A 230,686-nucleotide genomic window follows, 5' to 3' on the forward strand; every position below is an offset into this window, starting at 1 on the left:
CGAGTTGACTCCCTTCATTCCCGGCTTCATTCCCGCGAAGGCGGGAATCCACACTGACTCACCACCAGAACCATACTGCCCGGTGCCCCCCTGGCCTTGTCATCCCCGAGAAGGCAGGGATCTACCGTTGGAGCTGGATTCCCGCCTACGCGGGAATGACGACCTCGGAGCTATACCTGATCCTGTCCAAGCTTGTCTGCAGCAAAAAAAGCAACTGCTTATAATATTACAAATCAAACGACTATGGGCCATTATGACAGGCCAAACCACGCTGGCCCGGATTTTGTCAGACCGGATCATGGTGATTGAAGCCGATCTTCTTGATCTGGAAAGGTCAGACCCAGGCACGATTCAACCGGTGCTGGTTCAAACATTGCTGGCAGAGAATGGTCAGGAACTCAGAGTTTACCGTGAGATGGTTTCTGGCAAATATTCTGGCCGACAGGCGGGTAACGGGAAAAAGAATACAACCTCCCGAAAGACCAAAGCATCAACGACCGCAACAACAGGTCAGACCGGCCAGACAAGCGGACCTTCTGCTTGTAACAGGGGAACCGGTTCGACAGGCGCCAATGGTCGTGGAGGCGATGACCCACTAAAACCCTCAGCTGAGCAGAATACCGGAAATTCAGTTGTTGTTTGTTCGAAGTGTGACAAAGCACTGAATCCACAGGAATTAGGACGTGTAGCAAATCAGACAGCAGCTTCAGCGTTGTTGTGCGACAAGTGCCTGTCGGGCATTCAAGGTAACAAAAGGGTAAGACGAATCCGGGAAGAAACAGAACCGGATTCATCAGAACCCGCTCCGAAAAAAAAGAAGGGGCCGGGTAGAAAGAGAAATAATTCAACCGCTGTTGCTGAACCAGCGGCCAAAAAAAAGAAACCGCCAGACACTCAAATTCCCGATGATCCGTTAGAAAATATAAAAGCAAATATCAAGTACGAATTAAGTCAGGAAGAGCTGGAAAAAGTGCAAACCCTGGTAGCGGTATTCAAGAAAAAAAACATCACGGTAAAAAATACTTTTTATAAGCTGTCTGGTCTTGTAGATAGAAAGTCTTTTAATGGTTTCTTCGATAATGCCATCGTTTTTTTTGGGTATCTTTCTGAAAACGTCAAAAATACAGGCATGCTGACCGGCATGCTGGGTAATAGCAAAAAACATATTCGTAGTTTTGCAGAGCGTAGCCAGGATGAACTCGAATATTTAGCGAGTTTAGATGTAGTGACTTCTTTCTCGTCCATGAATAATGGCAAAGGCGTGCCCACACATGAGCAAGTGAAAGCAATACTGGGCTGGTCTGAATGGAAAGACAAAGATGGCGAGTTCAATATCGAACTGTTCCGCTCTTTCTCGTCCATGAATAATGGCCACGGCGTACCCGAGCATGAGGCAGTGAGAGAGGTGCTGGGCTGGCCGGAATGGAAAGACAAGGATGGTGAGTTCAGTATGGAGCTGTTCCGCGCCTTCTCATCCATGAATAATAGCAAAGGCATGCTCAAACATGAGCCAGTGAAAGAGGTGCTGAGCTGGCCGGAATGGAAAGACAAGGATGGTGAGTTCAGTATGGAGCTGCTCCGCCCCTTCTCGTCTATGAATAATGGCAAAGGCATGCTCAAACATGAGCAAGTGAAAGAGGTGCTGGGCTGGCCGGAATGGAAAGACAAGGATGGCGAGTTCAGTATGGAGCTTTTCCGCTCCTTCTCATCCATGAACAATGGTAAAGGCGTGCTCAAAAAAAAGGAAGTGAAAGAGGTGCTGGGCTGGCCCGAATGGAAGGACAAGGATGGCGAGTTCAGTATGGAGTTGTTCCGCGCCTTCTCATCCATGAACAATGGTAAAGGCATGCTCAAACATGAGCAAGTGAAAGAGGTGCTGGGCTGGCCGGAATGGAAAGGCAAGGATGGCGAGTTCAGTATGGAGCTGTTCCGCACCTTCTCATCTATGAATCATGGCAAAGGCATGCTCAAACATGAGCAAGTGAAAGAGGTGCTGGGCTGGCCGGAATGGAAAGACAAGGATGGCGAGTTCAGTATGGAGCTGTTCCGCGCCTTCTCATCTATGAACAATTGCAAAGGCATGCTCAAACATGAGCAAGTGAAAGAGGTGCTGAGCTGGCCGGAATGGAAAGACAAGGATGGTGAGTTCAGTATGGAGCTGCTCCGCGCCTTCTCGTCTATGAATAACGGCAAAGGCATGCTCAAACAAAAGGAAGTGAAAGAGGTGCTGGGCTGGCCGGAATGGAAGGACAAGGATGGCGAATTCAATATGGAGCTGTTCCGCTCCTTCTCATCTATGAATCATGGCAAAGGCATGCTCAAACATGAGCAAGTGAAAGAGGTGCTGGGCTGGCCGGAATGGAAAGACAAGGATGGCGAGTTCAGTATGGAGCTGTTCCAGACCTTCCCGTCTATGAATCATGGCAAAGGCATGCTCAAACATGAGCAAGTGAAAGATGTGCTCGCTTGGCTGGAATGGAAAGACAAGGATGGCGAGTTCAGTATGGAGCTGTTCCGCGGCTTCTCGTTTATGAATAGAGGCAAAGGCATGCTCAAACAAAAGGAAGTGAAAGAGGTGTTGGGTTGGCTGGAATGGAAAGACAAGGATGGCGAGTTCAGTATGGAGCTGTTCCGCGCCTTCTCATCTATGAATTATGGCAAAGGTATGCTCAAACATGAACAAGTGAAAGAGGTGCTGGGCTGGCCAGAATGGAGAGACAAGGATGGCGAGCTCAATATGGCGCTGTTCCGCGCCTTCTCGTCTATGAATCATAGCAAAGGCATGCTCAAACATAAGCAAGTGAAAGAGGTGCTGGGCTGGCCGGAATGGAGAGACAAGGATGGCGAGCTCAATATGGCGCTGTTTCGCGCCTTCTCGTCTATGAATCATAGCAAAGGCATGCTCAAACATAAGCAAGTGAAAGAGGTGCTGGGCTGGCCGGAATGGAAAGACAGAGATGGTGTGTTCAATACGAAGTTATTACGCGCTTTCTCGTCGATGAGTCATGGTCAGGGTGTGCCCGGGCATCAGCAAGTGAAAGAGGTGCTGGGCTGGCCGGAATGGAAAGACAAGGGCGAGTTCAATATGGAGCTGTTCCGCGCCTTCTCGTCCATGAAAAATACCAAAGGCATGCTCAAACATGAAAAAGTGAAAGAGGTGCTGAGCTGGCCGGAATGGAAAGACAAGGGCGGGTTCAATATGAAGTTGTTCCGCGCTTTCTCGTCCATGAATAATGGCCGGAGCTTGCTCAAATATGAGCCTGTGAAAAAAGTGCTGGGCTGGATACGTTACCAGGGGGCACCCAGTCATCTGCTATTGCAAATTATGTCCAGACTCTGGAAATCAGAGGGGCTACCTGCTATTCAAGTGCTTCAACATCGGGAAACACAAATGAAACAGTGGCTGTCTACAGAATTTACTGAAGAACATAACAGCCCGGATAATGAGGAAAATGACGAATACAATAGCGATTCAGAGGATGAAGAAGATGACGAAAAATTCAATCGCCAGATAAAAACAGTCGCTCTTTATCTTTCCACCCCTAAGCCAGACTGGTCACTAACATGGACGGTTTTAAAAGAGTTCTGCCAATTTCATGAACAGACTAAAACGGTTCTGATGTTGGAACCATTGATAGGGCTTTTATCTTCTTCTGGAGGGAAAAGCATCAAACGCTACCTCCAGGCTAATCAACAGGATCGGCATTTTTTGTGGCGTCATTCAATGAAAACCGTGCCCTTGCGCGTATTAAATAGAGCAATGTTCCTTTGTTCTTCCGATGAAGACAGGGAGCGTTTTGTCTTTTTTGCCAAGCGGCTGAAGTCATTGCCGGATAAAAGACTATGGGAGCAGTACTCAGCCCGGTTGCAACCCTTGTCGGCGGTGCTGAAACTCGACTCTATGCAAAGGCTCTATCTGGAAATCCTGCAATCCTTAACAAAGGATCAACAGTTGCGTTTTCTGGATGCCAGCCATGCCCGGGTTGTGTTCGACCTGTTTCCATCGTTGAGCGCCCTGCAAAAACTCAGCAAAGAGCATTCTTCTCATTGGTTAAAGAAGCTGCTTGAAGCCTGCCTGCAACTAAAAAACCATGACATCACCAAAGAAGGCATCCAGATACTGTTCGAAGCACTGCTCAAAACCCATAGTCTTCTACCCTGGGATAACGATATTCCCGATCACTTTCTGTCCGGGATGCGAACAACCGACAATAACCATGTTGAGATACCTGTCTCCGGGCTTATCCAATCAGGAGAACAGTTGGCCCTGAGCTATATCGCTGTGTTGATGCAGAACCTTAATGAGATGTCTTTTACCGTCAAAGGTCAGTGGCTTGAGGTTGAAGTATCGGGTGATGATGTTCAGACCTATCGCTACCCAATGCCACAGCTGAAAATACAGAGTGAAAAAATGGCCATCAGCAACTGGTCAGAGGAACAATTCAGGACTTTTTTGAAAATCACCGGGATATCTGAACACTATTATTTGACTGCAGATCAATGGCAGAAACTGGATAACGTTCAATCCAGGCAAGCTGAAGCATGTCAGGCAGAGAATGAATTGGAACCACAAAAACAGGCGTTCGGCAGTTTATGGTTAAAGCTCAACCAGACAGAAATATTTGGCAGCGAAATACTGAATTTACTGGAGGAGTATGAGAGCGAAATGGAGCTTATGCATACAGTGACCCTCCTAAAAAAAGCCAAAATCGATACCGCTATCCACATACTGGAAGTATGGAGGCAACGGACGTGCAACAAAATAGAACAGTTAAAAAAGCAAGACCCTTTATTATCCGATGTTGATCCTGATGTTTATCAGAGTTGTCAGGAACTGGAGTTGCTTGATGAATGCGGGAGTTTTTTTTAAAAAGACTTTCGTCGTTTGATAAGGCTTCTAAAAACAAACTGTCTGCCAACTCCGTTCATGGCAAGCTTGCCAGTGCGGTGCTATAAAATCTAGCGCAAACGTGAATCATCAGGCCTAAGCCGGATGACGTACGAATTTTTTCCACTAGCGAATGGATTCACAGAAGCTGATTTTATTAGCCGGGATCTATGAGACGCTCACAACAAAAAAAAGCTGCCTGCTCGATGCTCCGATCACTGCTTGTGCTAGTGACGATGTTGTTTGGAAATTCGCTGCAGGCATTGGAATTAGTCGGCTCAAGCCCGCTACCAGCTCATTTCCTGTATTCCAATAAGTTGGCTGAACCTGAACAGCCCGATTTTCTTCGATGGCATCACAAAACTCTGGCTCCCATGTTTTTAGGCCCTGTAAGTCGCGGGCGTGGGTGCCCATATGTTATCTCAAGTGGTAGTATCTGGCTTTCAGGGGAGATATGCATTCCCACGCCGGAGCGTGGGAACGAGTTGACTTCCATCATTCCCGGCTTCATTCTCGTCATTCCCGGCTTCATTCTCGTCATTCCCGGCTTCATTCTCGTCATTCCCGGCTTCATTCTCGTCATTCCCGCGAAGGCGGGAATCCACACTGACTCACCACCAGAACCTTACTGCCCGGTGCCCCAATGGCCTTGTCATCCCCGAGAAGGCAGATATTCACCGTTGGCGCTGGATTCCCGCCTTCGCGGGAATGACGACCTCAGAGCATCCGAACGAGCTGTTGGAGTTTTGCGACACCCTCCGGAGCGTGGGAACGAGTTGTTGGAGTTTTACGTGCCCCCTGAAGTTCTGGAGAACACTTCCAGTGCGTTGATCGCCGGGGGCACCGCCGGAGGTGATGATGGCGATAAGCCACCTGACGGAAACAGCGGGAGTCCTGACCCAAAACCCCAACCTGTCCTTACCCTTATTCCAGATCCTGTCCAAACTTGTCTGCAGCAAAAAAAGCAACTGCTTATAATATTACAAATCAAACGACTATGGGCGATTATATCAGGCCAGACCACGCTGGCACGGATTTTGTCAGACCGGATCATGGTGATTGAAGCTGATCTTCTTGATCTGGAAAGGTCAGACCCTGGCACGATTCAACCGGGGCTGGTTCAGACATGGTTGGCAGAGAATGGTCAGGAACTCAGAGTTTACCGTGAGATGGTTTCTGGCAAATATTCTGGCCGACAGGCGGGTAACGGGAAAAGGAATACAACCTCCCGAAAGACCAAAGCATCAACGACCGCAACAACAGGTCAGACCGGCCAGACAAGCGGACCTTCTGCCTGTGACAGGGGAACCGGTTCGACAGGCGCCAATGGTCGTGGAGGCGATGACCCACTAAAACCCTCAGCTGAGCAGAATACCGGAAATTCAGTTGTCGTTTGTTCGAAGTGTGACAAAGCACTGAATCCACAGGAATTAGGACGTGTAGCAAATCAGACAGCAGCTTCAGCGTTGTTGTGCGACAAGTGCCTGTCGGGAATTCAAGGTAACAAAAGGGTAAGACGAATCCGGGAAGAAACAGAACCGTATTCATCAGAGCCCGCTCCGAAAAAAAAGAAGGGGCCGGGTAGAAAGAGAAATAATTCAACCGCTGTTGCTGAACCAGCGGCCAAAAAAAAGAAACCGGCTGACACTCAAATTCCAGATGATCCGTTAGAAAAAATAAAAGCAAATATCAAGTACGAATTAAGTCAGGAAGAGCTGGAAAAAGTGCAAACCCTGGTGGCGGTATTCAAGAAAAAAAACATCACTGTAAAAAACACTTTTTATAAGCTGTCTGGTTTCGTAGATAGAGATTCTTTTAATGGCTTCTTCGATAATGCCGCTGCTTTTTTTGGGCACCTTTCTGAAAACGTCAAAAATACAGGCATGCTGACCAGCATGCTGAATAATAGCAAAAAACATATCCGTAGTTTTGCAGAGCGTAATCAGGATGAACTCGAATATTTAGCGAGTTTAGAGGTAGTGACTTCTTTCTCGTCCATGAATAATAGCAAAGGCGTGCCCACACATGAACAAGTGAAAGCAATACTGGGCTGGTCTGAATGGAAAGACAAAGATGGCGAGTTCAATATCGAACTGTTCCGCTCTTTCTCGTCCATGAATAATGGCCAAGGCTTACCCAAACATGAGGAAGTGAAAGAGATGCTGGGCTGGCCGGAGTGGAAAGACAAGGATGGCGAGTTCAGTATGGAGCTGTTCCGCGTCTTCTCGTCTATGAATAGCAGCAAGGGCATGATTAAACATGAGGAAGTGAAAGAGGTACTGGGCTGGCTGGAATGGAAAGACAAGGATGGCAAGTTCAATATGGAGCTGTTCCGCTCCTTCTCATCCATGAATCATAACAAAGGCATCATCAAACATAAGCAAGTGAAAGAGGTGCTGGCCTGGTCGGAATGGAAAGGCAGGGATGGCGAGTTCAGTATTGAGCTATTCCGCTCCTTCTCATCTATGAATCATGGCAAAGGCATGATTAAACATGAGCAAGTTAAAGAGGTGCTGGGCTGGCTGGAATGGAAAGACAAGGATGGCAAGTTCAATATGGAGCTGTTCCGCTCCATCTCATCCATGAACAATAGTAAAGGCGTGCCCACACATGAGCATGTGAAAGAGGTGCTGGGCTGGCCGGAATGGAAAGACAAGGATGGCGAGTTCAATATGGAACTGTTCCGTTCCTTCTCGTCTATGAGCAATCGTAGAGGCATCCTCAAACATGAGCAATTGAAAGAGCTGCTGGGCTGGCCGGAATGGAAGGACAAGAATGGCGAGTTCAACATTGAGTATTTCCGCTCCTTCTCAACCATGAACAATGGTAAAGGCATGCTCAAACATGAGCAAGTGACAAAGATGCTGGGCTGGCCGGAATGGAAAGACAAGGATGGCGAGTTCAATATAGAGCTGTTCCGCTCCTTCTCATCCATGAGCAGTGGTAAAGGCGTGCCCACACATGAGCAAGTGAAAGAGGTGCTGGGCTGGCCGGAATGGAAAGACAAGGATGGCGAGTTCAATATCGAGCTGTTCCGCTCCTTCTCATCCATGTACAGAGGTAAAGGCATCCTCAAACATGAGCAAGTGAAAGAGGTGCTGGGCTGGCCGGAATGGAAAGACAAGGATGGCGAGTTCAATATGGAGCTGTTCCGCTCCTTCTCATCCATGAACAATGGTAAAGGCATGCTCAAACGAAAGGAAGTGAAAGAGGTGCTGAACTGGCCGGAATGGAAAAACAGGGATGGCGAGTTTAATACGAAGTTGCTCCGATCCTTTTCGTCAATGAATAGTGGCAAAGGTATGCTCAAACATGAGGAAGTGAAAGAGTTACTGGGCTGGCCGGAATGGAAGGACAAAGAAGGCGAGTTCAACATTGAGCTGTTTCGCTCCTTCTCATGCATTAACAATAGTAAAGGCGTGCCCAAAAAAAAGGAAGTGAAAGAGATTTTTGGTTGGCCTGAATGGAAGGACAAGTATGGCGAGTTCAGTATGGAGCTGTTCCGCTCCTTCTCATCCATGAATCATGGCAGAGGCATCCTCAAACATGAGCAAGTGAAAGAGGTGCTGGGCTGGCCGGAATGGAAAGACAAGAATGGCGAGTTCAGTATGGAGCTGTTGCGCTCCTTCTCATCCATGAACAACGGTAAAGGCATCCTCAAACATGAGGAAGTGAAAGAGGTGCTGGCCTGGTCGGAATGGAAAGACAGGGATGGCGAGTTCAGTATGGAGCTGTTCCGCTCCTTCTCATCCATGAACAATGGTAAAGGCATCCTCAAGCATGAGCAAGTGAAAGAGGTGCTGAGCTGGCCGGAATGGAGGGACAAGGATGGCGAGTTCAATATGGAGCTGTTCTGCGCCTTCTCGTCCATGAATAGTGGCAAAGACATGCTCAAACAAAAGGAAGTGAAAGAGATGTTGGGCTGGCCGGAATGGAAAGGCAAGAATGGCGAGTTCAATATGGAGTTGTTCCGCGCCTTTTCATCTATGAATAATAACAGAGGTATGCTCAAACATGAAAAAGTGAAAGAGGTGCTCGGCTGGCCTGAATGGAAACACAAGGGTGGCGAACTCAATATGAAGCTGTTCCGCGTTTTCTCGTCTATGAATCACGGCCAAGGCTTGCCCAAGCATGATCCTGTGAAAAAAGTGCTGGACTGGATAGGTTGCTGCGGAGCGCCCAATCACAGGCTACTGCAAATCATGTCCAGGCTCTGGGTATCAACAGGGCTACCTGCTATCAAGATGCTGCAACACTGGGAAACACAACTGAAACAGTTACTGCTTACAGAACTTACCCGAGAACACAGCAGCCCGGATAATGAAGGAGAGGATAAATACAATCGCCAGATAAAAACAGTTGCTCTTTATCTTTCCACCCCTAAGCCAGACTGGTCGCTAAAATGGAGGGTTTTAAAAGAGTTCTGCCAATTGCATAAAGAGACTAAAACGCTTCTGATGCTGGAATCATTGATAGGATTTTTATCTTCTTCTGGAGGGAAAAGCGTCAAACGCTACCTTCAGGCTAATCAACAGGATCAGCATTTTTTGTGGCGTCATTCAATAAAAGCCGTGCCTTTGCACATGTTAAATAGAGCAATGTTCCTGTGTTCTTCCGATGAAGGCAGGGAGCGTTTTGTCTATTTTGTCAAGCGGCTGAAGTCATTGCCGGATAAAAGACTATGGGAGCAGTACTCTGCCCTATTGCAACCCTTGTCGGCGGTGCTGAAACTCGACTCTATGCAAAGGTTCTATCTGGAAATCCTGCAGCCCTTAACAAAAGATGATCAGCTGCGTTTTCTGGATGCCAGCCATGCCCAGGCTGTATTTGATCTGTTTCCCTCGTTGAGTGCCCTGCAAAAACTCAGCAAAGAGCATTCTTCCCATTGGTTGAAGAAGCTGCTTGAAGCCTGCCTGCAACTAAAAACCCATGACATCACCAAAGGAGGCATCCAGATACTGTTCGAAGCACTGCTCAAAACCCATAGTCTTCTACCCTGGGATAACGATATTCCCGATCACTTTCTGTCCGGGATGCGAACAACCGACAATAACCATGTTGAGATACCTGTCTCCGGACTTATCCAATCAGGAGAACAGTTGGCCCTGAGCTATATCTCTGTGTTGATGCAGAACCTCAATAAGATGTCTTTTACCGTCAAAGGTCAGTGGCTTGAGGTTGAAGTATCGGGTGATGATGTTCAGACCTATCGCTACCCAATGCCACAGCTGAAAATACAGAGTGAAAAAATGGCCATCAGCAACTGGTCAGAGGAGCAGTTCAGGACTTTTTTGAAAATCACCGGGATATCTGAACACTATTATTTGACTGCAGATCAATGGCAGAAACTGGATAACGTTCAATCCAGGCAAGCTGAAGCATGTCAGCCAGAGAATGAATTGGAACCACAAAAACAGGCGTTTGGCAGTTTATGGTTAAAGCTCAACCAGACAGAAATTTTTGGCACCGAAATACTGAATTTACTGGAGGAGTATGAGAGCGAAATGGAGCTTATGCATACAGCGACCCTCCTTAAAAAAGCCAGAATCGATAGCGCTACCCACATACTGGAAGCATGGAGGCAACGGGCGTACAACAAAATAGAACAGTTAAAAAAGCAAGACCCTTTATTATCCGATGTTGATCCTGATGTTTATCAGAGTTGTCAGGAACTGGAGCTGCTTGATGAATGCGGGAGTATTTTTTAAAAAGACTTTCGTCGTTTGATAAGGCTTCTAAATACAAACTGTCTGCCAACTCTGTTCATAGCAAGCTTGCCAGTGCGGTGCTATAAAATCTAGCGCAAACGTGAATCATCAGGCCTAAGCCGGATGACGTACGAATTTTTTCTACTAGCAGGGATTCACAGAAGCTGATTTTATTAGCCGGGATCTATGAGACGCTCACAACAAAAAAAAGCTGCCTGCTCGATGGTTCGATCACTGCTTGTGCTAGTGACGATGTCGTTTGGGGATTCGCTGCATGCATTGGAATTAGTCGGCTCAAGCCCGCTACCAGCTCACTACCTGTATTCCAATAAGTTGACTGAACCTGGACAGCCCGATCCTCTTCGAGGGTGTCACGAGTTGACTCCCGTCATTCCCGTCATTCCCGTCATTCCCGTCATTCCCGTCATTCCCGTCATTCCCGTCATTCCCGTCATTCCCGTCATTCCCGTCATTCCCGTCATTCCCGGCTTCATTCTCGTCATTCCCGCGAAGGCGGGAATCCACACTGACTCACCACCAGAACCATACTGCCCGGTGCCCCCCTGGCCTTGTCATCCCCGAGAAGGCAGGGATCCACCGTTGGCGCTGGATTCCCGCCTTCGCTGGAATGACGACCTCAGAGCATGGGAACGAGCTGTTGGAGTTTTGCGACAGCCTCCGGAGCGTGGAAACGAGTTGTTGGAGTTTTACGCGCCCCCTAAAGTTCTGGAGAACACTTCTAATGGACTGATCGCCAGGGGCGCCGCCGGAGGAGATGATGGCGATAAGCCACCTGACGGAAACAGCGGGAGTCCTGACCCAGAACCCCAACCTGTCCTTACCCTTATTCCTGATCCTGTCCAAGCTTGTCTGCAGCAAAAAAAGCAACTGCTTATAATATTACAAATCAAACGACTATGGGCCATTATAACAGGCCAGACCACCCTGTCCCGAATTTTGTCAGACCGGATCATGGTGATTGAAGCCGATCTTCTTGATCTGGGAAGGTCAGACCCTGGCACGATTCAACCGGGGCTGGTTCAGACATGGCTGGCAGAGAATGATCAGGAACTCAGAGTTTACCGTGAGATGGTTTCTGGCAAATATTCTGGCCGACAGACGGGTAACGGGAAAAAGAATTCATCCTCCCGAACGACCAAAGCATCACCGACCGCGACAATAGTTCAGACCGGCCAGGCAAGCGGATCTGCCGCCCGTATCAGGGGAACCGGTTCGACAGGCGCCAATGGTCGTGGAGGCGATGACCCACTGAAACCCTCAGCTGGGCAGGATGCCGCACATTCGCATGTAGCTTGTTCGAAGTGTGACAAGGCATTGAATCCGCAGGAGTTAGGACGTGTAGCAAATCAGACAGCAGCTTCAGCGTTGTTGTGCGACAAGTGCCTGTCGGGCATTCAAGGTAACAAAAGGGTAAGACGAATCCGGGAAGAAGCAGAATCGAATTCACCAGAGCCCGCTCCGAAAAAAAAGAAAGGCCCGGGTAGAAAAAGAAATAATTCAACAGCTGTTGCTGAACCAGCGGCCAAAAAAAAGAAACTGCCAGACACTCAAATTCCCGATGATCCGTTAGAAAAAATAAAAGCAAATATCAAGTACGAATTAAGTCAGGAAGAGCTGAAAAAAGTGCAAACCCTGATGGTGATATTCAAGAAAAAAAACATCACTGTAAAAAAGACCTTTTATAAGCTGCTTGGTTTCGTAGATAGAGATTCTTTTAATGGTTTCTTCGATAATGCCGCCGCCTTTTTTGGGTACCTTTCTGAAAACTTCAAAAATACAGGCATGTTGACCGGCATGCTGGATAATAGCAAAAAACATATCCGTAGTTTTGCAGAGCGTAGCCAGGATGAACTCGAATATTTAGCGAGTTCAGATGTAGTGACTTCTTTCTCGTCCATGAATAATGGCAAAGGCGTGCCCACACATGAACAAGTGAAAGCAATACTGGGCTGGCCAGAATGGAAAGACAGGGATGGTGAGTTTAATACGAAGTTGTTCCGATCCTTCTCGTCTATGAATCATGCCAAAGGCATCCTCAAACATGAGCAAGTGAAAGAGGTGTTGGGCTGGCCGGAGTGGAAAGACAAGGATGGCGAGTTCAGTATGGAACTGTTCCGCGCCTTCTCATCCATGAACAGTGGTAAAGGCATGATTAAACATGAAGAAGTGAAAGAAGTGCTGGCCTGGTCGGAATGGAAAGACAAGGTTGGCGAGTTCAGTATTGAGCTATTCCGCTCCTTCTCATCCATGAACAGTGGTAAAGGCATGCTCAAACAAGAGGAAGTGAAAGCGATGTTGGGCTGGCCGGAATGGAAAGACAACGATGGCGAGTTCAGTATGGAGCTGTTCCGCGCCTTCTCATCCATGAACAATGGTAAAGGCGTGCTCAAAAAAAAGGAAGTGAAAAAGGTGCTGGGCTGGCCGGAATGGAAGGACAAGTTTGGCGAGTTCAGTATGGAGCTGTTCCGCGCCTTTTCATCCATGAATAGTGGCAAAGGCATGCTCAAACAAAAGGAAGTGAAAGCGGTGTTGGGCTGGTCGGCATGGAAGGACAAGGATGGCGAGTTCAGTATAGAGCTGTTCCGCTCCTTCTCATCTATGAATAGCAGCAAGGGCATGATTAAACATGAGGAAGTCAAGGAGGTGCTGGGCTGGCCAGAATGGAAGGACAAGGATGGCGAGTTCAGTATGGAGCTGTTCCGCTCCTTCTCGTCTATGAATAGCAGCAAGGGCATGATTAAACATGAGGAAGTCAAAGAGGTGCTGGGCTGGCCGGAATGGAAAGACAAGGATGGCGAGTTAAGCATTGAGCTGTTCCGCTCCTTCTCGTCTATGAATCATGGCAAAGGCATGCTCAAACATGAGCAAGTGAAAGAGGTGCTGGGTTGGCCGGAATGGAAAGATGAGGATGGCGAGTTCAGTATGGAGCTGTTCCGCTCCTTCTCATCCATGAACAGTGGCAAAGGCATGCTCAAACAAGAGGAAGTGAAAGAGGTGCTGAACTGGCCGGAATGGAAAGACAGGGATGGCGAGTTTAATACGAAGTTGTTCCGATCCTTCTCGTCAATGAACAATCGCAAAGGCATGCTCAAACATGAGCAAGTGAAAGAGGTGCTGGGCTGGCCGGAATGGAAGGACAAGGATGGCGAGTTCAGTATGGAGCTGTTCCGCGCCTTCTCATCCATGAACAATGGTAAAGGCGTGCTCAAAAAAAAAGAAGTGAAAGAGGTGATGGGCTGGCCGGAATGGAAGGACAAGGATGGCGAGTTCAGTATGGAGCTGTTCCGCGCCTTCTCATCTATGAATCATGGCAAAGGCATCCTAAAACAACAGGAAGTGAAAGAGGTGCTGGGCTGGCCGGAATGGAAAGACAAGTATGGCGAGTTCAACATTGAGCTGTTCCGCGCCCTCTCGTCCATGAATAGCAGCAAGGGATTGATTAAACACGAGGAAGTGAAAGAGGTGCTGGGCTGGCTGGAATGGAAAGACAAGTTTGGCGAGTTCAGTATGGAGCTGTTCCGCGCCTTCTCATCCATGAACAGTGGCAAAGGCATGCTCAAACAAAAGGAAGTGAAAGCGGTGTTGGCCTGGTCTGAATGGAAAGACAAGGGTGGCGAGTTCATTATGGATCTGTTCCGTTCCTTCTCATCCATGAACAGTGGTAAAGGCATGCTCAAACATGAGCAAGTGAAAGAGATGTTGGGTTGGCCTGAATGGAAACACAAGGATGGCGAGTTCAATATGGAACTGTTCCGCGCCTTTTCATCCATGAACAATAGAAGAGGTATGCTCAAACATGAGAGCGTGAAGGAGGTGCTCGGCTGGCCTGAATGGAAACACAAGGGTGGCGAACTCAATATGAAGCTGCTCCGCGTTTTCTCCTCTATGAATCACGGCCAAGGCTTGCCCAAACATGAGTCTGTGAAAAAAGTGCTGGACTGGATAGGTTGCCGAGGGGCGCTCAATCACAGGCTACTGCAAATAATGCTCAGGCTCCTAGTATCAGAAGGGCTGCCTGCTATCAAGATGCTGCAACACTGGGAAACACAACTGAAACAGTTACTGCTTACAGAACTTACCGGAGAACACAGCAACCCGGATAATGAAGGAGATGACGAATACAATAGCGACTCAGATGATGAAGAGGACAAATGCAGTCGCCAGATAAAAACAGTCGCTCTTTATCTTTCCACCCCTAAGCCAGACTGGTCGCTAACATGGACAGTTTTAAAACAGTTCTGCCAATACCATAAAGAGACAAAAACGGTTCTGATGCTGGAATCATTGATAGGGCTTTTATCTTCTTCTGGAGGGAAAAGCGTCAAACGTTACCTTCAGGCTAATCAACTGGATAAGCATTTTTTGTGGCGTCATTCAATGAAAGCCGTGCCTTTGCGCGTGTTAAATAGAGCAATGTTTCTGTTTTCTTCCGATGAAGACAGGGAGCGTTTTGTCTTTTTTGCCAAGCGGCTGAAGTCATTGCCGGATAAAGGACTATGGGAGCAGTACTCAGCCCGGTTGCAACCATTGTCGGCGGTGCTGAAGCTCGAATATATGCAAGGGCTCTATCTGGAAATTCTGCAACCCTTAACAAAAGATGATCAGCTGCGTTTTCTGGATACCAGCCATGCCCGGGCTGTATTCAATCTGTTTCCCTCGTTGAGCGCTTTGCAAAAACTCAGAAAAGAGCATTCTACCCATTGGTTAAGCAAGCTGCTTGAAGCCTGCCTGCAACTAACAACCCATGACATTACCAAAGAAGGCATCCAGATACTGTTCGAAGCGCTGCTCAAAACCCATAGTCTGCTACCCTGGGATAACGATATTCCCGATCACTTTCTGTCCGGGATGCGAACAACCGACAATAACCATGTTGAGATACCTGTCACTGGACTTATCCCATCAGGAGAACAGTTAGCCCTGAGCTATATTGCTGTGTTGATGCAGAACCTCAATGAGATGTCTTTCACCGTCAAAGGGCAATGGCTTGAGGTTGAACTGCCAGGAGACGGAGTTCAAAACTACCGCTTTCCAATGCCACAGCTGGAAATACAGGATGAAAAAATGGTAATCAGCAACTGGTCAGAGGAACAGTTCAGGACTGTTTTGAAAATCACCGGGATATCTGAACACTATTATTTGACTGCAGATCAATGGCAGAAACTGGATAACGTTCAATCCAGGCAAGCTGAAGCATGTCAGTCGGCGAATGAATTGGAACCACAAAAACAGGCGTTTGGCAGTTTATGGTTAAAACTGAACCAGACAGAAATTTTTGGCAGCGAAATACTGAATTTACTGGATGAGTATGAGAGCGAAATGGAGCTTATGCATACAGTGACCCTCCTTAAAAAAGCCAAAATCGATAGCGCTACCCACATACTGGAAGCATGGAGGCAACGGGCGTGCAACAAAATAGAACAGTTAAAAAAGCAAGACCCTTTATTATCCGATGTTGATCCTGATGTTTATCAGGGTTGTCAGGAACTGGAGCTGCTTGATGGGTGTGGGAGTATTTTCTAAAAAGACTTGTGTCGTCTGATAAGGCTTCTGAAAACAAACTGTCTGTCAACTCCGTTCATGGCAACCTTGCCAGTGCGGTGCTATAAAATCTAGCGCAAACGTGAATCATCAGGCCTAAGTCGGATGACGTACGAATTTTTTCCACTAGCGAATGGATTCACAGAAGCTGATTTTGTTAGCCGGGATCTATGAGACGCTCACAACAAAAAAAAACTGCCTGCTTGATGGTCCGATCACTGCTTCTGCCAGTGACGATGTTGTTTGGGAGTTCGATGCATGCATTGGAATTAGTCGGCTCAAGCCCGCTACCAGCTCATTTCCTGTATTCCAATAAGTTGGCTGAACCTGGACAGCCCGATCCTCTTCGAGGGTGTCACAAAACTATGGTTCCCCATTGGCCTTGTCATCCCCGAGAAGGCAGGGATCCACCGTTGGCGCTGGATTCCCGCTTTCGCGGAAATGACGACCTCGGAGCGTGGGAACGAGTTATTGGGCTTTTGCGACAGCCTCCGGAGCCTGGGAACGAGTTGTTAGAGTTTTACGTGCCCCCTGAAGTTCTGGAGAACACTTCTAATGGACTGATCGTCAGGGGCACCGCCGGAGGAGATGATGACGATAAGCCACCTGACAGAAACAGCGGGAGTCTTGACTCAGAGCCCCAACCTGACCTTACCCTTATTCCTGACCCTGTCCAAACTTGTCTGCAGCAAAAAAAGCAACTGCTTCCAATATTACGAATCAAACGACATTGGGCAATTATGACAGGCCAAACCACACTTGCCCGAATTTTGTCAGACCGGATCATGGTAATTGAAGCCGATCTTCTTGATCTGGAAAGCTCAGCCCCCGGCACGATGCAACCGGGGCTGGTTCAAACATGGCTGGCAGAGAATGGTCAGGAACTCAGAGTTTACCGTGAGATGGTTTCTGGCAAATATTCTGGCCGACAGACGGGCAACGGGAAAAAGAACAAATCCTCCCGAACGACCAAAGCATCAACGACCGCGACAACTGGTCAGACCGGCCAGACAAGCGGACCTTCTGCCCGTAACTTGGGAACCGGTTCGACAGGCGCCAATGGTCGTGGAGGCGATGACCCACTGAAACCCTCAGCTGAGCAGAATACCAGACATTCGCTTGTCGCTTGTTCGAGGTGTGACAAGGCATTGAATCCACAGGAATTAGGACGTGTAGCAAATCAGACGGCAGCTTCAGCGTTGTTGTGCAACAAGTGCCTGTCGGGCATTCAGGGTAACAAAAGGGTAGGGCGAATCCGGGAAGAAGCAGAACCGGATTCACCAGAGCCCGCTCCGAAAAAAAAGAAGGGCCCGGGTAGAAAGAGAAAAAATTCAACAGCTGTTGCTGAACCAGCGGCCAAAAAAAAGAAACCGCCAGACACTCAGATCCCCGATGACCCATTGGAAAAAATAAAAGCAAATATCAAGTACAAATTAAGTCAGGAAGAGCTGGAAAAAGCGCAAACCCTGATAGAGGTATTCAAGAAAAAAAACATCACTGTAAAGGACTCTTTTTATAAGCTGCTTGGTTTCGTAGAGAGAAATTCTTTTAATGGCCTCTTCGATAATGCCACCGCATTTTTTGGGCACCTTTCTGAAAACTTCAAAAATACAGGCATGCTGACCGGCATGCTACATAATAGTAAAAAACATATCCGTAGTTTTGCAGAAAGTAGCCAGAGTGAACTCGAATATTTAGCAAGTTTGGATGTTTTGACTTCCTTCTCGTCCATGAATAATACCAAAGGCGTGCCCACACATAAGGAAGTGAAAGCAATCCTGGGCTGGCCAGAATGGAAAAACAAGAATGGTGAGTTCAATATCGAACTGTTCCGCTCTTTCTCGTCCATGAATCATGGCAGAGGCTTGCCCAAACATGAGGAAGTCAAAGAGGTGCTGGGCTGGCCGGAATGGAAAGACAAAGCTGGCGAGTTCAATATGGAACTGTTCCGAGCCTTCTCGTCCATGGATAATAGCAAAGGTTTGCCCACACATAAGAAAGTGAAATTAATACTGGGCTGGCCTGAATGGAAAAACAAGAATGGCGAGTTCAATATCGAACTGTTCCGCTCTTTCTCGTCCATGAATAATGGCCATGGTGTGCCCAAACATGAGGAAGTGAAAGAGGTACTGGGCTGGCCGTTGTGGAAAGACAAGGATGGCGAGTTCAATACGTTGCTGTTCCGCGCCTTCTCGTCTATGAACCATGGCAGAGGCATGCTTGAACATGAGGAAGTGAAAGAGGTGCTGGGCTGGCCGGAGTGGAAAGACAAGGATGGCAAATTCAGTATGGAGCTGTTTCGCGCCTTCTCGTCCATGAACAGTAGCAAAGGCATGCTCAAATATAAGCAGGTGAAAGAGGTGCTGGGCTGGCCGGAATGGAAAAACAAGAATCGCGAGTTCAATACGGAGCTATTCCGCACTTTCTCATCCATGTACAACACTAGAGGCTTACCCAAACATGAGGAAGTGAAAAAGTTGCTGTCTTGGCCGGAATGGAAAGACAAGGATGGCGAGTTTAACATTGAGCTGTTCCGATCCTTCTCGTCCATGAATCATACCAGAGGCATGCTCAAACATAAGGAAGTGAAAGAGGTGCTGGGTTGGCCGGAGTGGAAAGGCAAGGATGGCGTGTTCAATATGGAGCTGTACCGCGCCTTCTCGTCCATGAACCATAGCAGAGGCATGCTCAACCATGAGGAAGTGAAAGAGGTGCTGGCCTGGCCTGAATGGAACGACAAGTATGGCTCATTCAGTATGGAGCGGCTCCGCGCCTTCTCATCCATGAACAGTAATAAAGGCATGCTCAAACATGAGGAAGTAAAAAAAGTGCTGGGTTGGCCGGAATGGAAAGACGGGGATGGAGAGTTCAATATGAAATTGTTCCGCAGCTTCTCATCCATGAATCACACCAGAGGCGTGCTCAAACATGAGGAAGTGAAAGAGGTGCTGGGCTGGCCGGAATGGAAAGACAAGGATGGCGAGTTGAATACGGAGCTGTTCTGTGCCTTCTCATCCATAAATCATGGCAGAGGCATGCTCAAACATGAGGAAGTGAAAGAGGTGCTGTCTTGGCCGGAATGGAAAGACAAGGATGACGAGTTCAGTATGGAACTGTTCCGCTCTTTCTCATCGATGTACGCCGCTGGAGGCATGCTCAAACATGATGAAGTGAGAGAGGTGCTGGGCTGGCCGGAATGGAAAGACAAGGATGGCGAGTTCAATATGAATCTATTCCGTGCCTTCTCGTCCATGAATCATAGCAGAGGCATCCTCAAACATGAGGAAGTGAAAGATGTACTGGGCTGGCCGGAATGGAAAGACAAAGATGGCGAGTTCAATATGGAACTGTTCCGCTCTTTTTCATCGATGTACACCTCTAGAGGCATGCTCAAACATAAGGAAGTGAAAGAGGTTCTGGGCTGGCCGCAATGGAAAGACAGGGATGGTGTGTTCAATATGAAGTTATTCCGCGCTTTCTCGTCCATGAATAATGGTCGGTGCGTGCCCGGGCATCAACAAGTGAAAGAGGTGCTGGGCTGGCCAGAATGGAAAGACATGGATGGTGAGTTCAGTATGGAGCTGTTTCGCGCCTTCTCATCAATGTTCAGCGCAAGAGGTTTGCCCAAACATGAGGAAGTGAAAGAGGTTCTGGGTTGGCCGGAATGGAAAGACAGAGATGGTGTGTTTGATATGAAGTTATTACGCGCTTTCTCGTCGATGAATAATGGTCGGGGTGTGCCCGGGCATCAGCAAGTGAAAGAGGTGCTGGGCTGGCCGGAATGGAAAGACAAGGCTGGCGAGTTCAATATGGAGCTGTTCCGCGCTTTCTCGTCCATGAAAAATACCAGAGGCATGCTCAAACATGAAAAAGTGAAAGAGGTGCTGAACTGGCCGGAATGGAAACACAAAGATGGCGTGTTCAATATGAAGTTGTTCCGCGCTTTCTCGTCCATGAATAATGGCCGAGGCTTGCCCAAATATGAGCCTGTGAAAAAAGTGCTGGGCTGGATACGTTACCAGGGGGCACCCAATTATCTGCTATTGCAAATTATGACCAGACTCTGGAAATCAGAGGGGCTACCTGCTACTGAAGTGCTTCAACATCAGGAAACACAAATGAAACAGTGGCTGTCTACAGAATTTACTGGAGAACATAACAGTCCGGATAATGAGGGAAATGACGAATACAATAGCGATTCAGAGGATGAAGAAGGTGACAAATACAATTGCCAGATAAAAACAGTCGCTCTTTATCTTTCCACCCCTAAGCCAGACTGGTCGCTAAAATGGACGGTTTTAAAACAGTTCTGCCAATTTCATGTACAGACTAAAACGGTTCTGATGCTGGAATCATTGATAGGGCTTTTATCTTCTTCTGGAGGGAAAAGCGTCAAACGTTACCTTCAGGCTAATCAACTGGATAAGCATTTTTTGTGGCGCCATTCAATGAAAGCCGTGCCTTTGCGCGTGTTAAATAGAGCAATGTTTCTGTTTTCTTCCGATGAAGACAGGGAGCGTTTTGTCTTTTTTGCCAAGCGGCTGAAGTCATTGCCGGATAAAGGACTATGGGAGCAGTACTCAGCCCGGTTGCAACCATTGTCGGCGGTGCTGAAGCTCGAATATATGCAAGGGCTCTATCTGGAAATTCTGCAACCCTTAACAAAAGATGATCAGCTGCGTTTTCTGGATACCAGCCATGCCCGGGCTGTATTCAATCTGTTTCCCTCGTTGAGCGCTTTGCAAAAACTCAGCAAAGAGCATTCTACCCATTGGTTAAGCAAGCTGCTTGAAGCCTGCCTGCAACTAACAACCCATGACATTACCAAAGAAGGCATCCAGATACTGTTCGAAGCGCTGCTCAAAACCCATAGTCTGCTACCCTGGGATAACGATATTCCCGATCACTTTCTGTCCGGGATGCGAACAACCGACAATAACCATGTTGAGATACCTGTCACTGGACTTATCCCATCAGGAGAACAGTTAGCCCTGAGCTATATTGCTGTGTTGATGCAGAACCTCAATGAGATGTCTTTCACCGTCAAAGGGCAATGGCTTGAGGTTGAACTGCCAGGAGACGGAGTTCAAAACTACCGCTTTCCAATGCCACAGCTGGAAATACAGGATGAAAAAATGGTAATCAGCAACTGGTCAGAGGAACAGTTCAGGACTGTTTTGAAAATCACCGAGACGTCTGAACACTATTATGTGACAGCAGACCAATGGCAAAGGCGTTTAAATTCCGATGACCCGGTATACATCCAAAGACGCAAAGCCAGACTGACCGCAAACGGAGAGCCGGGAGCAAACGGTGCTGTTGAAGCAGCCTCCTTTAATCCGCTACCTGTTCATATTCTGGCTATTCTGGACGACAAACGAGAAAAGCAGGCCTTTGCCAGTTTATGGTTAAAGCTGAACCAGACAGAAATTTTTGGCACCGAAATACTGAATTTACTGGAGGAGTACGAGAATGAAATAGAGCTTATGCATACAGTGACCCTCCTTAAAAAAGCCAAAATCGATAGCGCTACCCACATACTGGAAGTATGGAGGCAACGGGCATGCAGCAAAATAGAGCGTTTAAAAAAGCAAGACCCTTTATTATCCGATGTTGATCCTGATGTTTATCAGAGTTGTCAGGAACTGGAGTTGCTTGATGGGTGTGGGAGTATTTTCTAAAAAAGATTTGTGTCGTTCTGGCAAACTGGGCCAGAAAGCTTTCTTGGAAAGAGGTTGCCAGCACTTTCGACACAGAAATGCGCCACAGATTTTGCTGACGAGGCTGAAATTGAGGAGCTCAGGCGAATACTGAAAGGTTGAATCCGTAGGTCATGCAGTGGTTGGGCAGTCATTATCTGACCGGATTTCGGTATAACCAATGGTGTAAGTCAGGTATTTTCTTTAGAATGCAGAGCCCCAGTTCCAACAGCTTATTTGAAAAGCCGTTGATTCCATTTCGGTGATGAGGTGATTTCATGGATATCATGGATCAAATTAAAGAGCAGATTGAAACACATGACATTCTGCTCTATATGAAAGGTTCTCCCAAGCTGCCTCAGTGCGGATTTTCCTCCAAAGCTGTGCAGGTTCTGATGGCTTGTGGCGAGCAGTTCGCATTCGTAGACATTCTGGCTAACCCGGAAATTCGTGCCAACCTGCCAAAATACGCCAACTGGCCAACCTTCCCGCAGCTCTGGATTAAGGGGGAGCTGGTGGGTGGCAGCGACATTTTGATCGAGATGTACAACAGCGGCGACCTTCAGAAGATGATCAAGGCTGCTGTCGGCAAAGAGGAAGGTGCTGAATAATTTCAGCCTTCTTCAAGGTGGGGAGGACAGAATCCTCCCGCCTAGTCTTCCTCACTCTGAGAGAGCAGATAATTTTCCATTCCCATGGTTTTGATACGGTACAGATGGACTTCCAGACTATCCATATGCTCTTCTTCCGCAGCCAGAATTTTTTCCAGTAACTGGCGTGAGCCGTAATCACCCACCTTTTCACAGACATCGATGGCATCCTTCAGAGGTGGAATCGCTTTCAACTCCTGTTGCAGGTCAGCTTCCAGAATGCCTTTAACGTCTGCGGCAATGATCGGCTTTTGCATGTATTTGAAGTCAGGCATGCCTTCCAGAAAAAGAATTCGCTCAATCAACCAGTCGGCATGCCACATCTCGTCAATGGATTCCTTATATATATACTGGCCGAGTTTGTTGACTCCCCAGTTCTTTAGCATTCGTGCGTGTAGAAAGTACTGATTAATGGCAGTCAGTTCATTCATAAGTACTTGATTCAGATGATCCAGAACACCTTTTTCGCCTTGCATAACAGGGGCTCCATACAGTCATGAATTAAAGGGGGCTTTCATTCCATTAACTATTTCCAGGGACTTTTTCCAGGAACTATTTCCAGGAACTATTTCCAGGAGCTGTAGAATACTTCTCTCCAAAAAACTACAGGCACAGGAAGTATGGAGCCTCATCGGCTTCTGTCAAAGATAACTGTCTGAAAAACAATGAGAATATTTCTTATTAGCGTTATCGTTTGTGGTCGCTATCAAGTCTCAGAGGGGTATATTTTCCATCGCATGGGATGAGCGGATCACCGAAATAAATGGATTAGTCGACTTTGATAGATTTTATCTATCATTTGAAAGAGAAAATTTATAGATAATTGTGCAGGGGTTTATAGGCTAAGGCCGTTATCAGGTGTATCATGATGTCGCTTCAATGATTGCGATGACTGCAACGATTGCATGATCGCAGTGATACATACTTAACCTTGGAGATTAAATTCATGGGCGTACTGGTTGGCAAGAAAGCTCCTGACTTTACTGTTCCTGCCGTCCTGGGCAATGGCGAGATTGTTGAAGAGTTTACCCTGTCCGAGGCGATTCGTGGCAAGTTCGGTATTCTGTTCTTCTACCCACTGGACTTCACTTTCGTTTGTCCATCCGAGCTGATCGCTCTGGATCACCGCATCGATGCGTTCAAAGAGCGCAACGTTGAAGTTATCGGTGTTTCCATTGACTCTCACTTCACTCACAACGCGTGGCGTAATACGCCTGTCAGTGAAGGTGGCATCGGTCCTGTTAAGTACACTCTGGCCGCTGACATGGCTCACGACATTTGTAAAGCCTACGACGTTGAGTCTGAGGGCGGTGTCGCTTTCCGTGGTGCTTTCCTCATTGATAAGGACGGTGTTGTGCGCTCACAGATCGTTAACGATCTGCCTCTGGGTCGTAACATGGATGAGCTGGTCCGTCTGGTTGACGCTCTGCAATTCCACGAAGAGCACGGTGAAGTTTGCCCGGCTGGCTGGAGCAAAGGTGATAAGGGTATGGACGCGTCCCCTGCGGGTGTTGCCAAGTACCTGTCTGAGAGTGCTGAAGGCCTGTAATTACAGACTTCGTCATTTGATGATTGAAAAGAAAGTCGCCTGCGGGCGGCTTTTTTTTCTGTTGGTGCGTATTAGAGAACAGGCCCAGAACTTACGGGCGTTCGGCTCCTGTTTTATAGATCAGTAAGTTATTTCCAGTGCTTTTTTTCAGAAACTTTTTGAACAAAGCTGAGGAGAAGGACTTGACTCAGCCGGAAATCTCATTAATATTCGCTGCCGTTAGGTGATGACGCAAAGCATCGTCGACAACGATTCCCCGATAGCTCAGTTGGTAGAGCAAATGACTGTTAATCATTGGGTCGCTGGTTCGAGTCCAGCTCGGGGAGCCAGCTCTTTCTAATCACTTTTGATTGAAGAGTTGAATGTTTATTGAACTGCGTGTTTAATAGACGGCTTGGGTCGTTAGCTCAGTTGGTAGAGCAGTTGGCTTTTAACCAATTGGTCGTAGGTTCGAATCCTACACGACCCACCAATTTCTTCCCCGATAGCTCAGCTGGTAGAGCAAATGACTGTTAATCATTGGGTCGCTGGTTCGAGTCCAGCTCGGGGAGCCATTTTAAACTCCTTAGCAAGGGTTAGCTTTCTGGATTGCGTATTCAGAAAGTTCAGTGGGTCGTTAGCTCAGTTGGTAGAGCAGTTGGCTTTTAACCAATTGGTCGTAGGTTCGAATCCTACACGACCCACCACTTTTATTCCCCGATAGCTCAGTTGGTAGAGCAAATGACTGTTAATCATTGGGTCGCTGGTTCGAGTCCAGCTCGGGGAGCCATATTCTCACTCTCAAGCAAGAGTTTGTTTCCTGAACTGCGTGTTCATTAAGCATCAAGGGTCGTTAGCTCAGTTGGTAGAGCAGTTGGCTTTTAACCAATTGGTCGTAGGTTCGAATCCTACACGACCCACCAAATCAACAAAAAGCCGGTTCAAAGAACCGGCTTTTTGTTTTTTGCATGCTAAAAATAAATCAATGCAGCTTTAGATGGGGGCGTGTCGTTTTCCCGATAAAGTCTTTGATAATCAGGGCTCCAGTCCTCAATCGTCCAAACAGCGCTACCTGATGCATTCGGTAGAGGCTGATATAAAACATCTTGGCCATCCTGCCTTCCACCATCATATCGCCGCCTGTGATGGTTCCCATCAAATTACCTACGGCACTGAAACGACTCAGAGAGATCAGAGAACCGTAGTCTTTGTAGGTAAAGGTTAAAGGTGCCTCACCCTCCAGAACTTTTCCTGTCAGGCTCTTGGTCAGCAACTCAGCCTGCTGGTGAGCAGCCTGGGCTCTTGGAGGTATAGTGAACGGTTCGCCGTTACTGTTTGTCAGTGTGCAGCTGGCGCAGTCACCCAGTGCGTAAATGTGATCATCCAATGTAGATTGCAGGGTGGGTCTGACCACTAGCTGGTTAATTCGATTGGTTTCAAGGCCGGCGATGTCTTTCAGGAATGCTGGCGCTTTGATGCCTGCGGCCCAGATACTGAGATCGGAGTTGATAAAGTCACCGCTTTTTGTATTCAGGCCTTTGTCAGTAATTTCACTGACCAGCTGATGGGTTTGTATAACAATCCCCATTTTCTGCAGCTGTTTGTGAACACTGCTGCTGATACGAACGGGCAGGGCAGGCAGTATTCGTTCGCTGCCTTCTATGACAGTGATGTTTACTTTGTTTGGCTGAATCGCGTCCAGGCCATATCGGGCCAGTTCTATGGCTGCGTAGTGAAGTTCTGCTGCCAGTTCCACACCTGTCGCTCCGGCACCAATGATGGCGATGTTTAACTCAGGTGATTTCTCATGGGAAGCCTGGGCATGAAGGTAATGATTCAGAAGCGTTGTATGTACTCTTTCTGCTTGTTCCCGGTTGTCCAGAAACAGGCAGTGATCCACTGCACCTGGTGTATTAAAGTCGTTGGCGGTGCTGCCCAAACAGATGACCAGGTCATCGTACTCCAAGCTGCGCTCGGGAACGACCTCTTGTCCGGCTTCGTCGTTAATAGGAGCGAGGGTAATGGTTTTATTATCCCGGTCCAGACCGCACATTCTTCCGGGTAGAAAGTGGAAATGATTCCATTTGGCCTGAGCCAAATAGCTCAGCTCATCTTCAAAAGCATTCAGGGAGCCTGCGGCCACTTCATGCAAAAGGGGTTTCCAGAAATGCGTTTTTCGAACATCCACCAGGGTAATTCGGGCTTTCTTCTTCTTGCCCAGTTTTTTTCCCAGTTTGGTGGCTAATCCGAGCCCTCCGGCACCTCCTCCAACAATTACTATTTTATGCAGCTGGTCAGTCACTTCATTCTCTCTATTTTTATAAAGGAGTGTTTTGAATCAGTCTGAAATCCCCAGCTCTCTTCTTGGCTTTATGGTTAGAAAGAGCGGAAAACTGATTGAGAACACACCCTACAGCTATTCAGGCTGACTCAGCCCAGGATAAAAACGCCTATCAGACGGCTGAGAACACCAAGTATGACAATCAAAAAGCTCAGCCAGAACATCAGCTTTAAGGGTCTGAAGCGGCTGCGCTCTGTCGCATTGGTCCCAGTGCTGATAAAACGGTCAACTTTGGCCTGATCTTCAGGGTATAGACGGGTCTGGATTTTTTCCATTTGCCACTCCGTATCCTCGGTCAGCACATTAGAGTATGCTATTTAAGCAGTCAATCTGCCAATAGATAACCTGAATTTGACTGAGAAAAGCCTAAAATAATTTGAACTTGTGTACTAATTAACCAATCAATCACGGTTGACTGGGCTCAAGCTCTCGATCAATCTAGTTTAAACGGTATGAAAACTGGGCGCAGCGGGTGAAACTGTTTTTATTGGCGTTAAAAGTTCAATATTTCGAGTGGGTCGAACTATACAGGGTATTTCGTCGTTTCTCATCCCATCGCACATTCCTCAAAGCCTATCTTGGGTTGAAGCTTCGATACCTGCTGGACAGCCCTTTTCAGGTCAGTAAGCGTTTCCTGATTAAGAAAAAGTCAGATGATTTATATCTTTACGGTGAAACACCTTTAACAGTGCTTGATGATATCTGTGAAAAGTCTGGATTAACGTCCCGGGACCACGTTTTTGAATTGGGTGCAGGCAGCGGTTTTACCTCTCTCTGGATGGCTGCTTTTGCAGGTGTTCGAGTGACATCGATTGAGCAGATTCCCACGTTTTGTCTGAGACTCCGGCGTCTCAGTGGTAGAATGAAGCTGGATAAACTAACCGTTATTGAGGGGGATTATCTGGAGGCGGATCTTTCGGGGGCGACGGTCGTTTATCTTTATGCATCCAATCTGGATGATCTCACTATTCGATGCCTGACGCTGAGAATGCTGGCCCTTAAACCCGGGAGTAAAGTGATTTCTGTCAGCTATCCGCTCCAGGATTATTGCCCCATACCGGGTATTTTTGAACAGAGTGAACGCTTTTCTGCTCGCTTCCCGTGGGGGGAAGCGGATATATTTTTGCAGGTCAGAACATCTTGTGTGCAGAAGTCATGCGTTTGACGACGCTGCTGCCATAGCGAGCGATCATTTCAGGAATCGGTTTATCCGGAAATTGCTCTAATCCCACCTTGATGAAATTCCATGTCACCTGAGCTTGTTTGATCGGTTTGGCCGCATGGGCGTGGTCGCCGTATTCTTGACCCAGCCTGGACAACTTCTGTTCGAAATGTCGAGCCAGTGTTTGCAGCTGAAGCCGACCGGAAGCGCTCTTGTCTTCATTTAACTCGGAAAGAGTCAGGCTGAGATAGTGACGGGACAGGCGTTGCATGAGTAATGCCTGCTCAAGAAAATCGAGCTTTTCATTTTTGTGTGGTTTGCTGGTCAGGATTTCTTGTCTGAGAAGCAATAACTTTCTATCCAGTCTGGCCAAGGCCAGAAGCAGTGTAGTGGCCTCAGGGGGACGGGAGTGAGCGGGCAAATCAGCCATCCAGGCGGCGTGTCGGCTAATGATAGGCCATAGACTCAGGGTCGATGATAGCAACTTCGAAGTTTCCTGATCGTTGGACTTTTCCGGCAAGGCCGGGATGCTCTGGTTCAGCAGAGCCAGATTGTCCTGCATTTTCATTCTGGCGTCCTTGTTGAGAAAATCGATCTGGAGCAAGTGAATATTTTCGATCAGCTGATTCAGCAATAACTCCTGCTTCAAAAGGTGCTCTGGGGTCAGGTTGTTGTTTTTGGCAGCCGACTCTGAGGACATAGCCTGGTTCATAAAAGTCAGAAGGAAAAGCAGTGTGGTCAGTAATTGAGCTTTAGACATTGCGGGGTCCGGAAACAGTTAAATCATCCCTTATGTATCGGATATCCCGGCTGTCACTTAACCTGACAATCCAGAAGCAGCTTATCGACATTTGTAGCCCTCAAAGACAGTGAACAGCCATACTGGAAGACCTGTCAATGCTTATGAGAGCATGCAAATACGACTGTGATGTCAGTTATTGCCTTCCAGCTGTTCCTTGAGCTTGGCAGGAACTTCCTTGATCACGAGCTGATTCAGATCTTTGTTGTACACCACCTGGGTACCGAGCAGCTCGGCATCAAAGGCAATGTTAAGACCTTTGCTGCGACCGGTATACTTAACCAGTTTGGTTAGAGTGCGTTTTTCCGGAGCCATAGGTTGACTCATGTCGTAGTCGCGGGTGTTGACGAAGCGGGCAAAATCATCGGAGCCCGCTTCACTCAGATAGCCGGTAAGTTCATCCAGGGTCAGGGCATCGCCATCATCCATTTTGGTTTGGCAGAAGTCGTAGACCTGTCGGCTGACTTCCTTGTGATTTTCCAGAGAAGGCGCTTCCCTGGCGTACTCCTTTACAGCACTGACCAGTGTGTCAGCTTCTTCCTTGCTGTTACTGGTTTCATTGCAGCCCAGAGCTTCCTGAAATACATCGCTCAGACGGCGGCCACCGCGGGGACGCAGGAATGAGAGATAACGACCACTGTTCTCGTTACCCTGCCATTCGGTGATATTAATGCGGCAGGCCAGTGGCATTCTGGCTGTATCCAGATAGGCTACATCCTGAATAGCAAGATCATCTGTCACGGTTATGCTGACATTACTGGTTAGCATGCAGAGCATGAAGTATCGGGTCAGGCCCTGCTGATAATCAGCAAACAGCAGGTAGCCCCCACCCAGTGCTCCGGCCTGATCGAGCTTTTCCAGAAGCTGGTTCAGGGTATTGCGGGTCAGGGCTGTAAAGTCCATCTTTTCTGCCAGGTAATCACCCAGTTCAGTTGGGAAAGGGCTTTCGGCATCGGGGTTGAACTGGCCATACTGTTTGTCCTGTTTCTTGTTGTAAGTTTGCATCAGGTCGTCCAGCATGGCTTCCAGGGCCGGAGTGGGGGGCAGGCTGTGATTTGCCGGAACAGCAGTCAGGGAGTCACTGTCGGGGACCTGTTTCAGCTGGTGGACAATGATTTGTTGTATGGCCATAAGTTAATAGTCTTGAACGCAGTGAGGATCGTCTAACCCAAAAATTTCTTAGAGCAGGTTCGAACAAAAGTAAGCTTCGGAAGAAGCAAACCGGAGCCTGCTATGGCAAAACATACACAAGAAACCCTTCGTTTTCACCCTGTTAATGGTAAAACTGTCAGAGCTGATTTTAAGGAGATGAGTTGTCCCTCGATTTTGGCGTGCTGCAGTTTCGTAAAATAGCTATCCGAAGTGAGCTAATTCCTTGGCTCGTCGGGGTAATTCATAGCAAGCGACATCAGTCTTGTATTAACTATTTCAAACAAATATTGATTACCGCCATCTCTGTTCATGGCACGCCAGCCAGTGCGGTGCTATATATAGAGCCTTGTACAAACGGCAAAGGCCAGTCAGTGGGCCTGAGCCCTACACAGGATGATATAAGTAATAGGTTATGTTCTATTTTATTCTGTCCGTGTTCACTATCTCCCGGCGATCAGACAACCTTCATCTGAGCGGCATCGATATCAAATTGCCGCTAATATTTCTTGGCATTTCGTTTCTGGTGACACCTGTCAAAACCTTTTCCGGGCAGAGCGGGACACTCGTGTCGACGGGGTATGCCAGTACCGCTCCGGGCATTTATAATCCATCCGGTATTTCACTGCCTATCCTCTTACTCCCTCTTGCATACCATACCTACTTCAATCGTTTTTCTCATTCTGGCACCCATCAGAAAGCCGGGACTGAACCATCCTTTTGCATCGAGCCTGAAGACCCCCTCCTTGCTTACAAGTCGGGCTGCCTGCCGTTGCCAGGGGAGCTGGATATGACATTGGCCCCCGACCGGAGAGACCCGGATCAATGGACCTGGCTTTTACCCGGCAAAAGCAGGCCAGAACCCTACCCTGAACAGACACAGGTGAAGGTCGGTGATGAAGGTGTGCCAGTCCACATATCAGTCCCTGACACGAGTTTACAATGGAAGCCGGGACAACCTGTTCCCGGTCAAAATGGCGATTTCCTGCCCGGGCCTCCTGGCTCAATAGGTGGCATAACACGGGATACTAAAACGACAATCAATCTTATTCCCGGGAATTGCGATGATGAACCCTGTCTGAGCTGGGGCCTGGATGATGGAAGTGGATGGATTCTGGACCTGTCAGAAACTATTGCCCCATTATTCGAAGATACACCCCCCTGGAGTGACCAGAATCCAGCACTGATTCCGGCCAGTGGACAGGTAGCGGCCACCAGAGCGGTTGATCATAATGGTAACGTCTTTTACAGGCTGGATGAGAACAAACAGGTTCATTACATCAGTAAGGAAGAATACCAGCGGCTACTATCAATGCACTTCCAGAGCTGGCTTGAATACCTTTATCCAGAGTATTTTGGCCCCAGACTGGCTGCCGGAGGTGGCTGGCATCAGTGGCACTGGCGAATTCGTAAAGTGCCACGGGGTCCAGGAGCATCTCCTCCCTGCGAACCTCTCGAAAATTTACCTGAGGAGCCAGCAGAAAGATCTCCGGGGCCCGTCAGCCAGTCCCCTCATGGCGGCGGAGACCCTGGCGAGGGAAGCATGTCGGAACAGCAGTTTCCTGCCCCGCCCGCTCCTGCCTCGGCTCCAGCACGTAAGGCAATTTCCAGACGGCTTTTGGTTGATGAGAGTCCCAGTGATGAGTACTCCGTAGTTACAATGTCAGAAGATGAAATGGCTGGGTTACAAATTTATCGTGGAGACTCTGTCCTGCTAACCGGCAAAGTAAGAAAAACCACTATAGCTGTTGCTATATCGGATGCAAATCAGCCATCTGGCTGTATCAGGATGCACAGGGCAGTCCGTAACAACCTTAAGGTGAGGTTAGGCGATATCGTCAAAGTCTCCCACCTCCCTATGCTGCCCTATGGTAAACGAGTGGGTATATTGCCAATAAAAGATAGCCTTGAAGGTATAACCGGCAACTTGTTTGATGTGTTTTTGAAGCCATTTTTTCTAGAGGCGTACCGACCTGTCAGTAAAAACGACGTTATCCCTATAAGTGCTGGCTTGCGAACCGTTCATTTCCGGGTGATGGAGACAGACCCGGAAGGTGGGTGTATAGTTGCCCAGGACACAACTGTTCACTGTGAAGGCGAACCCGTCGAGCGGCAGGATCCGTCTTCAATTGCGGATGTTGGTTATGATGATATTGGTGGGCTCAGACCACAGATTCAAACGATACGGGAAATTATTGAGCTGCCAATGCGATACCCACAACTTTTCAATACCCTGAATGTCAGTCCTCCAAAAGGAATACTACTAAGTGGACCACCGGGGAATGGAAAAACACTGATTGCCCGGGCTGTTGCCAACGAGAGTGGCGCCTTCCTCTTTCTGATTAACGGCCCGGAGATAATGGGCAAAGTGGCAGGTGAGTCAGAATCCAATCTGAGAAGGGCTTTTGAAGAAGCTGAAAAAAACAGCCCTGCCATTATTTTTATCGATGAAATTGATTCGATAGCCCCAAAGCGTGACAAAACCCCGGGTGAAGTAGAGCGGCGCGTTGTCGGTCAGTTGCTTACCCTTATGGACGGTTTGCAGTCCAGGCGGCAGGTTATGATTCTGGCCGCCACTAACAGAGTCAATTCGATTGATCAGGCACTGCGTCGTTTTGGCCGCTTTGATAAAGAGATTCATATCGGCGTTCCTGACGAAACCGGTCGCCTGGAAATCCTTCAGGTTCATACCAGAGACAAAAAACTGTCCGACGACGTGGATTTGGAAAAGATTGCAAAAGTCTGCCATGGGTTCACCGGCGCTGACATCACGCAGCTTATCACCAATGCCGCAATGCTTTGTATAAGGGAAAAAATAGACATTAGCACCCTCGATGATGAACAGAACGTTGATGCCGAGTTGTTAGATAGTCTGGAAATCACCCAGGCTCATTTTGAAAAGGCTCTCAAATCCTCCAACCCGTCAGCTCTCAGAGAAACCTTTGTCGAGATACCCAATGTGACCTGGGAAGACATAGGCGGCATGAAGGATGTCAAAAATGAATTGCTGGAAATGGTACGCTACCCCCTTCAATGGCCCGAGCTGCTGAAGCATTTTGGTCAGAAACTGGCACGGGGTGTACTTCTCTATGGTCCCCCTGGTTGTGGCAAAACACAGTTAGCCAAAGCCTTGGCTAACGATTGCCAGGCTAACTTCATTGCCATAAGAGGGCCAGAGTTGTTGACTATGTGGTTTGGCGAATCAGAGCATAATGTACGTGACCTTTTTGACAAAGCCAGGCAGGCAGCACCCTGCATCCTGTTTTTTGATGAAATTGATTCTCTGGCGTCCTCCAGGGGATCTTCATTAGGTGACGCCAATGGCGCAAGCGATCGCGTCCTGAACCAACTGTTAATCGAGATTGATGGTATAGCTGAACGGAATAACATTTATATCATCGCCGCCACCAACAGACCCGATATTCTTGACAAAGCTCTTATGCGACCAGGCCGTTTCGACAAGCATATCTACATTCCACTGCCAGATCATGAAAGCCGATTGCATATTTTCGAAGCTGTCCTGCGTAACACCCCGATAGAGGGTGATGTTCAGTTAAAGCAGCTGGCTGACGTAACCAAGGGTTTCTCCGGAGCCGATATTAACGAAATCTGCCAGTCTGCAATACAACATGCTGTCAGGGAATACATTAGCAGTCGTAGCTCGCTGAGAGCTCAAAGTGATGCAATGGACGTTGACGAGTCCCTTGAGAGTTGCATGTTAACGCGCAGTCATTTTGAGAAAGCCATGCGCACAGCGAGGCGCAGTGTCGGGGATGGAGAAATTCGCCGTTATGAAGATTTTCACAAGCGGTCAAGTCAGGCCGGAACTGAATTCCGTTTTCGGGATACACCCCCCTCTGCATCAGTGTCATCTGGAGCAGCAGGAGTGCCACAAGGAGCAGCAAACTTATATGAAGACTATGATGACGATGACTTGTATAAATAAGCGTTCATAGTAAAAAAACCTGAAGCCGGGTGCTTCAGGTTTTTTCTGGTTGAACTTTTTGCTGTTCTCGTTGCGCCACTTTGGTTGTTCATTGCCATAATGGTACCTTCTTCCCAATCATGTTTTGGGATTCAGAATATGCTCAAGACTGTGCTTTACCAGCAAATCTAACTGATGCTGATTGGGGCTGATTCTGGCCATTAACTGAAGGCCCAGAAAGAAGCTGGTGAGCTCTCTGGCTGCTTCCGCGCTGCTCAGGCAGGGGGCAATCAGGTTTTTTTCAGTCCCCCTGAGTATCTGGGCCATTAATGCCTGTTGGATCGTGTTCACAGCCTGTCTGACCAGCTCAGCAGCCTGATCTGGCAATAGGTGCAGCTCTGTACTGGTACAGGCCAGAAAGCAGCAGTTCTGGTATTGCACGTTGCGGGGATGACGATAGCCTGCTGTCAAAAATCGGCGTAAACCTTCAAGGGGAGGCCCTGAACCGAGATACTTTTGGATTCTTAACTGCAGGTAGTGTTCAATGTAGTACTTTAAGACGTGCAGGTATAAGCCTTCTTTGTTTTTAAAATGATGATACAGGCTCCCAGGGTGCAGATCGGTAGCTTCTTCCAGCTGTCTGAGCGAAGAAGCCGAGAATCCCCGAGACCAGAAGAGAGCAAGTGCGTTATCCAGCGCCTTGTCTTTATTAAAAGAGGTATGCCTGCCCATAAGTGACATAATTTGATTTTCGAACTTCCAATGTAGCAGCAGTTTTCTGTTCCCGACAACTCCCACAATGGATTAGCACCTGTAGTGGGATATAAGCTGGAGAATACCGGAATGGCACTGACCCCGTCGAATATGGTTGAACTGGGCTCGTCTGCCCCTGATTTTAAATTGCCTGATCCTTCATCAGGACAGTCCGTCTCCCTGCAGGAAGTAAGAAAGGAGAAGGGCGTTCTGGTGATGTTTATCTGTAATCACTGCCCTTATGTGATTCACATTGAAGATGCGCTGGTAGAGTTGGGTAAGGATTATGCTGATCGAGATCTTGGCATAGTGGCTATCAGTGCTAATGATGCCAGGACCTATCCCGAGGATGCTCCTGACAAGATGGCATTAAAATCTTATCCGTTTCCCTATCTGTATGATGAAAGTCAGTCGGTGGCGAAAGCCTACGATGCGGCCTGTACACCTGATTTTTTTCTCTTTGATGCCGAACTGAGGTGTGTCTATCGTGGTCAGTTTGATCACTCTCGTCCTGGTAATGACAAGCCTGTGACCGGGGCTGATTTAAAGTCTGCCATGGACTCAGTGCTGGCGGGAGAGCGAGTAGCAGAGAATCAGAGTCCCAGTATCGGCTGTAATATTAAATGGAAGTAATACCAATCGTGCTTTCTAACTCCCCATGGGAGTTAGAAAGCACGATTGGTATAATTCAGCACTCTTCACAAGGTATTATTTTTTCTCAACCCAGAGGGTCCAGTTTCTGTATTTGGATACTTTTTCGAAGCGATCTTTCAGCGGGGCAGACAGCTTATTGATGTTGCCGTCGCGAGTGGCCAGAAAGTCCCTGCGATCCCTGTGTAATTGATCGAAGATCTCCTCTTCACTGGAGGCCAGCAGGGCCTGACCCTGGGAATAAAAGCGAGCCGAGAACGGACGCTTCATAAAGTAAATAAGGCGACCAGGCTGTTCATTAGGGTGTGTCATCATGTTGGCGATCAGGTACTTTTGTGATTTTTTACCACCGTCGTTCATCATGACCATGATAGTAGCAATCATCAACAGAGGTGTCAGGGTTGCCAGAGTGATAAGCTTACCAGAGTGGTTGGACCAGCTCTCCCCGAACAGTCGTGCAATAATCATTGCCAGGGCAGGCATCACAGGGAGCGTGTAAGTCCAGATCAGATTGGTAGTGAAAGTGAAAAACAGGGGCAGAAACAACAGCCAGCAGAGCAGGAAATAATCCCATTCAGTTAACTTGAGAGTGGGCTTCTTTTGCCAGAATTTCCAGAGTTGTCTGATGGCAACTCCGAGTAACACGAATGTCCAGGGAAAGCCTCCAGCCAGCAGGTAGCCCCAGATGGCTCCCAGAGCGTGGACATGGGCATTGCCGTATTCATCACCCTGCCAGCCGGAATCCAGATAGCGGGAAAAATGTTCGCCAATAAACATGTATTCCAGAAGACCGGGGTTGCGTATCTCGGCGCTGATATACCAGGGAAGGGCAATGGCCGCTGACAGAATAGTGCCTTTGATCCAGGGAAATTTATGCCACAGCGTTATCAATCTGCCTTTAGGAAGGCACCATAAGAAAATCGGACCACCCGCCAGAACCACTGCAGCGAGCCCTTTTGCCAGCAGTGCCAGGCCGCAACCGGCAAAAAACAAATATTGCCACCGAAGTGCTTCAGATTCGTTGTGACTCTGCCAGCCCATCCAGAAACTGCCGAGTATCAGAGTGGTCGTCAGGGTCATGACCGGGTCGGCCAGCAGGGCACCGGAAAGAACGAGAAACATGGCGGAGGTGACCAGGAACAGTACCGAAATTTTTGCCTTTTGTACCCCCATTTGAAAATGGGCCAGCTTCCAGACCAATGCCAGGGTGCCCAGACTACAAACCAGAGAAGGTAAGCGGGCGGCAAATTCATTGATTCCGAATAACTTGAAGCTTATGGCTGAAAGCCAGATAAACATGGGTGGTTTACCGAGGAACGGGACACCATAATCAAAATATGGAATGATCCAGTCATTGGTCTCGACCATCAGTCTGACGATCTCACCGTATCGGGCTTCTGAAGTATCCATCAGAGGATATAGGCCAAGGGAGAGGAGCCGGATCAGAATGGCGAACAGAATCAGAAGGTACACCCAGAGCCAGCGGGAAGAGGTTTTCAGGGAGGCGTCAGTCATTATTATTTTGCACTCTGTCTCTGGTTGCTGTGGAAATGCACAAGGTTACGAATGTTGCTATTCCATTACTTCGTATTGCTTCGGCCGATTCATTGATAGCAAACATAAAGCAAAAAAGCCTCGGACCCATGTTATTCGCATACTGAAAAAAAGCCCAGTCCCTAATTAATATCACTGGGACGCTAATCGGGACCCAAATCAGCGTAGCGCCTAATCAAAGTAGTTCATTTCGATCGGTTTCTATAATTTTTTTCGTAGACATCTCGCCCCATGGCCAGGATCTGTCGGTCGATCATGGTCTGGAAGCTGTCCAGGCAGTTTTGGTGAACCATTGGGTCTCCTGAAAACTCTCGCATAAGACATACCGTAGCCTCAATAGTAGAAAGGGCTGATTGATGAGGGGATTTGCGAATTCGGTAGCGGGACTCCAGATTTTCTGGCAGGGATATCCGTGGCAGAGACCGAAGTTGAGGGTTGAGATGAAGTATCTTTCTGGCTTTTCTCCAGGTACCGTCCAGCAGAATACAAACATCAGGCAGGCCATGGATTTTCTGATATTCAGAAGGTTGGAAAGCCTCTTCGCCCGGAAAAAGTAAGCAGCTTTTTTTGTTCTCCAGAAGGATCTTGAGGTGTGGGTTTTCGGAGAAGTCCTCTCCTGCGAGAACCTTGCAGTTCTCAATGCCCAGTCTGGCGATCCGGGCGGTATTCAGCGGATGTTTGACCTCATCGGGGTGCTGCAGGATCAGTAGTTCACAGCAGGCCTGCTCGGGTTGTAAATGCTGGCAAATGCAGAATCGAAGAGGACGCTCACAGCGCGGGCATTTGGCTCGGGCCATAAATGACATTCCTGAAAGTGAGATTGATACGGGGTAAAACGGTTCTGGATGTTTTGGGAAGACAATGCTGCCAGCAGCGCTGGGTTGAGCCTGACATCACCAGTAGTGAGCCAGAAGTTAAATCCAGTGACAAGGGTTGGATACCCCTTGAACTGGCCTCTTTGTGTTTCAGTCGAAAACGTCTTTCCTGGCCCAGACTCAGTGAGGCAATAACAGGCTGTTCTCCAAGTTCTGCCTCATCGTCAGAATGCCAGCCGTTACTGTCATTGCCATCACGATACAGGTTGAGCAGAACCGAGTTGAATGAAGAGTGACAGGTGTGTTCGACCACTTTTTTTATCGCCAGCAACACCGGTGTCCATGGCTCTGGAGTGAGTGTCAGGCCAGAGTAGCTGTAAGTCATTCCCTCATCAGCATACCAGGCTTGTAATCGAGGTAAATCCAATGTTTTTCCGAAAATTGTGATTGTATCCTGACGCCACCGGGTGCCAGACAGAAGTTGCTGGTAATAGGATTCACAATCTTGTTGTGTGATCAGATCTGGCCAGAAAGACAGCTCGGCGTCGGGAGCATGAATGTTGATTGAACGCAAATCCGTAAACTGGGAGCTGTTATCGCAGAGACATTTCAAAGATCAGCTTTTCTGCAGTACAGTCAAAGTCGAGCATCGCCTTGATCACCGTGATACCGTTTTCCTGAATGGTTTCTGACTGAATCTTGCAGTTGCCTGATCCGACTGAAAGAGCTCGCTGCTCTATCTTGTTGAACTTTTCCTGGGCAGAAACTGCCTTGTCACCACGAATTTCCACAGTAACCCAGGTATCATCGTCGCGGATCAGGGTACCGACCTCTACCGTATTGCAGGTGTTGCACTCAAAGGGGTCTTTTTCTTTCATGCTGATACCTCTTGAAAGCAAGTAAATCTACCTCATTCATCATGAGATAAACATATTACAAGATCTATGGGGATACGCCAGAAATAATAGCTGTTTCTGCGATAGCTTTTCCGTGGCCGGGCAGTTTTTTTTCTTCGAAATCCTTCTGAAATCGAGCATGTCCATGTTTTGTGTGTCCTGTACTTGTTTGTGCGTCTTGGTGCGTGTTTGTGAAGGCTTTTTTATTCGGATTTTATGGTATAGGCTCAGTAATTCTCGAAGTTGTACGTCATCAAAATGAGGGATGAAAACGGTACTTTGGTTCAAAAGTTTCCGGTATTCCTGCATCAGAACAAGGTGGTCGTGCTTTTAGCCATGAACAAAGTGCCAGAGTGAAAGCAATTTCACGGTAGAAACCCGGGAAGTTAAATCTATGACAGACAGTAAGGCGAATTTGCGTCGCAACGTGAACCTGCTGGGAACACTGTTGGGTCAGACTATAAAGGAACATCATGGCGAGGTTTTTTTCAATCGTATTGAAAGCATTCGTCAGCTTTCCAAGGCTGCAAGAGCAGGCAGTGAGGATGATCGGGAAGTTTTACTGGATCAACTGAAAAACCTTTCTGATGACGACCTGGTGCCCGTTACACGGGCGTTCAGTCATTTTCTTAATCTGGCTAACCTGGCCGAACAATATGACAGTATTGCTGTTAGCCATGGCGAAACGTTCTGTGTTCCGGATCACTTTGATGAGCTGATGGCGAGGCTCAGAAATCAGGGGTTCAGCCAGGAGCAAATCGCAGACAGTGTTGCCAGCCTTGATATGGAGCTGGTACTGACCGCTCACCCCACCGAAGTTTCCCGCAGAACCCTGATCCAGAAACATGAATCGATTTTTGAGTGTCTCAGCAAGCTGGAAAGCAGCCGTCTGAGCTTCAGGGAGCGAGCCCGTCTTGAAGACCGGCTTCGTCAATTGATAGCTCAGGCCTGGCACACTTATGAATTCAGGATGAAGCGACCATCACCTGTTGATGAAGCCAAGGGTGGATTTGCCACCATCGAGCACTCTCTATGGAATGCGGTGCCTGATTTTGTTCGTGCTATAGATGAGCGGCTCAGGGAACATACCGATATTGGTCTGCCACTGGATGCTGTACCGGTGCGCTTTTCTTCCTGGATGGGAGGAGACCGGGATGGAAATCCATTCGTCACCGCTGAGGTGACCCGGGAAGTGCTTTTATTGAGTCGCTGGATGGCTGCGGATTTGTACCTCAGGGATCTGAACCCCCTGATTGGAGAGCTCTCCATGACGGAATGCAGTGAAGAAATGAAGCAGAAACTGGGGGATTGTCGAGAGCCCTATCGGGTCGTTCTCAGACAGCTCAGAGAGCGTCTCAGAGAGGCCCGAACCTGGTGCGAATATGCACTGGTCGACAAATCCCGTTCTTCTGAAGTGCTTCTGGAGCATAAAGATCTTGTTGAGCCTCTGGAGCTTTGCTACCACTCCTTGCATGAAGTGGGTCTGGGCGTCATTGCCGATGGTCCGCTATTGGACATGATCCGTCGTGCTCACAGCTTTGGTCTCACCCTGATACGTTTGGATATTCGTCAGGAAGCGAGCCGACATACTCAGGCGATCAGTGAGTTAACCAGAGCTCTGGGGATTGGTGATTACCAGAGCTGGGATGAACAGGAAAAGCAGACCTTTTTACTGAAAGAGCTGCAGAATCCCAGGCCCATGATTCCGGTAGAATGGCAGCCTTCCGAAGATGTCGCTGAAGTCCTTGCCACCTGTCGTGCTATTGCCAGAGAAGGTCAGCAGGCATTAGGCGCATATGTCATTTCCATGGCCTACAAACCATCCGATGTCTTGTCTGTAGCGCTGTTGCTGAAAGAGTGTGGCGTTGGCTTTGCAATGCCTATTGCTCCTCTGTTTGAAACACTTGACGCGCTGGATGGTGCCAGTGAGTGTATCAGCTCTCTATTGTCATTGCCCTGGTATCGTGGTTATTGCCATGGCGGTCAGATGGTGATGATCGGTTATTCCGACTCTGCCAAGGATGCTGGCTGGATGGCAGCAGCCTGGGCTCAGTATCGGGCCATGGAAGAGGTGACGGAGGTCTGTCGTAAAAATAATGTCGGGCTGACACTGTTCCACGGTCGTGGTGGTACCATCGGTCGTGGTGGTGGCCCTGCCCATGCGGCGATTCTCTCCCAGCCACCGGGCTCGGTGAACAATAATCTGCGAGTCACTGAACAGGGAGAAATGATCCGTTTCAAGTTTGGTTTCCCTGATGTGGCCATTAACAGCCTGATGCTCTACGCAAGCGCCACGCTGGAAGCAACCCTGCTGCCCCCGCCTGTGCCAGAGCAAAGCTGGCGGGATATGATGGATCAGCTGGCCAGAGATTCCCTGCAAATATACCGGGGTATGGTCCGGGATGAGCCTGATTTTGTTCCCTATTTTCGTGCGGTGACGCCAGAACAGGAATTGGCCAAGTTACCCCTGGGTTCAAGACCTGCAAAGCGCAAGCCCAATGGTGGCGTGGAAAGTCTGCGGGCGATTCCATGGATATTCGCCTGGACCCAGATTCGTCTCATGCTGCCCACCTGGCTTGGGTGTGGTGCCGCCTTAAGAAATGCTTTGGAAAACGGCCAGAAAGAAACTCTGGAAGAGATGATCAGTCAATGGCCCTTCTTTAAGGCGCGGCTGGAAATGCTGGAGATGGTCTTTATGAAGACCGATTCGAATCTGGCTAAATACTATGAAGAGCGGTTGGTACCGACCGAGCTACAGCATCTGGGAGAAAGTCTGCGAGAGCAGCTGAAAACTGCAGTTCAGGCACTGCTGGAGCTTAAAAGCGGGGAAGAGTTGATGTCTAACCATCCTCAGAATAAGCAGGCTATCGCTTTGCGTAATCCATATACTGACCCTCTGAATGTGCTTCAGGCAGAGTTACTCTACCGCGTTCGACATTCAGAAGAAGGGAAGGTTTGTGAAAATCTGGAACAGGCCTTGATGATTACTGTTGTTGGTATTGCTGCAGGTATGCGTAATACCGGCTAACTGGCTTATTGTCAGAGTCAATGTGTTTGTCTCCTGTAACTCGTTCCAATGCTCCAGCAAAGGCAGGAGTCGCAGGAGAGTCTCCACCCGTTCAGTCTTCAATGTGGCTGACGTACAATGATATCCGGGGTGAAATTTTAAGGTTTTATTACCATGGTGCATGATATAGGATCACGGAGCACGTCAAGATAAGGTGATCGGAACAAGCATGGCTGTCGCTGCAATTATCACAGGAACGGGGCTATACACCCCGACCAGTTCTATCAGCAATGATGAGCTGGTCACGAGCTACAATACCTGGGCTCAGAAAGAGAATGACAAACACCAGCAGGCAATCGCTGCCGGTGAAAAAGACCCCCTGCCATTGAGTAACAGTGCCTTTATAGAAAAAGCTTCGGGCATTAAAAGTCGTTATGTCATGGATCGTGAAGGTGTTCTTGATCCTGGTCGTATGGTACCCCGACTTCCCGAGCGGGATAACGAAGAAATCTCCGTTCAGTGTGAAATGGCATTACATGCTGCCAGAGATGCGCTTTCCCAGGCACGAGTGAGGCCGGAAGAGGTCGACCTGGTCATTGTGGCTTGCTCCAACCTCCAAAGGGCTTATCCTGCCATTGCCGTTGAGGTGCAGTACTACTTGGGAGCATCTGGCTACGCCTACGATATGAATGTGGCCTGTTCTTCTGCGACTTTTGGTATCAAAGCGGCAACGGATGCCATTCTGTCCGGTAATGCGCAGAGGGTTCTGGTGATCAGTCCCGAGATCACTTCTGCTCATTTGAATTTCCGTGATCGGGACAGCCACTTTATTTTCGGAGATGCTTCGACAGCTGTTGTAGTTGAAGCGGAAAGTGTTGCCAGTAATGAGAAAGGCTTTGAAATTCTGGGTACCAGAGCCTGGACTCAGTTTTCCAATAATATCCGTAATAATTTTGGGTTCCTGAATCGTGCTGATGAGTCCGGTATTGGACAACCCGATAAGCTGTTTGTGCAAAACGGTCGCAAGGTTTTCAAGGAGGTCTGTCCTAAAGTGGCAGAGATCATTTCAAGTCACCTGGATGAGTTGAGACTGACGTCTGAGAAACTCTCTCGTCTTTGGCTACACCAGGCGAACCTGAGCATGAATCAGCTGATTTCACGCAGGGTATTAGGCCGTGAAGCGACTCCGGCAGAAGCGCCGGTTATTTTGGATGAGTACGCTAACACCAGTTCTGCAGGATCAATCATTGCTTTCCATAAGTATTCAGCAGATCTGGAAGCGGGTAGTTGTGGTGTTATCTGTTCTTTCGGAGCGGGTTACTCTATTGGCAGTATTGTCGTCAGAAAACGCTGAGAGCCTTTCGTTGAATAGGCGGCTGGTCGACTCCACTGCGAAATAGTGCGATGAGTGGGCAGATTTACCTATTTGTCATTACCCATTACAATAGCCTGCAATTTTTCCCGAATGCTTGCCAGTAACCGGAAATCGAAAGACGGGGTTCGGATTGTTTTCTGTTGCTGGGGCGGAGATCTGAATGACTGAGAAGGTAAGAGATCAGGACAAGACCCACTTTGGTTACAAAGATGTCAATCCTGATGATAAAGAGAAGCTGGTGGCGGGTGTTTTTCACTCAGTGGCTGATAGCTATGACGTGATGAACGACCTCATGTCGATGGGTGTACACCGGCTCTGGAAGCGTTTTACCGTAGAGCTTTCTGCGGTTCGCAAAGGTCATCAGGTTCTGGATATTGCCGGTGGTACCGGCGACCTCACAAAACAGTTTTCCCGTCTGGTGGGCGATACGGGTCGGGTCGTGCTGGCTGACATCAATGAGTCGATGCTCAGGGTTGGGCGTGATCGTTTGATTGATCAGGGCATTGTCGGGAATGTTGAGTATGTCCAGGCCAACGCCGAGTGCCTGCCATTCCCGGAAAATACGTTCGACTGCATAACTATTGCGTTTGGCCTGAGAAATGTGACCGATAAGGACGAAGCACTGCGCTCTATGTGCCGGGTCCTGAAGCCTGGTGGCCGTCTGCTGGTTCTGGAGTTCTCAAAGACTAACAATCCTTTGTTAACCAAAGTCTATGACGCTTATTCCTTCTCCCTGTTGCCGACGATGGGTAAGCTGGTGGCAGGTGACTCAGAGAGTTATCGCTACCTGGCCGAGAGTATTCGCAAGCACCCGGATCAGGAAACCCTGAAAGCCATGATGAAAGAAGCCGGTTTTGTGAATACCACCTACCACAACATGACCGGCGGCATTGTTGCCCTGCATAAAGGCATCAAACCCTGATTATCATGAAGACGGCATTTCTGGCGTTTGTGGAGAACCGGATCAATCAGCTGTTTAAGCTCGATCCCGTTACAGCCGGGGCTTTAAAGTCTCTGGACGGCAGCGTTGTTCATCTCATTGGTCTTCAGCCTGATTTTAACTGCTATGTTTTTCTGGACGCCTCAGGAGTCCGCTGTGCTGGCTGGCATGAGGGCTCTGTTGATGTCACTCTGCAGGGGCCATTAAGTAGTTTTATAACGCTTGCCGCTGATCGAGACGCTTCCTGGGATGCCATCAGAGGGCTAAATGTCTCGGGTGATCAGAAAGTTCTGGAAGCGCTGCAATCTACCCATCGAGGGATGCAGCTCGACTGGGAAACCCTGATCTGTGAGCAAGTGGGTCCAGTAGCAGGGCATTCACTGGCTGAAGGGCTGCGCTTCATAACCTCAACGCTGACAGGCTATGGAGAAACGCTTCCTGGCCAAGGGGCCGCTTATCTTCAGTACGAATTGGAGCTGGTGCCCTCAGAGTCTGAAATCGGTGCTTTCAGTCGTGAGGTTACCGCTCTGAGTGAAGCTGTGGAAAGCTTGAGCAGACGTTTGAACAAAACTTGATGGGAAAGCTGACAAGGCAGCCTCGAGCGCAGAACAGCCCCTTTGTGAGTTAAGCAAGCGAGTTGAGCAAACAAGAGTATCGCGGGAGAAAAGGGTGCTGCAGTTAACCCGTTTAATAAAAATTGTTGGGGCTATTGCCCGCTACAGGCTGGACGATCTGGTCGAGATCGACTGCCTGCCTTTTCCTGCCAGAGTTCTGATGCGACTCCTTCCCTGGCGATACTTTATCAAGAACAGCGACCCCAGAGCCGTCCGACTCAGAAAAGGGCTGGAATCCCTGGGACCTATCTTTATCAAGTTCGGCCAGATTCTGTCTACCCGTCGCGACCTGTTGCCTGAAGATATCAGTGATGAATTGGCCCGACTGCAAGATCAGGTGGCGCCTTTCCCTGCGACAGAGGCCGTAGCCATCATTGAGCGAAGCCTGCAAGCCCCGGTTTCAGAACGGTTTGACCGCTTTGATCACGAACCTATGGCTTCTGCGTCCATAGCCCAGGTGCACACTGCTCGACTGCATAGTGGAGAAGAAGTGGTGGTTAAGGTGATACGGCCTGGCATAGAGAAGGTGATCCGCAAGGATATTCGGCTGATGTACGGCTTCAGTCGTTTGCTGGTCGCGCTTGTAAGAGAAGCCAGAAGGCTCAGGCCAATAGAAGTGGTCAGGGATTACGAGAAAACGATTCTTGATGAGCTGGATCTGTTGCGGGAAGCTGCCAACGCCTCTATGTTACGCAGGAACTTTATCGACTCACAGTTACTGTTTGTTCCCCGAGTCTATTGGGATTACTGCAAACCTTCAGTGATGGTGATGGAGCGAATTTATGGTGTGCCTGTTGCTGATACAGATACCCTGAAGGCGAAGGGTACCGATATGAAAAAACTAGCGGAAAGAGGTGTTGAGATCTTTTTCACCCAGGTTTTCCGCGACCGGTTTTTCCATGCCGATATGCATCCGGGGAATATTTTTGTCGATATCTCTAACCCTTCTGAGCCAAAATATATAGGTATTGACTGTGGTATCGTCGGTACTCTGGAACCTGAAGATCAGTATTATCTGGCCTGTAATCTGCTGGCCTTTTTCAAACGGGATTATCGCAAGGTCGCCCAACTGCATGTGGATTCAGGCTGGGTTCCTTCCCATACCGTAGTAGGTGAGCTTGAAGCCGCTATTCGGACAGTCTGTGAGCCTATATTTGAACGGCCATTGAAAGATATATCGTTCGGGCATCTGTTGGTCAGATTGTTTCAGGTTGCACGAAGGTTTGAAATGGAAGTTCAGCCCCAGCTGGTTCTTTTGGAGAAAACGTTACTGAATGTCGAAGGTCTGGGCCGACAGCTTTACCCGGAACTGGATTTGTGGAATACAGCACAGCCTTATCTTGAGAAATGGATGAAGGATCAGGTCAGCCCCTGCGGAATCGGCCGCTCAGTACATGATAATATTCCCGACTGGCTGCTGAGTGCGCCTAATATGGCCAGAAATGCTCTGCACAGCGTTAAACAGTTTTCGGAGCATCAGCGAAAGCTGATGGCCATACATAATCGGGCAGACCGGCGAACCGACAAAAGCAAGTGGTTGGGTGGGGTATTGGTTGTACTGGCCGCTACTGTTCTGGTGTTCCCTGAATGGTCTGCACAGCTTCCCTGGCAGGGAGTGTTAACGGGAGGAGCCGGGGTCTGGCTCCTGATTCGATAGGATTGGAGATAAGTAGCATGAGTTGGTTGGATGACGTTCGCTGGAACAGTGATGGTTTGGTGGCCGCGACAGCCCAGGATCATCAAACCGGCAGGGTGCTGATGCAGGCCTGGATGAACCGGGAAGCCTTGGCCCTGACCGCTGAAGAACAGCAAGCAATATACTGGTCACGTTCCCGGGGCAAGCTCTGGCGTAAAGGTGAGTCATCCGGTCATGTGCAGAGACTGCATGAGCTGCGGCTGGACTGTGATGGCGATTCTGTTCTGCTGGTGGTAGAACAACTTGGTGGAATAGCCTGTCACACAGGGCGGGAATCCTGCTTCTATCGTAAGTTGACCGAGGATGGTCAATGGTTAACTACGGATGAAGTTCTGAAAAGTCCCGATGCCATCTACGGTGAAGACAAGAGCGGAAGCAGCGATAATGAATAACATCCTGGATAAGTTGGAAGCTGTGCTGGAAGAACGCCGTCAGGCCAGTCCGGGCAGCTCCTATGTTGCCAGTCTGCATGACGCAGGTATGGACAAGATCCTGAAAAAAGTCGGTGAAGAGTCGGCAGAAACGCTGATCGCAGCCAAAGCGGCAGAATTTGGCGGCAGTCTTGATGATGTGGTTTACGAAACGGCGGACCTCTGGTTTCACTCTCTGATCATGCTGTCCCACCTGGGGCTGAGCTACAGAGAAGTTCTTAAAGAGCTGGAGCGACGCTTTGGTCTGTCTGGCATAGAAGAAAAGGCCTCTAGGCAACCCTCCTGAGTGAGGAAAAACCGGATATCCGGTAGAATAGTATTGATCATACGGCTGCACTTGCAAGAGGGCAGTTGTTAATGTTTCCAGGGGATGTTGGCATAGTGGCTGGCATTTCCCGGCCAGTCTGAAAGGAGGGTGCATTATGGGGTTTGGTGGAATCAGTATCTGGCAGTTGCTCATTATCCTGCTGATTGTGGTGATGTTGTTTGGTACCAAGAAATTGAAAGGCCTGGGAAGTGACCTGGGGGGGGCCGTAAAGGGATTCAAAAAAGCGATCTCTTCTGACGAAGAACAGAAGCCCGGGCAGTCTGAGAACAGTCATCAGAAAAAAGAGACTGAAGATACTCAACGTAAATCCTGAGTCAGGTTGCAGGCCAGTTTGCCTCTTCCCTGTATCAGGACAGGATAAACTGCTTTTACGTTCAACACGTTTTTGAGATACCTTTGGAGATAAAGTGTTCGATATCGGTTTCACAGAGCTGCTTCTTATTGCTGTGATCGCTCTGGTCGTTCTGGGGCCTGAGAGGCTGCCGGGTGCGATTCGAACCACGGCCTACTGGATCGGCAAAATTAAACGCAGTTTTCAGTCTGCCAGGGAAGAGCTGGAAAAAGAACTGGATGTCGATGGCATCAAAAGACAGATTCATAACGAACAGGTTATGAAAGAGTTGGAAAAGACCCGCTCTCAGGTAGCTGAGTCGATCAAGGAGCCATTGGAGACATTAAACAAGTCCATTGAGCCTGGTACAGATCGCGATGAAAAGGACTCTGGTGGCATTAAAAACAGAGCTCAAAACGAAACTGAAGAGAAAAAAGACAAGAGCGCATGAGCGAAGATGGAGCCAACAAAGAACAGCCTCTGGTTCAGCATCTTGTTGAGCTAAGGAGTCGTTTGCTGCGCAGTTTTGCAGCTGTGCTGGTGGTATTTTTGGGGCTCTTCTATTTTTCCAACGATATTTATCGATTCGTTTCAGAGCCCCTGACGGTGCATTTACCCGAGGGTAGCACCATGATTGCCACCGAGGTAGCTTCGCCCTTTCTGGCCCCCTTCAAGCTAACCCTGTTTGTGGCTTTTTTTCTGGCGGTTCCGTATATTTTGCATCAGTTATGGGGGTTTATTGCGCCGGGTCTTTATAAGAATGAGAAACGGTTGGCTATTCCCGTACTGGTAGCCAGTGTTCTGCTTTTTTATCTGGGGATGGCCTTTGCCTATTATGTGGTCTTCCCGATTATCTTCTCTTTCTTTACTACCGTCGGACCCGAATCGGTAACGGTGATGACTGATATCAATCGATACCTCGAATTTATACTGAAATTGTTTTTTGCCTTCGGCATGGCTTTTGAAATTCCTGTAGCGACATTAATGCTCGTGTGGAGTGGTATTTCAACGGTAGAAAGCCTTTCGAAAAAACGCCCCTACGTCATCGTAGGCTGCTTTGTTATAGGTATGTTGCTGACTCCCCCTGATGTTGTTTCCCAATCCCTTCTGGCCATTCCGATGTGGTTGTTGTTTGAAACCGGTCTGTTTTTCTCCAGACTTCTCATCCGGAGAACGTCAGATTAAAGTTGGGATTTCTCTCGCTGTTGGGCTATTGTGTGATTCCTGCCACTGAAATGACTCGCCCTGCTTTGACTAAGTTGAATGGAGGGATGACATAACTTTCAGGACGCATATGGATAATCTTCAGAAGACACCGCAGGACGACAGTATTCTGCACCATCTCAGGATGGCTGCGATCAGTATTAGCAAAGCAACTTTTCTGGCACTTGGCAAAGCCCGGGCTTTCTGTCGGAGTGTCGTTGCAGTGCTGATTCCTTCCCGTCTGAAAAAAAACCTGGATCCTTTTAAACCATCTGCGTCACCTATGAAACAGCGCTCCATAACAGCTATGGAACCCCAGAGGCTGTCAGCATTACTAAAAAGCTATTCATTTCCGGAGGTGGATGCATTCAAGGACGATTTCAAACTCCGGGTTAGAGATGTTATGGATGATATCGTTGCTATTGAAGGCGATAAAGAACTGGAATTATACGAGGAAGTAAAGAGCAGCCTTCTTCAGAGAATTGATGATTGTAAATCTCTGGATGAGATGCTGGTGTTATTGAATGATGTAGTACCGAAGCCCTATCTGAAGAGGCTGTGTATGAGCTTCCTACAGATTGGGCGGGAAACCGGGGCCGATTTGGGACTGTCAGAACGGGGCCATTTATGGCTGGAATCCATGATTCAAAATGAATCGTTTGAAGGGTTAAAGGAAAATCTGTTTCAGCTATTGAAATCCGAGCTGGGTCAATCCACTGAATGGCTGGCGGAAGGTTTTAAACAATATACAGCGAAAGAGCGCAGTCTTTTGCATTCGATTCAGACGGTCGAAGATGTGCCAGAAATGGTTTCACGTCTCGATAACCACTTTGAGCATTGTGAACAATATGGTTACCTTCTGAAACTGAAAGCACTGGTGGAGCAGGCTGGATTTAAGCGGGGAGCGTTTAAGGTGCGGGCCCCGCTACTGGCTGCTGGTTATGAACTGGGTGTATTTAAAGAGACGTTTTTCCCTCATCTGGAATTGATTCATAAGAATGAAAGTGAACAAATAGACAGTCGATCCGGCCTGATAAAAAATCAAATCAGTGCCCTGGCCCTGAATGTCATGAAGGCCAGCAATATCAATGACGTATTTGAGTTGATCAAACAGGAGGCACCTTCAAAATACGCGAAAGACTTGCTGACTGCCTTCAAGGAAATCTGTGAGGAAACCGGCGATAACTTACAGCTGGATCCATCCACAAGACAGTTTCTGGAGGATCGTGAGAACTGCGCTGAAGACACCTCTTTAGATTTAAACTGGAGTCATGTGTCTCAAGACTTTGAGATGGTAGCCAAGCTGAAGGCAGGCCTGATCGGTGATATTGACACTATCATCAAGGGAATATCAGACGAATGTTATGCGAAGGCTGTTCAGGATAAGGTAGTTGAAGAGGGCGAGTCTGCCTCGTCAGAAAAAAAATACGTCTTCGTTTCATATGCCGAGGTTAACCCCGAGGATCTGCCCGATGTTAAAGCCCTGAGAGCACTCAAGGCAAAGGTAGAGCTCTGTGATTCTTATGAAGACATGATTAAAGAGTTGATCAACCACGCGCCTGAAAAATACACCAGACCTTTGTTGCATGCACTGAAAGAAATCTATGGAAAACTGAAAGAGTCTAATGAGGAACTCTCTGATTCAGAGGAAGTTTCACAAGCTCCCGATTTTGTGTCTGATAGCATACATGAAATATCTCCCCCGGTTGAGGTTGACGAATTAAAAGACTTTGAGGTGTCTTTAGATGATGCGCAAATACTCAATAAGGCTCGTGATTCCGAAAAAAAATATAATTTGAAAAACGTATCTATTGGGGATCAGTTAAAAATAACAATGTTAAAGGCGCCCAATAATTCTCAAGGGGAAGAGGTGTTAGATGATAAGCAAGATATTTTGTGTGATTTTTTATTTCAACGAGACATAAAAAAAGTTTTTAAAATAAAGATAAAAGGTAAAGAGTTTGCTATTTCCGTGCCGACGAAAAGTTATGAAGCGATGCATTGGCCTACTGTGTTAAAGGAAACACAGTTAACAGAACGACTCAGGCAGCTAGGTTTTAACACGCTCTCTTTTCATAAAACCGTTCTTGTCGAGATAGACGGTGTGACTGTTCCCGCCACAGTTATGCCTTTATTTGACGATCTTGATGGCCAGATTGCAGATCATAAAAACGCCTATGTTCTCGATTCGTTTATAGACGACATTGCTTTTATAGATCAAAGTACTGGAGAAAAGTTCAAGGCTGAAGAAATTCCTGACGAAGTGGCGTTTTGTGGTGTACTTCAACATGCTATTGAAGACGCAGGCATATTGGTGAAGAATAAAATATGTCTGGACTCTGGCTCAATTAACTATCAGATACTCGAGTCTGGTGATGTTAAGTTGTTTTTGTCCGATTTTCCAAGAGGTATAATCGAAACAAATTACACACATATGGATTTATGCAAAGCTTATGCTTCTCACTTGGTAGATGCTTTTGTTCGGTGTCTTAGAAAGCAGGATTGCATGAAATTTGAGACAGTCCATAAAAACCCAAGATTCAAGCAAAAATTAATTGAGTTGATCGATCTGGCTTCCAAGGGGGAGAGAACCCCTAGACCTCCCAGGGAGTCAAGTTGACTCCCTGCAACGGATCTTCGATAAAATTAGCCTTTCGTTAAGGGCGCTTTATCTGGAAAATGCAGGTTTCTTTTCTGACTATTGATGCTTCCCGATATGAACCTGCTGTTATTGACTCCCACCGATTTTATTTCTGAAAGCCGCGTCAGGCTGACGGGAAGATCTCTTCAGCATGTCCTGAACGTTCATCGCTCTCAAGCGGGTGACAGCATCAGAGTAGGGATGCTGGATGGAGAAATGGGTCAAGGCGTTATTGTTTCTCTGACGGATCAGGCAATGGAGTTGGATGTCTGTCTGGATCAAAAGCCTCCTGAACCTCTGCCTCTGACGATTCTGCTGGCTCTCCCGCGTCCGAAAATGCTGAAAAGAAGTCTGCAACACTTGTCGTCTCTTGGGGTTAAGAAAATCATTCTTATGAACAGTTACCGGGTCGAGAAAAGCTTTTGGCAGTCGCCCTGGCTGACAGGAGAAAAAGTCCGCGAACAGCTTATTCTGGGGCTGGAGCAGGCAAGGGACACGCAGCTCCCGGAAGTTATTCTTGAGAAGCGCTTTAAGCCTTTTGTTGAGGATCGATTGCCCGCCATTATGGACGGCAAGCGTTGTCTTGTCGCCCATCCTTCAGGCGGAGTCCCATGCCCTCATCAGGTCGATGATCAAGTGGTTCTGGCGATTGGGCCTGAAGGTGGATTTATTCCTTACGAAGTGGAAAAGCTGGAAGAGGCAGGGTTTGACCGGATTCATCTGGGCTCAAGAATTCTCCGGGTTGAAACCGCTGTCACAGCGATTACCAGTAAATTGTACGACTGAATGGTATTTTACACTGACCTGCGGTTTAGGTATGTTGTAAGAAAAGCCTTCCCGTTCGCAGAGTGAGTGTATGGATACACAAAGCGACTTTTCATTTCCAGTATTGAGCCATTGTTCAAAATCTCTGGCTTTCTTGCTTTTGTTTTTCCTCAGCGGAAAACTGACAGCCGCTGATAAAGGTGCTTTACTGGATGAGCTCTATGATGACGCTCAGCTGGAACAGCAGCTTGGTTGGGTGCTGTCCAGCATGACCATTAACCAGAAGGAATATTCACTGCCTCCGGAAGTGGTGAGTACGGTTAATCAGGTCGTCAAGGTCCGCTACAGTCCCGATCTTTTCAAATCTTCCATGGAAGCGACTCTCGATGAAGCGTTAAGTATCGGTGAATTACTGAAACTTTTGGACTGGTATAACTCGGCACTGGGTCAAAAAATTCTGCGCTTGGAAATGGAAGCCAATGATCCTCGCAATGCAGAGCGTATGCAGGCTTACATTCAAGAAAAATTATCCACTGAGTTACCTAGAACCAGTCGTGTTCGTCTGATTGAAGAATTGATGGAAACTCTGGATGCGGTTGAACTGGGTACTGAGCTGGCTGCCAGTGCGTCGGTGGGAGCCAAGCGCATACTCCATGAAGTCATGCCGATCAATGACGGACTTCCTTTAAGACCGCCTGAGGTGCTCAAGGCAAGGGAAAAGCCGATCATTCGCAAGGGGATGAACGATCATATGAGGTACGTCTATCTCTATACCTATCGAAGCTTGCCAGATAGTGAGATTCGCGACTATCTGAATTTTGCCCGAAGCTCTGCCATGCAGAATTTTCAGCGTGGTCAGATCCTGGCTATAGCCCGAATTCTTTAAGTCATCTCCTGAGGGTCCACGTCCAATGTCCAGCGAAGGTCTTTCGGTAATTTCATGGAATCCAGGTGTTTGACGGCAATATCCAATAAGCGATGCAGAGAAACACGCTGGTAACTCTGCAATAACAGCTGATAACGATAACGCCCCTGTCTTTTTTCCATAGGCGCCGGGATTGGGCCCAATACTCTGACAGAGCCTTGCTGGTGGTGGTTTAATAAAATATGCCTGAGACTTTTTAATAAATTTTCCCCCGCTGCCGCCATAGATGACTCTGTTCTGAACAGGGCCAGATAACCTTCAGGTGGCAGCTTGAGTTGTTTTCGTTCGATCATCAAGCTGTCTGCAAAGCGACTGTACGGCTGGCTGACCAGCATCTGCAAAGCGGGATGCTGAGGGTTATGAGTTTGGATAATGACATGCCCCGGTTTCTTTTCCCGGCCTGCTCTGCCAGCGACCTGAAGGATCAACTGTCCGGTTTTTTCCAGCCCTCGGAAATCGGAACTGAACAGCCCGGAATCGGCATTGATGATTGCGACCAGAGTAACATCGGGAAAATGATGGCCTTTGGCCAGCATTTGAGTTCCCAGAAGTATGCAGGGTTCGCCAGTTTGGACCCTATCCAGAATCTCTGAAAGCGCATTTTTTCGACGAGTCGAATCTCTGTCCACCCGAATCAAAGGAATAGTCGGGAATATTTGCTCCAGAATTTGTTCGCACCGTTCGGTACCCTGACCTGCAGGCTGAAGGTTTTTACTGTGGCATTTGGGGCATGACCAGGGAATAGCAGTTTGGTAATCACAGTGATGACAATGCATATGAGGTGGCGTGCGATGCAGTGTCAGATGGGCATCGCAGTGCGGGCAATCCATGACTTCACCACAATCATGGCAGATCAGGGAGGGGGCGTAGCCTCGGCGATTCAGAAAGACCATGACCTGTTCGCCCTTATCCAGAGTTGACTGCATCCTTGTTATCAGGCCCTGGGCAAAACCTTCATGGAGTATTTGCTGACGGATATCGAGTAGTTCCAGAGTCGGTGGGCGGGAATGTCCTGCCCGGCTGCTGATCTCAAGATGGCTGTAACGACCTTTCCTGGCGTTCACGAGGGTTTCCAGAGAAGGGGTGGCGGATCCCAGGACAACCGGGCAGTCTGCTATTTTTGCCCGGTATATGGCCAGATCCCGCGCGTTGTATCTGAGGGTGTCCTGCTGTTTGTATGAGTTGTCGTGCTCTTCATCAACAATAATTAATCCCAGTTTGGGTAGAGGCGTAAAAATTCCTGAGCGGGTAGCAATCAATACCCCGGCTATGGTTCGGCTGGCAGCTAGCCAGCCCTGCAAACGTTCGCCATCACTCAATCCGGAATGAAGGCAGGCCACGGGGACAGAGAACCGGCTGCGAAATCGTCTGACGGTTTGAGGCGTCAGACCGATTTCAGGAATCAGAACAAGCACCTGTTTACCGGCTTTAAGAGTAGCTTCTATGGCCTGGAGGTAGACTTCCGTTTTACCACTCCCGGTGACACCATCCAGTAAAACGGGGTGAAAAGTGAGGCATGCCAGAATGCCTTTCAAGGCGAAAGCCTGTTCAGTATTCAGGTTCAGCGGTTCCTGTCTTAGCGGGTTTGCATACTCAGTGAAATGTTGGTCAACCCGCTCAACTTCGTGTACGACAACTCGTTGTTTCTTTTGCAACTGGGTGAGAATGGTTTTACTGATACCGACTTCCCGAAGTTCTGGCTCTGACAGACCTTCAGGGTATTTTTCCAGCCATTGTAATGCCTTGAGTTGTTTGTGAGCTCTTTTCAGAGACTGGGTGATGGCTTTATCAAGCGGGGCGGTGGGGCGCCAGAGTGCTATTTTTTCCCGGGTTGCAGGTTTTCCCTGTCGGAGGGCTTTGGGCAATGCCTGAAGCAGGGTTTCTCCCAGGCTGTAGTGATAATAACTGGATGCCCATCGGCAAAGTTGCATGATGTCTCTGGGGATTAGAGGGCTCTGGTCTGGAACAGCAGAGACTTTTTTGAGCTTTTCTCTGGGATAATCGGATTCAGGTTTAATGGCTTCGATTATGCCAACCAGCTTTCTGGGTCCAAATGGAACCTGAACTCTCATACCCGGTTGCAGGTTTGCCTCACTATCCGGAGGAAGATAGTCGAACATCTGCCTCAATGGGGTGGGTATGGCGATGCTGAGATAATTATCGTCACATGAGGTCATGAGGCTACTTTTAATGGCTAATGGCGTCAGGAGCCTTCCGACAGGCTCCCGCTCAGTTTAACCTGAGTTGCGGTTCGGTTGAAATGAACGGTCAGTGAAATACCAGTATTTGCCTGACGGGGATACTTTGGTATGATTCTGCCACAATTTTCCAGGGTCACTGAATGGCAGTCTCTGGGCAGTGCATTCTATTGACTGCCCCGGTAATGACAGTTTGTGACCGTTTCGCGTGCGGTGCCCAGGCCGAGTTGCTATTAGCCAGAGACCGGGTGGCGGCACGCATTGTTTTGAGGTAGATCCCATGAAGCCGGAAATCCATCCGAATTACGAAGAAATCGAAGTTACCTGTTCCTGCGGTAACAAGATCAAGACTCGCTCTACTCTGTGCAAAGATCTGCACATTGAAGTTTGTTCAAAGTGCCACCCATTCTACACCGGCACTCAGAAAGTGATGGACACTGGCGGTCGTATCGAGCGCTTCACCAAGCGTTTTGGCAAGGTAGGTGCTCGCAAGTAAGCATTTACATGCTTGCTTTTAGCCGGACAGCCACGAATCAGAAACAGTCGTAAGCTATAGAACAGTCATGAACTTGGAATAGTGTGAGTTGAAAATACCGCTATGCTTGTTCGGAGAATGATTCTAAAGGTAGTATGATGAGCTTTTCTGACTTTGCTGGCTGTGCAAAAAAGGCGATTCGCATTTTTGCGGGCGCCTTTTTTTGTGTTTGGCAGTTTTGCCTGATCTCCCCCGCATTTGCCATTGAGACCTGCACTCAGAGTGGCCCTTCAGAAACTGTAAAGTGGGATTATATTGTTGACGGCGATTCATTGTGGTTGAAGGATGGTCGTAAAATTCGTTTCCCCTCCATCAATACACCTGAAATAGCCTATGAAAAAAAGCCGTCAGAACCCTTCGGAGATGAAGCCTCTCTGGCCCTCAAAAAGTTGCTGTCAGGAACGCAAAAAATCAGGATTCAGGTCGTTGGAAAAGACCATTATGGTCGAGTACTTGCCCATCCCTTTTTAATGGATGGTCGATCCATTGAGTCACTGCTCATTGAAAAAGGCCTGGGTTACCAACTCTTTTCTGAGGAGCTTGATACTTATCGGCAATGTCTGAAGCGGCAGGAAGCCGAAGCAAGAAAAGAGAAAGCAGGTGTTTGGTCAAAAAATCCTGTTCTGGATATCAAGGACAACGGGTTGAAACCGGGTTTCAGAGTACTCAGGGGCAAAGTCGTTGAGGTTGCGAGTTCCAAAAAGAGTGATTTCTTATGGGTGGAAATGGATGGCCCGGTGGTTATTCGTGTGCCCAAGTTTTCTGTAGATGCAGGGTGGCTAAAAGGTCTGGCAGGTCAGCGTATTGAATTCAGAGGCTGGCTGGTGGATCGCGAGGAAAAAAATAAAGGAGGACGTCGTTACAAGCGTTGGATGGTAGGTATTTACAGTCGAGATGGCGTCCAAAAACTGGAATAGTGTTCTGATGAGCATCACTTGATAGTCTGTGCTCTTTCTGTGAAAGGTATTCTGCTCATAGTTAAGGGTGGCACAAAATGTTTTGCCTGCGCTACAGACATTTCGTTACTGAGCATTAATTTGGGTATCCGGTCTGTAGATATACTTTTCTGGTCTACCGAATCCTTGTTCGACAAAGAGTGATCCTATATTCTCCACACTTAAGACCTCATATTTTCATTAGGATTAAAGTACAAGGATATGAAGCAAGCCGCCCTGGATTACCATGCTCAGCCTAAACCCGGAAAGATCTCGATTGAACTGACCAAGCCGGCGGAGACTGCCAAGGATCTGTCTCTGGCCTATAGCCCGGGCGTCGCAGAGCCAGTGCGTGAAATCGCTGCTGACTCTGAAAATGCCTACAAATACACCATGAAAGGTAATCTGGTCGCAGTGATCAGTAACGGTACTGCGATTCTTGGTCTGGGTAATCTTGGCGCGCTGGCCAGTAAGCCTGTGATGGAAGGCAAGGCTCTGCTGTTCAAACGTTTCGCCGGAATAGATTCCATTGATCTGGAAGTGGACTGCCAAAGTCCTCAGGATTTCATTGATACAGTCAGGCGGGTTGCCTGCAGTTTTGGTGGTATTAACCTTGAGGATATCAAGGCACCAGAGTGTTTTGAAATCGAGCGTCGTCTGATTGAAGAGTGCGATATTCCTATCTTCCATGATGATCAGCATGGTACTGCAATCGTTACTGCGGCAGGTATGTTGAATGCTCTTGAGATTGCCGGCAAGAAGATCGAAGAAGCCCGTCTGGTGTGTCTCGGAGCTGGTTCTGCAGCCATCTCTTGCGTCAAGTTGTTGATCAGCTGTGGCATGAATCCAGCCAATATTTTTATGCTGGACAGTAAAGGCGTTATCCACACAGGGCGTGATGACCTTAACCAGTATAAGGCTTTGTTCGCGGTTGAGACCGATTGCCGTAATCTGGACGATGCAATTAGTGGGGCTGATGCTTTTCTGGGTCTGTCTGGGCCAAACCTTTTGTCTAAGGAACAGCTGGCAAAAATGGCTGAGAATCCTATTGTGTTTGCCTGTGCCAATCCTGATCCTGAAATTCGTCCAGAGCTGGCCAAAGAAGTGCGCTCTGATGTCATTATGGCAACAGGCAGGTCTGACTATCCGAACCAGGTTAATAACGTTCTCGGCTTCCCATTCATCTTTCGTGGTGCTCTGGATGTTCGAGCCAGTCGCATCAATGAAGAGATGAAAGTAGCCGCTGTTCAGGCAATTCGTGAATTGGCCAAGGAGGCAGTTGTCCAGGAGGTTGTCGATGCCTACGAGGGGGCTGAGCTAATCTTTGGTCCGGAATATATTATTCCCAAACCGACTGATCCTCGTTTGCTGGGCTCTGTATCTGCCGCAGTGGCAAAAGCTGCTGTGGATTCTGGTGTAGCACGTCAGCCTTATCCTGCTCATTATCCTTTGAGGTCTCTGGAGGATATTTAGACCAGAGATTCAGTCGTCATAAAAAAAGCCCTCCCTGATTTCAGGCGAGGGCTTTTTTTGCTAAGTAAGCTTCTGCACCTGACTGAGTGCTAGAACAAATCCTCTGGTTTGAGTGAGCCGCTTTCTTCCAGTAAGGGAAGGCTTCCCTCGCTAAAACTCTTGGGAGTATTTTCTTTCCTGAACAGTTCGAAAATAGCTTCAGGATCGCCTTGTTTTGCCAGTTGCCCTGTTTTCGAATTAATTCGAACCGTTTCTATGCCTCCTGGCTGGGGCAGGCGTCTTACCGGTTGGTCTGCCAGAGCAGTTTTCATGTAACTGATCCAGATGGGTAGAGCGGCATTAGCTCCAAACTCCCACCGGCCCAGAGTGGAGAAGTTATCCTTGCCGACCCAGACACTGGTAAGCACATCGGGGTTAAATCCGACAAACCAGGCATCCTTGCTTTCATTTGTGGTGCCTGTTTTACCGCCAATATCGTGACGTTCAAGGACTCTTGCTCTTTTACCGGTGCCTTTCCAGATGACATCGCGCATGATGTCATTGAGGATATAGTTGACTCGGCTGTCCATAACAGACTCAGCTTCATTGACAATGTTCAGGGAGGCCGTAGGTTCGTCTCCCGTCAAGGGTGTTGAGGTTTCAGTTACTTGCTCTGAAACAAATCCCTCCTCAGGCGTCCCTACCTTACGACAGTCCCGACAGACAATAACCGGGTTGGCCTCGAATACTGTGTCATCCAGAACATCGACTTTCTGAATCAGGTAGGGCGTGACTTTGTAACCGCCATTGGCAATCGTAGCGTAGCCTGTGGTCAATTCCAGCGGTGTCATGGAAACGTTACCCAATGCCAGAGAGAGGTTTCGGGTCAGGGTCTCTTCAGGCAATCCCAGCTTCATCAGGAAGTTCACAGTTCGCTTAACACCAATTTGCCTGAGGATCCGAATCGAGACCAGGTTCCGTGAGCGATAGAGGCCTTCTCTGAGCCGCGTCGGGCCGTTGAACTTCATATTGTCATTATTCGGGCGCCAGACGCCTTCAAGTCCCTGATCAGCAAAAACAACGGGAGCATCATTGATGATGGTAGCGGCGGTCAGTCCCTTATTAAGAGCGGCCATGTAGATAAAAGGTTTGAAAGCCGACCCCGCTTGACGGATGGCTTGAGTGGCACGGTTATACATACTGTCGTAGAAATTGAAGCCGCCGACCAGAGCGAGAATAGCCCCATTTTCCGGATTCATGGAAATCAGAGAAGATTGAGCCTGGGGTTCCTGGCTCAGACGGAAGCGGCCGTCAGGCATCTTTCTTACCCAGATCAGATCACCTGCCTTCAGAATGTCAGACGCCTGTTTGGGATTATAGCCATAGGCATTAACATTGATATAAGGCTTTGCCCATTTCAGATTGTCCCAGTCAATCTGATTGGTCTTATCCTCTTTCATCAGGATTGTCACCGATTGATCTGCTACGGTGGTGACCACGGCTGGTATAAGGACACCGGTAGAATGGGTTTCTTTCAGGGTCTTTTTCCAGAAAGCCGTTGTATCTTTTTCCTGTTGAACAATAGGCTTACCATTGTCGACCTCATTCAGGTTGCTAACAGGTCCCCGGTATCCATGTCTCTCTGTATACGCAAAAAGACCATTGGCAACGGCTTCGTTAGCTGACCTTTGTAAGATACTGTCAACAGTGGTGTAAACCTTGAAACCTTCCGTGTAGGTTTCCGGGCCAAACTTCTCAATCATTTCCTGACGAACCATCTCGGCGATGTAGGGAGCTTGCAGTTCGATCTTGGGACCGTGGTAACTAGCCGTCACTGGAGCCTTAAAAGCCTCTTCATAATCAGCCTGGTTGATATAACCCAGATCATACATCCTGCCTAGAATCCAGTTTCTGCGAATCCGTGAACGTTCGGGATCATTGATCGGGTTATAACGGGAAGGAGCCTTGGGCAGGCCCGCGATCATGGCCCACTGAGCCAGATTGAGTTCATCGATCGATTTACCGTAATAAACCTGTGCCGCAGCCTCTACTCCGTAAGCGCGGTTACCCAGATAAATTTTATTAAGATAGAGTTCAAAAATTTCGTCTTTGGTCAGTTGCTGTTCAATCTGGATGGCCAGCAGAATCTCGTTGAACTTTCTGGAGAAGACCCGTTCGTGACTCAGGAAAAAGTTTTTGGCCACCTGCATGGTGATCGTGCTGCCTCCTGACTGGATTCGACCGGTTGAAGCCAGCTGCACAGCAGCTCGCATTAGACCCATGATATCGACGCCGGGGTGGTGGTAGAAACGGTCATCTTCAGCTGCCATGAAGGCTTTAATCAGGGGTTCAGGGGCGTCCGCGAAGTGTATAGGTGTGCGACGCATTTCGCCAAACTCTGCGATCAGTTTTTCGTCCTTTGAAAACACACGCAGAGGCGTCTGCAGGTGAGTATCACGCAGGGTGTCAACTGAGGGCAGCGAAGGGCTCAGATAGAGATAGGCGCTGGCTGCTATCAGGGTGATGCCGCTGACGGCTGCCAGGCCGCTCCAGAGCAGAAATTTTAAAATTTTTACCGATCGATTCATGCTTGGCTGATGTCCAGTTCTGGCTTGGGGAGGCTGACCGGGAATAGACAGTCTCCTGGCAGTTACAGGAGGGTCATTATAAAGGGAAATGTTCAATTTCCCTAGAATCCGGATCGTTAGTTAATGTAATGTTCGGTTTTATATTCGTTTATCGCGAGAATGATTCTCTATCCAGAGAGGGTTGAAGGGCGTTTTTAGCTCATGACTGTTTCAGCTCAGGGCTGTGCCGGTTGGACGATGTGTTCTGTCATCAATATCGGATAGTTATCGATACGGTTTGGGCAAAGTGGGTAAATCGACAGGCTTTGTCTTGGGTATATTGATTAAAAAGCAGCCACGGGAAGGTGCATAGCGTGATCTGTTTGAAATAAAGTGGATTCGAAAGGTTCCTTTCGTTGCGCATTTGAACGGACTGTTATTAAATAAAAATATAGGGAATTTTTATAACTAAAGCCGCCATGAGAGACAAACGTCAGGGTGTTGATGTCGATCAAACTGACGTTTCGTGGTGAAAAAAGCAGGAATCGTGTCTGTGTTTGGGCTGTTTAATAATAAAACAAGTGCTGTCCTTGGAGTGGATATCAGTTCGACCTCAGTGAAGGTGCTGGAACTGAGTCGTGGCAGTAAGGGCTACCGAATAGAAGCCTACGGTGAAGAACCTTTGCCACCCGGAGCTGTGGTTGAAAATGTCATTCAGGAGCCTGAGGCCGTCGGTGATGCTATCAGGAGAGCTGTTTCCCGCAGTCGCAGTAGTGTGAAAAATGCTGCAGTGGCTGTTTCCGGTTCAGCTGTTATCACCAAGACCATCGAAATGGATTCCTCTCTCAGTGATGAAGAGATGGAAACACAAATCACCGTAGAAGCCGATCAGTATATTCCGTACGCATTAGACGAAGTAGCTATTGATTTTGAAGTCCTTGGGTTGAAGGAAAATAACCCTGAGCGGGCTGAGGTGCTTCTCGCTGCCTGTCGTCGTGATAATGTTGAAATGCGTGAAGAGGCTCTTGGACTTGGTGGTCTCAAAGCCAAAGTGGTGGATGTCGAGGCATTTGCCATGGAAAGAGTCTACGAACTGGTCAGTGATATGCTGGAGCTTCCAGAGGAAGATCCGGTGGTTGCTATTGTTGACATTGGTGCCAGCAGTACTTCGATCAGTGTGTTGAGTAATGGTCAGACTATTTACACCCGCGAACAATTGTTTGGTGGTCGACAGCTTACTGATGAGATTCAGCGACGCTATGGCCTAAGCCCTGAAGAAGCAGAAAAGTCCAAACGTGAAGGGGGGCTTTCAGACGATTTTGAACCTGAAGTTCTGGAGCCTTTCAAAGAGGCGGTTGTGCAGCAGGTTTCACGATCCTTGCAGTTTTTCTATTCCTCCAGTCAATACAATGATGTGGATGCCATTCTTATGGCCGGAGGGACATCTTCTATTCCAGGACTGGCTGCTCTGGTTCAGGACAAACTTGGAACACAGGCATTGCTGGCCAATCCGTTTGCCAGAATGGCGCTCTCTCCAAAAGTGGATGCCAGTAAATTAACCGGCAGCGCTCCGGCTTTGATAATCGCCTGTGGATTAGCCATGAGGAGTTTTGACTAATGGCAAGGATTAACCTTCTCCCCTGGCGTGAACAACTTCGGGAAGAGCGCAAAAAACGCTTTATCGCCGCTTGGCTGATGACCATATTGGCCGGTGGCGCGATGATTTTCATGGCAGATATTTACACCGGAAATGCCATCAGTCACCAGCAAAACAGGAATCAGTACCTTCAGAATAAAATTGTTGAACTCGACAAGAGTATTGCTGAAATCAAAGGCCTCAGGGAGAAGCGAACCCAGCTTCTGGAGCGCATGGAGGTCATACAGAATTTACAGGGTAACCGCCCTATCATTGTTCGGGTGTTTGATCAGCTGGCTCGACTGATTCCTGACGGGGTGCACTTCAAGAGCCTCCAGTTTCAGGGAGACACTCTCAAGCTGGTGGGTGTCGCTGAGTCGAATAATCGTATTTCCAGCTTGATGCGTAATTTTGATTCCTCTGAGTGGTTTTCCGATCCCAATCTGACCGCTGTACGTAAGGTGACCCTTGGCGGAGAACGGATGAATGAATTTGATCTGACTGTGATTCGAACATCGCCTGAGAAAGAAGCCGGAGACGAATCATGAGTTTCGCAGATTCTTTAAAAAAACTGAATGAGCTGGATCTGGCAGAACTGGATCTGGAAAATGTCGGTGGCTGGCCATTGCCGGTCAGGGTTGTTGCCTGCGTACTGACCCTCGGGCTGGTGCTTTTTTTGGGTTATCAATTGCACTTAAGTAATCTTCAGAAAACTTACGACACTGTCATTTCAAAAGAGAAAGAGTTAAAAGATCAATTCAGAATCAAGGCTTTCCAGTCTGCGAATCTCGATGCTTACCGGCTTCAGATGGAACAGATGGAGGCTTCCTTTGGTGCTCTGGTTAAACAGTTACCGAGCGACACTGAAGTGCCCGGATTATTGGAAGATATTACTTTCACCGGTCGTGGTGCTGGTCTGACGTTTGAGACCATCAAGTTGCAGCCTGAAAAAGCCACAGAGTTTTATATTGAGCTTCCAATCAGTATCTCAGTCGGTGGTAACTACCATGATATTGGCAATTTTGTCAGTGGAGTGGCCAGTCTGTCACGAATTGTGACGCTTCATGACTTTTCTATCACGCCGGAAAAAAATGGGCAGATGCTGAAAATGGAGATTCTGGCCAGAACTTATCGCTACAACGACAGGGAGTCTCAGTAATGAAGTATTTACAAAGACTTCTGATTGTCTGTGCCGGAGGTGCGTTGTTGGGTTGTTCCGGAAACAGTGGTTTCAGTGATCTTGACCAGTATATGGCTGAGATGAAATCCAGGCCTTCCGGAAGAATTGAACCGCTGCCGACCTTTACTCCCTACGAGGCATTTACTTACAGTGCTTCTGGTTTAAGAAGTCCCTTTGAGCCGCCGGTCAAGTTGCAAGCCTCTGACCGGGCATTCAGCAGTAATGTCAAACCTGACAATGGTCGTGCCAGACAGTACCTGGAGCAGTTCGATATCGAGACCTTTGCTCTGGTGGGGTCTATCAGCAACGACGATGGGCTTTGGGGTTTGATCCGTGGTGACGACGGCATCCACCGTGTCAGGGTGGGTGATTATCTGGGTAAAAACCACGGTCGAATCACTTACATCGACGACAGTGAGCTGCGAATTATCGAAATAGTGCCTGCGGGCTCTGACGTCTGGATTGAAAGACCCAGAAGTATGAGGCTGGATCTTGGCCAACCCTGATCGTTAAACATATGTTTGCAAGGACAGTCCGATCAGTTTCGAAATGGATTTCCCGCTTTGCCGTGCATACCTCACAGATCACGTCTTTTTTTGACGTGGAGACACAAGGTGTGGCTCTCGTTACAGTGCCTGTTGAAATACTTGCTGTAATGAGAGTTCCCATGGCTGATATGACAAGGTAGGCGACATCGCTGCAGGAAACTGGATTTTTCTGATGTCATGCCGATTAGAACAACAATTCTAAAATGCTAAGTGGGTTCACTAGATGAATAATAAGCCCGTGTTGAAAGCCAGCGCAGTACGAATGCTGCTGTATATAGTGTTGGCGTGGTTGCCGCTTTCTGTCTGGGGTGTAACACTCAAGAAAATGGATGCTGGCACCTTGCCGGGTGATATCGTAGAGCTGCGGCTGATGTTCGACGGCCCTGCACCTGAGGCAAAGGGTTACACGATAGAGCAGCCTCCCAGGATTTCTTTGGATCTACCGTTCACCCGCAGTGATCTGCCCAAATATAATGAAGTTGGCTTTCAGAACACAGAGAGTGTGACCGTGCTTGAGGCTGGAGGCAGAACCCGGCTCGTTGTTAATTTGAAAACAGCTGCCGGTTTTACCACTAAAGCGGACGGTAATGTTCTCTACGTTTATGTGGGCGCAGAAGGTTCTGATACCCGTTCAGTTCTTCCAACAGTAGCCAGTTCTGGTGCGCCTCTGGCTGATCCTGCCAGCCAGGGTATTACCCATATTGATTTCCAGAGGGGGGAGGAAGGAGAGGGTAATGTTGTTATTTCGCTCGCAGATCCTAACATTCCAATGGATATGAATGAGTTGGGTGGTCGCATTCGTCTGGAGTTTCAGGGGAATGTTCTGCCAGGCAGGTTACGCAACCGTCTGGACGTCATTGATTTCGCTACTCCCGTAAAATTCATTGATGCCAAGGTCGAAGACGGGAATGCAGTGGTTGTTATCGAGCCCAAGGGTGATTATAGCTACCTTGCTTATCAGGCAGATAACACACTGACAGTCAGTGTTAAGCCGGTATCCGATAAAGATTATGGTCGTGACCGGAAAGGTCTGGCCTATAAGGGAGACAAACTGTCCCTCAATTTTCAGGATATCGAAGTGCGTGCTGTTCTTCAGTTGATTGCTGACTTTACTGATCTGAATCTGGTGGCCTCAGATACGGTCAGCGGTAATGTGACACTGCGTCTGCAGAATGTGCCCTGGGATCAGGCTCTGGATATCGTTCTCAAATCAAAAGGTCTGGACAAGCGACTTGAAGGTAATGTCCTGACTGTGGCTCCAGCCGAAGAGATTGCAGCCAGGGAACGTCAGCAACTGGAGAATGACAAGCAGATTCGTGAGTTGGCGCCTGTTTACACCGATCTGATTCAGATCAATTACGCTGATGCACAAGAGATTGCAACGGTTCTTGCCGGTGAAGGGGGAGAGACCACTCTGCTGACTGAGCGTGGTTCGGTTCAGGTTGTGGCTCGTACTAACAGTCTTCTGGTTAAGGATACTCAGGAGAAGCTGGATGAGCTGCGAGCTCTGATTCAACGTCTGGATATCCCTGTCAGACAGGTGATGATTGAGGCGAGGATTGTCAATATGGACTCCGACTATGTGCGTGATCTGGGGGTAAAGTGGGGAGGCGCGACAGACTTTGATCGTTCAGCCAATCGGGATGTAGCTATCGGTGGTCAGGGGACTCAGGCGACTATCGTCGATGGTGTGCCAACTGTCCAGTTGCCAGACAACGCTCCCTTTGTTGATTTTGGCGTGACTGGAGCAAACGCCGCAACGTTGGCGATTGGTTTTGCAACCAACAGTACTCTGCTGAACCTTGAGCTTTCAGCCATTCTGTCAGATGGTGGTGGTGAAACGGTTTCTCAGCCAAAAGTGATAACCGCTGACAAGACCAAAGCAGTGATCAAGTCAGGTAAGGAAATTCCTTACGAAGAGAAAACATCCAGTGGTGCGACCTCTGTAGCTTTCAAGGATGCCGTGCTGTCTCTCGAAGTGACTCCGCAGATCACGCCTGAGGGCAGTATTATTATGGATGTGACGGTTACCAATGACTCTCAGGGTGCTGATGCGCCTAATGGTGTTCCTACCATTAATAAGAATGAAGTGAATACTCAGGTGCTGGTCAGAGATGGTGAAACAATTGTTCTGGGTGGAGTATTTACCAGGGAGAAAAAGAAAGGGACAGTTAAGGTGCCAATGTTGGGCGATATTCCTTATGTTGGAAGATTGTTTAGAAAAGATACCTATTCAGATGACAAGGCCGAATTGATGATCTTCATTACACCTCGAGTGGTCAGCGATAATATTACCCTGCGTTAATTCCCGCATCCCGGTAGGTTCAGACCTTCCGGGATCTCTTCCAAAAAAATGCCCTATAATGGAATCCGCACTGATAGAGGAATCTTGTTATGGATGGCCGCTCCAATCACCTTTACGAATTTGACTATTACCAGTGGGTGCAGCAGCAGAAAAAACTGCTGGAAAACCGTCAGTTTGATCGGCTTGACCTGGATAATCTCATTGAGGAAGTTGAGGGTATGGGTAAGAGTGAGCCAAGGTCGCTGGAGTCTCATCTGGTGGTTTTGCTGCAGCACCTACTGAAGTACCAGTATCAGACTTATATCCTGAATCCTCAGATGCCCGAACCTAAAGTGTTTAGATCATGGTTTGGGAGTATCCGCAATGCCAGGGATGATGCTGGCAAAGTATTGCTTGCCAACCCGTCGCTGAGGCCAAGGTTGGATGGATTATTTGTCTCGGCATACAAAGAAGGCAAGAAGCGGGCAATACGAGAGATGAATGACTATCTTCCGAAACAAAAGTGGCTGACTGAGGATAGTTATCCGGAGTGTTGCCCCTGGTCGTTTGAAGAGATCATGACAGAAGATTGGCTGCCTTGAGTTGATCTCTGTATTTATCTAACAAAAAACGGGAGTGAAAGCTCCCGTTTTTTGTTGTCAGCATGACTCAGGATGCGCTAGGCTCAGCCTCACATGCAGGCAGGAAGTCAGGCTAACAAAGACAATGCCATTGAGAAATATTTATCTGGTAGGCCCTATGGGGGCCGGTAAAAGTACGATCGGGCGGATGTTGGCCAAAGAACTGGGGCTGCCATTTTTCGATTCAGATCATGAGGTTGAGGCACGCAGTGGTGCTGAGATTCCCTGGATTTTTGATGTTGAGGGCGAAGAGGGCTTTCGGCAGCGTGAAATACAGGTAATACGCGATCTCTGTTCCAGACAGGGTATTGTTCTTGCCACAGGTGGTGGGGCTGTGACCAGACTGGAAAATCGCCAGCAGCTGGGTACCAGCGGAGTGGTTGTCTTTCTCAAGGCATCAGTAGCAGCGCAATTGATCAGAACCGAGAAAGACAAGAAAAGGCCTCTGTTGCAAAGGCCTGATCGAGAGCAAGTGCTGACTCAACTGTTGAGTGACAGAGCGCCGCTCTATTCCAGTATTGCCGATATCGAGCTGGATACAGAGTTGCTATCACCCAAAGCACTGATCAGTGAAATCATCCGAACCGTTGGCAAGTTGCCATAAGCCAGGAAGAAGCCTTCGGATCATTTAATTGATGGAAGGTTTTTTAGAAAAAGAGAGAGACGTTTGATGGAAGAGTCGAACATCCTTGAACTGAATGTGGATCTGGGTGAGAGAAGTTATCCCATTTTTATCGGTTCAGGCCTTTATGCGGGTGCTGCCAGACCTCAGTTGCTCCAGCCCTATATCAAAGGACAGCAAGTAGCTGTTGTCACTAACGAAACCATTGCTCCCCTCTATCTGGATAGGGTGCGCAATCTGCTTGATGGCTTTGACCTGACAGAAGTCATTCTTCCTGATGGAGAAGCGTTCAAGAACCTTGCTACCCTTGAGAGAGTGTTTGATGGCTTGCTTGAAGCTCGTCATACCCGCAAAACCACATTGATCGCTCTGGGTGGTGGTGTGGTGGGTGATATCACAGGTTTTGCTGCCGCCGCCTACCAGCGCGGTGTTGATTTTATTCAGATTCCAACCACTCTGCTGTCCCAGGTAGATTCTTCTGTTGGCGGGAAAACCGGTGTCAATCATTCTTTGGGCAAAAATATGATTGGCGCTTTCCATCAACCCAATGTTGTCCTGATTGATACTGACTCTTTGAATACACTTCCAGAGCGTGAGTTTTCTGCTGGCGTTGCCGAAGTGATCAAGTACGGTCTGATCTGTGATGACTCCTTCTATCAGTGGCTGCAGGCAAATATTGAACGAATCATGGCAAGGGATCGGGAGGCGCTGACTTACGCGATCCACCGTTCGTGTTCTGACAAAGCACAGGTAGTGGCAAAGGATGAAAAAGAGTCCGGGCTCAGAGCTATTTTAAATCTGGGTCATACCTTTGGTCATGCCATTGAAACACATACTGGCTATGGCGAATGGTTGCATGGGGAGGCCGTTGCTGTCGGTATGGTGATGGCTGCTGAGCTCTCTTGCCGACTGGGTTGGATTGCCAGAGCAGAAGTACAGGAGGTTGTGGCTATTCTCAAGGCAGCAAATCTGCCTGTAGAGCCTCCTGAGGGTATGTCACCCGATCGCTTTGTTGAACTGATGTCCGTCGATAAGAAAGTGCTGAATGGAAAATTGAGGCTGGTGCTTTTAGAGCAGATTGGTAAAGCCATTGTGACAGAACAGTTTGACCGGGGTGTGCTTGATAAGATGCTGAGTGAGGTGTGCAGGATATAGAGCTTATTGCTTATTGTTCTTTTTATGTATTTGTGATTGAGGGGTTGGCTGTGTAAAATGGTTGGCCCCTTGTCTTTTGTGGCGAGGTTAAACGTCTGCAACTTCGACCTATTTTTCATGAAGTAGTAGTTAAGGGTATACTCTTTTTTTTGTACTCTTTTTTGAATTAAAATCCATAAAAATGAATTAATATTCTTTGGGTGTGGTTACCTCCCCGCAGCAAAGCCGTTCTGGCTCGAGCCAGGAATGCAGCCAGCATCACAGTATGAAGACCGCAGGGGGTGGGAGAGCTGCATTTTTATAGAATAAGCGCCTTGGCAAAACGAGAACAATGATCGTCTGGAAGCCTGGTCGGTAACAGAACATTCCGGCTTCCAGAGTGACAGAAGTTTCAAGGTATATAATAACTTACGATGAGAGAGTGCTTATGAAAGCAGGTCTGTATAATCCCGGGGAGTTCAGGGATAACTGTGGTTTCGGGCTTATAGCACACATGGAAGGAGAGAAAAGTCATAATCTCCTGACAACCGCGATAGAAGCGCTTACCTGCATGACGCACCGGGGTGGTATTGCCGCAGATGGAAAAACAGGCGATGGTTGTGGTTTATTAATTCAGACGCCTGACACCTTTTTCCGCACTGTTGTTAAAGAGCAACTGGGTAAAGATCTTCCAGCCAGCTACGCTGTGGGGATGCTATTCCTGAGCCAGGATGAAGCGGTAGCTGATCATGCCAGAAAAACACTTGAAGCCGAGCTGGAAAAGAAAAAACTGGTAGTGATTGGATGGCGAAAAGTACCCGTCAATAGTGACTGTCTCGGCCCTATTGCCTTAGATCAGCTACCCGTTATTGAACAGGTGTTTGTAGGGTATCAGGGTGAGTTGGAAGAAGAAGAGTTTTCAGCCCGCCTTTATATGGCACGGCGCTTCACCAACATGGCACTTGAGCAGGATCAAGACTTTTATATCTGCTCCCTGTCGACTCAGGTAGTGACCTACAAAGGTCTGATGATGCCCGTAGATCTGGCTAACTTTTATCAGGATCTGGGTGATACCAGGTTCGAAACTGCGATCTGCGTATTCCATCAGCGCTTCTCTACGAATACCATGCCTCGCTGGAAGCTGGCCCAGCCTTTCCGTCTACTGGCTCATAATGGTGAAATTAACACCATCACCGGTAACAGAAACTGGTCACAGGCTCGTCGAAACAAATTCAAATCAGAGTTGCTGCCTGATCTGGATCAGATCTATCCCCTGGTCAACCGAACCGGATCCGATTCGTCAAGCCTCGACAACATGCTTGAAATTCTGGTAACCGGCGGCGTTGACCTTTATCGGGCTATCCGAATGCTGGTTCCACCTGCCTGGCAGAATGTTGATACCATGGATCCTGGCCTCAGGGCTTTTTATGAATACAACTCCATGCACATGGAACCCTGGGATGGTCCTGCAGGTCTGGTTATTACCGACGGTCGTCGTGCGGTTTGTGCACTGGATCGTAATGGTTTGCGTCCTTCTCGCTGGGTCATTACGAAAAACGGGTTTCTGACCGTTGCTTCTGAAGTGGGGGTTTACGATTACCAGCCTGAAGATGTTGTGGCAAAAGGTCGTGTTGGTCCGGGTGAAGTTTTGGCCATTGATGTTGAGTCAGGTGAATTGCATCAGGCCCACGATATCGATGAGCAGCTGAAGACTCGACAGCCCTACAAAAAGTGGTTGAAGCAAAACTCTTATCGTATCCGTTCCCGTTTCAGGGATGAAGATCACAAGATCGAGCACCTGGATTCAGAGCTGCTGAAGGTTCATCAGAAGATGTTCTCGGTCAGCTTTGAAGAGCGTGATCAGGTGATTCGTCCCCTGGCTGAGAGTGGGCAGGAAGCTGTAGGCTCAATGGGTGACGATACACCAATGGCGGTTTTGTCAGGTCGTGTGCGTTCTGTGTATGACTTTTTCAGGCAGCAGTTTGCCCAGGTTACCAACCCACCTATCGATCCTTTGCGTGAAGCAATAGTGATGTCCCTGGAAACCTGCCTGGGACGTGAGAAAAATATATTCGAAGAGACGCCAGAGCATGCGAGCCGTGTGGTACTCAAATCGCCAGTGCTGTCGACAACCAAATTCCTGAATCTGATCAATGCTCATCATCAGCATGATGATCTTGATGTGCTTTACATCGACATCAATTACAAGCCTGAAGAAGGCTTAAGGTCCGCCATTGAGCGTATTTGTGATGAGGCAGAGCAGGCTGTGAGAGACGGCAAGGCTCTGATTCATCTGAGTGATCGTAATATCAGTGATAACAAGCTGCCGGTGCATGCAGCCATGGCTACCGGTGCTGTTCATCACAGACTGATTGATACGGGCCTGCGTTCCGATGCCAATATTCTGGTAGAAACGGCAACAGCCAGAGATTCTCATCAGTTTGCGGTACTGCTGGGCTTTGGTGCTACGGCGATTTATCCCTATTTGTCCTATGAAATTATTCATGACCAGATTCGCACCGGGGAGATTCTCGCAGACCCACTGGATGCCTACAAAGCTTACCGCAAGGGTATCGATAAAGGTCTTTTGAAGATTCTTTCCAAGATGGGAATCTCCACCATTGCTTCCTATCGTGCTGCGCAGCTGTTCGAAGCCATTGGTCTGTCTTCTGAAGTGGTTGACCTCTGTTTCAAAGGGGTTCAGAGCCGTATTGAAGGCGCCGGCTTTGAAGCTATTCAGCAAGATCAACAGTTGCTCTCAGGGACTGCCTGGAAGAAGAGAAAGCCCATTCAGCAAGGTGGTCTGCTTAAATACGTGCATGACAGTGAGTATCACGCATTCAATCCTGATGTCGTTCAGCAACTTCAAAAAGCCGTCTCTACGGGTGATTATGAAGAGTTTCGTCGTTACTCCAAACTGGTCAACGAAAGACCGGTTGCCACCCTGCGTGATCTGATGGGCCTCAAAACTGCCGATCAGGCTCTGGCTATCGATGAAGTTGAACCAGCTGCAGACATTCTCAAGCGATTCGACTCCGCTGCTATGAGTCTTGGTGCTCTGTCTCCGGAAGCCCATGAAGCCCTGGCTGAAGCGATGAACCGTCTGGGTGGTCGTTCTAACTCGGGAGAAGGGGGTGAGGATGAAGCGCGCTTTGGCACTAACCGGGTTTCCAAAATAAAGCAGATTGCTTCTGGTCGTTTTGGTGTAACGCCCCATTATCTAGTTAATGCGGATGTCTTGCAGATTAAAGTGGCGCAGGGAGCCAAGCCGGGTGAAGGGGGGCAGCTGCCGGGTGGCAAGGTGAACAAACTGATTGCCAGACTGCGTTATTCAGTACCCGGTGTGACACTGATTTCACCTCCACCGCACCATGATATTTATTCGATTGAAGATCTGGCTCAGCTGATCTTTGACTTGAAGCAGGTGAACCCGGATGCGCTGGTCTCCGTAAAACTTGTATCAGAGCCAGGTGTTGGTACCATCGCTGCCGGTGTTGCCAAGGCTTATGCTGACCTGATTACCATCTCGGGCTACGACGGTGGTACTGCTGCTAGTCCGCTGACGTCTATCAGGTATGCCGGTTCTCCCTGGGAACTGGGTCTGACAGAGGCTCATCAGGCACTTAGAGCAAACGATTTGCGTGGAAAGGTCCGTCTTCAGACAGATGGTGGTATCAAAACAGGTCTGGATGTGGTTAAAGCGGCCATTCTGGGTGCTGAAAGTTATGGTTTTGGTACAACGCCCATGGTTGCAATGGGTTGTAAGTACCTGAGAATCTGCCATCTGAATAACTGTGCAACCGGTGTTGCAACCCAGGACCAGCATCTCAGGGAAAATCACTTCATCGGTACAGTTGAGATGATCATGAACTTCTTCACTTTTGTGGCTGAAGAAGTGCGTGAATGGCTGTCAGTGCTGGGTGCTAAAAGCCTTGAAGATGTTATTGGTCGTACAGAGTTGCTGGAGCTGCTTCCCGGTGACACTGACAAGCAAAAAGGCCTCGATCTGACGCCGATTGTCCGCAACGATCTGATTCCTGAAGATAAGCCCCATACCTGTCAGGTTGAACGTAACCCTTCTTTCGACAAGGGTGAGCTGGCAGAGGTTATGGTTGAAGCCTGTCTGCCAGCCATCGAAAGTGGTGAAGGAGGTGAGTTTGAGTTCACGGTGAGCAACTGTGACCGCTCAATCGGTGCAAGATTGTCGGGTGAGATTGCCAAACGTCATGGTAATCAGGGTATGGCAGACAGTCCGGTCAAGCTGAATCTGAAAGGTACCGCTGGACAGAGCTTTGGAGTCTGGAATGCCGGTGGCCTGGATATGCGTCTGGAAGGAGATGCCAACGACTATGTGGGTAAAGGGATGACAGGCGGTAACCTGATTATCCGTCCGCCCCGGGGAAGTGCTTTCAATTCTAATGAAACCTCTATCATTGGTAACACTTCTCTTTATGGTGCCACCGGTGGTCGCCTGCTGGCCGCCGGCCGTGCCGGTGAACGTCTTGCTGTGCGGAACTCTGGTGCTACCGCTATTGTCGAAGGTGCCGGGGATCACTGTTGTGAGTACATGACAGGTGGTCTGGTCGTTGTATTGGGCGAAACAGGTCATAACTTTGGCGCCGGTATGACTGGTGGCTTTGCCTACGTATTGGATCTGAAGCGCAACTTTGTTGATCGCTACAATCACGAACTGGTGGATATTCACCGAATTGATACCGAATCCATGGAAGATTATCAGTCTCATCTGATGGGTCTTCTGGATGAATATGTAAAAGAGACAGGCAGTGAATGGGGGCGTGAACTTCAGGAGGAGTTTTACGACTATCGGGGTCGTTTCTGGCTGGTGAAGCCAAAGGCGGCCAGTTTGGACTCATTGCTGGCGAGTACACGCGGGCGTCCTGAGTAGGGCACCTGCAACCGCTTGCAAGGAAAGTCTTTAGAACAGCCGTGTGCGTTGCAGCCCTGAGCTAATAATAGGCTGCAGCAGTGGCAGCGCCACGAGCGTTATAAAAACAATCAGCGAATGAGGTCAAATCCATGTCACAATTTAACAATCGACTTAACAATCATTTTCAATTTGTCGAAGTAGGCAGAGAAGATCCGGAAAAAAAGGCTCTTCAGGTTCGCAAGAATGACTTTGTAGAGATCTATGAGTCCTACAGTGAAAAACAGGCCAAGCAGCAATCTCACCGCTGCCTTTCCTGCGGTAACCCTTATTGTGAATGGAAGTGCCCTGTTCACAACTATATTCCGGATTGGCTGAAGCTGGTTTCAGAAGGTAACTTGTTTGAAGCCGCTGAGCTTTCCCATCAGACCAACAGTTTGCCGGAAGTCTGTGGTCGTGTATGTCCCCAGGATCGACTCTGTGAGGGCGCCTGTACCCTGAATGACGGATTCGGTGCTGTAACTATTGGCGCAACTGAAAAATATATTACCGATACAGCGCTGGCTCTGGGCTGGCGCCCGGATATGTCCAAGGTGGTGTGGACCGATAAAAAAGTGGCCGTGATCGGTGCCGGTCCTGCGGGTCTGGGTTGTGCAGACGTGCTGGTCAGAAATGGTGTAAAACCTGTTGTATTTGATAAGAACCCGGAAATTGGCGGCTTGCTGACGTTTGGTATTCCTGAATTCAAGCTTGAGAAATCAGTGATGTCACGTCGTCGTGAAGTGTTTACCGAAATGGGCGTCGAATTCAGACTGAATACTGAAATCGGTAAAGATGTCCTGATGGACGATCTGATGGCAGAGTACGATGCCGTATTTATGGGTATGGGTACCTACACTTACATGAAGGGTGGGTTTCCGGGCGAAGATCTTCCCGGTGTTCATGATGCTCTGCCTTTCCTCATTTCCAGCGTGAATCGTAATCTGGGCTTTGAAAAGAAGGCATCTGATTTCATAGGCATGAAAGGAAAACGTGTTGTGGTTCTCGGTGGTGGTGACACTGCGATGGACTGTAACCGTAGTTCCATCCGTCAGGGCGCTGAGTCAGTCACATGTGCTTACCGTCGTGACGAGGAGAATATGCCCGGCTCCCGTCGTGAAGTGGCCAATGCCAGGCAGGAAGGTGTCAAGTTCCTGTTTAATCGTCAGCCTGTTGAAATTGTCGGCAATGGAAAGGTAGAAGGTGTCAAGGTCATCACCACCAAACTGGGTGAGCCTGACGAGCAGGGACGTCGTCGGCCTGAGCCGGTTCCGGGCAGTGAGGAAATACTGGCAGCCGATGCGGTACTGATTGCTTTTGGATTCCGTCCAAGTCCTGCTGACTGGTTTGAGTCCCACTCTATCAAGTTGAACGAGTGGGGAGGTGTTGTAGCGCCAGAGCAGTCCAGCTACAAGTTCCAGACTTCCAATCCTAAAATTTTTGCAGGTGGAGATATGGTCCGCGGCTCTGACCTGGTGGTTACCGCGATCTGGGAAGGCCGTCAGGCGGCTGAAGGGATCATGGACTATCTCGATGTCTGAGCTTGAAGAAAGCTTATCGGGATAGATGCTCCTGAGCGGCGGAAGATTGTCAATAAGGGGGGGAATGAGTATTCTCCCCCTTTTATTTTGTAACATCGCAGTTTCTTTTGGCCGGGCGAGGTTTTTAAATGTCTGTCCCGGCCTTCTTTAAAATTTACTGCACTGTCCCTGAATTCTGGAAACCCCATGACCGAGCTGAAAAATGACCGCTTTCTAAGGGCTCTGCTGAGAGAGCCTGTTGATGTCACCCCTGTATGGATGATGCGTCAGGCTGGACGTTATTTGCCCGAATACCGGGAGCTTAGAAGCAGGGCGGGTGATTTTATGTCGCTTTGTATGAATCCTGAAATGGCTTGCGAGGTGACCCTTCAGCCATTGGGGCGTTTTGACCTGGATGCAGCTATTCTGTTTTCGGATATCCTCACCATCCCGGATGCAATGGGTCTGGGATTGTATTTTGAGAAGGGCGAAGGCCCAAGATTTAAAAAAACCGTCCGTAAAGCGGCTGATGTTGAAGCTCTGTCTGTTACTGATCCTGAAAAGGATCTGGGTTATGTCATGGATGCAGTACGAACCATCCGCTCGGAGCTGAATGGACGTGTACCTCTGATTGGTTTTTCCGGCAGCCCATGGACACTGGCTACCTACATGGTTGAAGGGGGAACCAGTAAAGACTTTCGTCGTATCAAAGCGATGATGTTTGATCAGCCTCAGCTATTGTCTCAATTGTTAGGTGTCCTGGCTGATTCTGTGACAAGCTATCTGAACGCTCAGATTAAGGCGGGAGCTCAGGCTGTTCAAATCTTTGATACCTGGGGAGGAGCACTCTCACCAGAGTGCTACAAGGTATTTTCTCTAAAGTACATGGAAAAGATTGTTTCAGGTTTGATCAGAGAACATGAGGGTAGGAAGGTGCCCGTCATTCTGTTTACCAAAAATGGTGGTCAGTGGCTTGAATCTATGGCTGCAACGGGCACTGATGCTCTGGGTCTGGATTGGACGACAGATATTTCTGGTGCACGTCGTCGTGTAGGGGATAAAGTCGCGCTACAGGGCAATATGGATCCATCGGTTCTCTATGCATCACCAGAGCGTATAAGAGAAGAGGTGGCTAAAATTCTTGGAGATTTCGGTCCGGGTGAAGGTCATGTATTCAATCTGGGTCACGGCATTCATCAGTTTGTCGAGCCTGATAGAGCCAAAGTCTTTGTCGATGCGGTTCACGAATTATCAGCTCGATACCACCTACAATAACTGGTTGCATTCTAGCAGCCTGTCGGACTTAAGCGTCCGTAGCGAGGATTGCAAGAAATTGAGGATAAAAATCTCTGTTTCTGAGGAGAATAGCGAGCTATTTGACGAAGAAACAGAGATTTTTAGACCAATTTATTGCAACCGCAGTAGGACAGTCTTAAGTCCGACAGGCTGCTAGGTCTGATGTTATCTGACATCAGGCTGTTTTATTCTCATCTTGACGGAGTTCTTTCTCCCAATACTTGTGATAGTGTCTTCTGGAGTGTTTTGTATTCAGCCGGTTTGGTCAGGAATCTACTGATTCCCAGTCGCTCTGCACGCTGTTTTCCGGGTGGGTTTGTGGCGCCCGTGAGCATGATGATTCCCGGGATTTCTATCTGACTTTCTTCCTGAAGCCTCTCTAACATCTGGATGCCATTCATACCAGGCATATGGTGATCAAGGATGATCACGTCGAAGTCTCTTCCCAAATAGGCTTCGTTGCGTATCATTGCCAGTGCTTCCCGACCGTCTTCAGCATCCAGAGTATTGATACCCATCAGGGCACATTGTTGGGCCAGAACCTGTCTACAGGTTTTATTGTCATCAACAATGAGTGCTTTGACATTTTTGTCATAGAAAAGTGGTTGTTCATCCCGATGAATGACATCTGTTGTTTGTTCCTTATGTGGAATAGCAAACCAGATGTGCGTGCTGCCTTGGTTCATGATGCCGAAGTGTCCCGACAAGGCCTCAATTAATTGGATGGTAATGTAAAGTTGCATGCTAATGTCGGCCTGTCGTTTCGCTTCAGAGTAGCTCAGTTCATTGGTGTTCTCTGGCAGGTTCAGGACTTGTTGTCCCTGACTGTACCTGATCTGATAAAGAATGTAGCCGTCTTTACTCTGTTGTTGGCTTTTCGGCTCTGAGCCAGGTAGCTGAGAGGTCTGATTGACAGAAATCATGACTTCACTGTTTTTAATATGGCGGAAGATATGAATCAGGGTACTTTCCAAAATGAGTGATAACTGACGTGTATCTGTTTCACTGATATCCGGGACATCAGGGTGTACAAAGCTGATCAGCTCAGTATTTAGTTGTTCTGCCCGTAAACGGAATTTAAAGAGGCAGTCGTTCAGAAATTCATTGATATCGTAGGGTTTAATATCAGGGCTGGCTTCGTTTTGCTCAAGTTTCCATGCTTCAGAAAGCAGGTTAATCAGGTTGCTGAGCTCATTGCCTGCATATCTCAGGGTTTCAACATAGTTTTCCTGTTTGGGGGTCAGCTGTGTACTCTGGAGTAGTTCAGACATTCCCAGTACGCCATTCAGAGGTGTTCTCAGTTCATGACCCATTGCGTTGAAAAGATCATTATCTTTTGCCATCTGGGATTTGGGTGCCGGGCTGAGAGATGGATTCTTTGAAAGTCCTGATTCAGTTCGCAAATGCCTCTGGCTGGCAAAATAAAAGCTGAAGGCAAGAATGTTTATCGAGGTCGCTTGAAGCAGTATCCAGGTGGCAGCTATGGGGTTGTGATTGGTAACGCCCAGGATAGCCAGAGAGGTCACCAGGTGGATAATCGCATAAGGGGTGGAAAGCCAGGCAGGAATCTTCAGTGCACCGGGTACTCTGATGAACAGACTGCAATACCAGAAGACCTGAGTCGTCAGCAGGTTGATCATCAGGCTGTGTTCCAGAGATGCAAAGGTACCCGTTAAAGCAAGAATCAGTAATGATGCCGAGATGATAGAAAGTATGTTAAAGCAGTAGATAAGGTTGACATTGTTTCCCGTCAAGCTGATGCGAGCTATCTGACTGATCAGAATGGTTCCAACGATCAGTGAGGCGTTCATCATCAGGTTCTGCAGCCAACCTGCTCCGAGCTCGCTGATATTGAACAATCCCTGCCAGCTTATCAAAAACATTGAGCCCATTAAGCCGAAGCCAGCCAAGAAGATATAGGCTTTCTTGTGATAATTAAACCAGTTAATGGCATTCATAATCATTGTTGCGATAAATAGGGCTAGCAGCCAGCCAGTTTGCCAGTGTACAAATGCCTGATCACTGAGAAATGCTCTGGGAGACTTTAGATAGGCAAGTAAGCTGCCTGCGGCGGCTGCGGGTATCTCAATAAACACATCCAGTTTCTTATCTGCATAGGGCGTCAGATTATAGAGATAAATATTACTGTTTGGCTGTCGTTTATTTGGAAGTTGCTTGTAATACTTTGGGCCTGAAATATAGACATTAAGTGATACGCCGGGTGGTGGTTGAAGCCAGAGGATGGGCACAGGCTTAACGTTGACGTCCTCAGGCAGTGATATCTTGATCCAGGCCGTGCCTTTTTGGCTGGTGAAGTAGAGACTTTCTTTCTGCCAGGGAGCAAAACGAAACAGGTAATTCAGATCATTGATTTGATTCAGCTCAAGGGAGCTTTCCGGATCAATGAAAATGCTTGAGAATGGCTCGAGATTGATAGAAACCCTACCAGGCTGCTGATCAGTGACCTTTTCAGCACTGAATGCTTGTGCACCAAAGGCAGCCAGAAACAGCAGTAAGACTACATTAATCCAGAATCCAACCCTGATGGAGAGTCGTGACACTGACTCTTCACCTGAGGGTGGATGGGGGGCAATGGATAACAGGCGGTTGAATACAACTCTCATAATATTTATTGAAAATTCCATTTTTCCATTGTTGCTGAGTATACCCTAAGCTGCCCTGCGAAAAAGTGAAATTGTTGCAATTTTATATAACTTTACTTTGAAAGTTATTTTGCTTTCGGGATAACTGCTTTATGAATTTTTATTCTATTAGTCGGTGGACGTTTATTTGAGTGGGTTAAGCTGAGATCAGCTGAGGGAGCGGTCATCCTGTCCGCTCCATCTGAAAAGTATCAAGTGCTCAATGCTCTCTGGCTATGGCGCGATAGCCAATGTCAGTCCTGAAATAAGCATTATTCCACTGAATCTTTGAGCAAGCCTGGTAGGCTTTGTTCTGTGCCTCTTTAACGCTGCTGCCCAGGGCGGTGACACACAGTACGCGACCGCCATGGGTCACTATTTGTTCTCCACTGAGCTGTGTGCCGGCATGAAACACTTTGCAGTCTGTTGAGTTGGCTTCGTCAATGCCAGTGATGATGTCGCCTTTGTGGTATTTCTCAGGGTAGCCACCTGCGGCCATAACAACCCCCAGTGCTGTTCGTTCATCCCAGCGGGCTTCCACCTGATCCAGCTTAGCTGTTGCACCGGCGAGACAAAGTTCAGTGAGGCTGGATTGAAGGCGCATCATAATGGGTTGTGTTTCAGGGTCACCAAAACGACAGTTGAATTCCAGTACTTTGGGCGTGCCTTTGTCGTCAATCATCAGGCCTGCGTACAAAAAACCCTTGTAGGTGTTGCCTTCGGCGGCCATGCCTTCCACGGTGGGAATGATCACTTCCTGCATGGCGCGCTCGTGAATACGTTGAGTCACTACCGGTGCAGGAGAGTAAGCACCCATACCACCCGTGTTAGGGCCTTTGTCACCGTTATCTCTGGCCTTATGGTCCTGGCTGGTAACCAGTGGCAAAATGTTTTTACCATCAACCATAACAATAAAGCTGGCTTCTTCGCCTTGAAGGAATTCTTCAATAACCACCCGGTGCCCCGCTTCACCAAAGGCGTTGCCAGCCAGCATGTCATCAATGGCAGCAAATGCCTGCTCTTCTGTGTCAGCAAGAATGACGCCTTTGCCAGCGGCCAGTCCGTCCGCCTTTACGACAATGGGGGCACCTTTCTCGCGGACGTAGGCTTTGGCCTGATCAATGTCAGTGAAGTTTTGATAGTCAGCAGTAGGAATGTTGTGACGAGCCAGGAAGTCTTTGCTGAAAGCCTTTGAACCTTCGAGCTGAGCGGCGCCTTGTGAGGGGCCGAAGATGATGAGATTGGCTTCTTCAAAGCGGTCAACGACACCGGCCACTAAAGGGGCTTCGGGGCCAACAATGGTCAGGTCGATGTTTTCTTTAACGGTGAATTCAACCAGTTTATCGAGTTCAAGTACATCAATGCTGATGTTGGTGATTCCTGGCTCAAGAGCCGTCCCTGCGTTTCCAGGCGCTACAAAAACCTGCTCTACGTTGTTGTCCTGAGCTACTTTCCAGGCGAGCGCATGTTCGCGTCCGCCACTGCCGATGATGAGTACTTTCATAGGTTGCCTGTCCCCGGGAAGTCTGGTGGTGAATAACCAGTGTTTGTCATTGGTCGTAAAGCGAGTGAAAAAAGAGACACATTAAATGCCTCTTACCAGCGATCAGTGGCGGAAATGCCTGACGCCAGTGAATACCATGGCAATGCCAGCCTCGTTGGCAGCATCAATCACTTCCTGATCTCTCATGGAGCCGCCTGGCTGGATGACAGCGGTAACTCCGGCACTGGCGGCCGCATCAATGCCATCTCTGAATGGGAAGAAGGCGTCTGATGCCATCACAGACCCACGGACTTCCAGGTTTTCATCAGCGGCTTTGATGCCAGCAATGCGGGCACTGTATACCCGGCTCATCTGACCTGCACCAATACCAATGGTTTGATGATCTCTGGCGTAAACAATCGCGTTTGACTTAACAAATTTACCCACTTTCCAGGCGAACTGCAGGTCGCTCAGTTCTGCTTCAGTGGGAGCTCTCTCTGTCACTGATTTCAGTTCCTGAACGCTGGTTACCCTGATGTCACCGTCTTGAATCAGCAGTCCGCCATTGACTCGTTTGAAATCCAGAAAATGCCCGGCAGTTTCTGGCAGGGTGCCGCAGCACAGCAGGCGGATATTCTTTTTGTTCTGAAGAATGGTTTCTGCTTCGCCGTCGATTTCCGGCGCTATGATGACTTCTACAAACTGACGATCAATGATGGCTTTGGCAGTGACTGCATCGAGTTTTCTGTTAAAGGCTATGATGCCACCAAAGGCGGATGTAGGGTCGGTTGTGTAGGCTCTGTTATAGGCCTCCAGGATGTCGGTGCCGATGGCTACGCCACATGGATTGGCGTGTTTGACGATGACGCAGGCTGGAGCTTCAAAGGCCTTGACACACTCCAGAGCCGCATCGGTGTCAGCAATGTTATTGAAAGAGAGTGCCTTGCCCTGAATCTTTCGAGCACTGGAAACGGTACCTGCAGGAGCAGGTTCTTCTACATAGAAGGCGGCTTTCTGATGAGGGTTCTCGCCATAACGCATGTCCTGGACTTTCTTGTACTGACGGTTAAAGGTGCGAGGAAAGGCTTCTGGTTCGTCCTTGTTGCCTGTTAATGTTCCGAGGTAGTTGGCAATTGCGCCATCGTAATGAGCAGTATGTTCAAAGGCCTTTACAGCAAGGTCAAAGCGAGTCGCTGCAGAGACAGAACCATTGTTTTCATCCAGCTCAGAGAGTACCTGGGTGTAGTCTTCTGCGTTGACAACAATAGTGGTGTCCCTGTGGTTCTTGGCAGCAGCACGAACCATGGTAGGACCACCAATATCAATGTTCTCAATAGCCATCTCCAGGGTGCAATCTTCGCGGCTCACTGTCTGTTCGAAAGGGTAGAGGTTGACAACAACCAGATCGATTGGGTCGATACCGTGTTCGCTCATGACGGCTTCATCCTGACCGGAGCGACCGAGAATGCCTCCGTGAACTTTGGGGTGCAGGGTTTTGACTCTGCCGTCCATCATTTCCGGAAAGCCTGTGTAACTGGAGATTTCCACAGCGGGAATATCGTGCTCAACCAGCAGTTTGTAGGTGCCGCCCGTGGATAGGATTTCTACTGAGCGCTGGTGCAGTGCCCGGGCAAATTCAACTATGCCGGTTTTGTTTGAGACACTGATCAGGGCTCTTCGAAGAGGTGGCTGTTCGAAATCGTTTGCCATCGTTCCTTTACTCACTGAAAAATCGTTGCCTGAAAAGCTGACTGATTCTAGCTGGATTTGTCCTGCTTCGCAGCATCCGATTCTCGGGAATAGAGGGAAATACAGAAATAATGCTACCACCCCAGGCTGATATGAGGGTTATTACTGACCTGTTATTCTTCGAAAAGATACGGGATTTGTCTTTGCGCAGGTTGTAAAGGCAAGGGGGGCGCATAAAGTCGTATTCACGTCAGATGGCATAATACGACTTTAAGGCGGGGATTAGAGCAGGTCGTATTGCTTGAGTTTCTTTCTCAGTGTGCCACGGTTCAGCCCAAGCAGGACAGAGGCCCTGGTCTGGTTACCCTTGACGTAAGCCATAACCGTTTCCAGAAGGGGGGCTTCTACTTCAGAAAGGACCATCTGGTAAACATCAGTCACTTCCTGACCATCCAGATGGCTAAAGTAGTTGTTCATTGCTTTTTCAACGCTGTCGCGGAGTGTCTGTGTTTCACTCTCGATAGGGCTGGTCAATGCCTGTCCATTAACAGAGGGTTCGTCAGTAATAATATGGGATGCCGTCATGCTGCAATATCCTTGTGATGACTTAAGGTTTGAAAATACTCCAGTATGCAGTTTTCTTGTTCTTCTGCAGACTCCAGTCTGTTGAATCGTTTGCGAAGACTGGCGCCTGATGGACTGGCCTGCAAATACCAGCCAACGTGTTTTCTGGCGATGCGCACACCCTGGACTTCACCGTAAAACCCGTGAAGCGCAGCAAGGTGACCTGTTAAAATGGACTGAATCTCTTTGTTTTCGGGCGCTGGCAGGTGTTCACCCTGTTCAAGAAAGTGGTTAATCTCTCTGAATATCCAGGGTTTCCCCTGGGCTGCACGGCCCACCATAATCGCGTCTGCGCCTGTGACATCCAGTACCGTTTTTGCTTTCTCGGGAGAGGTAATATCGCCATTGGCAATCACTGGAATTTCCAGGGATTCACAAATCCGGGCAATGGTCTCGTATTCGGCCTCACCTTTGTACATACACTGACGGGTTCTGCCATGAATGGCCAGAGCGGTTATACCGCAGTCCTGTGCCATTAAGGCAATGTCGAGGCCGTTTCTGTTTTCGGGGCACCAGCCGGTACGTGTCTTGAGGGTGACCGGGATATCAACCGCCTGAACCACCGACTTCAGTATTTGCTCTACCAGTTCAGGTTCTCTCATCAGAGCAGAGCCAGCCGCTTTGTTACAGACTTTTTTGGCAGGGCAGCCCATGTTGATATCAATGATCTGGGCGCCTCGTTCCTGGTTCAGGCGAGCCGCGATGGCCATTTGCTCCGGGTCACTGCCTGCAATCTGAACAGAACGAGGTTCGAATTCTTCAGCGTGATGGTCCATTCTCAGTCGGGACTTCCGGGTGTTCCAGAGTTTTGGGTTGCTGGTCACCATTTCTGAGACGGCCATACCCGCCCCCATTCTCAAGCACAGCTGCCTGAATGGGCGGTCTGTTACTCCGGCCATAGGGGCCAGGATAACCGGGCTTTGAATAGCGTATGGACCAATCTTCAACAAGGTGATTTGCCTCAATCCAGCGTTAGTAGTGCCCAGAGTGCGATAAAACCGTCTCAAGTGATTTAAATCGCTGCTCGGAATTATGAAAAAAGCAAGAGGCTGATCTTGCGGAGTTTTCAACTATTTATTTGTACGACTTTCAGCGTCTCTGTTCAGGAGATCAGGTAGGCGTAGCCGGGTATAATACTCTGTACAATTTTTAGACGAAAGAGGGTTCTGTTGTTGGCTCTCACTGGAATAGCACTTATCTTCAGGAGCAGTTATTACCACGTAGCAGTGTCCTGTTGCGAAATATATCCTTGCCAAGGGCGTTGTATAGTGACTTTTTCGGGAAAAACCGCAAGTAATAACTTAAGTGATCTGATTGCTTTTTTGATCTGGGTCAAGCACTTATTGCAATTTCTTGAGTTGGTTTTCGAGATGCCTTCGTCGGTAAAACACCAGATAAGCAAGGTTTACAGGTTTTTTTAACTTTAATCAGCGCTGTTTGACAGGTAAAAAGCGCAATTGATAGTTGGTGGCTCCATTGCCGGGGTCAACGATTTCCATGCTGAGCCTTACGGGTTGTCCGCTGGGTATCTCTCTGGAACCGGCCAGGGCTCCGCCCAGATATTCTTTGGGGCGAAAACGTCTGCTGGCTACGGGCTGTCCGTTAATGTCACTAAATGTTAATTCAAGCCGAGGCCAGGGTTGTGGGAATGTGGCTTCATTGATAATCACTGAGTCTACAACCAGTCCTTCGCTTTGCAGAGGGTGGCTGCGGATATGCAGTTGCAGGCTCTTAATGGCGTTGATGTTTACCAATGCAGGAAGAGAGCACTTCAGGTATCGGCAACTAAAAGTATATGCTGGTCTCAATCGCGGGTCGAGTGAAAGCTGATCTCTGTTGAACCAGGCGTATTGCCCTGCAAGAGTGATAGAGAAAATCAGGATTAGAGTGAGCCAGCCAGCAATTTTCAGGGAACTTCGTCCCGGTTCTTCATCAACTTCAACGTGCTCATTGTCCAGAGTGTCAAGAAAAGAGTGGAAGGGGGCCTCTTCTTCAGAAGGTGGTTCGATAGCTTTTATTGAACTGGCTTCAGGCTTGCTGTTTTGGGCAGCATTTTGTTCTGCTGTTTTGTCGGGCTGGCTCGATTGTTTTTTATAAGGTTTGATCTGCGGCTTCATCTGGAGTGGCTTTTCTGGAGCAGCGTCTGCGGACATGTTTGATTGGGCATCAAACACCTCGAGACAGGAACCGCAACGAACGGAGCCACCGGCAGCTCGTAATTGTGCCTGGGTCACTTTAAAGGAGGTCTGGCATTTTGGGCAGCGGGTGATTCGAGAGCTGGTCATGAAGCCTGCATGGGATACTGTCTTGATTGAGTGGGGATTATTAGATCAAAGAGCTGCAAAGGATGTCTACTGTCCAAAAGATAAAATCTCCCGGACAGCAGCCTGAAATGAGCCTAGCAGCCTGTCGGACTTAAGCGTCCGTAGCGAGGATTGCAAGAAATTGAGGATAAAAATCTCTGTTTCTGAGGAGAATAGCGAGCTATTTGACGAAGAAACAGGGATTTTTAGACCAATTTATTGCAACCGCAGTAGGACAGTCTTAAGTCCGACAGGCTGCTAGGAGCCTGACCGAGAATAGGCTTATCTGTTATGATAAGCCTTAAACCAACTCTGATTATGCCAAATGTCACCACCACCAAAGTTTAAGGACAGTCCTGTTGAGTTTGATCAGCATCTGCTGTTCCCAACCAACGTTTTCGATTTGCTTCCCAAAGATCATGATTGTTTTATTTATGAAAGCATTTTTCAGAACATTAATACGTCTGAAGTCGAAAAAAAATATCACCACCTTGGTCAGCACGCATACCCTCCAAAGCTCATTGTCGCTATTCTGATCTACGCATACAGCCATGGTGTTTTCAGTTCCCGTGAGATTGAGCGACGGTGTCGACAAGACTTGGCGTTCATGTATATCTCACAAATGAACTGCCCGAATTTCAGGGTTCTTGGTGACTTTCGTAAGGATAATCTGTCGTTTTTCCATGACTGCTTCAAACAGTCAGTCAAACTGGCCATTGAACTCAAAATGGCATCACTGGGTCATATCAGCCTGGACGGCTCCAAGTTCAAAGCCAACAGCTCAAAACACAAGGCCATGAGCTACGGGAGGCTCAAAGCGAAAGAGGCAGAACTCAGTGCCGAAGTGGATGAGCTGATCAAAAAAGCCAGTCAGTGTGATCAGGAAGAAGATGACGCCTACAAAGCAACCAATGGTTACAGCATTCCTGAAGACCTCCAGTTTAAAGAAGAGCGCCTGAAAAAAATCAAAGAGGCCAAGAAAGCACTTGAAGAACGTGAAAAAGCTTTAAATCCAGACAAACCAATAGACGACAAAAAGCAGATCAGTTTTGCAGATCACGATGCCCGCGTGATGAGCAAGAAGGGGTATTGTGAGTACAGCTACAATGCTCAAATTACAGTTGATTCCGATAACCAGATCATTGTTGGCCAGCATGTCAGCCAACACGCCAACGATGTACAGGAAGTGGAGCCGGCGCTGAGGGCATTATCAGGAGCCACTGATGGCGCGGCTGTAGATAAGTGGAGTATGGATAATGGTTACTTCTCAGGGTCAAACTTACATACAGTCGAGCGACATGAGATTGATGCCTATATCGCAACCGACAAGGCGGAGAAGCCTGCCGCTGACGACCTTGAAAGCTCTGACAGGAAGTTTGTCAAAGCGGATTTTGCGTATGATTCCGAAGCTGATGTATTTATCTGTCCGGCAGGGGAAAAGCTGGTAACGAACCCGGCCAGCAAAAGCAAAAGAAAAAGCTACCGGGCAAACAAGACGGTATGCAGGGAATGCCCTTATCGTCGGAATTGCAGTGATTCAAAGAAAGAGGCTGGCAGGGTTATCCGTACCGATAAGTTTGAAAAAGCACGTCAGGCTATGAATAAGAAAATGGAGACAGCCGGTGCGAAAGCCATATATGAGCGTCGTAAAGTTATTGCGGAGCCACCATTTGGACAGATAAAAGAATCTGGTTTCCGAGGGTTCAGTCTCCGCGGCAAAGAAAAAGTTTCAGCGGAATTTTCACTGGTATGCACTGCGCATAATATCAAAAAATTTGTAAAAGCGGCTTCCACGAGGTCAATCCGTCTTGAAGATTTGAAAGAGGCTAAAAAGGCAGCATAGAGGCTGTGAGAAGGCATAAATATGCAAAAATGAGCAAAATCCCACTAATAATTGGATATTTTTTGCTCATTTTAAGATTTGGGAAAACTTCTGTTGGTCTGGTTGCGCTATTCTCGGTCAGGCTCCTAGGAGCCTGACCGAGAATAGACTGCCCTACTGCGGCGGCAGCAAATTGGTCTGAAAATCCGCTTTTGTTCGTCAAATAGCTCGCTATTCTCCTCACAAAACCGAATTTTCATCCTCAATTTTCTGCCGTCCTCGCTACGGGCGCTATTCTCGGTCAGGCTCCTAGTATCGAAAAATGCCGCGTTTTTTTAGTTGTCACTTTCGGGTTCCGGTCACCAGAATCCAGTCTTCATGGTGCATAGCAGGCTCCAGTTCGAACCATTGAGAGTAGGTGCTGACGATAATGTCTTGCTGTTCAGAAAGGATACCCGACAGAGCGATCTTCCCGCCGTTGTCGAGATAGCTCGCCAGTGTCGGTGCCAATTCTACCAGTGGGCCAGCGAGTATGTTGGCGATCACAACGTCTGCTGTATCCTTTGGAGCCTGATCCGGCAAATAAACTTTCAGTTTTTCCGGGGCGATCTTGTTCCTTTCGGCGTTATCTATAGTTGCTTCCAGTGCCTGAGGGTCAAGATCGACCCCGGTTACGGTTTTAGCACCCAGTAATAATGCTGCAATCGCCAGTATTCCAGATCCACACCCGTAATCGATAACCGACTGATTTTCTAAGCTTTCCTGTTTTTCCAGCCACTCCAGACACAGAGCTGTGGTTGGATGAGTGCCTGTTCCAAAAGCAAGACCCGGGTCAAGCATCAGGTTAATGGCATCAGGTTCCGGAATCTCTTTCCAGCTGGGGCAGACCCAGAGTTTTGTACCAAATTGCATGGGCACAAAGTGGGTCATCCATTCTCTTTCCCAATCCTTGTCTTCGACAATTTCAACCTTGTGGTCAGGAAATGGGCTTTGCTGGTATTGAGTCTGTATGTGCTCTACTACGGCGTCCATATCTTTATGGGCATCGAAGAGTCCAATGACCACGGTATGTTGCCACAGCGGGGTGCTGCCTGGCTCGGGCTCGAACAGGGGCTGATCTTTACCGTCCTGAAGGGTTACGGCACTGGCTCCGGCTTCCAGAAGCAGGTCTTCCAGTTCTTCAGCATGATCGGAAGAGGTGTCTAGTTTGATTTGTATCCAGGGCATGGGTATGGGCTTACAGATTGGGGTGAATGGCAGAATAAGTTTCCTGTCGGGTCCGTCTCATTCTAGCTGATTGAGGAAGTGGGACAAGAGTTAATAAAGTAGAAGAGGGAGGAGGCTCTCTGAAAGCAGTTTTCAGAGAGCTTTGGAAGCAGGATCAGGCATCTTCAAGCTTCTTCTCCAGATAATGGATGCTAACGCCTCCTTTCTGGAAGTTTTTGTCCTTCACCAGCTCCTGGTGCAGTGGGATATTTGTACGAATGCCATCTACAACCGCTTCATCCAATGCATTTCTCATTCTTAACAGAGCGGTTTCACGATCTGGACCATAGGTGATGATCTTGGCTATCAGTGAATCATAGTAGGGAGGAATGCTGTAGCCACTGTAAAGATGAGAATCTACCCGAACACCATTACCGCCAGGAGAGTGGAACTGGTTGACCAGACCCGGAGAAGGCATAAAGGTTTTTGGGTCTTCGGCATTGATACGACATTCAAAAGCATGGCCCTGAAGTTCAACTTCTTCCTGGGAGATGCTCAAAGGCAGACCACTGGCAATGCGAATCTGTTCTCTGACAATATCCACGCCGGAAATCATTTCTGTTACAGGGTGTTCAACCTGCACACGAGTGTTCATCTCAATGAAGTAGAACTTGCCATCTTCATACAGAAATTCGAAAGTACCTGCACCGGTATAACCAATTTCTATACAGGCCTTGGTACAGGCTGCTGCTACCGTGGCTCTGGCATCCTGATCAATGTCAGGTGCAGGCGCTTCTTCAATGACTTTCTGGTGGCGTCGCTGCAAAGAGCAGTCACGATCCCCCAGATGAATAGCATTGCCGTGGCTGTCTGACAGTACCTGGAATTCAACGTGACGAGGATTTCCCAGGAATTTCTCCAGATAGACCACGTCGTTATTGAAGGCTGCTTTGGCTTCAGACTGGGTTAAGTTGATGGCATTGAGAAGATCGGATTCGCTGTGAACGACTCGCATCCCTCGACCACCGCCACCACCTGATGCTTTGATAATGACCGGGTAACCAATGCGGCGGGCAATGTCCAGTGTGCGTTCATCATCTTCTGTGATGGGGCCGTCAGAGCCTGGAACGGTTGGAACACCGGCTTTTTTCATGGCGGCAATTGCAGATACCTTATCACCCATCAGGCGAATAACGTCTGGTTTGGGACCAATAAAGGTGAACCCGCTGCGTTCTACCTGTTCGGCAAAATCGGCATTTTCTGAGAGAAAGCCGTAGCCAGGGTGAATACCATTGGCATCAGTCACTTCTGCAGCGCTGATAATAGCCGGGATATTCAGGTAGCTTTCAGCAGGGCTGTTGGGACCAATGCAGACAGACTCGTCAGCCAGACGCACGTGCATCAGGCTTTCGTCAGCCTTGGAGTGCACGGCTACGGTCTTGATGCCGAGTTCTTTACAGGCCCGCAAGACCCGCAGGGCTATTTCGCCCCGGTTGGCGATTACGATTTTATCCAGCATGGGATCTGTCTCAGGCAATGGTGAACAAGGGCTGGTCGTATTCAACGGGCTGCCCGTTTTCAACCAGAATGGCTTCGATGGTGCCTGACTTGTCGGCCTTGATCTGGTTCATCATTTTCATGGCTTCGACAATGCAGAGAACATCACCTTCTTTAACTTGCTGCCCTAGCTCAACAAAAACCGGTGAGCTGGGTGAAGATGCTGTGTAGAAAGTACCGACCATTGGCGATTTTACATGGTGACCTGACAGCTGAGGTCTGGTTTCAGCCGCCGGGGCTGCTGCCGGAGCTTCAGGTACAGCTGCCACAGGCGCTGAAGCTGGAACTGCAGCAGGAATAACCTGAGGAGCAGCGAGTGAGGCTACCGGAGCATTCTGGGAATAACGGCTGATACGAACAGATTCTTCACCCTCGTGAATTTCCAACTCGTCAATTCCAGACTCTTCCAGCAGCTCAATGAGCTTTTTTACTTTTCGGATGTCCATCGTTAATCTCAAATGCTGTTGGACAGGGAGAAACTGCCCCGTGGTTAATAGGATGTTCATGGGTGCACTCAATCATGCAGCCCTGATTGTTTTAATGTGAAAATCATTTTATTCCCGAAAAGAGAAGAAGTGATTTTCTGCACTCGGCTTCTTAGCTTTATGAGAAGTTGGCTTTTCAGAAGAACATTCTGAATATGCAGTCAGTCACGAGTAGCCTCTATGACTTCTGACTGAGCAGGTCAATGGCATAGGCCAGACCAAACTCATAGCCTTTGGGTCCGAGTCCAGCGATTACGCCTTCTGCGACATCACTGAAATAGGAATGATGTCGGAAAGCCTCCCGTCGATGGATATTGGACAAGTGAACTTCAACAAAGGGAATGGCAACACCCAGCAGGGCATCTCTGATAGCAACACTGGTATGAGTGTAAGCCGCAGGATTAATAATGATGAAATTAACCCGTTCTTCAGAAGCTTTATGAATCCGTTCTATGAGTTCATGCTCAGCGTTGCTTTGGAAGCAACTGAGCTGGTGACCAGCCATTTGAGCCTGTTGGGTCAGAATATAATCGATTTGTTCCAGTGTGGTGGCACCATACACGCCGGGCTCTCTGGTTCCCAGCAAGTTCAGATTGGGGCCATTAAGAACAAGTATTGTTGCCATCTGTATCCTCTCATGTTGGCTTTTATTGTGCCGCAATGCATTCAAAGGGTCTAGTTCGTGCGTGTTACTGAACGTTAAAGACAGTTACCAAGCATTTCAAAGCCATATAAGCCCAGAACGATGATGTTAGATCCAGATTTATGGAGAAAGCGTCTGATTCAGTTTTTTCTGGAGTTCAGAGGAGGTAATCTCTCCCAGAGAGCGAAGTTCACTCCGCTCCTGACCATAGGTGTTGAAAAATAGCAGAGAAGGTGGGCCAAACAATTGATAATTGTTTAGCCAGATGAGTTGTTCGGGGGTGTTGGCGGTTATATCAAATTTGATGAAATGCCAGTTGCCTGGGCTGACTTTGGCAATAGCTTCAGGAAAAACGTTTCTTTCCATAACCTTGCAGGAAATGCACCAGTCTGCATAAACATCAATCATCGCGGCTTTGCCACTCTTCCTGGCCATTTCCAGCTGGGCCAAAAGCGCTTTAACCGTTGTCACTGTTTGAAAGGAATACCCTGCTGAAAGGTTTTCAGCGGGCTGGCTGTTTCTGCCAAGAGGTTGTAATGGGTCGTTCTGACCTTGAGCTGCTCCGATGATCAGCAGAGTGCCATAGATCAGGAGAACGAGGCCGAGCGCCTGAAAAAATAAAGCGGCTCCGGCTTTCTTGCTGAAGTCCATAGCGCCAAGACAGACAGCACCACCAAGTGCCAGTGTTCCCCAGAGAAAGAGCGTGAGTGGTGCTGGAATAACCCTCTCCAGCATCCAGATGGCAACGCCAAGCAGCAGGAAGCCAAAGCAGCGTTTGACATTTTCCATCCAACCGCCTGCTTTTGGTAGCAGGCTCTTGCCACCCAGACCAATCAATAGGAGTGGCAGCCCCATTCCCAGGCCAAGAGCCAGCAGGGAGAGTCCGCCAATGAGTGCGTCACCTGTTGAGCTGATGTAAATCAGTGCGCCTGCCAAGGGTGCTGAGACACACGGCGATACCACCAGGGCTGATAAAACCCCCATGACGGCTGCACCTGAAAGACTTCCTGACTTCTGAGGTTGTTTGTTCAGACGATCCCTGAGCTTTTCCGGAAGCTGGAGTTCATAAAAACCAAACATGCTCAGAGCCAGAATAACGAAGAGAATGGCAAAGGGGATCAATAGCCAGGGTGATTGAAGTTTTGCCTGCAGGTTCAGGCTCGCCCCGAAAAGCCCCATCAAAGTGCCAGCCAGAGCGAAGGTGATCGACATACTGAGCACATAAATGATGGAAAGAGTGAGCGTTCTTTTTCTACTGGCTCCCTTTGCTGCAGCGCCTACCAGCAGACTGGAGAGAATAGGAATCATCGGGAGTACACAGGGGGTGAAGGCCAGCCCCAGCCCCGCCAGTAAAAACAGCAGAAGTGTAACAGGAAGGTTCTTGTCGACAAAGGATTCCGGGATACTCTGATCCTTGCCGTCATCCGGCGCCTTTTCAGAAGACCTGACCCGATCAGTACTGGAGACATGGGGGTTTGGCAGAGTAATAGTAAGAGTCTGTGGCGGATAGCAAAGGCCCGCATCAGCACAGCCCTGAAACCTTATCTGGAATTGGGGCTCGGCTTCAGAACTCTTGACAGGAATTTTAACAGTGACATTTTTTGGAAAGACCTCCATGTCCTGTTCAAAGTTAATGTCGTACTTTTGTTTGCCTTTTGGAAATATTGGCTCACCAAGCAGGGTAGTGCTTTCATCACTGGAAAAGCTGAATCGATCCTTGTAAAGATAATGTTCTGGTGTTATCAGAAAGTGCAGGAGCAGTGTGTTGTTTTCGATCTCTGCTTCCAGCTGAAACGCCTCTTCAACTGGCAAAAATTGCTGCGTCCCGGAGCCCAGTAGTGCGCTTAAATCAGCAGAAGCACCACTGGAAAAAGCCCAGGTAAAAAGAATAATGAAAAAGGTGCTGAGGTAAGATTTTTGATTGCTTATGAATAGCTGAACCATGTAAAACCAACTGTTCCTGTTTCTGGTTCTTTAATTGTGAAGTGAAATGGCCGGGATGCAAGCTCCCGAGTCCGCTAATGGTGCTGGAGATAACATCTCCAGCACCATCAAAGGATTAATAAACCACTTATGAAAATAGTTTACTGCGTTAATTCCTTCAGCCTTTGTAGTTTGCTGCAGACTTTTTGATGACCTCAAAGGCAGCTTCTTTGCCTTCCCAGCCTTCGATCTTGACCCACTTTCCGGGTTCCAGATCTTTGTAGTTCTCGAAGAAATGCTCGATTTGCTTCAGCAGTAGTTCTGGCAGATCAGAGTATTCCTGTACATCGTTGTATAATGCAGACAGCTTCTCATGGGGGACTGCAATCAGTTTTTCGTCCTGACCACTTTCGTCTGACATGTTCAGCATGCCGACCGCACGGCAGCGGATGACTGAACCCGGAACAACAGGGTAAGGCGTCACTACCAGAACGTCCAGAGGATCACCATCGTCCGCCAGAGTCTGGGGAATGTAACCATAGTTGGCAGGGTAGAACATGGGGGTAGCCATGAAACGGTCTACCATCAGAGCATCGACATCCTTATCAATTTCATACTTGATGGGTGACGCATTGGCCGGAATTTCGATGGCAACATAGATATCTTCAGGCAGACTCTTACCTGCCGGGATATTTGCATAGCTCATGTGTATACCTTTGCCTTATTTCGATTACAGAGGTAAATGGATGGAAAGCTGGTCATTATAGAGTTCCCGAAGGGAGTTGTCTCCGTTCTGGACAAGACTTTATGAAGTATGTTCCTTTGGCAACTGGACATTGTTCGAAAAAGAGTAGAATACTGTAAGGGTCATATTGCTCCTGACTGCTCAGAATAACCGGAGAGGTTTTATGAGATCAATCAAAGTTAAAGACTGCATGACACCTCAGGTGATCACTATTCCACCAACTATGGAAGTGGTTGAGGCCATACGAATACTGCTCCACAACGATATTACGGCCGTACCGGTTGTCGATGAGAGTGGGGGCGTGGTCGGTATCCTCTCAGAAACCGACTGTCTCCAGGGAACATTGATGGGAGGGTATTTTTCCCAGGAAGGGAGTCTTGTGGGAGAAAGTATGACCCGGGAAGTCCTCACCGTATCACCCTTCGACAATATCATTACTGCGTACGAACACTTTATGAAAGCCCACGCTTTCAGGGTCCCCGTTGTTGACGACGGTGCTCTGGTCGGAATGCTCAGTCCTAAGGATGTCATGTCAGCGGTGTTGGAATTTTATGAAACACCAGCTAAACAAAAAGCTGTGTAAGTCGTCCTGCTCTCTCACCTGAAGCCTTATTTATTCTCTTTGAGTATTAAATTTTCCTGCCAAAGCGATAGTTCATCTAAGCTTTATTGAAGTACATGACGAACTTTTGGAAGAAGGTTTATGGAAGGGAGAACGACGGGAGTCGAAACTCAAACTACATCACCTGTTGATTTGGTGCCACCAGAGCATAAGACTGATGAATCGGGCCGGTTGGGTCCCAGAAATGTAACCGGAACGCCGGGAAGGAGTCTCATTGGGGGGCGTGGTTCTGAAGTTTCGAGCCCAGCGCCAGAGAGTATACACTCACGTACTGCCAGTGCCCGTAAAGATTTGCCAGCGCTGACGGATTCAACGCTGAAAGATTCCATGGAAGATGATGAAGCTTCTCAAATATTGAATTCGCTGCAAGCCTCCAGAAAGTCTTCCAGAACCAGCCCTCCCGAACTTTCCGGACTTTATGAATCATCTACAGCATCTGATCCGCACAGTGATGAAAGTGCTCAGCTTCACGAAGAACCCGGGCAAACATCTCCGGGTGAGCATGGGGACAGTCCAGCCCCTGACGCGAATGATGAATCCATTTCACCAACAGCGACTTCACCTTCTGCGCAACCCCACGTGTCTGTCAGCTCATCCGATGATCCTGATGTGCAAAGCAGAAAAGAAGCATTCAAGAATCAGCTTCAGCCCAAGCTTGGTTTTTTCGATAAACACAAAAAAGAGTCAACGGTCACTGCAGTGGGTGGTGTTCTGGTGGGCATAGGTGCACTCGCAAGCATTGCTTTTCCCCCAGCAGGACTTTGTATATACGCTTGTGGAATAATGATGTTGAGTATGGGCCTCACCGAGATCATGGCTGCTCCGGGTGATGTTCCGGTTAACCCGCCTGAACCGAAGCCTGATAAGCCTGAGCCAAAACCTGATGAGTCTAAATCCAAGCCGGTTGAAAACAATGTCGATGATGGCAAGTTCATGGCTGTTCGCAAACCCATTCTGGAAGCCCTCACTCAGGGCGATGGCCCGATTCCTGTCAGGGAAGATGGTTCTCTGGATGAAGACGAAGCCAAAAAAAGGCTAAGGAAGTTTGCTCAGCAGAGCGGGATTAATGGAGACCCCGAGGCGCTTTTAGAGCAAGTTTCTTCAGGGATGCAAGCAGGCTTGCCTCTCTCAGAAGTGATTTCAGAGGCTATTGCCGATGTATTGAGTAGAGATAAGAATTTTGATCCCCGCGATAATGAATTCAAATCGGTCACAAACGCTATTTTGAGTGCGGCAGAAGCTATGATGAATGCCACATCAGCCACTGAGAGAGAGCAGGCTCTGGCTGATTTTCTGTCGAAAATGAAAGAGATGCTGCCCAGAATGAGCGATGCTTCCCTGGGTCAGCTGATGGCCATGACCCAGGGAGCGCTGGCCAGTCCCGGCACAGAACAAGCCAGAGAAATATTGACTCATGTCCTGAAGTTGCTCGAAGCAGAAAAAGCCGAGCGTTTGTTAAAACAGCAGAGCCTGGCTGCATTTGGGGCTTCTGCAGGGGTCTCTGATGCGGTGCCAGAACCTCCTCTACCTCCTCCACCTCCTCCTGTAGCTCTTAAGTCTGGAAAACCGACAACACCTCTACAGTCCTCTGCCTCTGGAACAGGCGCTTCAGAGGCCTTTGATCCGACTATTTCACAAAATCAAGTCCACCTTCGAGTGCTTTCTTTTGAACTGGACACTTTGAACAGGGCCGATCGTCTTGGTGTCAGTGACAGAAATGACTTTCTGAACGCCGCGAAGGAGGTGCTCGAAAAACCCAGAGGAAAAAGGATCACGGGAGCAGAGTTCCTGGATGAGCTTGAAAGACATACCGGAGACAGGTTTAGTAATGTGATCGACAAAATGAGAGATAAAAATCATTTCAAATAGTTCTTAATTTATGTTGTTGATGAAATTTTCACATTGAAGTCATGTACTAAATTAATACTAATGTGATTTGCTCAGGGCGGCAGGGAGCCAATTTATGACTGATTCCACACCGGCAGTGGATAATAAGGGGGGAGTAACACTCACTGGCACGCGGGGGTCTGTTCATCTTACTGATGCCAAAAGAGACTCACTCAGAGCTGCGGGTTTCAGTGATGCACAGATTGATGCTTTATTATCACTGGCCGACCCTGATGATCAGGGGAATTCCCTGACACCCACTCACTTTTATACCGTTGATAAGTCAACACTCAACTCTCTTCAGTACTCAGGCAAACTCACGGATGCTGCGAGGCAGCTGGTCTATGTCCAGACACCCGTCTCGCTTCTGAATCAGGTCAGTAATCCGAGCAATTGGCAGGGAGATAATTATATTGGCCCGGGTGCAGCTTCTGTAAATGCCTATTTGAATGGAGAGCCTGTCGATTTTTCCAAGCCCAGTCTGGATGCCTTGGTGATGTCAGTTCTAACGGCCAGGGCGGAAATCATAGAGGTTCAACTCAGAGATCAGATTCAATCGATTCAGGACAAGAACGCCCAGTTGGAAGTAGCAAACGACTGGTTAGCCAAAGCCAAAGCTAAAAAAGCTGACGCCGGTACATCGGGCACAACAACCTTTAGTCAGGAGTACAAGGACTTTTGGGACAGCCTTGGCGCGAAGTACCAGAGTGGTACTAATCACAATTCAGCTGACTGGGAAGTTAATATCGAAGGTTTGAAGACCAAAATTGAAGCTTTGACCAGTCAATCCCAGCTGGAAACAACCAAGCTACAGCAGACTATAAATAAATATAACCAAAGCTTTGAAATGCTTTCTAACTTTGTCAACAAATACTATCAGTCACTCAGTACGATTATTCAGAACCTACGGTGAATCATGGAGGATCCCGCTGTGAATGAAGAAGCCAAGATGAATGAAGGTGAAGAACTTGATGATATGCTTCTCGAGTTCTTTGGTAAGGGCGGAACCTTCAAAGACCTCAAAAATATGAGCGATGATGCCATGGAAGCCATATACAGCGTCGCTTATAACCTTTATCAGGGGGGCAAGTACGACGAGGCGCAAAAGGTCTTTCAGTTTCTCTGTTTCTATGATCACTTCAATCGAAAATACTTTATGGGTCTCGGTGCCTGCCAGCAAATGATGAAGCAGTATGAAAATGCTATTGAAATCTTCACTTTTGCCACTGTACTGGATGCCGACGACCCCAAGCCCATGCTCTACATCGGAGACTGTCATCTGGCAATGGGTGACAACGAAAAAGCAAAAATGTCATACGAAACAGCCATTGAATGGGCTGGAAATGCGGCTGCTTTTGAGGAAGAAAAACAGAGAGCCGAAAGCATGCTGGAAAACCTGAGCAGTTAAGGGAAGAGGTGAAAGGATGTCTTCAATCGGTCAGGGGCCTGCCCCTACAGAGCAAACCGGAAATATTCATCAGGCTTCTTATAATGCTGTTGATAATGAGGAAAATCCGGTTCAGCGAGGTTTTAGTAACCAGAACAGTTACTCAAGAACGGAAGGTGGAGAAGCCCCTAAAGCACAGATCAATGCTCCAGTCCTGGATGCGCCTTCAGCAAATGCTGAGTCTGAAAAGGCTACCGCAGAAGTGTTGAAGCATCAGGAAGGGCAGGCAACAGACAAGTCGGCAAAAGGCCCGAGGTCGCCAGGTGAGGTGGTTCAGGAACACAGTAACCTTCCCATCAGAAAGCAGACAAACCATCTTCAGAGTAAGAGCAATGAACTTGAAAGTATGGGGTTCAGCAAATCCCAAATCAATGGGATGCTGGCTGTGGCTGATCCCAAAGATTCTGAAAACGCTCTTGCTCCCATGCACTCTGCCACTGCCAGATTGAAAGATATGGAGGCCCGGGGTGGCGATCCCAAGCTGAATACACTGTTTAATACTTTCGAAGATGTCATGGTTCGTTTCTCTGCCATCAAAGAAATTCCGGATGATTTGAAAGCTGAGCTGAAGAAGGATCTCGATACATTTACCAAAGCAGCTCTCAACGCTGAAAGGCCCCTTGATATAGACTCCGCTACCACGATGCTGGTTCAGATCCAGTCAAAGTTGCAGAACGAGCGACTCCGCTTTGACCAGGAAAGTATCAAGATAGGTCAGGTCGCTGCAGAGCAACGCAGTAGCAATATCATCAGCAAAATTCGTGAATCCATTGCAAAAGTCGAAGAATCGAAAAAATCCCAAAGGGTAGGGAAGATTTTCAATTATATCGCGCTGGCATTCATGGCGATTGCCACCGTCGCTTTGGCTGTTGCGGGAGTTCTTACCGGTGGTGCTTTGAGTATTGTTGCCGCGAGTCTGATGGTTGCAGCGACAGGTCTTATGATCACCATGACGGTTTCATCAGAAACCAACAACTTTATGATGAAAATTTTTGACGGCCTTGCCAGTGACGAAGACGCTGAGCAAGATACCAAAATTGGTGCGACGGTCTTTTGGGCTGTCATTATGATCGCACTTTCCGCAGGCGCAGCTGTCGCAGGTGGCTTTGCCGGTGCCGGTGGAGCCGCTGCCAGTACAGCTTCATCAAGTACCGCAGCAGGGTCTTCAACCGCTGCAACGGTGACGGCGACAGGCGCTAACACGGCTGCAACCACATCCGCTGCTGTTGCAAAAAAAATCGCGATCGTGACCAAGTTAGGACAGACAGCCCAGTTGATAGGGGGCGCCGGTCAGATTGCTTCGGGTGGTGCTGATATCGGAACCACTGTTTACAAATATCAGGCAGACATATTCAGGGCAGAAGCGCTTGAAGAAAAAGCCGAAATGGTCAGGATCCAGAAGGCCATAGATGATGCTATGGAAGGTTTGGAGAAGGCTATCCAGGAACTCCAGAATGGCTACTCCACAGCCGCCAGCATCATTAAAGCGAATCATGAAACCAAGACAACACTTGCGCGCAACCTGCGTGCCTGAGTCTCAAGGAGGTAGATTATGTCACAGGTAGGACAGACAGGCGCGTCACAGAATACGCCAGTGGACTATAGTTCCCAGACATCAGGGTCAGGTGGCACAGCGCCGCTGGATGAAGTCGGACGGGGAGATCTTGACGGCGAAAACCTTCGATATTCCCGTGAAAGCAAAAGTACCGAAGTTTTGAAAGGTCAACAGAAGAGAGCACCAGAGCTTGATAAACCCGGTGATGTCAAGCCCACCCATCTTGAAACAGCCAGTTCTGACGTCAACGATATCAGCAAGCAAACTCAGTCATCTCTTGAAAATACTCAGAAGCTGGCGGAAGGGTTGCGCACTGGTAACCTCAGCCCGGAACAGCAACAGCAACTGAAAAAAAACGCTGATCTTTTGAAAGGCAGCGCCGGTCTTATAAGTAACCTTCATGGCCATAATCTCGGAACTGCTGAGGGTAAGAGAAGTGTTCTTGCCGGAATGGGCTTCAGTCAGAGCCAGCTCGATGCCCTGATGTCACTGGCTGATCCGGATGATGCAGGCAACTCTCTGGCGTCCCTGCATGGCGGTGAATCAGCCTTACAGGGTAAAAAAGATGCTCTGAAGGCCATGGGTTTCAGTGAAAGTCAGGTGGATGCCTTGCTGTCACTGGCTGATCCGGATGATGAAGGCAATTCACTGATGTCAACTCATCAGGCCGGGTCCGGGAAAAATAAATCGGCCCTTGCCTCTCAGGGATTCAGCAATGCTCAGGCAGAACGTTTGACGGCTCTGTTGAACGGCCAGACATTTGGTACTGAACAACAGAAAGAACTACTGAAACAGATGGGGTTTAGTGATGCAGAAGCCGATGTGTTGCTGGCCACGGCCGATCCTCAATCGTTGAAAACTCAAGGTAAGCTTGCCCGATCAATAGATTCTAATCAGCTTGCTCATTTGCAAGAGATGGCAAAGGTCGCCAACGTACTATCAACAGGCAGCCCGATCGGTGACAGAGTGCTGCAACAGCTGGTGGACATTTTTACTGTGTTTGAACTCCTTCACGAGATGGGGGTTCAGGGTCGAAGAACCGCCAGAGAAACCAGGGCCGCTGAGTATGATGCAGCCAAGCAGGAAGTTTTGCACCAGGCCGAAGAAATGAGATCAGCGGCCCTCTACACTCTGATAGCAGGCACGATCAGCGGTACCATGAAAATAGGTGCAGGTATGATTGCAATTAATGGTGCACGGGGTGGTGGTTCCGCCGCTGAGAAGCAGATCAGGATGCAGTTGGCTACCCAGCAGGCTCAGATAGCGACGGGTGGGGGTGACATTGTTTCTGCGGGCGTTAACTATCACGCTTCAAAACACCAGGCATTACAGAAAGAGCATGAAGCCTACCAGAAAACCCACGAAAACTCGGCTCAGAGTGCATCTGAGTGGATGCAGTTGCAACAGGACATGGTGAAGACTGTTCAAAGTAAGATGGACGAAATTATACGAACCTGGTTCGAAACACTGAAAACCACTACACGAGGCTAAACAGAGACGTTCAATCTCTGAGGATTGCCGTCTACTGCATGCAGGAGGCATGACATGACTATTCCACTCGACAGGGCCGGTGGTGCATCAGCGCCATCGTTTCTGGAGAGTAACCAGAACGTTGCAGGCAACCAGGGAGCCAAAGGCAAGGTTGCCGGACAAACGGTTCAGGTTCGGTCTGATGCCACTTCTGCGCTGCTTGACAGTGCAGAAGAGCTTTCCATGGTCGCTGACCGCTTCAAGCAAACCAAACTCAAAGACAGAAAACTTTCCAGTGGTTCAGAACTCTCCGACAAGCTGCTTGAGCGCATCAAGAAAATACAGGCTATTCAGGAAACCCAGGCATTCAAGGATCTGGTTAACAATTTCAGTAATCAAACCAATCTCAACCCCAATCAGGTTCTCAAGCAGGCCCAGGAATTTTCGGACGACGTGCTTGAGCAATTTGCGGCACTGGATTTTGCCGCAGAATATTTTGAAGAGCAGGGAGACCAGGAAAAAGCCAATCAAATTCGTACGGCTCAGCAAAGCATCAGGGAAAAGAACCCGACACTGATCCAGGCTGGCCTCAATATCTCTGAGTCAGCAGCCGAGATGATCGAAGAGATGGGCTTTGATGTTGATGTTCGTACGGTCCGTGAAAGCTATGCCAACCTCATTGATTCAGCGAAGATGGATCATGTGCGTGATGACGGTTCACTCAAGACAACTTATCGCTATCTGGTAGAAACCTACGGAGCAGAGAATCTGGAAGGAGCTATTCAGGGACAACTTGATCTCCTTGCGACGGATTTGAACTGCACCACTCACTCCACTTCACCGGTCAGATTGAAAGTCATTATTGATGATATGAAAGGGCTGAAGATTCAGTCGGGTGTTCATGATGCCTGTTGCGAAGCTGAAGAGAGGCTGGAAAGAACATTCCCTGAAGAAAAAGTCGTTCGATTGGTGCTGATGGAAGAGATGCTCGATCTTGTCGATCAACAGTGGGTGACAGAGTCTGATTTTGAAAAATTGCCGTTAAAAATGAATCTGGAAAAACTGGAAGCTCATATTTTTGCGTTGACTTCCATCGTCGATATCGTGAGGTCCATTCCCGAAGAAGTATTTACCAATGATGAGACCAAACTGAATATGCTGTCTGCGGCAACAGACAGTCTGGATAGCAAAATTGAAGAGGAAGAGTCAGAGGCCATTGAAGAGGCTGATCTGGATGCCAAGCTGGATGATAGTTTTCTGGGTGAAGTAACCGCCTCTCTGGATTTGCCATCAAGTAAGAAAGTTGAAACGCCTTTTTTTGCTGCTGGGAAGGAACAAAAATCTCAGTAGCCACCATTGAAGACTCTACAGCTGAAAAAGGGCAGGGCGTGCCTGTGAAAGCTGTTTAGCACGAGGGAAGCAAGCTATGGATTGGCGCGATGAGGTGGTTTCGGATATCGGCCGGGGAATGGGTGTTGAGGGACTCAGTTTCGGCGTATCCGGAGTGATCAGCATGGAATTTGAATCAGAAAGGACCCTGTATCTGGAGACACAGGAAGAGGGTGTTCTGGTCTACATGGTTCAGGGATTGTCCCGATTCGATGCCTCCAAAAGTCTGGTTTACGCGCTAAAAAAGTGTCATTACACCCAGTCACTTGTGCTGCCATTGCAGGCAGGACTGAAAGGAGAAGAGGAACTGGTCTGGTTGATTTATCTCAATAATGAACAGTTCTCCCGTCCAACCGTCGAAAGTGCTATCGAAACAATAATAAGACAATCTGAGCAGCTTGCTGCTTAAGGCTCCGTAGGGTGGCAGGCTTGACCTGCTGAAAACTGTGACCAACTCAAGAGGTCTGTTATATGGCCGAAAATATTATCAACTCAAAAGGCCTGACAGAGAAAGCACTTGAATCTGCCGAAACCTTTGCCGTTCCGGAGAAAGTGGATGCAGGTGCGGCAGATAAATTTGGCAACTTGCTGTCAGGTGATGCCGATGGACAGCAGGCAATACAAGCTGCATCAGCTGTTGGTCAGCCAGAAGGGGGAGCCCTGACTCTGGGAGATAAGATTCTCAGAGGTATGCAGGGGTTAAGAGAGCATGTTGAAGCAGGTAAAGAGAATGTCGTCTCCAACCTGCAGCCTGGTGAAACCATGACCATGCAGGACATGTTTAAAACCCAGATGGCCATGACCAACCTGATGGTCACCGAGGACTACATAGGGAAGATTGTCAGTAAGAGTACCCAGACGTTTGATACTCTGCTGCGCAATCAGTAATTCCTGACGGAGTCCTGAAGCAGGTGCACAGCTGTCTGGTTATTTTGGATCCAGAAATACAGCCGGAGTCACCCGTTCATGATCAAGGGAACTGTGCACCGTACTCTGAAATACCTGGGAGTCATCTGTCTCAGCTTTCTGCTGGCCGGGTGTAAGGTTGAGCTCTACTCTGGTCTTTCTGAAAAGGAAGGCAATGATATGCTGGCTATCCTGCTGGATGGGGGCATACCTGCAGAGAAGCTCATTAATAAAGAAAAGATGGTGACCCTGATGGTGCCATCTGACGAAGTTTCACGTTCGATCAAGTTGTTGCGTGGTTATGGATATCCCAAGGAGAAGTACTCTTCCATTGGTGATATTTTTCCGAAAGATGGTCTGATCTCCTCACCCACTGAAGAGAGAGCTCGTTATACCTATTCCATGTCACAGGAGCTTTCATCAACATTATCCATGATTGATGGTGTCATCACCGCTCGTGTTCATGTGGTGTTGCCTCAGGAGCAGGATTCTCTGAGTGACGTCAATTACCCTTCATCGGCCTCTGTGTTTATCAAGTACACACCAGAGCTGGAGCTGGCGGGTTTCATTCCAAAGGTCAAAACACTGGTGTCTAACAGTATTGAAGGACTGTCCCTGGATAAAATCACGGTTTCTCTGTTTCCTGCTACCCGTATTAATCAGGGGAGCAGTGCTGCACCCAAAATGGAATCGGTATTTTTCGTTAAGGTCAATCCTTCTTCTGCAGGGGCTTTGAGAGGGGTTATCTATGGGCTCCTGTTTCTTTTGATCATGACCCTTGCTGGTTGTGGAGCACTGTATTGGATGATGTTTATGAAGAAAGGCAAGAAGAAAGTCAGGAAGACTGAATGAACACAGAGCAACCAAACCTTCAGATGGACCCTGAATTAGAACTGTTTCAGTCCATTGCTGAATTTAACCTGTACCTGGTGCGCTTTATCCATCACAGCTGGTTGCAAACCATCAAGTTATCACCATTGGTCAAACAGCTCAGAAAGGCCGGTAATGCAGATTTTCATCTGTCTCATTTTTTATTAAAAGAGTTTGATCTTAGCAACGACTTTGATTACGACTTTGATGAAAAGCACAAAAGAGTAGCGCTGGCTGACGAAGAAGCCATTACAAAACTGGCTTTTTATTTGGGTATTATTCTCAACGAAAGTGTTATTCGAAATACCCTTCGTAAGCGGGAAAGGCTGTTGCTAAAGAAAACGTTGGGTGAGGATGGGTTTCGTTTCGCGGTTAAAAAGGCGCAGTTTTTCAGTCGCATCGGAACTGATCTGGGGCCAAGTTTTTTGATTGACTGGGATCATCTCGATAGTTTTAAACGATATCTTACGCAATCCGGTTTTCAGGTGCTTGGAAGGGCTTTCTCAGAGAGTTCTCCTGCCTTTATCAAAAGGCTGGAATTAAAACTGCCTGTTTCATTTCGCGATACTATCTGGAGTTCAGACCGGAGTTCAGAGAAATCGGACCTGGATATCAATCAGTGCAAGACACTGGTCGTTAAAGTTCATAAAGAGGTGAATAGAGAATGGCGTCACCTGTTCGTCTGACTTCCGGACAGTTGACGATTGACCCGTCAGCGAAAGTCCTGAAATCACAAGATTATGCAGACTATCTTGAGTCTGAAGAAATCGTCAGCAAAGCTCGGGAGCATGCCAGAGAAATACTGGAGCAGTCTCGTCAGGCCTATGAGAAAGAAAAGCAGAGAGGTTTTGAAGAAGGTTTAGCAGAAGGTAAGGTGGATCAGGCTGAGCAGATGCTTAAGGTTGTCAGTCGAACCATAAACTATCTCTCAGAGGTGGAGAAAGCCCTGGCTGATATTCTGATGTCGGGGATTAAAAAAATAATTGGTGAATATGATCAGGAAGAACTTGCCGTAAGTCTGGTAAAAAATGCCCTACAGCATGTCAGAAATGAGAAGCAAGTCACCATACGTATCCCTCCCAGTCAATTCAAGATGGTTAAAGCAAGACTCAATGAAATACTGGGGGAATACAAAGGTGTAGGCTTTATAGATCTTGTTTCGGATGAGCGTCTGTCTACCGGTGACTGTATCATGGAGAGTGACATCGGGGTTGTTGATGCCAGTGTGGATCTGCAAATCAAGGCGCTACAAAAACGCTTTGAAAGAATTAACTCTGAAGCTGTAACCAGTATTACCAACGATCACTCCATGTTCGATGAGCCAAAATGATTGTGATTCATATATAACGCGATAACCTTCCCTGATCGTTTTTTCTCAGTCCCTGAGTCATATTCAGATACTGGCTTACCCGTATTTTTGGTGTGAATAATAATGGTTCGGACATTGTACTCCCCCTGTGAGAGTCAGTATGTGTTAAATACTCATAACTATGAGATTTGAACTGATTGTTTAAGATGTTCTTAGTGAGTATATTCAACTTATTAACTTATTAATGGGTTTGGTTGGCCACTGTCATTGCATCAGCCATAAAGAGCATTGAATAGAGCTATACTGGCTTTCAATGTGAGCATTGAAAATCCAACCATCCATCAGGCAGTAGCCAGAGATTACCCAAAAGGTTTCCTTTCTGACGATTTCACTCACCCCTGTCCGGTTTTGATGAAGGCTGCTGCCTGACTGAAAGGCCGGACCTTCAGAAGAGGTTGGCATAAAATGCAGGTCATTAAGACCGATGTTGCAATTGTAGGTGCTGGCGCTACTGGCCTTCGTGCAGCTATAGCGGTTGCAGAAAAAGACCCAAACCTGAATATCGCACTGCTTTCAAAAGTCTACCCGATGCGCAGTCACACTGTGGCAGCAGAAGGGGGGTCGGCTGGCGTTATTCAGGATCATGACTCTTTCGAGAATCACTTCAAGGATACCGTTTCGGGTGGTGACTGGCTCTGTGATCAGGATGCTGTCGATTACTTTGTTCAGAATGCTACTGAAGAAATGATTCGGCTGGAACACTGGGGATGTCCATGGAGCCGGAAACCGGATGGTAATGTTAATGTACGTCCATTTGGCGGTATGAAGATTGAGAGAACCTGGTTTGCTGCTGACAAATCCGGCTTCCACATGTTGCACACGCTTTACCAGACATCTGTCAAATATCCTGCTATTGAACGTTTTGACGAGTACTTTGCTACTGACCTGATTGTTGAAGAGGGCCGTATTCAGGGTGTGGTGGCTATTGAAGTTAAAACCGGTGAGCCGAAGGTTTTTCTGGCTAAAGCCGTGATTATGGCAACCGGTGGTTCTGGTCGTGTATTCCGCTTCAACACTAATGGTGCCATTGTGACCGGTGATGGTCATGGCATGGCTATGAGAGCGGGTGCGCCCCTGAGAGATATGGAGTTTGTTCAATATCACCCAACCGGTCTGCCCGGTTCAGGAATTCTGATGACGGAAGGATGTCGTGGTGAAGGCGGTATTCTCCTCAATAAGCATGGCTATCGCTATTTGCAGGATTACGGCCTGGGTCCGGAGACACCGGTGGGTCAGCCAAAGAACAAGTACATGGAACTGGGCCCACGTGACAAGCTCTCTCAGGCTTTCTGGAATGAGCAGCGCAAGGGCAATACCATTGAAACCCCTCTGGGTGATGCCGTACTGCTGGATCTTCGTCACCTGGGTGAAAAAACACTGATGGAGCGCCTGCCGCTGATCTGCTCACTGGCTAAAAACTATGTAGGTGTTGATCCTGTTCATCAGCCTGTCCCGGTTCGTCCTGCGGTTCATTACACCATGGGGGGGATCCGGACTGATATCAACTGTGCCGCCGATATTCCCGGCCTCTTCGCTGCGGGTGAATGTGCCAGCGTAGGTATGCATGGTGCCAACCGTCTGGGCTCAAATTCGCTGGCAGAAACGGTGGTATTCGGTGCCCTGGCGGGTGATAAAGCAGCTGGGTTTGCTCAACAGGCTGTAATGTCCAATGAGAAAAAGCTAATGGATCAGGCGAAGATGCACCTGGCCAGCATCGAAAGCCTGCGCAACGCAAAGGGTACTGAAAAAGCTTCTCACATTCGTCATGAGATGGCGAAAACTATGGAGCGTTGTTTTGGTATCTATCGAATCGGCGAAGAGATGCAGGAAGGGGTCGACAAGATTGCAGAGCTTCGTGAGCGCTTTCGTAAAGTTCGGGTTGAAGACCGCAGCAAGGCTTTCAACACTGAGCTCTTGCAGGCTTTTGAGTTGCAAAGCTCTCTCGCTGTCGCTGAAACCATGGCTGTAGGCGCCCTGAATCGCAAGGAGTCTCGTGGTGCTCACCAGCGGATTGATGGCTTCGAACACCGTGACGACGAGAAGTTCCTGAAACACACTCTGGCCTACTATAACGGTGACTCAGCTCCCCGTTTGGACTACCAGAACGTCAATATTACTCGTTATCAGCCAGAAGAGCGTGTTTACGGTGCAGCGGCTGAGAAGGGCACTGTGGCTGAAAAGAGTGCTGCGGCTTCTGATACAAAGTGACGGGAGAGCTGAAAATGAGTCACAAGACAATCAACATCGAGATTCTGAGGTACAACCCGGAAAGCGATGAGAAGCCCGTTTATGGCAAGTTTGAGGTGCCTTTCCTTGATGAGTGGTCCATGTTGGATGCCCTTGAATACATCAAGGACGAACTGGACTCTTCCCTGGCCTATCGCTGGTCTTGCCGTATGGCTGTCTGCGGTAGCTGCGGTATGGTCATTAATGGAACACCAAAGCTGGGTTGTGAGACCTTCCTGAGGGATTACAAGGGCACTATCAAGGTAGAACCTCTGGCTAACTTCCCGATTGAGCGGGATCTGGTGGTGGATGCAGAAGACTTTATCAAAAAACTGGAGTCCGTTAAGCCCTACATCATCAACGCAATGGAAAAACCGGTTGCAGAAGGTGTGAACAGACAGACACCCAAAGAGTTGAGCCTTTACAAGCAGTTCTCCAGCTGCATTAACTGCATGCTTTGCTATTCAGCCTGCCCGCAAATGGGAATTAATCCGCTGTTTACGGGCCCAGCCGTTATTGCACTGGGACACCGTTATAATCTGGATACGCGGGATGATGGTTATGATGAGCGTACCGAAGTCATTCAGGGCAAGAATGGTGTTTGGTCCTGTACCTTCGTGGGCTATTGCTCAGAGGTCTGCCCGAAGAATGTCGATCCGGCTGCTGCTATCAACCAGAACAAGTTGCAGGGTGCCCAGGACTGGGCTTTGTCTTTCCTGATGCCGCGTAAAGGAGGCAAGTGATGAGTCGTCGTCCTTATGTGCGCCCCATGAAGCGCACCTGGTATAAGGATCATCCTTTTTACCGCACCTATATGGTCAGGGAAGCAACCTCTCTGTTTGATGCGCTATACAGTATCAACCTGTTCTTCGGTATTCTTCAGCTAACCCGGGGAAAAGATGCCTGGGAGGCCTGGCTGTCTTTTCAGGCTAATCCTCTGATGATTTTGTTCACTGTTGTGACACTGGGGATGACTCTGTTTCATGCAGTCACCTTTTTTGATATGACACCACGGGTATTACCTCAGCAGATTCGCAAGATAGTGGCTGATAATGTGGTCAATAAACTGATGTATGCAGGTCTGGCAGCTGTTTCTGTCATTATTTTTGCAGCTCTAGTGCGGTTTTGAGGGAGAGAGTCATGAGTCAGAAAAGACATATTGAGCCGTTGCTCTGGAGCCTGTTTGGCGCTGGTGGCACGACAATCGCCTTCTTCTTCCCGGCTGTGATCCTGGTGATCCTGGCGGTATCTCTGGGCGTGATTCCTGCAGAAGCGCTTTCTTATGAAAGAATGTCAGGTTTCTTCCTGAATAACCTGATTGGACAGTTGGTTCTTCTGGTCGCCCTGGTGCCTTCCTACTGGGCCTGTATCCACCGGATTTACCACGGACTGCATGATTTGGGTTTTCATCCGGGGGCAGGGTTGAAAGCACTGCTTTATGGAGCCACTCTGGTTTTGAGTGTGGTGACTGTGATGCTGGTACTGGTCTGAATTAAAGAGATTTCAGATCAAGAAAAGCCGTCAGACAGTGTTTGACGGCTTTTCTTCTTTCTAAGCCCGGTTATAAAGCGGACATTTCGATGCGAATCTGACGAAGTTGCTGCTCCAGGGCCTTCTGCTGATCAGGCGTCAGCTCCCCTTCCTGTAACTTCACCCCCAGTTTGTTGATCATCTGACTTAAAGAAGAGAGGCATTCTTTTTCCGTACGCTCAACCATTTCCGGGAGAAGGTCCTGCCCAAGCCTGCTGTTATCGAGGTAGTCATGGGCCCTGACTTTGGCAATGATTCTGACCGGGTTCTCTGAAGTGCCCAGCTGAGTCATATACTCACTGATTTGTTCAAATTGCTCTGTCAATGAAACGTCTGAAACCACCAGTTTACTGACGATATCTTCAGCAGTGAGCTGGCCAGCGAAGCCGGCTAACAGTTTCATGGCTCCATCTGACTGATTTTTTGGTAAGGTTGAGATCAGTTTATTCAGTTGATTCAGGTCCTTGATGAAGCGATCCATGGACATCTGAGCACCGACTAAATCACCCTCTTTAAAAAACTCCAACATCATGCCCAGTTCTGCAGGCGCCAATTTGCCTTCCGAGGGCGTTGTTTTGATACCTCTGGAGAGAATCGACTTGTTTCCTGGTCCTGACTCTGGCTTCTCTGATGAGAGATATTTCTTCGCTTGGGCGGGATCAGCAGACGCATTGCCTTCATCGACAAGGGGTTTTTTGGGGTCAAATTGTGTCTGGGGGAGCGGTTGTCCTGAGCCATCAATTTTCGACATAGTACCATTCCGTGGTTTTTAGCAAGAAAGGACGCCTGAAAGCGAAAGCATTCTTGCTGATATCGCTGCCTGATTTGCAGGCAGAGCAGTATTGTGAGTATCTTCTGAAAGAATAGCTCTTTTTAGCGTGGAAATGCAGTATTCATTCAAGAATGAACTCCCGACTTTCCTCAATGGCAGATGAAAAGGCAGACTCTTCCATGATTGACACGTTACCCAAAGCAGAGCTTCATCTGCATATTGAAGGTACTCTGGAACCCGAACTGATGTTTTCTCTGGCTGAAAGAAATAAAATCAGCCTTCCCTACCAAAGTATCGACGACGTCCGGGATGCCTACCAGTTTTCCAATCTGCAATCCTTTCTGGATATTTACTATGCTGGCGCCCGGGTTCTTCAGACCGGGCAGGATTTCTATGATTTGACCTGGGCGTATCTTGAGCGCTGTCAAAAGGACAATGTGATCCATACCGAGATTTTCTTTGACCCACAGACCCACACCGATAGAGGTATTGCATTTGGCACTGTGTTTGAAGGCATTGATGCCGCACTTCAGGATGGCAGGAAACAGCTGGGTATCAGCAGTCACATCATTATGTGTTTTCTCCGACACTTGGGTGCCGGGGCAGCGCTGAACACGTTTGAAATGTCGAAACCCTGGCATCAGAGAATGATTGCTGTCGGTCTCGACTCTACTGAGTTGGGGAACCCTCCGGAGATGTTTGCCGAGGTCTTTGACAAAGCCAGACAGGCTGGGTTGAAGACCGTTGCTCATGCAGGAGAAGAAGGTCCGGCAGAGTACATTTGGGGGGCTTTGAAGGCACTGAAAGTATTGCGGGTTGATCATGGTGTTCGATGCCTGGATGACGAAAGTCTGGTTCAATATCTGGTTGAGAACAAAATTCCTTTGACAGTGTGTCCCCTTTCGAACGTCAAGTTGTGTGTATTTGACAGACTGTCAGACCATAATCTTAAGCAGATGCTGGACAAAGGACTCTGTGTCACTGTCAATTCTGATGATCCCTCCTATTTTGGTGGTTATATCAATGACAATTTCCGTGCTACGCAGCAAGCGTTAGGGTTGGACGATCAGTCTGTTTATCAATTGATTCGAAACAGCTTCAATGCCAGTTTTCTTGAGCGTTCAGAAAGGTCTGAGTATCTGGCTCGTCTGGACAGTCTTTATGAGGAGTTAAGTGATGACTAAAACGGTGGTGGTGACCGGAGCAAACCGGGGTCTGGGTCTTGAGTATTGCAGGCAGTTTTTGGAAAAAGGCGACAAAGTCTATGCCTGTTGTCGGGCACCGGAGTCAGCGGAAGATCTGCTGAGGTTGAAGCAGCAACACCGTGAAAAGCTGGAGACGGTGCCTCTGGATGTAACCCATCCTGCACAGAGAACGAATCTGAAGAACACGTTGCAGGGAGAGCAGATCGATATACTGGTCAATAATGCGGGCATCTACGGTCAGCGACTAAAATTCGGCGAAGTTGAGTCTGAAGAATGGCTCAAGGTCATGAAAGTCAACACTATTGCACCTCTTTTGCTGGTGCAGGAGCTGGTTGAATTCATGCCTCAGGGTTCAAAGATTGTATTGATGACTAGCAAAATGGGCAGTATCGCTGATAACACAAGCGGTGGAAGCTATATTTATCGTTCCACAAAAGCGGCATTAAATGCCGTTGGCAAGAGTATGGCGCACGATCTGTCGGATAAGGGAATCAGTGTTGCTATCTGTCACCCGGGTTGGGTTTTGACTGATATGGGTGGACCCAATGCTCTGATTGATACCCGAATCTCCATAAAAGGACTGATTGCAGTGATTGAGCGGCTTGGGCTGGAGAACAGTGGTCAGTTTTTTAACTATGATGGTGCCCTGATCCCCTGGTAATCATAAGGTTAGACACTGCTTTTACAGGCAGTGTCTATGAGTTTAATAAGTCCGTGTACTCCAGTTTCCTTTGTTCAGAACAGGCCCCATATCCCAGCCGTTGGGTGCGCCCTTCTGGTCCTCCAGTGTGACTACAATCTTCGCTTTGGAAAGCTTTTCTGCCCACCCCCTGGGTATCGTCATCTCTTTAGTGCCTGATTCAGGCAGCATTCCCAGAGAAATGGGCTCAACACCATCCATCATCAACCATAGTTCACAGGCTTTCCCTTCAGGGACGGAATCAGGCTGAACGGTCTCCATGACCAGCTTTTTACTGCCCAGAGATGCGTTGAGAATCCACCCGGGGCTTTTTTCCTGATTATTGACGACATAAACGTACTCCATACCTGTCGGGTTGACCGATTGGAAGTTCGCCAGAGCCATCAAAAGAGCCAGGGCAACAGAGGCAAAAGCGGTACCTTGCCAGAACTTCAGGCTGCTCCAGAATGATTCTTTGTTGCTGGTGGCTTTCTGAATATTTTTCCAGATATATTTTGGCGGCTTCACAGGAAGTAAAGCCTCGTTCAGAACATCCAGATGCTCTCGCCATTCATCAACTTCACGCTGAGCATCGTGGCTCACGGCCATCAATACTTCAAATTGAGCTTTTTCATCGGGCGTCAGCAAACCGAGCACATAGTCTGCTGCAGCCTGATTTCTTTCATCAGGATTGCTCAGGTCTAAGCGGTCATGCATTCCTTCAACCTCATCAGTCCACGTCGAATCCATGTTTTCACGGTGCCAATAGGAACCTCCAGCTGGTTAGAAAGATTCTGATGAGTCATTCCATCAAAATAACTGAGTTCCAGACAGCGTCTCTGGTTATCATTCAGAGTTTTCAGACAGCGGTGAACCTCTTGACTGTTCTGCCTGTCCGTCACCATTTGTTCCTGGCTGGAACTCTGGTCGACCTGCAAGTCAAGGGTTTCCGTTTCCATCTGGGGCTCTCGTTTCAGCTTTCGCAAATGGTCCAGTGCCTGATTTCTGGCAATGGTGTTCATCCAGGTCATAGGAGCAGCCTTGCTGCTGTTATAGCTGGATGATGCCTGCCAGATTTTGATATAAACCTGCTGAAGGCAGTCTTCAGCAAGCTCCCTGTCTTTCAATATACGCAGGATCACGGCAAAGAGTTTCGCCGAAGTCTGCTGGTAAAGATTTTTTAAGGCTTTTTGTTCCCCCCGGGCACACCTGGCCAAGTCTTTAGCAAGGCTCTGTGGAGAGGGTGTTGATAGTGGGGTGGAGGTCAGACTCATTCCGCACGTTCTGTTTATGGGTTAAGAGGCGTTACTCTACCGGATAAATCGCTCCCATCAAACCTCCATAAAAGACTCGTATCCTGTTTGACTGTCTTAAAACAACAAAGAGTGCATGCAACAGTGGTTCTGTAGCCTTGATCCGGGTCATCGGAATGCTTCCGGTAACATTGGCTGCTGAGATTATCCGGCAGGATCTTTCCGGTTTGAGTACAGCTCCCGTCAGACAACTGTAGTCGTGGTCTTTACAGCTTTCTGATAGCTTCAGAAACACCGCTGTAACACTCTTTGATAGCAGAAAGTAATGATTCGAACTTCTCATTTTCAGCGCGTTTGCCGACTTCTTCGAGCTCATTGGTCAGCTGTATCAGCTGGCTGGCTCCCACAATCATAGAAGAGCCTTTGATTCGGTGTGCCAGGCTGGCGATCTCTTGATGCATCTTTTTTTCAACCGCTTGATCCAGAGACCTGAGATCTTCTTCTGTGGTGTTCAGGAATTCATCCAGAAGCGTCTGCATGAGAGGAGCATCTTCCTCGGTGAGCTGTCGCAGATTCCCAAGGTCGATCAATGGATACCTCCTTTTTATCTTGATCAGTTCTGGAGAGCATTCAGAATATGTGTCGTCGATAGATGCTAAAACTTCAGGAATTTGTTCATCACGGCATGCAGAGCCTTATCGAAGAACTGAGTGTCTTCAATAATACGGATGCGCTCATTTTCTATGCCGGACTTGAGTGCATAGCCGGACATTTCGGCAACTTTCATCCCAGAGCTGTTAACAAAGGTATAGCGATGGGTGACTGCATTGATAGAGGAGAGCTTGCAACGGAAATGCTGATCCTTCTTGCCTATGAATTCAACCCATTGGCCTACAATTAGTTGCACTCCGGTATGTTCATCAAGAGTATTCTTTTCGCTGACTTCGTCATCTTCTGAAACATTATCATCGACTTCAGGGGTAAGAGCACCTAATTCAAGGTCAGAATCATCTAACCTCTTACTCTGGAGTACGATCTCTTCGGTATCCGGTTCTGGATGCACTTCTTCTGCTGTTGAATCTTCGGGGGATACAGTAATGACTTCTTCTCTGGGGAATTCACTGGGTATTGATATTAGTGCGTCCAAATCATTCATCCATTCAACTACGATAAAGGGGTCATGACTGGTTTTGTTGAGGTAGTCGAGTAACATAGTTTTCAACAGAAGCCAGTCCTGAGTTGAGACTGAGTCACGGTGATCAGTTTGTAGATTCCATAACAAAATATCCAGTGTATTGATGGCATCGAACCATGAAACGTCTGTTGATTCTGAGTGACTAAGGACACTCTCCAGAATATCAGACCAAACTTCATTAACCAGCTTTTCCATGGACTCCGGGACTGTATATTGGCGTGTAGAAATAAGATTGGAGATGATGAACTGGAGCTCGTTGTTAACCTCGCCTGTCTCAGCTTCGGGATCAATAGCCTCGGTAATGTCAACCTCTTCATGTACGGCAGATTCAGTCTGATTGGGCTCTGTCGTGGTTTGATTCTGCTCTATGGAACCCCTGATTTTAAGTAGCTTTTCGTTAAAGTTTTTATGACAAATGGAAAATATTTCAGGGTTTTCTGTGAAGTGTTTGATAATGTACTTGATGGTGTCTTCAATCAACTCGATGACTGGCTTCTCGGTTTCTGGCTCCAGTGTCGTACGCATGCCAGCCGAAGTCATGTCATTGAGCAATTCTCTTGCCGCATGGTGGCGATCGGTTAAAAAATTTTCTTCCAGCAAAGTCAGTTTTAAAACGGGAATCTGAAGTAAGCCAATCAGTTTTTTAACTTCATCCGGTAACTCATGATCGTCCAGAATAAACTCGAACAGCATGCCGACCACGTTGATAAGGTCACGGTGCCTTGGTGATAGTTTTTGTTTTACGCCTTTGTCTTTCAAAGCGCTTTTTATAGACTCTGCCAGGCTGAAGATAGAGGCATTTTGACTTGAGAGCTCTTCTTGTATAGATGTCAGGGTGCTGGCTAGCTCGACGCTGGCAAACAGACTGGCATCGCAACTCACCGTAGCATCAGGAGCCTTTGACGGAGCATTCAGGAGTCCTTCTACTCTGGAAAGCAGCCTGTTTGCCAGCTCATTTATGAATGCTTCATTCCAGATGTGGGATGAGTCTTCCGTTTTTTGACTCGTATCAGGTGCAGGCGCTTCTTGCTTATTTCGGGGAACAGCATCTCTGCTGTTCCCCGCTGATAATACTTGAATGTGTTTCGATTTTGAAAAGGGTTCATCTTCAGGTATTTCTGCAATTTTTGTAGCCGGTTTACTGATTTCAAGGCCGATAGAGTCAAGGTAATCGTCTACTTCATGCCAGAGCTCCATCACTGCAGGCTTTATCTTGACAGCAAATTGTAAAAGCAGCTCCTGGGTCAGTTCCGGTTCCAGCTGAGCGGGAAATAGTGCCTGCGCAAAACTCTCACAGATCTTCTGAGCACCGAGTGGATTATTCTCCGGCTCATAATGGATTAATCCGGACAGCCTGTTTTGAATATTGTTGAAGTATTGAAGATGGTCATTCATGCTGAGCTGTCTGGCGGCAGACTGCCACGCCAGTTTTTTCTCAAGATCGCCATTGTCAATTAATGACAACTCACCCTGGGATATGGAGGTGTTTGTATTGTCCTCTTCTTCAAAATCATGAAAATGTTTTAATACTTCCATCCGGAAGTATTCTATGATTTCACTTTCTGATCTTATCAGGTTCTGCCTGGCTTCCATGAACTGCATAATTTGAACATTGTTTTCGCCAGCCTCAGAAAGCTCTACCAGATGTTGAATCAGGTCAGTAAGAATAGGATCGACAGGGGGGAATATCCTCTTTTGGAAAGCATTAATGAGAACGGTGTTTATTTCACCGACCTGAGAGAGTTTTGCCGAACTCGGTAGCGTTACAACATTGCTCAACGTTCCTGTCATAAATCTTACTACTCCTTGTATGACAATCAGATCTGAGTTTGGCTCTGGTCCTTTTATTGAGTGGCCTGTCTAACTGGCCTGAAACAGACTCAGGTTATGCCTCAAGCCAATGCATGTAGTTATTTGTCCTATTGAAATCTATCAAAAAAAAGTAAAAGAGCTAGAGGGTTAGCCCTCTTTTAACTCTTTAGATATTTCCCGAGCTTTCTCCATAGCCTTGTTAAAGCCATTTTTGAAAAGGTTCTCCCTGATCTGCCTTTGAAGCTCTTCCGGGCTGATCATGCCGTCTTCGACTTCACTAGCCTCACCTTCTTTCATCTCTGCCTGCTTCTTGAGATTAGCAAAGCGCTCAGCCTCAGCCGCATCAATTGGCTGTACCGGCTTGGTCGGTTCAACTTGACCACGGTTGGAAGGCTGGATGGGTTCAGCGTCATGGTTTGTGATCATGGTTCTCTCCCTGGGTTGAATATTCTGATGAGCGGTTATGTCTATCCTTGCTTATATCGCCCACAAACATTCTTCATTGTAGCTAAGTGGGCTGAAAGTTTACCTGAGAGCGAAATGGAGGTTGTTCTATGGATCAAGGATTTTTATTTCCAATCTGTGTAAGAACAGGGGGGGCATACCTTAAAGCCCGCCATAGCTTCGCCGACAACTGGATTAGTTATGTTTGGAGAATGTTATGAGTGGCCAACATTTCACATTGACCATCAGTCAGAGCACATCAGACGCAGGCGATTTTGCTATCCACATGAAAGAAGAAGGCAAATCGGAGCAGCTTTTAGTACACCTTCGGTTTATGGACTTGCCCATGCTGGATGAAAAGTACCTTGATGATATCGTTGGCGTTCTGGCTCGAAAACTTGCCAAACGCGTCATTGAATGGCGTGTAGCTCCCGACCTTAACCCTGACACTATGCCCGATGCGCAGGATGAAGCAAGAGCTGTTGTTGATGCTATGTTGGATAAAATGAAAAAAAGGCAGTAACAGACCTTATGCCTCTCTTCAGTCACACAGTATTTTGCCGATTGAATACCTGATAAATTGATCATGTCAGGCTATGGATATGCGCTTTGATCTGGGTAACGGATATTGTGTTAGAAGCTTTCTTTATGGTGATGCACCATCACTTTCACGTCATGGCAACAACTGGAATGTGGCCAAGAATCTCAGGGACAGTTTTCCTCACCCCTATACGATAGAGCACGCCAGGGCATGGATTCAGCATGTGAAGGAAAATGAAGCTGATTCCCGTTTTGTGATTGATCATCAGGGGGAGGCCATCGGTGAGATCGGCTTTGTAACCCAACTGGATGTTCATCGCTTTACGGCTGAAATCGGCTACTGGTTATCTGAGTCTCACTGGGGTAAAGGGGTAATGACTCAAGCTCTCAGCCGGGTTACCCAGTATGCTATGGACGAAATGGGTCTGGTTCGCATTTATGCCGATGTTGTTGATTACAATAAGGGGTCTGGGAAAGTACTCGAAAAGTGCGGCTTCCAACTCGAAGGTGTCCTCCGAAAACATATTTTCAAAGGTGAAGATTACTTTGATCAATACGTTTACGGTCTGGTTCGCTCTGATCTTCAATAATCCTCCAGCTAACGTCCTTTAAAAGAAGATCTGTCTTCATTCCCTGACTTTCTTTTCTAAGCAGACAGCCTTTCTACTAAAGAGAATAGGCTGTCTGAGTTATCAGCATTGATCAAAGTGATATACGACCCAAAGGTTGTACTGTGATCTCTTCAGTAAGCTCCTGGTGGGACAATACGGCCAGATCATAAACTTCCAGTTCCAGAAGTTTCCTGACGTATCTGCGAATATCCATGGATGTGATCAGGACAGGCTTATGTTCAAGGTGTCCAATTTTACCCACTGTGTTTTTTACATTCTCGACAAAGCGAGCAGACTGGGACGGATCAAGGGCCAGGTAACTGCCTGCCGACGTCTGTCGGATGCCACCACGAATGGTATCTTCTACATCTTGATCAAGAAGATATACGGGCAGCATGTTTTTACCATTCGAATACTTGTAACTGATGTATCGTTTCAATGATGAGCGGACGTATTCAGTTAGCTGAACCACTTCTTTTTCTTTATGGCCCCAGACGACCAGTGCCTGGAGTATGGACCTCAGGTTTCTGATCGAGATGTCTTCTGAGACCAGTCGCTGGAATATTTCAGTGATTTTATTGACTGGTAGAAGACGCTGGACTTCCTTTATCAGCTCGCCAAATGAAGATTCCATTTTTTCCAGCAAATATCGGGTTTCCTGAATGCCAATGAACTCTTCTGCGTATTTTTTCAATACATGTGCCAGATGAAATGTCAGGATTTTAGGGGCATCCATGTAATTAACATTATTTTTTTCCAACTTCTCTTTCTGGCTTTCTTCTGCCCACAGCGTATCAAGGCTGGGTAGGAAATCTTCTTCCTGCTCATAAGGTATTTTCAGCATTTCCAGATGGTCGATGGTTTCGCGCACGAAGACATAACCCGGTCTGAAATGGCCGTTCGCCACAGGAACTTCCTGAAGCATGATGGAATAGGTGTTGTCCATCATCGAGTCATTAAAGCGAAGATGGATACCAGGGAAGGGAACCCCGAGATCCATGTATAGAGCTTTTCGAACTTTCAGAAGCTCATCGTTAAGCATCTGGGTGTTCAATGTTTCCTGAATGGAAGTCGGTACATCAATAATCAGTGGCAGGGTTTGTGTAAACTCTTCCTGTTGATCCAGTCTGGACTTGGCATCTCCGGCTGTTTCAGTCGCAGCGGCCATGGCTGGAATTCCGCCTTCGGCTTCCTGAGCCATCTCGCGGGAGGCCTTCCTCAACAGGTAATAGCCACCACCACCAATTATCAGAGCCAGCATTAGAAATATGAATGTGGGAAAACCGGGAATCAGGGCAAAGCCAAGAAGCAGAACGCCCCCAACCAGAAGCGCTTTGGGTTTATCGAGCAGCTGTCCACCAATTTCATTACCCAGATCTTTGGAGTCTTCGTTGGAGACCCTGGTGACGATAATACCGGAGGTGATGGAGATCAGCAGAGCTGGTATCTGTGAAATCAGACCATCGCCCACAGTCAGTATGGCATAAAGCTGCAATGCCTCACCTGCCGTCATATCGTTCATCATGGTACCAATGGCAACACCAGCTGTGATGTTCACAAAGATAATGATCAGACCCGCGATGGCATCACCTTTAACGAACTTCATGGCACCATCCATGGAGCCGTACATCTGACTTTCTTTCTGCACCAGTTCCCGACGTTTTTGTGCTTCTTCCATCTCGATGGAGCCGGCACGAAGGTCGGCGTCGATACTCATCTGTTTACCGGGCATACCGTCCAGTGAGAAGCGGGCACTGACTTCTGCAACCCTCTCAGAGCCCTTGGTGATGACAAGGAACTGCACAATCGTGATGATCAGGAAGATTACGATACCGACAATCAAGTTGCCGCCGACCACAAAATTACCGAAGGTATAGACGATTTCACCGGCATCAGCCTGGAGAAGTATCAGTCGGGTAGTGGTGATGGACAGTGCCAGCCTGAAAAGAGTCGTTACCAGAAGCACTGCTGGAAACGAAGAGAATTCCAGCGGAGATAACAGATAGATAGACGTCATCATCAGGATGAAAGAGAGCCCCATGTTAAGGGCAATAAGAAAGTCCACCAGAACGGTGGGCATGGGCAAAATGATGAGACTGACGATGGCTACCAGCATGACTGCCAGCATCAGGTCATTTCTTTGGCCCAGTTTATTAAGCCCTGCGACGACAGGATTCATGCTTTATGACCAGTCTGTTTGCAGGAGAGAGCAGTCTGGTCAAGCAAGAGATTATTTTACAGCAGCTTTCTTTCTCTTTTTGAGCAGTGCTCGCCCCTTGATCCATTTAATAGCCCGGGTATCCATTCCAGGCTTCGCGTACTGCAGAAAAGTATCGGCGGCCTTGATGGAATCTTCAGGTCGATCCGTTTGCAGGTAGGCGTAGCTGAGCATTCGATAAACATCGGGATTTTTGGGCTCAAATCGTCTAACGGCTTCCAACAAAGCGATCGACTTTCGTGGCTGTAGATACTCCATATAATAAGAGGCCTGAGCCAGTAACCACTGTCTTAATGGCCTATTCATGGTTTCTCCTCCCTATTGTTGCTATTAGCCTGCGACCAGAACGTTTCGTGTCATGGTCAGGTATTCCTGCAATTCTTTTGACTCTTTTAATACGGCCAGAGCTGCTTTTGCTTCGGGCCATTCTTCAGCGTGTTTACTTAGAAGGCTCATGGCCATATCCGTCATCATGTGATGTTCATCAGGGGAGAGTGAAGGAGTCTTTTCAGTCAGGCCGAGCGCGTATTTTTTTTCACGATTCTGGTAGTTACGACCCAGTTCAAGGGCTTTCCAGAGCTCGGCTGAAATACCCTTGCCGGAGGGTTTAAAAGAAGACTTGTTTTTCGGAAAATCTTTATCAATGAAATCATTATTGATGAATGAAATCCCCGAAAGACCGTTTTTAAAAGACACGTCCATAATGCACAGCCTCTATTTAGATGAATTGATTATCTTCGTTTTAGCATCGGCTGGATGACAGTAAACCGTAGCACTGGCTCTAAAACTGTGTAAATGATTAGAATTGATGGGTAATCTTGGATACACTGGTCTTATTCTGTTGTGTATTCAAAATAGTTATAAAAAAATAAAATATTAATTGTAAAAAGTTTATTTAGCCGTTAATACCTTTATTACTGGGTTGTTTAGAGGATGGGCATGGAGGCACTCTTCAAATGGGCTCAAAAAATCTAAAGCTCTGGCTGATTTTGTTGCCTGCTCTGGCTTTGTTAAGCCAAATACTTTTTGCTGGCTTGTTGTCGTCCAATTCTCAGGCGGCGGTCTGGTCTTCCGTTTCCCAATCTGACACTACTCGAAGGCATATTGTGCGCCCTGGTGAATCGCTCTTCATCATTGCTCAGAATTATGGTTTTGAGCTCCATGAGCTGGCTGAGTTGAACAATATTAGCAACCCTTCAAATCTGATGGTGGGACAAACCATATACCTTCCAGATAATTCTACCGAATATGTTGAGCCCGGGTTTCTGACAACCCGGCCAGCAGAGCCTCCGGTTCAGGCTCTGGATGCAACTGCGTTTCCTCCGTCAAGATCCAGACCTGATGAAGAGGAATATTTCAGGTTGCAGCAGTGGATGGGTGGTCAGAAACAAACGACAGGTATCGAAAATATCGACTACAACTATGTGCGAAAGGCTCCACAGCCCGAAGTCAGGGTTGGCTTTGATATTCCTCTGGAAGTTGAAGCATCATCCAGGGAACAAGATAGTTCTGAGTCTGCGGTCAAACAGATGAAAAGTATTGAGGCGGCCAGCAAGGCATTATTGGAAGAATTGGAGGAGGACGTAAAAGATTCAGACTCTCCAGCCCTGGCTGTCTTTGGAGACCGTCCTTATTCCTTCTATGGCAGTGGTGAAGATCTGCTTGAGGCATTACAGAACTTTGCTGCCAGTTACTATGTTCCAATCGTTATCTCTGAAGATGTTATAGGAGAAGTGAACGGCAAGATTGGTCCACTGACGCCCGTCGATTTTTTGGATCACATGGCTAATATTTACGGGTTTATCTGGTATTTTGATGGCCACTCACTCTACATTTACAGTGGCAGTTCAGCTGAGCAAAAGATCATCAGCCTAGAATACATGAGTACCCGGGACTTCAAGAAAACACTTAAAAAAGTGGGTGTCTGGGATGGTCGCTTTTTCTGGAAAGAACAGCCAAAAGATGGCCTGATCTATGTATCCGGACCACCAAGATACATTGAAATAGTGGGGCAAACGGCTGAGTTACTCGATGATAAAGAGGGGGAACGGCAGAAGAGTAAACTGACAGTGCGTATGTTCAGACTCAAGTACGCTTGGGCTACCGATAAAAGTTTCAATTTCAGAGGTCAGCAGATTGTTGTTCCCGGAGTAGCTAGCCTGTTAAGAAACATCGTCAGTGGAGGAGGGGTTGCCAGCGTTGAACGTAAGCCTGTTGAACCACTTGCAATGCAGCCCGCAAAGGGTGTTGTTCGCAATGGTGCACAGAATAAACAGCAGTCCCGGCAGCCCGAAGAAGCATTGAATGCCGGTGCCTATATAGAAGGGGCTTACATTAGTGCAGATCCGAGGCTGAATGCCATTATTGTCCATGATCTGGAGTCCAAGATGGTCATGTATGAAGGCCTTATTGAATCTCTGGACAAACCTTCTTCCCAGGTCGAGGTCAGCGTCTCCATTATTGATGTTAATACAGCCGACATAGAAGCGCTGGGTGTTGACTGGAACAATACCCGTGGAACGAATTCTGAAATTACTTTTGATCCGGGTTCTTCTGCCTATGCTGATGACTTCTCTTCATTTACGACTGTTCTGGGTATGAACATTGGCAGTTTTAATGCTCGACTCAGTCTATTGGAGGATGAAGGTCGAGCCAAAGTTGTTTCCAAACCTTCCATTCTTACACTGGACAATCTGGAGGCAGTCTTCGATAACAGCAGTACCTTTTATGTTCAGGTGGCCAGCCAGGAAGATGCAGAACTGTTCCCCGTTACTTCGGGAACCGTTGTTCAGGTTACCCCCAGAATTGTCAAAGAGGAGATGGGTCGTCGGATCCATATGAGTGTGAATATTCAGGATGGAGGAGATTCCAACGACCAGAACCTTTCCCTGCCCAGGGTCAGTAACAGCTCGATTAGTACACAAGCAATCGTAAACGAAAATGAAAGTTTGCTGATTGGTGGCTTCTATAAAGAAAGTCAGGATCAGAAGACGACTAAAGTTCCGGTACTTGGCGATATACCTGTTCTTGGTCGCTTGTTCCGTGCCGATAAGAAGCAAAACATCAGCCAAATGCGCCTGTTCCTGATAACCCCTCGCATTCTTGGTGCAGGAGCCTGATCTAAGGTCTTCCTGCACCCTTCCTATTTGTGTTGTTGCCCCGTTATGAGTCACCTGTATATTCGTATTTGTCCGAATTGGTAAATGTATTGGTTTTTTTTGTACTATTAAGTTCACTATAGTTTATAAGTATTCGTAAATATTCGTTTTGGGTGTGAGTGAAATGAAACAGGTGCAGACAGGGGATCTCTTTGACATCTACGTGATTGGTGGTGGTATCAATGGTGTAGGCATTGCCGTAGATGCAGCAGGCAGGGGCCTGAAAGTAGGTCTGTGCGAGAAGTCCGATCTGGCCGGTGCCACCTCATCAGCCAGCAGCAAGCTGATTCATGGTGGTCTCAGATATCTGGAGCATTATGAGTTCCGACTGGTCAGGGAAGCGCTGGCAGAGAGAGAAGTTCTGCTTAAAATGGCTCCTCACATTGCTTCTCCCATGCGCTTTTGTCTGCCTCACAGACCGCATCTGAGACCCGCCTGGATGATTCGTGCCGGGCTCTTTCTCTATGACAACCTCAGTGCCCGGTTTTCTCTGAAGGGATCAAAGTCTCTCAGGTTTGGCAAGGATTCTGCACTCAGGGAAGACTTCAGAAAAGGCTTCGAATATTCTGATGCCTGGGTAGATGATGCCCGTCTGGTCGTTCTGAATGCTATGGAGCTTCAGAGAAAAGGTGGGGAAGTTCGAACTCGCACTCAGGCATTGCATGCGGAACGAAAAGATGGCGTCTGGCATATTACTCTTCGTGACGAGATCACTGGAGAAGAGTCTATTGTTCGAAGTCGTGCCCTGCTGAATGCGGCCGGCCCTTGGGTTCAATCTTTCTTTGATGAGGGGCTGAAGCAAAGATCCCCGCGTAAAATTCGTTTGATCAAAGGCAGTCATATCATTGTTCCTCGTATTCACGAAGAGCCACGTGCTTATATTTTGCAGAACGAAGATAACCGGATTGTTTTCGTCATTCCTTATCTGGACCAATATTCATTGGTGGGTACCACCGACGTTGAGTATAAGGGTGATCCTGCTGATGTATGCTGCTCTGAAGATGAAAAACGTTATCTTTGTGATATCGTGAACAAACACTTTAAACAACAGATCTCACTGAATGACGTTGTTTGGGATTACTCTGGAGTGCGGCCACTCTGTGAAGATGAATCAGACTCTCCCCAGGCGATTACCCGTGACTACACCATGGAGCTGGAAGATCAGGACGGCAAGGCGCCGTTGCTTTCTATCTTTGGCGGTAAACTCACGACCTATCGTAAGCTGGCTGAAGCGGCTATTGGCAAACTTAAGCCTTATTTCCCTGTTATGGGTGAAAGCTGGACCAAAGCCTGTCAGCTGCCGGGCAGTGAAGGGTTCAAGAGTGTTCAGGACTGTACCGAAGAGCTTTGCAATGCTTACCCCTGGCTGCCTCCAGAGATCGCTTCCCGCTTCAGTAGAACTTATGGAAGCCTGAGTCGTCGTTTGATGGGAGAGAGTCGTTCATTGGACGATTTGGGAGAGTATTTCGGTGCCGGTCTCTATGCCGCTGAGGTTGATTATCTGATTGAGCATGAGTGGGCTTACCAGGTTGAAGATATCATCTGGCGTCGAAGCAAGCTGGGCATTGAGCTGGATAAAACCGGCAAGACCAAACTGGAAGCCTATCTTACAAAAAGGTTACCTGAACTGATTCCGGATCGATTTATCGACAAAGGCTCATTACTGAAGAAAGTCGTATAAAGTCGTGTAAAGGTGGAGACATCAGCCACCTTTCTTAAACAAAGGGGTTTATCCTGACGTTCTCTTGTGGCCTGAGGAGCGTGAAGCACCGGAAGGGATAGGGTGTTCACTGCTTCAGAGGCCCTTGGCCGACCCTTTCCGGCCTGGGGTTCATAGCCGGGAAGGAATGCGCAGAGCATTGGACATACTGGAAGAGAACCATCTGAATTATTGAGGTCATTAGTTTGATGGTTGTTACCGCTTGCCCGTAGCCATAACCCAAAACGTCTTGAACAGGATGCTAACGTCCATCTTTAGCCAGTCAGCAGGGTTGCTCAAAGACAGTGCATAGGCATGGTCATAAGCGACTCTGTTTCTCAGATCATAGAGGGTTTCGTCACAACTCAGGTTTACCTGAGCCAGTCCGGTCATTCCGGGGATAACATCATAGGTTCTTTCGGTATAAAAGGGGATGTTGTCTTCCAGCTTATGACAGATTCCAAGGCGCTCAGGTCTGGGACCGACGATGGACATATCGCCCATGAGAACATTCCAGAGTTGAGGTAATTTATCCAGACGGGTCCTGCGAAGAAAAAGACCTGCCTTGGTGACTCGGAGTTCATTCTTCGTCGTCCGGACAGGATCACTTTGGGCTTCTTTATCGACGCTCATGGTTCTGAACCGGTTCATCAGAAAGAGACAGACATAGTTTTTGCTCTGATAGCCAATACGCATCTGACGATAAAAAACCGGACCAGGACTGTCCAGTTTGATCATTAAAGCAATGAAGGGGTAAAGAGGCAGTGTAAAAATAATGCCGATCACTGCTAAGGCCAAATCCATTGCTCTTTTACCGAGAGTGGTAAGCGGGTGAACATAGGTGACTCCTTTCACGGTTCGACTCCCTTTTAGCTTCGGCTTTCATTTCATACATCGTAAATCGAGGGGGCCGGATAAACGTGCACAATCACAGAAAAGGTCTTTTCTCTTCGGGCATTAAATAGTGCATCGAGATTGACTGCTTTGACGGGCTTGTCACAGTAAGTCACGGTCAGGCCACCAATTTTAAGTCCCAGGTCCTGCGCGACTCTTACAGTGCTCTTGCCATTATGGGTGGTTTCCAGAAAGTCTTTGCGAAAGCTTTCGGTGCTGTAATCCTGATGATGATGGCGCAAAACATCGAGAGTCACATTATTGACAATTTTGCAGCGTTCAATGGCTGTTGGCAGTTCCAGAAGCCAGCGTTTGTCCAGAAAAGTCCATTCAAGCTGGTACGTAATCACGTTACTCATGAAAAAATCTCTGGCGACATTAGTTCCACGTTTGAAATTGCTCATGAATTTCCAATGCGTCCGGGTAAACTCATTACTGAAGTGATAATCCCAATCTGCTATACCATAGATTGACCCGCAACCACCGGTTTCGGTCTCTCCCTTTCGGCCCACTTTCGTTTCGGTCCGTTTGTGCATGATGGCAAATTGAGCGGCATAATCAGCCTTCAAAGTCTCTAACCTATTTCGGATTTGCCGGTCCCGACGAATCTTCTTCTTATATTCACCCAGGGTCTGAACGCCAGTTTTTAGTGCGTTCTCAATCATCCGCTCCCTTATCGACTGATCTAACTCCGGGGGCATTAGCGTTCCGAGCTGTTGTTCAAGCATCTGATGCAGTTCCAGCCGTTGGCATTCATCATGCTCGGCCAACCGGACAATCCGCCCATCTGCCGTCATGCCAAGTGCATTCAGTGACTCATCGCCAGGGTTGTCGGTCAGGTAGCGCTCAATGGCACGAGTGGTTTCTTCAGTACTTGTCGACGTCGGGTTCATTGGGGAATGTCCTTTTCCTGGAGCTAGCAGATTTGTTTTTCCAGTTTCTTAAAAATTCAGCAAATTCCTGATCCGCAAGGGGTTTGCTGTAAAAGTACCCCTGGCCTTCTGTGCAACCTGACTTGATAAGGTGTGTTTCCTGCTCTTTGTTTTCAACACCTTCGGCGATGACTTTAATGCCAAAGCTGCGACCCAGTTGAATAATGGCTTCAACGATAACGGTGTTTTCCTTATTTCCTGGTAGCCCTTCGACAAAGGATTTATCTATTTTCAATTTATCGAATGGAAACTGTTTCAGGTAACTTAATGAGGAGTAGCCTGTGCCGAAATCATCCATTGCAAGGGTAATGCCCGTTGCCTTGATGTTATTGAGCTGTTCAGAGGAAAGCTCAATATCTTCCATTATGGAGGTCTCAGTCACTTCAATTTCCAGCAACTGGGGGGGAATCTGATATTTTTTTAACAGGTATTTGATGCGATCAACGATATTTTTGTCTCTTAGCTGAATGGCAGAAAGGTTCACGGCGATTCTCAGATCATGGAACTCTGTTTTATGCCATTCATGGAGCTGTTGGCATGCCGATTCAAGCACCCAGTCACCTATAGGAATAATTTCCAGATTATCTTCTGCCATAGGGATAAACATTTCCGGTGAAATAAGTCCCTTCTCAGGATGTTTCCAACGAAGTAAAGCCTCTGCACCCACCATCCGGGAAGTTTTGAAATCAATCTGTGGTTGATACACCAGACTGAGTTCATGATGCTTCAGAGCTTCATGAAGATCCCTTTCAAGTTTCTTGCGCTGCCGGATCTCGGTATCAACGGAGGCAATATAAAATTGGTAGCGGTTCTGATTTCTGGACTTGGCCATAATCATGGCGAATTCAGCCTGCTGCAAGAGATTATCCACTTGCTGACCATCGTCAGGAAATAACGTGATACCAACAGTTCCGTTAATGGTTATCTTTTCATCATTCACTGTAATGGGGGTTGCCAGCTGTTTCAGAAGTGCCTGAGCCGTTTCAGCTGCTGTATACGGTTGGGCGATTTTAGAAAGAATGATTGCAAACTGATCCTCTCCAAGCTTACCGATGAAGCCTCTATTACCAATATGGTTTCTCAGACGATCTGCAATTTTGACCAGTGCATGCTCTGCCGCATTGAAATTGAAATGGGCATTTAGTGATTTGAAATCATCAAGGCCGAGACAGAGAATGGCAATATTGTTATCAGAGCTCCCGGGTTTATTGATCATGCTCTGCAAGTGCTTCTGCAAGGTTCTTCTGTTTGGCAGGCGGGTTAAATAGTCATACTGAGACAGTCTCATGATCTGAGCCTCAGCTTTCTGTCTCAGGTTCAGGTTTCGTTCTATTGATTCCAATAGCTGATTGGCTGTTCTAACCCAAAGACCCAGCTCATTGTTCTGATGGCCATTTGGGATGCGCAGTCTATGAGAGCCGGGAGCGTCCGGGTTAATCTGAGACAGGTTTCTGATCAAACGGTTCAGAGGTTTAGTAAGAATCAATGAATAGATCAGGTAGAGCAAGAATGCCATTGCAATAGCTCTGAAAATACCGCTGACCATTACTATCACTGAGCGCTGAATGAACTCCTGGCCATGGTGAGCCGTATCAATGGCCAAAAAGAGCTCGCCGTAATGTTCATGAACGGGTTCTTTTTTGTACAGAGGAATACGATAAATTCGAACAGGTTCAAATAGATAGTCTGAAAAATAGCGATACCCTGATTTGGAAAGGTCACGCTTTATAACAGCAAGTTCAGGTTCATTGGGTATTTTGATCGCCGCGATGTGAACTGCCTGATGCTCCATTAACCCGAAAAGAATCTCTTCGCCCATTGTGGGTTCCATTCTGTGGGCGGCCTGAATGGAGGGTTCCCTGATCATAGACAGCATTTGCCAGGCTTCCGAGTCAATGCTTTTGCTGGACTGGCGGGCATCAAAGAAAATCTGAACACAGCTGATCGAAATACCCAGCACACAGGCTGCCATTAGAACAGCTTTTAGCAATTTGGCAGATAAGCGTTGCTTAGCATCAATGCTTGTGCTGGTTTCCATATTCTTTGACTTTTTTGACGCCATCCATAGAACGTTTTCAACGACAGACTTCAACGAGGTTGGCTATGTATTAAAAAAAGAGGAAAGCAACTAGTGAGCAAACAAATGTTGGCTTAAGAGTTTTTTATTTCCTTGTGAAATTAACTATAGGAAGTTGAGAGCAGTTTACTAATACAAAATTGTAATCCTTAAACACAATTTTAATTAGCTTTTTATCAGGTAAAATAATTGTCGGAAGGTTTTTTATTTGTTTTTTCTTTAAAAAAACGATGGCAAGTTGGCAAAAGAGTATTTTGATTGGGAAGTGTTATTTTGAGCTTGTTTTGTTATTGCCAAAGGATATAGATGTGTTCATCTTTTAGGCTACGGCTTGTCTATTATGAGAATAGAACTTGTAAAAAATGTCTGGTTCTTCGCTGTTGAAAGTCAGGAGTAAAGTTAAGGAGTAGGAAGTAATGGATTACTCAATCTCGCACGCTCAGTCATATGATGTCATCTCACTGAAAGGTCAATTTAATGCTGAAACCGTTAATGGTTTAAGATCTCAACTCGATCACCTGATCAAAGATTGCTCAGGTGATTTGATTATAGACATGAGTTCTGTTGAAAAGTTTGATTCTTCTGGTATTGGTGTATTGGTCTTTCTTTATAAGCGTTTAAAAATTGAAAAAAGAAAGCTTACCTTGGTAGGTGTAAATGCTAAGACGGACGAGCTTCTGAGCATGTTACAAATTAATAAAACGATCAGGCAATTTAGTGATTTAGACGATTACTTGTCCAATCTCTAAGGAATTTTAGGACGTCGTTATCCTTTATCGATACATTTTTATTATCTGATCTATGACACCTTCTGAATTTAACTTTTGAAGAATCCTGTTGATCTTTATTCCGTGCTTTTCAGCAGACTTACTGAACATGAATGTCACAGGAACACAGTCGAATGTTTTCCCTGTCACAAACAAACCCGCGAACCGGGTTTTAATGAGGTGGCGTGCTACCATTTCGTCCATCAGTGCTGCATCATTTCGGCCTTTCTCCAGAAGCTTCAGAGCGTGCACTTCATCCCTGGAGTTGTGGCGAATCACTTCTCCGGATTGGAAGTAAGGTTCAAAAGTCTTAAAGGTATAGTTCTGCACCACCCCAAGTCGCTTTCCCTGAAGGTCGCCAGGTTGGTTTACTTCCAGTTTACTGCCTTGTAACTGCACAATGATTTCACAGTGCTCTGCAAAAGGTTCGGTAAAGTAAACTTTCCCGGAAACGCCTTCTCGCCACTGGGGGGAGCTCCAGGCTTGCAGATCCAGGCTGCCATTGCCTACCTTGTAAATGATACGGTTGAAAGGGTAGTACTCTTCCGTGAAGTCAAAGTCGCTCCGCTCGCTGATGGCTTCAAGGGTTTTCTGCACAATGCCTTTTCTTCCATCTTTCCATGAAAGAGGAGGGTAATCTGTCGGATACATCCCTGTTGAAATAGTGATCCTGTTTTGATCGGCCAGAGCGAGAGTGCTGGGTAGAAGCAGGCAGAAAGCCAAAAAATGTATGCCTGTCTTTTTTTTGTTGTTTTTTTTGTTGATAATCAGTCGCATTTCAGGTCTGGTTCTATGTCGGAGGTGTATTACCAATATCGATCGTTGGGCCCAGGTACTTGGGGCCAGTGTTTAACCAGTGAACTTCCAGGACGGCCAGAACTCTTGCAAGGATCTCTCTGGCCTTATTGCTCAGGTCACTATCGGCCCCGTCACCAGCGTTAAAAGCAATAGCATTAATTTCTTTATTCTGGGCGATATAGAGTGCCCGTTTATTGTGATAGGTCTGGGAAATTATGGTGAACGTATCAAGCCCGAAGACAAACTTTGCCCTGATAATGGAGTCCAGGGTTCGAAAACCTGCATAATCCCTGTAGATCCTTTCGGCAGGAATGCCCATTTTCAAAAGGTCCTTTCGGATGGTGCTCGGCTCATCATAATAAGGTGTTCCATTGTCGCCGCTGATCAAAATATAATCGATCTTGTCCCGGGTGTAGAGAAGATAGGCAGTCTTGAGCCTGAGAGCATAATGGTTGTTAAACCCGCCTTCACGAGAGTACTTACTGGTGCCGAGCAGAACACCGACTTTATTGTATGGAATGCTTTCTACATTGTTATAAAGCCGCGAGCTGGTTTTGGTATTGACCAGCCAGTTGGCGATAGCGATCAGGGAAATGAGTCCTATCACAGCTCCAGCAAACAAGCCAGTAACAACCTTTAGGCGGGTCGGCCTGCCCTGCATTCGGAAGTCTCCGTAAAATAAGGAATTCAGAGACAGTTAACCATAATCATCCTGCTGGTTAAAGTGTATCGGACTCTGATCGTCTCATATCCTCCAAAATAGTCTCGATTTCGATGGCAATAGACAATGAAGGCTGATCGGGTATACCCAGCGACTCCAGTGAGGGAACCTGGTTATCGCTGGCAATGGCAGACTGAAACTTTTTGACCACTTCTTCCGGAGTAGAAGCCAGAAAGGCTGCCTTTTCGCGGATCAGAAAGTTGTCTGTTCCTGGTTCAGCAATGTAAATAACAGGTTTTCCCTTATAGCGTGCCATCGTTCCAATAGAGGATTTATGGACCATAACAGCAACAGACATTTTTGTGAGAGCAGCGGTAGAATGGCGATTATTTTCCACTAATCGAACATTCCCGGTACCTCTTTCCTTAATCCAGCATCGCTCGACCTCACCACTGGTCTTAGGGTGATGGGTGACCAGAAAGGTCACGGACGGCAGCTTTCGGGTGGCTTCAATAAAGATTCTGAAATACTCTTCATAGGTGTCGTCATAACCCCCGGCGAATACCGCAACAGGCTCATTGGGACCAATGTTTAGTTCAAGGCGGACAGATCGGTTATCCGTTTGTCGGTAAATATCATCCCAAGCCTCAAGCGCCGGTTGCCCAATTACTACGTAGAGGGGATTGGGGCAAAATACAAGATCTTTGAAGCTTACTGCGGTTGCAGAAGTGGGAATATGGAATTCATCAAGCGTTCGAATTGTTTCCAGAAATGCCTGCACATATTCCTTGTTGGTAATGGGATCAAAATTATCATAGAAAGCCAGAGTGAAGCTGCCACCTTGCTTCATATGATTGAGAATCTGGGCCTGTACAGCACTGGCCATTCCGGAATAAACGATCTTAGGCCTAATACGTTTCGATAACTCAATGAGAGCGCTTTTGGGCCAGACTGTTTCCCGATTGTTCCTGAGCTGCTCTGGATCAGGTACAGAAATGGTAAGGTTGAGCGGGTGATTCCGGAAGATTTCTGCGGCCCTGCCAATCGATAAAATGCGGTAGTTAATACCTCGCTTCTTCAGGGCTTTTTCAAGCTGTTTAAAAGCATTACTTTCCCCTTGATCATAAGCGACCAAAAGAAGATCAATGTTTTCTGTTGCCAGTGCATTGGAGCTGAAAATGTTTATAAAGAAACAAACAAACAGCGCACAAAGAGAGTCTGCATAGTTTTTCATTCTGTCTCCGTTAGAATCCCCGTTACTGGTTTTATCTGCTTTTGAAACAGGGAGGCTAACAGTCTGGTACAGAATTCCGTTTAAGGAAAGGTCAGCAGCTGGTTGCTTTTTGGCCTTTCAGGGAATTATTTTCGCATCAGGAATACACCCATTTCGCGATGATGGGTATAAGGGAACTGATCAAAAAGGGCTATACGTTGCACACTATGAGTTAGGGTGATCTTTTCCAGATTCTTCTTCAGTGTGTCAGGGTTACAAGAAATGTAGACAATATTGTCGAACTTTTGAACCAGGGCTTCAGTGCCTTCATCAAGGCCAGCCCTGGGAGGATCTACCAGGATGGTGGATACGTCATAGCTGTCCAGATCAATGTCTTGCAAGCGTCTGAACAATCTCTCACGATTCATTGCCTGAGTGAACTCTTCGCTGGATAAACGGGCTATCTGAACATTCTCGATGGCATTAAGCTCAAAGTTGTCATGAGCAGAGTTCACTGATGTTTTGGATATCTCTGTTGCCAAAACTTTGTCAAAGTGATTGGCCAGGACACAAGTGAAATTGCCGTTTCCGCAATAAAGCTCGAGCAGATCCCCTTTCAGACCACTACAGACATCACTGGCCCAGCCAAGCATATGCTCATTAACTCCGGCGTTGGGTTGAGTGAAACTATTCTCGACCTGAGTGTATTGGTAGTTTTTACCCAACACATTAAGGGTTTCGACAACGTAATCCCGATCCAGGACTATTTTCTGCTTTCTGGCACGACCGATGATGCGAATATTGTGAGAAAACTGTAATTTCTCCGCCGAAGCCCTCCACTCATCATTCAGCGGTTTGTGGTAAAGCATACTGATCAGAGCCTCACCGGTCTGGGTTGTCAGAAATTCCAGCTGGAAAAGCCTTTTTCGCAGGACCTCCTGCTGCTCGATGTCTCTCATCAGCGGCATCATTAATTCATTGATACGCTTTGTGCCTGCAGGAAACTGGTCGACGTTGAAAGGCTGTCTGGTCTCAGGGTCAAACATTCGGTAGTAGCTGCGTTCTTGCTCATGCCAGATGCGAAACTCTGCCCGCATTCTGTAATGCTGAGGCCGGGATCTGAAAACTTCCAGTTCAGGAACATCAAAAGTCTTAAATTCTTCTCGGGTAAGGCTTACCTTCTCGCTCAGCTGGGCTTCGTACTTTTCAGGCTCTACTACGGCTAATGACATGATGCTCTTCGATAAATAAAAACGGCCCATATTATGGGCCGCTTTCGAAGAGATGAAAACTGGTTTTCAGTTCATTAATTGAATATCACCAGCTTAACGGTGAACAGCAGAGATAGAACAATCAGTGCACTATTAAGGTCTTTTGCACGACCACTCAGGAGTTTGATGGCGGTATAGGAGATAAAACCAAAGGCAATACCGGTTGTGATCGAGTAACTCAGAGGCATGGAAACAGCTGCAATAACCACTGGAGCAGCTTCTGTCAGATCGTCCCAGTCAATCTGGAACATACTGTGAGTCATCAAAACGGCTATGAAGATCAGAGCAGGGGCGGTTGCGTAGGCAGGCACTACGGCTGCCAGTGGCGACAGGAACAGGCATCCCAGGAACAGTATGCCAACAACCACAGCGGTCAGGCCTGTGCGACCACCCACTGAAATCCCGGCGGTACTTTCAACATAACTGGTAGTGGTTGAAGTACCCAGTCCAGCCCCTGCCATACTGGCCATGGAATCTGCCATCAGAGCTCTGCCCAGGCGAGGGAATTTACCATCTTTGTCCAGCAGGTCGCCTTTTTGCGCTACGGCAACCAATGTGCCTGAGGTATCAAAGAGGTCAACAAACAGGAAAGAGAAAATAATGCTGATCATGCCGACTTCCAATGCTCCGGCAATATCCAGTTGCAGAAATGTCGGGGCGACGCTGGGAGGCATGGAAAACACACCATTCATCTCTACTTTGCCGACTACAAGGCTGATGACGGTAATGGCCAGAATGCCAATCATGACTGAGCCGGTGACATTGCGGTAGTAAAGAGCCACAATCAGGGCGAAGCCAATGGATGCCATAATGGCGCTCCAGGAATTCATATCTCCCAGTGTTACCAGTGTGGCCGGGTCGCCAACGATAATGCCGGCATTCTGCAGAGCAATAAAGCCCAGGAAGAGCCCAATACCCGCAGCAATACCACCTCGCAAAGAGAGAGGAATGCTGTTGATAATCCACTCACGAATCTTGAAGACACTCAATGCGAAAAAGCAGACACCTGAAAGAAAAACCGCCCCCAGTGCTACCTGCCAGCTATAACCCATTTGACCTACAACGGTGAAGGCGAAGAAGGCATTGAGACCCATACCAGGAGCAAGAGCAATAGGGTAATTAGCATAAAAGCCCATGATCATACAGCCGATAGCAGCAGCCAGACAGGTAGCAACAAAAACGGCCCCCTGATCCATACCGGTGGTGGCCAGCATGCTTGGGTTTACAAAAATAATGTAAGCCATGGTCAGGAATGTAGTAATGCCTGCCAGCACTTCTGTCTTAACATCGGTGTGATGTTCTTTCAGTTTGAATAGCCGTTCTAACATGCTGAGGTTTCACTCGGGAGTAAAAACCCCCGATGATAACGATTTTTACGGTCGGTTAGAATATGGGAGTGGTATCGTTATTTTTTCGATAAATCACGGTTTATGGTGGAGATTTCTTAGGTTGATCTTTGTGGGTAAAGTGCTGTCTTGTGCTCGTTTTCTTTTATACCCCCATATCTGGTAGTCTGGATTTTTTGTGAGCAAATAATGCCCACTTTGCTGGAAGGCCCGTGACTGACGGGGTTAGTTCAGGATGATGTGAGCAATTAACAGGGTTATCCACAGAAGTTGTGGTTAAATTGATAGTGCCTGCCCTGAATATCGGATATTCGATATGGCGCAAATTTGACCAGTCTTGTCACTATATTTTGAAGTGTTTCAGGTATTTTTACGGGCGAGTTTGCAGAAACCGTATTGAATTCTCTGCTGCCGTTTCAAAAATGACAACCGAGTCGACCCCAATAGAGTCGACTCTGGTAGCGATCAGGCTACTGCTGCCAGCTTCCCTGTTTGCATTTCCTGAATTCTGGCATTGAGTTTTGCCAGGGTTTCGGCCATTTTTCTTCTTTCGTTCTCCTGACTTTCAGCACTGCGTTGTGCGCGTTGTTTTCTGTGGCGTTCAATAGCCTCACGTATGCGAAGCTCTTTCGGGCAGATGGGGTCAGCAGCAACGACCTCTGTTTCAACAATGGCTGCTGGCTCTGGCTCAGTGGTTTCTGGCGGTTGAGAGCTTTCTTCAACTGCAGGTCCAGACTGAACATCCAGTTGACTCAGGGCGTCGCTGTCACCGGCCAGGCAGGCGTCGGCAGCGGCAGTAATCGCAGCCAGCTGGGCTGTGATGTCATCGCTCATTTCAATGCTGCTCAACTGAACCATCGCATTGGCCCTGGAGCCCGCAGACTGGGTTGGTTCAGGCTTTGGCTTTTCTTTTTCGGACTGGACAACCTTGATCCCGGTTGAGTCTGGAGTCGGGCTGGGTACAGCTGGCGCAGACACAGGCTCAGCAGCTGAGTGTTGAGCGGCCTGAGCAGGCGCAGTCGAACCGGCTTCTGACTGTTGAGCAGAGTCATCATTCGCTTTATTGCCAGCATTGCCGGATTTCATGGCAAGGCTTGGAGGTGTATTGGAATCACCTTCATTGATTTCTGCAAAAATGGAGGCCAGCTCTTTTTCAATGTTGGACTTGCGCTGGCGCCGCTTCTTTTTGGGCAGGATTTTTACCGTGCTGGTCTTATAGCCTCTGAGGCTATGGGCACCAAAGAAATCGATCGCGTCCTGCTCGAGCTCAGCCAGTTCCTCACGGGACTCGGCCCTATCCCACTCCTCCACGGTAAATGCGTCTTCGCCGTGGATGCGGATTTCTCTGTAAAGCGGGTAGTCCATATCCTGGTGTGCAGCTGCCACCATTTTTTCCCACTGGCTTTCAAGGTCATTGCGAGTGGAGCCTACAAAAATTTGTTTTGTTACTTTATTAGTGACGGTGAAGATAATCAACGCTGGATGACCTTTCTACTGACGGTGACAGGCGCGCAATTATACCTGCCGATTTCCTTCTGTGTAGTGGGGATTGTGCGCTATTCAAAAACTGTTTTAAGGGATACCGGGCTGAGGTGGCATTGTAATGGTAAGAAAAGTAGGAAAATCCCGAAGCTCAGAGGGTTACTACACTTTTTTATCGGGCTGCAAAAGCGGCTGTTTTGTGGCTCTGACCGGCAGTTAGCATTTTGACAAAGAAGGGTAATCAGCTAATGTCAAAATAATTAATAAATAGAGTGGCGACAGAGATGGCAGGTAAGTGGAACTACAAAAATGGACTGGTAGTTGTTCCTGTTTCATTATGGGGATTTTTGTTCTTCGGAGCTTTTACTCTTTTATCTGTTTTCTTCGTTTTTTTTCCGCTCCTGTCCGGGGCAGATGTCTCAGACGATCATCGACCGGTTGCACATTTTGCCAATCAATTCTTCCTCCAGAAAGAGGGCGCTTCCTATTGCCTGGGGCTGGATGTTGAAGGGGATGAGTCTACTACCTGTGTGCATCAGAACCCTGAGCAGAAAAGGCTCTGTTATCCCGGAAACCGGGCAGTGATCAAACCCTGCGACGACAATAGCCCATTCCAGAAATGGTATTATGATTTCCAGAGAAAAACGATCCATTATCAGGGCTTTGCTGCCAGTATCTGTCTATCCAGAATGATAGACACTCTGGCAATGTTGCCCTGTATAGAATCGACCAGCGCCCAGATCTGGCTATTTGATGAGCAAGGCAGATTGTCGAACGCAACTGATCGACAACAGGAGAACGGATATATCGCGCTGCTTGATAAGAGTGAGGATCCTGCACCTTTATTATATCGGTATCTTGAGACGGACATGGGAGAGCGGCGCTGCTATCAGAATCTGCATACCGGACAGACCGTCTGTGAGTTTGAGCGGGAACCTCTAAATGACCAGGGGCCCGAATCCGGTGAAGAGAAAGAGGTGTCTGGGCAAGAAACGAAACCTGAAAAGCCCCTTCCACCTGAAGAGATAATGCCGCCGGAAGAAGCGCAACCTGAGGAAGAAAAAGTCCCACCTGTTTTGAGCTGGGAAGAGCGGCCTGAGAGAGCTTTCTGGGTCTCTGAGCGTTTGACAGAAGATATCCTGCTGGTGAATCAGAACCTGAGGCTTTGCCTTGGTGTTAGCGCCGCAGAAAGCTGTTTGTCCGAATCTCCTGACATGAGTAGCTGCTATTCATCGACATCCATTGAACTGGGTACTTGCGATAGCCAGAACAGCCAGGTTTGGCGCCATGACTTGTTAACCAAGCGAATCTTTAATCGTGCTGCAGGTTACCGATATTGCCTGACCTGGCTGCCGGGAAGCTTTTCACTATTACCCTGCTTTCCCGGAGGAAGTCCGTCTCAAAAGTGGTATTTTGCCCGTGGCAAGACTCCTGCATCCCCGGAAAGAGGGCGTCTGAGAACTATGTTGAACGGGGGCCTTGATCCTTATTCATACACTGAGGCATTGACGTTGCCCATCACAGTGAACGAACAGAAGAAAAAGAAACCAAAAGAGCTAAAAGTCTACTTCGAGTGGCTACTTGGCAGATGTGGCAGACATCCTGTCACTGGCGTTTGGCTGGATGACTGTCCGGTCACTCCCTGACGCTGAGATCCAGAGCCATAACAATAGCATCCTCGGCCTTATGGTCTTTGTTTGCCGGGTAGTAGTTTTTACGGCGGCCAATTTCACTGAAACCAGATTTAAGATAGAGGTTGAAGGCTTTTTTGTTGGATTCGCGCACTTCAAGAAACAGGGTTTCTGCCAATTTGGCTGAAGCATCGATGAGTTGATTCAGCATGGCAGTGCCATAGCCTCTGCCCTGCTCACTGCGAGAGACGGTCAGAATCAGCAGGCTGGCTTCTCTTGCAGCCAGCATGACGACTCCCTGGGCAACAATTCTACTCTGGTGTTCGGCTACCATGCAGAGATAACCCGAGTCGATACTGTTCATGTAGTGCTTTTGATTCCATGGATGAGGTCCGGCTTCCTGCTCGATAGCCGCCAGTTCCGGAAGATCCTGGTGAGTCATTGTTCTGAATGACAGCATATAAGTTTTCTTTATCGTGATAACTGAGGAATATCGGGCGTCTGGCATCAGCACAGGCTGCTAAGCGTAATCGATTTTCTGCTCATGAGGCGGTTATGAAGGGGTCAGCTCCCTGATTATCGGTGAAATATCCTGCCAGACTTCTGACTTCAGGGCTGGAAGTTTCATCAACTCATTAAGACCGTGAGTGACAATGAAGTATTGATTGGAGTGAAGGCCCGTCTGCAAACCTCTCAGGTCGTTGAACTGTCGGCTTGGATCTATCACAAAACGGGCTGCTGCCTGACCGAAGAGCAGAACTACTTTTCGTCTGGCCAGGCCAAACTGGTTACTGAGGTAGGCGCAAACTGCGTCGGCAGCAGCGGAGTCGTCCTGGCTCAGGTGCTCCATCAGGCCAGCATTGCCCAGTGGCCAGACGAACTCACTGAAAGGCAGAGTTTCAGACCCTGCAGGCAGTTGAATAGCGCGAAGAATATCGCTGAGTAATCGAAGGTGAAAGCGTGAAAATTGATTCAGTCCGGAGTGAGGCATTTCGGCGACTACCAGACAGTGTTCGTTGGCGGCCAGAGTGACCAGCCTGAACTTGCTGATTTCTATTGGCCGGGGTTCAGAAATAATGTTCTGTTCTACAGAGGTTGCTGGCTCCGGATCCTGTTTCGTTTCAACACGACTGGATATGCCCAGCAAATCTTTTGCTGAAGAAGCACCTGTGGCAACTTCAGAAAGTGGAGCTGAAGATGGGTGGGAAGAAACAGTTAATTGTCCGGGCTTATACGCTTCTACCGGCTCTTCCTCTGGAAAGTCAAACGCCCTGGGGGGCAATGCATTAGGCAGGATTTGGCTGGGAAACCAGGTCTGGATACCCATGGCATCGAGGTAGTGCTGCCGAGTTTGCTCGCTGATCCTGCCTTGCATGACTGTTAGAGGTTCCCTGTCTGTGGGTTGGTTTTTGGATGGTCAGCATTCAGCAGGTTCAAAGCATTGATGTAGGCTTTGGCAGAAGCGACCACAATATCGGTGTCTGCTCCGGAGCCATTGACAATGCGACCCTGCTTCTCCAGACGTACGCTGACGTCGCCCTGTGAATCAGTACCGCTGGTAATCGCGCTAACATTATACAATGCCAGACGGGCACCGGAATTAGCAATACTTTCTATGGCCTTGAAGACCGCATCAACAGGACCGTCTCCTGCACTGCGTACTTCAATCTCATCAGAGTCTACTGCAATAACCAGACGTGCTTCTGGTGTTTTACCGGTACTGGAGCCCGCTTCCAGCTCAAGCAGACGGTATTTCTCTTCTTCATTAGCGGAGCGAACATCACTGACCAGTGCCTGCAAGTCGTCATCGAAAATTTCAGATTTCTTGTCAGCCAGCACCTTGAAGCGGTTAAAGGCTTCGGTCAGTTCGTTACGATCAGCAAAAGTAATACCCAGCTCTTCCATCCGGGACTGAAAGGCGCTGCGGCCGGATAATTTACCGAGGGTCAGACGGTTAGTGTTCCAGCCAACGTCTTCAGCCTTCATGATTTCGTAGGTTTCGCGGTTTTTCAGAATGCCATCCTGGTGAATACCGGATTCGTGAGCAAAAGCATTAGCACCGACAATGGCCTTGTTGGGCTGAACCGGGAAGCCGGTGATACCGGAGACCAGACGGGACGTAGGAACGATATGCTGAGTGTTGATGCCCGTTTCGACCTTGAGTTCGTCCTGGCGGGTACGTATAGCCATAACGATTTCTTCAAGAGAGGCATTACCCGCCCTCTCTCCAAGGCCGTTGATGGTGCATTCAATCTGACGAGCACCGTTAACCACGGCTGACAGGGAGTTGGCTACTGCGAGCCCAAGGTCGTTGTGGCAATGAACCGAGAAGATGGCTTTGTCTGAATTGGGAACACGCTCAATCAGCTGGGCAATCACGTTGCCGAATTGGTGAGGCAGGGCGTAGCCAACCGTGTCCGGAATGTTAATGGTGCGGGCACCGGCATCGATAACGGCTTCAATGATACGGCACATAAAGTCGATGTCAGATCGTCCAGCGTCTTCCAGAGAGAACTCAACATCGTCAATGAGGTTGCGGGCCAGCTTAACCGAAGCCACTGCCTGTTCCAGCACCTGCTCAGGCGTCATACAAAGTTTGTGTTTCATGTGCAGCGCAGAGGTTGCAATAAAGGTATGAATACGACCTTGAGCAGCTGGTTGCACAGCTTGTGCTGCTGCTTCAATATCTTTGGGCAATGCCCTGGAAAGACTGCAGACAGTGCTGTCTTTAATGGTTTCAGCGATGCTTTTGACCGCTTCAAAATCGCCTGGGCTGGCAATGGCGAAGCCTGCCTCAATGACGTCCACCTTGAGTATTTCCAGAGATTTGGCAATCCGGACCTTCTCATCCCCGGTCATAGCAGCGCCGGGACTCTGTTCACCGTCTCTCAGGGTGGTGTCGAAAATAATAACCTGATCGTTGCTCATGGTTGCTGCTCCCGCTGTTCTTTTATCAGTTCAATGTTTTTTGACGCGCTTTTTGTGCAAAAGGTTCTATTTGTGCAAAAGGATTTTTGAAAGTGCCGACATAGAAGATGCTGCTTGCAACAGGCGGCATTTTCTGCACTTGTCAGTCGGAATTCGTACAAATGTAATCATTTTTCTGACTTTGGGGTCAGAGGGCCAGACGGCCGGGGTCGAAGGTGAAATTAAATAGTCTGCTCAAGGCAGTAGGAGTAGCAGGCGGGAAGGACGAAAGATGGACTTGGGAGTGAACACCACAGGCTCACGGGCAGCTGTTACCTGCGCATTGGTGTCGTTATCAGAGTCCCGGAAGATTTCGGGCTGTTGCTTATCGTTCGCTATAGGCATTGTAATCACGCTCAGCGTTCTGAAATCAGCGTAAGATTGTTTAATGGATTATGTGGAATGCACTATATCCTCTATAAGTCGCTTTGCCAAGCCGGTTGATCCGGTTTTCGAGACTGGATAGGATTTGTGTCGACCCTATTTTCTTTCGCCAAGGGCGCCCCGCCCATCACAGGATAGCCGGACTCATGAAAAAAATGTCACTTATTTTATTGGCCGCTCTCGCCCTGGCCGGCTGTGCCCTGAGCCCTCAGGAAGTGGATGTAACCCCCAGAATTGCTGTGGAAAAGCCAATTAAACCATTGCAGGGAACGGTCAGTGTGACCGTCTATGATGAGCGCTTGTCCCGCTCTCTTGGTCATCGTGGAGGGGTTTATTCAAATACCAACGCCATTACGACCAATGACCGCCTGACTCTGGCTATTCGCTCGGCAGTGGAGCTGGGTCTGAGAGAGATGGGGCTGACAGTTACTGAATCTGAAGATGTATCCCAGTTCCAGGTTTATCTTGATGATCTGGAGTACAAGGTACCAGAGGGCAGTTACATCACCCAGGTGGACCTGAAGGCAAAAGTCCGGGTCAGGGTTGTAAAAGGCGATCAGCGTTTCGAGGGGGTCTACTCCAGCGAAATCAGTGAGCGTGTACCCAAGGCACCCTCTGATGAAAAGAACGAAGAGCTGATCGATAAAGTGCTCAGTGATGTGCTGAGCAGAGCCTTGGCAGACCCAAGGTTGAGAGGTTTTCTGAAACAGGCCTGAGTCTTTATCATTTAATCCTGTCGATCGAACACCAGGTAGCCTGAAATCTGATGTTCTCACAGGCAGAAAAAACGCCTTGAGGAGCAGTCCCTTAGGGAATTTTTCCCTGTAATCATTGTCCAAGCATGAAGAGGTTTTTCAATCGGGCGCTATTGCAGCCTGAATGGCAACATTTTTGCGAATAACAATGATCTTCGTAGAGTCCATGGGCTTTACGATAATCTGTTTAAATGGAGAACAGATTATGTATACATTTGGTTCTGATAACGGCGCTGGCCAAACAGCGCCCCCGCTCCGTCAAGAAACTGCTGCCACTGACCAGCCGCCCAGCTATGAGAGCACGGTGCAAGCCATTAATGCAGAACAGGCACAGTTTCATTCTCGCATGGTAGCCCTTCAAGAGCAGACTGTCAGGCTGATCACAACTCAGTCGGAGGAGCACCAGTGTCGGCCAGAGCTATTTGCCAGACAACTGGCTAACTTTTTGATAGAGCGTTTTGGTTTGACAGATACGCGACTTTCACCAGCTGCCAGTGTTACCAGTAGCGCTGATAGCACCCTTCAAAACCCTACCGATCCGGATCTATGGGACTGGGATGCCTGGCAAGCAGAGCTGTATAGCCTCCCTTACTACAATCGCAATGACGAGGAAATATATTTAGTTGAAAAGGAAGAAATTCTGGGGGATGTTGAAATCAAACTCGATGTTTATTTACGTAAACCGGAGCTGTTAAATCACTTTAAACTTCTACCTTCAGTCAAAAAGAGTGTTGGCGCCTGGAATCTTTCAGTTATGAATAGTTTTTTGCAAATGAAAAATGTGATCCGTGATAAATGCTTACCACTGACACCCATCATTAAGGACTGCATCAGTAGTGGCCTGTTTCCGAGAGCATTCATTGATAAATTGCACAAAATGGCAATCCCGGGCAGCGCCAGTTAGCAAAATCGTCGTAAACCCTCGCCCAATCGAGGGTGTCGCAAAAGGTCAATTAAAACGCTTCAAGCTTCAAACCGTCATCTCCGCGAAGGCGGAGATCCACTGTTCGTGGTGGGTTCCCGCCTGCGCGGGAACGACGATCTTGATATATCCTGCTGACCATACCCTTTTGCGACACTCTCAATCGGGCGGGGATATAAGACGGGAACGCAGAGCGTTCCGCTTGCGTGTTTGTACGTAGCTGGCTTTCTCTATCGGTCTGTCCCTATGCAGGGACTCACGGTGACGAAAACCAAGCACTGTTAAAAAAAAATCCATAGCAGAGTTAACTGCTTGTTGGGCTAGAAGACTTTCGAAAGTCGTTATTGCAACGCATCGACTGGAACCGTATAGATACTCAACAAATCAAACAAAAGACCAACAAAATAACCGAGGGGCACCCGGTTACTGCTGATGGAGGCTTCTGTGTAAGTCCAGTCGCTATAGGCTGGCTGTAGCCCGTGAAGTCAGAAGCCTCGCCTGACAAGGCGGGGAGTGTCACCAAAGCAGAAAAACTCTCATGCATCTGTCGGCAAACGCCAAAGTCATTGGCTACCCAAGGCTGTTTTCTGGATTTTTTGGGTACACAGGCTACTCTGATCAGTCCAAATGAAATGATCACTTGTTGTGGGGCTGACTTAGTGCACAATTTATTTTTTGTCATAGCGATGTTTTTTTTATCAACTGAAGTAAAAACGAAAGAAATAAACAAAGCAGAGGGTTGCTACAGTGTTTTTGCTGTTCAATTGATAAGTGCATTGGCTGAAGCTCCACTGTCTTTAGCTTTTTATACCAGTCCGTCAGAATACGTGCACAAAATAAAGCTTACCGCATCTAAGGGTGTTGTTTATGAACAAGATATTGGAATTAATGATTTAGAATCCATCAGGAGATATATTACCCGAGATAGACATGGTGCGATTGTATATGCGGCCAATGCACCTGAAAAATTTATGGGTTGTTTACGGCCAGAGCCTGTTGAATTAAAGAGCATAATTGACGAATTCGATATGAGTGAAGGCCTTTATCTTTTTCGAGGTGGTCTCCTTAGTTGTATTTCGCTGGCTGCATCATTAAGTGAACGTGTGTCGGTCTATAACGAGTTTGGAGCTGATCATCTAAAATCAAATGAAAATGAGTTTATTATCATCTCTCTGGCTGCAATGTTACTTTATCAGGGAACAAAAAACAGACTGTTTTATATTTTTTCAGACAGTAATGCTCTGGCATCTTTCCTATCCGTTACTGTTAGATATTATGGGAATCAGAGTAAACAATTAGACATAAGCGATATCTCAAAAATGGTGATATTAGCTATGCCTGTTATTGTTGGAAGCTCATATGCAGGAATCAAGCATAATAACTATGTTCTAAAAACAATAATTCTTCTAACGCCGGTAATCATTGATCGCATTCTCAGTTGGCCAGTTCTATTGTATAACATATGGCAAAAACCAGATGCCGCGCAGTAGGCGCAGGCACCTGAGAAAGCGTGTCGGGCTCATCCCGTGATCAATTATGGAGCGGTTTCTCTAGCCATTGACTGACCAGCTTCGTCCAGGCAGGGTGGCTGTTCAGGCAGGGAATGAGTTCCAGGGATACACCGCCAGCTGCAATAAAGTCCTCTTTCGCTTCCATGCCAATCTCTTCAAGGGTTTCCAGACAGTCAGCCACGAATGCCGGGCAGATGACCAGAACCTTTTTGATGCCCTGTTCTGCCAGTGATTTAATGGTACTGCTGGTGGCCGGTTCCAACCATTTGTCCCGCCCCAGTTTTGATTGGAAGGCGACGGAGTATTTGTCCACCGGGATGTCGGCTTTCTCGACAAAGCAGGCGGTGGTTCTGTAAACCTGATGTCGATAGCAGGTAAGGTGAGCAGGTGATGCTTTCTGACAACAGTCCTCGGATTTCAGGCAGTGGGAACCTGTGCAGTCATCCTTACGGATGTGTCTTTCCGGAACACCGTGATAACTGAACACAATGTGATCATAATCTTTTTCCAGATACTCTTTTGCACTTTCTACCAGTGCCTCAATGTAGGCATCGTGATTATAAAACACGGGGTGAACTTTCAATGTCACCGGCAGTTTGTAGTCTTTGATGATTTCTTCCGCTTTCTCTACCACTGTCTTGACGGTTGACATGGCGTAGTGAGGGTAGAGAGGGAACAGCAGAACTTCCTTGATCTCCGGCTTGCTGGCCAGTCTGACCAGAGCGCTCTCCATGTCTGGCCTGCCATAACGCATGGCTAACTCTACTGGCATGGAAGTGAGCTTCTGGACTTCTTCATGAAGGTCTTTACTGTTGCTGATTAGAGGTGAGCCCTTCTCAGTCCAGACAGAGGCGTAGGCTCTGGCGGATTGAGCCGGTCTTTTGGGCAGGACAAACAGACTGACAATCATGCGTCTTACGAGCCAGGGCATATCGATGACATTAGCATCCATCAGAAATTCATTCAGATAGTGTCGTACATCTTGTTCATGCGGACTATCGGGCGAACCCAGATTAACCAGCAATGCTCCGGTATTTTCCATCCCTACTTCCTGCCTACCTTGTGAAATCTTTGATTGTCAGATGCGAAAAATATCCTCTATCGCACACGACTGTTTAAGGGTTTACTGCTTCAGCTAAGAGCAGAGGAGTATAACCAAACGTAAGCATAGGGGAAATGCAGCTATCAGGCTCCGGTTCAGGCGGTTTTTTGCGCCAGGGTGACACGGTCCTGACCAGACAGGTCTTGTTGTGTGCTAATGGCGGTAAAGCCATTGGACTCCAGAATGATCCGGATATCACTGCCCTGATCATAGCCGTGCTCAAACAACAACCAGCCACCCGGTTTCAGCTTCCCGAAGGCTTGTCGGCTGATGGTGCGTATATCATCAAGACCGTCTTTGCCTGCAGTCAATGCTGATCGGGGTTCAAACTGTACATCCCCCTGAGCAAGGTGCTCATCGTCTTCACGAATGTACGGCGGGTTGCTGACAATCATGTCCAATGGGTCGGATAAGGGTGAGCACCAGTCACCTTCTACAAAGGTTACATTGCCTATCTGGTTCAGGGCGGCATTTTCTTTAGCGATGGCGACTGGCCCGGACAGTCTGTCAACGCCAATCACTTGCCAGTGTGGCCTCTCGATAGCCATTGCCAGAGCAATGGCACCGCTGCCTGTGCCAAGGTCGGCAACGGTTGCCTGGTCCGAAACGGGCATAGACAAGGCGAGCTCAACCAGCCTTTCAGTGTCGGGTCTGGGAATCAGTACGGAGGGTGAAACGTTAAGCTTCAGACTCCAGAACTCTTTCTCACCCGTTATATAAGCGACAGGGGTTCCTAGTATCCGTTGTGCCAGCATGGACTCAAACTGTTCAGCCTGTTCGGGCGTCAGCTCTCTTTCGGGCCAGGTGAAAAGGTAGCTGTATGGTTTGCCCAATACATGGCAGAGCAGAACTTCGGCATCAAGACGGGCCGTGTCGCTTTGTTCTTTTCTGGCTGTATGACTATCAGTGAGGCGTTGAGTGGCCTCACTGAGGGTCTGATCAATCCTGCTCATTAGTCTACTCATCGGACAATCCTGTCAACAGGTCCGCCTGATGTTGCTGAAGGAGGGGGTTAATCACAGGGTCGAGGTCGCCCTCGATAATTTCTGGCAATTTATAAAGCGTCAGGTTGATGCGATGATCAGTGACCCGCCCCTGAGGGTAGTTATAGGTTCTGATACGCTCGGAGCGATCGCCACTGCCCACCAGACTTTTACGGGTTTCGCTGATCTCTTTGGCGGCAGCCATCTCTTGAGCATCCTGCAGTTTTGCAGAAAGCAGAGCCATGGCCTTGGCCCGGTTCTTGTGTTGTGAACGTTCGTCCTGACATTCAACCACAATACCGGTAGGCAGGTGGGTCAGTCGAATGGCCGAGTCGGTGGTGTTTACATGCTGACCACCGGCACCCGATGAACGGTAGGTGTCGACTCTAAGATCTTCCTTTTTGATCTCGATGGCTTCCTGCTCATCAGGTTCTGCCATGATGGCGACAGTACAGGCTGATGTGTGTATACGCCCCTGGGATTCTGTTTCAGGCACACGCTGGACCCGATGGGCACCGGATTCAAACTTCAGATGACCAAAAACATTATTGCCGACCACGCGGGAAATAATCTCCTTATAGCCACCGTGTTCACCGTCATTGGCACTGATGACTTCGATTTTCCAGCCACGTTTTTCAGCGAAGCGGGAATACATCCGGAACAGGTCTCCCGCGAAAATAGCAGCCTCGTCACCACCAGTACCGGCACGAATTTCCAGGAAAGTATTGTTGTTGTCCCTGGGGTCTTTGGGTAAGAGCAGTAGTTGCAGCTCCTGAGCCAGGGCTGGCAGCTTTTCTTCGCAGCTCTGAATCTCTTCCTCAGCCAGATCAGCCATTTCCGGGTCGTCTTTCATGGCCCGGGCGTCTTCCAGATCTCTCTGAATCTGGTCGTAATCCCGGTAGGCATTGACGACGGGTTCAAGTTCAGCGTATTCCTTGGAGAGTCTGCGGAACTGGTCCTGGTTACCGATGACTTGTGGGTCACTCAGTAAAGCACCGAGTTCCTCAAAGCGTTCCAGCAGGTTTTCAAGCTTGGCGCTCAGACTGTCCAGATTGGGATCTTTCATTTGGATTTAATCAATGCTTGTTTCAGGTGTGAACCTGATGGGTTATACAGGTATCCGGTGGCTTCTGGCTGAATTTCAGCCGGTAATGGCTGGCACAGCTAGGAGTGGCTCGGCTCTTTAGCGCGGTCTTCATAACGGCGATGAATGCCCAGCAGTTCTTCAGCCCATTCCAGTCGGTTGTTCTGACCTTCTGCAGCGGCTTTTTTCAATTGCACGCTGGGGGTATGCATGAGCTTGTTGGTCAGTGAACGTGCAAATTGAGTCAGAACCTGTTCCGCCGGAACACCATTGGCCAGAGAAAGCATGGCTTTTTCAAGCTCAAAATCTCTGAGTTCCTCGGTATTTTTTCGATAGCTCCTCAGCACATTCACTGCATCCAGTGAGCGCAGTTGGCTCATGAACTCAAAAGCACCGGTTTCGATCAGCAGCTCAGCTTCTTTTGCAGCATCCTGTCGCTGTTGCATATTGTCCTGAATAACGTCATGCAGGTCGTCGACGGTATACAGGAAGATGTCTGGTAGCTCAGTGACCTCGGGTTCGATATCCCGGGGAACAGCGATATCCACCATAAATATGGGGCGGTGTTTGCGTTTTTTAATCGCTCTTTCAACACTGCCTTTACCCAGAACGGGAACCGGGCTGGCCGTTGAGGAGACGACAATATCAGCGGCTGGCAACAAGTGAGGAATATCTGAAAGCAGGGCCGGCTTGCCGTCAAATTTGTCGGCCAGCAGTTTCGCCCGGCTCATGGTCCGGTTAGCGACAAAGATGTCTTTGAGGCCTTGTTGATGAAGGTGTCTGGCCACCAGTTCAATGGTTTCACCGGCACCAATCAGTAAAGCGGTGTTTTCAGAAAGGTCGGCAAAGATCTGCCTGGCCAGTGTCGTGGCTGCATAAGCGATGGAAACAGGCTGTCTACCAATAGCGGTATTGGTTCGAACTTGTTTGGCGGTAGTAAAGCAGTACTGGAACAGTCTGGAAAGCAGCGAGCCAATAGTACCGGCTTCCTGGGCCTGGGCGTAGGCTGACTTCAGCTGACCGAGAATCTGGGGTTCACCGAGAACCATGGAGTCAAGGCCGCATGCCACTCTCATTATATGGCGAACAGCGGCTTTATCGTGATGAATATAACTGTGCTCGCTAAGCAGCTTCTGATCCAGGTTGTGATACCCTGTCAACCATTCAAGCGCTCTGTGATAATCGGCGTTGCTGGCACAGTAAAGTTCTGTCCGGTTACAGGTGGACAGAATGGCCACTTCATTGGTGTGCATGAAATGACGGGCATCCTGTAGCGCCTCGGGCAGTTGCTCAGGTGAAAAAGCAACCTGCTCCCTGAGTGCGATGGGTGCAGTTCTGTGATTGATACCGGCGGTAAGATACCCCATAAAGTCCTGTTGCCTTTTCTTACGCTCTAGCCAGCCACAAGTAACCCACTGGCGAGGTACTCAGGGCTGTCTTTTTACTCTGGAGGTTCATTTATCTAATCCAGTCTCCGTGCCTTTTGACGAAAGATTGGGCTGTCTATTTGAGAGCCACTGCTATTATTGACCGTACAGTATTCTACAACACTGGACAGCAGACTGATGCCTGTGCCCTTAATTATGTTGCCCGAAGCAGATCGAAACTTCTGTTCCAGACATTCGGGTAACTGGTTTGACTTTTTGTCTGTCCATGGTTGTCTCAATACAAGTTGTTTCAATGGAAGCTGAGGGAATCCCTGTCATGCCAGGCAGATTTTTAACACCTGATAATTCGCAGTTTGTTGTCAGATCTTCGTTCAGTGCGAGGCCCCGGTGCTGTTTAAGTACTACAGTCAGCAAACAGTGATACGCTCAGGTCAGCGAAGAATCTTGATCTTCACTCTGTTTTAACAGCACCTTCTTTCGTTATGGACATTCTGGCCGATCAATTCTCCTATGGAACGGCAACAACTGCAAACCCGGATGTATCCAGTCATACCCATAGAAAAAGAGAAATATTTTGTCCGGCCTTTCTTTGCAGGCTCTGTAGTAAAATGTTTTTCACAATAATTTGCGTATGTCATGATAAAGAAGGCCACAGTTCAAAGCTGATCCATCCGGGACTGCAGAGTTCAGTGCAGAAATTATTTCCAACGGGTAAAGGCATACCATTCATGAAGAAACTTAATAGTTTCTCTATAGTGCTGACAGCCATGCTGGTATCAGGTTGTTCTTCAGTTCAATATTCATGGCAGCCCGGGGCGGCTGAATCGGTTCCTGCCCAGGTCAGTCACGAGCCGCAAGAGCCGGTAGCTTCTTTTGAACCTGATACCCTTTACGATCTGCTCGTGGCCGAATTGGGCGGGCAGCGTAAGCGTTATGATCTGGCGCTGGGATATTATCTCAAACAGGCTCATAAGACGCAGGACAAGGGGGTTGCCAAACGGGCCTATCAAATCAGTCAGGTGGTTGGGGCTCGCCAGGCATCTCTGGATGCGGCGTTACTCTGGGCCAAGCTGGATGATAAAAATGCTGCCGCATTGCAAGCTGGTGCTATTGAACTGATCAGGGCGGGTCAACTGGATCGAGCCGTTGAGCAGATGAGAGACGTTCTGGCTTTGGAAGGTGAGGCTAATTTTGATTTCCTCGCAGCCAGTGCCCTGGAGCTTCCTGAAGATGAAAGGGTGCAATTGCTGAGCACCTTTGACAGCATTCTTAAGGATTATCCCGGTCATCGGTCGCTGAAGCTGGGTAAGGCCATTTTGTTGCTTCAGGATAATCAGTTGCAAGCAGCGATCAAGATCTGTGATCAGCTTCTTGCTAAGGAGCCGGACTACGTCAAGGCTATCATACTCAAGGGTCGCATCCTCAATAAGATGGACAAAGGTGATGAGGCTGAGAAAATGCTGGCTGATGCCGTCAAAAAGTATCCGGATATTCCTCGTCTGCGTCTGATTTATGCCAGTGTACTGGTGCATCTGGATAAGCTTGGCGAGGCTCGCGAACAGTTTCAGGTGCTCCTGAATCAGTCACCCTTCGATGTTGAGATGTTGTTGTCTCTGGCTCTGATTTCACTTGAGAGCGGGATGGTGGCAGAGTCTGAAAGCTATTTTAAACAGCTATTGGCTCTGGGACAGAGAAAAAGTACCGCTCATTATTATCTGGGATGGATATCAGAACAGAAAGGGCATTATGAACAGGCCCGGAAGTCTTTTCTGAACGTGATGCCAGGTAAGGAGTTCATGATGTCACGGGTCGCGCTTATCCAGATGCTGCTCAAGCAGGGTAAAATGGCAGAGGCCCGACAGCAATTGGAAGAAGACCGCAACCGATTCCCGGTACATGCTGTTCAGCTTTATTTGCTCGAGACAGAAATTCTGGTGAATGCCGGAGAACTTGACGATGCTCTGAAGCTGTTTTCAGGCGCCGTATTGCGCTACCCCGAGAATGTTAACCTGCTCTATGGTCGGGCCATGGTGTTTGAGAAAATGGGAAGAATCAAGGATCTTGAGTCAGATCTGCGTGCCATTATCAAGTTTCAGCCCGAAAATGCGGCCGCTCTGAATGCGCTTGGCTACACCCTGGCGGATCGTACTGATCGCTTTGAAGAGGCAAGAGAGTTGATCGAGAAGGCTTATGTCCTGGATGAAGATGATCCTGCCATTATGGACAGCATGGGTTGGGTACAATATCGTCTGGGTAACTATCAGGCTGCTCTTGTTTATCTCAAAAACGCCTATGATAAGTATCCCGATCATGAGGTAGCGGCTCATCTGGGCGAGGTGCTTTGGGCCCTTGGGCGGAAAGAAGATGCACGAGCTTTGTGGGACGAGGCTTTGCAGATGACTCCGGACAGTGACGTTCTGAAAGAGACCCGAGAGCGATTGGAAAAGCAGCATAAAGAGGCCGATGCTTTAGCGGACCCCAAGGTTTCCATCGTCAAGTAAGCCTGCTGGATTATCTATCATAACGGGCCTGGCGGCCCGTTCACTCAACGCAAAAACTGGCAAGTTGTATGCAGATACCGTTTTCAACTTCATACCTGACTGACTCTTCATTAACAACAAAACTGTCTATTCTTGTGATTTTTGCCCTGCTTCTCTCTGGTTGCGCCACGGCTCCCAAACCGGAAAAAGGGCTTTCAGAAGCTCAGCGTCAGTCATTGTGGAAAGCTCATCAACAGCAGCTCTCAGAACTGGATTATTGGCACTTGACAGGGCGACTGGGGTTGAGAGTCCCTGGAGACTCCGGAACCTTATCTCTGGAATGGCAACAGAGTAAAGAGAACTATCTTATCTATCTGGATGGTCCCCTGGGACAGACAGTGGCAAAAATTAATGGTCAACCGGGCTCAGTAGAACTGGAAGCCTCAGGTAAGCGTTATCCAGGCCAGAGTCCTGAGAAATTGCTGTTTGAGCTGACCGGTTGGGATTTACCTGTCAGTCTGCTGCGATATTGGGTCATGGGGCTGCCCAGTCCTGATACCAGAGCCACTATCCGGTTAAATAATCAGGGTTATCCTGTGCTGATTACACAGCAGGGGTGGCAGGTTGAATATTTGCAGTACGAGGACTTCTCCGGAATAACCTTGCCTGTCAGGATAAAAGTCCGACAGGGTGAGGTGCAGGCAACTCTGTTTGCCAGAAGATGGCAGCTAAAATAGGCTTTCATCTTTAATTTCTCTTCTGCTATCGGGCAGAAGTTGCTTGATAGTTCATGATCGCAATTTCAGGATGGTTCGTTGATGTCGTCTTCAACTCTGGTTTTGCCTGCTCCGGCCAAGCTAAATCTTTTCTTGCACATAATCGGACGTCGAGAAGATGGTTATCATCAGCTCCAGACCGTTTTCCAGTTTTTGGATTTTGCCGATGAGCTGACCTTCGAAAATCATGACGAGTTATTACTGGATTGTAACCTTCCAGAGCTGGTCGCTGATGACAATCTCGTTCTCAAGGCTGCCCGTCTTTTACAAACTCATACAGGCTGTGAAAAAGGCGTCAGAATTACGCTCCTTAAACGTCTGCCCATGGGCGGTGGAATTGGGGGCGGCAGCTCCGATGCGGCTACAACACTCCATGGTCTGAATCTATTGTGGGGGTTGGGACTGGACGAAGACACACTGGCAGAGCTGGGACTGAAATTGGGAGCTGATGTTCCGGTATTTGTTCGGGGTCATGCTGCTTTTGCTGAGGGGGTTGGCGAGAAGCTTACTCCTGTCAGTCCTGAGGAGAATTGGTACCTGGTTCTCAAACCTGACTGCCATGTCAACACTACCGAAATGTTCCGTCATCAGGAATTGACAAGAGATACTCGTCCCATTAAAGTTTCCGCCGCATTGAACCGGCTGCATGGAAATGAGCTGACCAATGACTTTCAGCCATTGGTTCGAAGGCTTTATCCGGAAGTTGATAAATGTTTAGTGCTGTTGGATAATTCCGGAAATTCGAGCGTGGGGCAGGCCATGATGAGCGGTTCGGGTGCCTGTGTGTTTATGCCGTTTGCCAGTCGTAAAGAGGCGGAAGCGACTCTGGCAGGAATCGACTCTGACGTTGATGGTTTCGTTGCCAGTGGTGTCAATACATCTCCGCTTCACAACTCGATCAGTCAACTGCGATCATGTGTGAATTAAACTCCATTATCCCGCTTACAGTGACTGTAAATTATGTTACTGGGGTGTCGCCAAGCGGTAAGGCAGCAGGTTTTGATCCTGCCATGCGGGGGTTCGAATCCCTCCACCCCAGCCACTGTTTAGAATCCTATCTTACAGATAGCTCTCTCCACTGTTTTATGAGACGTAACGCTCAGGACAAAACATTCACCTTCGAAACATTCGATGGTAATGGTTCCAATCCAGGCAGACAAAAACAGGATGTGACGCTCATTGCTGTCGGCGATGGGCGGTCAGCTCCTTTGGTGAAGAGCTACATCCACCCACGACTACGACCAGAGCAAGGTATTTATCCGTGTCCAAAATGATGGTGTTTGCCGGCAACTCAAATCCGGAGCTGGTGCACAAGGTTGTCAATCACCTGCATATTCCCCTGGGCAAGGCCTATGTTGGCCGTTTCAGTGACGGCGAAATTGCAGTAGAAATTCAGGAAAACGTCCGTGGTCGTGATGTTTTTATCATCCAGTCCACCTGCGCCCCTACCAACGACAACCTGATGGAGTTGTTGGTTATGGCAGACGCCATGCGTCGCTCCTCTGCGGTTCGCATCACAGCGGTGCTGCCTTACTTTGGTTACGCTCGTCAGGATCGTCGTCCGCGCTCTTCCCGTGTACCAATCAGTGCCAAAGTCGTCGCTGACATGATTGCCGGAGTGGGTGTGGATCGTGTCCTGACAGTCGACCTGCACGCTGACCAGATTCAGGGCTTCTTCGACATTCCTGTGGACAACGTTTACGGTTCTCCTATTCTGCTGGATGATATGGAGCGTCAGGGTTACGAGAACCTGATGGTGGTATCACCCGATCACGGTGGTGTAGTTCGTGCCCGTGCTGTGGCCAAGCGCCTGAATACCGATCTGGCGATCATCGACAAGCGTCGCCCTGAAGCCAATAAATCTGAAGTAATGAACATTATCGGTGATGTTAGCGGCCGTACCTCTGTGCTGGTCGATGATATGGTCGACACGGCCGGTACCCTGTGCGCTGCTGCAGCTGCGCTGAAGTCCAAAGGCGCTACCAAGGTGATTGCCTACTGTACTCATCCTGTTCTGTCTGGCCGTGCTCTGGAAAATGTGGCTAACTCCGAGCTGGACGAACTGGTAGTGACCAACACGATTCCTCTGAGCCCCGCTGCCCAGGCTTTGGGTCGGATTCGCCAGCTGGATATGTCGCCTCTGCTGGCTGAGTCTGTTCGCAGAATCAGTAACGCTGAATCCATCAGTGCGATGTTCCAGTAATTTCAGGGAATTGGCAAAAGCGCTTAAGCCCTCGCCCAGGCGAGGGTGTCGCAAGGCTCCGGCGTAGGAACCCGTTCAACGGACATTCAGTGCTTCATCACGGTAGCGCAAGAATGGTTCCAGAAAAAATGCCAGCAGTCGGCGTCTACCGGTTTTCACCTCGGCAGAGACCATCATATCTACATGCAAAGGTTCATTCTGACCGTTAACATTGACAAATTGCTGGTTCAATCGGATGTATACCGGATACATCAATCCCTGCTCGCCCTGGTTCCGGGCATCTTTGGAAACCAGCTCAACTACGCCGTGTAAATAGCCAAAAAATGTATAGGGAAACGTTTCTATTTTGATATCGGCCGCCATCTGCGCCTTCACAAAACCGATGTCCTTGTTTTCCACCATAACTTCGGCCTGCAGCTCCGCTTTGTCCGGAACCAACGACATCAAAGTCACAGCCGGCTGGATCACCGAGCCGTGACCCAGCGCCGAAAACTGTTGTATCGTACCGTCTTCCGGTGCCCGGATATAACAATTCTGGTTGTGTTCCCTGGCTTTGATAATGCTGTTTTGTAGTTCAGTGATCTTATCACTGAACTCATTAAGTTTTTCCATGCGTTCATGACGAAATGCTTTTTGTCTACTTTCTTTTTCACTGACAAGCGCTGCCAGCTCTGCCTTTGCTTCATTCTGGCGACTCTGTTGGACCTGCAGCTGCTGGCTGGTATCCAGCTGTTTTTCCCTGGTGGCCAGCCACTCCAGTCGTGACGCAAGACCTTTGTCTAATAATTGCCGGGTCGCTTTTTCATTTTCCAGATGCAGGGGGTTAAGTATCTGCAGTCGGTCAATTTCGGCCTGAATCGCCATAACCTTTGCCCGACGCTGATCGATTTGCTGCACTACGGATTGATTGCTGCTCTGATAATGCTGGTAGTCATAATCCAGTAACTGTTGCTGGCGAAACCACTGGTCAGGGCTTGGCTTTCCCGAGAGCGGCAGCTTAGCCTGGCTAATCCATTGCTGCAGGTTGGGAGGTGGCGCCAGAGGCGTTTCCGTTGCCGATTCAAGCAACAATTGCAATCGCCTGACATTGAGTTGGTTTTGCAGCAACATGGCTTCAATCTGGCGAATATCAGCTTCTGGCTCGGTGGGGTTCAGCTTGATCAGTAATTGGTTTTTATAAACATGCTCACCTTCTGTGACATAGATGGTATCCACTCGGCCAGCAATCAGTGATTGTACTTCCTTGACCTTGCCCACTGGTATTATTCTGCCGTTGGCGGTAACTTCGGTGTCAATAAAGCTGAACCAGCTCCAGAGCAAAACAAAGGTCAGCAGGGCACAAATCAGCAACATCAGGACATGAGCGAACGGTGACGGTGGTGATTCGAGAATTTCAACAGCGGCCGGCAGAAACTCCAGCTCATCTTTTTTGCGCCTGACCCGAGGATGTTTTTTCTCATGGTGCAGGCTGTCTCTGATCAGCGTGAGAATGCGTCCCAATTGTTTAAACTCTTTGTGTTACATCAATTTGTGAAGACCACAGCTGGGCATAGCGTCCCTGCTGTTGAACCAGCTCATCATGGCTGCCATCTTCTTCAATAACCCCTTTTTCGATCACTATAATCCGATCACAACGACGGATAGTTGAGAGTCGATGGGCGATGATGATGACGGTGCGGCCTTTGCTGATAGCCCGCATGTTGTCCTGAATAATTTTTTCTGACTCATAATCCAGAGCCGATGTCGCTTCATCAAAAATCAGGATATTGGGCTGGGTGGCCAGTGCTCTTGCTATGGCCAGGCGTTGAAGCTGACCGCCGGACAGCCCTGCGCCGCGCTCACCCAGCTCAGAATTGTAGCCATGGGGCATTTCGATAATGAAATCATGAGCTCCGGCCAGTTGGGCTGAAGCGATGACCGACTCCATATCCAGGGTTGGATTCCCAAGAGCAATATTGTCTCGAATGGTGCCATTAAAGAGCACGCTGTCCTGAAGGACGACACCAATCTGGCGTCGGATCCAGGCTGGGTTTAATAGTGAAAGGTTGGCACCATCAATATAAACTTTGCCACTTTCTGGTATGAAGAGCCGCTGGATCAGCTTGGTCAGCGTTGACTTACCAGAGCCTGAACGGCCAGCAATGCCGATCACCTGTCCTGCAGGAATGTCCAGGTCAATGCGGTTCAGTACTGCGGGGTTTGCAGGGCTGTAGCGAAAAACAACATTCTCAAGCCTGATGGCTCCTTTCATTACCGGAGGTGAGGATTGACTTAAATGACTCTGGGGTTCGGTAGGAGCATTGATGATGTCACCGAGGCGGTCGATGGCAATGCGAAATTGCTGAAAGTCCTGCCAGAGCTGGGCTAGCCTCAGGATGGGGGCAGAAATCTGTCCTGAAATCATATTGAAGGCGATCAGTTCGCCTACCGTCATATGCCCGTGAATGACCTCCAGAGATCCTTGCCACATCAACAGAGCGGTGACCAGCTTGCTCACCAGCTGCACCGACTGACTGCCGTACATGCCGGTCACCACCGAGCGAAAAGAAGCCTGAGCAAAACCGGCCAGCTGATGTTCCCAGCGCTGGCGCATCTGGGGTTCGATGGCCATGGATTTAAGGGTCTCTACCCCGGTCAGGGTTTCGGTCAAAAATGCCTGGTTGATGGCACTGCGGTGAAACAATTCCTCGGTTCTCTGGCGCAGGCGGGGAGTAATCAAAATAGAAATGATAATATAGATCGGAATTGAGCCAATCACGATCCAGGCCAGCCGACTGGAATAGAAGAACATGACAACAATAAACAACAGGCTGAAAAACAGGTCTATGACCAGGGTGAGAGCGCTGCTGGTGAGGAAATTACGCACGTTTTCCAGCTCACGCACACGAGCCACAACCTGACCCACTGGTCGACTCTGAAAGAAAGCAACAGGAAGTTTCAGCAGGTGCCGGAATAACCGGGTACCCAGTTCAACATCAACCCGGTTGGTGGTATGTGAAAAAACATAGGTTCTCAAGCCATCCAGCATAACCTCAAACAGGGAAATAGCCAGCAGCGCTACAACCAGTACATTCAGAGTCATTTCTGCCCGGTGAACCAGCACTTTGTCCATCACCACCTGAAAAATAAGCGGTGTCAGCAGGGCGAATAGCTGCATGAAAAAAGAAGCAACCAATATGTCCCTGAACAGTTTTCGAAACTTGACGATAGCCGGTATAAACCAGCTGATATCGAAGTGTTGATTTTTGCCTGGCAGAATACTTCGATCAGTAATTAAAATGGCCTGGCCATGCCAATGACTCCAGAGTTTATCCAAAGAAACTGACTCAGGTCTCATTCCCTCCCGTTGAATCAATGCTTTGCCATCGCTGATGGCGGCAATAATGAAAAACTGCTCGTTTTTGTCTATGGCAATAAACGGGCAGTGTATTTTAGTTAATCGCTGCCGCCTGATTCTGACTTGTCTGGCTCTTAGTTTCAGTTGTTTGAAGGCCCTGAGCATCGTCAGTGGGGTCAGGTCATCTCCCTCGGGGCAGAACTCATGTTTAATGACATTAATGTCAATGGTTTTCTTCAGGTATTGCATCATCAACAAAAAGCAAAACAAGCCACTCCCGGCAGATGGCTCGGTATCGGCATCTATAGAGTCCATTGGCAATATCCTTGATCCTGATTGTGTTGCTAAACGACAGTTCAACCTGAAGATGCAATCCTCTAACACGACAGCTGCTCAGTTGAGTCTCACAGTGTAGACTTCTCCGTTGGTTCCGTTACAAATTTTTTGCAAATCACAAAAAACTGTCTTCAGAGCACAGACTGGCGTTCTTTTGCAGGCAGATTCTCATTTAAGCGTGCTACTTTATCGAATGAGCGTAAATTCCGTCGTTTGAAAGGGTGTCAACTTGAATACTGATATTGTACGTAAAGTTTCTGCCTGCTTTGCGGCTCTCGTGGGCCGCACCTGCTGTACTGTTATTTTTCTTGTTCTTGGGATGCCTTCACTCGGGCTTGGGCTGACATTGATTGACAATGTGTTGTTGCGTGAAACCTACCAGTTTGCAAATGAGACCCAATGGTTTGGTGCGCCTGCGGGCATTGCATTATTTGCCAAAAAAAACAATGTGATAGTGGTTGTTATTAATGACAGGGGGCTTTGTCTTGCGTTCCAATGTTCAGAGGATTCTGACCAGTGTGTTGTGCAAACGACGACCCAGATATCACCCAACTCAAGACAACATCGAAGTCTGGTTAAAAATAAAAACTGTTTCTATGTATCCAGCGATTCGGGTCAAGAGGGAGGAAGTATTGGCAGCTTCAGTTGGGAACAGGGGCAGCTGACCACGGGCCCTTTAGTGGCGTTTGCTGGTGTTTCATCTCTAGGGGTGAGCCCGGATGGAAAATGGCTCGCCGCTTGCTCTCTGCTCATGGGTGAGTTGCGGGTTTATCAGCAGGAAAAAAACTGTCAAACGGGATCATTCCAACGCTTTGGTGGACAAAGTCACTATCTTTTTCGCCAGGGCTGCTCCTCTGCCAGTTTCAATAAGGACAGCACGCAATTGTGTGTCAGTTGGGCGTTTGACAACCAGATAGCCTGCTTTGAGCAATTGGCTGAAGACTGGCGGCCTGTCACCATACTGACACCGGCTATTGGTGAGGTTGTTATTGACCAACCTGTAGGGGCTATCTTCGCAGATGCATACTTGTTGCTTATCCATAGGGGTGGAGAGATAGTTTTATGCCCTCCTGAGGTTGTTAATCAATTCACTGACACTGGTCCTGCTCACTATTCCTATCAGGCCCTTGGTTGTCGACTGTATTCCCATCAATGCCAAACCGCTACCGGCAAGCAGGCAACGACCCAACAGGTTTGCTCGTTAAGTGCGTGTGAGAATGCCATTTTTTCATCGGACGGGGAAGGCGTCGAGAATACCATCGAGTCAAGCTGGCCAGACTTGGGAAAACTGGATGAAATCCGGCAATACGACAATAATACTTTTTTGATTGCTGGCGAGCGGGGCTTGCACGTTGTTCGGTTTGACAATGGTAGCCTCTGTTATCAAACAACTCTGACCAGTCGCCAAGGAAGTGACGGTTGGCCAGGAAACCGAATTACCTTTGACTTCAGCAGTGGCCTGCTGGTGTTCGGCAATCGCTTTGATCGTTCCGTCCATCTCCTGAGGATTCATCAAGCGGGTCTGCCCCTTGAATCGTCTTCACCATTGCTGGTCGCTTCGATGGTGCCGCTTCTTACCACGTTGTTTAACGCTGTTGCTATTTTGCGATGTTGGTGACTCACTTTCTGTTGCAAAACGATGATGGCTCGTTATCCGTTTTTGTAGGGCGGGGAATACCTCGTATGCCGAACCTGGGATTCCCACATTGCTTATTGACTTAGTCCATAGGTGAGCCAGGATCATCAGTATCACGGCCCCTTTCGATAGAACTGCTTGCAGGGAAATCGCTAAGGGGTTTTTTATTGCCTTAAAATCAGGCACCACATGAGATCAGTGCTCTTTTGTTTTGTTATTTTTGATATCAACACCAAAGTATTTAAAATAAATTTGCAGTCCTCGTTGGTTAGGATATGTGTTTCCAGGACCCTTCGGTATTCTGAGAGCATGATGTGGAATAGTTGGCTCCCCATATCCATATGCGCGATCTACAGAGGCATCTGCAGTGGTCGTATTTGTAGCTTCAGGGTCATCTGCAGTGGTCGTATTTGTAGCTTCAGAGGCATCTGCAGTGGTTGTATTCATAACTTCAAGAGGATCTGCAGAAGTCGTATTCATAACATCAGGGGCATCTGCAGTAGTCGTATCTATAACTTCAGGAGCATCTGCAGTGGTCATATCTATAACTTCAGGGGCAGGCCAAGACAGGGATAAGCTTAAACTGGAGCCTGTATCACCTGGTGCCGGGTGCACCAGCGTTTGGGTTAATCCATTTGATTCAGGATCAAAGTGAACCATTAAACCGGCTGGCGGAGCTGGTTGATCATTGCTTTCAGGGCGATCAGAGATATTTTCTGTGTTATCGTCGGATGGATCTTCTTGATTGAGTTCATAGTTTCTCATCCTTGATCTGTAACATTTAATCAGGCCGTAACCACCCAGGCCTGCTACGCCCAACGCTGGCAACACACCAGCGAACACCCGTTTCAGTAATCGGGAGGTGTAATCAGCTGGTTTTACGCTGACCACTGTTCGTATTTGACTGAACTGCTTGTGTGGGTTAGTTGCTGTTACCGTCAGGGGCCATCTTTCTGAGAGTGCCCAACCTCCGCTCTTTTTACTCAAAGGGGTATCACTCTCTGGGTTGACCACTAAACTTTTGTTTTGCCAAATGAATGGGCAATTGCCTTCATGGCCTTCACAGTCAACCCTGACGATCAATTGAGAATAATTCTCGTTGTCTGACTGATTGGGGTCCGTCACATTCATAAGCCCTACTACGAACTGGTTATTTTCCATATTGGATTCATCGTAGTCATATTCAGGAGGGTCCTGCCATTCTGCGAATAAAGGGGGAGAGATGAGTTTCAGGGTATGGAGGCTACCTCGTCTGCCAATCACGGCTATTTTTCTGCCATCCGGGCTGGAGGCTATGCTGGTGAGTGCCTGAGGCATGTTTCGAAGGCCAATAAGTTGAGCCTCCTGAGTTTCCCACTGATCTTCCTTGTTTAAAACCACCAGATGGACGAACCGGTCGGTAGAGGCAATAAAGGCGGTGATGGAGTCACGGGGTAGTCTGGCAATGGTTACATCGTGCACTCCAAACCAGCTGTCAACTTTCTCAAGATCTTCCGGGTTGGAGACTGATTGCATCAGATGCAATTGTCCCTGGTCGTATCGAAAAATCAGCAGGGTTTGGGTTTCGGCAGCGACTACTGCAAGGAACTGTCCATCCGGTGACAGTGTCATACTAACAATGTCTTTCAGAGCCGGAATGTCTGAAGATGAAGCGAGAGTGCGATTCCGCCATTGATTCTCCTGCCAGTCTTTGTCCACTTTAATCAGCGAGCTCATCATGGCTATACCATTGTTGCCTTCCTGTATGTCATTCAGAGCTGCAATGTATGTCAGGTTTGACTGTGGCACAGGAACCACAGAGCCTGCTTTTTGAGCCAGGTATTCGGCTAACGGCTCGCTGAAGAGAGAGTCTTGCTCGGGAGGTGAAGTGGCAAGAACATCTGACCATTTTTGAACAACGTTAAGGTTATTGAAATCAACTAAAAAGCGAGATCTGGAATCAGTAGCATTATTAACAGTCAGCAGAATATGGGAAGTGTTATAGAACGAAACAGAACCCTCATAGATATTCAAGGTTTCCTCCCTGGCAGCCAGCCCGCTGGAATTCATTAATAGCAGGCGATGTTGCCGGGTTTCTTCCGCTGCAGCGGAGCTGGCAATCCATGCAATAGCAATGAACATAAGAGCAAAGATGGGGAAAGACGCCTTTGTTCTTATATTTTCAGATCTCATAATTAAAAACACTAGAGGGTCAGCGCAGACTTGATTCGTATCGCGGTCTTTTCGATAGATACGACGAGTTCGGTAGTTCATAGGCAATGCCCCCCTTAATCATGTCATCAGCCAGAAAATAAAACACATCGGCTGGCAAATTAAACCCTGTTGTACTGTAATCAATCACCAATAAGGTTGCCGTAATATCCGGATTACATAGCATCAGGCAAAGGTTCCTGGCCCTCGGGAATGATAGCAGAGATTCATATCAACCTGAGTAACTCATAAAAATAAGCCTATTGCCGTATATATTTTGTCTTATTCAGCATGGCAATCCCTATCACGAAAACGTAAAAGGGCTATCGCAAAGGGTTTTCAAAAATGTCTGGTAAGAATGCTAAACGTCCTCAAGTATCAGAGCCTGATTTCAGCCAGTTTCTGGAAATGGCCGACAACGGGCTTTCCCTGGAAGACCGCAAAACGTTTCATTACCGCAAGTTAATGGAGAGTTATAGTGTTTTCGATTCCATCCAGGAGAAAAATTCCGCTAAAGGCTGGCTGGCTGCCAGCCAGATAGAAACCTGGGCGAAGGAGTACCTGCAGCAGGAACCCTTTAAGAAAGACTGGGTAGCCTCAGTGTTATCTCCCGTTCAGGCTTTTCTCAACCGCACCCTTGAAGAACCCCCCAAAACCATTCACCTGTTATTGCTCCAGCCACTGGACAGGGTTGGCCTGGATTATTTGAAAGCCTGGATCAGGGCTAACCCCGATTATCAAATCCATCTCTGGCAGGACTACAGGGTTTCTCTGGCTTCTCTGATGCGAAAATACATCATAGAGTGGGCGCACGCCGATGTTGCCAATGCCCGGGACCTTGAGCCATTTGCCGGACAACTGATCCGTCGAATAATCGATACCCAGCGCCGTGCCGTCAGTCATGTTCTCAATAGTTTCAATAAGGGGGCTTCCATTGACCGGGCAGTGCAGAATTTTCTGGTTTCCTATACCAATGCTTCTGCCAAAGAACTGGCCGCTGAGAAGGCGCGTTTTAATCAGCAGATTCTCTATGCCAGGGAAGAGTTGAGCCGGTTAAGTGACCATGGGAATCAGGCGCACCGGGTTAACGTTCGGGATATTGCGTCACTGTGGCCAGAAGGGAACATTCTGACCAGTGATTACTTCAATGAGCTGCTGCGAGGAAATATTAACGGAGCGGAAAATCTGGCCCGTTTTCAGATCCTGTTCAGTGCGGGTGGCTTTATTGTCAGGCCAGATAGCCTGCCCGGCATCAATCGGGATTGGTTAACGGGGATTGAACTGGATGGCCTGCCAGAGGAAATGCTGGAAGCCGGTATTGTCCAGGCGATTTTGGAGAGCCATCCGGACGACTTCCCTCACCGCCTGGACAAACTCCGGCAACCGCTTCGCAGTGGCTACATTGACAGCCTCAAGCTGCTGGATGATCTCAGGCCGGGGGTTCGTCAGCAACTGCTGGCGGCAGCCAGAGAGACCCGGCAACCCTTTCGGTCAATTAACCAGACGGGTTTGATTCCCGGTACTGTTCAGGCCGGACAATCCCGTGGGCGTCTGTCCGCCAGCATGATGGCCGCCGGTAAGGAGTCGCCTGTCGCACAACGGGTGTTGGCTTTGATGGTAAAAAGGTACCGGTTTTTAGACAATGCCCTGGGGGGAGCTGAACCCTACAACTGGCAGGAGACCCGACGGTTTTATTTCAGCCAGCTGGATGCGGCGAAGGATCAGGGTTTTCCCCTGCATCTGGCCCGCATTGGTACTTACCGGTTGGGACTGCTGCGCGGGGATGAAAGCCTTAACCTGTTTCTCAATGGCGATGAGTTGCTCAGGGAGGCGATGACCGACTATATTCAATCGCTGGGCGAACAGCCCGTGCCCCCGGAGCAGCACCCGATAGGGAAACAGCTGGCCAGCTGGGGGACTTTGTCCACCGAAGAACACCTGGCTCTGGCGGTAGATCCACAGCAAAACAGCCTGTCATTTCATCTTGAAAAGAACAACAGCAAGCTGAAGCAATATGTTCTTCCCCTGGGTCAGGATGACGACATTCAGGCCATCGCCGGATTCCTCCATCGCAGTTACCCTCAGGCGACACAGCGGCTGTCAGCGCTTTCCCCGGATGCTGATCATGCCCTGGATTTTTTTACTGAGCCGCCATCATCTGGGCTGTTGGTTTTGGTTGGCCGATTGACAGCAGATGGTCGTTTATCAGGCTTTTCCGGGTCAGCCCTGGCGGCCGGTCTTGCCAGCCAATGGCTGCGTCAGTCAAGCCACCGAATAAAGATCTACTGTCTTGCCGATCCCGCATTGGGTAATGAGCGCATTGTCGGATTTTTCCGGGAGGTGCTGGCCGCCCTGCCAGAAGGGCAGGCGAGATTGAATACTCTGGAAGTGGCCCGGGAGCTGACCCAGATTGATGATCTTGGCCAGCCCTGGGTCGCTGCTGTTGATGATCGTGGAAAGTTGCTATGGCAGCAGGGGAATGGACAGCACTGGGCCTGTTACAGAACCCCCGGGGGGCACTGGAAAATCCAGTCCTCAGATTTTGCCCCGGGAGAAACGGAAGTTCTTCCACGCAATGATATTTCCCGAGCCATTGACCTCACCAGAGAGCATTATCGTAAGGTGTTGCGTGAGCTTGGATATGATAATGAAAGCGGTTATGTATTCAGTAAGTTGATAAACAAAGGCAAACTGTCTATTCAGTTGCTGCTGGATACCGTGACGGCAGATCGCAGCAGCCAGTCTGAGTACTTTTTATCATCCAGGGACATTCGCCAGATCGAAAGGGACGTCAATCTGGCATTTACCCAATTGCTTGGTTATTCCGGCTTACCGGATGACATGACTGACCGTTTCACGGTGCTGGTGTCTCTGAGTCCCTGGGTAAAAAATGGACTCTATTTTACCAACGAGGGGGTCAAGCTGGTTCTGGGTGGCAGCTTCCTGGACTCTGATCTTTCCCCGTTTCAGTCCACCGCTCTGGCAGAACTGGCTCCAGCCAGCGACCGGGGTAGCTTGATTCTCCTTCATTATTTGTCCATGGTCATTTATGAGCGACTGCAACCGGGGGCGTTCTGGAAGGATTTCAGCATCTTTCACCGCGATGCAACAGGTTGTCAGCCGCTTGGGAAGTTGACGCCTGCTCCCGACACTACCAAGGATGACACTCAGGCTGTGTCGCCTCTGGCACGCCAATCCAGACTCCATTTTGTTATTAAGGATGATGACACTCAGGCTGTGTCGCCGCTGGCACGCCAATCCAGACTCCATTTTGTTGCGGAGTCACTGGCGGCTCTTATACAAAACCAGATTTTACCTCGGGCTTCATTCTCAGCTCTGAATACGCTGCTTTACCGACAACTCCCCGGTAATGACTTAGCAGGCGATCGTCGTCTTTTTCTGTACCAGGGTTGGAGCCATCGCTTTCAAGTGATTGCCACTGCCATCAAACAGCAACAGGAAATCGCCGATTTACAAATCAGTCAGGCGAAGGCTGAAGGTTGGGGTCACAGCGGCGAGCGCGAAGTTCTGGTGAATGCTTCAGGCCAATGGTTTCAGTTGACCCGCACCCGATATTTCACCCTGCTCCAGGATTACCCGACGGGTGCCATCCTTGAATTCTCACGCCATGACCCGATAGCCGAGAGTCTCCGGCAAAGTGACAGACAGCGTCGCGCGCCCCAGGAGCCGGAACCGTCGGAAGTACGTCCGGTCTCCCTGGAGCAGTGGGCGGGAAAGCTGATCCAGGGTGACCAGGCTTTTGCAGCTTCTGGTGTACCGCAAGCCCTTTGGGAAGGATTCAGGGAAATTGCCCGGAAAAACCAGGCACTGATTGCCATCAGGCCCATTAATCCAGATGCCTCCGACCTGCTCAATCATGGTCTGGGTGACGGTATCAAAATTGCCACAAAAGGTTTAAGTGTCAAGGGCAAAAGTGCGGACTGGGGAATACAGGCGGGATTGATTCCCTTCGATTCCGCTTTGTCCAAGGTCTTTGGCAAAGGCGGTCTGGAACATCGGTCGCAGATCGAAAAGGGGGACTACCAGAATGTCCATTCAACCCACTTGCCGGGCATGGCCGCCGTTCAGCTGCAACTGGACTGGAGCGCCATTGAGCGTCGGCTGGAACAGGGCAAGCTGGGTTCGCTGACGCTACTGGAGGATGGCAGTTATCTGGCAACGGTAACTCGTTCCATTGAATCCAGTGATGGCAGAGCCGGTGAGCGCCCGGTGGTGTTTCAGTATCGTTTGACCCGGCAGTCCAATGACCTCTGGAAAGTCGAGTATAAAAGTGAAGACTATGGCATTGGGCATCCGGAATATAATGCTTTCCGTCCCCTGATGGTCATGGCTGAAGTCAATGACGATGGCTCCCGTCGATTGTTTACGGCAGACATTGACCTGTTTGCCCTGTTCAAGCGGTTGGACACATCTTCAAGCGACCTTATGACTGGCGTGAGGGAAGAGGCGGATCGAATTGGGCGGTTATCATCAGCGAACAAGGGCGCGGGTCAGTTTTCCAGCGAACTGGCCAGGGCTCGCTGGCTGTCTGCCTATCGTCGTGTTACCGAAGCATTGGGTACGCGTGAGCGACGCAGGTTTGATCCCGATAAGGGAACCTTGACTCATTTTCAGGAAAACATCATTGACCAGATCAATGAAGCGGCGGCGAAAAAGGGGTTGCCTAAAGTCTGTCACCATGGCACAGAACAGGACAACATCAAATACCCCGAGCGGGATGACAAAATTTTATTTATTGATCCTGAAGGTCGGGTTTATCAAACGGATACCTTTGAACAGGTGTCAAGTATCGAGAAGTACTACGATGTTGTGGATGGCTTCCTGACCTATCGAAATCGTTCATACAAGCGTATTGATGAAACACCAACGGAGATCAGTAACAGGCTGGGAGCCGGCAGCCGGATTAGTTTTCGTGAACGGTTTAGTCTGGCCCCGCTGTTGCAAATCCTTGAGTCGGGACAGCTCAATGAACCTGAGCGCCCAGCTATTCCAGACAAGGCTCCGGTGTTAATCATAGGAGAGGAAGAACTTTCCTATCAGAAGTTTGGTGCAGGTTATCTGACAGAAAAAATTCCGGGAGGACTGGGTATCCTTTTGTATCTGGAAGAGAGATTTGACCTTCCTGCCCGATATATCGCCGTGGAGTTTGATATTGCCGAGTATGACAGGGGGGTTCGAAATAACGATTTTCCCGCTTCACGGCTTCAGGATGATATCAGCAAAGTAACCGACTTGTTTTTGAAAGGGCGGTTAAATGACCAGCTCAGGGAATTGGGCAAAACCGCAAAAAGTATCCGCTATACCAGTGAGGAACAGGTTCGTGTCCTGGTTCATCCGGATAAACCTCTGTTTGAGAGTCATGTCGTTATCCCCGAAGGCGGCAAACCGGTTATTGAAATAGGTACAAAGGGTATTGAGAGCATACCCGATTCAACGCTTCGGGAAGCCGTTTCCGGTTTGTTTGGTTCGGCGCTGTTAAGGTCTATCCAGTTAGCAGGCAAAGATGATCTGGGGCCGGCAGGGAATATCTGGAAATACAGCAATAGCCAGTTAATGAGCCTGGGTCTCTACTATGGGTTGGATGAGAGCTTCAGGCTGGCCCCTCTGTATAATCTTCCCGACGCATCGCTTTATAGTGATTTAGTCGCCAAGGGACCAGACTATATCAGAATCCGGTCCGAACCTCATTCCGATATGTTTCGGGCGGTAAGAGCCGTTTATCAGTCTGGAAGGCTGCATGCAAGGATTGAACACATTCATAAAAATCAGGCTCGGTATTCACCGCTTGAGTTGTCTGATTTTGCCGGAGCGATTTCTGATTACTATGACACCATCAAATCACCGGATGCCCAAAAGGCATTCAGGCTGGCTCTGGGTGTCTATCGTGTCAGATGGCTGGAATCCCTGGATAAAACCAGAGCTAAATTCAAACGCCTTGACGTTGATGCTAAGCAGGATATTGCCCTCATCAAAAATCGGGCGGTCAGTAAACTGGAAGACGTGGCCGGGAAGTTGCAGCATGATGTGCGTCACTCTCTGGTCATTGACCCGGCCCTTCTTGCTGGTCTTCCGGTGTCGTCAATGGAAAAGTACCAGGACGTCATTTTGCGGCAGGCAAAGAAAGAGGTTGATTTAGGCAAAGTCCTCCACAAAAAATCCAACAGGGTAGAGCAGGCCCTGCAAAAGATCTATCAAACGCTTGAGAAAGAGGATGCCATTCATATAGCTCGGGAAAGAATGACCCGGCTGTTATCTGAATACATATTAAAGGACGATAATATTGTACCCAGCCTGATGAAAATAGGGCTTCAGAAAAATACCGTTGGTCTCAAAAAACTCTTCGACACCCTGGTGCTTAAATACGGAAATATCTTCAAAGAAACGCTCGGCTTTACCATGCCATCATTAACCCTTGAAATAGATCTTTCAGGTAATGAGGGCAAAGCAAAACCCGTTTACCATGACGGAAAGATAACCTGGTTTAGCCGCAACAAGGCCAGTAATCAAAAAGAACAGCTGGAGGCTAACAAGGCATTTTTGAATGCCATTGCTGACGGTCTGTCGCAACATGCACAACACACCCTGTCAACTCAATGGCGTGACCAGATCCCGGAAAAATTAAATATTCAGGGCGGGGTAAGAGTATTCAAGGCTGGAAATCAACTTTATGCGGTGGCTTCGACGGATAAGAGTCCTCAGCAACCGTCTGGTGACGAGTCGGTTGACTTGACCGGCAAAGGCAGTCAACCGCTGGCATTCTCTATCAGAAACCCTGAGTCCGGGCACTCTTTTTTAATACGACAGTTGCCGGAAGGTTTTTTGAAAGCTGTTCGCCCGCAAGCGGTACGGGATATCACCGCTTCACGCCCCTTAGCCATGGGGATCACTGATGTCCAGACTGAGCGAATCAGTGCGGACCTGAAGGATATTTTTCAGTCTCTGGATCATCGTTCTGACCAGAGTGGGTTGCTGGTTCGGGATTACAGGAATCTCCATGAGCTTCCCGGAACTGCTCGAATACCCGGCCAGCCGGATGAGAACGACTATACCGGCCTTTATCCTTTCAGAAGGTTGAGCCAGGATGTGGATGGTCTGGGTAATCTGGTTGTCGTCTGGGTTTCACCGGAATACCAGAAAGCTGTCGTTGATTCCGGCGGCAATGTCAGGGACGAACTGAAAAAGCTGAATACCCTGGCCAGCCGTTTTGCGGATTGTCCGGAGCCTTTTCGGCAATACTCCCGGCTGCTGTCTGCTGCTACTGATCCTAGCAAACCAGTCACTCTGGCTGAGCTGGTCCAGTCGGGATTGATGGCAGGCGACTCGCACCGTGAAGCGAAGATAGCAATCCCTCAGGAAGCAAGGCAGCTGATTGTCCTGCAGCACTCAAGCCAGAGTAGTGAAAGCCAGAGTAGTGGAAAACCACTCAATCAGGCGGTGCCCTTTGACCGGCAAGCTGCCGATGATCGTCAGGGGTCACTCAGTATTATTCACGTTGACCCCGGTTATGCCAGTGAGAGGGGCATGACCGACAACTGGTTGTCACAACATACCCGGCTGTTCTCTGAATGGACGGCTTCAGCTTTCCAGGTCGCAGGCAAGTCATCGGCTTTTCCAGAGCAACGGCGAGCAGAACAGCAGGCGCTGATCAGAAAAACGCTGGGTTTCCAGGCATTGAACCGCAAACCTTTGTCATCAGACCTGTTGCCTGTGCCCAAAACAAGTGCCCGGGGTGTCCAGTGGTTTGAGGATGTTATTCAGGGAATTTCCCTGACCAGCGAACCGGGGGAGGGTTACCAGCGGCTGCTCACGGCTGCGGTCGATACTGGCGAAACCACGAACATCCGCTTCGGATTAAAAGCTGAACCGGGTGATAACGGAGGGAAAATTATTCTGGTCGTTCCGGCCAGCCAAGTGGCTGATAAGGGCTACCAGCAGGCCAGACAGCTGCTACTCAGCAGTTTTCGCACTATAAGACTGAAGCCGTATAAATCCCTAAGCAGGGTGATTTCCGATTACAACCAGAAGCTGAAAGAGGCAACAGGGAATGATCAGTCTCCCTACCGGCTGGGAAATATCATTGGCACCGACATCGCTATACAACCTTATGAATGGCATCCGCTCAGTTATGTTCCGACCAGCTATGTAGAAACCCGTTATGAAAACCTGGCCGATTCATTTTCGGTTCTTGGCCGATTGAACACGTCATTAATACAACAGGATCTGTTGTTAAGAGCAAAAACCATTGCGACAGGATTGGCTCGTGACATCAGTGGCAAGACGCCGGGCCGTTCCCTCACTGCCTTTTTAATGCACTTTTTACTGACTGAGTACTATTTCACTCTGGAAAAAGTAAGCCCCAGAACGGATGGCCTTGGGCTTATGGTGTCGCCTACCGATGCCTTGGTGTCAGTTTTGCCAGAGAGCGATATCGAGACGATTAAAAGCTATTTGGACAAGGGAAAGCTGACGGATCTTACCGGGCAACTGTCAAAGGCGTTGGATGAACTCTCTCTGGGTCGCTTTGATCAACTGCCTGCCGGGCATTCAGTAAGGCGGAATTTTGATACGGCGGTTGCTGAGGTGTTTGACCATGCCCTCAGTCTCAGGTACCGGGATGGAAAGGTGCTCCCTGCCTTTCAGCTGGCCGTTACCCATACCGGTAGCCCCTGGCAGCCGGTGACGCCGGGAAGCGCGGAACTGGTGCTTCACAGAATGATGCCCCAGACATCGCGGCAGCCAGTCATTGGGGCTACCGCTTCGTCCGCCAATATATTGATGCAGTTTTGGGGTGAGGGCAGTCCGTTAAATCAACGCTCTGGCACCGGGATTTTGCCTGACGACTTACTGCCACAACTTTCTGCCCTGAAGGAGGGTATCAAACCGGGAAGTGGGCCGGATCAGAACCGGCTGTTTCTTGAGCAGGTTGACCGAACCTATAAGCAGCTTGCGGAATCAAAAGAAAGTTTTAGTGTTGAGCTGAGCAATGTGATTTCAGGGCTTGACCAGGAGAGCCTGGAAAGCCTGGGCAGAGAACTGCTGAGAGTGGTCAGCGCTGACCAGGACGGGGTGAATAATCGTCCGGGGATGAAAAAGCTGGCTCACAGAATGGTAAAACCCCTTGCCAAGTTTGTTGTCGGGCAACGGGCTGGCAACAGGGTGACCAGGGAATCGCTGGAACCCTTAGCCCGCCTGATGGAGCTGTCTGGTTCGCGGAGCCTGACGGTTAAGTCACAGGATAACTTAACCGTCAACAGGGTTGTTCTGCGCACAGACCTGCCACTGGGTACCATTGACTTTGCGCGGGGGGCACCAGGCCAGCCTGACACGCTGGGAATCGGGGCCCTTGACCGGTTTGGCATCAAGCCCGGAGGTGGCTACCTCATTGAGCCATCACAGGGCACCCCCTCCAGCGTCCTTGTTACGGGCAGTGCTGACGATGCCATGGTATTCCCGAAAACGCGGATTACCTGGGATTCGGGTATTTATAAAGAAAAGGCTATTTCCCTGGGGTGGTCCGGTTCGTTACAGGACGATATCAGCGCCCTGATTAAATTGAATGGTCCCGGGGAGCTGGGTGGAAAACGTCGCCTGGCCCAGTATCTGGCCCATGAGCACAGGATTGACTTAACCACTGGTCGGAACATTGAGATCGTTCTGCGCCCGGATCTGAAGCTGGAGCAAAGCCAGATTATTGCCCCGGCTGCTGACCGCCCAGGGGAGCCTCCGGTGATCGTGCGACTGGGGATGGCAGACAGAAAGCAGTTAACTGAAAAAAAGGTATTTGGCAGCACCGTCAGCCGCTTGTTCGGGTTGGCCGCCACTCATAGTTCAAAACTCGCGACGCTACCTTTCCAGAGTCAGGGCGACCCCATGAAGGCCATTCATTCTGTGGGGGAAAAATCTAAACTGTCGTCTGATTATCAGTCGGTGGTGTTGACCAATGATCAAATTCCTCCGGTAGATCAACCACCGGCCAGCCCGATTGGCAGAGTCCTGAACGATCAGATTTATGGTTCAACGGATGACCGTCGTGACATTGATCTGTCCACGAAATTACTTCTTGAAGAAGCCGTTAGAAAAGGCAACTCGGAAAAGATCACACTGGACGGGACCGGTGGCAGGCTTAAGGGGTATTTTCATCATGGCAATGGTGGCCCGGCAGCGGATAAAAAGGTCGTGCTGTTTCTCCATGGAACTCATTTATCCTGTGAAACCCAGGTCAAAACCACCTGGATGCATTACCGTAATCAGGGTATGGATCTTCTGGCGGTCAACGGACGGGGGTTTGGCAAGAGTGATGGCTCCCCCAGTATGAAAGGGCTGACGGACGATGCCTGGACCATGCTGTCGTACCTGATTAAGGATCGAAATATAGACCCCAGTCGTATTGTGATTCACGGCTATTCCATGGGAGCGGCTGTCGGAGCGCATCTGGCCAGGACGGCTGCGGTCCGGCAACAGTTGCCAGCGGGGTTTATTCTTGATCGTCCCATGGCCAGTCTTGGGGCGGCTGTCGTGGCTCATGGCCTGGGTGTTGTTCCCGGTTCTGGCCGTATGATCAACAGGCTGGCAAAACGGTTTAATATCAGAGAAAACCTGCGCAAGGTGTCCACCAAGCTGCCATTGATGTTGTTTTCAGATAACGAAAATCTGGGTACACACGCTGAAAAACTCAGAAAACAATTGCAACAGGATGGTTTTCGAGTGGTTGGTGAGGCTGCCAATGTGGAGCATGAAGACATCAACCGATTGATGGCTCGTTACAAGGACCAAATTGGTTTATTCGTTCGCTCCTCTACTGAAAACCCCAGACCTGAGAATAGAACCCCGCCTGAGCGGAAGCCTTCCTATGAGGGACCTCAGAGCCTGATTCAGGAGGTTTGGGGTGAGGAACCGCGCGATTTTGATGAGCTGGGGTCACGGATTGGCTTATTCAGTGATTTGAAGCCAACGGCCTTGCCCGATGAACAGGATAACCGCTTATACCAAACCCTGGTGGCTGAAGCACCCCATGACCTGAAAATGCTCAATGGTGACAATACCGGCTTTAAGGCTGCCCTGAACTGGCTTTTGCGAGAATATCCCTCTACCAGTGCCAGTAAAGCAGTCGGTCAGATTCTTGAATACATCAGACAACATCCCGGGGACAGCGCCATCACTGAGTGGGCCAGGTTTTTGCTGGTTCACTACGATGGGACGGCCGCCTGGGATAAGCAGAATTTCAGTGTCGCTCTCGGTAAGGAACTCTGGCAGGAACTGTCCAAGACTCAGCTGGATCAGCCTGCCCGGCAACGTATGGCTAAAATGGCTGAGTTGGCAGCGAAGGGCGAGCGCAAAGGGGACCTGGTAAAAGCGGACGGTCTGGGAGACCTTGTCGCTGACAAGTCAGGAAATCCCCATACCATCCTTGACCCCTCGGAAACAGACTTTGAGCCTGTGGTCAGAACACGATCCCGGGCGATTGTTCGCAGTGATTCGAGGAAGGATTTTTTTCTAGTCAACGGTGAGGACTACCAGCGTTCCGGCACGAAAATCATCCGTGCAGACGATGGTAAAGATTCTGTTGGCATCATCCTTTCCAAAACCTGCAAAAGAGTGGTGGGAGCTTCCTGTTCAATGCGGGTTCTGCTCTCTGACCAACCGATAGAACGGCGGGTTATTGATGTATCGCCGGACATGGTTGGAAAGGATGAATCTGCCCGGTTCCAGCTTTACCGCTATGGGGCTTTCAACGGTGAAATTTACCAGATCATCAATGAGAGTGACTCACTCATCAAGGGACGCCGGGTAGTCGGTGCGGACTCGGTGGTTGCTACTCATCGCCAGATAGAACAGAAAAAGCGCGATGGCGGCTTAGGGCGTCCCATCTCGATACCGGTCGGCTCTGTTGAGATTAAGGATATTCTGGTAGAGAAAGAAACAGGCCTGATATTTCAATGGGAAAAGGAATACGCAAAAGCCATCCAGCTGGCGGATGCTGACCCGATACTGAAACTGGAGACCGTTTCCGGCCAGAGTGTTGACCTGGTTCGAAGTGAAAGGCCTGACCGCCTCCTTCCTGATACCCCGGAATCCGCAGATATTTCTCCTTGGGTCATGGAAAAACTGAAATTCATTGAAGACGTTCAGCGACGTGTGCAGGCAGATAATGGCGAGTCTCTTCCAGCCGTTTTGCCGGGGTACGATCAACAGGCGATTAAAAAAGCGATTACGGCCAATATAAGGGAAACGCTGATCGGCTCGATTTCTGCAAAAATTCTGGATAATTTTATGCTCCCTCCCGCTTTAGCAAACGAGGCTGAGGCTAACAGGTTGGCATCACTGTTTGTGGACTCCTTGCTGGAAGGCAGTTTGCCAAAAAGAGGGGTATTGATTTCCGATATGGAACGTTTGGGATTACGTTTCGATGCAGGCGACCAAAGCAACGCAGCATTTTGGTATGGAAAACGCCGCGATCATTTGCCTGATTATAAAAAAATGGTCGAAAGGCACACAAATCAGAAAGTCGTTATTGATTTGGATTTGAATGGTTTGGCCTGGCTACATTCAATGGGTTCCGAATTTTGGAAATTAAGCAGGGGGGCGTACCCAGAAAAAACTAAAGATATGCTTTATAAGTTATTTAACAGAAATACTGCCATTACGAGCTCTTTTTATGCTGCGGGTGTTCAAGGTAGAGTTTATGTTTTTGCAGAGGGTGGGCTGAGGTACGACAATTATTTCTGGAATGGTGTGCTGCCGGTTTTGAGGGACTTGCAAAAGGAGGAAAGGGTTACCGATATTCGGGTAATGACTGACCTAACGCCGCCATCAACCGGCCAGCCGCTGGGACAGGGTTTGATCGACGGTATCACCATGAAGGCTCGTTATGGCAGCCTGAATGCTGAGTTAAAAAGCAGACTGCCCTCTGGACGGGTTTATAAAGACAATGAATTTGTCGATGTGCCGGTTAAGACCGATCTGGTTGAACGGGTATTGCGGAAAAAAATACCCTTCTATCTGCTGCGCTCAGAGCTGAATATCATTGTCGTAAAAGAGGCTGACGGGTTCAGGGTCAGCTCCTGGGCAGATGATGGGGGAGCGAGAAAAATAATTAAGGTGGATGATCCGAATGATCCGAAAAAAATATCAGCGATCCAGAATTTTATCCTGGCAAATTATGAACGATTTGATCGGCTTCCTGATCAAATCGAGCTAACCGGTAATAAGATTTTTACTATTGATGGCAATGACAGGACATCCGTTGCGCTAAAACAGGATGACCGATGGGTTTACTTAAAACAGCCCGACGGGCTCCATTCATTTGGTGTCAGGATTAATACTGGAGACGCCAGCGATGTTGTCCTGTTCGATTCCGGGCAAACCCCCGATGCTCTTTTAAAAGCAGCTGAAGCCGCCAGTGATTTTGATTCAAGAAGTGATTCAGAAAAAATATCTTACCTGGCTGTCATTGAGGAAAGTGGCGGCACGATTGGCATACTGGCCAATTCACCTGAATTTACAGACAGTGATAAGTATGATGATTTTGTTGACCGGTTCACAGACAAGCTGATTTATTATTTAAGCAATAATGAGATCGGCAAACGTTTCAATCAATACCTTCAAAACTTGACAGGGAGGCTGGCTCATCCTGAAAAGTTAAGTGACCTGGATCCCGGTCTGCCTGAGATACGTTTTCCAGAAGAACTCAAGTTAATACTGGTTCTTGAGACTCCGGAAAGCCTTGCCAAGTTGCAGTCCGGGGAAAGGAAAAGACGAGTATTACCCTTCGACCCTAAGGCTGGACAAGGCAACAAGCCGGGCGTATCTGGTTCAATTACCCGCTTGCTGGTCGACCCAACGCTGGGTAAAGCATTTGGTCAATTGAACTATAGCTACAACTTCCCCAAAGTCGCTATGGAAATAATGGCCGCGACTGCCCCTGTCGCCGGTAAAGGTATAGGCAGCAGAGGCCTGGAAGAAGTTGCCAAAGAGGTACTCAATAGCCGTGAAAACCTGAGCCCCATTGATATCAGAAACGAAATACTCCGGAATTATTACCTTTATTTTGACGATATTCCTAAATCTTTCGCGCAGGTGTATGGAGAACTAAAAGCCAAGGCCGTTATTGCTCCTGTTGCCAGGGATAACCAACCCAACCGGATTGGCTTTGAGCGAGAGTATCTCAATATACACGTCCTTAATGAACAAGATGGTTCCCTCCTGGACGCAGACAAACGAAGGAGCCTCGCCTATTCGAAATTAGGTTCTTGGGGCTACCCTCTTCTCAATATTTCAACGGATACCCATCTTGGTGGAGCGATCATTGAGGTCGTCACCGCGCCTCTGACCCTTGATCAGTATAATGAGAAAACCTACTACCGGGTTATGGCAAAGCTGAAAAAAAGCTTCAAGGCGATTCCCCAGGACGGAGCGGAGTCGGTGCAGGGATTTGTTGACCGGTTTAATAAAAGCCTGGAGTCATTAGGTGATGAGGCCGCAGATTACAAGCTTCGTCCTAATCCTTATTTTTCTGGCGATACCCCACTTGAAAACATAAGGTTCACTCGTAACGAACAACGGGAACAGTGGACTGTCAGAGACCAGGGAACATTAAATGCCAATTATCGAGCCATTGGTGACCCGTTTACCATGATGGCCGATCTTATTTATCCAGACGGCCTAAAATCAGTGCTCCCCGATTTCCTGAATGCCCAGGTCCTGGCTCATGAATACGCAAAACGCATTGATACGGGTCAGGTCACCGAGAATATAAGGTCTTTCCTTGTCCATTTGTTCTTCGAAGGACGTATCGTCCATGGAGCGCCTGATCCTAAGGAAACAAAAAAAACGAGAGTGAATTTGCTGTTCAGGTTTGGGGAAGTCGAGGCAATTACCTCCATTCTAAGTAAAAAGGAAGTCGACACACTGGATCGTTATTTTTCCCGGGAGACTATTGAAAACCTGACGGATAAGATACATCAGGATATTGTGTCGGGATTTTCCGAGGAAATAACCTTTCCAGATCTGAAAAAAACCATGCTACAGGAGCGGCTCGAAAGCGTTTTGGAAGCCATTGTGATAAGAAAGAAATATGGCGCTTTTCGGGTTCCGATTCCCTCTTCGGATATTTTAAGTAGCCGCCGTGTTTTTCCTATCGGGAAAGGCACAAGTGAGCTGATCAATATCGGAACGCTTAACCCAGGCTCCAGACTACCGATTGTGAAGACGGCTGATGGTCAACATCACGTTAAAATAGAAATCAGGCATACTCAATCGCAGATACTCTCACTGATCCGGCAATCACCGGAAAGTTCCGGCATGGCCGGCTGGCTGGCACTGATGATGAATCCCGATGCCCTGGGTACTAAGCCCGAGGCAACCCGGGACTTTATTTTAGGCCTGGCGGACACAGCGGTGAATTACAACGGGATTAATCAGGCCGATTTTTTTCATGAAATTCTGCGGGACAAAGTTGTCGGCCTGACGGATGAGCGCATCCAGCAAGTGGAAGACATTTTCATTGACCTGAGCCGGAAACAAGACCCTGGCTTTATCGGTGATGCCAGCAGGCAAGATTTGCTGGCTGAGCTGATCAAGCGCCGGGCCCGTGAGTTACACTCCGATCTGCTTTATGGTCAGCAAGATACCGGTGAACAGGTTATCAGGCTGGCGCAACTCCACGCGCTTTCTAAAACGCCTCCTGCCGGGTTTGATACTGCTGACGGGAAGACCATCGGGCTGGAATTTGATGCCCAGAGGTCCATGAGGGATTTTGAGCGGAAAGATCAGAACGGTCTGAAAACCCTGACGGTGGGTGTAAGGGACGACCTTGCCTATGACAGGGACAAGAGCAACTACCGGGTAACCTATGATGGCCCTGACCTTAATGAGATCAAAATAACAAGGGAAGCTCTCCTGCCCAAAACGATTCTGGTGATTGATAAAAACCGTTACAGGCAGGCACTGTTATCTGGAAGCCTGATCAAGCATCAGTTGCAGTTGGATATTGACGAGATTGTCCGCCAGTTTTCAGAAAGGGGGATAGCGGAAAAACTGGAGGCATTGGGCATAAAAGCCGGGGAAAACCTTGGTTTGAATGTTGGCAGGGGTATCCGCATTGAATTGATGCCAGAGTGGTCGCCGGTTGAGAGCAGGGTACTTATGTATGACCGGGATGACCCGGCCCGGCCAGTGCGAGTGCAGTTGGGAACCCTCCGAGCCCAGGGAGAGAACCTTCCTGGCCTCGTTAAAACCCTTTACCCGCTAGCCCTGGCCGCCAGTTACACTGACGGGCAACCGTCAGAACAAGCCACCACTGACCCCAGAAGAGTTCTGGTTAATACTATCTGGAATCAAAATAACCGATTTCTGGATAAGCTCGGCGATACCGTTGGCTTAACCGCTCTTTATGACCCGTTGCCGGTATTGAGGTCAACGGCAGACAGCCTTTATCACAAGATGCTGGTCGGTCAGGAACACGACTGGCAAATTCGCCCCGGCACGGTTGCTGATTTCAGGGATGTCTTTAACCGTTTACCGTCAGCAGAGCTCAGGCAGGTGTTTGCCCAGGCCTTTCAATACTTTGGTGAGATGCCGGAACAGGAGCGTGCCCGCTTTATTTTTGCGGTTACCAGTACTTATGAAGCCCTGAATCACCCGGTTAATGGCGACCGGGAAAAAGTAGACGCCTTGTTAAAAGCCATAGGTCCTGAGCATCTGACCCGAATGAAAGACTACGGGGTTTCAGGCCAGGAAAAAACGCTTATAGCCATGACAGGCGCATTGAACTCAGTGCTAAGGCAGGTCAGAGGAAATGATGGCCTGGCGCGGGTTGAATTTCCATCGTCCGGCCAGTCAGTGCTGGTTCTCGATCCTTCCGAGTTTGAATACAGTGGCAGGCAACCTCTTGAATTCGCCATCAGTCATTATGACAGTAAACAGATACAGCCTGTTTTCAGGAGTGAACCCGCCGCTTATGAGCGGCTGGGGTTTAAGCTGCTGATTGACAATGCCAATGCTGAGTTCAGGCTGGTCAGGACGGAGGCTGATTCAGGCAGTGACCGTCTGGTTTTGAACCTTGATAAAGCCGCCTTGGTACGGTCTCAGCTCAGCCCCTTTTTGCAAAACCCCCAAAATATAAAGACAACGGAAGTCGTCAATTCGGGAGAGGACCAGCGTTTCTGGTTGGTCAGGATGAAAGACAGTGGTCAGTACGGGGTTCTTCTACAAAATGCTAAAAGTGATGGCGAGCAACCGGATGTAAGCAGTGTGCCAAAGAATGTGCGGATCGTGCCTTTCGGTGAGACAACCACCGTCAGTCACATTCAGGACGCTGTAGCAATAGACAGCAAACTGAATCCCTCAACAGGGGAGCCGGAGGCAGGCCGGTTATTCACTGCTTCTGATCCGGAACTGAGGTTCATTCTCTTTCACCTTCCCCCAGGATCGGCTGACCAGGAAGCTGATCGCCTTCGGGTATTAAAAAAAATGCGTCATTCGCTGGCGCTTTTTTTCAAAAGTACCGATGAAGGAAAGGCATTAAAAAAACGCTTAACCCCATTGGTCACTGATCTGGCCCGGCCTGTTTCTTTGAGTGACCTCCCGCAGATTTCCCAGGCAGCCGGAGGAAAAGTTTCCCGCGTTATTCCCGATCAGGCCAGGGTTCTGATGACGCTGGACACCACCAGCGACCAGAATCTACGCCTTGAGCGTTACCAGGGACAAAACGGGTTTGTGACAATAAAAATAGACCCGTCAACCATCAGGCCCGGAGCTGAAGTCAGTGATAGCACCCAGCTGTTTCCCAGGCTGGCCAGTATTTTTCCTGAGCTGTTGCCTGCCAGTGGCGAGCTCAAGTATGAAAACCGCATCAGGGAGGGTCTGGGGTTGCCCGCTATTGGGCAGAAAACCTCGGACGCCATAGCCAATGGCGATGAGCAACTTGTGGTTCGAGCCATTGAGGTGGCAGAGGGACTGCGCCTGACGATTAATGAACAGGGAGCTTATGATCCATTTAAACGACGGGTTATTGTTGCTGAAATGCCTCCAGAAAAGGGTGGCAAGCCTTATGCGCGACTGGTGATGGACGCTGTCGACTCTCTGCGGTTGGAAATCAGTGATCCTGAGTCGTTTAAAGCCGTTACCGGTCTGGAAGTGGAAACGGTCAGCCAGCTGTTAACCAAAACGCTGCATGATGACCAGGCGAATGGTCGCTATCTGGTTCAAAATCTTGAGCGTGTTAACCAACAACTGGTGGAACAGACTTCAGGCAAACAGCTGCGCTTTAAAGCGGTGAACAATGAGCTGATTGAAAAAATCAAGACTTCCCTACCTGATTTTATTGATGCTGAACCAAGGTCCCCCAAAGGGTCACCGGTCAAGGATCGGGTGTTCGTCAATTTACAGTCCTGGGGAAGCCCGCTGTCTGGCCTGGATAGCCTGATGCCCAGTGACAGTAAACAACGGTTGCTTGCCAAGTGTCGTTTAGAAGCAGAGGAACTGGCGAAGAGGTATACGCCGGTTGATAGCCAGTATCGATCTTATATTAAGTCCCTGTTTACCAACTTCCTGTTTCAAAGCATTACTAAAATTGACAGACAAGTGACGTCTGATTTTCCCGCAGGGTTCATGCCCTTGACGGGTGTCAGTGATGCGGTGGCCGGCGAGTTACCGCAAAATGCAGCGATAGAGCTGAGCGAGGCACTGAATAAAAAAAGCCGTTTTGACTCTTTCACTGAGGCTATGAGATCGGCTGTGCGTCGCATCACTGATGTTGCCAATATTGATAAAAATGCTCTAAAGAAGGGTCGTCTGTTTGATAAAACCGTGTACAGCGTTTTTGCGGAAACTCTGTCGCGCAGGGTGGAAAAAGGGGAGGCGTTCCAGTTACCTGTTGAGCCCATGTCGCTAAGCCCGCGAACCAGCGGCTCTGTCATTGACCCGGTAGCCATTAACGAACAGCAACGCCAGCCATTGATAAAGAGTGGTGACCAGGTGTTTGGCATGGTGAGTGTCGATATCGAGCGAGTGGCCGCCAGGCAAAACCTTGAGTCAGAGGAAGTGGATGGATTATTGCAATTAACCCGGCAGTCGGGGATTGGTGGCTCAGATTCAGAAACTCTGGCCTTTATTAAGAATCTGGAAACGGTTTTCAGCGATGTTAGCTCTGAAGACATTACCAGAAGAATCGGTGAGCTGGGTCCCATTGATCGGAACCGACTTGGGCAGGCATTGATTGATTGGGTCAGTGATGAGCAAAAAACAGGCATTGTTGCGGATCAGAGCCAATGGCAAGCGCGTTCTAAACTGGCTGCTGAGCTGCTGAAACTTGAATTCAATGATATTGCCGGGCAGTTGGCAGCAGATGAACGCCTTGAAGACGTTCAGTGCCGGCGGGTGGACGCTTTAAGCAGGCTGACTGGTGTAGAGAAATTGTCGCTGGATGTCCGGGGAACACGGGTTAAACTGGACTTAAATCCGACTCTGACTCTGGATGCCTCCTGGGTGGATACCCGGCAAAACCGAATGGTTATTGGCACCACAAAGACACAGGGGCTGGTGGCTGTTGGTGCCTTAAAGCTTTTTAAGGAGCTGGACAAGGCGATTGGCGGAAAACATACCGATAGTCTGGTAGCTCTCGGGGTTCGAAATAATCCTGAAGGTCTCGCGATCAACGATCCGGACAGGGTCAGGGTAATGCCAGCCCGCCTGGACGTGGCGGCCAAACTGGATCGTCTGGAAACAGCCGCCGGGTTAGTAAGAGAATTGGACGCATTTGGCAGTAGTGACAGTGCAGACAGTGCGCGGTTACTGAAACAGAAAATTTCGAACAGCGTTGAATTACTGAATCAGAGAATTTCAAACAGCGTTAAATTACTGCAAACCATGTCCGGCGATGAGAGCGACTGGAATATCGGCCAGGAGCCTTTTCGCAAACGGCTTAATGCTTTTAGCAGAACACTGAACCTGCCCAAGCCGGAGCCGGATATAGCCAAGGTTATTTGTCGCAGGGCTACGGGTGAGAGCTGTGGTCGCTCTGCCATCCAAACCCTTGACAAGGTGGATGATGAGCTGGATAAAGCCCTGACCAGCAGGGAGCTGGAGTCGCTTAGACAGCAGCTGATGGCTACGGGGACTGAGGGCAAGGCGGCAGAGCTGTTGAAAACCATTAATCTCTTTGCCAACCAGAGATTTGCAGCCGTTTCAGCCATAAGCCCCGCAGATGACAGCAAACTCCAGCAGAAGGCGATGAGCAAGCTGGTGAACTTGTTGTCGACGGGTAAAGCCAGTTCTGTGGACGTAGCCATAGACAGCGTTCTGAAGATATACAGCGAGGCAGGATTTAAGGAAGACATCAGCGACTTGAGGGAGGCTATCAAGGGCAGCGACGAATTCAAGGCCATTGTCGAGTCCATGGTGGATCAAAAAGGCAGCCATGAAAGCAGTGATGCCCTGAAACAGGCTGGAGCTTTGCGGGAAAACATGATTGACCGCTGGCTCAGGAAACACAAGGTTGACCAATCCCTGACCCTGAAAAAATTTCAGAACGTTCAGGCAAAACTGTCCGCCAAGCCCTGGTTTGGCAAGGGTCAGATGGCGTTCGGTGTGGGTATGGGGATAACCGGCCTGGCCCAAAGCTCGGTGTCGCTGTACAACTTGAATAAATATCGGGACTATCTGTCACCAGAAACCTATGCCACGGGGATTGCCGGGGTGGCACTGGGATACACTGGCAGCATTTACGCTTTGTCCAGAACAGCGCACTCGGCACTGTCCAAAGCTGCCGGCTTTGCCGATGAAGGGCTGGGTCTTGCCGGTGCGGCCATTGAAAATGCGCCAAGGCTGGTAGGGAAAAGCGCCATCAAATTATCGGCGAAAACCACATCCCGGTTGGCCAGATTTGTTCCCATGGTGGGAGGCTTTGTTGCCGTGGCGGCAGGTGCGGCCGCCCTGGCTTCCAGTGTCATGGCTGCGAAGGATGCCAGTGAGGCAGGCAATAGTGCCCAGGTGGCATTTTATGCAGTGAATGCTGCACTGGACTGCATTGGTCTTGCTTTGGATGCGGTCAGTACTGTTATGGAAGCCTCGGTGATTCTGGCACCGGTTGGTTTTTTACTGGATATCATTTCCACCCTGCTTGGACTGGTTCAGACCATCATCGGTCTTTTTATCCCGCCCACCAATGCCCGTCAGGACTTTGATGCCCTGATGACGAGTAAGGCGTTTACAGACTTTATCGATAAGTTGGCCGGGGACGCAGCAGAGGAAGGCTATAGCCGATTTGCCTGGAGGGAAACGGCAGATCAGCATCTTAAAGATCGCTTTAAAACCTATGAAGTGGATTTGCGAACTTTACGACACCAGGTCGTCAGGGATCTAGAGAGCAGCGGTGAAAAAGGCATCAAAATCTGGGATATGGATGCACTGTCCAAAAAGCTGTTGGCGCGCACCACGGATAAAGACGACTATGTGGTGGCAAAAGGCGATAAAGAAGTTCATGGACTGGGGGGCGAAGATAAGATTTTCCTCGAGATGCACCAGGGGAAAGCCTTCGGTGGCGCTGGTAATGACCTGCTGGTGGGGGGAGTGTTTCAGAGTGGGGGTGCCGGTGATGACAGGCTCGTGCATACTCTCGGTAAAGTAGTTCAGGAGGGAGGGAAAGGTAACGATGAAATAAGCCCCGGTACCGGGTTTGCTGTTATTGACGGTGAGGCCGGTAAGGACACTCTGGTCTTGCCCAGCCCTGTGTTTGAGACCCATTTTAAGGGCATGTACCAGGTACAGTGCCTGAAAACTGATTTGGGGGTACGGAAGATTGATGATTTCTCAAAGCTCCAATATCACTGCGTCTTCTGCTATGAAAAAGCAACCTTTAGTTCTTCTGGTGTGGTTGCCAGGTTTAATCAGGAAGCGCTGAAAACGGGGCAGGATGGTTTCCCCTATCTGTTTGAGGTAGATCTCTCAAAACAAACGTTCACCAACCGGTTGGTTGAACTGTTAGAGCGGAAAAAGCAGGAGGGCAATGACTTCGGTATCTTGAAGGACCTGTATGGTTTGCAGAAGAAAGGTAAAGATAGCCTGCGGGTTCACGATTCAGGTATTAACTTTATCAATTATGCAGGTGACCCCACGGCCTTCCTGGTTCATAGTTATTCCAGTCTGAAAAACTGCAAAGGTAAAACTGACATATCCCGAAGTCGTTCAGGTTGCCCTGATGATGAGGATGTGGTGCCGTTCAGTGAAATTGGTACTGATATTCAACCTTTCAAAGAACTCCCTGCAAAAGAAGTTTATAAAGTGGGTGATGTTGTTATCGCCCTTCTTCGCAGAGAGGAAGTTAAGCACTGGGAAGCTAAAGAGCACAAAAAGCTTTATAAGTCCCAGTCTAAAAAAGACATCTTTGCCCTGAATGTGGATAAGCATCGTCATCATTCTTACAACAGCCTGAAGGCTGATGCAAAAGGACGAATTTATGGGGTTGTAAATGAAAAAAAAATGCCCGGTGGCGGTTGTCAGTTGCTTCATCAAAAGACCCGTTGTGCAGACAGTTCAGCATATAAAACTCTTGAAAATTGCTGTGTTTTTTATGGAGTGGCGGGCATTGATTATATTAAAGAAAACCAAGTGTACGAGGGAGCTCTGTATATACATACCAAGGGGCTCAAGGAGGAGAAGAAGGATCGTTCAATCACTATGTACTTTTTGAATGATAAAAAGGATCGCCTGATTGAGTTTAATCATACACAGTTGCTTGAATATGCCAACCTTAAATCCTTTTACGATAAGAGTAATAGCAGGCGTTACACTCACCTTAATAACCCGGTGGTTCGATTTTACGCGGGTCTTATGGATTTTATCGGAACCCAGGGGGAGGTCAAAAATATTGAAAACGTAGTTGGCAGTGCTTACAGCACCAAAATAATCGGAGATGACCAGAACAATCTGATGGTAGGTAAGAGTGGCCGTAATTTCTTCAAGGGATCATCTGGCGATGACCAGATTGTCACCGGGAGTGAGTTTGATGAAGTCTATGGCGGAGCCGGGCGGGATACCATATCTATTAAGGCCTCAGAGAAAAGCCGGAAATACGTCGACGGCGGCCCAGGTGTTGACAGGGTCTCATATGCACAAAGTAACCAGCGAGTGACCATCGACCTCACCAGAGATAAAAGTCAATTGTCGTATGGTGATGTGTATGTCAATGTCGAAATCTTTGAGGGATCAAATCACGACGATATCATGAAGGGGAATGATGAAAGCACTACCTTTATTCCCCGGGCTGGCGATAACATAGTGTATACCTACGGGGGTGATGACACCGTACTGGCTGATGGTGGAACCACGACAATGCGGTTGCATGAAGGGAGTAATAAGGTTTTCCTGAAGGCTGGGCATCATACTGTCGAGGGTGGCAAAGGCAATGATGAAATTTATTTTTCGGATACCACTCACACCCAGCATCTGATTCAGGGCGGAGGAGGCAGGGATCAGCTAATCAGTACTCTGCGGCCCATTGTTACGTTGAAATTCAAACGGCTGCCGACTTCTGTCGTTGTTCCGAGCACACAGCCAACAACGAAGTCTCCAGTGTTGTCATTCTTAGAATCTATTTTACTTGAACATTTTGTTAAACCGACATCGTTGCCCCTGACGAAATTCCAGTGCTTGGATTTTGCACCTGTCCGCCTGGTGGTGGATCTTGCGAATAATGTATTAAAGCTAAAAGTTTCAGGTGTCTACGATGCCGTCAAAGGCGAGACAAGAATAAAGCGTGAAGACAAGTTTTCCAAGGACAGCGGCTTTCAGTTGTCATTTGATTCAGCTGGGAAGCAGATAGTAAAAAAAGTAGCACTGGGTGACTTCATAAAAGGAGAGGCAACGATAAGCTGGGGAAGCATTGTTCAGGGTGTATCAATGGACTCAAGTTTGGAGTCGTTTATTTCTAGTGCCGTCGTTGATGTTGATCTGAAGTGGGCACCTGAATACAAAACAAAAGTGATCACTAAAGATGGAAAAATAACAGAGCAGGTAACGACAACGTATAAGGAAAAATGCCAGCCTACTCAATGGTCGGTCGAATTCTCAACGATTGATTCGCCATCAGTGACCATCGATTTAACCTACAAAAAAGATGGGCGCTTGCAGGTGCGAGATGTAACGACCCTGGTCGCTCAGGACGGTGATGACAGGATTACCGGAAACCCCGATGAAAATAATAGAATTATCGGGGGCAGCGGTAATAATCGTTTAATTGATATGGGCGGAGATAACCAGTTCTCTACAGGAATGGGAGATAACACCATCACCGCCGGCCTCGGATACGACACGCTTTTGTATCAGGTGACGACCCGGACCTGGCTGAAAAGTCGGCCCTTCATTCCCTACACGCTGGATGCTATTTCGGTGGATATGGCCAGCGGAAGAGTTCTTCATACATGGAAAGCCAATAACAGACAATCTCCAGACAAATCATTTTCAGATCAGTTTACCGGAATTGACCATATTGTTGGTACTGGCAATAGCGATCATTATTCCGGATCGGACGATAACGAGCAATATACCACGGGCGGTGGCGACGACACTGTGGATATGGGCGGAGGCGATGATCTGGTTATTGTTCTGGATTCCGGGCAGGAGGCGGTAAAACCCAGCCTCAATGGTGGTAACGGCATTGATACCCTGGTGTTTGAAACTCGTCAGGGCGTCTGGTTAGATCTGGAAGCGGGCAAGGCCAGGGTTGGAACCGGGGAGCTATTTCATGTCGCGGGATTTGAGCGGATCACCGGCAGTGTGAGTAGCGATACTCTTTACGGCGATGAGCTTGATAATGTTTTCACTCCCCGGGCAGGCGACAACCAGGAAGTCCATGGCAGGGAAGGCAACGATCGCTTTCTACTGTTTGAGGGAACCCACCTGGTTTCTGGCGGCAATGGCACGGATACCGTCGATTATCAGGCCCTGGTATTACCCCCCGGTACCACGGGTATTATGATTTTACAGGATTATCAGGCACTGTCAGACGGTCAGGGCGGGTTTAATGGCACCCACTGGTTTGACCCGGATTGGTCAGACTATGTCGAACAGGCCGGCTTGCCTTGTCCAAATGACGACACCCTTGGCAGGTCAGCCAATGTTTCGGTCACCTGTCGTTCAGGCTTTGTCGTTTTTCGTTATGAGGAGAGTTCGACTTTACCCAGATCGCGAGGCATCAAAGATCAGTTATACGACATTGAAAACCTGTTTGGCAGCCAGGGTGACGATGTCCTTTTCCTGACGTTGGCCGAACATTTAGCCAATGGGGCTGATGGCAATGACCGCCTGGTGGATCTATCAGAGGGAGCAACCCTGAACGGTGGCAAAGGCGATGACATACTCCATGCCAGCCTTCGTAACGATAGCCTGGGCACTACCACCGTGGGTGGGCCAGGTTCCGATGTTCATTATGGCGGCCCTGGCGATGATAAAATGATTGCGGATCAGGGTCCTGACCGGTTGATGGGCGATAAAGGCAAGGATTTTTATCTCATCGACTGGCAAGCCAGGGGCTCAGAGATTGCTGACCCGGATAATGGCAATATGCTGATGCTCAGAGGCAAAGGGGCCACCTCTAAGAATATTGGGCTGGTACTGAATGGGAATTTCAGTCAGCTGGCCTTTCAAGACCAGGGACAGTACTGGGTAAACATCACCATGGACGCTGTGCCAAGAAGGGTTCGTCCTGATGGCAGCCTGGACACCGGGCATTTTGTCGAAGCACTCCATCAGCATTTTCCTTATCTGCGCATTGAGGATACTGAAAAAGGCAACAAAACGTCTGCGGCTCCCCTGACCAAGCAAGATTTAAAGCTTTTTTATCAGGACCGGTTGATAAAGGATCCCCGTCTGGACAACATCCTGATTGCAGAGGCTGACGATCCGGTGCTTCATGCAGGCATCGGCAATGATGACCTGATGGCACTGGGCTGCCGGAAACCCAACCAGACGGAAGGAGTTTCTGGCTGCCACTACAAGCTCTTCGGTGAAGAGGGGCACGATACTTTCCTGGTTCGCAATGCGACAGCGGATGTCTACCCGGGGCCAGGCCATAACCAGCTTGCTGTGGGTGAAGGGGCCAGGGTTTTTGTCAGTTTTGATCCGGATCAATCACAAACCTTCGGGCTCTCTTTGCCATCTCCGCCAGAACAGCTCAGGTCCATTTCCTGGCAGTCCGTTGAGCCAGGGCAACTGGTCAGCCATGGCGGGCCCCTCTCTGGTGAAAATAGTGCAGGCTTCAAAAATGCACGGAAGTTAACTGAAAGAAGTCAATGGCTGGAAATACCCGGCTTATTGACGGGTGGAGCCATGACACTGTCCTTGCAGTTGCGGGTTTCTGGTCTGGATCAGGCCTTGCTTCCCATTATTTATTTTGCTGATGACGTTGGTCGTCATGGCATCAGGGTAGATAAAACGGGCCGTGATGATCTGGAACTGACCCTTTCCGACGCTGCTGCTGAAACCAGCTTTCATGGGCGGGTATCTGATTTTTTTCAGGATGGCCAGTGGCTGCATTTGGCGCTGCGGGTGAATCGTGAGGGCCTGGTGGGCATTTATAAAGATGGGAAAAACGTTTTGGAAGGCGTTAGGGTTGATGTGCCAAAACGGATGATCAGGCCCGTGAATTTTCTGGGTCGGGAAGCGCTGGCGGTGAGCACTCAGAATCCCAGTAACGCAACCTTGACCGTTGCCGGGCTGATGGTGGTCGATCATCCGATGGCTGATGAGGCCATTAGTCAGCTGGCCAAATCCCCCAGCGGAAACCTGGTGAAGCTGTCGTCTGAGTGTGATTCAGTTGAAGTGGCTCTGACTCATTATCCTGACTATCTGGAGTTGGGTGCCAGGTACTACCTTGATGGTCAGGATACGGTTCGTGACTGGCTCCAGTCTATTGAACGTTTGCCGGGTATGATTCCTGAACCGGATGGACGACAGGTCTTTGTTGCGGATAAAAACAGCAAAAAAGGGTTGTTTCAGCAGGGCGATGGTTACAGTGAGATTGTCGAGGCGCCGGGGCGCGCCGATTTGTTGGTGGTGAACGTTAATCAAGATAGTCAGGTTGTCTTTCGTAAAGAGAATGATGACCTGATGATTTATCTTTTCAAGGATGGCGAAAGCCTGAAAACGACTTCTTTGACCAGCGTTTCGGATCGGAGACGATATCAGAATTATTTTAATAGCAACCATTCGGATCGGGTTGAGCGCATTGAGCTGGATCATAGAGTTTTGCGGTTGGAAGACATTTGGTCGCTCACCCGCGATTTTCCACAACCCTCACAAATCCTCAACAAGGCAAGACTTGAGGAGGTCAGGGTGCTGGAACGCCAGGGACAGTTGCTGCTGTTCTTTGGCGGGAACCATTTTCCCCTGGGAATGACGCTGGGCCAGTTGTGGCCGGTTGTCTGGGATAATTATGAGAATGATCCGCTGGTCACATTAAGCTGCCCAACCGTTCAGCCCACCAGAGGGACAAAGGCAATATGTTCCCTGTCGGCCATGGATTGGCGCGGGTTGGCCCGGGCCTACGGACAGGTGTTGCTTTCCGGGTCAAACAAGGACATCAGTGATGAGCACTTGCTGCAGCTTAGTGCCCGTAATGTGTTTGAGAAAACAGCTGGGTTCTGCCCGTTGACTGACATTGCTGCGTCCTCGTCAGACTGTATAGTACGTCTGGGTACTCCGGGTGCTGACAAGTGGCACTCATCAGGGGAGACAGGTGCCTTTTTTGGGCTGGGCGGTGATGATCAGTTCACGGTAACGGATTTACGCTGGGGTTATCTCGGCGGCGGTGAGGGCTATGATTCGCTGGTGCTTGCCCCCAAAGTCTCCGTCGGTACGTCGTTTATTGTTAACCAACAGCACATTGTTGTGGATGGGCAGGTAAAAGGCTCAGTGTCCGGATTCGAGTCTATCCACTGGCAGGTATCCGGTTCTGGCCAATTTATCCCACCACCGGAGGTGAAACAGTTAACGGTTACCCTGGGAGATGTGCAGGTTAAAACCGGGGGCAAGCTTGAAACCATTGTCGTTGGTGACACCGGAACTGTGCGACTGCTGGATACCGGTTGGAACTCGGTGACTATCTCCTGCAAGGAAGATGGAACCGGGCTTGAGAACGTCCATTTTAACTATCCGGGCATCAAGTTGTCCGACCTGATGGTGCAAAAGTTTGAGCCAGCAACAACGTTTGAGAATATTCTGACGGGGGGACAGATGACACTGTCCTGTCTTGTCAGTCCTGGTGTGTCTGGAGATGTGTCTGGAGATGTGTCTGGATCTGCCGAGGTTGAGTTGTTTGATTTTTCTGACTTGACGGACAGCGACAAGGGGGCAATGACCCTGCTGGTCAGTCAGGGGAAGGATCTGGTTATAAGGGTATTGTCGTCTGAAGGGAAAGAACGAAGGATTGACGCCAATGACTTTTTCCCACCGGGCAAAAAAACGCACCTGCTGGTGTCCCAGAATCAGAACGATTTGATGATTTATCAAAATGGCCAGCTTATCCAGTCTGAAGTGCTTGCTCCTTTGCCCAGGGCTTTACGCAGCAGAACGCAGATTGGGGACAGTGCCAGAGGTTGGCTGGACGCGGTGGTTTTGGTGGCTGGCAGCGTTAACGCCAGAACCGCAGCTTTGCTGGCAGAAACACCCAGCGGAAAGTTGACTCGGTTAAAACGAATCGATTCCCCTGAGCTGGGTGTGGTGGTCAAAGGGGGCGGGCCAAAGACTGTCACCGTGGGTCAGCAGCGCTTAACTCTGGATCATACCGACTTTGTTGAGAACCAAAGCATGAAATCTTTGGAAAATTTTCGGAAGGATGCTGAATTAACGGAGCCAGAGGTTAGCCCCGACGCTGCGAGTTTAGTGACCACCGTCACTCCGGTACTGGCAACTTCAAAGCCTGCTGCTACTGTCGTAAATCGGCTTACTCCCACAAAAAGCACTCAGATTACTCAGCCAACACCGACTCCTACCCAATTAAAGCCAAGTGTTGAGTCTATTGAGTTTCCTGATTTTCCATTGACTGTTCTTAAACAGGAGGCGCCTGAATTACCCAAGATACCGGGGGTGGAAAATCTGCTTGTCAGGGCAAACTCCACTGAGCCTGAGTTCAAAAGGCTTGAATCCCTCCCATGTTTTTCCAGTGGCTTGCCTGCAGGCGGTGGGAAGGATTTGAGTATCAGTAATAAACGTCATTTTTCGTACAACAGGCTTCAGTGCAATGAAAGTTCGGTCGAGTTGGTTCATTATCAGCAGGCACCGCAACTGCAGGTTCCTCTGGGTGATCAATGGTCGGTATTGGGAAACTGCTCTGCGCTTTGCTTGCCTCTGGTGCCTACTGGTGCCTCTCCTATCCCGACTGTTTCTTCTTCTTTGCTCAACCAGACTGAATGCTTTTTGCCTTGTAATGTAACAGGTTTAGTATGGGATACCGAAGGGGGCAAAAATTACAATATAACCGAGTTAACACCCTTTTCTTATGGAGAAGCCATTAACTGTTACACGCCGTGCCAGGGCCCGGCGGCCGCAATGGCAACCGAGTACAATCAGACAGTTAAGGTCGATCTTGATCTTGATCCGCAACAGGTTACCTCTGGTCAGACTTTGAACGTGCTTCTTAAAGAGATCAGGGATTTTAAATGGAACAGTAAGACTGATGTTTTATTAAAGGGAGATGACCTTGATAACACCTTTGAGCTGGGCTCATCCGCCTTAAATGGGCGGGTTGAATCGGGGGCTGGGGATGACCATATAAGGCATCGGTCCCCGGGGAAAATGGTTTATCAATACGAACAATGGGGCGGCTTAGACCTTATACAAGTATTGGGAGAGGGCAATCTGGAATTGGATTTTGGCGATGTAGCTATCAATGACATCACTTTAACGGAAAGTCTTGGCGTTGTTCAAGTTGGAGTCAAATTCAAACATGAGGGTAAGGAAGTAGAAGACCTGTTTTATATCACCGGGAAATCCAAATCAGGAAAAGACAGTTTTGACCAGCCGCGCCTGACCGGTATTCGTTATAGAGATGGCAGCATTCAACAGGATGACCTGAATATTCTTATTCAGAGTATTAACCAGTTTGAAAATAAGTTTCAAACGTCGGTTTCTCCATCAATCTCACCGACTGCCACCCGGAGTGTGCCGCTGGTTTCGACTTCCTTTGCCGGGTGAGTAGTCGAACTTACGCAGGTAAGCCGAGCTGGTCAAAGAAAGCCCGGTTCCTCTCTTTTGCTGATTGCAGCAGGCGATCATAAGAAACGACTTCAATGTAAGCATTTCGAGGCTTGTTATAACCAAAGAAACCCATTCCATCATAGGTTTCGGTCAGGCTCGCCAGCTCGCATCGTTCTACCATGGTTGGGGTCAGGTCGCTAATGACGTAGACATAGCCGGGTATTTCCTGACTGTTCCTGATAGGTCTGCCTGATGTGGTTTTTACCTTACCTTCACGGATGCGCTTCAGGTAGCCAAGAGCCTGCTCAATAGGGTTTTTATCTTCTCCCTCTGAGGCATCATTCCTCATAGGTCGCTTGATCTCAACCACTGTCAGAGAGGCTAAGGGCATTGATTTTTTTTCAGAAACCAAAATGGGATTGTCGTTAATGTTCAGTGCACACAAGTCAGGCTCTTTCGTAGAGCTATCATCGGTAATGGGCATGGATCGAAGTGATTTATCGGAGGCCAGAAAATCATGGAAAGCCAGTCTTTCATCAATAAGCCAGAGGTTGCAGGCATCTGTGGAGACTTCTTCAGAGGTTTTCCGCATAGGCATAATAAGCTGATGAATCAGCTCTTCATGCACATATTTCCCGTTGTCCATTTGTCCAATATATTTCTCTAGCAAATCAAGAATCACACGTCGATGAGAGACATAGCTGGCCAGGTCTGACTTCTTAAAATCCTCTGCTTTTTTGAGGTATGCTTTCAGTTTTTTCTGATATAAATCCATGTCACTTTCAATGGCCGGATTCATTATCTCGTGACCTTCTGCCAGCAACTGGCGCTCAATATCGGAATACTGTTTATGCAACAATGTATCAAGCTCTTTATCGCTTATTCTGGGGTCAACAGAAAACTCCTGCTGATTGATCAGGTGCATTACCGGTCGGTATCTGGGGGCTTTTTCTGAGACGAACTCGTTGATTCTCTCACGACCTTTCAGGTTTTCACTCAGATAATTGCTCAGGTACTGCTTGCTTCTGGCCAGAACATGACTTTGCATATCTTTGAAACTGACTTCGACATCCTCAAGAATACCCTCTATATCATCCGCTATATCAAATGCAGTGCGCTCTGGACGAACATGGTCGTCCAGATAGTCGGATGAAACGTAGCAGGTGTAGATGAACTCACCAGCCTCATCCGATATTTTGCCAAACAGCCCCGGGATTTGATGACTAATGGGAATTTCCTGCACCAGCCTGTTAGCCGCGCAAAGGGCGAGAGAGTGCTTCTTTTTGGTCGAAGCATGAAATTTTATGTGGGTAAGCCTGAACGCATAGCCTTTTATATCGATACTTTCTTTACTGGCTTTGCTATGCATGTACTGATCAAACAAGTTTTCCAGGGCAATAGTTTCTGTCCCATCCTTTATAGTTATGCGGGGTACAGAATCTTCTCTGACAAAATACCAAAGACAATGTTCTAATAAAGCATTAGCGATGCTGGTCGCCGTTTTTGGGCAGGCATCACGATACTTTTTATCGAAGCCAGATAAGGTGAGGATAGAGAAAGGCCCTTCGCCATTCGGGTCAGGCTCAGGATCCTGAGTCTGTATCCCCTGAGCAGCAGTGAACGAGAATTGCCGCTTAACGATACCTGATGAGTTTGATTTGAAAGCACTGGTAACATCCGCTCTGTCGAATGCTTTGAGCCATAATAGACGCCCAACTCCCCGGCACCCTTTTCCTATCTTATGATCAGAGTCAAGGGTTTCAAACGATGCCATGTTTTCTTCGTTGAAGCCTATGCCATTGTCGTGAATTTCAAAGCCGACTATTTCTGAGCAGCGCTCAGAGTCGTCAAGCCCAGAGGAAGCCTGCTGACTACGTAGTATTTTTAGTGTCACAGTGCCGCCTGTGAGCAGATTATTGTTTTCTTCAAGAGCTTGCAGAGAGTTAACGACGGCTTCAAAAACCGGGAAAAGTCCATGACTCTTGAGCAGATTGGTATTCCTTAACCTTCCTGCCAGATTGGTATGCAGGCTCATAGATCGGCTCCCCAGGCAGGAAGTGCTTTCTACCAAAATTCAGCGAACTGAAGTATTCTATACAAATACCCAGAGGGCTGCTGACTTTATTATTGCTCAGCCATTGCGGAGCTTCCCTGTGCTGGTCGGAATCAAGGCTTTTTAGTTGATGGCTAGTACAGCTAAGCTCTGATATCCATACACCCCTCGTTCCCACGCAACAGAGGGTGTCGCAAAACCCGTTCCCCTCCCGCCATTTCCGGCCTCACTCCCGTCATTCCCGGCTTCATTCTCGTCATTCCCGGCTTCACTCCCGTCATTCCCGGCTTCACTCCCGTCATTCCCGCGAAGGCGGGAATCCACACTGACTCACCACCAGAACCATACTGCCCGGTGCCCCCCTGGCCTTTTCATCCGCGAGAAGGCAGAGACCCGCTGTTGGCGCTGGATTCCCGCCTTCGCGGGAATGACGACCTCAGAGTATCGGAACGAGTGGCCTGTATGGATATCAAGGCTTGGCTGCACTAGTACACGGTTTCAATGTAATTGATGGGTTCCCTCTATTAATGACACTCAAGCTCCGTTCACCCTGAGCGGAGATTGTTCACATCAAACTCATTGAAACTATGTGCTAGTTAATCAGCATCAAAGAAGCCTTTGGCCCAGTTTAACCCTTCATTGAGCAGTGGGCTTGCATGCTCTATAACTGAAAGTGTGCTGTCCAGTGCCCCGAGGTTCAACAGTTGAGAACTGAATTCAGCCTCAATAATCTCAAGGCCGTTAGTGGCGTTAGCATCATCAGTGTATATATCAGGCGTATACGCAGCAGTCAGTCGTTCGAGGCCCGCTTTGTACTGATCGGTTTTTTTGAACTCTTCATTGACAAATGTGGTGATGACTCGAGGGTCTAATGTCTTTTCACCAAATTTATTGCGCCAATCCCGATTATTGGCCAGAGAGGTCAGGCGATTCAGAATGAATTCTGTACCCTTAATAGCCTGCTCGGCCAAAGTGGTCACAACAAATCGCTCCACCCTCGGATCAAATAACAGCGGGCTCGAGAGTTCACTGAGTCCGGCTCTCAAGTCAATCAGAACCAAATCCGCCTGAAGTTGATTTCCCAGCTTTTGTAGCATATCGGTACAACGCCAGGGTTGCTCGTAGGTTCGGGCAAGGTGTTCTGGTCGGACAGAAATGTTGATTAATTGAGCCATTCCCGATTTGCTTTCACTGTGTTTTTCAATATCTGCTTCGCTATCGGAAAAGGCAGGGAGCAGGCAGTATTCAAAACCGGCTTCACTTTTTGTATAACGATCAAGCTCTTTGGCAAAAGTAGCAATCGTGGTTGACTCATCAACCGCAGGGTAGTGACTGGCTTCCAGAAACTGAATCCATGATACATCCGGTTTGTCGCTGTCTTTGAACAAATAGGTCAGCCCCGGCGCTTTAATATCAGCATCGACAAGCAACACTTTTAATTTCCCACGATTGCTTTCACGATGGTGGAAATTCACCTGAAGCGCCTTAAACCATGTCAATAATGAAGTGGTGCGGCCAACACCTCCTTTAAAGGAGTGAAAGGCTGCAAGCCTGCACTTCCCTTCGAAAGGTTCAGGGCTTTTTGGCAGTATTGACGTTGCTCCATCATAACCAAGGTCTTGCCAAAGCGGTCTTGGATGGCGTGGGTTCTGTTCTTCACAGTCCGTGATGATTTCAACATCTATCGAGCTTTGTGAGCCATAAGCCAGCTCAATTTTTCGTTCATCATGATGCCAGTTATTTCCAAATACTGTTTTTACAAAATCGAAGGCAAGGGTTTGATCGTCACCTTCAAGGTCTATTTCGATCGCTTCACTATAAGCACGGATGTCGGCTATACCCTCAGGAAAGTGTGTGAAGTTCTGAGTTTTGGATGCCAGCAGTCGTTCGGCATCCAGCCAGCTATAGAGGTTCATTAATATTGCTACTTAACCCAATGACAGATATTCTCGAGGGTTTGAGTGATATGTGTATGATCTGCCTGATTTTTAATTTTAACGCCATACCGCCAAACCTGGTTCAACTTACTCTGGTCGGTATCACGGTGAGTATTCGGTTTGCTCGTATCAAGAGATATATTCACAGGTAGCCTCAGCTTTTTTCCACAGCGAAGATGACTCAACATCTTGTTAATGTTGTGTTCAAACCCGTAATGATCGATACCCTCAGAAGTTTGATGCCTTTCACGCTTAATAATAAGTGTTTCAAGCCACACTCAACAGCGTAAAAAAGGCAAACCAGTTTGGAAGGGTTACACGATGATGGTAGGTGACGTGTCGCCTCATGGTGGCTTCTGAATGCACGATCCATTTCTCTTTGAGTAATTTCAATCTTGGACATAATGAACAAAATCCAGCCCGGCTTTGTTAGCACAAACTATGGCTGTCAATACCCCCAATCCTCATACTGCACTGGCAAGCTATTCAGCTCATCCCGATAAGACCGCCAGTTCAGCATATAATGCGTCATCAATTGCTTAAAGCGTTCATTGTAGAAGGGGTGCAAGTGCACCACCTCATGCACCACAATGTACTCCATCCTTCAGGGGCGGGTAGTTCACTGTACTTGCCAAACACCTCAAGGCTGGTGGACGGGTCAGTTCTACTTTGACTCAGCTGTTTGCATGACTGGCCCTCAGTCCTCTGTTTCTATTACCAATGCGACTACCAATGCGACTTTCAGTATCAACGCGGTTTCTACTTCATCAGCGGATACAATCCCAGCGACCAATGTTTTGGGCGTCATAGCCTCGCTGGCCATATCGTTGAATCTATAGCCTGAGCTGATTCCTCGGTTAATATCCGTCGGAAAGTGAACATTGGTTTTTACGACGATGAGGAGGCTAAAGATGAGCCCGTGTGGGCAGCTAGTTCAGCAGCTACACGGGTTAGTCTCTTTGCACGACGTTTATCACCTAATTTCTGCGCAACTCGAAAGTATGTTCAGCCCATTGGAGGGTGTCGCAAAACTTCAACAGCTCGTTCTCACGCTCTGAAGTCGTCATTCCCGCGAAGGCGGGAATCCAGCGCCAACGGTGGATCTCTGCCTTCTCGGGGATGACAAGGCCAGGGGGACACCGGGCAGTATGGTTCTGGTGGAGAGTCAGTGTGGATTCCCGCCTTCGCGGGAATGACGAGATGAAGCCGGGAATGACGAACTCAGAGCATAGGAACGAGCTGTTGGAGTTTTGCGACACCCTCATTGTTGAGGAGACAGTGGAAGCATGGTCTTGACTCGTCTCAGAGAGGTTAAGCCCAGTATAGAATTTGTGACTAAGTGATAGCCGATTGGGCGAGGGTTGACGACGATTTTGCTAAATTTCCTTTGTGTCGTTTTTTGTCTTTGGAATTTTATGGGTTTGAGGATAATTGAAAAGCACTGCCCTGATAAGTGACTATAATTTCCGCTGCGAACGAATAGTGTTAGCTCTTTCTCTTTACTCTGTTTTTGGAAGTGCGATGTTTGTTGTGTTTCCGTACCATTTCGGGAGTGTAGCTTGTGATTTCCTCTGTTTCTCGCTTTCTTATATTAGCTATAAATCTACTGAGCTATTTGTCAGTACATGCCAGCTCTGTTCTCAACACTAGACCTGATTATTTAGTCTCCTTTTCGTCGTCCTCCATCTCGGAAGTCCGACCGTCTTCTGAGAGCCTGCCCTGCCAAGGTCTTTTACTTTCCTCTGGCCATGTTGCTACTGCGCCAGCCTGCGCTAAAACCATAGCTGAACAGGTTAGTATGGGTGGTACAGTAAACCTGTTGGATAACAGCCGACAAAGCATTGGGCATCTATCCGCTATTAATACCGATGAAACAGCGAAAGGGATTCTTTCCGCTTCGCTACACCGAGCAGTAAGCCCAAATAGCTTGTTCTCTGTTACAGGGCTTGCTGCTTCTGGTAATGAACCACGGGCTTATTTCCTGCAACAGGGGGAGAGCCTTACTGTCGGGCACGCAACCGTTCGCTTAGGTGATATAGAGGTGAAACATGGGGGGCAGTTCCAACCGCTTCACTCTGATACTAACCTACCTCCTGGAAGCCCTGTTATATCAGGTGAGAAGGTGGTTTGTCTGGCTGATGGGGCTGGTGCTTGTGTCGGAAATACTCATAAACAAGCAACACATATTAGTAAGCGGTCTGCTAGAAGCAAAAGGGAGTCTAGCGGGAAAGCAACTGGTTGTACGTTCAACGGTGTCAGCTTGGGTGGCGTAGAAGTTGGCACTTGGACTTGTAGCGATTGCACAGCCTGTGGTTGCTTTGGTGAATGTAGCATTAAAGACGGCAAAGCTGGAAAATTGCAGACAAGTACATGTGTCTGTAATTCAGGTGGAACTTGCAGCGGAAAGACATGCACAGCTACTGCTGGCGCTGCTTCCTTAACAGCGGGAGTCTTTAGCCTTTTGGTTGTATCTGTGGCTGCTATTGCAGCGAGCTTTTAAAGCCATCCCTCTTTATAAAAAGCCCTGATTGGGTAAAATTGAGTTAGTTTCAGGTGTCTACGATGCTGCCAAAGGCGAGACAAAAATAAAGCGTAAAGACAAGTTTTCCAGGGACAGCGGCTTTCAGTTGTCATTTGATTTAGCTGGGAAGCAGGGAGTAAAAAAAGTGGCACTGGGTGACTTCATAAAAGGAGAAGCAACAATAAGCTGGGGAAGCATTGTTCAGGGTGTATCAATGGACTCAGATTTGGAGTCGTTTATTTCCAGTGCCGCCGTTGATGTTGAGCTGATGTGGGCACCTGAATACAAAATAAAAGTGATCACTAAAAATAAAAAAGAACAGAGCAGGTAACGACAACGTATAAGGAAAAATGCCAGCCTACTAAATGGTCGGTTGTATTCTCAACAATTAGTCCTGGGTCGCAGTGGCTGTTCTTTCGGCCTTATCAGAAGTAGTAGTCGATAATATTATCTCGCCTCAGCTATATGCCGACTGCAATGACTGATAGTAGCACCCTGATATTCCGGAGCATCAAATCATGGCCCCATGTTTAAGAAAGGTATAGCCTGCTGTTTGATATTAATGGGCGGAGTAGTAATGCACAGCTCCGAAGCGGTAGATATAGAGTGGCATCCGCCAGGATTGACGGGGGAAGGGTAGAAAGAACGATGGTCCATATAGGTCATGTTTTTATTCGGATTGACTTAACCCCTCAATTTCGCTCTTTAGTTCTTGATAATCTTCCATTATGTCTAAATCACTAAATAACTTCATAAATTCACTACTTTCATCAATTATTTTCAATTTTCTTATCAAGATAAGCTTCAACCGCTCCTCTAAATATTTGTTTTTTTGCATGTTCTGAAATGTAACATCAAGCACACCACCTGGTCCAGATATAGGATCAAGAGACATCGTAAAACTAAAACAATTAGGATGAGGATGTAAAGAAACCTTTGGTGATGCCTTTAATTGCTCAAGATATAGATCTTTTGGATCTTTTGAGTCATGTTCGGTTTCACTTGAAAGTACTGCTATCATCATTCGAATTGCTGGCTCCATTCCTGAAAACCCAGGGCTGTCAAAAGCTTTCAAAAATGTTTGATGACTGTCTGCGCCTTTATGAAATGAATTTGTAAATCCATTGTCGTAGAGTTTGATGAAGCGAGAGGCAGCTGAAAGTACCGTCGCATTCAAATTACATGAAATTGAACATATTATTAACAGTAAAATCGTATTTATGAGTCTCATAGTGAACTAATCTCATGGTTTTCTTAGTTCAAGTAAAATAGCACTGTATATTTGCAAAAACAAAAAATGAGCGAAAATTGTCAGTAAAAAGTCAGAATATCTACAAAGTTTCTAAACTAGCATATAATCCGTCGTACACAGAAGACTGCGATATGCGTTTACTGTGAGCAAATAATTTTCAGTGAACTATAACAAGCAGAACCAAAAGCTATCACTAGTTTTTCTGACTTTCTTCCAAGGTCAGAATTTTGCCCCTTGAAAGGAAAGGATATATGGCTTATATGTGTGATTTTTTTTCACCTTCTCTTAACTTTAAAATTTCATTTATTATTTCTTGAAGGTCTTCCAGCAGGTCTAATTCACTAAATAAGTTTAAAAGATCACTGCTTTCATTTATAGCTAAGCAGAGCCTGCCATTCATTTTCCCGATCAGAAGGAACCTATTAGTGCAAACCTGTTAATTCAACAGTGAAATAAAAGTTTATTGAAGCCACTATGGATCAACCGGTATTTTACCCAGGGAGTCCTTCAACATCGCCTGAACTTTTAGTCGGCCTCCTTGACATAGTGAAACCAAGCCCTTGCCGATAAGATTCTGGCAGATAGTAACGATGGGGCTCCTTAATTTTTTTGTCTTCATAGACAATTCCATATTCGATTTTATTTTCCCTGTTAAATACATAACACCCTTATGATGAACGCTGTCATTAATTTGAACATTATCGGAGAATACCCTGTTGATGATGATCTGGCTGACTCATTTTCTGATGGCAGTATCGAGCTGGATAACGAGTGGCTTGTTTTTTCCGGAGATGTCCTGCTTACTGTTATTTCTGTTTCTCCGGAATCGGAGTTAACAACCCCCATTAACCAAGTAACAAGTGCTGTTGAATTAAAAAATAGTTCAGTACCCTTTCCGGGGCATGGCGTTTGTGTTTTTTCATTAATTGTCACTGAGGTTATCGTAATATTTCCTTTATAATTTCGTAATGCATTTGGAATAACGATGTTTGTTTTTTCTGTATAGTAGCTGTCACCATCAAAATTAATCATGAATAGCTCGGCATCAGAGGTTGCCGTCCATGATAAAACAGGCTTTTTTTCGAAGTATTTTATTTCCGGGTGATAGACATGCCCAGGCACTGAATGATTGAATTTAATATTTTTAAATGCATTGCACTCAGACTCGGTGGAACTTTGAAAAGAACCTGAATCGTGCCTGTCTCTACAGCATTTAATGTTATGAAATTCGATCAAACCCTCAGGCATCAGTGTATTAATGATTAAATCACTGTAACCGGCATTAACAGAACCTTTTTGAGAGGGGGAGCAACGAGAGCAAGAATATTTTTTAACGCAAAATGCATTTGCTTTATCGCGATCGTAGCGATCGTTGCGATCGTAGCAACGACATCGACGATTGATCGAATGACCGCAGTTATAATCAGGAAATTCATAGGTTTCTGCTGCCAGCTGCTGGAAATCAGGTATGTTTTGTCGCTCATCCGTGTAACTGTAATTTAATATCGGGCATGAAACACTGCCATTATCTGTTTTCTCCAGGCATCTGTGAGTTCCATCCTTATGCCTATAAAGGGTGCGAGAGCAGTCAAAATGTGTCGTACAACCACCCGCAGCTGTTCGGGTGGTAACGGAGAATTCCGGATGCTGGTCTGTGCCACACTGTAATTTCAGAAGTATATGGTCAACTCCGGGACAAAGCCGGTTGGAACTCAATGGCGTAAGGGTTTGGGAACGGGCAGGCATTATTATCAACAGCATACAGGCATAAATCCAACCCGTATTAAATAATAATGAGCAAACAATTGATTTGTTATGTAATTTTTTCTTGACCGTTGGATATAATAAACTGTTCATTGTGCATTCGCCTTTAACGTAGCCACTCGAAGTGATCCAGTTTAATGACAGGAGCCTGCATTAAAGAATACGCTTGCTTCTTTACCATATCTTTTGCCTTCTCGTGTAAAGAAGATGGTTTTTAGCTTGATCAAACCACTTGACAGAGATCGGCTTTCTATGAAATCAAGAATTTGCAACTCGGTTTCACTGGCAGGCCTTATCAATGAATCGACTTGCCCTGGAAGATCCACTGAAATAAATCCAATATTAGCAGGATCAATCTTTTGCCATTTCAATACAGGGTTGCCTTTTTCGCCACAACTGATATTGATCCCGGTTATTGTGCTGGAAGAACTGTCCTCTATGACAAAGTTTTCGATTTTTGTCCTGCTCGAACCTGTATTTTTTTTGCAATGGAAGTTGCTCAGCGTCACAGAGCCTTCTGGCATCGTAAAATCAAAGCTGATGTGACTATGAGCAATATAATCAACCGTTTTGATGACACAGTGTCCTTTAGGGCATTTCTTTTTGGGGCAGCCCACTTCATTAGGGATAGAACAATAAGCCTGCGCATACGTGCATCTCAGACACTTATTATTTGAACAACCATCTCCAGAGACACAGCTGACTTGTGAATAGTCAGAATTAATCTTTTTCGTTTTATAAACAGGGTAATAGCGATGATCGATTGATAATGCTGCGCAATTATAACCTTCTCTTTGCATCAGGCTCACATTGCATCGGCCATCCCGACTGTTAGAGCAGTCAAAAGAAAATACGCAGTGATCACCGATTTTCAGATCGAGCTGGATCGACTCATCCAAACCGCAGTAAAGGCTGTATGAGATATTATCTCCTTTGTAGGCACTGTCCGGGAGTGTCAGCGACAAATCCTCCGCATAAGCCTGAATACAGATAAACGTTAAAAGAACACAGGCTACACCGAAAAATCTGGCGAATGAACTACCCCGAGGCAAGCCTGCGGTTATCGTGGGCCGACCGCACTCCGATGCATTAGTATGGGAGCGAGTTGAAAGGTTACGGATGTTAACGCTGAGCTGCATTGGCTTCCCCATGTCCGCTTATGGTTTTCTTTCGCGGTTAACATAGTAGCTGTCATTTACCACTCCGGCTGACATTTAGCAAAATCGTCGTAAACCTTCGCCCAATCGGGCGGAGATATAAGACGGGAACGCAGAGCGTTCCGCTTGCGTGTTTGTACGTAGCTGGCTATATTCTCTGTCGGTCTGTCCCTATGCAGGGACTCACGGTGACGAAAACCAAGCACTGTTAAAAAAAATCCATAGCAGAGTTAGCTGCTTGTTGGGCTAGAAGACTTTCGAAAGTCGTTATTGCAACGCATCGACTGGAACCGTATAGATACTCAACAAATCAAACAAAAGACCAACAAAATAACCGAGGGGCACCCGGTTACTGCTGATGGAGGCTTCTGTGTAAGTCCAGTCGCTACAGGCTGGCTGTAGCCCGTGAAGTCAGAAGCCTCGCCTGACAAGGCGGGGAGTGTCACGGAAATATCAATCCTTGTTTTCAGGTTTGCAAGCGACACCACTCGTCGCAGGGTTGTTTTACAGAGGCTATTCGCATTTTTGATGAGGATGTTGGTGACTTGCTGTAAAACCCAAACTTTTTTTTGCAATTGCCCCGATTGCCGGTATGATATGGCGCTTTTGTTAAAGCCCCCGATATCTGGTCGCAAGATATTGGGGTATTCCTCTGGAGAAAGAAAATGTCTGAAGCTATCGCTCTGAGCGCTGTTGCACGCAAGGACGTAGGGAAAGGTGCGAGCCGCCGCCTGCGTCGTGCAGAACTGGTACCTGCCGTTATTTACGGCGGTGAGCAGGAACCTGCTCAAATTACTTTGGAAGCACGTGCTATTCGTAAGGCACTGGAATCTGAATCTTTCTACTCCCAGATCGTTACCCTGGATGTAGAAGGCGCTTCCCAGCAGGTTATTCTGAAGGATCTTCAGCGTCACCCTGCAAAAGACTATGCTATGCACCTGGACTTCCTGCGCGTTGACGCTGCTCACGCGGTCACCACGCACATCCCACTGCACTTCCTGAACGAAGATAGCTGTGTCGGTGTCAAAGCCGGTGGCGCTATCACTCACGCTCGTGTTGAAGTAGAAGTTAAATGTCTGCCTGCTGATCTGCCTGAGTTCATCGAAGTCGATATGGCTAATGTCGAGCTGGGTGGTCATATTCACCTGACCGACCTGACCGTGCCTGAGGGTGTTGAACTGGTTGCTTTGCTGCAGGGCGAAGGTCATGATCTGGATGTTGCATCTGTTCAGACTACCCGTGGTGGCAAAGAAGAAGAAGCTGAAGAAGCAGCCTCTGAAGAAGAAGGCGGCGAAGAGTAATCAGCTTTTTTTATGGCCCCGCGCTGTTAACGCAGGTCAGGGCTATGGAGGATATTATGGCGAAGGATCACTCGATCAGGCTGGTTGTCGGACTCGGCAACCCCGGTGCTCAATACGATGATACTCGCCATAATGCCGGATTCTGGTATGTGGAGCAGTTAGCTCGAGCCTACGGCGTCAGCCTGCAACCCGAGAAAAAATTCTTTGGTCTGACTGCCCGCATTACCATCGCTGGAGAGGATGTCCGTCTGCTAAACCCGACCACCTTCATGAATCGCAGTGGTCAGGCGGTGGGTGCTATCAGTACCTTCTTCAAGATTCCCCCTCAATCTATTCTTGTTGTTCACGATGAGTTGGACTTGCCAGCGGGTATTGGTCGCCTGAAACAGGGCGGTGGCCACGGCGGACACAACGGCCTTCGGGACATTATTTCAGCGCTGGGAAATAACAGGGACTTTCTGCGTTTGCGTCTGGGGATTGGTCATCCGGGTCAGAGCAAGGAAGTGATTAATTATGTGCTGAACAAGCCCTCCGTGTCGGATCGACTGAAGATCGACTCGGTGATTGACGAAGCCATCCGCATCTCCCCCGAGGCCTTTAATGGTGCTCGTGCCAAGGCCGTTCAAGAGTTACATACCTTTAAAGCCTGACTTCACGATGGCCTGATATTCAGTTTCGGGATTGGCCAGTACTCTCTTCTTTCGCGAGTGCTTTCCCCCCGTTTCAAAGCCTGATCCACCAGTTTGCAGATCAGGGTATCAAAGGGTATTCCTGCATGTCTGGCACCGTCCGGAAACAGGCTGGTTGGGGTCATTCCCGGCAGGTTGTTGAGTTCTGCAAAGACTGGCTCTCCTGATTCAGGAACGATAAAGTCAGAGCGACTCAGGTCCTGACAGCCCAGAACCTGGTGTGCCTTCAGTGCAATCTGCTGAACTTTTAGATACTGCTCATCCGAGATTCTGGCGGGAGTCACATGATCACTAAGACCGGGTGTATAGCGGTGAATATAGTCATACCAGGCACCGTCTGGTGTGGTAATTTCGGTAACAGGCAGGATCTGGTAGTCATCCAGGTGGAGGATACCGGCAGTGATTTCGCGTCCGGCAACAAACTCTTCAACCAATAGTTTTTCATCCATTTGCAGGCCGACTTTCAGCTTGCTGAAAAGGTCTTCATAACCCATGGCAAACTGGATGCCAATACCGGAACCCTGACCAGGCGGCTTGATGATGACTTTATGCCCAAGGGATTCGATACAGTCGAGAGTAGCATCTTCATAGTTTTCGCTGCGATAGACGACTCTGTCTCTGGCCATTGTGATGCCGACAGGCTGAAGCAAACGTTTGGTAACCACCTTATCCAGAGAGCAGGCACTTGCCAGGGCTCCGGAACCTACGTAAGGAACGCCCATAATATCCAGAAGACCCTGCAGGCGGCCATCTTCACCATAAGGACCGTGGGCGACCGGGAAAGCAACATCAACCTGTTGGGCTACGAGTTGTTCCGGAAGGGTTTCGTCGAGCTCCAGGTGGATGGCTCTGCCATAATGTTCTTCCAGACAGGGGGTGATTCGGCTTGCGGAGAGTCTGGATACATCGGCTTCGGGAGACAGGCCGCCGCAGATGACGGCTACAGTTTTGCTTTTGTTGGGCATTCGTCTGATGGCTTTTGTTAGGGCTATGATCAGTCAAGCCTAGTACATAAGCCAAATCTGACCAGTCAGGTTAATGAATCTATTCAGACCCTTCCTCTGTCCAGTTTTACCCTGAGCCATTTAAAAAATTCCGGTGTCGCCTGTTTTAGCCAGAGATGCTGGTATTTCAGGGTCAGCTTTAGCCAGCCTTTATCGTGATACTTTCTCGCACTGGTACCCAGTCTGGTGCCACAGGAGTGGAGGAGGATCCTGTTTTGCCGGGCTTTCCAGACAAATGCATGATCTTCACCGTAGAAAGTGTCGGTGGGATAACCCTTGAGGTCGAAAAATTGTGTCCGGCTGATGCAAAACCCTTGATCACCATAGGGGCATCCCAGAATATCGGAGCGGAATCTGGCTCCCCATTCGTTGATGGATAACCAGCAAGTGTCTTTGTCGTAAAACCAGAGATCAAAGTAGAACAAGTGTCTGGGATATTGATCAATGGCATTCAGTAAGCTTTGGACATTCTCTTTGTCCAATACTGTGTCTGCATGCAGAAACCAGAGGTAATTCCCTGTGGCTTTCTCTGCGCCTGCATTGAGCTGGCAGGCACGTCCCTGTTCTGCAGTACACCAAATCCACCTGAGGTGAAGCAAAGGGCCCGGAAGCTGATCCAGTTTGGCAGGCCGCTGATCGTCGTCATAGCCAACCAGGATCACCTCGTTGCCTGCGGGAAGAAGACTTAATTGTTCAAGAAGCGTCGGCCACTGCGTCTCACCAGGGCCCAGTGGCACGATTACAGATAGGCTGGGCATAATTATCTTTGCAGCACTTCCAGCAATGCTTTCTGCTTCTGGCCAAGCTTGTTCTCAGGAGAGAGTACTGCTGATTTCAGTGCGCTCCTGCACTGGCAATAAGTGCTGTCATGAGGTGTTTCTTCCTGCTGTTTCAGATATTGCCCTAACAACGCTTTAGCCAGTGTCAGGCTTTTGCCGTATCTGGCAATGATCTGCTCAACGCTGGCGTGGGCTGAAGGGTCATCTTTCCAGCAATCGTAATCAGTGGCAATAGCGATTGTTGTGTAACAAAGCTGAGCTTCCCGTGCCAGAAACGCTTCAGGCACATTAGTCATGCCGACAACATCGCACTGAGCGGCGTTTTTCAGGAACAGACTCTCTGCACGGCTACCCAGCCTGGGACCGTCAACGCAGGCATAGGTTTTATCTGTATGCAGTCCTATTTCTGCCAGGTTAGCAGCATTGAGCAGTTGTTCTGATTGCTGATGACAGCTTGGTATTGCGGTGGAGACATGAGCGACAAGACCGTTACCAAAAAAGCTTTTTTCCCGGTGTCCTTTTACGAAGTCGAAGTACTGACTGACCAGCGATAATTCGCCCGGCGCAATCTCCTCCTGCAGACTGCCAACCGCAGAAAGGCCTATCACCCGGGTCGCACCCAGACTTTTTAATGCCCAGATGTTGGCCCGATAATTGATTTCATGAGGCAGAAGTTGGTGGCCGCTTCCATGTCTGGGCAAGAACAACAGCTTTTGTTGATTAAAAAGACCTGTTGTTATTGGACCTGAGTGAGGGCCATAAGGTGTTTCAATCGTCTGCTCATTTAATACTTCAAGTCCATCCAGGCTGTAGATGCCTGTTCCACCAATCACTGCCAGCATTGGGTTTCCTTTTCATTGTGTTTTTCATCAGACATCTGTTGGATCAGGCTGGGAAGCTGATTGACCCATGCTCTGATCTCGTCTCTTACACGACGATAGATTGTTAATGATTCTTCTTCTGTTTTCACCGATTCAGCCAGCCGGGGAGGGTCATCAAAACACTTGAGAATGATCTGCCCCTGTCTGGGTGTTGGACTTTCCGCCATCTGGCTGCGACAGGAGTTGCCAGTGCAGAGGAACAGTATCCGGGTTTTAGCCATCAAAATCTCCTGTTATTGAGCAGACAATCAGAGTTCGCTGCAGGAAGAGCCAAAAGCAAAACAGCTGTAGCAACGGTGGTGTTTCATACTGATGGTTTCACTCAGGCTCGTCCGTAAACTCTTGCCAAGGTTGTACTCAGTATCGTCATCCACCAGTGTGCAGGCGTAAACCTGCATCTGCCCGTTTTGTTTGACCATCATTTTGGAAAACGCGCACATAAACTGACGACGACTTTCTTCTGTCTGATAGCGGGTCATACAGTCTGTGCTGACGTGGGGAACATCCGGTAAAGAACCGGGAGGCAGGAAATCCGGAAAGGCCACCTGTTTCAGGTTGATGGGCAAACCGTTCAGTTCAAAAAGATCTCTGAAGGCCTGTTCAACCACTGCCGTGTTTTCGTCTTTTTCCATATGTCTGGCGACGGAGATGTTAAAGCCATTTTCATGCAGTAGTTTCAGTCCTGAAAGAGCGATGGCAAAGCTGTCTTCACCTCGTCCTGCGTCATGTTGTTCAGCGTTTGGATGATCCAGGCTGACTCTCAGGGATATGGGGTAAGGGTTACTGCTCAAACGAGTCAGCTCATCAAGCCTTTTGATCATGGGGGTCGTGCCATTAGTCAGAACCAGGCAGGGGCGATGCTGGGAGGCATAGTCCAGGATTCGGATAATGTCTTTAATGACAAAAGGCTCTCCTCCCGTAAAAGAGAATTGTTCAACCCCCAGTTCAAGTGATTCATCAATGTAGGGTTTTACTTCTGTCAGAGTCGGGGCGTCCAGCCTCTTGCTGGCCGGACTTGAACCCTCCAGACAGAAGCCGCAGGAAAGGTTGCAACGGGTTCCGGTATGAAACCAGAGTTCTTTCAGTTGATGAGGTTTGATATAACCTCTGGGGCTGCCATCAGGCGTAAAGTGCCAATCCTGGCTTTTAGTGTCTGGAGGTGTTCCTGTCAGCAACATGAGCCATCACTTCCCTTGTTTTCATGGGTGGAAGATGAGAAGGGCAGCGAGGTTCCGCAGCCATCAAAAATGCCATAATGGGTGCTGAAGTTACCAATGAACTCGAAGTGTTCACGGAATCTTGTATCGTGCAGCATTCTCCAGGTGTTACCGCAAACCGGGAAAACCTTGCCTTTGGTAATAGGGTGGTGCCCATCCAGATTGAAAGTGTTGGGATGGTGATCAATCGTGCCTTTATAGATCACAGCCTGTCCATAGTCCTCGCAATGACTTTCCAGCTCTGGCAGTTTGAACAATCGATAAGTCGCCGAGAAAAACCGGATATCACCGACCTGAGCTTCAATCTTACGGTTAGTGATAGTGACAGGTTTATCTTCCACCAGTCTGGGGTCAGTGAAACCGGCCTTTCTGGCCAGATTCAAAAAGTCATTCCAGTAGAGGGCACCGCTGAGACACTCTCCGTAAAGCACCGGATCATCGACCAGTTCAGCAGGAATGCGGCGATCAGAATAGACGTCAGAGAAGTAAAGTTCACCGCCTGGTTTCAGCAGACGCCAGGCTTCTCTCAACACTGCTTCCTTGTCCGGAGAAAGGTTGATCACGCAGTTTGAAATGATCATGTCGAAGCTGTTTTCTTCCAGGTTCAGTTGATCCAGTTTTTCAATATAGCCTTTGTGGAATTCGGTGTTGGCTTTTGCATAGCCGAATTTTTCCCGGTGGTATTCGACATGTCGGTTGGCAATCGCAAGCTGTTCGTCTGTCATGTCGACACCGACGACATAACCCTCTTCTCCGACCATTTGAGCCAGGGCATAACAGTCACGACCTGATCCGGAACCAAGGTCGAGTATTCTGGCGCCTTGCAACTGCTCAGGGCAGACCAGTCCGCAGCCATAGTAATGGCTCAGAACCTCGTCATGAATATTGGCAAGGGCACTTTTCAGGTGGCGTGGCATGGTTGCATCGGTGCAGCAGGCATTGGTCTGCAGGTCATCGCTGCCTTGCAGAGTCTTGCCATAGTAATTCTGTACTGTTTCATGCATGAGAGATTTTTCCTTGCTTGAAAATAGATTGAATATGTTTTGACAGAGCCCTTCGGGCAGGTCGATTATCACGATTCAGTTCGGGGAGCACTCCGAGCAAATCTTTTAAATGATCAACATCCTGGCCAGAAGGAGCGTAGCCGACGGATAAGCGGGATTGACGACAAAGACTCGTCAGTGACACTCCCAGAGAGCCTGTGCTCCAGGGCAGCTTTGAAAGGTCAGGCCAATGAGTTCGGTTCGCCATGATGGTGACGCCGCCATCACTGGCCTTGCTGAATACGGTGTCGTAGGTCTTGAGCTTTTGTGCTGTGTCCGAAAGGTCTTTGAGGCTGAGTGTCGGACAGTCACTGCCAATATAGATGAGGTTTTCTTTTCCCTGAAGTCTCAGCTCATTGTCGATGTGGTTCAGTCTCTCACCGAGGTTGCCAGAGCCCTGGGGTACTACCAGGTTGTCGTCGCCCTTCAGAAGCTGACTGGCCCAGTCATAGTCGCTTTCATGAGAGGGAGCAATAACTTTCTGGCCTGGCCACTCTGATAAATCTTCCAGTGCACAGGCTAGCAGGTGCTGAGCAACCGTCAGAGCCTGTTCTGTTCCCATGTCAGCAGCAAGGCGTTGTTTTCCCTGGTGTAAGGCGGGCTTTTTGCACACAAGTATCAATGTTGCCTTTTTTATCAGACTTGGTTCGTAGCTTGTCATTATTCTTTGATTTTAATTTCGCTTATGTGGTCGCAGGAGCCAGACTCCGGCCTGCTATTGCGTAACTATACTGCGGAAACAGTTGTTTGGATTCAAGGCTGCGGTTTTTTTTAAAGCTCTCTTCAGGGTTGTCTGGCTAACCTGCCGGGTGTTGTTCTGCCGGTAGGGAAAGCATTCTGCTGTGAGTCAGTATAAATCCGGAAAGAGCAGTCGGGCATAATACTGGTGTCAATTCAGGTCGGGCTTTATAATCCTGTCCCAAATTTTTATTGAATTTCCCCTGGTAACTTTTTATGGGCTTTAAATGTGGCATCGTTGGTCTGCCCAACGTCGGCAAATCAACACTGTTCAATGCTTTGACCAAGGCAGGGATTGATGCAGAGAACTTCCCTTTCTGTACTATCGAGCCAAATTCGGGTGTCGTGGCCATGCCCGATCCGCGTCTGAATAAGCTGGCTGAGATTGTTAAGCCTCAGCGTGTGTTGCCCACGACCATGGAATTTGTCGATATTGCCGGCCTGGTAGAAGGTGCCTCCAAGGGTGAAGGTCTGGGCAACAAATTCCTGGCCAATATTCGTGAGACTGATGCTATCGCCCACGTAGTACGTTGTTTTGAGAATGATAATGTTATTCATGTGGCCAATAAGATTGATCCGGCGGCGGATATCGGCATTATCAATATCGAGCTGGCCATGGCGGATCTGGAAAGCTGTGAAAAACAGCTGCAGCGAGTCACTCGTGTCGCCAAAAGCGGCGACAAGGATGCCAAGGCCCAGAAAGTCCTGCTGGAAAGAATTGTTCCCCATCTGGAAGAAGGCCACCCTGTTCGATCCATGGCAATGACCGATGAAGAGCAGAAGCTGACCAAAACATTCCATCTTCTGACGACAAAGCCCACCATGTACATTGCCAACGTCGATGAAGATGGTTTTGAAGATAACCCTTATCTGGACGTTGTTCGTGACATCGCCAGGAGCGAGGGTTCTGTCGTGGTGACAGTCTGCAACAAGCTGGAAGCTGAGATTGCTGAGCTCGAAGATGAAGAGCGGGATGAATTTCTGGCCGATCTGGGTATGGAAGAGCCAGGTCTGGATCGTGTGATCAGGGGGGGGTATGAACTTCTTGGACTGCAGACGTATTTCACTGCCGGAGTTAAAGAAGTGCGTGCCTGGACTGTGAAGATCGGTGCGACGGCGCCTCAGGCTGCAGGTGTGATTCACACTGACTTTGAGCGTGGGTTCATTCGTGCGGAAGTGACGGCTTACGATGAGTTTGTTCAGTACAACGGTGAACAGGGTGCCAAGGAAGCAGGTCGTCTGAGAGTGGAAGGCAAGGATTACATCGTCAAAGATGGCGATGTTATGCATTTCCGTTTCAATGTCTGATGCAATTGGGGCTGTCTGACCAGCCCTGTCCTTTTTAATTCCGGGTCATTAACTTCTGGAGAGTCATTGAATGTTGCCATTGACATTGCTCTTATCCAGAAAGGTATTAATAGAAGCATTAACAGTCCGTTCTGAAAAAATAATAAGGCTTTGAATAAGGCGCATGCCAGTACCCGCAGAAATACGAAACAGGGGTAGGGGTTTTCTGAAAGTTCCTAAAAAAGCCGCTTAAACAGTTGACAGGACAGCGTTAAATCCTGAAAATGCGCACCATCTTTCGGCGGCTAGGTAGCTCAGTTGGTTAGAGCACAGCACTCATAATGCTGGGGTCGGCAGTTCGAGTCTGCCCCTAGCTACCATATTCAGGAGCTTGCAGGCAGGCGACTGCTAACGTAGGGTCGAAAGTGTACACGGAATGTCCATATCCTATAAAACATTTCGTATTTGCTGGGGTGTAGCCAAGCGGTAAGGCAGCAGGTTTTGATCCTGCCATGCGGGGGTTCGAATCCCTCCACCCCAGCCATAAAAATGGCTAGGTAGCTCAGTTGGTTAGAGCACAGCACTCATAATGCTGGGGTCGGCAGTTCGAATCTGCCCCTAGCTACCATTACTGAAGGGTTTGCAAGTAAGCGAATACTAACGTAAAGTCAAAAGTATCCACGGAATGTCCACAACTTAAAAGCATTTCGTACTGTTGGGGTGTCGCCAAGCGGTAAGGCAGCAGGTTTTGATCCTGCCATGCGGGGGTTCGAATCCCTCCACCCCAGCCATTTCTCTGAAGCCCGACTGAAACAGGTTGGGCTTTTTCGTTTCAGTGACTTTTAAAACCTCAATGTGTAAGTAATACCCAACTTGATTTGATCAGGAAGGTGATCTTCGGGGGGGGCGCAGATGCTGTTCTGAGCATGAAGTTATTTGTGTGAATGTTTATCTGTTGTCATTGCGGATAGCCAGGCACTCAAAACATCAAGATAATCTCATTCGTGTTTGGATTCGATCCAATAAAAAAAGACATTTCGTCATTAAAGAAAAAACGTTTGGGTTATTTGCTGGACGACAAATACCTGACGCATCATAAAGTTGAGGCCTGTTTTGGATTTTGTATTTACTCTTGATTGGGGGTTATTGCTGTTTTTTGTTGCGATTCTGGCTGGTTTTGTTGACTCCATTGCAGGCGGCGGCGGATTGATTACAGTCCCCGCGCTTCTGGCGGTGGGGCTTTCTCCGGCACAGGCTCTGGCGACCAATAAATTACAGTCAACAGGCGGCTCTTTCTCTGCCAGTGTTTATTTTATTCGAAGAGGGTTGGTGAATCTCAGGGAAATGCGTTTTGCCATTTTCATGACCTTTGTTGGCAGTGCCGCAGGCACGATTCTGGTTCAGTTGATTGATGCTTCGGTTTTGAAGCAGATTATTCCCTTCCTGTTATTGGGTATAGCTGCTTACTTTATTCTCTCCCCCAGTGTCCGAAATACTAAAGCTTCTTCTGCCAGAATGAGCCTGACCGCTTTTGCCTGTTCAGCAGGGTTGGGAGTCGGCTTTTATGATGGCTTCTTCGGCCCGGGCACGGGCTCTTTCTTCGCCATAGCCTTTATCAGCCTCCTTGGTTATTCCCTGACAATGGCGACGGCTCATACCAAGGTTCTGAACTGTACCAGTAATGTGGCTTCCCTGCTGTTCTTTATATTGGGTGGTCAGGTTGTCTGGGCCGTAGGGGGAATCATGCTGATAGGTCAGTTCATCGGCGCCAGACTGGGATCGAGAATGGTTGTGAAGCGTGGTCAGCAGATTATTCGTCCCATGATCGTCGTTATTTCACTGGTTATGACCGGCAAACTCATGTGGGACGAATACGGACATTTGCTGTTTTGACGTTTTTTCTGCGAAAGTGACGGTTTAGCGTTATTATAGATAGTCCTGCAGGCTCCTCGCCCTGGAGTCTTATAACTGTTTGTGAAGAATAACGTCACTCAGATATTTGAATGGACAACAGCTGGCTCAATGCATTGTTTGGGGGAATCTATCTTGCCCTGATCATCGCCTTCGGAATTCACATTATTATGCAGCGCAGGCCGGTAGGCGTGACTCTGGCCTGGGTACTGTTGCTGTTCATTCTGCCGGTAGCCGGTTTTTTCTTTTACCTGCTGTTTGGCTCAAGGCGCCTTGGGAGAAGAAGGCTCCGACGTCTGGAGAGTCTGTATCCTGACTACGAACAGTGGTCTAGCCACCTTTCGAGAGTGATTACCCAGCGGCAGCTTGAGTATCCCTCCAATACTCCTCATACAGGGATCTACAAGCTGGCGGAGCAGACCCTGGGTATTCCAGTGCTGCCTTGTAGCAAGCTTCAGCTGTTTCATGAAACCGATACCATTCTTCATGGCCTGTTACAGGACATAGAGAAAGCCAGATGCAGCATTGTACTGGAGTTTTACATCTGTGAGCCCAAGGGGCGAATCAAGGTTCTGGCAGAGGCTCTGATCAGAGCTTCACGAAGGGGTGTTGACTGTATGGTAATACTTGATGCAGTGGGCAGTCGTCAGTTTCTTCGAAGTGAGTGGGCAAGACGTTTCCGTCTGGAGGGCATCAGTGTTACCGGGTCCATGCCGGTTGGTCTTTTAAGGATGCTGTTTGAGCGCCTTGATATTCGCAACCATCGCAAAATTCTCGTGATTGATGATGAAATTGCCTGGAGTGGCAGCTTTAACCTGGTCGATCCTGTTCATTTTCGTCAGAAGGCTAATGTCGGACAATGGATCGACGCCATGGTCAGGGTAGAAGGTATACCCGCACACGTTATGGCAGTGATTGCTCATTGGGATAAAGCGCTTGAAACGGGTGAAAAACATTCGTCGTTTAATGCTACCTACGAGTTTCCACCTTCCTGTCTTGACAGTTACACCGGTGCTGATGTTCACGTACTGCCATCAGGACCGGGTATCAACCGGGAAAGGCTCCATCAGGTTTTGCTTACCGCAATTTACGAAAGTAAGGAAGAGCTGCTGATATCTACACCTTATTTTGTTCCGGACGAATCATTGCTGACAGCCCTGAAGTCAGCGGCCATGAGAGGGGTGGACGTTCAGTTACTGGTTCCTCGCAGAAATGACTCCAGAATGGTTCACTATGCCAGTCGCTCCTATTACGAAGACCTGTTAAACGCAGGGGTGAAAATATTGCAGTTCAAGGGAGGATTGCTGCATACCAAGTGTGTTCTGGTGGACCGATCGACCATTCTTTTTGGTACTGTAAATCTGGATATGCGCAGCGTCTGGCTGAATTATGAAGTGACCATGATCATCTATGACAGAGCCTTCAGCCAAACCATGGCGACGCTTCTGGATCAGTACATGCAGAACTCCGAGCGTGTTCGTTTGTCTCTATGGAGCCGAAGGTCTGTCACCAGACGGTTTCTGGAGAGTCTTTTTCAGCTGTTAAGTCCTTTGTTGTGAAGTAAGTACCTAACCAGCAGGCCTGGTAGTTACTGCGTCGTTTAAGAACATCCATGTTTTGATCAATAAAGATTTTTAACTGAAACAGTTCGCCTTATTTATAGACTTCCAGCGAGTCAACAGTTATGGAGTAAAGGGTTTCAGTGTACTCTGAGTGAGTGGTCTCAACGTGCAGGGTTCCAACCAGCCAATACGGGATTAAGCCCGCTTCCTCAACTTTGATGCCTTTTTCTTTATTCTTGAATTTTACATAAATGGTCTGGTTAGGCGGTGGTGCTGGTACGTGGATGCAGGCACCCCTGGTTGGTACCAGCAACAGCTCCGTCGCTCTCTGGTTTTTGTCGAGGTTAAGTGGCACGAGGTATCCGGGTATTTTTACCGTGCGTTTGTCCAGTCTTGCAACGGGCGTCTTGCCCAGATTATCCAGATAGGCGATGACATCATCTTTGCTCATCTCTCCGGCCTGATAACTGTCAACGACTTTTTGATCCGGTGCAGGCATCAGCTCGTCCCAGGTGATCTCTATGACTTCTGCTTGGGTTGCAGGCTTTTCCACCGGCTTGGCCTGAGCGGCGACTACTGGCAGCAGAGTCAGTAGCGTCGTCAGTATCAGGGATTTTCCTGTTTTCATGATGATATCCAATTTAGACTCTTATGGTCAGGCCATCGGCAAGAGAGTTTTTGTAGGCGCGCCAGGCCGGGATTATGCCCAAAACAATGGCGCAGACAATGATCATTCCGGCCAATGACCATTCAAAGGTGCCCGGAGCACTGATGGCCAGGTGCAGCCCCAGTATCTGTTGCACAACGGGCTGAATAGCGAAAAGCAGTCCATAGAGTATAAGGAAGCCCAGAAGGGTTCCTGAAACCCCATAAACGACAGATTCAGTGATCATCAGCGTGAAGATATGGATCGGCCTTGCGCCAACTGAGCGGAGAATGGCCATCTCCCGGCGCCTTTCATTAAGAGAAGTGAGAATCGAAGTCAGCATGCCCATCAGACCTGCCAGGACCACTATGATGGAAACCGCCAGCAGTGCCTTTTCTGCGGTGCCAACCAGTTGCCAGAGCTCCTGAAGAGCAACACCGGGCAGAATGGCGGTCATGGCTTCCTGCCGGTATTCATTGACTTTCCTCTGGTATCGGAAAGCGGCAATACGGGATTTCAGGCCAACGAAATAGGCGGTAACACTGGCGGGCTGCAGATTCATGGCCTGTGCCTCTGCAGCGGACACCGAGAATGCGGCAATGGGTGGAGCACCACTTACCCAGTCGATATGCAGGGCTTCGATCCCCTCAAGAGAGATTAGAATTACTCTGTCCGTGGGCGTGCCCGTTGGCTTGAGAATGCCGGAAACCTTAAAAGGCTTATCATCGTGAGGCAGCAGACTCTTACTTTCTATGCCATGGCTCAGAACAATGCTGTCACCGACTTCATAGCCAAGGCTGGCAGCGACTTCAGATCCAAGTACAGCGTCGTATAAGGCATTGAAAGGTTGGCCCTCGGACAGTTGCAGTGATTCATCATCGCCGTATCGAAAATGACTGAACATGTCGTGGGAGGTGCCCACGACCCGATAGCCATGGTGGGAGTCACCCAGGGAAATGGGAACAGACCAGGCAACATCCGGGGCAGACGTCAGATCCTGATAAGTCTCCCAGGAGATATTGTTGGTGGCATTGCCAATGTGGAAAACAGAATACAACAGAAGATTGATAGAGCTGCTTCTGGCTCCCACAATCAAATCCGTACCTGATACGGTGTTGGTAAAGCTGTTTTTGGCTTCGACCCTGATACGTTCAACCCCCAATAGCAGGGCTACGCTGACAGCAATAGAAAATATAGTCAGCAAGGCGGTTGTTTTTCGGTTTTTAAGGCTCTTTAAAGCCAGGCTTAAAATCGACATCAGTCCACCTCTTTGACTTTGCTGGCCCGGTTAATTTCATTGAGCACAATGCTGCGATCAAATAACGATTCAAGGCTACGGTCGTGGCTGACGAATAGCAGGGTGTTGCCTACTGTTTCACATTCTGCGAACAGCAGATTGATGAAGGCTTCCCGGGTATCTGTGTCAAGTGCTGAAGTAGGCTCGTCGGCGATGATCAGATCAGGCTTGCCAATCAAAGCTCTGGCGGCGGCAACTCGCTGTTGCTGTCCGATACTCAGTTCTGTAGCGGGACGATGCAGTATGGATTCGTCCAGTTCCAGATGTTTAAGAAGACGTCTTGCTTCGTCCTGCTCATTGCCAGCAATACTGTCGAGATTGCTTTTGCGCTTTTTGGCAAAGCCCAGAGACAGAGTGACGTTCTCTATTACAGAGAGATAGGGAATCAGATTGAACATCTGGAAGATAAAGCCAATATGATCAGCACGGAAGCGATCGCGCTGCACCGGGGAAAAACGACTAATGTCGTTCCCCAGCACGTTGACCTGTCCCCGCTCCGGTGTAATGACGCCGCCGAGCAGTCCCAGTAGTGTGGTTTTGCCGGAACCCGATGGGCCGCGGACAAAGACCTTTTCGCCTCTGGATACAGTCAGTTCAGGAATATCCAGAACAGGTATTCCTGCTTTCCAGCTGAACTCAACAGCTGTGAGTTCAATAACTTGAGAGCGGGAGTCAGTCATCTTAGAAGCGAACCTCTGGCTTGCTCTTGGTCATTTCGGCAGCCATCTGACCTTTTTGGGTGAAGCCCTGAACACTTAAGGATTCGCTGCGCTCGAATGTTTCAAAGATTGAGGTGCTGATGGTGTTCAGCTGATTGGCATTGCCACATTCAAAGACGTACGTAGCTGAGATATCCATATGCCCGCTTTCGCTCTCATGCTCTTCATGGTTGTGTTCACCGTGATGGTCATCATGATGGTCATCAGAGGCATGCTCACCGTGATGATCGTGCTCATCATCATGGCCATGAGATGCGTGCTCATCGTGGTGATCATGCCTGTTATGATCTTTTTCATGATGTCCGTGATCGTCGTTATGAGCTTTTTCACGACCATGATCGTGATCAACAGAGCTTGAGGTAGCTTTGGCGCTAACCAGTTTGCAGGAAGCGGCAGGGGTCATGCTCCAGAGGCTGGCGGCTTCCAGCTTTTCCAGAGCTTCATGGAGCTGGTGGCGTTGTTTATCGGTAGTAATGGTCTCGAAGCCCAGCACATCATTGGCAGGCATTTTCAGTTCCAGGTGAATTTCAGAACCTTCGACTGCAAAGTTCAGTTCACCCTGTCCGTGAACATGGGCGTCAACGTGACGCTGCTCTCCATTTGCGGAATAAACAGTCAGGGACAGGACTCCGCAGGCAATACCGGCAGCCAGTTTAGTAAAAGTTTGCATAATGTCACTCGTAGAGGCACTTATCTGATAAATAGGTTTTCTGGTTTATTGATGACATCAGATAAAGGCCGGCGGAGCCCGGGTCAGCTTTTTGGTGGGGGTTTCCAGAGAAAAGGAGCGGGTTTTTTCTGCACTGTTGAAGGGAGCGAAGAACGAACGTTCTGCAGTAAACAGTGCGGGGGACGGAGGTGCCTGGGAAGTCAGTTGGCAGCCCGCTGAATGATGCTGATCCCCATGCCAGTGATCGGCATGATCATTCAGCGATAGTTGTTGGAGCAGATTGTGATAGCTAGAACTAAAGTCCTTAGGGGGATTATGCGTGTGACTGACGGAGTAATGGATAACCAGCAAATAAACGACAAGAATCAGACAAAATCGAAGAGGATTTGGTCTGTGTCTGTGGGCAGTGTTTATCAGGCTTATGGTTAGCATTCAGTCATGTTATCGACACATTGGTAGTAATGGTCCGAATTATTCTCTAAAGCCCTAACAAAAAGCAATACTATAAGACACAGTCATTTGCGTTTAATCGAATTGCTTGCCGTGTACTTTAAAATGAACTTTCCTGGCTAAGCTAATGTCTGTCGTCAGAGCATTGTCTTGACTAGGTTTCGACGGGTCAGCCAGGAGGTAATGAATACTGCCAGTAAATGCAGGCCGACAAAGTAGTAGAGGCCATTCACCAGCATCGAATGCCATTCATAAACATTGTGTTCAAAGCCAAAGTCGGTATCCTGCAGCCACCCGGTAAACGCAGCCAGAGCCAGGGCAATCCACATCAGCCAAACAGCAATCGCTCCCATCGGGTTGTGGCCATTTTCACCCTGCTGCCGGGTTTTCAGCTCGTGAAGGTGCAGTTTGATGCCCGAGAATGAGGGTTTGATGTCCCGAAGGCGAGCAGGTGCCGGGGCAAAAGTCACGCCGTAAAGCAGTCTGAGTCCTACCAGGGCAAGGATGACCCAGCCAGAATACGCATGGTACTCGCTGTACCCGTCAATCAGAAAATGATTACTGAAAAAGAGTAATGCAACCGTCCAGTGAATCAACTGAACGGTTCGTGGCCATTGAAACTTTTTAGACATCGAACTTTCTGTGGTATTTCTTTCTGATGTCATTGAGCTTTTTCATTCTTTGTTTGGCCAGATCCAGATCTTTATTGTCGAGAGCAGCCTGAACCCCGGCCAGTCCGGTCAGCAGTTGATCAATGCCTTTTCGGAATTCCTCAGGCGCATCAGTGTAGCCGGTCTCCCTGGCGTTTTCGGCGTGCGTACGGAATTCAGTTAGGTAGCTCTGCATGTCTTCAATGGTTTTAGCAGAGCCGGAGCGTTTGAAATTGAAGCCCATTTTTTTCATTTCAGTGTTCAGTTCATCAGAATGACCTTCGTGGCCATGGCCATGAGCTGAAGCAGGCATGGAAGCCATCAATGAAGCGGACAGTGCCAGTGGTATAAAGAGGGCTTTGGCAAGCGATTTCATATTAACTTTCCGTATAAACATTTCGCTCGGGCATCATAATGATTCTTGCAAGAAATAAGAAGGCTAGTTGTGTAAAACTTTTTGATTTAAAGGCACTGTCACTGAAGGGCATGTCATAAAATATCCGAACACTTTCAGACATTTACCGACATAAAGTTATTCTGTTTTTCTGGTTGCCAGACTACCGCCCTGATCTTTCCAGTCTTTCAGACCTCCTCTGAAGTGCATGATGTTGGTATAACCCCGAGCCGCAGCAAAATCTGCTCCGGCAAACCAGGATGTACATTGTGGACCACCACAATAAACAACTATGGGGTAGTTTTTCAGGATGGGTAGTTGGCTCTCCAGAGTGGCTCTGTCTGTCAGAGAATAGGCATCTGGCAGGTGGCCCATGGTATAGGTCTCCCCCCTGTTAGTATCAAGAAGAAACACTTCGCCAGCATCGACTGCCTTGCGCAAGTCAGGGTAAGAGATGGCGGGGTAGTGCCTGTTGTAGGCGGCGAGCCTGTCTTCCGTGGTTGCGTTTTCTGAAGCTGTCACACTGGTGCTCAGCAGGATCGCGGCGCAAGCCAGCATACGTGGGTCTCTTAACCATGAAGTGAACATGGGGGGTCTCCGGTTTACTGCTAAAGCTCAGAGTATAGATGGCCTGTCGCTAGTTGGCTCCGAAGTTCTTTAAAGCTTGGGCATAGGGTGCGGCATGATGGTGTGTTTCCAGTAGCGATAGAAAGGTGCCGCCCTCTGGTGTCACTGGATTGATCTCCAGACTTGTTTCCGAGTAAAAGTGCAGGAATCGTTCAAAGTCCTCTACTCGCAGTGCACGATAAGCACGGGTCAGAATGTGTAGGGCGCGATCTTCTCCGGCTGGTGCCTGAAGGGTAAGCAGTTCTTTGATTCGCTCATCATTCAGCACTTCACCAATGACTTTCTGTTTGTCTTTCTTCATCGTTATTCCTGATAGCTTTTGGCTGTTTGCCGGCATTGTACACGATGGATTTTAAACTTTCAGGAATCTTAATCTTGATACTTTCACCGGGATTGTCGGAAAAGTGGCGATTATGGCATTTATAGTTGCCCAAGCCCTATTCAAGTAATCTGAATTATTCCGAAATGGTATAGATTTTTTAAATAAGCGCCTCAACTTTAGATGATACTTAACTTTACAAAGGAATAGACTGAATGAATCAGAGGTAACAAGGATGTCAGCAGCAGCAGTAGGTTCAGTTGGGGGGCAAAGTCCGGTAAAAACTGGGCAGCAGGTTTCTCAGGGTATTGAAGGAGGAGCCAGAACGAAAGCCCAGAGTATGAATCGCAGTATCGAAGTGCGTAATCATCCCAATCTTCTCCCTTCATCTCCCCCGACACACGGTAGTTCACTTCAATCACTCCCATCTGACATTTCGCTGTACGAACGAAAGAGCGAAGTAGTAGAGGGTCGAAAGCACATTGAATCAAATCATTTAGAAAAAGAGCCATCAGGCTCTGTCAGCCCAGCTAAAGAAATCACCAAACCGACCTTAAAGCAAAAGGTGGTTCACATCTTTGGCGAGTTGAAGCGTTCCTTAAAGAATGAAAACTGGAAGCCTGTTCCTCAGGATCTGATCAATAGGGTTCGCAACAATGGTTTGAGAGAAGAGCTTTCCACCAGAAATGAAAAGATAGTGGAACTGGGCCAGCTGAAAGAAAGAGCCAATGCTCTGGAGAACAAGCTGGTAAGTTTTGATAAAAAGTACGCCAAGTCACTTGCGCTTTATGCGGCACCGGAAAATCCTCCCAAAAAAGGTAAGTTTCCGGCTCCGGATGGAAAAACCTACGACTTTTCCAAGGGGCAATTTTTTGGTGACAGAGTGAAGATGTTGAATGAGTTCAAAGCTGCCTTTGATAAAGATCCTGGTTTTCAGAGTTACAACTCTGATCTTGAAGAGTTAAGAAGTATAAAAGGCAATGGAGATGAGCCAGGCAAGAAAGCTGAGCTGAAAAAGGAGATCAGGGAGCTGAGTCAATCCCTGAAACCAAGGGTTGACGCAGAGGCTGGTCAGGAAACCGAGCTTCGCCTTGGAAATCTCGATGCTCAGGTAGAAACTATTCAAATGAAAACGAAAAAGGCAATTCAGCAAAAGTCCGAAGAGTATCGAACAAATATAAAAACACTGAAAGAAGCAGTAGATAGTAAAAGAAAAGAACTGGACTCCCACAGAATGGAGAATGAGTTAAGGAAGTTCAAAATCTCGGGAGTGACACGCAAGCTCGAGGGAATCGAAAGCTCCAGACAACGGTGGCTGAATAATGTTGAGAGTAATACTCAATTGAATCCACAGCAGAAACAGCAGAGCAAAGCACGAATAGAGGCGTCATTCAGTCAGAGGAAGGTGGAGCTTCAGGAAGAGTTAAAGAGCCTTAAAAGTAAGGTAAATTCTTATCAAAGCATAAAGCAAGTGCTTCAGGAAGAATATGATCGAGCCATTGAGGCCAGGGACCACGCCGCTGAGGGCAGAGGTTTCAGAGAAAGCATAAATGAAATTCTCAATGGGGAGAGTAAAGAAATAAGAAAAATTTATGAAATGCGCAAGGCATTTCCCGGGAAAATTGAACTTGATCGAGCTGCAATCAGAAAAGGTTTGCAGGGAAGAATAAGCTAAAAGGCGTTGAACCAGTCTACCACCGGGTAAACTGGTTCAGCTAACTCAATTTTCAGTGACCCTTCAAAGCAAAAATGCCGTTGGCATTTCGCCAGTAGCCCTGGTAATCCAGCCCATACCCAAAGATATAACGATCTTCAATTTCAAGACCTGAGAAATCTGCCTTGAGGCCGGGGCGAGCCTTGCGGTCGTGCAGCTTGTCAACCAGAACGGCGGTCAGAACCTTCTCGGCACCTTGTTCCTTGCAGAAGTCGACAATGGCGTCCAGAGTGTGGCCCTCGTCAAGAATGTCATCAACGATCAGAATTGTCCTGCCCTTCATGTCCTGTGAAGGGCGTACTTTCCAGTCCAGACGGCCACCGGTTAATTGATCACGGTAGCGTGTGGCGTGCACGTATGAGGCTTCCAGGGGGAACTGCAGGTGAGTGAGCAGCTTGCCGGTAATGACCATGCCACCATTCATTACACAGTAAACCAGTGGATTACTACCAGACAGTTGTTCAGTAATAGCGCTGCCCATATTTTTAATGGCGTCTTCTATCTGTTGTTCATTGTACAGGCAGTCAGCCTCGTTGAGGACTTGCTGGATATGGTCGAGATCAACAGACATGGGTTGGGAACCTCGTTGTAATAACTCGTCATTGGCTAACAACTGGCTTTCTCCGGAAACTGCCTGATGGGCAAGCAATGAATCGGGTTCCAGGCAGCGCAGACAAAAGTTGAACCGTGGAAAAAAGAGGGCAACGATACCTACATTAGATGTGAACAGCAAGTTATAGCTTACTTCGGTTTGCTGTGAGAAAAACTTATAGGTGGGTCATAAGGGCTGTGTAAAAATAAAAAGATTCAAGCCCGTCAAATGGGTAGAGTCAGTATTAAGTGGAAGGCATCGGGAGCTGACATGAGCGTACAAGAAATCAAGCACCCTCTGGTACAACACAAGCTGGGCATTTTACGCACCAGGGGTATCAGTACGAAAGGGTTTCGGACACTGGCTAATGAAGTGGGTTCGCTGCTAACTTACGAAGCGACCAAAGATTTTGAGCTGGAAGATCATGTTATTCATGGCTGGGCCGGAGACGTCACCGTCAAGCAGATCAAAGGTAAGAAAATTACTATTGTTCCCATTCTCAGAGCAGGTCTGGGTATGATGGATGGAGTGCTTGATCTGGTGCCGGGTGCCCGGGTCAGTGTCGTAGGTCTGTATCGGGATGAAGAAACCCTTGAGCCGGTTCCTTACTTCGAAAAGCTGGTTAAGGATATCGATGAGCGAATTGCTCTGGTATTAGACCCTATGCTGGCTACCGGTGGTTCCATGACGGCCACTATTGATATGCTCAAGAAAGCCGGCTGCAAGGAAATCCGCTGCCTTGTGCTGGTGGCGGCTCCGGAGGGTATAGAGAAAGTGCTTGAAGCTCATCCGGATGTCAAAATCTTTACTGCATCAGTAGATGATTGTTTGAATGACCACGGTTATATCATACCGGGTCTGGGCGATGCAGGAGATAAAATCTTCGGAACTAAATAGTGAAGGGAAAGGCTGATTATGACTGATATAAACCTGGCCGATGATGGAATGCCAGTATGGCGACAGATGTTGATGGGGGGGCAGATGCTGTTTGTCGCCTTCGGTGCTCTGGTACTGGTGCCCTTGTTGACCGGGTTGGATCCAAATGTTGCTTTCTTTACCGCTGGTATTGGTACGCTGATATTCCAGTTATGTACCAGACGGCAGGTGCCTATCTTTCTGGCCTCTTCTTTTGCCTTTATTGCGCCTATTACGTTTAGTGTTCAAAGTTGGGGCCTGCCTGCAACATTGGGCGGTATGATGGCAGCAGGGCTGTTTTATGTAGTGCTCAGCTTTATCATTCGCCTGCGGGGAAGCGGCATCCTTTATCGATTATTTCCTCCGGTAGTAGTGGGTCCGGTGATTATGGTCATTGGTCTCGGGCTGGCGTCTGTTGCCGTTGACATGGCCAGTGGTGATGCCAACTCATCGATTGATCCCAATACTTCCTTGTTGCTGGCGGGCGTCGCTCTGGTGACAACACTGGCCGTTTCCACCATGGCCGGCGGTATCTTCAAACTGATTCCGGTTATCTGTGGAATCGCTGTTGGTTATATTGCTGCGTTATTTATGGGGGTTGTGGATTTTCAGCCGGTTATTGATCGTCCATGGTTTGCTGTTCCTGCGTTTACGGCCCCGGAGTTTAACTGGAATGCCATTCTGTTCATGGTACCAGTCGCGATTGCGCCAGCTATTGAGCATATTGGCGATATGCTGGCGATCAGTTCGGTTACCGGTAAGAAGTACCTCGAAAAGCCCGGTCTGAAAAATACCCTGATGGGTGATGGTTTTGCCACTTCTGCTGCGGCCATGTTGGGTGGCCCTCCCAATACTACCTACTCAGAAGTCACCGGTGCGGTGATGCTGACAAAAGCTTTCAATCCCAAAATCATGACCTGGGCTGCAATCATGGCTGTTGCAGTGGCGTTTATCAGCAAAGTCGGTGGCTTTCTGGCTACGATTCCAACACCGGTGATGGGTGGAATCATGATGCTGTTATTCGGCTCTATTGCTGTTGTCGGTCTCAGTACCATGATCAAGGCTCAGGTGGATCTGAGCAAGCCACGCAATCTGGTGATTGTGTCAGTTGTTCTGGTGTTTGGTATTGGTGATCTGGCTTTGTCGATGGGTGGGTTCACTCTGAAAGGCGTTAGCCTTTGTGCCATTACTGCCGTTTTGCTGAATGCGATCTTGCCTCATGCCGACAGGGAAGATAAGTTTCAGTCTACAGATGCCTGATTGCAAGTGATCCTGTTACAAAACTAATTGAAACTGATCCTGTCCAGCTCGGTATTAGATTCTAACAGCATAGATTCAGCTTCATCCAGATCTTTGGCAATGTTGATGAATCTGGAGATGCCCGTCAGTTCCAGCAGTGAATGGATGGATCTTGAGACATTGCAAAGTGTGATGCTGTGAATCCGGGTCAATGAATTTCGCGTGTTGAGTAAGACTCTCAGGCCTTCGCTGCTGATGCTGAATAGCTGTGAACAGTCCAGAATCAGGTGGTGATTGCCCTCAAAGGTGGCGGCTTCGATGGCTCGGTCCAGCATTTGTGAGGTGGCAGCGTCCACTTTACCCCGAACTTCCAGCAGGGTGTAGTTGTAATGATCTTCCAGATTGATGGATAAGGCCATAGTCTTACTCCTTTAAAATGGCTGCTTTGTTGCGAGATATCCTAGGATCTGTTGGAAGCAATTGGTATAACAAGGTTGACAGCATTGCTGACAATTTCAGCTGAACAGCTTTTTTTCCGGCAGGTCTTTTCGTGGGTTAAGCTGTTCCGATGGAGCGGTAGGTTTGAGATTCGCTGGTGTCTCTGACTTATTTCCGAGCAATAAAAAAGGGGTGAACCATCACCCCTGTCTTAAATGTCCTGTCAGTCAGTTAGCCAGCACTGTAGAAAGTCGCTGACCCCGGTCCAACCGGCAGACCCATTACGAAGATCCAGATGAAGAACAACACACTCCAGCCAATCACAAAGAACATTGAGTAAGGCAACATCATGGAGATCAGAGTGCCAATACCGAGGTCTTTCTTATAACGTGAAGCAAAGGCAACGATCAGGCCAAAGTAGCTCATCATTGGCGTGATGATATTGGTGACTGAGTCACCGATACGGTAGGCGGCCTGAATGACTTCAGGCGCGTAGCCTACCAGCATCAGCATTGGCACAAAGATTGGTGCAGTAACGGCCCACTGCGCGGAAGCGGAGCCAATCATCAGGTTTACAAAACCACACATCAGGATGAAAACAACGAACAGTAGTGGGCCGGTCAGGCCGATGTTCTGAAGGAATTCCGCACCCAGTACCGCAAAGATGGTGCCGAGATTGGTCATGCCAAAGAAAGCAACAAACTGGGCAGCAAAGAACACCAGGACAATGTACATGCCCATGGTGCTCATGCTCTTGGACATGCAATCGATTACGTCTCTGTCATTCTTGACCGTGCCTACCGTTTTACCGTAGACAAAGCCGGGAATCGCAAAGAAGATCAGGATCATGGCAACAATGCCCTTAAGGAATGGAGAGCCCGCAACAGCACCCGTTTCAGGGTGTCTGAGAACGCCCCACTCGGGAACAATGGTGAGAGCCATAACACCCACCAAGACCAGTAATGCCATTCCAGCCCGTTTCAGGCCGCGTTTCTCAAGGTCGGTGACGTCTTCCATTTTGTCTTCAGAAAGATCAACGGAAGCTTCTGATTCGTTGTACTTGCCCAGACGAGGCTCAATGATCTTGTTGGTTACCCAGGTACCTACGAAGGTGATCAGGAATACACTGACCGACATGAAGTACCAGTTGGCTTCAGGACCCACGACATAAGCCGGGTCAATCATTCTGGCGGCCGTTTCTGTGATGCCGGAAAGCAGTGGATCAACAGTGCCCAGAAGCAGGTTAGCGCTATACCCCCCGGAAACACCGGCAAAAGCGGCAGCCAGACCGGCCAGAGGGTGTCTTCCCAGTGAGTGGAAGATCATGGCAGCCAGAGGAATAACAACCACGTAGCCCAGTTCAGCAGCGGTATTGGACAGAATACCGGCAAACACAACAATCATGGTTACGGTGTTGCGGGATGCCTTCATCACCAGGGAGCGAACCAGTGCACTTAGCAACCCGGAGTGTTCTGCAATAGCAACACCCATGAGAGCAACCAGTACGGTGCCCAGAGGAGCAAAGCCGGTGAAATTGGTAACCAGCCTGGTCACAATCATCCGCAGGCCATCACCTGTCAGCAGGTTGACAACATGGATCATGCCATCTGTTGCACGGCCTGCGGCTCCCTCCGGACGGGGGTCAACGACACTCAGTCCTGCCCATGAGGCGATACCACTGATAATAACAATACCCACAGCAAACAGGGCAAACAGGGTAATTGGATGGGGTAACAGGTTGCCAAGCCACTCTACAGTAGCGAGGAAACGATCAAAGGCGGTGCTATTATTTTTGCTATTATTTGCATCACCTGTTGGGAGAGTTTCGGACTGGTACGACATACTTCCGCTCCAAACAGTTTTAGTAGTTTTTTAGCCAGCATCTTTGCTTGTAGTTTTGATAGCCTGGCCATGAGTAACACTCATTCGTTAAATGCTTGTGATTGTGGTCGTTTAGCAAATGAATGCGACGGATGAGTCAGGCAAATGATCCTGACAAAAAGATAAGCTGGACTATATTCCCAGAAAATCTGGTCGGCATAATACTCTGAAACAGGATTTTTTTACAAATTTAGTTATAAGTATATAGTTTTTATTTGATTTGAATTTCATTTTAAAAGACGTTTGTCAATTAAGTTGAAAACCCTGAGTCCATGGTAAGCAGGTAACAGGGCTTGTTTAGGGAGGGATTTGACAATTAATTCTTCCGTGGCACGACTGATCGTGAGCTAAGGCATTTTTACGATGAATGATCAGAACCTGTTCACCTTCAATAGTACTTAGGATGTGGTTTTTGTAGATAAGGAGTCTGAGTATGGAGGCTGGATCCAGTCAATCTTTCACAGTCAGTCAACCTCTGAGGCCATCGGGCACGGGTAATGAGCTTCATTCAAGGGGGGTATCAGGTCGTTCTGCCACATTCAATACTCGCAATGTGACAAGGGCGGATAACCCTTCTTGTAAACTGACTGTTTACCTCGACAATGGCCACAGCTTTGTCAGGCTTGAAAACAAGGACAGAGGAGTAGACATTACCCGAGGTCTCTACCCAGCACGGTTTGTTGCATCGAAAGCTAATCTTCGTAATAAGCTGAGGCTGGAAGCTCTGTTCAATTCTGAGACTTTTCCCGTTAGTCCCTTGTTATTAAAACTATCCAAACCAGCTCCTGTGGAGGAAGTGCAAAAGCCTCGCGTTGCTCGTAATCAGTGTCCGGTGGTTGATAGTAATAATGATAAATTGAAATCCAAACTTTATCTGACCTATGCAGCGTCTTTGGGGGCAAAATTGGCGGGCAAAACACACGTAGGGCGAGCATTGGCGTTAATGGGTGTTCATAGAGTGCTTTTTTCGAAAATGCAGGGGCGCCTTTCAGATGAAACCTTCGGCTATGCCTATGAGGGGTTTGACAGTATCCCTAAAGTTACTTTCTTCATTTCTCAGCAAGAAGCATTGGCGGTGGAGAAGTATATCTCAGAGTATGACAATGCCTGTGATAAAGGAGAGGAAAGTTGTATCTTTCAAGGGATTGGGTTCAACTGTGTTGATTTTGCCCAGGAAGCTTTCTCAAAAACGGACTATTCCGGTCATTTTATTGAATATTTCACCCCTTCAATTTTGTCGCAGAGCGTGGGCATGGCAAGACTCTACGCAGTTGGCTGTCATCTTGTGGTCAAAAATCCCGCTTCGATAGCTGGAACACTGATGTTGGCGGTCGTGGTTGGCAAATACGCAGTTCCCAGGCTGAAGGAAGCTGTCAGGAGTGTTGGCAGTTGGATCTGTGGTTGGGTGTGGCCTGCACAGCAGGCAATCGCAGCGACACAGGTCGATGTGAGTGAGTTGAAGCGGCTTCATGGCAGCCTTCAATTAGCCAATTTATACTGCGAGGTATTCTGGGAAAATTATAGTGAAAGAGATGCTGAAGCCAGAAAGCTGATCAGCGATAGTGTTGATCTTCAGGCGCGTTTCGATGATCTGGAAGAGCTGATCAAAACAGAAGACTATAATGGAAGACATCAATCGTTTATTTATAAAGAGCTGAAAAATATTCAGGACGGCTTCACCGAATTCTTCAGGGAGGCTGCTGACATGAAGAACGCTCATAACAGCGGGGAGAGTTGGCATGGGCGCTGGGCATAGTAAACTTCAGACAGGGGCTCTGCCTCCCGGGCCGATGGATACCGGTGATCTTTCTCAATCCGGCGTCCTGTTTCGTGATTCGGCGACTTTCAATACTCGCAATGTGACAAGAGCAGATAACCCTTCCTGTAAACTGACTGTTTACCTCGACAATGGCCACAGCTTTGTCAGACTTGAAAACAAAGCCAGAGGCGTAGACATTGCTCGCGGTCTCTATCCTGTTTCGGCTACTCGGTGGGAAGTGATACCACAGAATGCAGAAGGTAGTCTTGATGATGATCATGAACTGGACTCCCTGTCTCATTCTGAGGCTCCCCCCGCTGATCATCGAGTACCGAGAGATGAGAAACCAGACCCTGTTGACGAAGTGCTCGAGCCTTTCGTTGATCATAATCAGTGTCCTGTGCGGGAAGTTGTTGGGGATCTTGGGCGGGTTCGCAGACTCTTACTGGCCTCTGTAGTGTCTGGAGGGGCCAAGTTGGCGGGCAGAAGATCTCAGGGAAAGGTGTCGTGTTCTGTTGGAGTTGACAGATATTCATATGAAATTCTTTCCAAAACACAGCAGGGGGTTGTGTTGGATGAAGCTATCGAATTTAAAACTTATTACCATAACGAAATTAATGATATCCCTAAAGTCACTTTCTTTATCTCTCAACAGGAAGCCATAAGAGTTGAGAAGTATATCTCAGAGTACGCCGATGCCTGTGATAAAGGAGAGGAAAGTTGTATCTATCAAGGGCTTGGGTTTAATTGTGTTGATTTTGCTCAGGAAGCTTTTTCAAAAACCGGCTATCCCGGGCATTTTATTCAATACTTTACGTCTTCCCTTCTGGACCAGCATCTGGGTGTAGCGGGACTCTACGCAGGCAGCTACCATCCTCTAGTCAAAACGGCCAAATCGATAGGTGGAACCTTGATGTTGGTGGCAATAGTGGGTAAATACGTCCCTAAATTGACGGAAGCGGTAAGAAGTGTTGGTAGCTGGATGTGTGGCTGGGTCTGGCCTGAGCAGCAGGCAGTTGCAGCGACAAAGGTGGATGTGAGTGAATTGAAGCAGCTCCATGGCAGGCTTCAATCAGCCAATTTATCCTGTGAGGCGTTTTGGGAAAGCTATGAAGCAATTGATGCTGAAGCTAAAAAGCTCATCAGCAACAGTGTTGATCTTCAGACACGTTTCGATGATCTGGAAAAGTTGATCAAAACTGAAGGTTATGATGGAAGACATCAATCGTTTATTTATAAAGAGCTGCAAAATATTCAGGATGGCTTCACCGAATTCTTCAGGAAGGCTAATAATATGAAGAGTGCCAAAAACAGCCATTAATCTCCTTCTTGTGGTTCCATTTTTTTACTAGTAGCTGAAGGCGTACGCCCCGGTCAGTAGCCCCTGATTTTCTTCTATGCTTTTTTTCGAGAGCTTCTATCCTGTAAATTTGATTTTCCAGTCAGTGAGCAAGCTTGATGAAAGAGTTCAGTGCCCTTCTGGCTTTACTTTTTGGGGTGAGTATCCTTGCAGTTGCAGGTTCGCCTTTGCCGGATGCTTCTGGAAAACGAAAAAGTATGGAATCCATTCCCGTCTACACCAGCCCTCCCACGACCTGTCCCTTGAGTGTCTCTGATCAGTGTTTGCCTCTTAAACTATTGACCTGGAATGTGAATCTGATGACTTCCTATGACTTTTTTGAGTTCCTGATGTGGTGGTTTGGTAGCCAGGACATGAACGATCCGGAAATGAGGGCGCAGGAAATTGCCCATTATATGAGCAAGAGGGATTATCACATTGTCTCGCTTCAGGAATTGGGTGATCAGTATCTCAGAGACGTCGTCAATGAGGGAATGAGGCAGGCAGGTTATTACATGACGCCTGTTTTGGGTGAAGGGTGGGAATGGCTGTTGTATGGCAGGCTATTCAATGGCGGGGTAGTGATTTATAGCAAGGCGCCGATTCTTGAGATGCGTGAATTTGTCTTTCCAATGCCGGCAGGCAACCAGGGGTGGTGTGCTGTCGGTGCCTGGTATATCAAGGTGCCAACCCAAAGTGGAAATTTGCATGTGTTTGGTCTCCATTTGCAAACGGTGCAAACTGATAGCGAAGATGAATACAAAGGTCTGATCAGGCACTACGATTATCTTGGGGAGATCAAGAGTAAATTGAATATA

The 230,686-nt window shown here is 48.3% G+C and carries 162 protein-coding genes, 11 tRNA genes and 1 pseudogene (1 of these 174 cut by a window edge); 95 read left to right on the forward strand and 79 right to left on the reverse strand.

The annotated features are described in order from the left end of the window. The 5 genes from ACO6V5_RS00070 to grxD form a co-directional block, all read left to right on the forward strand. Positions 1-4,870: hypothetical protein (locus tag ACO6V5_RS00070; RefSeq protein ID WP_422492046.1), on the forward strand; the 4,870-nt coding region annotated here is incomplete at its 5' end. Positions 4,871-5,373: 503 nt separating this feature from the next. Then, positions 5,374-10,596: a hypothetical protein gene (locus tag ACO6V5_RS00075; protein WP_422492047.1), complete on the forward strand. Its 5,223-nt coding sequence runs from the start codon at positions 5,374-5,376 to the stop codon at positions 10,594-10,596. 378 nt (positions 10,597-10,974) lie between these two features. Next, on the forward strand, positions 10,975-16,140 hold the full coding sequence (locus tag ACO6V5_RS00080) for a hypothetical protein (protein ID WP_422492048.1): 5,166 nt from the start codon (positions 10,975-10,977) through the stop codon (positions 16,138-16,140). A gap of 383 nt (positions 16,141-16,523) precedes the next feature. Beyond that, a complete protein-coding gene (locus ACO6V5_RS00085) occupies positions 16,524-21,839 on the forward strand; it encodes a hypothetical protein (RefSeq protein ID WP_422134995.1) in 5,316 nt (1,771 codons plus the stop codon). Positions 21,840-22,135: 296 nt separating this feature from the next. Beyond that, entirely contained in the window at positions 22,136-22,468 is a 333-nt protein-coding gene (grxD, locus tag ACO6V5_RS00090; protein WP_422134994.1) for a Grx4 family monothiol glutaredoxin, read from the forward strand. 41 nt (positions 22,469-22,509) lie between these two features. On the opposite strand, the gene bfr is transcribed toward grxD, so the two are convergent. Beyond that, on the reverse strand, positions 22,510-22,983 hold the full coding sequence (bfr, locus tag ACO6V5_RS00095) for a bacterioferritin (RefSeq protein ID WP_422134993.1): 474 nt from the start codon (positions 22,981-22,983) through the stop codon (positions 22,510-22,512). Between the two features lie 470 nt (positions 22,984-23,453). Here bfr and ACO6V5_RS00100 point away from each other — a divergent pair, with 470 nt between their 5' ends. The 7 genes from ACO6V5_RS00100 (at position 23,454) to ACO6V5_RS00130 (ending at position 24,958) form a co-directional block, all read left to right on the forward strand. Beyond that, the gene (locus tag ACO6V5_RS00100; RefSeq protein ID WP_422134992.1) at positions 23,454-24,056 is read left to right on the forward strand and encodes a peroxiredoxin; all 603 of its coding nucleotides are present in this window, start codon (positions 23,454-23,456) and stop codon (positions 24,054-24,056) included. A gap of 253 nt (positions 24,057-24,309) precedes the next feature. Next, positions 24,310-24,385: transfer RNA gene (locus ACO6V5_RS00105), tRNA-Asn, on the forward strand. A gap of 67 nt (positions 24,386-24,452) precedes the next feature. Continuing rightward, positions 24,453-24,528, forward strand: a tRNA-Lys gene (locus tag ACO6V5_RS00110). Between the two features lie 6 nt (positions 24,529-24,534). Beyond that, positions 24,535-24,610 (forward strand) — tRNA-Asn (locus ACO6V5_RS00115). Positions 24,611-24,666: 56 nt separating this feature from the next. Continuing rightward, positions 24,667-24,742: transfer RNA gene (locus tag ACO6V5_RS00120), tRNA-Lys, on the forward strand. 7 nt (positions 24,743-24,749) lie between these two features. Beyond that, positions 24,750-24,825: transfer RNA gene (locus ACO6V5_RS00125), tRNA-Asn, on the forward strand. A 57-nt stretch (positions 24,826-24,882) separates the two neighbouring features. Next, positions 24,883-24,958 (forward strand) — tRNA-Lys (locus tag ACO6V5_RS00130). Between the two features lie 59 nt (positions 24,959-25,017). Here the strand turns inward: ACO6V5_RS00130 and ACO6V5_RS00135 are convergent. Next, positions 25,018-26,337 (reverse strand): NAD(P)/FAD-dependent oxidoreductase, encoded by a 1,320-nt coding sequence (locus tag ACO6V5_RS00135; RefSeq protein ID WP_422134934.1) that lies wholly within the window; start codon positions 26,335-26,337, stop codon positions 25,018-25,020. 128 nt (positions 26,338-26,465) lie between these two features. After that, positions 26,466-26,651: a DUF3094 family protein gene (locus tag ACO6V5_RS00140; RefSeq protein ID WP_422134933.1), complete on the reverse strand. Its 186-nt coding sequence runs from the start codon at positions 26,649-26,651 to the stop codon at positions 26,466-26,468. A 197-nt stretch (positions 26,652-26,848) separates the two neighbouring features. On the opposite strand from ACO6V5_RS00140, the gene ACO6V5_RS00145 reads away from it, so the two are divergent. After that, positions 26,849-27,541, forward strand: a complete 693-nt coding sequence (locus ACO6V5_RS00145) for an SAM-dependent methyltransferase (RefSeq protein WP_422134932.1) — start codon at positions 26,849-26,851, stop codon at positions 27,539-27,541. On the opposite strand, the gene ACO6V5_RS00150 is transcribed toward ACO6V5_RS00145, so the two are convergent. Beyond that, entirely contained in the window at positions 27,507-28,298 is a 792-nt protein-coding gene (locus tag ACO6V5_RS00150) for a hypothetical protein (RefSeq protein ID WP_422134931.1), read from the reverse strand. The genes ACO6V5_RS00145 and ACO6V5_RS00150 overlap by 35 nt on opposite strands. A 171-nt stretch (positions 28,299-28,469) precedes the next feature. Continuing rightward, complete coding sequence (locus ACO6V5_RS00155) at positions 28,470-29,468, reverse strand: nucleoid-associated protein (RefSeq protein ID WP_422134930.1); 999 nt, start codon at positions 29,466-29,468, stop codon at positions 28,470-28,472. Between the two features lie 433 nt (positions 29,469-29,901). Here ACO6V5_RS00155 and ACO6V5_RS00160 point away from each other — a divergent pair, with 433 nt between their 5' ends. Further along, positions 29,902-33,432, forward strand: coding sequence for an AAA family ATPase (locus ACO6V5_RS00160; RefSeq protein WP_422409760.1), 3,531 nt, complete (start codon positions 29,902-29,904; stop codon positions 33,430-33,432). Positions 33,433-33,549: 117 nt separating this feature from the next. On the opposite strand, the gene ACO6V5_RS00165 is transcribed toward ACO6V5_RS00160, so the two are convergent. After that, the gene (locus tag ACO6V5_RS00165) at positions 33,550-34,152 is read right to left on the reverse strand and encodes a TetR/AcrR family transcriptional regulator (protein ID WP_422134928.1); all 603 of its coding nucleotides are present in this window, start codon (positions 34,150-34,152) and stop codon (positions 33,550-33,552) included. A gap of 102 nt (positions 34,153-34,254) precedes the next feature. On the opposite strand from ACO6V5_RS00165, the gene ACO6V5_RS00170 reads away from it, so the two are divergent. After that, positions 34,255-34,797: a thioredoxin family protein gene (locus tag ACO6V5_RS00170; protein WP_422134927.1), complete on the forward strand. Its 543-nt coding sequence runs from the start codon at positions 34,255-34,257 to the stop codon at positions 34,795-34,797. Positions 34,798-34,872: 75 nt separating this feature from the next. Here the strand turns inward: ACO6V5_RS00170 and ACO6V5_RS00175 are convergent, their stop codons facing one another. The 4 genes from ACO6V5_RS00175 to ACO6V5_RS00190 all read right to left on the reverse strand — a co-directional run bounded on the left by ACO6V5_RS00175 (position 34,873) and on the right by ACO6V5_RS00190 (position 38,062). Next, entirely contained in the window at positions 34,873-36,330 is a 1,458-nt protein-coding gene (locus ACO6V5_RS00175) for an ArnT family glycosyltransferase (protein ID WP_422409762.1), read from the reverse strand. A 224-nt stretch (positions 36,331-36,554) separates the two neighbouring features. After that, positions 36,555-37,166, reverse strand: coding sequence for a tRNA-uridine aminocarboxypropyltransferase (locus tag ACO6V5_RS00180; RefSeq protein WP_422134925.1), 612 nt, complete (start codon positions 37,164-37,166; stop codon positions 36,555-36,557). After that, positions 37,138-37,758 carry an alpha-ketoglutarate-dependent dioxygenase AlkB family protein gene (locus ACO6V5_RS00185; protein WP_422409764.1) on the reverse strand — a complete coding sequence of 207 codons (621 nt, stop codon included), beginning with the start codon at positions 37,756-37,758 and terminating at the stop codon, positions 37,138-37,140. The genes ACO6V5_RS00180 and ACO6V5_RS00185 overlap by 29 nt, the downstream gene beginning before the upstream one ends. Before the next feature lie 19 nt (positions 37,759-37,777). Then, a complete protein-coding gene (locus ACO6V5_RS00190) occupies positions 37,778-38,062 on the reverse strand; it encodes a DUF406 family protein (protein WP_422134923.1) in 285 nt (94 codons plus the stop codon). Between the two features lie 412 nt (positions 38,063-38,474). On the opposite strand from ACO6V5_RS00190, the gene ppc reads away from it, so the two are divergent. The 13 genes from ppc to ACO6V5_RS00255 all read left to right on the forward strand — a co-directional run bounded on the left by ppc (position 38,475) and on the right by ACO6V5_RS00255 (position 52,297). Beyond that, positions 38,475-41,108, forward strand: coding sequence for a phosphoenolpyruvate carboxylase (gene ppc, locus ACO6V5_RS00195; RefSeq protein ID WP_422409766.1), 2,634 nt, complete (start codon positions 38,475-38,477; stop codon positions 41,106-41,108). A 208-nt stretch (positions 41,109-41,316) separates the two neighbouring features. Next, positions 41,317-42,441, forward strand: a complete 1,125-nt coding sequence (locus ACO6V5_RS00200) for a beta-ketoacyl-ACP synthase III (RefSeq protein WP_422409768.1) — start codon at positions 41,317-41,319, stop codon at positions 42,439-42,441. 181 nt (positions 42,442-42,622) lie between these two features. Then, complete coding sequence (ubiE, locus tag ACO6V5_RS00205) at positions 42,623-43,384, forward strand: bifunctional demethylmenaquinone methyltransferase/2-methoxy-6-polyprenyl-1,4-benzoquinol methylase UbiE (RefSeq protein ID WP_422409770.1); 762 nt, start codon at positions 42,623-42,625, stop codon at positions 43,382-43,384. A 5-nt stretch (positions 43,385-43,389) separates the two neighbouring features. Beyond that, positions 43,390-43,977, forward strand: a complete 588-nt coding sequence (locus ACO6V5_RS00210; RefSeq protein WP_422409772.1) for a ubiquinone biosynthesis accessory factor UbiJ — start codon at positions 43,390-43,392, stop codon at positions 43,975-43,977. 94 nt (positions 43,978-44,071) lie between these two features. Continuing rightward, the gene (gene ubiB / locus ACO6V5_RS00215; RefSeq protein WP_422134918.1) at positions 44,072-45,673 is read left to right on the forward strand and encodes a ubiquinone biosynthesis regulatory protein kinase UbiB; all 1,602 of its coding nucleotides are present in this window, start codon (positions 44,072-44,074) and stop codon (positions 45,671-45,673) included. A 17-nt stretch (positions 45,674-45,690) separates the two neighbouring features. After that, positions 45,691-46,104, forward strand: a complete 414-nt coding sequence (gene hisI, locus ACO6V5_RS00220) for a phosphoribosyl-AMP cyclohydrolase (RefSeq protein ID WP_422134917.1) — start codon at positions 45,691-45,693, stop codon at positions 46,102-46,104. Then, on the forward strand, positions 46,097-46,429 hold the full coding sequence (locus ACO6V5_RS00225; RefSeq protein WP_422134916.1) for a phosphoribosyl-ATP diphosphatase: 333 nt from the start codon (positions 46,097-46,099) through the stop codon (positions 46,427-46,429). Before hisI ends, ACO6V5_RS00225 begins: the two co-directional genes overlap by 8 nt. Positions 46,430-46,565: 136 nt before the next feature. Continuing rightward, positions 46,566-46,784 carry a Sec-independent protein translocase subunit TatA gene (gene tatA / locus ACO6V5_RS00230; protein WP_422134915.1) on the forward strand — a complete coding sequence of 73 codons (219 nt, stop codon included), beginning with the start codon at positions 46,566-46,568 and terminating at the stop codon, positions 46,782-46,784. Between the two features lie 94 nt (positions 46,785-46,878). Then, positions 46,879-47,253 (forward strand): Sec-independent protein translocase protein TatB, encoded by a 375-nt coding sequence (gene tatB / locus ACO6V5_RS00235; RefSeq protein ID WP_422134914.1) that lies wholly within the window; start codon positions 46,879-46,881, stop codon positions 47,251-47,253. Further along, the gene (gene tatC, locus ACO6V5_RS00240) at positions 47,250-47,987 is read left to right on the forward strand and encodes a twin-arginine translocase subunit TatC (protein ID WP_422134913.1); all 738 of its coding nucleotides are present in this window, start codon (positions 47,250-47,252) and stop codon (positions 47,985-47,987) included. The genes tatB and tatC overlap by 4 nt, the downstream gene beginning before the upstream one ends. 109 nt (positions 47,988-48,096) lie before the next feature. Further along, a complete protein-coding gene (locus ACO6V5_RS00245) occupies positions 48,097-50,625 on the forward strand; it encodes a hypothetical protein (protein WP_422409776.1) in 2,529 nt (842 codons plus the stop codon). 96 nt (positions 50,626-50,721) lie between these two features. Then, positions 50,722-51,432: a 16S rRNA (uracil(1498)-N(3))-methyltransferase gene (locus ACO6V5_RS00250; RefSeq protein WP_422134911.1), complete on the forward strand. Its 711-nt coding sequence runs from the start codon at positions 50,722-50,724 to the stop codon at positions 51,430-51,432. 70 nt (positions 51,433-51,502) lie between these two features. Beyond that, a complete protein-coding gene (locus ACO6V5_RS00255) occupies positions 51,503-52,297 on the forward strand; it encodes a DUF2059 domain-containing protein (protein ID WP_422134910.1) in 795 nt (264 codons plus the stop codon). Here the strand turns inward: ACO6V5_RS00255 and ACO6V5_RS00260 are convergent. Beyond that, a complete protein-coding gene (locus ACO6V5_RS00260) occupies positions 52,294-54,513 on the reverse strand; it encodes a primosomal protein N' (protein ID WP_422409778.1) in 2,220 nt (739 codons plus the stop codon). The genes ACO6V5_RS00255 and ACO6V5_RS00260 overlap by 4 nt on opposite strands. A 301-nt stretch (positions 54,514-54,814) precedes the next feature. On the opposite strand from ACO6V5_RS00260, the gene rpmE reads away from it, so the two are divergent. From rpmE to ACO6V5_RS00275, 3 genes are all read left to right on the forward strand, one after another. Then, a complete protein-coding gene (gene rpmE / locus ACO6V5_RS00265; protein WP_257279891.1) occupies positions 54,815-55,030 on the forward strand; it encodes a 50S ribosomal protein L31 in 216 nt (71 codons plus the stop codon). 134 nt (positions 55,031-55,164) lie between these two features. Further along, the gene (locus ACO6V5_RS00270) at positions 55,165-55,986 is read left to right on the forward strand and encodes a thermonuclease family protein (protein WP_422134908.1); all 822 of its coding nucleotides are present in this window, start codon (positions 55,165-55,167) and stop codon (positions 55,984-55,986) included. Between the two features lie 240 nt (positions 55,987-56,226). Beyond that, positions 56,227-57,477 carry a malic enzyme-like NAD(P)-binding protein gene (locus tag ACO6V5_RS00275; protein ID WP_422134907.1) on the forward strand — a complete coding sequence of 417 codons (1,251 nt, stop codon included), beginning with the start codon at positions 56,227-56,229 and terminating at the stop codon, positions 57,475-57,477. 89 nt (positions 57,478-57,566) lie between these two features. Here ACO6V5_RS00275 and ACO6V5_RS00280 read toward each other — a convergent pair whose 3' ends face one another. Further along, positions 57,567-60,044, reverse strand: a complete 2,478-nt coding sequence (locus tag ACO6V5_RS00280; protein ID WP_422409781.1) for a penicillin-binding protein 1A — start codon at positions 60,042-60,044, stop codon at positions 57,567-57,569. A gap of 532 nt (positions 60,045-60,576) precedes the next feature. Here ACO6V5_RS00280 and ACO6V5_RS00285 point away from each other — a divergent pair. The 11 genes from ACO6V5_RS00285 (at position 60,577) to hemE (ending at position 75,787) form a co-directional block, all read left to right on the forward strand. Next, a complete protein-coding gene (locus tag ACO6V5_RS00285) occupies positions 60,577-61,641 on the forward strand; it encodes a pilus assembly protein PilM (RefSeq protein WP_422409783.1) in 1,065 nt (354 codons plus the stop codon). Next, positions 61,641-62,207, forward strand: coding sequence for a PilN domain-containing protein (locus ACO6V5_RS00290; protein ID WP_422134904.1), 567 nt, complete (start codon positions 61,641-61,643; stop codon positions 62,205-62,207). Before ACO6V5_RS00285 ends, ACO6V5_RS00290 begins: the two co-directional genes overlap by 1 nt. Further along, positions 62,204-62,818 carry a type 4a pilus biogenesis protein PilO gene (locus tag ACO6V5_RS00295; RefSeq protein ID WP_422134903.1) on the forward strand — a complete coding sequence of 205 codons (615 nt, stop codon included), beginning with the start codon at positions 62,204-62,206 and terminating at the stop codon, positions 62,816-62,818. Before ACO6V5_RS00290 ends, ACO6V5_RS00295 begins: the two co-directional genes overlap by 4 nt. Beyond that, the gene (locus ACO6V5_RS00300) at positions 62,818-63,345 is read left to right on the forward strand and encodes a pilus assembly protein PilP (protein ID WP_422409786.1); all 528 of its coding nucleotides are present in this window, start codon (positions 62,818-62,820) and stop codon (positions 63,343-63,345) included. Before ACO6V5_RS00295 ends, ACO6V5_RS00300 begins: the two co-directional genes overlap by 1 nt. Before the next feature lie 265 nt (positions 63,346-63,610). Beyond that, complete coding sequence (locus ACO6V5_RS00305; protein WP_422409788.1) at positions 63,611-65,692, forward strand: type IV pilus secretin PilQ; 2,082 nt, start codon at positions 63,611-63,613, stop codon at positions 65,690-65,692. A gap of 89 nt (positions 65,693-65,781) precedes the next feature. Next, complete coding sequence (locus tag ACO6V5_RS00310; RefSeq protein WP_422409790.1) at positions 65,782-66,273, forward strand: DUF29 domain-containing protein; 492 nt, start codon at positions 65,782-65,784, stop codon at positions 66,271-66,273. Between the two features lie 124 nt (positions 66,274-66,397). Continuing rightward, positions 66,398-66,916 (forward strand): shikimate kinase AroK, encoded by a 519-nt coding sequence (aroK, locus tag ACO6V5_RS00315; RefSeq protein ID WP_422134899.1) that lies wholly within the window; start codon positions 66,398-66,400, stop codon positions 66,914-66,916. Positions 66,917-66,982: 66 nt separating this feature from the next. After that, positions 66,983-68,089: a 3-dehydroquinate synthase gene (gene aroB, locus ACO6V5_RS00320; RefSeq protein WP_422134898.1), complete on the forward strand. Its 1,107-nt coding sequence runs from the start codon at positions 66,983-66,985 to the stop codon at positions 68,087-68,089. 427 nt (positions 68,090-68,516) lie between these two features. Then, a complete protein-coding gene (gltB, locus tag ACO6V5_RS00325) occupies positions 68,517-72,974 on the forward strand; it encodes a glutamate synthase large subunit (protein WP_422409792.1) in 4,458 nt (1,485 codons plus the stop codon). Positions 72,975-73,105: 131 nt separating this feature from the next. Next, a complete protein-coding gene (locus ACO6V5_RS00330) occupies positions 73,106-74,533 on the forward strand; it encodes an FAD-dependent oxidoreductase (protein ID WP_422134896.1) in 1,428 nt (475 codons plus the stop codon). A 186-nt stretch (positions 74,534-74,719) separates the two neighbouring features. Then, positions 74,720-75,787, forward strand: coding sequence for a uroporphyrinogen decarboxylase (gene hemE / locus ACO6V5_RS00335; RefSeq protein ID WP_422409794.1), 1,068 nt, complete (start codon positions 74,720-74,722; stop codon positions 75,785-75,787). A 212-nt stretch (positions 75,788-75,999) separates the two neighbouring features. Here hemE and ACO6V5_RS00340 read toward each other — a convergent pair whose 3' ends face one another. From ACO6V5_RS00340 to ACO6V5_RS00365, 6 genes are all read right to left on the reverse strand, one after another. Beyond that, a complete protein-coding gene (locus ACO6V5_RS00340) occupies positions 76,000-78,453 on the reverse strand; it encodes a response regulator (RefSeq protein WP_422441951.1) in 2,454 nt (817 codons plus the stop codon). A gap of 217 nt (positions 78,454-78,670) precedes the next feature. Next, positions 78,671-79,954 carry a phosphoribosylamine--glycine ligase gene (purD, locus tag ACO6V5_RS00345; protein ID WP_422134893.1) on the reverse strand — a complete coding sequence of 428 codons (1,284 nt, stop codon included), beginning with the start codon at positions 79,952-79,954 and terminating at the stop codon, positions 78,671-78,673. 102 nt (positions 79,955-80,056) lie between these two features. Next, positions 80,057-81,643, reverse strand: coding sequence for a bifunctional phosphoribosylaminoimidazolecarboxamide formyltransferase/IMP cyclohydrolase (purH, locus tag ACO6V5_RS00350; RefSeq protein ID WP_422134892.1), 1,587 nt, complete (start codon positions 81,641-81,643; stop codon positions 80,057-80,059). 261 nt (positions 81,644-81,904) lie between these two features. Further along, positions 81,905-82,207 carry a DNA-binding transcriptional regulator Fis gene (gene fis, locus ACO6V5_RS00355; protein WP_422134891.1) on the reverse strand — a complete coding sequence of 101 codons (303 nt, stop codon included), beginning with the start codon at positions 82,205-82,207 and terminating at the stop codon, positions 81,905-81,907. Continuing rightward, a complete protein-coding gene (gene dusB, locus ACO6V5_RS00360) occupies positions 82,204-83,202 on the reverse strand; it encodes a tRNA dihydrouridine synthase DusB (RefSeq protein ID WP_422409799.1) in 999 nt (332 codons plus the stop codon). Before dusB ends, fis begins: the two co-directional genes overlap by 4 nt. 471 nt (positions 83,203-83,673) lie before the next feature. After that, entirely contained in the window at positions 83,674-84,531 is an 858-nt protein-coding gene (locus tag ACO6V5_RS00365) for a DUF3426 domain-containing protein (RefSeq protein ID WP_422134890.1), read from the reverse strand. A gap of 343 nt (positions 84,532-84,874) precedes the next feature. Between ACO6V5_RS00365 and ACO6V5_RS00370 the strand changes: the two genes are divergently transcribed. Beyond that, the gene (locus ACO6V5_RS00370) at positions 84,875-86,392 is read left to right on the forward strand and encodes an IS1182 family transposase (RefSeq protein ID WP_422132798.1); all 1,518 of its coding nucleotides are present in this window, start codon (positions 84,875-84,877) and stop codon (positions 86,390-86,392) included. Positions 86,393-86,713: 321 nt separating this feature from the next. Here ACO6V5_RS00370 and prmA read toward each other — a convergent pair whose 3' ends face one another. The 6 genes from prmA to ppa all read right to left on the reverse strand — a co-directional run bounded on the left by prmA (position 86,714) and on the right by ppa (position 92,891). Next, complete coding sequence (prmA, locus tag ACO6V5_RS00375; RefSeq protein ID WP_422134889.1) at positions 86,714-87,598, reverse strand: 50S ribosomal protein L11 methyltransferase; 885 nt, start codon at positions 87,596-87,598, stop codon at positions 86,714-86,716. Between the two features lie 154 nt (positions 87,599-87,752). Next, positions 87,753-89,096: an acetyl-CoA carboxylase biotin carboxylase subunit gene (gene accC, locus ACO6V5_RS00380; RefSeq protein WP_422140101.1), complete on the reverse strand. Its 1,344-nt coding sequence runs from the start codon at positions 89,094-89,096 to the stop codon at positions 87,753-87,755. A 10-nt stretch (positions 89,097-89,106) separates the two neighbouring features. Beyond that, positions 89,107-89,580 carry an acetyl-CoA carboxylase biotin carboxyl carrier protein gene (gene accB / locus ACO6V5_RS00385; protein WP_422137134.1) on the reverse strand — a complete coding sequence of 158 codons (474 nt, stop codon included), beginning with the start codon at positions 89,578-89,580 and terminating at the stop codon, positions 89,107-89,109. 217 nt (positions 89,581-89,797) lie between these two features. Then, positions 89,798-90,244: a type II 3-dehydroquinate dehydratase gene (gene aroQ, locus ACO6V5_RS00390; protein ID WP_422413065.1), complete on the reverse strand. Its 447-nt coding sequence runs from the start codon at positions 90,242-90,244 to the stop codon at positions 89,798-89,800. Positions 90,245-90,382: 138 nt separating this feature from the next. Then, a complete protein-coding gene (dsbD, locus tag ACO6V5_RS00395) occupies positions 90,383-92,206 on the reverse strand; it encodes a protein-disulfide reductase DsbD (RefSeq protein WP_422138705.1) in 1,824 nt (607 codons plus the stop codon). A 157-nt stretch (positions 92,207-92,363) separates the two neighbouring features. Next, on the reverse strand, positions 92,364-92,891 hold the full coding sequence (gene ppa, locus ACO6V5_RS00400; RefSeq protein ID WP_422134885.1) for an inorganic diphosphatase: 528 nt from the start codon (positions 92,889-92,891) through the stop codon (positions 92,364-92,366). A gap of 202 nt (positions 92,892-93,093) precedes the next feature. Here ppa and ACO6V5_RS00405 point away from each other — a divergent pair, with 202 nt between their 5' ends. The 16 genes from ACO6V5_RS00405 to frdD all read left to right on the forward strand — a co-directional run bounded on the left by ACO6V5_RS00405 (position 93,094) and on the right by frdD (position 108,162). After that, positions 93,094-93,513, forward strand: a complete 420-nt coding sequence (locus tag ACO6V5_RS00405; RefSeq protein WP_317145470.1) for a CBS domain-containing protein — start codon at positions 93,094-93,096, stop codon at positions 93,511-93,513. Positions 93,514-93,633: 120 nt separating this feature from the next. Next, the gene (locus tag ACO6V5_RS00410; protein WP_422413068.1) at positions 93,634-95,421 is read left to right on the forward strand and encodes a hypothetical protein; all 1,788 of its coding nucleotides are present in this window, start codon (positions 93,634-93,636) and stop codon (positions 95,419-95,421) included. 94 nt (positions 95,422-95,515) lie between these two features. Further along, positions 95,516-96,352: a hypothetical protein gene (locus ACO6V5_RS00415; protein ID WP_422134883.1), complete on the forward strand. Its 837-nt coding sequence runs from the start codon at positions 95,516-95,518 to the stop codon at positions 96,350-96,352. Between the two features lie 18 nt (positions 96,353-96,370). Next, a complete protein-coding gene (locus ACO6V5_RS00420; protein WP_422134882.1) occupies positions 96,371-96,847 on the forward strand; it encodes a SycD/LcrH family type III secretion system chaperone in 477 nt (158 codons plus the stop codon). Between the two features lie 16 nt (positions 96,848-96,863). Next, positions 96,864-98,420, forward strand: a complete 1,557-nt coding sequence (sctE, locus tag ACO6V5_RS00425; protein ID WP_422134881.1) for a type III secretion system translocon subunit SctE — start codon at positions 96,864-96,866, stop codon at positions 98,418-98,420. 18 nt (positions 98,421-98,438) lie between these two features. Next, positions 98,439-99,932: a hypothetical protein gene (locus ACO6V5_RS00430; protein ID WP_422134880.1), complete on the forward strand. Its 1,494-nt coding sequence runs from the start codon at positions 98,439-98,441 to the stop codon at positions 99,930-99,932. Positions 99,933-99,986: 54 nt separating this feature from the next. Next, entirely contained in the window at positions 99,987-101,261 is a 1,275-nt protein-coding gene (locus tag ACO6V5_RS00435) for a TyeA family type III secretion system gatekeeper subunit (protein ID WP_422134879.1), read from the forward strand. A gap of 76 nt (positions 101,262-101,337) precedes the next feature. Further along, on the forward strand, positions 101,338-101,709 hold the full coding sequence (locus ACO6V5_RS00440; protein ID WP_422134878.1) for a hypothetical protein: 372 nt from the start codon (positions 101,338-101,340) through the stop codon (positions 101,707-101,709). Between the two features lie 62 nt (positions 101,710-101,771). Further along, positions 101,772-102,188 (forward strand): EscI/YscI/HrpB family type III secretion system inner rod protein, encoded by a 417-nt coding sequence (locus ACO6V5_RS00445; RefSeq protein WP_422134877.1) that lies wholly within the window; start codon positions 101,772-101,774, stop codon positions 102,186-102,188. 78 nt (positions 102,189-102,266) lie between these two features. Then, the gene (sctJ, locus tag ACO6V5_RS00450) at positions 102,267-103,058 is read left to right on the forward strand and encodes a type III secretion system inner membrane ring lipoprotein SctJ (protein ID WP_422134876.1); all 792 of its coding nucleotides are present in this window, start codon (positions 102,267-102,269) and stop codon (positions 103,056-103,058) included. Next, positions 103,055-103,762 (forward strand): SctK family type III secretion system sorting platform protein, encoded by a 708-nt coding sequence (locus ACO6V5_RS00455; RefSeq protein ID WP_422134875.1) that lies wholly within the window; start codon positions 103,055-103,057, stop codon positions 103,760-103,762. The genes sctJ and ACO6V5_RS00455 overlap by 4 nt, the downstream gene beginning before the upstream one ends. Next, entirely contained in the window at positions 103,741-104,406 is a 666-nt protein-coding gene (locus ACO6V5_RS00460) for an HrpE/YscL family type III secretion apparatus protein (RefSeq protein ID WP_422134874.1), read from the forward strand. The genes ACO6V5_RS00455 and ACO6V5_RS00460 overlap by 22 nt, the downstream gene beginning before the upstream one ends. Before the next feature lie 444 nt (positions 104,407-104,850). Beyond that, positions 104,851-106,653: a fumarate reductase (quinol) flavoprotein subunit gene (gene frdA / locus ACO6V5_RS00465; RefSeq protein WP_422410737.1), complete on the forward strand. Its 1,803-nt coding sequence runs from the start codon at positions 104,851-104,853 to the stop codon at positions 106,651-106,653. A 14-nt stretch (positions 106,654-106,667) separates the two neighbouring features. Continuing rightward, entirely contained in the window at positions 106,668-107,414 is a 747-nt protein-coding gene (locus ACO6V5_RS00470) for a succinate dehydrogenase/fumarate reductase iron-sulfur subunit (protein WP_422138700.1), read from the forward strand. Then, complete coding sequence (locus tag ACO6V5_RS00475) at positions 107,414-107,800, forward strand: hypothetical protein (protein WP_422410739.1); 387 nt, start codon at positions 107,414-107,416, stop codon at positions 107,798-107,800. Before ACO6V5_RS00470 ends, ACO6V5_RS00475 begins: the two co-directional genes overlap by 1 nt. 11 nt (positions 107,801-107,811) lie before the next feature. Further along, the gene (frdD, locus tag ACO6V5_RS00480) at positions 107,812-108,162 is read left to right on the forward strand and encodes a fumarate reductase subunit FrdD (protein ID WP_317145485.1); all 351 of its coding nucleotides are present in this window, start codon (positions 107,812-107,814) and stop codon (positions 108,160-108,162) included. Between the two features lie 70 nt (positions 108,163-108,232). Here the strand turns inward: frdD and ACO6V5_RS00485 are convergent, their stop codons facing one another. After that, the gene (locus ACO6V5_RS00485; protein WP_422134870.1) at positions 108,233-108,952 is read right to left on the reverse strand and encodes a hypothetical protein; all 720 of its coding nucleotides are present in this window, start codon (positions 108,950-108,952) and stop codon (positions 108,233-108,235) included. A 200-nt stretch (positions 108,953-109,152) separates the two neighbouring features. Between ACO6V5_RS00485 and ACO6V5_RS00490 the strand changes: the two genes are divergently transcribed. Both ACO6V5_RS00490 and ACO6V5_RS00495 read left to right on the forward strand, forming a co-directional pair. Then, on the forward strand, positions 109,153-110,157 hold the full coding sequence (locus ACO6V5_RS00490) for an adenosine deaminase (RefSeq protein ID WP_422138698.1): 1,005 nt from the start codon (positions 109,153-109,155) through the stop codon (positions 110,155-110,157). Beyond that, positions 110,150-110,839, forward strand: a complete 690-nt coding sequence (locus ACO6V5_RS00495; RefSeq protein ID WP_422134868.1) for an SDR family oxidoreductase — start codon at positions 110,150-110,152, stop codon at positions 110,837-110,839. The genes ACO6V5_RS00490 and ACO6V5_RS00495 overlap by 8 nt, the downstream gene beginning before the upstream one ends. A gap of 42 nt (positions 110,840-110,881) precedes the next feature. Here the strand turns inward: ACO6V5_RS00495 and ACO6V5_RS00500 are convergent, their stop codons facing one another. The 5 genes from ACO6V5_RS00500 to ACO6V5_RS00520 all read right to left on the reverse strand — a co-directional run bounded on the left by ACO6V5_RS00500 (position 110,882) and on the right by ACO6V5_RS00520 (position 115,543). Beyond that, complete coding sequence (locus ACO6V5_RS00500; RefSeq protein ID WP_422134867.1) at positions 110,882-111,574, reverse strand: anti-sigma factor; 693 nt, start codon at positions 111,572-111,574, stop codon at positions 110,882-110,884. Next, complete coding sequence (locus ACO6V5_RS00505; RefSeq protein ID WP_422134866.1) at positions 111,559-112,131, reverse strand: sigma-70 family RNA polymerase sigma factor; 573 nt, start codon at positions 112,129-112,131, stop codon at positions 111,559-111,561. Before ACO6V5_RS00505 ends, ACO6V5_RS00500 begins: the two co-directional genes overlap by 16 nt. A gap of 245 nt (positions 112,132-112,376) precedes the next feature. Continuing rightward, a complete protein-coding gene (locus ACO6V5_RS00510; protein WP_422134865.1) occupies positions 112,377-112,700 on the reverse strand; it encodes an Hpt domain-containing protein in 324 nt (107 codons plus the stop codon). A gap of 65 nt (positions 112,701-112,765) precedes the next feature. Beyond that, positions 112,766-115,096, reverse strand: a complete 2,331-nt coding sequence (locus ACO6V5_RS00515) for a DUF1631 family protein (RefSeq protein ID WP_422410745.1) — start codon at positions 115,094-115,096, stop codon at positions 112,766-112,768. Between the two features lie 168 nt (positions 115,097-115,264). Further along, positions 115,265-115,543: a hypothetical protein gene (locus ACO6V5_RS00520; RefSeq protein ID WP_422134863.1), complete on the reverse strand. Its 279-nt coding sequence runs from the start codon at positions 115,541-115,543 to the stop codon at positions 115,265-115,267. A 235-nt stretch (positions 115,544-115,778) separates the two neighbouring features. Between ACO6V5_RS00520 and ACO6V5_RS00525 the strand changes: the two genes are divergently transcribed. After that, entirely contained in the window at positions 115,779-116,084 is a 306-nt protein-coding gene (locus tag ACO6V5_RS00525; protein WP_317145494.1) for a hypothetical protein, read from the forward strand. A 73-nt stretch (positions 116,085-116,157) separates the two neighbouring features. Then, positions 116,158-116,691 carry a GNAT family N-acetyltransferase gene (locus ACO6V5_RS00530; protein WP_422134862.1) on the forward strand — a complete coding sequence of 178 codons (534 nt, stop codon included), beginning with the start codon at positions 116,158-116,160 and terminating at the stop codon, positions 116,689-116,691. Between the two features lie 112 nt (positions 116,692-116,803). Here ACO6V5_RS00530 and sctV read toward each other — a convergent pair whose 3' ends face one another. The 3 genes from sctV to ACO6V5_RS00545 are packed head-to-tail and all read right to left on the reverse strand — an operon-like array spanning position 116,804 to position 119,632. Next, complete coding sequence (sctV, locus tag ACO6V5_RS00535; RefSeq protein ID WP_422134861.1) at positions 116,804-118,891, reverse strand: type III secretion system export apparatus subunit SctV; 2,088 nt, start codon at positions 118,889-118,891, stop codon at positions 116,804-116,806. A 51-nt stretch (positions 118,892-118,942) separates the two neighbouring features. Beyond that, positions 118,943-119,236, reverse strand: coding sequence for a hypothetical protein (locus ACO6V5_RS00540; protein ID WP_317145497.1), 294 nt, complete (start codon positions 119,234-119,236; stop codon positions 118,943-118,945). Positions 119,237-119,260: 24 nt separating this feature from the next. Further along, positions 119,261-119,632, reverse strand: a complete 372-nt coding sequence (locus ACO6V5_RS00545) for a hypothetical protein (RefSeq protein ID WP_422134860.1) — start codon at positions 119,630-119,632, stop codon at positions 119,261-119,263. 254 nt (positions 119,633-119,886) lie between these two features. Here ACO6V5_RS00545 and sctC point away from each other — a divergent pair, with 254 nt between their 5' ends. Together sctC and glpD are read left to right on the forward strand one after the other, a co-directional pair. After that, positions 119,887-122,049, forward strand: coding sequence for a type III secretion system outer membrane ring subunit SctC (gene sctC / locus ACO6V5_RS00550; RefSeq protein WP_422134859.1), 2,163 nt, complete (start codon positions 119,887-119,889; stop codon positions 122,047-122,049). A gap of 163 nt (positions 122,050-122,212) precedes the next feature. Continuing rightward, positions 122,213-123,769 (forward strand): glycerol-3-phosphate dehydrogenase, encoded by a 1,557-nt coding sequence (gene glpD / locus ACO6V5_RS00555; RefSeq protein ID WP_422410749.1) that lies wholly within the window; start codon positions 122,213-122,215, stop codon positions 123,767-123,769. A 234-nt stretch (positions 123,770-124,003) separates the two neighbouring features. Here glpD and ACO6V5_RS00560 read toward each other — a convergent pair whose 3' ends face one another. The 3 genes from ACO6V5_RS00560 to ACO6V5_RS00570 are packed head-to-tail and all read right to left on the reverse strand — an operon-like array spanning position 124,004 to position 127,651. Continuing rightward, positions 124,004-124,642 (reverse strand): sugar transferase, encoded by a 639-nt coding sequence (locus ACO6V5_RS00560; protein WP_422410751.1) that lies wholly within the window; start codon positions 124,640-124,642, stop codon positions 124,004-124,006. 32 nt (positions 124,643-124,674) lie between these two features. After that, the gene (locus tag ACO6V5_RS00565; RefSeq protein WP_422410753.1) at positions 124,675-125,574 is read right to left on the reverse strand and encodes a hypothetical protein; all 900 of its coding nucleotides are present in this window, start codon (positions 125,572-125,574) and stop codon (positions 124,675-124,677) included. After that, positions 125,549-127,651 carry a putative bifunctional diguanylate cyclase/phosphodiesterase gene (locus ACO6V5_RS00570; RefSeq protein ID WP_422410755.1) on the reverse strand — a complete coding sequence of 701 codons (2,103 nt, stop codon included), beginning with the start codon at positions 127,649-127,651 and terminating at the stop codon, positions 125,549-125,551. Before ACO6V5_RS00570 ends, ACO6V5_RS00565 begins: the two co-directional genes overlap by 26 nt. Positions 127,652-128,106: 455 nt before the next feature. Here ACO6V5_RS00570 and ACO6V5_RS00575 point away from each other — a divergent pair, with 455 nt between their 5' ends. After that, the gene (locus tag ACO6V5_RS00575; RefSeq protein WP_422134853.1) at positions 128,107-128,439 is read left to right on the forward strand and encodes an STAS domain-containing protein; all 333 of its coding nucleotides are present in this window, start codon (positions 128,107-128,109) and stop codon (positions 128,437-128,439) included. Between the two features lie 24 nt (positions 128,440-128,463). Here ACO6V5_RS00575 and ACO6V5_RS00580 read toward each other — a convergent pair whose 3' ends face one another. The 6 genes from ACO6V5_RS00580 to ACO6V5_RS00605 form a co-directional block, all read right to left on the reverse strand. Next, positions 128,464-129,234: a substrate-binding periplasmic protein gene (locus ACO6V5_RS00580; protein WP_422410758.1), complete on the reverse strand. Its 771-nt coding sequence runs from the start codon at positions 129,232-129,234 to the stop codon at positions 128,464-128,466. 13 nt (positions 129,235-129,247) lie between these two features. Then, on the reverse strand, positions 129,248-129,916 hold the full coding sequence (locus tag ACO6V5_RS00585; protein ID WP_422134851.1) for a SanA/YdcF family protein: 669 nt from the start codon (positions 129,914-129,916) through the stop codon (positions 129,248-129,250). A 58-nt stretch (positions 129,917-129,974) separates the two neighbouring features. Further along, positions 129,975-131,150 carry a hypothetical protein gene (locus ACO6V5_RS00590; RefSeq protein WP_422134850.1) on the reverse strand — a complete coding sequence of 392 codons (1,176 nt, stop codon included), beginning with the start codon at positions 131,148-131,150 and terminating at the stop codon, positions 129,975-129,977. A 125-nt stretch (positions 131,151-131,275) separates the two neighbouring features. Further along, positions 131,276-132,361: a tRNA (uridine(54)-C5)-methyltransferase TrmA gene (gene trmA / locus ACO6V5_RS00595; protein WP_422134849.1), complete on the reverse strand. Its 1,086-nt coding sequence runs from the start codon at positions 132,359-132,361 to the stop codon at positions 131,276-131,278. A 74-nt stretch (positions 132,362-132,435) separates the two neighbouring features. Continuing rightward, positions 132,436-133,728 carry an NCS2 family permease gene (locus ACO6V5_RS00600; protein ID WP_422134848.1) on the reverse strand — a complete coding sequence of 431 codons (1,293 nt, stop codon included), beginning with the start codon at positions 133,726-133,728 and terminating at the stop codon, positions 132,436-132,438. A gap of 483 nt (positions 133,729-134,211) precedes the next feature. Continuing rightward, positions 134,212-135,222 carry a hypothetical protein gene (locus tag ACO6V5_RS00605; RefSeq protein WP_422410761.1) on the reverse strand — a complete coding sequence of 337 codons (1,011 nt, stop codon included), beginning with the start codon at positions 135,220-135,222 and terminating at the stop codon, positions 134,212-134,214. A 290-nt stretch (positions 135,223-135,512) separates the two neighbouring features. On the opposite strand from ACO6V5_RS00605, the gene ACO6V5_RS00610 reads away from it, so the two are divergent. Then, positions 135,513-136,874 carry an RICIN domain-containing protein gene (locus ACO6V5_RS00610; protein ID WP_422134846.1) on the forward strand — a complete coding sequence of 454 codons (1,362 nt, stop codon included), beginning with the start codon at positions 135,513-135,515 and terminating at the stop codon, positions 136,872-136,874. On the opposite strand, the gene rimI is transcribed toward ACO6V5_RS00610, so the two are convergent. From rimI to ACO6V5_RS00625, 3 genes are all read right to left on the reverse strand, one after another. After that, positions 136,864-137,319, reverse strand: a complete 456-nt coding sequence (gene rimI, locus ACO6V5_RS00615; protein WP_422410763.1) for a ribosomal protein S18-alanine N-acetyltransferase — start codon at positions 137,317-137,319, stop codon at positions 136,864-136,866. The two genes, ACO6V5_RS00610 and rimI, sit on opposite strands and share 11 nt — an antisense overlap. Positions 137,320-137,412: 93 nt before the next feature. After that, positions 137,413-138,234: a hypothetical protein gene (locus tag ACO6V5_RS00620; protein WP_422134844.1), complete on the reverse strand. Its 822-nt coding sequence runs from the start codon at positions 138,232-138,234 to the stop codon at positions 137,413-137,415. 5 nt (positions 138,235-138,239) lie between these two features. Further along, positions 138,240-139,787 (reverse strand): 2-isopropylmalate synthase, encoded by a 1,548-nt coding sequence (locus ACO6V5_RS00625; protein ID WP_422138685.1) that lies wholly within the window; start codon positions 139,785-139,787, stop codon positions 138,240-138,242. Between the two features lie 569 nt (positions 139,788-140,356). On the opposite strand from ACO6V5_RS00625, the gene ACO6V5_RS00630 reads away from it, so the two are divergent. From ACO6V5_RS00630 to ACO6V5_RS00640, 3 genes are all read left to right on the forward strand, one after another. After that, positions 140,357-140,926: a YajG family lipoprotein gene (locus ACO6V5_RS00630; protein ID WP_422134841.1), complete on the forward strand. Its 570-nt coding sequence runs from the start codon at positions 140,357-140,359 to the stop codon at positions 140,924-140,926. 244 nt (positions 140,927-141,170) lie between these two features. Beyond that, on the forward strand, positions 141,171-141,869 hold the full coding sequence (locus tag ACO6V5_RS00635) for a hypothetical protein (protein WP_422410766.1): 699 nt from the start codon (positions 141,171-141,173) through the stop codon (positions 141,867-141,869). 497 nt (positions 141,870-142,366) lie between these two features. After that, positions 142,367-143,377, forward strand: a complete 1,011-nt coding sequence (locus ACO6V5_RS00640; protein WP_422134839.1) for a hypothetical protein — start codon at positions 142,367-142,369, stop codon at positions 143,375-143,377. A gap of 40 nt (positions 143,378-143,417) precedes the next feature. Here the strand turns inward: ACO6V5_RS00640 and hemH are convergent, their stop codons facing one another. The 4 genes from hemH to hemA form a co-directional block, all read right to left on the reverse strand. Then, positions 143,418-144,440: a ferrochelatase gene (gene hemH / locus ACO6V5_RS00645; RefSeq protein WP_422134838.1), complete on the reverse strand. Its 1,023-nt coding sequence runs from the start codon at positions 144,438-144,440 to the stop codon at positions 143,418-143,420. Positions 144,441-144,595: 155 nt separating this feature from the next. After that, positions 144,596-145,465, reverse strand: coding sequence for a peptide chain release factor N(5)-glutamine methyltransferase (gene prmC / locus ACO6V5_RS00650; RefSeq protein WP_422134837.1), 870 nt, complete (start codon positions 145,463-145,465; stop codon positions 144,596-144,598). Further along, on the reverse strand, positions 145,458-146,549 hold the full coding sequence (prfA, locus tag ACO6V5_RS00655) for a peptide chain release factor 1 (protein WP_422134836.1): 1,092 nt from the start codon (positions 146,547-146,549) through the stop codon (positions 145,458-145,460). Before prfA ends, prmC begins: the two co-directional genes overlap by 8 nt. 98 nt (positions 146,550-146,647) lie before the next feature. Then, positions 146,648-147,934 carry a glutamyl-tRNA reductase gene (hemA, locus tag ACO6V5_RS00660; protein ID WP_422134835.1) on the reverse strand — a complete coding sequence of 429 codons (1,287 nt, stop codon included), beginning with the start codon at positions 147,932-147,934 and terminating at the stop codon, positions 146,648-146,650. Positions 147,935-148,683: 749 nt separating this feature from the next. On the opposite strand from hemA, the gene ACO6V5_RS00665 reads away from it, so the two are divergent. From ACO6V5_RS00665 to ACO6V5_RS00685, 5 genes are all read left to right on the forward strand, one after another. Next, positions 148,684-150,456, forward strand: a complete 1,773-nt coding sequence (locus tag ACO6V5_RS00665; protein ID WP_422134834.1) for a tetratricopeptide repeat protein — start codon at positions 148,684-148,686, stop codon at positions 150,454-150,456. A gap of 68 nt (positions 150,457-150,524) precedes the next feature. Then, the gene (lolB, locus tag ACO6V5_RS00670) at positions 150,525-151,172 is read left to right on the forward strand and encodes a lipoprotein insertase outer membrane protein LolB (RefSeq protein ID WP_422134833.1); all 648 of its coding nucleotides are present in this window, start codon (positions 150,525-150,527) and stop codon (positions 151,170-151,172) included. Between the two features lie 81 nt (positions 151,173-151,253). Then, on the forward strand, positions 151,254-152,138 hold the full coding sequence (gene ispE / locus ACO6V5_RS00675) for a 4-(cytidine 5'-diphospho)-2-C-methyl-D-erythritol kinase (protein WP_422409681.1): 885 nt from the start codon (positions 151,254-151,256) through the stop codon (positions 152,136-152,138). Positions 152,139-152,178: 40 nt separating this feature from the next. After that, positions 152,179-152,253: transfer RNA gene (locus ACO6V5_RS00680), tRNA-Gln, on the forward strand. Between the two features lie 219 nt (positions 152,254-152,472). After that, complete coding sequence (locus ACO6V5_RS00685) at positions 152,473-153,414, forward strand: ribose-phosphate pyrophosphokinase (protein ID WP_317145524.1); 942 nt, start codon at positions 152,473-152,475, stop codon at positions 153,412-153,414. A 75-nt stretch (positions 153,415-153,489) separates the two neighbouring features. On the opposite strand, the gene ACO6V5_RS00690 is transcribed toward ACO6V5_RS00685, so the two are convergent. Both ACO6V5_RS00690 and ACO6V5_RS00695 read right to left on the reverse strand, forming a co-directional pair. Continuing rightward, positions 153,490-154,914 (reverse strand): HlyD family type I secretion periplasmic adaptor subunit, encoded by a 1,425-nt coding sequence (locus tag ACO6V5_RS00690; RefSeq protein WP_422134831.1) that lies wholly within the window; start codon positions 154,912-154,914, stop codon positions 153,490-153,492. Between the two features lie 4 nt (positions 154,915-154,918). Further along, the gene (locus ACO6V5_RS00695; RefSeq protein WP_422134830.1) at positions 154,919-157,066 is read right to left on the reverse strand and encodes a type I secretion system permease/ATPase; all 2,148 of its coding nucleotides are present in this window, start codon (positions 157,064-157,066) and stop codon (positions 154,919-154,921) included. A gap of 250 nt (positions 157,067-157,316) precedes the next feature. On the opposite strand from ACO6V5_RS00695, the gene ACO6V5_RS00700 reads away from it, so the two are divergent. Continuing rightward, positions 157,317-158,705 (forward strand): hypothetical protein, encoded by a 1,389-nt coding sequence (locus ACO6V5_RS00700; RefSeq protein WP_422409683.1) that lies wholly within the window; start codon positions 157,317-157,319, stop codon positions 158,703-158,705. Positions 158,706-158,918: 213 nt separating this feature from the next. Here ACO6V5_RS00700 and ACO6V5_RS00705 read toward each other — a convergent pair whose 3' ends face one another. Then, positions 158,919-160,976 (reverse strand): hypothetical protein, encoded by a 2,058-nt coding sequence (locus tag ACO6V5_RS00705; RefSeq protein ID WP_422134828.1) that lies wholly within the window; start codon positions 160,974-160,976, stop codon positions 158,919-158,921. 282 nt (positions 160,977-161,258) lie between these two features. Here ACO6V5_RS00705 and ACO6V5_RS00710 point away from each other — a divergent pair, with 282 nt between their 5' ends. Beyond that, complete coding sequence (locus tag ACO6V5_RS00710) at positions 161,259-191,120, forward strand: anthrax toxin-like adenylyl cyclase domain-containing protein (protein ID WP_422409686.1); 29,862 nt, start codon at positions 161,259-161,261, stop codon at positions 191,118-191,120. Between the two features lie 10 nt (positions 191,121-191,130). Here ACO6V5_RS00710 and ACO6V5_RS00715 read toward each other — a convergent pair whose 3' ends face one another. Together ACO6V5_RS00715 and ACO6V5_RS00720 are read right to left on the reverse strand one after the other, a co-directional pair. Continuing rightward, a complete protein-coding gene (locus ACO6V5_RS00715; protein ID WP_422409688.1) occupies positions 191,131-193,158 on the reverse strand; it encodes an ATP-binding protein in 2,028 nt (675 codons plus the stop codon). Positions 193,159-193,299: 141 nt separating this feature from the next. Continuing rightward, positions 193,300-193,500: a hypothetical protein gene (locus ACO6V5_RS00720; RefSeq protein WP_422409690.1), complete on the reverse strand. Its 201-nt coding sequence runs from the start codon at positions 193,498-193,500 to the stop codon at positions 193,300-193,302. Between the two features lie 30 nt (positions 193,501-193,530). On the opposite strand from ACO6V5_RS00720, the gene ACO6V5_RS00725 reads away from it, so the two are divergent. Then, positions 193,531-193,665 carry a hypothetical protein gene (locus ACO6V5_RS00725; RefSeq protein WP_422134823.1) on the forward strand — a complete coding sequence of 45 codons (135 nt, stop codon included), beginning with the start codon at positions 193,531-193,533 and terminating at the stop codon, positions 193,663-193,665. Positions 193,666-193,772: 107 nt separating this feature from the next. Here ACO6V5_RS00725 and ACO6V5_RS00730 read toward each other — a convergent pair whose 3' ends face one another. The 3 genes and pseudogenes from ACO6V5_RS00730 to ACO6V5_RS00740 form a co-directional block, all read right to left on the reverse strand. Further along, positions 193,773-195,092 carry a KGGVGR-motif variant AAA ATPase gene (locus ACO6V5_RS00730; protein ID WP_422134822.1) on the reverse strand — a complete coding sequence of 440 codons (1,320 nt, stop codon included), beginning with the start codon at positions 195,090-195,092 and terminating at the stop codon, positions 193,773-193,775. Positions 195,093-195,561: 469 nt separating this feature from the next. Continuing rightward, the gene (locus ACO6V5_RS00735) at positions 195,562-195,714 is read right to left on the reverse strand and encodes a YgjP-like metallopeptidase domain-containing protein (protein ID WP_422409692.1); all 153 of its coding nucleotides are present in this window, start codon (positions 195,712-195,714) and stop codon (positions 195,562-195,564) included. 287 nt (positions 195,715-196,001) lie between these two features. Then, a pseudogene (locus ACO6V5_RS00740) lies at positions 196,002-196,085 on the reverse strand (hypothetical protein); the annotation flags it as partial. A gap of 48 nt (positions 196,086-196,133) precedes the next feature. Between ACO6V5_RS00740 and ACO6V5_RS00745 the strand changes: the two are divergent. After that, the gene (locus tag ACO6V5_RS00745) at positions 196,134-196,409 is read left to right on the forward strand and encodes a hypothetical protein (RefSeq protein WP_422441948.1); all 276 of its coding nucleotides are present in this window, start codon (positions 196,134-196,136) and stop codon (positions 196,407-196,409) included. Positions 196,410-197,641: 1,232 nt separating this feature from the next. Further along, entirely contained in the window at positions 197,642-197,965 is a 324-nt protein-coding gene (locus tag ACO6V5_RS00750; protein WP_422409696.1) for a hypothetical protein, read from the forward strand. Positions 197,966-198,304: 339 nt separating this feature from the next. On the opposite strand, the gene ACO6V5_RS00755 is transcribed toward ACO6V5_RS00750, so the two are convergent. The 3 genes from ACO6V5_RS00755 to ACO6V5_RS00765 all read right to left on the reverse strand — a co-directional run bounded on the left by ACO6V5_RS00755 (position 198,305) and on the right by ACO6V5_RS00765 (position 201,450). Further along, entirely contained in the window at positions 198,305-198,865 is a 561-nt protein-coding gene (locus ACO6V5_RS00755) for a hypothetical protein (protein ID WP_422409698.1), read from the reverse strand. A gap of 672 nt (positions 198,866-199,537) precedes the next feature. Continuing rightward, on the reverse strand, positions 199,538-200,743 hold the full coding sequence (locus ACO6V5_RS00760; RefSeq protein WP_422409700.1) for a hypothetical protein: 1,206 nt from the start codon (positions 200,741-200,743) through the stop codon (positions 199,538-199,540). Between the two features lie 41 nt (positions 200,744-200,784). After that, a complete protein-coding gene (locus ACO6V5_RS00765; RefSeq protein WP_422134814.1) occupies positions 200,785-201,450 on the reverse strand; it encodes a hypothetical protein in 666 nt (221 codons plus the stop codon). A 1,022-nt stretch (positions 201,451-202,472) separates the two neighbouring features. Between ACO6V5_RS00765 and ACO6V5_RS00770 the strand changes: the two genes are divergently transcribed. Both ACO6V5_RS00770 and pth read left to right on the forward strand, forming a co-directional pair. Next, positions 202,473-203,108 carry a 50S ribosomal protein L25/general stress protein Ctc gene (locus ACO6V5_RS00770; protein ID WP_422134813.1) on the forward strand — a complete coding sequence of 212 codons (636 nt, stop codon included), beginning with the start codon at positions 202,473-202,475 and terminating at the stop codon, positions 203,106-203,108. Between the two features lie 56 nt (positions 203,109-203,164). After that, entirely contained in the window at positions 203,165-203,758 is a 594-nt protein-coding gene (pth, locus tag ACO6V5_RS00775; protein WP_422409702.1) for an aminoacyl-tRNA hydrolase, read from the forward strand. A 2-nt stretch (positions 203,759-203,760) separates the two neighbouring features. Here the strand turns inward: pth and ACO6V5_RS00780 are convergent, their stop codons facing one another. The 7 genes from ACO6V5_RS00780 to ACO6V5_RS00810 all read right to left on the reverse strand — a co-directional run bounded on the left by ACO6V5_RS00780 (position 203,761) and on the right by ACO6V5_RS00810 (position 209,382). Further along, positions 203,761-204,762, reverse strand: coding sequence for a D-alanine--D-alanine ligase family protein (locus tag ACO6V5_RS00780; protein ID WP_422409704.1), 1,002 nt, complete (start codon positions 204,760-204,762; stop codon positions 203,761-203,763). Between the two features lie 83 nt (positions 204,763-204,845). After that, on the reverse strand, positions 204,846-205,559 hold the full coding sequence (locus ACO6V5_RS00785) for a glycosyltransferase (RefSeq protein ID WP_422134810.1): 714 nt from the start codon (positions 205,557-205,559) through the stop codon (positions 204,846-204,848). Between the two features lie 2 nt (positions 205,560-205,561). Continuing rightward, the gene (locus ACO6V5_RS00790) at positions 205,562-206,422 is read right to left on the reverse strand and encodes an MTAP family purine nucleoside phosphorylase (protein WP_422134809.1); all 861 of its coding nucleotides are present in this window, start codon (positions 206,420-206,422) and stop codon (positions 205,562-205,564) included. After that, entirely contained in the window at positions 206,410-206,682 is a 273-nt protein-coding gene (locus tag ACO6V5_RS00795) for a hypothetical protein (protein WP_422134808.1), read from the reverse strand. Before ACO6V5_RS00795 ends, ACO6V5_RS00790 begins: the two co-directional genes overlap by 13 nt. A gap of 27 nt (positions 206,683-206,709) precedes the next feature. Then, entirely contained in the window at positions 206,710-207,639 is a 930-nt protein-coding gene (locus ACO6V5_RS00800) for a radical SAM protein (protein ID WP_422134807.1), read from the reverse strand. Then, positions 207,630-208,682 (reverse strand): methyltransferase domain-containing protein, encoded by a 1,053-nt coding sequence (locus tag ACO6V5_RS00805; protein ID WP_422409707.1) that lies wholly within the window; start codon positions 208,680-208,682, stop codon positions 207,630-207,632. The genes ACO6V5_RS00800 and ACO6V5_RS00805 overlap by 10 nt, the downstream gene beginning before the upstream one ends. Next, positions 208,675-209,382 (reverse strand): TIGR04282 family arsenosugar biosynthesis glycosyltransferase, encoded by a 708-nt coding sequence (locus ACO6V5_RS00810; RefSeq protein WP_422134805.1) that lies wholly within the window; start codon positions 209,380-209,382, stop codon positions 208,675-208,677. Before ACO6V5_RS00810 ends, ACO6V5_RS00805 begins: the two co-directional genes overlap by 8 nt. Positions 209,383-209,675: 293 nt before the next feature. On the opposite strand from ACO6V5_RS00810, the gene ychF reads away from it, so the two are divergent. From ychF to cls, 7 genes are all read left to right on the forward strand, one after another. After that, positions 209,676-210,767, forward strand: a complete 1,092-nt coding sequence (gene ychF, locus ACO6V5_RS00815) for a redox-regulated ATPase YchF (protein ID WP_422134804.1) — start codon at positions 209,676-209,678, stop codon at positions 210,765-210,767. Positions 210,768-211,049: 282 nt separating this feature from the next. Further along, positions 211,050-211,126: transfer RNA gene (locus tag ACO6V5_RS00820), tRNA-Met, on the forward strand. Between the two features lie 89 nt (positions 211,127-211,215). Then, a tRNA-Gln gene (locus tag ACO6V5_RS00825) sits at positions 211,216-211,290 on the forward strand. Positions 211,291-211,297: 7 nt separating this feature from the next. Further along, a tRNA-Met gene (locus tag ACO6V5_RS00830) sits at positions 211,298-211,374 on the forward strand. Between the two features lie 88 nt (positions 211,375-211,462). Further along, positions 211,463-211,537, forward strand: a tRNA-Gln gene (locus ACO6V5_RS00835). Positions 211,538-211,859: 322 nt separating this feature from the next. Then, positions 211,860-212,639: a TSUP family transporter gene (locus ACO6V5_RS00840; RefSeq protein ID WP_422134803.1), complete on the forward strand. Its 780-nt coding sequence runs from the start codon at positions 211,860-211,862 to the stop codon at positions 212,637-212,639. A 110-nt stretch (positions 212,640-212,749) separates the two neighbouring features. Next, the gene (gene cls / locus ACO6V5_RS00845; RefSeq protein WP_422134802.1) at positions 212,750-214,216 is read left to right on the forward strand and encodes a cardiolipin synthase; all 1,467 of its coding nucleotides are present in this window, start codon (positions 212,750-212,752) and stop codon (positions 214,214-214,216) included. Positions 214,217-214,310: 94 nt separating this feature from the next. On the opposite strand, the gene ACO6V5_RS00850 is transcribed toward cls, so the two are convergent. The 9 genes from ACO6V5_RS00850 to ACO6V5_RS00890 all read right to left on the reverse strand — a co-directional run bounded on the left by ACO6V5_RS00850 (position 214,311) and on the right by ACO6V5_RS00890 (position 219,973). Next, positions 214,311-214,847: a DUF3299 domain-containing protein gene (locus tag ACO6V5_RS00850; protein ID WP_422134801.1), complete on the reverse strand. Its 537-nt coding sequence runs from the start codon at positions 214,845-214,847 to the stop codon at positions 214,311-214,313. A gap of 13 nt (positions 214,848-214,860) precedes the next feature. Then, positions 214,861-216,123, reverse strand: coding sequence for an ABC transporter permease (locus tag ACO6V5_RS00855; RefSeq protein ID WP_422134800.1), 1,263 nt, complete (start codon positions 216,121-216,123; stop codon positions 214,861-214,863). Beyond that, entirely contained in the window at positions 216,123-216,842 is a 720-nt protein-coding gene (locus ACO6V5_RS00860) for an ABC transporter ATP-binding protein (protein ID WP_422411366.1), read from the reverse strand. Before ACO6V5_RS00860 ends, ACO6V5_RS00855 begins: the two co-directional genes overlap by 1 nt. A gap of 1 nt (position 216,843) precedes the next feature. Beyond that, entirely contained in the window at positions 216,844-217,551 is a 708-nt protein-coding gene (locus ACO6V5_RS00865) for a ZrgA family zinc uptake protein (protein WP_422138663.1), read from the reverse strand. 57 nt (positions 217,552-217,608) lie between these two features. After that, complete coding sequence (locus tag ACO6V5_RS00870; protein ID WP_422411368.1) at positions 217,609-217,983, reverse strand: hypothetical protein; 375 nt, start codon at positions 217,981-217,983, stop codon at positions 217,609-217,611. A 155-nt stretch (positions 217,984-218,138) separates the two neighbouring features. After that, a complete protein-coding gene (locus ACO6V5_RS00875) occupies positions 218,139-218,633 on the reverse strand; it encodes a cytochrome b/b6 domain-containing protein (protein WP_422134797.1) in 495 nt (164 codons plus the stop codon). Continuing rightward, the gene (locus ACO6V5_RS00880) at positions 218,626-219,027 is read right to left on the reverse strand and encodes a cytochrome b562 (RefSeq protein ID WP_422134796.1); all 402 of its coding nucleotides are present in this window, start codon (positions 219,025-219,027) and stop codon (positions 218,626-218,628) included. The genes ACO6V5_RS00875 and ACO6V5_RS00880 overlap by 8 nt, the downstream gene beginning before the upstream one ends. A gap of 156 nt (positions 219,028-219,183) precedes the next feature. Continuing rightward, complete coding sequence (locus ACO6V5_RS00885) at positions 219,184-219,633, reverse strand: rhodanese-like domain-containing protein (RefSeq protein WP_422134795.1); 450 nt, start codon at positions 219,631-219,633, stop codon at positions 219,184-219,186. A 49-nt stretch (positions 219,634-219,682) separates the two neighbouring features. Further along, on the reverse strand, positions 219,683-219,973 hold the full coding sequence (locus ACO6V5_RS00890) for a PA4642 family protein (protein ID WP_422134794.1): 291 nt from the start codon (positions 219,971-219,973) through the stop codon (positions 219,683-219,685). Positions 219,974-220,226: 253 nt separating this feature from the next. On the opposite strand from ACO6V5_RS00890, the gene ACO6V5_RS00895 reads away from it, so the two are divergent. Next, positions 220,227-221,666 (forward strand): hypothetical protein, encoded by a 1,440-nt coding sequence (locus ACO6V5_RS00895; RefSeq protein WP_422134793.1) that lies wholly within the window; start codon positions 220,227-220,229, stop codon positions 221,664-221,666. 52 nt (positions 221,667-221,718) lie between these two features. Here the strand turns inward: ACO6V5_RS00895 and ACO6V5_RS00900 are convergent, their stop codons facing one another. Continuing rightward, entirely contained in the window at positions 221,719-222,276 is a 558-nt protein-coding gene (locus ACO6V5_RS00900) for a hypoxanthine-guanine phosphoribosyltransferase (RefSeq protein WP_422137133.1), read from the reverse strand. A gap of 291 nt (positions 222,277-222,567) precedes the next feature. Here ACO6V5_RS00900 and upp point away from each other — a divergent pair, with 291 nt between their 5' ends. Beyond that, complete coding sequence (upp, locus tag ACO6V5_RS00905; protein ID WP_422134792.1) at positions 222,568-223,194, forward strand: uracil phosphoribosyltransferase; 627 nt, start codon at positions 222,568-222,570, stop codon at positions 223,192-223,194. Between the two features lie 18 nt (positions 223,195-223,212). Then, on the forward strand, positions 223,213-224,472 hold the full coding sequence (locus tag ACO6V5_RS00910; RefSeq protein ID WP_422134791.1) for a uracil-xanthine permease family protein: 1,260 nt from the start codon (positions 223,213-223,215) through the stop codon (positions 224,470-224,472). Between the two features lie 23 nt (positions 224,473-224,495). Here ACO6V5_RS00910 and ACO6V5_RS00915 read toward each other — a convergent pair whose 3' ends face one another. Then, positions 224,496-224,870 (reverse strand): STAS domain-containing protein, encoded by a 375-nt coding sequence (locus ACO6V5_RS00915; protein ID WP_422134790.1) that lies wholly within the window; start codon positions 224,868-224,870, stop codon positions 224,496-224,498. A 250-nt stretch (positions 224,871-225,120) separates the two neighbouring features. After that, the gene (locus ACO6V5_RS00920; protein WP_422134789.1) at positions 225,121-226,731 is read right to left on the reverse strand and encodes an AbgT family transporter; all 1,611 of its coding nucleotides are present in this window, start codon (positions 226,729-226,731) and stop codon (positions 225,121-225,123) included. 472 nt (positions 226,732-227,203) lie between these two features. Here ACO6V5_RS00920 and ACO6V5_RS00925 point away from each other — a divergent pair, with 472 nt between their 5' ends. From ACO6V5_RS00925 to ACO6V5_RS00935, 3 genes are all read left to right on the forward strand, one after another. After that, complete coding sequence (locus tag ACO6V5_RS00925) at positions 227,204-228,526, forward strand: hypothetical protein (RefSeq protein ID WP_422441945.1); 1,323 nt, start codon at positions 227,204-227,206, stop codon at positions 228,524-228,526. Continuing rightward, positions 228,510-229,850 carry a hypothetical protein gene (locus ACO6V5_RS00930; protein ID WP_422411375.1) on the forward strand — a complete coding sequence of 447 codons (1,341 nt, stop codon included), beginning with the start codon at positions 228,510-228,512 and terminating at the stop codon, positions 229,848-229,850. The genes ACO6V5_RS00925 and ACO6V5_RS00930 overlap by 17 nt, the downstream gene beginning before the upstream one ends. A 137-nt stretch (positions 229,851-229,987) precedes the next feature. Then, positions 229,988-230,686: the 5' portion of an endonuclease/exonuclease/phosphatase family protein gene (locus ACO6V5_RS00935; protein ID WP_422134786.1), read on the forward strand. Its footprint extends 357 nt past the window's final position; the window shows 699 of its 1,056 coding nt (coding positions 1-699); its start codon is at positions 229,988-229,990; its stop codon lies beyond the right edge, outside the window.

Source organism: Endozoicomonas sp. ALD068 (assembly GCF_049310145.1).
Classification (GTDB): domain Bacteria; phylum Pseudomonadota; class Gammaproteobacteria; order Pseudomonadales; family Endozoicomonadaceae; genus Endozoicomonas_A.

What these genes read in the sequence shown, in the direction of transcription:
- ACO6V5_RS00085 (WP_422134995.1), top strand. Translation starts at nt 16,524, where the DNA reads ATGGTTCCCCATTGGCCTTGTCATCCCCGAGAAGGCAGGGATCCACCG.
- grxD (WP_422134994.1), top strand. Translation starts at nt 22,136, where the DNA reads ATGGATATCATGGATCAAATTAAAGAGCAGATTGAAACACATGACATT.
- bfr (WP_422134993.1), bottom strand. Translation starts at nt 22,983, where the DNA reads ATGCAAGGCGAAAAAGGTGTTCTGGATCATCTGAATCAAGTACTTATG.
- ACO6V5_RS00100 (WP_422134992.1), top strand. Translation starts at nt 23,454, where the DNA reads ATGGGCGTACTGGTTGGCAAGAAAGCTCCTGACTTTACTGTTCCTGCC.
- ACO6V5_RS00140 (WP_422134933.1), bottom strand. Translation starts at nt 26,651, where the DNA reads ATGGAAAAAATCCAGACCCGTCTATACCCTGAAGATCAGGCCAAAGTT.
- ACO6V5_RS00150 (WP_422134931.1), bottom strand. Translation starts at nt 28,298, where the DNA reads ATGTCTAAAGCTCAATTACTGACCACACTGCTTTTCCTTCTGACTTTT.
- ACO6V5_RS00155 (WP_422134930.1), bottom strand. Translation starts at nt 29,468, where the DNA reads ATGGCCATACAACAAATCATTGTCCACCAGCTGAAACAGGTCCCCGAC.
- ACO6V5_RS00160 (WP_422409760.1), top strand. Translation starts at nt 29,902, where the DNA reads ATGTTCTATTTTATTCTGTCCGTGTTCACTATCTCCCGGCGATCAGAC.
- ACO6V5_RS00165 (WP_422134928.1), bottom strand. Translation starts at nt 34,152, where the DNA reads ATGTCACTTATGGGCAGGCATACCTCTTTTAATAAAGACAAGGCGCTG.
- ACO6V5_RS00170 (WP_422134927.1), top strand. Translation starts at nt 34,255, where the DNA reads ATGGCACTGACCCCGTCGAATATGGTTGAACTGGGCTCGTCTGCCCCT.
- ACO6V5_RS00175 (WP_422409762.1), bottom strand. Translation starts at nt 36,330, where the DNA reads ATGACTGACGCCTCCCTGAAAACCTCTTCCCGCTGGCTCTGGGTGTAC.
- ACO6V5_RS00180 (WP_422134925.1), bottom strand. Translation starts at nt 37,166, where the DNA reads ATGGCCCGAGCCAAATGCCCGCGCTGTGAGCGTCCTCTTCGATTCTGC.
- ACO6V5_RS00190 (WP_422134923.1), bottom strand. Translation starts at nt 38,062, where the DNA reads ATGAAAGAAAAAGACCCCTTTGAGTGCAACACCTGCAATACGGTAGAG.
- ppc (WP_422409766.1), top strand. Translation starts at nt 38,475, where the DNA reads ATGACAGACAGTAAGGCGAATTTGCGTCGCAACGTGAACCTGCTGGGA.
- ACO6V5_RS00200 (WP_422409768.1), top strand. Translation starts at nt 41,317, where the DNA reads ATGGCTGTCGCTGCAATTATCACAGGAACGGGGCTATACACCCCGACC.
- ubiE (WP_422409770.1), top strand. Translation starts at nt 42,623, where the DNA reads ATGACTGAGAAGGTAAGAGATCAGGACAAGACCCACTTTGGTTACAAA.
- ACO6V5_RS00210 (WP_422409772.1), top strand. Translation starts at nt 43,390, where the DNA reads ATGAAGACGGCATTTCTGGCGTTTGTGGAGAACCGGATCAATCAGCTG.
- hisI (WP_422134917.1), top strand. Translation starts at nt 45,691, where the DNA reads ATGAGTTGGTTGGATGACGTTCGCTGGAACAGTGATGGTTTGGTGGCC.
- ACO6V5_RS00225 (WP_422134916.1), top strand. Translation starts at nt 46,097, where the DNA reads ATGAATAACATCCTGGATAAGTTGGAAGCTGTGCTGGAAGAACGCCGT.
- tatA (WP_422134915.1), top strand. Translation starts at nt 46,566, where the DNA reads ATGGGGTTTGGTGGAATCAGTATCTGGCAGTTGCTCATTATCCTGCTG.
- tatC (WP_422134913.1), top strand. Translation starts at nt 47,250, where the DNA reads ATGAGCGAAGATGGAGCCAACAAAGAACAGCCTCTGGTTCAGCATCTT.
- ACO6V5_RS00245 (WP_422409776.1), top strand. Translation starts at nt 48,097, where the DNA reads ATGGATAATCTTCAGAAGACACCGCAGGACGACAGTATTCTGCACCAT.
- ACO6V5_RS00250 (WP_422134911.1), top strand. Translation starts at nt 50,722, where the DNA reads ATGAACCTGCTGTTATTGACTCCCACCGATTTTATTTCTGAAAGCCGC.
- ACO6V5_RS00255 (WP_422134910.1), top strand. Translation starts at nt 51,503, where the DNA reads ATGGATACACAAAGCGACTTTTCATTTCCAGTATTGAGCCATTGTTCA.
- ACO6V5_RS00260 (WP_422409778.1), bottom strand. Translation starts at nt 54,513, where the DNA reads ATGACCTCATGTGACGATAATTATCTCAGCATCGCCATACCCACCCCA.
- rpmE (WP_257279891.1), top strand. Translation starts at nt 54,815, where the DNA reads ATGAAGCCGGAAATCCATCCGAATTACGAAGAAATCGAAGTTACCTGT.
- ACO6V5_RS00270 (WP_422134908.1), top strand. Translation starts at nt 55,165, where the DNA reads ATGATGAGCTTTTCTGACTTTGCTGGCTGTGCAAAAAAGGCGATTCGC.
- ACO6V5_RS00275 (WP_422134907.1), top strand. Translation starts at nt 56,227, where the DNA reads ATGAAGCAAGCCGCCCTGGATTACCATGCTCAGCCTAAACCCGGAAAG.
- ACO6V5_RS00280 (WP_422409781.1), bottom strand. Translation starts at nt 60,044, where the DNA reads ATGAATCGATCGGTAAAAATTTTAAAATTTCTGCTCTGGAGCGGCCTG.
- ACO6V5_RS00290 (WP_422134904.1), top strand. Translation starts at nt 61,641, where the DNA reads ATGGCAAGGATTAACCTTCTCCCCTGGCGTGAACAACTTCGGGAAGAG.
- ACO6V5_RS00295 (WP_422134903.1), top strand. Translation starts at nt 62,204, where the DNA reads ATGAGTTTCGCAGATTCTTTAAAAAAACTGAATGAGCTGGATCTGGCA.
- ACO6V5_RS00300 (WP_422409786.1), top strand. Translation starts at nt 62,818, where the DNA reads ATGAAGTATTTACAAAGACTTCTGATTGTCTGTGCCGGAGGTGCGTTG.
- ACO6V5_RS00305 (WP_422409788.1), top strand. Translation starts at nt 63,611, where the DNA reads ATGAATAATAAGCCCGTGTTGAAAGCCAGCGCAGTACGAATGCTGCTG.
- ACO6V5_RS00310 (WP_422409790.1), top strand. Translation starts at nt 65,782, where the DNA reads ATGGATGGCCGCTCCAATCACCTTTACGAATTTGACTATTACCAGTGG.
- aroK (WP_422134899.1), top strand. Translation starts at nt 66,398, where the DNA reads ATGCCATTGAGAAATATTTATCTGGTAGGCCCTATGGGGGCCGGTAAA.
- aroB (WP_422134898.1), top strand. Translation starts at nt 66,983, where the DNA reads ATGGAAGAGTCGAACATCCTTGAACTGAATGTGGATCTGGGTGAGAGA.
- gltB (WP_422409792.1), top strand. Translation starts at nt 68,517, where the DNA reads ATGAAAGCAGGTCTGTATAATCCCGGGGAGTTCAGGGATAACTGTGGT.
- ACO6V5_RS00330 (WP_422134896.1), top strand. Translation starts at nt 73,106, where the DNA reads ATGTCACAATTTAACAATCGACTTAACAATCATTTTCAATTTGTCGAA.
- hemE (WP_422409794.1), top strand. Translation starts at nt 74,720, where the DNA reads ATGACCGAGCTGAAAAATGACCGCTTTCTAAGGGCTCTGCTGAGAGAG.
- ACO6V5_RS00340 (WP_422441951.1), bottom strand. Translation starts at nt 78,453, where the DNA reads ATGGAATTTTCAATAAATATTATGAGAGTTGTATTCAACCGCCTGTTA.
- purD (WP_422134893.1), bottom strand. Translation starts at nt 79,954, where the DNA reads ATGAAAGTACTCATCATCGGCAGTGGCGGACGCGAACATGCGCTCGCC.
- purH (WP_422134892.1), bottom strand. Translation starts at nt 81,643, where the DNA reads ATGGCAAACGATTTCGAACAGCCACCTCTTCGAAGAGCCCTGATCAGT.
- fis (WP_422134891.1), bottom strand. Translation starts at nt 82,207, where the DNA reads ATGACGGCATCCCATATTATTACTGACGAACCCTCTGTTAATGGACAG.
- ACO6V5_RS00365 (WP_422134890.1), bottom strand. Translation starts at nt 84,531, where the DNA reads ATGACCAGCTCTCGAATCACCCGCTGCCCAAAATGCCAGACCTCCTTT.
- ACO6V5_RS00370 (WP_422132798.1), top strand. Translation starts at nt 84,875, where the DNA reads ATGTCACCACCACCAAAGTTTAAGGACAGTCCTGTTGAGTTTGATCAG.
- prmA (WP_422134889.1), bottom strand. Translation starts at nt 87,598, where the DNA reads ATGCCCTGGATACAAATCAAACTAGACACCTCTTCCGATCATGCTGAA.
- accC (WP_422140101.1), bottom strand. Translation starts at nt 89,096, where the DNA reads ATGCTGGATAAAATCGTAATCGCCAACCGGGGCGAAATAGCCCTGCGG.
- accB (WP_422137134.1), bottom strand. Translation starts at nt 89,580, where the DNA reads ATGGACATCCGAAAAGTAAAAAAGCTCATTGAGCTGCTGGAAGAGTCT.
- aroQ (WP_422413065.1), bottom strand. Translation starts at nt 90,244, where the DNA reads ATGGCAACAATACTTGTTCTTAATGGCCCCAATCTGAACTTGCTGGGA.
- dsbD (WP_422138705.1), bottom strand. Translation starts at nt 92,206, where the DNA reads ATGGTTCAGCTATTCATAAGCAATCAAAAATCTTACCTCAGCACCTTT.
- ppa (WP_422134885.1), bottom strand. Translation starts at nt 92,891, where the DNA reads ATGAGCTATGCAAATATCCCGGCAGGTAAGAGTCTGCCTGAAGATATC.
- ACO6V5_RS00405 (WP_317145470.1), top strand. Translation starts at nt 93,094, where the DNA reads ATGAGATCAATCAAAGTTAAAGACTGCATGACACCTCAGGTGATCACT.
- ACO6V5_RS00410 (WP_422413068.1), top strand. Translation starts at nt 93,634, where the DNA reads ATGGAAGGGAGAACGACGGGAGTCGAAACTCAAACTACATCACCTGTT.
- ACO6V5_RS00415 (WP_422134883.1), top strand. Translation starts at nt 95,516, where the DNA reads ATGACTGATTCCACACCGGCAGTGGATAATAAGGGGGGAGTAACACTC.
- sctE (WP_422134881.1), top strand. Translation starts at nt 96,864, where the DNA reads ATGTCTTCAATCGGTCAGGGGCCTGCCCCTACAGAGCAAACCGGAAAT.
- ACO6V5_RS00430 (WP_422134880.1), top strand. Translation starts at nt 98,439, where the DNA reads ATGTCACAGGTAGGACAGACAGGCGCGTCACAGAATACGCCAGTGGAC.
- ACO6V5_RS00435 (WP_422134879.1), top strand. Translation starts at nt 99,987, where the DNA reads ATGACTATTCCACTCGACAGGGCCGGTGGTGCATCAGCGCCATCGTTT.
- ACO6V5_RS00440 (WP_422134878.1), top strand. Translation starts at nt 101,338, where the DNA reads ATGGATTGGCGCGATGAGGTGGTTTCGGATATCGGCCGGGGAATGGGT.
- ACO6V5_RS00445 (WP_422134877.1), top strand. Translation starts at nt 101,772, where the DNA reads ATGGCCGAAAATATTATCAACTCAAAAGGCCTGACAGAGAAAGCACTT.
- sctJ (WP_422134876.1), top strand. Translation starts at nt 102,267, where the DNA reads ATGATCAAGGGAACTGTGCACCGTACTCTGAAATACCTGGGAGTCATC.
- ACO6V5_RS00455 (WP_422134875.1), top strand. Translation starts at nt 103,055, where the DNA reads ATGAACACAGAGCAACCAAACCTTCAGATGGACCCTGAATTAGAACTG.
- ACO6V5_RS00460 (WP_422134874.1), top strand. Translation starts at nt 103,741, where the DNA reads ATGGCGTCACCTGTTCGTCTGACTTCCGGACAGTTGACGATTGACCCG.
- frdA (WP_422410737.1), top strand. Translation starts at nt 104,851, where the DNA reads ATGCAGGTCATTAAGACCGATGTTGCAATTGTAGGTGCTGGCGCTACT.
- ACO6V5_RS00470 (WP_422138700.1), top strand. Translation starts at nt 106,668, where the DNA reads ATGAGTCACAAGACAATCAACATCGAGATTCTGAGGTACAACCCGGAA.
- ACO6V5_RS00475 (WP_422410739.1), top strand. Translation starts at nt 107,414, where the DNA reads ATGAGTCGTCGTCCTTATGTGCGCCCCATGAAGCGCACCTGGTATAAG.
- frdD (WP_317145485.1), top strand. Translation starts at nt 107,812, where the DNA reads ATGAGTCAGAAAAGACATATTGAGCCGTTGCTCTGGAGCCTGTTTGGC.
- ACO6V5_RS00485 (WP_422134870.1), bottom strand. Translation starts at nt 108,952, where the DNA reads ATGTCGAAAATTGATGGCTCAGGACAACCGCTCCCCCAGACACAATTT.
- ACO6V5_RS00490 (WP_422138698.1), top strand. Translation starts at nt 109,153, where the DNA reads ATGATTGACACGTTACCCAAAGCAGAGCTTCATCTGCATATTGAAGGT.
- ACO6V5_RS00495 (WP_422134868.1), top strand. Translation starts at nt 110,150, where the DNA reads ATGACTAAAACGGTGGTGGTGACCGGAGCAAACCGGGGTCTGGGTCTT.
- ACO6V5_RS00500 (WP_422134867.1), bottom strand. Translation starts at nt 111,574, where the DNA reads ATGCATGACCGCTTAGACCTGAGCAATCCTGATGAAAGAAATCAGGCT.
- ACO6V5_RS00505 (WP_422134866.1), bottom strand. Translation starts at nt 112,131, where the DNA reads ATGAGTCTGACCTCCACCCCACTATCAACACCCTCTCCACAGAGCCTT.
- ACO6V5_RS00515 (WP_422410745.1), bottom strand. Translation starts at nt 115,096, where the DNA reads ATGACAGGAACGTTGAGCAATGTTGTAACGCTACCGAGTTCGGCAAAA.
- ACO6V5_RS00520 (WP_422134863.1), bottom strand. Translation starts at nt 115,543, where the DNA reads ATGATCACAAACCATGACGCTGAACCCATCCAGCCTTCCAACCGTGGT.
- ACO6V5_RS00525 (WP_317145494.1), top strand. Translation starts at nt 115,779, where the DNA reads ATGAGTGGCCAACATTTCACATTGACCATCAGTCAGAGCACATCAGAC.
- ACO6V5_RS00530 (WP_422134862.1), top strand. Translation starts at nt 116,158, where the DNA reads ATGGATATGCGCTTTGATCTGGGTAACGGATATTGTGTTAGAAGCTTT.
- sctV (WP_422134861.1), bottom strand. Translation starts at nt 118,891, where the DNA reads ATGAATCCTGTCGTCGCAGGGCTTAATAAACTGGGCCAAAGAAATGAC.
- ACO6V5_RS00540 (WP_317145497.1), bottom strand. Translation starts at nt 119,236, where the DNA reads ATGAATAGGCCATTAAGACAGTGGTTACTGGCTCAGGCCTCTTATTAT.
- ACO6V5_RS00545 (WP_422134860.1), bottom strand. Translation starts at nt 119,632, where the DNA reads ATGGACGTGTCTTTTAAAAACGGTCTTTCGGGGATTTCATTCATCAAT.
- sctC (WP_422134859.1), top strand. Translation starts at nt 119,887, where the DNA reads ATGGGCTCAAAAAATCTAAAGCTCTGGCTGATTTTGTTGCCTGCTCTG.
- glpD (WP_422410749.1), top strand. Translation starts at nt 122,213, where the DNA reads ATGAAACAGGTGCAGACAGGGGATCTCTTTGACATCTACGTGATTGGT.
- ACO6V5_RS00565 (WP_422410753.1), bottom strand. Translation starts at nt 125,574, where the DNA reads ATGAACCCGACGTCGACAAGTACTGAAGAAACCACTCGTGCCATTGAG.
- ACO6V5_RS00570 (WP_422410755.1), bottom strand. Translation starts at nt 127,651, where the DNA reads ATGGAAACCAGCACAAGCATTGATGCTAAGCAACGCTTATCTGCCAAA.
- ACO6V5_RS00575 (WP_422134853.1), top strand. Translation starts at nt 128,107, where the DNA reads ATGGATTACTCAATCTCGCACGCTCAGTCATATGATGTCATCTCACTG.
- ACO6V5_RS00580 (WP_422410758.1), bottom strand. Translation starts at nt 129,234, where the DNA reads ATGCGACTGATTATCAACAAAAAAAACAACAAAAAAAAGACAGGCATA.
- ACO6V5_RS00585 (WP_422134851.1), bottom strand. Translation starts at nt 129,916, where the DNA reads ATGCAGGGCAGGCCGACCCGCCTAAAGGTTGTTACTGGCTTGTTTGCT.
- ACO6V5_RS00590 (WP_422134850.1), bottom strand. Translation starts at nt 131,150, where the DNA reads ATGAAAAACTATGCAGACTCTCTTTGTGCGCTGTTTGTTTGTTTCTTT.
- trmA (WP_422134849.1), bottom strand. Translation starts at nt 132,361, where the DNA reads ATGTCATTAGCCGTAGTAGAGCCTGAAAAGTACGAAGCCCAGCTGAGC.
- ACO6V5_RS00600 (WP_422134848.1), bottom strand. Translation starts at nt 133,728, where the DNA reads ATGTTAGAACGGCTATTCAAACTGAAAGAACATCACACCGATGTTAAG.
- ACO6V5_RS00610 (WP_422134846.1), top strand. Translation starts at nt 135,513, where the DNA reads ATGGCAGGTAAGTGGAACTACAAAAATGGACTGGTAGTTGTTCCTGTT.
- rimI (WP_422410763.1), bottom strand. Translation starts at nt 137,319, where the DNA reads ATGCTGTCATTCAGAACAATGACTCACCAGGATCTTCCGGAACTGGCG.
- ACO6V5_RS00620 (WP_422134844.1), bottom strand. Translation starts at nt 138,234, where the DNA reads ATGCAAGGCAGGATCAGCGAGCAAACTCGGCAGCACTACCTCGATGCC.
- ACO6V5_RS00625 (WP_422138685.1), bottom strand. Translation starts at nt 139,787, where the DNA reads ATGAGCAACGATCAGGTTATTATTTTCGACACCACCCTGAGAGACGGT.
- ACO6V5_RS00630 (WP_422134841.1), top strand. Translation starts at nt 140,357, where the DNA reads ATGAAAAAAATGTCACTTATTTTATTGGCCGCTCTCGCCCTGGCCGGC.
- ACO6V5_RS00635 (WP_422410766.1), top strand. Translation starts at nt 141,171, where the DNA reads ATGTATACATTTGGTTCTGATAACGGCGCTGGCCAAACAGCGCCCCCG.
- hemH (WP_422134838.1), bottom strand. Translation starts at nt 144,440, where the DNA reads ATGGAAAATACCGGAGCATTGCTGGTTAATCTGGGTTCGCCCGATAGT.
- prmC (WP_422134837.1), bottom strand. Translation starts at nt 145,465, where the DNA reads ATGAGTAGACTAATGAGCAGGATTGATCAGACCCTCAGTGAGGCCACT.
- prfA (WP_422134836.1), bottom strand. Translation starts at nt 146,549, where the DNA reads ATGAAAGATCCCAATCTGGACAGTCTGAGCGCCAAGCTTGAAAACCTG.
- hemA (WP_422134835.1), bottom strand. Translation starts at nt 147,934, where the DNA reads ATGGGGTATCTTACCGCCGGTATCAATCACAGAACTGCACCCATCGCA.
- ACO6V5_RS00665 (WP_422134834.1), top strand. Translation starts at nt 148,684, where the DNA reads ATGAAGAAACTTAATAGTTTCTCTATAGTGCTGACAGCCATGCTGGTA.
- lolB (WP_422134833.1), top strand. Translation starts at nt 150,525, where the DNA reads ATGCAGATACCGTTTTCAACTTCATACCTGACTGACTCTTCATTAACA.
- ispE (WP_422409681.1), top strand. Translation starts at nt 151,254, where the DNA reads ATGTCGTCTTCAACTCTGGTTTTGCCTGCTCCGGCCAAGCTAAATCTT.
- ACO6V5_RS00695 (WP_422134830.1), bottom strand. Translation starts at nt 157,066, where the DNA reads ATGGACTCTATAGATGCCGATACCGAGCCATCTGCCGGGAGTGGCTTG.
- ACO6V5_RS00705 (WP_422134828.1), bottom strand. Translation starts at nt 160,976, where the DNA reads ATGAACTACCGAACTCGTCGTATCTATCGAAAAGACCGCGATACGAAT.
- ACO6V5_RS00710 (WP_422409686.1), top strand. Translation starts at nt 161,259, where the DNA reads ATGTCTGGTAAGAATGCTAAACGTCCTCAAGTATCAGAGCCTGATTTC.
- ACO6V5_RS00715 (WP_422409688.1), bottom strand. Translation starts at nt 193,158, where the DNA reads ATGAGCCTGCATACCAATCTGGCAGGAAGGTTAAGGAATACCAATCTG.
- ACO6V5_RS00730 (WP_422134822.1), bottom strand. Translation starts at nt 195,092, where the DNA reads ATGAACCTCTATAGCTGGCTGGATGCCGAACGACTGCTGGCATCCAAA.
- ACO6V5_RS00735 (WP_422409692.1), bottom strand. Translation starts at nt 195,714, where the DNA reads ATGGAGTACATTGTGGTGCATGAGGTGGTGCACTTGCACCCCTTCTAC.
- ACO6V5_RS00755 (WP_422409698.1), bottom strand. Translation starts at nt 198,865, where the DNA reads ATGAGACTCATAAATACGATTTTACTGTTAATAATATGTTCAATTTCA.
- ACO6V5_RS00760 (WP_422409700.1), bottom strand. Translation starts at nt 200,743, where the DNA reads ATGAACAGTTTATTATATCCAACGGTCAAGAAAAAATTACATAACAAA.
- ACO6V5_RS00765 (WP_422134814.1), bottom strand. Translation starts at nt 201,450, where the DNA reads ATGCAAAGAGAAGGTTATAATTGCGCAGCATTATCAATCGATCATCGC.
- ACO6V5_RS00770 (WP_422134813.1), top strand. Translation starts at nt 202,473, where the DNA reads ATGTCTGAAGCTATCGCTCTGAGCGCTGTTGCACGCAAGGACGTAGGG.
- pth (WP_422409702.1), top strand. Translation starts at nt 203,165, where the DNA reads ATGGCGAAGGATCACTCGATCAGGCTGGTTGTCGGACTCGGCAACCCC.
- ACO6V5_RS00780 (WP_422409704.1), bottom strand. Translation starts at nt 204,762, where the DNA reads ATGCCCAACAAAAGCAAAACTGTAGCCGTCATCTGCGGCGGCCTGTCT.
- ACO6V5_RS00785 (WP_422134810.1), bottom strand. Translation starts at nt 205,559, where the DNA reads ATGCCCAGCCTATCTGTAATCGTGCCACTGGGCCCTGGTGAGACGCAG.
- ACO6V5_RS00790 (WP_422134809.1), bottom strand. Translation starts at nt 206,422, where the DNA reads ATGCTGGCAGTGATTGGTGGAACAGGCATCTACAGCCTGGATGGACTT.
- ACO6V5_RS00795 (WP_422134808.1), bottom strand. Translation starts at nt 206,682, where the DNA reads ATGGCTAAAACCCGGATACTGTTCCTCTGCACTGGCAACTCCTGTCGC.
- ACO6V5_RS00800 (WP_422134807.1), bottom strand. Translation starts at nt 207,639, where the DNA reads ATGTTGCTGACAGGAACACCTCCAGACACTAAAAGCCAGGATTGGCAC.
- ACO6V5_RS00805 (WP_422409707.1), bottom strand. Translation starts at nt 208,682, where the DNA reads ATGCATGAAACAGTACAGAATTACTATGGCAAGACTCTGCAAGGCAGC.
- ACO6V5_RS00810 (WP_422134805.1), bottom strand. Translation starts at nt 209,382, where the DNA reads ATGACAAGCTACGAACCAAGTCTGATAAAAAAGGCAACATTGATACTT.
- ychF (WP_422134804.1), top strand. Translation starts at nt 209,676, where the DNA reads ATGGGCTTTAAATGTGGCATCGTTGGTCTGCCCAACGTCGGCAAATCA.
- cls (WP_422134802.1), top strand. Translation starts at nt 212,750, where the DNA reads ATGGACAACAGCTGGCTCAATGCATTGTTTGGGGGAATCTATCTTGCC.
- ACO6V5_RS00850 (WP_422134801.1), bottom strand. Translation starts at nt 214,847, where the DNA reads ATGAAAACAGGAAAATCCCTGATACTGACGACGCTACTGACTCTGCTG.
- ACO6V5_RS00855 (WP_422134800.1), bottom strand. Translation starts at nt 216,123, where the DNA reads ATGTCGATTTTAAGCCTGGCTTTAAAGAGCCTTAAAAACCGAAAAACA.
- ACO6V5_RS00860 (WP_422411366.1), bottom strand. Translation starts at nt 216,842, where the DNA reads ATGACTGACTCCCGCTCTCAAGTTATTGAACTCACAGCTGTTGAGTTC.
- ACO6V5_RS00865 (WP_422138663.1), bottom strand. Translation starts at nt 217,551, where the DNA reads ATGCAAACTTTTACTAAACTGGCTGCCGGTATTGCCTGCGGAGTCCTG.
- ACO6V5_RS00870 (WP_422411368.1), bottom strand. Translation starts at nt 217,983, where the DNA reads ATGCTAACCATAAGCCTGATAAACACTGCCCACAGACACAGACCAAAT.
- ACO6V5_RS00875 (WP_422134797.1), bottom strand. Translation starts at nt 218,633, where the DNA reads ATGTCTAAAAAGTTTCAATGGCCACGAACCGTTCAGTTGATTCACTGG.
- ACO6V5_RS00880 (WP_422134796.1), bottom strand. Translation starts at nt 219,027, where the DNA reads ATGAAATCGCTTGCCAAAGCCCTCTTTATACCACTGGCACTGTCCGCT.
- ACO6V5_RS00885 (WP_422134795.1), bottom strand. Translation starts at nt 219,633, where the DNA reads ATGTTCACTTCATGGTTAAGAGACCCACGTATGCTGGCTTGCGCCGCG.
- ACO6V5_RS00890 (WP_422134794.1), bottom strand. Translation starts at nt 219,973, where the DNA reads ATGAAGAAAGACAAACAGAAAGTCATTGGTGAAGTGCTGAATGATGAG.
- ACO6V5_RS00895 (WP_422134793.1), top strand. Translation starts at nt 220,227, where the DNA reads ATGTCAGCAGCAGCAGTAGGTTCAGTTGGGGGGCAAAGTCCGGTAAAA.
- ACO6V5_RS00900 (WP_422137133.1), bottom strand. Translation starts at nt 222,276, where the DNA reads ATGTCTGTTGATCTCGACCATATCCAGCAAGTCCTCAACGAGGCTGAC.
- upp (WP_422134792.1), top strand. Translation starts at nt 222,568, where the DNA reads ATGAGCGTACAAGAAATCAAGCACCCTCTGGTACAACACAAGCTGGGC.
- ACO6V5_RS00910 (WP_422134791.1), top strand. Translation starts at nt 223,213, where the DNA reads ATGACTGATATAAACCTGGCCGATGATGGAATGCCAGTATGGCGACAG.
- ACO6V5_RS00915 (WP_422134790.1), bottom strand. Translation starts at nt 224,870, where the DNA reads ATGGCCTTATCCATCAATCTGGAAGATCATTACAACTACACCCTGCTG.
- ACO6V5_RS00920 (WP_422134789.1), bottom strand. Translation starts at nt 226,731, where the DNA reads ATGTCGTACCAGTCCGAAACTCTCCCAACAGGTGATGCAAATAATAGC.
- ACO6V5_RS00925 (WP_422441945.1), top strand. Translation starts at nt 227,204, where the DNA reads ATGGAGGCTGGATCCAGTCAATCTTTCACAGTCAGTCAACCTCTGAGG.
- ACO6V5_RS00930 (WP_422411375.1), top strand. Translation starts at nt 228,510, where the DNA reads ATGGGCGCTGGGCATAGTAAACTTCAGACAGGGGCTCTGCCTCCCGGG.